Source organism: Parazoarcus communis SWub3 = DSM 12120 (genome assembly GCF_003226565.1).
GTDB lineage: Bacteria > Pseudomonadota > Gammaproteobacteria > Burkholderiales > Rhodocyclaceae > Parazoarcus > Parazoarcus communis.
This window is the reverse complement of the sequence record NZ_QKOE01000001.1, coordinates 284701-510867: the sequence shown is the minus strand read 5'-3', so window position 1 is coordinate 510867 and position 226167 is coordinate 284701. Positions and strand designations below refer to the sequence as shown.

217 protein-coding genes, 4 tRNA genes, 1 other RNA gene and 3 riboswitches (2 of these 225 cut by a window edge) are annotated in these 226167 nt (G+C 61.9%); of the genes, 95 read left to right on the top strand and 127 right to left on the bottom strand.

All coding sequences use genetic code 11. From position 1 onward, the window contains the following. The 8 genes from DNK49_RS02405 to DNK49_RS02370 form a co-directional block, all read right to left on the bottom strand. Positions 1-465: the 5' portion of a hypothetical protein gene (locus DNK49_RS02405; RefSeq protein ID WP_133255073.1), read on the bottom strand. The gene continues 15 nt to the left of window position 1, outside the view; the window shows 465 of its 480 coding nt (coding positions 1-465); it begins with the start codon at positions 463-465; the stop codon falls past the left edge of the window. A gap of 108 nt (positions 466-573) precedes the next feature. After that, the gene (locus tag DNK49_RS02400) at positions 574-861 is read right to left on the bottom strand and encodes a hypothetical protein (RefSeq protein ID WP_110522700.1); all 288 of its coding nucleotides are present in this window, start codon (positions 859-861) and stop codon (positions 574-576) included. Positions 862-1063: 202 nt separating this feature from the next. Next, positions 1064-2470, bottom strand: a complete 1407-nt coding sequence (locus tag DNK49_RS02395) for a tyrosine-type recombinase/integrase (protein ID WP_110522699.1) — start codon at positions 2468-2470, stop codon at positions 1064-1066. A gap of 273 nt (positions 2471-2743) precedes the next feature. Then, positions 2744-2819, bottom strand: a tRNA-Lys gene (locus tag DNK49_RS02390). A 53-nt stretch (positions 2820-2872) separates the two neighbouring features. After that, positions 2873-4003, bottom strand: coding sequence for an AI-2E family transporter (locus tag DNK49_RS02385; RefSeq protein ID WP_110522698.1), 1131 nt, complete (start codon positions 4001-4003; stop codon positions 2873-2875). Between the two features lie 68 nt (positions 4004-4071). Continuing rightward, positions 4072-6627, bottom strand: coding sequence for an EAL domain-containing protein (locus tag DNK49_RS02380; RefSeq protein ID WP_110522697.1), 2556 nt, complete (start codon positions 6625-6627; stop codon positions 4072-4074). A 354-nt stretch (positions 6628-6981) separates the two neighbouring features. Beyond that, complete coding sequence (locus DNK49_RS02375) at positions 6982-8187, bottom strand: ribonucleotide-diphosphate reductase subunit beta (protein WP_110522696.1); 1206 nt, start codon at positions 8185-8187, stop codon at positions 6982-6984. Positions 8188-8190: 3 nt separating this feature from the next. Continuing rightward, positions 8191-11043: a ribonucleoside-diphosphate reductase subunit alpha gene (locus DNK49_RS02370; protein ID WP_110522695.1), complete on the bottom strand. Its 2853-nt coding sequence runs from the start codon at positions 11041-11043 to the stop codon at positions 8191-8193. 162 nt (positions 11044-11205) lie between these two features. Next, positions 11206-11420: riboswitch (cobalamin riboswitch) on the bottom strand. 238 nt (positions 11421-11658) lie between these two features. On the opposite strand from DNK49_RS02370, the gene DNK49_RS02365 reads away from it, so the two are divergent. Further along, a complete protein-coding gene (locus DNK49_RS02365) occupies positions 11659-12786 on the top strand; it encodes an enoyl-CoA hydratase/isomerase family protein (protein ID WP_110522694.1) in 1128 nt (375 codons plus the stop codon). A 36-nt stretch (positions 12787-12822) separates the two neighbouring features. Here the strand turns inward: DNK49_RS02365 and DNK49_RS02360 are convergent, their stop codons facing one another. The 10 genes from DNK49_RS02360 to ybgC all read right to left on the bottom strand — a co-directional run bounded on the left by DNK49_RS02360 (position 12823) and on the right by ybgC (position 20439). Next, positions 12823-13929, bottom strand: coding sequence for a YeeE/YedE family protein (locus DNK49_RS02360; protein WP_110522693.1), 1107 nt, complete (start codon positions 13927-13929; stop codon positions 12823-12825). Between the two features lie 42 nt (positions 13930-13971). Then, on the bottom strand, positions 13972-14664 hold the full coding sequence (queC, locus tag DNK49_RS02355; protein WP_110522692.1) for a 7-cyano-7-deazaguanine synthase QueC: 693 nt from the start codon (positions 14662-14664) through the stop codon (positions 13972-13974). Between the two features lie 46 nt (positions 14665-14710). Beyond that, complete coding sequence (queE, locus tag DNK49_RS02350; protein WP_110522691.1) at positions 14711-15376, bottom strand: 7-carboxy-7-deazaguanine synthase QueE; 666 nt, start codon at positions 15374-15376, stop codon at positions 14711-14713. Positions 15377-15380: 4 nt separating this feature from the next. Continuing rightward, positions 15381-16097: a tol-pal system protein YbgF gene (gene ybgF, locus DNK49_RS02345; protein ID WP_110522690.1), complete on the bottom strand. Its 717-nt coding sequence runs from the start codon at positions 16095-16097 to the stop codon at positions 15381-15383. Next, positions 16097-16618 carry a peptidoglycan-associated lipoprotein Pal gene (gene pal, locus DNK49_RS02340; RefSeq protein WP_110522689.1) on the bottom strand — a complete coding sequence of 174 codons (522 nt, stop codon included), beginning with the start codon at positions 16616-16618 and terminating at the stop codon, positions 16097-16099. Before pal ends, ybgF begins: the two co-directional genes overlap by 1 nt. A 61-nt stretch (positions 16619-16679) precedes the next feature. Further along, on the bottom strand, positions 16680-17960 hold the full coding sequence (gene tolB / locus DNK49_RS02335; protein WP_110522688.1) for a Tol-Pal system beta propeller repeat protein TolB: 1281 nt from the start codon (positions 17958-17960) through the stop codon (positions 16680-16682). A gap of 45 nt (positions 17961-18005) precedes the next feature. After that, entirely contained in the window at positions 18006-18893 is an 888-nt protein-coding gene (locus DNK49_RS02330; protein ID WP_110522687.1) for an energy transducer TonB, read from the bottom strand. Then, complete coding sequence (locus DNK49_RS02325; protein ID WP_110522686.1) at positions 18890-19303, bottom strand: ExbD/TolR family protein; 414 nt, start codon at positions 19301-19303, stop codon at positions 18890-18892. Before DNK49_RS02325 ends, DNK49_RS02330 begins: the two co-directional genes overlap by 4 nt. Before the next feature lie 18 nt (positions 19304-19321). Next, a complete protein-coding gene (gene tolQ / locus DNK49_RS02320) occupies positions 19322-19996 on the bottom strand; it encodes a protein TolQ (protein ID WP_110522685.1) in 675 nt (224 codons plus the stop codon). Then, entirely contained in the window at positions 19993-20439 is a 447-nt protein-coding gene (ybgC, locus tag DNK49_RS02315; RefSeq protein WP_110522684.1) for a tol-pal system-associated acyl-CoA thioesterase, read from the bottom strand. The genes tolQ and ybgC overlap by 4 nt, the downstream gene beginning before the upstream one ends. A gap of 197 nt (positions 20440-20636) precedes the next feature. Between ybgC and DNK49_RS02310 the strand changes: the two genes are divergently transcribed. From DNK49_RS02310 to DNK49_RS02295, 4 genes are read left to right on the top strand one after another with little or no spacing between them, the layout of a single operon-like run. Beyond that, positions 20637-21833, top strand: coding sequence for an STAS domain-containing protein (locus DNK49_RS02310; RefSeq protein ID WP_243632208.1), 1197 nt, complete (start codon positions 20637-20639; stop codon positions 21831-21833). Between the two features lie 56 nt (positions 21834-21889). Beyond that, positions 21890-22426: an ATP-dependent protease subunit HslV gene (gene hslV, locus DNK49_RS02305; RefSeq protein ID WP_110522682.1), complete on the top strand. Its 537-nt coding sequence runs from the start codon at positions 21890-21892 to the stop codon at positions 22424-22426. A gap of 21 nt (positions 22427-22447) precedes the next feature. Further along, positions 22448-23779 (top strand): ATP-dependent protease ATPase subunit HslU, encoded by a 1332-nt coding sequence (hslU, locus tag DNK49_RS02300; RefSeq protein WP_110522681.1) that lies wholly within the window; start codon positions 22448-22450, stop codon positions 23777-23779. 14 nt (positions 23780-23793) lie between these two features. Then, a complete protein-coding gene (locus DNK49_RS02295; RefSeq protein WP_110522680.1) occupies positions 23794-24669 on the top strand; it encodes an AEC family transporter in 876 nt (291 codons plus the stop codon). Between the two features lie 7 nt (positions 24670-24676). Here DNK49_RS02295 and DNK49_RS02290 read toward each other — a convergent pair whose 3' ends face one another. Both DNK49_RS02290 and DNK49_RS02285 read right to left on the bottom strand, forming a co-directional pair. Continuing rightward, positions 24677-26623, bottom strand: coding sequence for a sensor domain-containing diguanylate cyclase (locus DNK49_RS02290; protein WP_110522679.1), 1947 nt, complete (start codon positions 26621-26623; stop codon positions 24677-24679). Next, complete coding sequence (locus tag DNK49_RS02285; RefSeq protein WP_110522678.1) at positions 26620-27021, bottom strand: RNA-binding S4 domain-containing protein; 402 nt, start codon at positions 27019-27021, stop codon at positions 26620-26622. Before DNK49_RS02285 ends, DNK49_RS02290 begins: the two co-directional genes overlap by 4 nt. A gap of 177 nt (positions 27022-27198) precedes the next feature. Here DNK49_RS02285 and DNK49_RS02280 point away from each other — a divergent pair, with 177 nt between their 5' ends. Together DNK49_RS02280 and DNK49_RS02275 are read left to right on the top strand one after the other, a co-directional pair. Further along, the gene (locus DNK49_RS02280; RefSeq protein ID WP_110522677.1) at positions 27199-27903 is read left to right on the top strand and encodes an AzlC family ABC transporter permease; all 705 of its coding nucleotides are present in this window, start codon (positions 27199-27201) and stop codon (positions 27901-27903) included. Continuing rightward, positions 27900-28226, top strand: a complete 327-nt coding sequence (locus tag DNK49_RS02275; RefSeq protein WP_110522676.1) for an AzlD domain-containing protein — start codon at positions 27900-27902, stop codon at positions 28224-28226. Before DNK49_RS02280 ends, DNK49_RS02275 begins: the two co-directional genes overlap by 4 nt. Before the next feature lie 30 nt (positions 28227-28256). On the opposite strand, the gene DNK49_RS02270 is transcribed toward DNK49_RS02275, so the two are convergent. Both DNK49_RS02270 and feoB read right to left on the bottom strand, forming a co-directional pair. After that, entirely contained in the window at positions 28257-28499 is a 243-nt protein-coding gene (locus tag DNK49_RS02270; RefSeq protein WP_110522675.1) for a ferrous iron transport protein A, read from the bottom strand. A 9-nt stretch (positions 28500-28508) separates the two neighbouring features. After that, complete coding sequence (gene feoB, locus DNK49_RS02265; protein WP_110522674.1) at positions 28509-30485, bottom strand: ferrous iron transport protein B; 1977 nt, start codon at positions 30483-30485, stop codon at positions 28509-28511. A gap of 182 nt (positions 30486-30667) precedes the next feature. On the opposite strand from feoB, the gene DNK49_RS02260 reads away from it, so the two are divergent. From DNK49_RS02260 to DNK49_RS02250, 3 genes are all read left to right on the top strand, one after another. Further along, positions 30668-30874, top strand: coding sequence for a hypothetical protein (locus DNK49_RS02260; protein ID WP_110522673.1), 207 nt, complete (start codon positions 30668-30670; stop codon positions 30872-30874). A 125-nt stretch (positions 30875-30999) separates the two neighbouring features. After that, entirely contained in the window at positions 31000-31611 is a 612-nt protein-coding gene (gene rpsD / locus DNK49_RS02255; protein ID WP_110522672.1) for a 30S ribosomal protein S4, read from the top strand. Further along, entirely contained in the window at positions 31608-31907 is a 300-nt protein-coding gene (locus tag DNK49_RS02250) for a hypothetical protein (protein ID WP_243632207.1), read from the top strand. Before rpsD ends, DNK49_RS02250 begins: the two co-directional genes overlap by 4 nt. Positions 31908-32045: 138 nt before the next feature. Here DNK49_RS02250 and DNK49_RS02245 read toward each other — a convergent pair whose 3' ends face one another. From DNK49_RS02245 to DNK49_RS02175, 15 genes are all read right to left on the bottom strand, one after another. Next, entirely contained in the window at positions 32046-32726 is a 681-nt protein-coding gene (locus DNK49_RS02245; RefSeq protein WP_110522671.1) for a Fe2+-dependent dioxygenase, read from the bottom strand. 59 nt (positions 32727-32785) lie between these two features. Next, on the bottom strand, positions 32786-35080 hold the full coding sequence (locus DNK49_RS02240; protein WP_110522670.1) for a catecholate siderophore receptor Fiu: 2295 nt from the start codon (positions 35078-35080) through the stop codon (positions 32786-32788). Between the two features lie 235 nt (positions 35081-35315). Continuing rightward, on the bottom strand, positions 35316-36692 hold the full coding sequence (locus tag DNK49_RS02235; RefSeq protein WP_110522669.1) for a sulfite reductase subunit alpha: 1377 nt from the start codon (positions 36690-36692) through the stop codon (positions 35316-35318). 14 nt (positions 36693-36706) lie between these two features. After that, a complete protein-coding gene (locus tag DNK49_RS02230) occupies positions 36707-37510 on the bottom strand; it encodes a DUF4198 domain-containing protein (protein ID WP_110522668.1) in 804 nt (267 codons plus the stop codon). Positions 37511-37546: 36 nt separating this feature from the next. Further along, on the bottom strand, positions 37547-38059 hold the full coding sequence (locus tag DNK49_RS02225) for a DUF2271 domain-containing protein (RefSeq protein WP_110522667.1): 513 nt from the start codon (positions 38057-38059) through the stop codon (positions 37547-37549). A 19-nt stretch (positions 38060-38078) separates the two neighbouring features. Then, entirely contained in the window at positions 38079-38780 is a 702-nt protein-coding gene (locus DNK49_RS02220; protein WP_110522666.1) for a PepSY-associated TM helix domain-containing protein, read from the bottom strand. 188 nt (positions 38781-38968) lie between these two features. Beyond that, positions 38969-41182, bottom strand: a complete 2214-nt coding sequence (locus tag DNK49_RS02215) for a TonB-dependent receptor domain-containing protein (RefSeq protein ID WP_110522665.1) — start codon at positions 41180-41182, stop codon at positions 38969-38971. Between the two features lie 150 nt (positions 41183-41332). Then, positions 41333-42466, bottom strand: a complete 1134-nt coding sequence (locus tag DNK49_RS02210; protein ID WP_110522664.1) for an alpha-hydroxy acid oxidase — start codon at positions 42464-42466, stop codon at positions 41333-41335. Then, complete coding sequence (locus DNK49_RS02205) at positions 42463-43899, bottom strand: efflux transporter outer membrane subunit (RefSeq protein WP_207806864.1); 1437 nt, start codon at positions 43897-43899, stop codon at positions 42463-42465. Before DNK49_RS02205 ends, DNK49_RS02210 begins: the two co-directional genes overlap by 4 nt. A 2-nt stretch (positions 43900-43901) precedes the next feature. Next, positions 43902-45872, bottom strand: coding sequence for a MacB family efflux pump subunit (locus DNK49_RS02200; protein ID WP_110522662.1), 1971 nt, complete (start codon positions 45870-45872; stop codon positions 43902-43904). Next, a complete protein-coding gene (locus DNK49_RS02195) occupies positions 45869-47263 on the bottom strand; it encodes an efflux RND transporter periplasmic adaptor subunit (protein ID WP_110522661.1) in 1395 nt (464 codons plus the stop codon). Before DNK49_RS02195 ends, DNK49_RS02200 begins: the two co-directional genes overlap by 4 nt. Before the next feature lie 147 nt (positions 47264-47410). Further along, positions 47411-48463: a DUF1513 domain-containing protein gene (locus tag DNK49_RS02190; protein ID WP_110522660.1), complete on the bottom strand. Its 1053-nt coding sequence runs from the start codon at positions 48461-48463 to the stop codon at positions 47411-47413. 150 nt (positions 48464-48613) lie between these two features. Beyond that, entirely contained in the window at positions 48614-49666 is a 1053-nt protein-coding gene (locus tag DNK49_RS02185) for an imelysin family protein (RefSeq protein ID WP_110522659.1), read from the bottom strand. After that, positions 49663-51081 (bottom strand): di-heme oxidoreductase family protein, encoded by a 1419-nt coding sequence (locus DNK49_RS02180; RefSeq protein ID WP_110522658.1) that lies wholly within the window; start codon positions 51079-51081, stop codon positions 49663-49665. Before DNK49_RS02180 ends, DNK49_RS02185 begins: the two co-directional genes overlap by 4 nt. Before the next feature lie 66 nt (positions 51082-51147). Further along, a complete protein-coding gene (locus tag DNK49_RS02175; protein ID WP_110522657.1) occupies positions 51148-52308 on the bottom strand; it encodes an imelysin family protein in 1161 nt (386 codons plus the stop codon). Between the two features lie 283 nt (positions 52309-52591). On the opposite strand from DNK49_RS02175, the gene DNK49_RS02170 reads away from it, so the two are divergent. Both DNK49_RS02170 and DNK49_RS02165 read left to right on the top strand, forming a co-directional pair. Next, entirely contained in the window at positions 52592-53590 is a 999-nt protein-coding gene (locus tag DNK49_RS02170) for a cytochrome-c peroxidase (protein WP_110522656.1), read from the top strand. A 227-nt stretch (positions 53591-53817) separates the two neighbouring features. After that, positions 53818-54234 carry a Fur family transcriptional regulator gene (locus DNK49_RS02165; RefSeq protein ID WP_110522655.1) on the top strand — a complete coding sequence of 139 codons (417 nt, stop codon included), beginning with the start codon at positions 53818-53820 and terminating at the stop codon, positions 54232-54234. Positions 54235-54293: 59 nt separating this feature from the next. Here DNK49_RS02165 and DNK49_RS02160 read toward each other — a convergent pair whose 3' ends face one another. The 11 genes from DNK49_RS02160 to DNK49_RS02110 form a co-directional block, all read right to left on the bottom strand. Then, the gene (locus DNK49_RS02160) at positions 54294-54710 is read right to left on the bottom strand and encodes an ExbD/TolR family protein (protein WP_110522654.1); all 417 of its coding nucleotides are present in this window, start codon (positions 54708-54710) and stop codon (positions 54294-54296) included. Beyond that, positions 54710-55459 carry a MotA/TolQ/ExbB proton channel family protein gene (locus tag DNK49_RS02155; RefSeq protein WP_110522653.1) on the bottom strand — a complete coding sequence of 250 codons (750 nt, stop codon included), beginning with the start codon at positions 55457-55459 and terminating at the stop codon, positions 54710-54712. The genes DNK49_RS02160 and DNK49_RS02155 overlap by 1 nt, the downstream gene beginning before the upstream one ends. A gap of 2 nt (positions 55460-55461) precedes the next feature. Further along, on the bottom strand, positions 55462-56274 hold the full coding sequence (locus DNK49_RS02150) for an energy transducer TonB (RefSeq protein ID WP_110522652.1): 813 nt from the start codon (positions 56272-56274) through the stop codon (positions 55462-55464). Between the two features lie 198 nt (positions 56275-56472). After that, positions 56473-56682, bottom strand: coding sequence for a (2Fe-2S)-binding protein (locus DNK49_RS02145; protein WP_110522651.1), 210 nt, complete (start codon positions 56680-56682; stop codon positions 56473-56475). A gap of 28 nt (positions 56683-56710) precedes the next feature. Next, a complete protein-coding gene (gene hemP, locus DNK49_RS02140; protein ID WP_207806863.1) occupies positions 56711-56872 on the bottom strand; it encodes a hemin uptake protein HemP in 162 nt (53 codons plus the stop codon). A 159-nt stretch (positions 56873-57031) separates the two neighbouring features. Continuing rightward, positions 57032-57451, bottom strand: a complete 420-nt coding sequence (locus tag DNK49_RS02135) for a hypothetical protein (protein ID WP_243632206.1) — start codon at positions 57449-57451, stop codon at positions 57032-57034. A 94-nt stretch (positions 57452-57545) separates the two neighbouring features. Then, positions 57546-58751, bottom strand: coding sequence for a hypothetical protein (locus DNK49_RS02130; protein WP_110522649.1), 1206 nt, complete (start codon positions 58749-58751; stop codon positions 57546-57548). Then, positions 58748-61195, bottom strand: coding sequence for an EAL domain-containing protein (locus DNK49_RS02125; RefSeq protein ID WP_207806862.1), 2448 nt, complete (start codon positions 61193-61195; stop codon positions 58748-58750). Before DNK49_RS02125 ends, DNK49_RS02130 begins: the two co-directional genes overlap by 4 nt. An 18-nt stretch (positions 61196-61213) precedes the next feature. Beyond that, positions 61214-62596: a malonyl-CoA decarboxylase gene (locus tag DNK49_RS02120; RefSeq protein ID WP_110522648.1), complete on the bottom strand. Its 1383-nt coding sequence runs from the start codon at positions 62594-62596 to the stop codon at positions 61214-61216. A gap of 84 nt (positions 62597-62680) precedes the next feature. Further along, entirely contained in the window at positions 62681-63475 is a 795-nt protein-coding gene (lgt, locus tag DNK49_RS02115; RefSeq protein ID WP_110522647.1) for a prolipoprotein diacylglyceryl transferase, read from the bottom strand. Positions 63476-63498: 23 nt separating this feature from the next. Continuing rightward, positions 63499-64179: a YceH family protein gene (locus DNK49_RS02110; RefSeq protein WP_110522646.1), complete on the bottom strand. Its 681-nt coding sequence runs from the start codon at positions 64177-64179 to the stop codon at positions 63499-63501. A 157-nt stretch (positions 64180-64336) separates the two neighbouring features. Between DNK49_RS02110 and DNK49_RS02105 the strand changes: the two genes are divergently transcribed. From DNK49_RS02105 to DNK49_RS02095, 3 genes are all read left to right on the top strand, one after another. Then, positions 64337-65563 carry a glycosyltransferase family 4 protein gene (locus tag DNK49_RS02105; RefSeq protein WP_110522645.1) on the top strand — a complete coding sequence of 409 codons (1227 nt, stop codon included), beginning with the start codon at positions 64337-64339 and terminating at the stop codon, positions 65561-65563. 147 nt (positions 65564-65710) lie between these two features. Further along, a complete protein-coding gene (locus DNK49_RS02100; protein WP_110522644.1) occupies positions 65711-66652 on the top strand; it encodes a carbohydrate kinase family protein in 942 nt (313 codons plus the stop codon). Then, a complete protein-coding gene (locus DNK49_RS02095; protein WP_110522643.1) occupies positions 66640-67116 on the top strand; it encodes an outer membrane lipoprotein in 477 nt (158 codons plus the stop codon). Before DNK49_RS02100 ends, DNK49_RS02095 begins: the two co-directional genes overlap by 13 nt. Positions 67117-67129: 13 nt before the next feature. Here DNK49_RS02095 and DNK49_RS02090 read toward each other — a convergent pair whose 3' ends face one another. From DNK49_RS02090 to DNK49_RS02060, 7 genes are all read right to left on the bottom strand, one after another. Beyond that, positions 67130-67528: a diacylglycerol kinase gene (locus DNK49_RS02090; protein ID WP_110522642.1), complete on the bottom strand. Its 399-nt coding sequence runs from the start codon at positions 67526-67528 to the stop codon at positions 67130-67132. Between the two features lie 80 nt (positions 67529-67608). Beyond that, positions 67609-69141: a DUF3426 domain-containing protein gene (locus DNK49_RS24045; RefSeq protein WP_165843251.1), complete on the bottom strand. Its 1533-nt coding sequence runs from the start codon at positions 69139-69141 to the stop codon at positions 67609-67611. Between the two features lie 7 nt (positions 69142-69148). Continuing rightward, a complete protein-coding gene (gene prmA / locus DNK49_RS02080; RefSeq protein WP_110522641.1) occupies positions 69149-70027 on the bottom strand; it encodes a 50S ribosomal protein L11 methyltransferase in 879 nt (292 codons plus the stop codon). A gap of 11 nt (positions 70028-70038) precedes the next feature. Next, on the bottom strand, positions 70039-71400 hold the full coding sequence (gene accC / locus DNK49_RS02075) for an acetyl-CoA carboxylase biotin carboxylase subunit (RefSeq protein WP_110522640.1): 1362 nt from the start codon (positions 71398-71400) through the stop codon (positions 70039-70041). 5 nt (positions 71401-71405) lie between these two features. Then, entirely contained in the window at positions 71406-71852 is a 447-nt protein-coding gene (accB, locus tag DNK49_RS02070) for an acetyl-CoA carboxylase biotin carboxyl carrier protein (protein WP_110522639.1), read from the bottom strand. A gap of 315 nt (positions 71853-72167) precedes the next feature. Beyond that, on the bottom strand, positions 72168-72722 hold the full coding sequence (locus tag DNK49_RS02065; protein WP_110522638.1) for a TlpA family protein disulfide reductase: 555 nt from the start codon (positions 72720-72722) through the stop codon (positions 72168-72170). Beyond that, entirely contained in the window at positions 72719-73252 is a 534-nt protein-coding gene (locus DNK49_RS02060) for a hypothetical protein (protein WP_243632229.1), read from the bottom strand. Before DNK49_RS02060 ends, DNK49_RS02065 begins: the two co-directional genes overlap by 4 nt. Before the next feature lie 157 nt (positions 73253-73409). On the opposite strand from DNK49_RS02060, the gene mpl reads away from it, so the two are divergent. Beyond that, the gene (mpl, locus tag DNK49_RS02055) at positions 73410-74759 is read left to right on the top strand and encodes a UDP-N-acetylmuramate:L-alanyl-gamma-D-glutamyl-meso-diaminopimelate ligase (protein ID WP_110522637.1); all 1350 of its coding nucleotides are present in this window, start codon (positions 73410-73412) and stop codon (positions 74757-74759) included. Positions 74760-74804: 45 nt separating this feature from the next. Here mpl and DNK49_RS02050 read toward each other — a convergent pair whose 3' ends face one another. The 3 genes from DNK49_RS02050 to DNK49_RS02040 all read right to left on the bottom strand — a co-directional run bounded on the left by DNK49_RS02050 (position 74805) and on the right by DNK49_RS02040 (position 76584). Continuing rightward, complete coding sequence (locus tag DNK49_RS02050) at positions 74805-75440, bottom strand: BON domain-containing protein (protein ID WP_110522636.1); 636 nt, start codon at positions 75438-75440, stop codon at positions 74805-74807. Next, complete coding sequence (locus DNK49_RS02045) at positions 75440-76033, bottom strand: phosphoheptose isomerase (protein ID WP_110522635.1); 594 nt, start codon at positions 76031-76033, stop codon at positions 75440-75442. Before DNK49_RS02045 ends, DNK49_RS02050 begins: the two co-directional genes overlap by 1 nt. 137 nt (positions 76034-76170) lie before the next feature. Continuing rightward, on the bottom strand, positions 76171-76584 hold the full coding sequence (locus DNK49_RS02040; protein WP_110522634.1) for a YraN family protein: 414 nt from the start codon (positions 76582-76584) through the stop codon (positions 76171-76173). A gap of 28 nt (positions 76585-76612) precedes the next feature. Here DNK49_RS02040 and rsmI point away from each other — a divergent pair, with 28 nt between their 5' ends. The 21 genes from rsmI to DNK49_RS01935 all read left to right on the top strand — a co-directional run bounded on the left by rsmI (position 76613) and on the right by DNK49_RS01935 (position 97749). Beyond that, on the top strand, positions 76613-77446 hold the full coding sequence (rsmI, locus tag DNK49_RS02035) for a 16S rRNA (cytidine(1402)-2'-O)-methyltransferase (RefSeq protein ID WP_110522633.1): 834 nt from the start codon (positions 76613-76615) through the stop codon (positions 77444-77446). Between the two features lie 54 nt (positions 77447-77500). Continuing rightward, complete coding sequence (gene pyrC, locus DNK49_RS02030) at positions 77501-78538, top strand: dihydroorotase (RefSeq protein ID WP_110522632.1); 1038 nt, start codon at positions 77501-77503, stop codon at positions 78536-78538. A gap of 14 nt (positions 78539-78552) precedes the next feature. Further along, positions 78553-78975 carry a hypothetical protein gene (locus DNK49_RS02025; protein WP_110522631.1) on the top strand — a complete coding sequence of 141 codons (423 nt, stop codon included), beginning with the start codon at positions 78553-78555 and terminating at the stop codon, positions 78973-78975. 27 nt (positions 78976-79002) lie between these two features. Then, positions 79003-79382, top strand: an RNA gene (gene rnpB / locus DNK49_RS02020) — RNase P RNA component class A. Between the two features lie 342 nt (positions 79383-79724). Then, the gene (gene mraZ, locus DNK49_RS02015; protein WP_110522630.1) at positions 79725-80168 is read left to right on the top strand and encodes a division/cell wall cluster transcriptional repressor MraZ; all 444 of its coding nucleotides are present in this window, start codon (positions 79725-79727) and stop codon (positions 80166-80168) included. After that, a complete protein-coding gene (gene rsmH / locus DNK49_RS02010) occupies positions 80165-81103 on the top strand; it encodes a 16S rRNA (cytosine(1402)-N(4))-methyltransferase RsmH (protein WP_110522629.1) in 939 nt (312 codons plus the stop codon). Before mraZ ends, rsmH begins: the two co-directional genes overlap by 4 nt. Continuing rightward, on the top strand, positions 81100-81366 hold the full coding sequence (ftsL, locus tag DNK49_RS02005) for a cell division protein FtsL (RefSeq protein ID WP_110522628.1): 267 nt from the start codon (positions 81100-81102) through the stop codon (positions 81364-81366). Before rsmH ends, ftsL begins: the two co-directional genes overlap by 4 nt. After that, positions 81363-83126 carry a peptidoglycan D,D-transpeptidase FtsI family protein gene (locus tag DNK49_RS02000; RefSeq protein WP_110522627.1) on the top strand — a complete coding sequence of 588 codons (1764 nt, stop codon included), beginning with the start codon at positions 81363-81365 and terminating at the stop codon, positions 83124-83126. Before ftsL ends, DNK49_RS02000 begins: the two co-directional genes overlap by 4 nt. Beyond that, positions 83123-84625 (top strand): UDP-N-acetylmuramoyl-L-alanyl-D-glutamate--2,6-diaminopimelate ligase, encoded by a 1503-nt coding sequence (locus DNK49_RS01995; RefSeq protein WP_110522626.1) that lies wholly within the window; start codon positions 83123-83125, stop codon positions 84623-84625. Before DNK49_RS02000 ends, DNK49_RS01995 begins: the two co-directional genes overlap by 4 nt. Beyond that, positions 84619-86031: a UDP-N-acetylmuramoyl-tripeptide--D-alanyl-D-alanine ligase gene (locus tag DNK49_RS01990; RefSeq protein WP_110522625.1), complete on the top strand. Its 1413-nt coding sequence runs from the start codon at positions 84619-84621 to the stop codon at positions 86029-86031. The genes DNK49_RS01995 and DNK49_RS01990 overlap by 7 nt, the downstream gene beginning before the upstream one ends. Before the next feature lies 1 nt (position 86032). After that, entirely contained in the window at positions 86033-87121 is a 1089-nt protein-coding gene (mraY, locus tag DNK49_RS01985; protein WP_110522624.1) for a phospho-N-acetylmuramoyl-pentapeptide-transferase, read from the top strand. Next, on the top strand, positions 87118-88518 hold the full coding sequence (gene murD / locus DNK49_RS01980; protein WP_110522623.1) for a UDP-N-acetylmuramoyl-L-alanine--D-glutamate ligase: 1401 nt from the start codon (positions 87118-87120) through the stop codon (positions 88516-88518). Before mraY ends, murD begins: the two co-directional genes overlap by 4 nt. Next, the gene (ftsW, locus tag DNK49_RS01975; RefSeq protein WP_110522622.1) at positions 88515-89738 is read left to right on the top strand and encodes a putative lipid II flippase FtsW; all 1224 of its coding nucleotides are present in this window, start codon (positions 88515-88517) and stop codon (positions 89736-89738) included. Before murD ends, ftsW begins: the two co-directional genes overlap by 4 nt. Beyond that, positions 89735-90805 carry an undecaprenyldiphospho-muramoylpentapeptide beta-N-acetylglucosaminyltransferase gene (gene murG / locus DNK49_RS01970; RefSeq protein ID WP_110522621.1) on the top strand — a complete coding sequence of 357 codons (1071 nt, stop codon included), beginning with the start codon at positions 89735-89737 and terminating at the stop codon, positions 90803-90805. The genes ftsW and murG overlap by 4 nt, the downstream gene beginning before the upstream one ends. Next, on the top strand, positions 90802-92202 hold the full coding sequence (gene murC, locus DNK49_RS01965; protein ID WP_110522620.1) for a UDP-N-acetylmuramate--L-alanine ligase: 1401 nt from the start codon (positions 90802-90804) through the stop codon (positions 92200-92202). The genes murG and murC overlap by 4 nt, the downstream gene beginning before the upstream one ends. Beyond that, positions 92199-93113: a D-alanine--D-alanine ligase gene (locus DNK49_RS01960; RefSeq protein WP_110522619.1), complete on the top strand. Its 915-nt coding sequence runs from the start codon at positions 92199-92201 to the stop codon at positions 93111-93113. The genes murC and DNK49_RS01960 overlap by 4 nt, the downstream gene beginning before the upstream one ends. Next, on the top strand, positions 93106-93957 hold the full coding sequence (locus DNK49_RS01955; RefSeq protein ID WP_110522618.1) for a cell division protein FtsQ/DivIB: 852 nt from the start codon (positions 93106-93108) through the stop codon (positions 93955-93957). The genes DNK49_RS01960 and DNK49_RS01955 overlap by 8 nt, the downstream gene beginning before the upstream one ends. Next, positions 93954-95183, top strand: coding sequence for a cell division protein FtsA (gene ftsA, locus DNK49_RS01950; protein ID WP_110522617.1), 1230 nt, complete (start codon positions 93954-93956; stop codon positions 95181-95183). The genes DNK49_RS01955 and ftsA overlap by 4 nt, the downstream gene beginning before the upstream one ends. A gap of 143 nt (positions 95184-95326) precedes the next feature. Beyond that, positions 95327-96472 carry a cell division protein FtsZ gene (gene ftsZ / locus DNK49_RS01945; RefSeq protein ID WP_110522616.1) on the top strand — a complete coding sequence of 382 codons (1146 nt, stop codon included), beginning with the start codon at positions 95327-95329 and terminating at the stop codon, positions 96470-96472. 154 nt (positions 96473-96626) lie between these two features. Then, entirely contained in the window at positions 96627-97550 is a 924-nt protein-coding gene (lpxC, locus tag DNK49_RS01940) for a UDP-3-O-acyl-N-acetylglucosamine deacetylase (protein ID WP_110522615.1), read from the top strand. 10 nt (positions 97551-97560) lie between these two features. Beyond that, complete coding sequence (locus DNK49_RS01935) at positions 97561-97749, top strand: hypothetical protein (protein WP_110522614.1); 189 nt, start codon at positions 97561-97563, stop codon at positions 97747-97749. A gap of 7 nt (positions 97750-97756) precedes the next feature. Here the strand turns inward: DNK49_RS01935 and DNK49_RS01930 are convergent, their stop codons facing one another. Then, positions 97757-98191 carry a DciA family protein gene (locus tag DNK49_RS01930; protein ID WP_110522613.1) on the bottom strand — a complete coding sequence of 145 codons (435 nt, stop codon included), beginning with the start codon at positions 98189-98191 and terminating at the stop codon, positions 97757-97759. Positions 98192-98281: 90 nt separating this feature from the next. Here DNK49_RS01930 and secA point away from each other — a divergent pair, with 90 nt between their 5' ends. After that, positions 98282-101005 carry a preprotein translocase subunit SecA gene (gene secA / locus DNK49_RS01925; protein WP_110522612.1) on the top strand — a complete coding sequence of 908 codons (2724 nt, stop codon included), beginning with the start codon at positions 98282-98284 and terminating at the stop codon, positions 101003-101005. Between the two features lie 20 nt (positions 101006-101025). Further along, positions 101026-102264: a bifunctional glutamate N-acetyltransferase/amino-acid acetyltransferase ArgJ gene (argJ, locus tag DNK49_RS01920; protein WP_110522611.1), complete on the top strand. Its 1239-nt coding sequence runs from the start codon at positions 101026-101028 to the stop codon at positions 102262-102264. A gap of 96 nt (positions 102265-102360) precedes the next feature. Here argJ and apaG read toward each other — a convergent pair whose 3' ends face one another. Then, positions 102361-102753, bottom strand: coding sequence for a Co2+/Mg2+ efflux protein ApaG (apaG, locus tag DNK49_RS01915; RefSeq protein WP_211170838.1), 393 nt, complete (start codon positions 102751-102753; stop codon positions 102361-102363). A gap of 135 nt (positions 102754-102888) precedes the next feature. Between apaG and purB the strand changes: the two genes are divergently transcribed. Next, a complete protein-coding gene (gene purB / locus DNK49_RS01910; protein WP_110522610.1) occupies positions 102889-104256 on the top strand; it encodes an adenylosuccinate lyase in 1368 nt (455 codons plus the stop codon). A 102-nt stretch (positions 104257-104358) separates the two neighbouring features. After that, positions 104359-104676: a DUF2322 family protein gene (locus DNK49_RS01905; protein WP_110522609.1), complete on the top strand. Its 318-nt coding sequence runs from the start codon at positions 104359-104361 to the stop codon at positions 104674-104676. A 68-nt stretch (positions 104677-104744) separates the two neighbouring features. On the opposite strand, the gene secF is transcribed toward DNK49_RS01905, so the two are convergent. The 5 genes from secF to queA all read right to left on the bottom strand — a co-directional run bounded on the left by secF (position 104745) and on the right by queA (position 110502). Further along, on the bottom strand, positions 104745-105677 hold the full coding sequence (gene secF, locus DNK49_RS01900; protein WP_110522608.1) for a protein translocase subunit SecF: 933 nt from the start codon (positions 105675-105677) through the stop codon (positions 104745-104747). A gap of 22 nt (positions 105678-105699) precedes the next feature. After that, positions 105700-107565, bottom strand: a complete 1866-nt coding sequence (gene secD, locus DNK49_RS01895) for a protein translocase subunit SecD (protein ID WP_110522607.1) — start codon at positions 107563-107565, stop codon at positions 105700-105702. A gap of 106 nt (positions 107566-107671) precedes the next feature. Continuing rightward, entirely contained in the window at positions 107672-107998 is a 327-nt protein-coding gene (yajC, locus tag DNK49_RS01890; protein WP_110522606.1) for a preprotein translocase subunit YajC, read from the bottom strand. Between the two features lie 367 nt (positions 107999-108365). Continuing rightward, complete coding sequence (gene tgt, locus DNK49_RS01885) at positions 108366-109478, bottom strand: tRNA guanosine(34) transglycosylase Tgt (RefSeq protein WP_110522605.1); 1113 nt, start codon at positions 109476-109478, stop codon at positions 108366-108368. After that, on the bottom strand, positions 109468-110502 hold the full coding sequence (gene queA, locus DNK49_RS01880) for a tRNA preQ1(34) S-adenosylmethionine ribosyltransferase-isomerase QueA (RefSeq protein ID WP_110522604.1): 1035 nt from the start codon (positions 110500-110502) through the stop codon (positions 109468-109470). The genes tgt and queA overlap by 11 nt, the downstream gene beginning before the upstream one ends. Positions 110503-110562: 60 nt before the next feature. On the opposite strand from queA, the gene DNK49_RS01875 reads away from it, so the two are divergent. Next, positions 110563-110647 (top strand) — tRNA-Leu (locus DNK49_RS01875). Between the two features lie 104 nt (positions 110648-110751). On the opposite strand, the gene nhaR is transcribed toward DNK49_RS01875, so the two are convergent. Continuing rightward, positions 110752-111660: a transcriptional activator NhaR gene (gene nhaR / locus DNK49_RS01870; RefSeq protein ID WP_110522603.1), complete on the bottom strand. Its 909-nt coding sequence runs from the start codon at positions 111658-111660 to the stop codon at positions 110752-110754. A gap of 127 nt (positions 111661-111787) precedes the next feature. Between nhaR and DNK49_RS01865 the strand changes: the two genes are divergently transcribed. From DNK49_RS01865 to tilS, 4 genes are all read left to right on the top strand, one after another. Next, complete coding sequence (locus DNK49_RS01865) at positions 111788-112135, top strand: HPF/RaiA family ribosome-associated protein (RefSeq protein ID WP_110522602.1); 348 nt, start codon at positions 111788-111790, stop codon at positions 112133-112135. A gap of 66 nt (positions 112136-112201) precedes the next feature. Further along, the gene (locus DNK49_RS01860) at positions 112202-112867 is read left to right on the top strand and encodes a Bax inhibitor-1/YccA family protein (RefSeq protein ID WP_110522601.1); all 666 of its coding nucleotides are present in this window, start codon (positions 112202-112204) and stop codon (positions 112865-112867) included. Positions 112868-113061: 194 nt separating this feature from the next. After that, on the top strand, positions 113062-114027 hold the full coding sequence (locus DNK49_RS01855) for an acetyl-CoA carboxylase carboxyltransferase subunit alpha (RefSeq protein ID WP_110522600.1): 966 nt from the start codon (positions 113062-113064) through the stop codon (positions 114025-114027). Between the two features lie 46 nt (positions 114028-114073). After that, entirely contained in the window at positions 114074-115420 is a 1347-nt protein-coding gene (gene tilS, locus DNK49_RS01850) for a tRNA lysidine(34) synthetase TilS (protein WP_424444905.1), read from the top strand. 16 nt (positions 115421-115436) lie between these two features. On the opposite strand, the gene DNK49_RS01845 is transcribed toward tilS, so the two are convergent. Then, positions 115437-116042, bottom strand: coding sequence for a response regulator transcription factor (locus DNK49_RS01845; protein ID WP_110522598.1), 606 nt, complete (start codon positions 116040-116042; stop codon positions 115437-115439). Then, on the bottom strand, positions 116039-118018 hold the full coding sequence (locus tag DNK49_RS01840) for a two-component system sensor histidine kinase NtrB (protein WP_207806860.1): 1980 nt from the start codon (positions 118016-118018) through the stop codon (positions 116039-116041). Before DNK49_RS01840 ends, DNK49_RS01845 begins: the two co-directional genes overlap by 4 nt. Before the next feature lie 225 nt (positions 118019-118243). Here DNK49_RS01840 and DNK49_RS01835 point away from each other — a divergent pair, with 225 nt between their 5' ends. The 4 genes from DNK49_RS01835 to DNK49_RS01820 all read left to right on the top strand — a co-directional run bounded on the left by DNK49_RS01835 (position 118244) and on the right by DNK49_RS01820 (position 122641). Then, on the top strand, positions 118244-119248 hold the full coding sequence (locus tag DNK49_RS01835; protein ID WP_110522597.1) for a TRAP transporter substrate-binding protein: 1005 nt from the start codon (positions 118244-118246) through the stop codon (positions 119246-119248). 74 nt (positions 119249-119322) lie between these two features. After that, the gene (locus DNK49_RS01830) at positions 119323-120018 is read left to right on the top strand and encodes a TRAP transporter small permease (RefSeq protein WP_110522596.1); all 696 of its coding nucleotides are present in this window, start codon (positions 119323-119325) and stop codon (positions 120016-120018) included. A 13-nt stretch (positions 120019-120031) separates the two neighbouring features. Further along, complete coding sequence (locus tag DNK49_RS01825) at positions 120032-121318, top strand: TRAP transporter large permease (RefSeq protein ID WP_110522595.1); 1287 nt, start codon at positions 120032-120034, stop codon at positions 121316-121318. Positions 121319-121435: 117 nt separating this feature from the next. Continuing rightward, positions 121436-122641 carry a pseudouridine synthase gene (locus DNK49_RS01820; protein WP_110522594.1) on the top strand — a complete coding sequence of 402 codons (1206 nt, stop codon included), beginning with the start codon at positions 121436-121438 and terminating at the stop codon, positions 122639-122641. 79 nt (positions 122642-122720) lie between these two features. Here the strand turns inward: DNK49_RS01820 and DNK49_RS01815 are convergent, their stop codons facing one another. From DNK49_RS01815 to DNK49_RS01785, 7 genes are all read right to left on the bottom strand, one after another. Then, the gene (locus DNK49_RS01815) at positions 122721-122939 is read right to left on the bottom strand and encodes a hypothetical protein (RefSeq protein WP_110522593.1); all 219 of its coding nucleotides are present in this window, start codon (positions 122937-122939) and stop codon (positions 122721-122723) included. A 59-nt stretch (positions 122940-122998) separates the two neighbouring features. Then, positions 122999-123286, bottom strand: coding sequence for a hypothetical protein (locus DNK49_RS01810; RefSeq protein ID WP_110522592.1), 288 nt, complete (start codon positions 123284-123286; stop codon positions 122999-123001). Between the two features lie 4 nt (positions 123287-123290). Beyond that, positions 123291-124490: an ABC transporter permease gene (locus DNK49_RS01805; RefSeq protein ID WP_110522591.1), complete on the bottom strand. Its 1200-nt coding sequence runs from the start codon at positions 124488-124490 to the stop codon at positions 123291-123293. Positions 124491-124494: 4 nt separating this feature from the next. After that, positions 124495-125709, bottom strand: a complete 1215-nt coding sequence (locus tag DNK49_RS01800) for an ABC transporter permease (protein WP_110522590.1) — start codon at positions 125707-125709, stop codon at positions 124495-124497. After that, positions 125706-126401: an ABC transporter ATP-binding protein gene (locus tag DNK49_RS01795; RefSeq protein WP_110522589.1), complete on the bottom strand. Its 696-nt coding sequence runs from the start codon at positions 126399-126401 to the stop codon at positions 125706-125708. The genes DNK49_RS01800 and DNK49_RS01795 overlap by 4 nt, the downstream gene beginning before the upstream one ends. A gap of 8 nt (positions 126402-126409) precedes the next feature. After that, positions 126410-127561, bottom strand: a complete 1152-nt coding sequence (locus tag DNK49_RS01790; RefSeq protein WP_110522588.1) for an efflux RND transporter periplasmic adaptor subunit — start codon at positions 127559-127561, stop codon at positions 126410-126412. Positions 127562-127633: 72 nt separating this feature from the next. Next, entirely contained in the window at positions 127634-129364 is a 1731-nt protein-coding gene (locus DNK49_RS01785; protein ID WP_110522965.1) for a glutamine--tRNA ligase/YqeY domain fusion protein, read from the bottom strand. A 387-nt stretch (positions 129365-129751) separates the two neighbouring features. Between DNK49_RS01785 and DNK49_RS01780 the strand changes: the two genes are divergently transcribed. The 3 genes from DNK49_RS01780 (at position 129752) to DNK49_RS01770 (ending at position 132167) form a co-directional block, all read left to right on the top strand. After that, positions 129752-130885 (top strand): mechanosensitive ion channel family protein, encoded by a 1134-nt coding sequence (locus DNK49_RS01780; RefSeq protein ID WP_207806859.1) that lies wholly within the window; start codon positions 129752-129754, stop codon positions 130883-130885. A gap of 145 nt (positions 130886-131030) precedes the next feature. Next, positions 131031-131414: a fluoride efflux transporter CrcB gene (crcB, locus tag DNK49_RS01775; RefSeq protein ID WP_110522587.1), complete on the top strand. Its 384-nt coding sequence runs from the start codon at positions 131031-131033 to the stop codon at positions 131412-131414. Between the two features lie 93 nt (positions 131415-131507). Further along, positions 131508-132167, top strand: a complete 660-nt coding sequence (locus DNK49_RS01770; protein WP_110522586.1) for a YiaD family glycine zipper/OmpA-like lipoprotein — start codon at positions 131508-131510, stop codon at positions 132165-132167. A 25-nt stretch (positions 132168-132192) separates the two neighbouring features. Here the strand turns inward: DNK49_RS01770 and DNK49_RS01765 are convergent, their stop codons facing one another. From DNK49_RS01765 to DNK49_RS01750, 4 genes are all read right to left on the bottom strand, one after another. After that, a complete protein-coding gene (locus tag DNK49_RS01765; protein ID WP_110522585.1) occupies positions 132193-135459 on the bottom strand; it encodes a DEAD/DEAH box helicase in 3267 nt (1088 codons plus the stop codon). 180 nt (positions 135460-135639) lie between these two features. Continuing rightward, positions 135640-137556, bottom strand: coding sequence for a phosphomethylpyrimidine synthase ThiC (gene thiC / locus DNK49_RS01760; RefSeq protein ID WP_110522584.1), 1917 nt, complete (start codon positions 137554-137556; stop codon positions 135640-135642). A gap of 78 nt (positions 137557-137634) precedes the next feature. Beyond that, positions 137635-138501: a bifunctional hydroxymethylpyrimidine kinase/phosphomethylpyrimidine kinase gene (gene thiD, locus DNK49_RS01755; RefSeq protein WP_110522583.1), complete on the bottom strand. Its 867-nt coding sequence runs from the start codon at positions 138499-138501 to the stop codon at positions 137635-137637. After that, a riboswitch (TPP riboswitch) is annotated at positions 138494-138593 on the bottom strand. It overlaps the preceding gene by 8 nt. Before the next feature lie 56 nt (positions 138594-138649). Next, complete coding sequence (locus DNK49_RS01750; RefSeq protein WP_110522582.1) at positions 138650-139441, bottom strand: outer membrane lipoprotein-sorting protein; 792 nt, start codon at positions 139439-139441, stop codon at positions 138650-138652. Positions 139442-139485: 44 nt separating this feature from the next. On the opposite strand from DNK49_RS01750, the gene DNK49_RS01745 reads away from it, so the two are divergent. Beyond that, complete coding sequence (locus tag DNK49_RS01745) at positions 139486-140235, top strand: ABC transporter ATP-binding protein (protein WP_110522963.1); 750 nt, start codon at positions 139486-139488, stop codon at positions 140233-140235. Positions 140236-140246: 11 nt separating this feature from the next. After that, entirely contained in the window at positions 140247-141587 is a 1341-nt protein-coding gene (locus tag DNK49_RS01740) for a DUF1302 family protein (RefSeq protein WP_110522581.1), read from the top strand. A 21-nt stretch (positions 141588-141608) separates the two neighbouring features. Here DNK49_RS01740 and DNK49_RS01735 read toward each other — a convergent pair whose 3' ends face one another. Beyond that, positions 141609-142244, bottom strand: a complete 636-nt coding sequence (locus DNK49_RS01735) for an N-acyl amino acid synthase FeeM domain-containing protein (protein WP_133255072.1) — start codon at positions 142242-142244, stop codon at positions 141609-141611. Between the two features lie 335 nt (positions 142245-142579). Between DNK49_RS01735 and DNK49_RS01730 the strand changes: the two genes are divergently transcribed. The 19 genes from DNK49_RS01730 (at position 142580) to DNK49_RS01640 (ending at position 165494) form a co-directional block, all read left to right on the top strand. Further along, positions 142580-143209: an XrtA/PEP-CTERM system exopolysaccharide export protein gene (locus tag DNK49_RS01730; protein WP_110522579.1), complete on the top strand. Its 630-nt coding sequence runs from the start codon at positions 142580-142582 to the stop codon at positions 143207-143209. Positions 143210-143289: 80 nt separating this feature from the next. After that, positions 143290-144834 carry an XrtA system polysaccharide chain length determinant gene (locus tag DNK49_RS01725; RefSeq protein ID WP_110522578.1) on the top strand — a complete coding sequence of 515 codons (1545 nt, stop codon included), beginning with the start codon at positions 143290-143292 and terminating at the stop codon, positions 144832-144834. Between the two features lie 9 nt (positions 144835-144843). Continuing rightward, on the top strand, positions 144844-145788 hold the full coding sequence (locus DNK49_RS01720; protein ID WP_110522577.1) for an XrtA-associated tyrosine autokinase: 945 nt from the start codon (positions 144844-144846) through the stop codon (positions 145786-145788). After that, positions 145757-147301, top strand: coding sequence for a TIGR03016 family PEP-CTERM system-associated outer membrane protein (locus DNK49_RS01715; RefSeq protein WP_110522576.1), 1545 nt, complete (start codon positions 145757-145759; stop codon positions 147299-147301). The genes DNK49_RS01720 and DNK49_RS01715 overlap by 32 nt, the downstream gene beginning before the upstream one ends. A 10-nt stretch (positions 147302-147311) precedes the next feature. After that, a complete protein-coding gene (locus DNK49_RS01710) occupies positions 147312-148379 on the top strand; it encodes an XrtA/PEP-CTERM system-associated ATPase (protein WP_110522575.1) in 1068 nt (355 codons plus the stop codon). Next, a complete protein-coding gene (gene wecB / locus DNK49_RS01705; RefSeq protein WP_424444904.1) occupies positions 148376-149542 on the top strand; it encodes a non-hydrolyzing UDP-N-acetylglucosamine 2-epimerase in 1167 nt (388 codons plus the stop codon). Before DNK49_RS01710 ends, wecB begins: the two co-directional genes overlap by 4 nt. Before the next feature lie 2 nt (positions 149543-149544). After that, complete coding sequence (locus tag DNK49_RS01700) at positions 149545-150384, top strand: XrtA system polysaccharide deacetylase (RefSeq protein WP_110522961.1); 840 nt, start codon at positions 149545-149547, stop codon at positions 150382-150384. A gap of 19 nt (positions 150385-150403) precedes the next feature. Further along, on the top strand, positions 150404-151453 hold the full coding sequence (locus DNK49_RS01695; RefSeq protein WP_110522960.1) for a FemAB family XrtA/PEP-CTERM system-associated protein: 1050 nt from the start codon (positions 150404-150406) through the stop codon (positions 151451-151453). Between the two features lie 5 nt (positions 151454-151458). Then, the gene (locus DNK49_RS01690; RefSeq protein WP_110522574.1) at positions 151459-152712 is read left to right on the top strand and encodes a TIGR03087 family PEP-CTERM/XrtA system glycosyltransferase; all 1254 of its coding nucleotides are present in this window, start codon (positions 151459-151461) and stop codon (positions 152710-152712) included. Positions 152713-152714: 2 nt separating this feature from the next. Then, positions 152715-154268 (top strand): exosortase A, encoded by a 1554-nt coding sequence (gene xrtA / locus DNK49_RS01685; RefSeq protein WP_110522573.1) that lies wholly within the window; start codon positions 152715-152717, stop codon positions 154266-154268. Beyond that, positions 154265-155434, top strand: coding sequence for a TIGR03088 family PEP-CTERM/XrtA system glycosyltransferase (locus DNK49_RS01680; protein ID WP_110522572.1), 1170 nt, complete (start codon positions 154265-154267; stop codon positions 155432-155434). Before xrtA ends, DNK49_RS01680 begins: the two co-directional genes overlap by 4 nt. A gap of 15 nt (positions 155435-155449) precedes the next feature. Then, positions 155450-157381 (top strand): XrtA/PEP-CTERM system amidotransferase, encoded by a 1932-nt coding sequence (locus DNK49_RS01675; RefSeq protein ID WP_110522571.1) that lies wholly within the window; start codon positions 155450-155452, stop codon positions 157379-157381. 45 nt (positions 157382-157426) lie between these two features. Beyond that, positions 157427-158638, top strand: a complete 1212-nt coding sequence (locus DNK49_RS01670; protein ID WP_110522570.1) for a TIGR04063 family PEP-CTERM/XrtA system glycosyltransferase — start codon at positions 157427-157429, stop codon at positions 158636-158638. Next, positions 158631-159890 carry a glycosyltransferase gene (locus tag DNK49_RS01665; RefSeq protein WP_110522569.1) on the top strand — a complete coding sequence of 420 codons (1260 nt, stop codon included), beginning with the start codon at positions 158631-158633 and terminating at the stop codon, positions 159888-159890. Before DNK49_RS01670 ends, DNK49_RS01665 begins: the two co-directional genes overlap by 8 nt. Continuing rightward, positions 159887-161257: a phenylacetate--CoA ligase family protein gene (locus tag DNK49_RS01660; protein WP_110522568.1), complete on the top strand. Its 1371-nt coding sequence runs from the start codon at positions 159887-159889 to the stop codon at positions 161255-161257. The genes DNK49_RS01665 and DNK49_RS01660 overlap by 4 nt, the downstream gene beginning before the upstream one ends. Before the next feature lie 5 nt (positions 161258-161262). Further along, positions 161263-162582 carry a putative O-glycosylation ligase, exosortase A system-associated gene (locus DNK49_RS01655; protein ID WP_110522567.1) on the top strand — a complete coding sequence of 440 codons (1320 nt, stop codon included), beginning with the start codon at positions 161263-161265 and terminating at the stop codon, positions 162580-162582. A gap of 1 nt (position 162583) precedes the next feature. After that, positions 162584-163546 carry a polysaccharide deacetylase family protein gene (locus DNK49_RS01650; protein ID WP_110522566.1) on the top strand — a complete coding sequence of 321 codons (963 nt, stop codon included), beginning with the start codon at positions 162584-162586 and terminating at the stop codon, positions 163544-163546. A 3-nt stretch (positions 163547-163549) separates the two neighbouring features. Then, a complete protein-coding gene (locus DNK49_RS01645) occupies positions 163550-164515 on the top strand; it encodes a glycosyltransferase family 2 protein (RefSeq protein ID WP_110522565.1) in 966 nt (321 codons plus the stop codon). Positions 164516-164525: 10 nt separating this feature from the next. Then, on the top strand, positions 164526-165494 hold the full coding sequence (locus DNK49_RS01640; RefSeq protein ID WP_165843250.1) for a glycosyltransferase: 969 nt from the start codon (positions 164526-164528) through the stop codon (positions 165492-165494). Positions 165495-165538: 44 nt separating this feature from the next. Here DNK49_RS01640 and DNK49_RS01635 read toward each other — a convergent pair whose 3' ends face one another. The 4 genes from DNK49_RS01635 to DNK49_RS01620 are packed head-to-tail and all read right to left on the bottom strand — an operon-like array spanning position 165539 to position 169675. After that, positions 165539-166720 (bottom strand): glycosyltransferase family 4 protein, encoded by a 1182-nt coding sequence (locus tag DNK49_RS01635; RefSeq protein WP_110522563.1) that lies wholly within the window; start codon positions 166718-166720, stop codon positions 165539-165541. Beyond that, the gene (locus DNK49_RS01630) at positions 166717-167955 is read right to left on the bottom strand and encodes a glycosyltransferase family 2 protein (RefSeq protein ID WP_110522562.1); all 1239 of its coding nucleotides are present in this window, start codon (positions 167953-167955) and stop codon (positions 166717-166719) included. Before DNK49_RS01630 ends, DNK49_RS01635 begins: the two co-directional genes overlap by 4 nt. 20 nt (positions 167956-167975) lie before the next feature. Beyond that, positions 167976-168677 carry a class I SAM-dependent methyltransferase gene (locus tag DNK49_RS01625; protein WP_110522561.1) on the bottom strand — a complete coding sequence of 234 codons (702 nt, stop codon included), beginning with the start codon at positions 168675-168677 and terminating at the stop codon, positions 167976-167978. Between the two features lie 44 nt (positions 168678-168721). Continuing rightward, entirely contained in the window at positions 168722-169675 is a 954-nt protein-coding gene (locus tag DNK49_RS01620; protein ID WP_110522560.1) for a glycosyltransferase family 2 protein, read from the bottom strand. A 250-nt stretch (positions 169676-169925) separates the two neighbouring features. On the opposite strand from DNK49_RS01620, the gene DNK49_RS01615 reads away from it, so the two are divergent. Next, positions 169926-171008: an IS110 family RNA-guided transposase gene (locus tag DNK49_RS01615; RefSeq protein WP_110522559.1), complete on the top strand. Its 1083-nt coding sequence runs from the start codon at positions 169926-169928 to the stop codon at positions 171006-171008. Between the two features lie 385 nt (positions 171009-171393). On the opposite strand, the gene DNK49_RS01610 is transcribed toward DNK49_RS01615, so the two are convergent. From DNK49_RS01610 to DNK49_RS01570, 9 genes are all read right to left on the bottom strand, one after another. Further along, positions 171394-172857 carry a lipopolysaccharide biosynthesis protein gene (locus DNK49_RS01610; RefSeq protein WP_110522558.1) on the bottom strand — a complete coding sequence of 488 codons (1464 nt, stop codon included), beginning with the start codon at positions 172855-172857 and terminating at the stop codon, positions 171394-171396. 24 nt (positions 172858-172881) lie between these two features. Continuing rightward, complete coding sequence (locus DNK49_RS01605; protein ID WP_110522557.1) at positions 172882-174666, bottom strand: asparagine synthetase B family protein; 1785 nt, start codon at positions 174664-174666, stop codon at positions 172882-172884. A gap of 106 nt (positions 174667-174772) precedes the next feature. After that, positions 174773-175774 (bottom strand): glycosyltransferase family 2 protein, encoded by a 1002-nt coding sequence (locus DNK49_RS01600; protein WP_110522556.1) that lies wholly within the window; start codon positions 175772-175774, stop codon positions 174773-174775. A gap of 31 nt (positions 175775-175805) precedes the next feature. After that, a complete protein-coding gene (locus tag DNK49_RS01595; protein WP_165843249.1) occupies positions 175806-176189 on the bottom strand; it encodes a GtrA family protein in 384 nt (127 codons plus the stop codon). Then, positions 176186-177652: a glycosyltransferase family 39 protein gene (locus DNK49_RS01590; RefSeq protein ID WP_110522554.1), complete on the bottom strand. Its 1467-nt coding sequence runs from the start codon at positions 177650-177652 to the stop codon at positions 176186-176188. The genes DNK49_RS01595 and DNK49_RS01590 overlap by 4 nt, the downstream gene beginning before the upstream one ends. A 14-nt stretch (positions 177653-177666) precedes the next feature. Then, entirely contained in the window at positions 177667-178917 is a 1251-nt protein-coding gene (locus DNK49_RS01585; protein WP_424444903.1) for a pyridoxal-dependent decarboxylase, exosortase A system-associated, read from the bottom strand. Continuing rightward, positions 178914-180500, bottom strand: coding sequence for an acyl-CoA ligase (AMP-forming), exosortase A system-associated (locus tag DNK49_RS01580; protein ID WP_110522552.1), 1587 nt, complete (start codon positions 180498-180500; stop codon positions 178914-178916). The genes DNK49_RS01585 and DNK49_RS01580 overlap by 4 nt, the downstream gene beginning before the upstream one ends. Before the next feature lie 38 nt (positions 180501-180538). Further along, complete coding sequence (locus DNK49_RS01575) at positions 180539-181597, bottom strand: hypothetical protein (protein WP_243632204.1); 1059 nt, start codon at positions 181595-181597, stop codon at positions 180539-180541. 125 nt (positions 181598-181722) lie between these two features. Beyond that, positions 181723-182358: a GNAT family N-acetyltransferase gene (locus DNK49_RS01570; protein ID WP_133255070.1), complete on the bottom strand. Its 636-nt coding sequence runs from the start codon at positions 182356-182358 to the stop codon at positions 181723-181725. A 208-nt stretch (positions 182359-182566) separates the two neighbouring features. Between DNK49_RS01570 and DNK49_RS01565 the strand changes: the two genes are divergently transcribed. The 7 genes from DNK49_RS01565 to DNK49_RS01535 all read left to right on the top strand — a co-directional run bounded on the left by DNK49_RS01565 (position 182567) and on the right by DNK49_RS01535 (position 188613). Next, entirely contained in the window at positions 182567-182815 is a 249-nt protein-coding gene (locus DNK49_RS01565; protein WP_207806858.1) for an acyl carrier protein, read from the top strand. Positions 182816-182820: 5 nt separating this feature from the next. Continuing rightward, entirely contained in the window at positions 182821-183648 is an 828-nt protein-coding gene (locus tag DNK49_RS01560) for a hydrolase 2, exosortase A system-associated (protein WP_110522549.1), read from the top strand. Next, entirely contained in the window at positions 183636-184487 is an 852-nt protein-coding gene (locus DNK49_RS01555) for a hydrolase 1, exosortase A system-associated (protein ID WP_110522548.1), read from the top strand. The genes DNK49_RS01560 and DNK49_RS01555 overlap by 13 nt, the downstream gene beginning before the upstream one ends. A 40-nt stretch (positions 184488-184527) precedes the next feature. Continuing rightward, the gene (locus DNK49_RS01550; RefSeq protein WP_243632203.1) at positions 184528-185259 is read left to right on the top strand and encodes a tetratricopeptide repeat protein; all 732 of its coding nucleotides are present in this window, start codon (positions 184528-184530) and stop codon (positions 185257-185259) included. 36 nt (positions 185260-185295) lie between these two features. Continuing rightward, on the top strand, positions 185296-187734 hold the full coding sequence (locus DNK49_RS01545) for a hypothetical protein (protein ID WP_110522547.1): 2439 nt from the start codon (positions 185296-185298) through the stop codon (positions 187732-187734). A gap of 67 nt (positions 187735-187801) precedes the next feature. Then, a complete protein-coding gene (locus DNK49_RS01540; RefSeq protein ID WP_110522546.1) occupies positions 187802-188107 on the top strand; it encodes a nucleotidyltransferase domain-containing protein in 306 nt (101 codons plus the stop codon). Beyond that, positions 188104-188613, top strand: coding sequence for a hypothetical protein (locus tag DNK49_RS01535; protein ID WP_207806857.1), 510 nt, complete (start codon positions 188104-188106; stop codon positions 188611-188613). The genes DNK49_RS01540 and DNK49_RS01535 overlap by 4 nt, the downstream gene beginning before the upstream one ends. A gap of 46 nt (positions 188614-188659) precedes the next feature. Here DNK49_RS01535 and DNK49_RS01530 read toward each other — a convergent pair whose 3' ends face one another. The 5 genes from DNK49_RS01530 to DNK49_RS01510 all read right to left on the bottom strand — a co-directional run bounded on the left by DNK49_RS01530 (position 188660) and on the right by DNK49_RS01510 (position 192081). After that, a complete protein-coding gene (locus tag DNK49_RS01530) occupies positions 188660-189820 on the bottom strand; it encodes a right-handed parallel beta-helix repeat-containing protein (protein WP_110522545.1) in 1161 nt (386 codons plus the stop codon). Positions 189821-189823: 3 nt separating this feature from the next. Next, positions 189824-190324 carry a hypothetical protein gene (locus DNK49_RS01525; RefSeq protein ID WP_110522544.1) on the bottom strand — a complete coding sequence of 167 codons (501 nt, stop codon included), beginning with the start codon at positions 190322-190324 and terminating at the stop codon, positions 189824-189826. After that, entirely contained in the window at positions 190318-190620 is a 303-nt protein-coding gene (locus DNK49_RS01520) for a nucleotidyltransferase domain-containing protein (protein WP_110522543.1), read from the bottom strand. The genes DNK49_RS01525 and DNK49_RS01520 overlap by 7 nt, the downstream gene beginning before the upstream one ends. 13 nt (positions 190621-190633) lie before the next feature. After that, the gene (gene argB, locus DNK49_RS01515; RefSeq protein ID WP_110522542.1) at positions 190634-191536 is read right to left on the bottom strand and encodes an acetylglutamate kinase; all 903 of its coding nucleotides are present in this window, start codon (positions 191534-191536) and stop codon (positions 190634-190636) included. Between the two features lie 125 nt (positions 191537-191661). Continuing rightward, positions 191662-192081: an Hsp20/alpha crystallin family protein gene (locus tag DNK49_RS01510; RefSeq protein ID WP_110522541.1), complete on the bottom strand. Its 420-nt coding sequence runs from the start codon at positions 192079-192081 to the stop codon at positions 191662-191664. Between the two features lie 100 nt (positions 192082-192181). Between DNK49_RS01510 and DNK49_RS24930 the strand changes: the two genes are divergently transcribed. After that, on the top strand, positions 192182-192403 hold the full coding sequence (locus DNK49_RS24930; RefSeq protein ID WP_306441416.1) for a cysteine-rich CWC family protein: 222 nt from the start codon (positions 192182-192184) through the stop codon (positions 192401-192403). Between the two features lie 4 nt (positions 192404-192407). Here DNK49_RS24930 and DNK49_RS01500 read toward each other — a convergent pair. The 6 genes from DNK49_RS01500 to DNK49_RS01475 all read right to left on the bottom strand — a co-directional run bounded on the left by DNK49_RS01500 (position 192408) and on the right by DNK49_RS01475 (position 195340). Continuing rightward, positions 192408-192482 (bottom strand) — tRNA-Thr (locus DNK49_RS01500). Between the two features lie 85 nt (positions 192483-192567). Beyond that, positions 192568-192643: transfer RNA gene (locus DNK49_RS01495), tRNA-Lys, on the bottom strand. 101 nt (positions 192644-192744) lie between these two features. Then, a complete protein-coding gene (ruvC, locus tag DNK49_RS01490) occupies positions 192745-193305 on the bottom strand; it encodes a crossover junction endodeoxyribonuclease RuvC (RefSeq protein WP_110522956.1) in 561 nt (186 codons plus the stop codon). Between the two features lie 2 nt (positions 193306-193307). After that, positions 193308-193625, bottom strand: a complete 318-nt coding sequence (locus DNK49_RS01485; protein WP_110522539.1) for a heavy metal-binding domain-containing protein — start codon at positions 193623-193625, stop codon at positions 193308-193310. 36 nt (positions 193626-193661) lie between these two features. Further along, on the bottom strand, positions 193662-194543 hold the full coding sequence (locus DNK49_RS01480; protein WP_110522538.1) for a DMT family transporter: 882 nt from the start codon (positions 194541-194543) through the stop codon (positions 193662-193664). A gap of 71 nt (positions 194544-194614) precedes the next feature. After that, on the bottom strand, positions 194615-195340 hold the full coding sequence (locus DNK49_RS01475) for a YebC/PmpR family DNA-binding transcriptional regulator (protein WP_110522537.1): 726 nt from the start codon (positions 195338-195340) through the stop codon (positions 194615-194617). A 144-nt stretch (positions 195341-195484) separates the two neighbouring features. Here DNK49_RS01475 and DNK49_RS01470 point away from each other — a divergent pair, with 144 nt between their 5' ends. Then, positions 195485-196981 carry a helicase HerA-like C-terminal domain-containing protein gene (locus tag DNK49_RS01470; protein ID WP_110522536.1) on the top strand — a complete coding sequence of 499 codons (1497 nt, stop codon included), beginning with the start codon at positions 195485-195487 and terminating at the stop codon, positions 196979-196981. Between the two features lie 77 nt (positions 196982-197058). Here DNK49_RS01470 and DNK49_RS01465 read toward each other — a convergent pair whose 3' ends face one another. Further along, the gene (locus DNK49_RS01465; protein WP_110522535.1) at positions 197059-197952 is read right to left on the bottom strand and encodes a LysR family transcriptional regulator; all 894 of its coding nucleotides are present in this window, start codon (positions 197950-197952) and stop codon (positions 197059-197061) included. A 96-nt stretch (positions 197953-198048) separates the two neighbouring features. On the opposite strand from DNK49_RS01465, the gene DNK49_RS01460 reads away from it, so the two are divergent. Together DNK49_RS01460 and DNK49_RS01455 are read left to right on the top strand one after the other, a co-directional pair. Further along, positions 198049-199569: an MFS transporter gene (locus tag DNK49_RS01460; RefSeq protein ID WP_110522534.1), complete on the top strand. Its 1521-nt coding sequence runs from the start codon at positions 198049-198051 to the stop codon at positions 199567-199569. 115 nt (positions 199570-199684) lie between these two features. After that, positions 199685-200596 (top strand): DMT family transporter, encoded by a 912-nt coding sequence (locus DNK49_RS01455; RefSeq protein WP_110522533.1) that lies wholly within the window; start codon positions 199685-199687, stop codon positions 200594-200596. Between the two features lie 53 nt (positions 200597-200649). Here DNK49_RS01455 and metF read toward each other — a convergent pair whose 3' ends face one another. From metF to ahcY, 3 genes are all read right to left on the bottom strand, one after another. Beyond that, positions 200650-201483: a methylenetetrahydrofolate reductase [NAD(P)H] gene (gene metF / locus DNK49_RS01450; RefSeq protein WP_110522532.1), complete on the bottom strand. Its 834-nt coding sequence runs from the start codon at positions 201481-201483 to the stop codon at positions 200650-200652. After that, on the bottom strand, positions 201470-202303 hold the full coding sequence (locus DNK49_RS01445) for a TlyA family RNA methyltransferase (protein WP_110522531.1): 834 nt from the start codon (positions 202301-202303) through the stop codon (positions 201470-201472). The genes metF and DNK49_RS01445 overlap by 14 nt, the downstream gene beginning before the upstream one ends. A 198-nt stretch (positions 202304-202501) precedes the next feature. Continuing rightward, positions 202502-203929 carry an adenosylhomocysteinase gene (ahcY, locus tag DNK49_RS01440; protein ID WP_110522530.1) on the bottom strand — a complete coding sequence of 476 codons (1428 nt, stop codon included), beginning with the start codon at positions 203927-203929 and terminating at the stop codon, positions 202502-202504. Positions 203930-204003: 74 nt separating this feature from the next. Continuing rightward, positions 204004-204070, bottom strand: a riboswitch (S-adenosyl-L-homocysteine riboswitch). A 139-nt stretch (positions 204071-204209) separates the two neighbouring features. On the opposite strand from ahcY, the gene DNK49_RS01435 reads away from it, so the two are divergent. Beyond that, entirely contained in the window at positions 204210-204788 is a 579-nt protein-coding gene (locus DNK49_RS01435; protein WP_110522529.1) for a hypothetical protein, read from the top strand. Positions 204789-204854: 66 nt separating this feature from the next. Here DNK49_RS01435 and DNK49_RS01430 read toward each other — a convergent pair whose 3' ends face one another. After that, positions 204855-205937: a calcium/sodium antiporter gene (locus tag DNK49_RS01430; RefSeq protein WP_110522528.1), complete on the bottom strand. Its 1083-nt coding sequence runs from the start codon at positions 205935-205937 to the stop codon at positions 204855-204857. Positions 205938-206076: 139 nt separating this feature from the next. After that, a complete protein-coding gene (metK, locus tag DNK49_RS01425; protein ID WP_110522527.1) occupies positions 206077-207243 on the bottom strand; it encodes a methionine adenosyltransferase in 1167 nt (388 codons plus the stop codon). Positions 207244-207425: 182 nt separating this feature from the next. Here metK and DNK49_RS01420 point away from each other — a divergent pair, with 182 nt between their 5' ends. Together DNK49_RS01420 and DNK49_RS01415 are read left to right on the top strand one after the other, a co-directional pair. Further along, positions 207426-208340 carry a lysophospholipid acyltransferase family protein gene (locus DNK49_RS01420; RefSeq protein WP_110522526.1) on the top strand — a complete coding sequence of 305 codons (915 nt, stop codon included), beginning with the start codon at positions 207426-207428 and terminating at the stop codon, positions 208338-208340. Beyond that, positions 208340-209215: a lysophospholipid acyltransferase family protein gene (locus DNK49_RS01415; protein WP_110522525.1), complete on the top strand. Its 876-nt coding sequence runs from the start codon at positions 208340-208342 to the stop codon at positions 209213-209215. Before DNK49_RS01420 ends, DNK49_RS01415 begins: the two co-directional genes overlap by 1 nt. Here DNK49_RS01415 and DNK49_RS01410 read toward each other — a convergent pair. Further along, complete coding sequence (locus tag DNK49_RS01410; RefSeq protein WP_110522524.1) at positions 209209-209463, bottom strand: hypothetical protein; 255 nt, start codon at positions 209461-209463, stop codon at positions 209209-209211. The two genes, DNK49_RS01415 and DNK49_RS01410, sit on opposite strands and share 7 nt — an antisense overlap. Positions 209464-209605: 142 nt before the next feature. Between DNK49_RS01410 and dapF the strand changes: the two genes are divergently transcribed. The 5 genes from dapF (at position 209606) to DNK49_RS01385 (ending at position 213989) form a co-directional block, all read left to right on the top strand. Next, complete coding sequence (gene dapF, locus DNK49_RS01405) at positions 209606-210439, top strand: diaminopimelate epimerase (RefSeq protein WP_110522523.1); 834 nt, start codon at positions 209606-209608, stop codon at positions 210437-210439. Positions 210440-210488: 49 nt separating this feature from the next. Further along, positions 210489-211142 (top strand): DUF484 family protein, encoded by a 654-nt coding sequence (locus tag DNK49_RS01400; RefSeq protein ID WP_110522522.1) that lies wholly within the window; start codon positions 210489-210491, stop codon positions 211140-211142. Further along, entirely contained in the window at positions 211139-212059 is a 921-nt protein-coding gene (locus DNK49_RS01395) for a tyrosine recombinase XerC (RefSeq protein WP_110522521.1), read from the top strand. Before DNK49_RS01400 ends, DNK49_RS01395 begins: the two co-directional genes overlap by 4 nt. Positions 212060-212200: 141 nt before the next feature. After that, a complete protein-coding gene (locus DNK49_RS01390; RefSeq protein ID WP_243632200.1) occupies positions 212201-212692 on the top strand; it encodes a helix-turn-helix domain-containing protein in 492 nt (163 codons plus the stop codon). A gap of 106 nt (positions 212693-212798) precedes the next feature. Further along, positions 212799-213989 (top strand): class I SAM-dependent rRNA methyltransferase, encoded by a 1191-nt coding sequence (locus DNK49_RS01385; protein WP_110522520.1) that lies wholly within the window; start codon positions 212799-212801, stop codon positions 213987-213989. 25 nt (positions 213990-214014) lie between these two features. Here DNK49_RS01385 and DNK49_RS01380 read toward each other — a convergent pair whose 3' ends face one another. From DNK49_RS01380 to DNK49_RS01300, 16 genes are all read right to left on the bottom strand, one after another. Continuing rightward, positions 214015-214377, bottom strand: coding sequence for a hypothetical protein (locus DNK49_RS01380; protein ID WP_110522519.1), 363 nt, complete (start codon positions 214375-214377; stop codon positions 214015-214017). A gap of 236 nt (positions 214378-214613) precedes the next feature. After that, positions 214614-215672, bottom strand: a complete 1059-nt coding sequence (ruvB, locus tag DNK49_RS01370; protein WP_110522517.1) for a Holliday junction branch migration DNA helicase RuvB — start codon at positions 215670-215672, stop codon at positions 214614-214616. A gap of 76 nt (positions 215673-215748) precedes the next feature. After that, positions 215749-216348 (bottom strand): Holliday junction branch migration protein RuvA, encoded by a 600-nt coding sequence (gene ruvA / locus DNK49_RS01365; protein ID WP_110522516.1) that lies wholly within the window; start codon positions 216346-216348, stop codon positions 215749-215751. Between the two features lies 1 nt (position 216349). Beyond that, positions 216350-217084: an HAD family hydrolase gene (locus DNK49_RS01360; protein WP_110522515.1), complete on the bottom strand. Its 735-nt coding sequence runs from the start codon at positions 217082-217084 to the stop codon at positions 216350-216352. Next, positions 217081-218067, bottom strand: a complete 987-nt coding sequence (locus tag DNK49_RS01355) for a prenyltransferase (protein ID WP_424444902.1) — start codon at positions 218065-218067, stop codon at positions 217081-217083. Before DNK49_RS01355 ends, DNK49_RS01360 begins: the two co-directional genes overlap by 4 nt. Positions 218068-218074: 7 nt before the next feature. Further along, on the bottom strand, positions 218075-219529 hold the full coding sequence (rng, locus tag DNK49_RS01350) for a ribonuclease G (protein ID WP_110522514.1): 1455 nt from the start codon (positions 219527-219529) through the stop codon (positions 218075-218077). Between the two features lie 115 nt (positions 219530-219644). Next, complete coding sequence (locus DNK49_RS01345) at positions 219645-220265, bottom strand: Maf family protein (RefSeq protein WP_110522513.1); 621 nt, start codon at positions 220263-220265, stop codon at positions 219645-219647. A 21-nt stretch (positions 220266-220286) separates the two neighbouring features. Next, positions 220287-220757, bottom strand: coding sequence for a 23S rRNA (pseudouridine(1915)-N(3))-methyltransferase RlmH (rlmH, locus tag DNK49_RS01340; RefSeq protein WP_110522512.1), 471 nt, complete (start codon positions 220755-220757; stop codon positions 220287-220289). Beyond that, positions 220758-221129 (bottom strand): ribosome silencing factor, encoded by a 372-nt coding sequence (rsfS, locus tag DNK49_RS01335; protein ID WP_110522511.1) that lies wholly within the window; start codon positions 221127-221129, stop codon positions 220758-220760. Next, the gene (gene nadD, locus DNK49_RS01330) at positions 221126-221824 is read right to left on the bottom strand and encodes a nicotinate-nucleotide adenylyltransferase (RefSeq protein ID WP_110522510.1); all 699 of its coding nucleotides are present in this window, start codon (positions 221822-221824) and stop codon (positions 221126-221128) included. Before nadD ends, rsfS begins: the two co-directional genes overlap by 4 nt. Beyond that, positions 221802-222572 carry a BPSS1780 family membrane protein gene (locus DNK49_RS01325; protein WP_207806856.1) on the bottom strand — a complete coding sequence of 257 codons (771 nt, stop codon included), beginning with the start codon at positions 222570-222572 and terminating at the stop codon, positions 221802-221804. Before DNK49_RS01325 ends, nadD begins: the two co-directional genes overlap by 23 nt. Positions 222573-222577: 5 nt before the next feature. After that, on the bottom strand, positions 222578-223357 hold the full coding sequence (locus DNK49_RS01320) for a DUF2189 domain-containing protein (protein ID WP_110522509.1): 780 nt from the start codon (positions 223355-223357) through the stop codon (positions 222578-222580). A 64-nt stretch (positions 223358-223421) separates the two neighbouring features. Further along, the gene (locus tag DNK49_RS01315; protein ID WP_110522508.1) at positions 223422-224372 is read right to left on the bottom strand and encodes a homoserine kinase; all 951 of its coding nucleotides are present in this window, start codon (positions 224370-224372) and stop codon (positions 223422-223424) included. 34 nt (positions 224373-224406) lie between these two features. Then, the gene (locus tag DNK49_RS01310; RefSeq protein ID WP_248279931.1) at positions 224407-224895 is read right to left on the bottom strand and encodes a DNA-deoxyinosine glycosylase; all 489 of its coding nucleotides are present in this window, start codon (positions 224893-224895) and stop codon (positions 224407-224409) included. Positions 224896-224915: 20 nt separating this feature from the next. Continuing rightward, positions 224916-225239, bottom strand: a complete 324-nt coding sequence (locus DNK49_RS01305) for a DUF2782 domain-containing protein (protein ID WP_110522507.1) — start codon at positions 225237-225239, stop codon at positions 224916-224918. 69 nt (positions 225240-225308) lie between these two features. Beyond that, positions 225309-226034, bottom strand: coding sequence for an LOG family protein (locus tag DNK49_RS01300; protein WP_110522506.1), 726 nt, complete (start codon positions 226032-226034; stop codon positions 225309-225311). Between the two features lie 98 nt (positions 226035-226132). On the opposite strand from DNK49_RS01300, the gene polA reads away from it, so the two are divergent. Further along, positions 226133-226167: the 5' portion of a DNA polymerase I gene (polA, locus tag DNK49_RS01295; protein ID WP_110522505.1), read on the top strand. It continues 2719 nt past the right edge of the window; 35 of the gene's 2754 nt are visible here — the first part of the coding sequence; its start codon is at positions 226133-226135; its stop codon lies beyond the right edge, outside the window.

Sequence of the window (226167 nt, the reverse complement as noted above, 5' to 3'; positions counted from 1 at the left end):
CTGCTCGAGCTGGGATTCCAGTGCGAGACTGGGGTGCTCGGCGAGTACCTCCGTGCCGAGGAGGTCGGCGTACTGCACTAGCGCGTTATAGGTATTCACAAACGCCTGATGGCGGGCAATGAGCACCTCTTTCTGCTTCCGGTTGCCAGGTCGCATGAAATCGCCCAGATGCGTGCCAAACGGATTGGTGCCATGTGCCTCGCGAAGCGCCGCCCAGAGTGCCTTCTGGCGGTCTCCCATCTGATGCAGTCCGATAAACGTCCTCAGTTCCATGAGTCCCGAGTCGTTGGGATTGTGAACGCCAAGAAATGCGCCATGACTTGTGGGGATGAACGCCGTGAGAGTCGCGCTGTCGTTTTCGTGGGCCAAGAGGCGGTCAACCATCGCGTACCACGGCACCAGTAGTGCGAGCTCGCGCAATTCGGGAAAAACATCCTTGGGCTTGGGGACCTCGGTCCAGGGCATTCGTTGGAACAGCCTTGCCACACAGTGCTCACCGATGAGGGTAGTGAGCCAGGTCTCCTGCACGTCTTGCGGGTAGGCGCTGACACGGTCAGAGTCAAAGCGCAGGGCCTACTCGTTCCAGCTGTTGAACGGGTGAGCTTCGTCACAGTGCAGAAAAATCGACCACCAAACAGCGTTCTTGCGTCGCCCGGTCACTTCCTTGTGCAGCACGACAGGACTCGAGGCCGCCGCGTCGAGTTGGCGGAAGAACTTGTTGGCTTGCTTCGGGTTCGAGAGGTCTCCTGCGGGCTTCAACGCAGTAGCTGTTACTCGGTCGAGCAGCTTCGCATTCTCATCTTCGAGATACTGCCAGAATGCGCTTCGAAGGCCTTTGGCCAGTGATTCTGTGATGACCATACTGCAAGGGGTGATGTAATGGAAAGATGCACGGGACCAGGGAACAGAGAGCGAGGAAGGGTAAGTGCGCTGCGCCTCGCTCGACTCTACCAGTATCGCGGCTGAGCAGCATTTTTTACAGTGAGGTGCAGCAGCGGCGCATTCAGGTGGCAGTCAGGGCGCTGACCGCAAACCCGAAATGCGCCGCACTTGGCGCAGATGCTCAAGCACTGCGTCGGCGCTTTCCGAAGTCGACCACGACGACGGTGCGCTCCTCGCTCGCCGCAGCAGAATCGACGCTGGTGCGCTCTTGGTGTGGCGGGGTCGTCGGCCGTGGCGCGGGGGGCTGGGTCTGAATAATGATGCCCCCGTCGTCATCTGATTGGGTGCCCCGGTTTCCAGCTTGGCGCTGGAGTCGTGCATTGCGACGTGCCTCGTAGGAGGAGGGCTGTTGAGCCTCGACCGGTGTCGGTGGCGAAGGCTCGGTTTCGTCGAGGATTTCCAGTGCATCTTCACGCATCAGATGCGTATAGCGCGCGAGCATCTGGTTCGAGCGGTGGCCGGTCATCTGGCGCAAAAGGTCGGGGTTGCGAAGGCGTCGTGCGTGACGCGTGGTACCTACGTGGCGTGCGTCATGGAAGTGCAGGTCGACTTCTCCAGCGCGCTCACAAGCGCGAGTCCAAGCTTTGTGCAGTGCGTTGGCTGTGACCGGGAAAACTCGGCTGTCGTGCGCCTCGCGCTTGAGGGCGCCAAGAATTTCGACGGCGCGCAGAGTCAGCGGCGTGGTGACATTGTGGCCCGATTTGGTGTCCCAAAGCAGGATGTAGCGCTCGGTAAGGTCGACCCGGTCCCAGGTCAGATTGAGCAGGCTGCCGCGCCGTGCCGTGGTTTCGACAGCCAGGTCGTAGAGCGGCAGGATGAAGGGGTTATCGCACTCAGCCAAGGCTGTACGTAGCTTTGCCTCACGCTCCTGGCTCATCACCACGTCTCGCCCAGGGGAGCAGGAGGGAAGTTTGACGCCGGTGAGTGGGTTGGCGAAGGCGCTCCAGTTCCATTCCTTGATGGCCATATTGAAGGCGTGCTTGAGCAGAGCAATCTCTTTCTGTACGGTGCTGCCCGACAAGCCCTCGCTGGTCATTGTGGTGATGAACGCGCGAAAGTCCATCGTTTTGAGCCGTGCGACTTTCATTTTGGCAAGCTGGGCACGTACGGCCGCCGTAGCGCTATGAGCCTCGCAGCGAGCACCACGCAGTGCGGCAAAGGCACGGGGCAGCTCGCAGTCGTCAAGGGTCGGTGGAAGGGTTTCGAGTTCGCGCTGACCTTGCTCGCCCTTGACCAGTTTCAGGCGCGGCAGGCCGGCAGCGCCCAGGTAGCGGTTGATGCGGTCCAGTTCGCTCTTGGCACTTTTCTTGGCGATGGTGTAATGCTGAGCATACTCGAACAGTGTCTCGGCCAGGGTGACGCGGGTGGGGCCGCCCAGATGAGGCTCATGGGCGCTTCGCAGTTCTGTGGCGGTGGCCTCTGCCCAGGCCTTCGCATCACTCTGGTGTGTGAAGTTCTTTTTGACGTTGTGGCCCTGGATGGTGACACTGGCTTGCCAGCCGTCGCGGTGGCGGTAGATGCTGGCCATGGTCAGTCCCCCTTCGCGAAGGAGTGGGCAGGGGGGGGGACGGCGTCTAGCGGTTCAAGGTGTTTCATCGAAATCCTCCGGTGTGGGTGGATTTCGTCTAGAGCCTGTCGTTTATATCGACGCTTTAGGGGCGCAATGAAGCGCCCTGTTCCGCGGTCATCCGGCCTCTATCCTGCCTCCCAATCTGCCTCCCGGCAGGGTTTTGGGGTGCTGTCGCCGAAAGCAAAAAGGGCCTTGGTTGCCCAAGACCCTTGATTTGCTGACTTAATTCGGTGGTAGGCCGTGCGGGATTCGAACCTGCGACCAACGGATTAAAAGTCCGCTGCTCTACCAGCTGAGCTAACGACCCCCGAAAGAGTGCAAAATTATAATGGTGAATTTTTCTTCGGTCAAGAAATCTGCTTATCGATCGATGTTGCCGCGCATCTGCTGGTTTGGAACAGGATCGGCTTGGGCGGGTAAGTTGGCCAAGGGAAGCGGGGTCGATTGCACGCCCAGCAACCATTCACGCCAGACAGCGACCAACAACGCCATCAGAACGGGGCCGACGAAAAGCCCCACCAGTCCCATGGTCTGTACGCCGCCGACAAGGCCAAAGAAGGTGGGCAGGAAGGGTAGCTTTACCGGCCCGCCCACCAGCCGTGGGCGCAGGGTCTTGTCGACGATGAACAACTCGACCGTTCCCCAGATGAATAGCCCGACGCCTGCGGCAAGCGAGCCCGAGCCAACGAGATAGAGCGATACCAAGGTGAAGCTCAGGGGTGCGCCGCCCGGAATCAGGGCCATGAAACCCGTGACGACGCCGAGCAACACCGGGGACGGTACGCCGGCGATTGCGTAGGCAATTCCAAGCACCACGCCCTCTCCGATCGCAATCAGACCCATGCCGGTGACCGTAGCGCTGACCGTTGTCGGTACGACACGCGAGAACCGTTGCCAGCGAAGTGGCAGGATGCGTTCGCCTGCAATATCGAGCTGGGCGGCGATCCGCGCACCGTCCTTGTATACGAAGAACAGCGTGATCAGCATGAACAACAGCGTCAGTGCCAGATGAAACAGGTCACGGGTTGCGGCAAGTGCGGTGCGGTAAATGTCTCCCAGGTGTTCGCCACTGAGCAGTTGTACCCAGTGGCCAAGTGCGTTGGGCTGGCTCAGGTGCTGTCGCCAGTATCCGGCGAGACGCTCGCCGATCATCGGCAGGGCCTCGATCCACTGCGGTGGCGGCGCGCCCATCCGGTTCGCCTCCAGCACCCAGCGTACAAACCCGCTTGCTTCGTCGAGTGCATAGTGCAGGGCGATCGAGAGCGGAGCGATCAGGGCGCAGATGACCACCAGCAGTGCGATGGTCGCCGCCTGTGTCGTGTTGCCATTGCAGGTCTGGACCACCCGGCGATAGAGCGGCCAACTGGCAAAGCCGATGATCAGCGCAGCAAGCACGGGGACCAGAAAGCCGCCGAAGAAGTAGACGCCGGCTGCGAAGATCAGTAGCAGCAGGACGCGTACGATGAGTGGGGCTTGGAGTACGGGCGGCATGGCGTGTGGCAAAGTGGCTTGAGTGCCCGACTATACCCGAGCGTGCGAAATACACAGGGTGTGTGGGCTCAGGATGTTGCGTCGGCGCGAGCCTGCAGCCAGCGCTCGAGAGCGGGGGCCGGCAGCGGTGGCGAGAACAGGTAGCCCTGCGCGATATGGTAGCCCTGCGAGCGCAGGATGCTCCGTTGTGCAGCGGTTTCGACGCCTTCTGCAACCACCGTCAGGCGCAGGCTGTCGCCGATACGGATGACTGCATGGGTCAGGGCACGGGTTGCGTGGTCATCGTTCAGGCTGCTGACAAAGCTCTTGTCCAGTTTCAGCTCGGTGACCGGTAGCTGGCGCAGATAACCCAGGCTGGAGTAGCCAGTGCCGAAGTCGTCCATCGCCAGCCTGACGCCTTGAGCGTGGATCTCGGCAATGGTTTTCAGGGTACTGGGATGGGTATCCATCAGCACGCTCTCGGTGATCTCCACGGTCAGGTCGGACGGCGCCAGTGCATGCGCGCGCAGCGTTTCGGCAATCGCACGGGGCAGCTCCAGGTTATGGAAGTTGGTTGGAGACAGATTGACCGACACGGCCGGGATGACCAGGCCTCGGCTGCGCCAGTCCGCCAGTTGGCGGCAGGCCTCGCGCAGCGCCCATTGGCTTAGGGCTCCGATCAACCCGCATTCCTCTGCGAGTGGGATGAAACGCACCGGCGAAATGTTGCCAAGTTGCGGATGCGTCCATCGTGCCAGGGCTTCTACGCCATAGAGCTGGCCGCTCTCGAGGTCGAGCTGAGGCTGGTAATGCAGTTGCAACTGACCTTTTGACAAGGCCTCGCGCAGTGCGGCTTCAAGCGCCAGTCGTTCCTGCGCAAGTGCATTCATCTCGTCGCTGAAGAAGCTGAAGCGCCCTCGCCCGCCGCCTTTGGCTTGATACATGGCCATGTCTGCGTGATGGAGCAGGGTTTCCATGTCCCGCCCGTTGTCCGGAAACAGGCTGATGCCGATGCTGGCTGATGGAGTCAGCACCACGTCACCAAGCTGGCAGGGGGTGCTGAGCGCGGCCAGCAAGCGCTCGACCGTATCGGTTGCACGTGCGCTGTCGCACTGAGTCAGCACGACGACGAACTCGTCGCCCGAAAGGCGTCCGACAATGTCGGCGTCGCGGACCTCGTCCTGCAGACGCCGGGTCGCAATCCGCAGCAGTTCATCGCCAGCAGGGTGGCCGAGCGAGTCGTTGACCTGCTTGAAGCGGTCGAGATCGATGAAGAGCACAGCCAGCGGCTCGTCATTGCGCGCTGCACGTGAAATGGCCTGATCAGCGTGAGCGTGCAGAAGGCTGCGATTGGGCAGGCCGGTCAGGGGGTCATAGAACGCCAACTGGCGGATGCGGGCTCGGCTTTCCTCGCGTTCCAGGGCCAGTGCGCATAAGTCCACACAGACCTCGACCAGTCGCTCGTGCAGGCGGTCAGGTCCGCGGCATTCCTTGAAGTAGAAGGCAAAGGTGCCTAGTACGCGGCCATCGTGCGCCTTGATCGGACTCGACCAGCAGGCCTTGCGGCCCAGTGGCAGGATCAGGTGCTTGTAGTCTGCCCAGAGCGGATCGCGCGCGATGTCCGTGACCAGAACTGGCTCGCCGCGAAATGCAGCGGTTCCACAGGAGCCGGCATTCGGACCGACTGGGGCGCCGTCGAGCGCGTGCGAATAGGAAGGCGGCAGGCTGGGGGCTGCCAGCGGGCGCAGGCGTTGGTCATTGTCGACACGCAGGATTGTTGCGGTGATCTCCGGGGCGACATGCTCCACCTCGGTACAGACCAGGTTCATCACCTCGGTCAGTGATGCCTCACGGGCCATGGCCGCCAGCACCTTGTGCTGTAGCACTTCGTGCATCTTGGTATGGGTGATGTCGGTCAGGATGCCCACGGTATGACTGCGCCCGCCGCCTGGGGCCGCAATTGGGTTGAGCACCATGGAACACCAAAGCGGATGGCCCGTACGGTCGCAGACCAGTTCATCGGAACGGAAGCTGCGACCAAGGCTCAACTCCGTCTCAATGTCATCGAAGTGGCGGCGCGGGCAGCAAGGGTGGGCAAACAACAGGGATTGCGGCCGTTGTCCGCGGGCTTCGTCCAGCGACCAGCCGAACAAGCGGGTGAAGCCGGTATTGACGTGCAGGATGCGTTCCTCCGCATCGGTCACGATCACGGCGTTGTCGGTTTCGTTCAGGCACAAAGACATCAGCTTCAGGGTTTCATCGAGTTGGCGCCGCTCGGTGATGTCCTTGACGAATGCGGTATAGAGCGTCTTTTCGGGCATGCGGATGCGCGAGATCGACATCGAACCCCACACGATGCAGCCATCCGCACGCTCGATCGGTAACTCGATACTGCTGCCCACGATACGGTCTATGCCTGTGTCGCGATTGGCCTGGATGAAGCCATCGTGCTGGGCGCGAATCCCGGCCGGTACCAGCATGGCAACATTCCGCCCCAGCACCTGTTCGCGTGGCCGCCCCCACAGTCGCTCTGCGGCTGCATTGAACAGGATGACATGATTGTGCTCATCGATCATCACCACTGCATCCACTGCCTGCTCCAGCGTCTGGGTCAGCAGATCGGCCGCGTTCGTCATTGTGTGCATGGGAAACCTGTCTTTTGTGCTTGCTTTTCAGATGACCGTTTTGCGCCTGAATACAGCTTGTTTCCGGGCATCTGCATATCTTGCGCTCAATCGAGTGCAGGCGTCATCCATACGACCCGTCTTTACCTCCGGGATGCGCATCGGCAGTACTCTGACACCACAGTCGGTCACTACACGTATTCCGCGCTGGCACCTGCGGCACAAAGGAAGCCGCTCGACCGCAGGCAACAAGGGGGGCTCCCGGCCCCACGAAGGGCGGCGCCAGGTTGAAGAAGCAGGGAAGGATAGCCGTGACCGCGGGCTGGGGCTGTCGTCGGGAGATGGCCGACGGGGCAAGTCGGCCATGGTTGCCACTCAGTCCCAGCTCAAGGCCCCACCCGTCTGATACTCCGTCACCCGGGTTTCGAAGAAGTTCTTCTCCTTGCGCATGTTGGCCTGTTCGTCCAGCCACGGTAGCGCGTTCTCTGCACCCGGATAGGGTTCGGTCAGGCCGAGCTGGCGTGCCCGGCGGTTGGCGATGAAGCGGAACTGGGCCATGTGCTGGCTGGCGGAGTAGCCCAGGATGGGGTCGCGCAACAGGTAGCTGGCGTAGGCACTTTCGCAGGCTTCGGCCTCTTGCCATAGCTGGGTGATGGCGTGTGGGTCCAGTTCCAGTTCTTCTTCGGCGATCAGGGTGCGGACGACGCGGATGCCGAAGGCGCAGTGCAGTACTTCGTCACGCATGATGTACTGCAGCTGTTCGGCTGTGCCCTTCATCAGGCCTCGGCGCTGCAGGGCGAAGATGGGGGTGAAGCCATTGTAGAACCAGCAGCCTTCGAAGATGCCGGCGAAGAACAGGTAGGAGAGGGCGAACTCGTGCAGGTTGTCGCGCTTGCTCAAGTCGAAGTCCGAGCGCATGACGCGCTCCAGACGACGGTTCGCGAGCGCGATCTTGCCGTGGATTTCGGGGACGACGCGATAGCGGTTGTAGATTTCCTGCTGATCCAGGCCGATGGTTTCGATGCAGTGCTGGTAGGTCCACGTGTGCAGGGCCTCTTCGTACACTTGCCGTGCCTGGTAGATCTGCAGTTCGGGGGCGGTCATCTTTTCCATCACTGCCAGGCCGATGTTGCGCATGGCCAGGATGTCGGAGGTGGTGAGGTAGGACAGCACGTTCTCGAACACATGGCGTTCGGCCGGCGTCAGTTTGTGGTGATAGTCGTGCACGTCCTGGGCCATGGAGATTTCCAGTGGCGTCCAGTGGTTGCGGTTGGCATTGAGGAAGAACTCCCAGGCCCAGGGGTATTTGAAAGGGGCGAGCTGGTTGATGTCGCCCTGGCCGTTGACCACCCGTTTGTCGCTGGCGCGCACGGCCGCCAGCGCACCCGGGCGCGCGTCCGGCGCAAGCAGGGCCGGGTTGCGGGTGGCATCGGCGTCCAGTCCGGGGCGGCCATCGGTGAGGGCGGTTTCGGTGTTGCCGATCTTGGTCAGACCCGTTGCAGCGGCGTGTTGCGCCGACGTGGGGTGCGGCGTGTGGGTGGGGGCAGGGGTGTCCCAGTCGTTGAAGTTGAAGGCACTCATTATTTACTGGCAGGCTTCGCAATCGGGGTCGAGGATGGAGCAGGCCCTGGGGGCGATGCTGACAGAGGCTGCGTCCGTACGTTGGTCAGGCTGGGCCTGGTCATGGGGGCTTCCGGCGCTGGTCTTCTCCATGGTGGTGGCGCCCAGGGTGCGCAGGTAGTAGGTGGTCTTGAGGCCGCGCAGCCAGGCCAGGCGGTAGAGCTCGTCCAGCTTTTTGCCGGAGGGCGCGGCCACGTACAGGTTCAACGACTGTGCCTGATCGATCCATTTTTGCCGGCGCGAGGCAGCTTCCACCAGCCAGGCGGGGTCGATCTCGAACGCGGTGGCATAGCGTGCCTTGATATCAGCGGGGATGCGGTCGATGGGGGCGAGCGAACCGTCGAAGTATTTCAGGTCGCCCACCATGACTTCGTCCCACAGGCCCAGGGCCTTGAGGTCGCGCACGAGGTGCGCATTGACGACGGTGAACTCGCCCGACAGATTGGATTTGACGTAGAGGTTCTGGTAATCCGGCTCGATGGACGCGGACACGCCAACGATGTTGGAGATGGTGGCGGTGGGGGCGATGGCCACGCAGTTGGAGTTGCGCATGCCGTGCTGGGCGATGCGCGCACGCAGGGCGTCCCAGTCCAGTGTCGCCGAGCGATCGACTTCGACCAGCGCGCCGCCACCCTCGCTCAGGCGGCCGCGGCCCTCGGCCAGCAGCTTGAGGCTGTCCAGCGGCAGGATGCTCTGGTCCCACAGGCTGCCGCGGAAGGACGAATAGCGGCCACGCTCTTCAGCCAGCTCGGACGATGCCCAGTAAGCGTGGTAGCAGACCGCTTCCATCGAGCGATCGGCGAATTCAACCGCGGCGTCACTGGCGTAGGCCAGACCCATCACATGCAGCGCATCCGAGAAGCCCATGATGCCGAGACCGACCGGGCGATGGCGGACGTTGGCGGCCCGTGCCTTGGGGGTGGCGTAGTAGTTGATGTCGATGACGTTGTCGAGCATGCGCATTGCGGTACGCACGGTACGGCGCAGCTTGTCGGTGTCGAGGCGCCAGCTGTCGTTGCCGTTGCTGTCGGTATCGCGCACCAGATGGGCCGGCAGGTTTACCGAGCCGAGATTGCACACCGCAGTCTCGGTGTCCGAGGTGTTCAGGGTGATTTCGGTGCACAGGTTGGAGCTGTGCACCACGCCCATGTGTTGCTGTGGCGAGCGCAGATTGCAGGCATCCTTGAAGGTGATCCAGGGGTGGCCGGTTTCGAACAGCATGGTCAGCATCTTGCGCCACAACTGCACCGCAGGAACGCGCTTGACGAGCTTGATTTCGCCACGTGCGGCCTTGTCCTCGTAGCTGCGGTAGGCGGTTTCGAAGTCCTGCCCGTAGCGTTCGTGCAGGTCAGGGGTGTCAACGGGCGAGAACAGCGTCCATTCGGCGTTTTCCATCACCCGTTTCATGAACAGGTCGGGAATCCAGTTGGCGGTGTTCATGTCGTGGGTGCGGCGGCGTTCGTCGCCGGTGTTCTTGCGTAGTTCGAGGAATTCCTCGATGTCCAGGTGCCAGGTTTCCAGGTAGGCACATACCGCCCCCTTGCGCTTGCCGCCCTGGTTGACCGCCACTGCGGTGTCGTTAACCACCTTCAGGAAGGGGATCACGCCCTGGCTTTTGCCGTTGGTGCCCCGGATCAGACTGCCGAGCGCACGTACCGGGGTCCAGTCGTTGCCCAGGCCGCCGGCAAACTTCTGCAACAGGGCGTTTTCCTTGATCGACTGGTAGATGCCTTCGAGGTCGTCGGCCACTGTGGTGAGGTAGCAGGAAGACAGTTGTGAATGGCGGGTGCCACTGTTGAACAAGGTTGGCGTACTGCTCATGAAGTCGAAGGACGACAGCAGCATGTAGAACTCGATGGCGCGTGCCTCGCGGTCGATCTCGTTGAGCGCCAGACCCATGGCCACGCGCATGAAGAAGGTCTGCGGCAGCTCGATGCGTGTTTCATCCACATGCAGGAAGTAGCGGTCGTACAAGGTCTGCAGGCCGAGGTATTCGAACTGATGGTCGCGCTGGGCGTCGAGTGCGGCAGCCAGACGGGCGATGTCGTATTCAGCCAGGCGCGGGTCGAGCAGGCCGGCCTGGATGCCGCGGTCGATGGCCTGCGGGAAGTAGCCGGCATAACCTCGCTCCGGGTCTGCCATCTCGGTCTGCGAGGTCTCGCGGCCCAGCACTTCCACCCGGATTGCTGCCAGCAGCAGGCGGGCGGCCACAAAACCGTAGTTGGGCTCGCGCTCGATCAGGGTGCGGGCGGCCAGCACCAGTGACTGGCGCACGGCGTCGATCGGCACGCCATCGTAAAGGTTGTGCATGGCATGTTCGAGCACCGTGTCGGCTGATACGTCGTCCAGTCCCGCGCAGGCCTCGCGGCACATCGCCTGCAGCCCGGCGACGTCGAGCGGACGACGGTGGTCGCCGTCGATGACGTGAAGCACGGTCGTGACCGTCGGGTCGCCTGTGTGGGCGGCCCTTTCGGCGGCGCGCTCGGCCGAGCGGCGCTCGCGGTACAGCACATAGGCGCGGGCGACGTCATGCTCGCCCGAACGCATCAGTGCCAGTTCGACCTGATCCTGGATGTCCTCGATATGTACCATGCCGCCGTCGGGCAGGCGGCGGGTCAGGGCCTGCACCACGGTGTCGGTAAGCTTGCCGACAATGTCGCGGATACGCGCCGATGCAGCACCCTGACGCCCTTCGACGGCGAGAAAGGCCTTGGTCATTGCAACGCCGATCTTGCTGGGGTCGAAGGAGACCACCGCGCCGTTGCGGCGGATGACCTGGAAAGCGGCTAAGGTTGGGTCGATCGGGAATCGGTCCATGGGGGCGTGTCCTCGGGCAGCGAAATGAACGTTGCGATCGGTGCGCGTGGCATCACCCTGGCAGCCGTGGCGCACGGTGTGCGCGGGCAGCGGACGACGACACGAAGGACAAGTGAAATGGACTGGACCATGCCTCTTGCTGGGGGACACCCCGCCCCGAACGCGTTGAAAGGATGTCGGGCAGGTCTCCTGGCTTTCGGGTCGTCGTCCTTCGCCGGCCTTCCCGGAGAGTGCGGAGCACCCGTCCAGTGGCACGATGTGGCGGCGGACTCGCCGATTACAGTTGCGGGGGCAGCCCCGGATTTGACGCCTGATGGTGTCTCACCGGATTCCCTTGCCCGACCATCGTCGGGCAGCCTCGACGGGCTGAACCTTACGTCGGCTTGATAGGCCCGTCAAGCCTGGCGTTAATATTGACCTACTACTCGTAGTTTATGATGGCTTTGATGTGACTACATTTTGTGTTTCTGTGCGGCGCGCTTGCCAGCCCGGGTGAGGCTGGACTGGCGTGCTCCTGTCGCCCGGCATCTGAGTCGATGGCATAGTGGAGGCCTGTTGCGGTGCACCGCCCATGATGTGCGCCCCTCTGCCTGACCTCACCCGGAGAAACCCCAGATGAACGATTGCGTGCTGTTGCGCGAGATTCCCACGGCCTGCGGCCGTCGTTTTGGCCATGCCACCCTGAATGTGCCGGCCACCCTGAATGCCCTGTCGCTGGAGATGATTGACCGACTGGCGCCGCAACTTGACCGCTGGCTGGCCGACCCGGCCGTGGTCGGGGTAGTGATCGACGGAGCTGGCGATCGCGCCTTCTGCGCTGGGGGCGATGTGCGCGCATTGCAGCGCGAGATTGTCGCCGCACGTGCCGCCGGAGCCAGTGCAGCCCCTGCGGTGGTGCCGGCCTTCTTCGAGCGCGAATACCGCCTGGACTACCGCATCCATACCAGCCTCAAGCCCATCCTGTGCTGGGGTCACGGTGTGGTCATGGGGGGCGGCATCGGGCTGATGGCGGGCGCTTCACACCGCGTTGTCACCCACCAGACGCGTATGGCAATGCCGGAAATCACCATCGGACTGTATCCCGATGTCGGCGGCAGCTGGTTCCTGAACCGGATGCCCGGTCGTACCGGGCTGTTCCTGGCGCTGACCGGTGCGCAACTCAATGCGGCAGATGCCCGTTTTGCCGGGCTGGCTGATTTTGTTCTGGCACAGGCTGATCATGATGCCGTGCTGTCGGCCTTGTCGGCTACCTGCTGGAGTCGCAACGCGGACAGTAACCACAACAACCTCAGCCGTCTGCTCGATGAGATGTGCGATGAGGAAGGCCTGTCCCCATCCAGGCTGCGGATGCATTACGACCGCATCGACACGGTGATCGGGCGCCGTGGTCTGGATGCCATTGTGCCTCGCCTGCAGGCGCTGGCAGCGGACGCCGACCCCTGGCTGGCGACCGCAGGCAAGACGTTTGCGCACGGTGCGCCGTCGTCCGCGGTGCTGTCCTCGCTGATGCTGCAACGCGCTCGCCATCTGTCGCTGGCCGAGGTGTTCCGGCTGGAATACCGGGTATCGGTTGCAGCCACGATGGCACCGGATTTTGCCGAGGGGGTACGCGCCCTGCTGATCGACAAGGATCGCGCACCGCGCTGGCAGGACGACTCGGTGAGCGCGGTGGATCGCGCCCGGATCGAGTCCTTCCTGGCGCCGGGCAAGGAAGGCAGTCATCCGTTGGCCGATCTCGAATAACTTGCCGGGGCGGGAGGTGCCGCTGAGCGCCTCCGTTCAAGCCTCGCGCATCATCTGCCAGTACTGGACCTTCATCGTCACCACGGCGCCGGCGATGATGGCCAGTGTCGTCAGGATGGAGCCGATGGCCAGCGTCGAGAAGCCGGTAATGCCTTGACCGATGGTACAACCCAGCGCGGTGACACCGCCGAAGCCCATCAGGACGGCACCAACCAGATGGCGCACGAGATCGTCTGCGGTGTGGAAGCCTTCGAGGCGGAAGCCCTTGCTGAGCAGGGCGTACAGCGCAGAGCCGACAACGACGCCAAGTGCGCTGGCGATGCCGAAGGTCAGTACGCGGCTGCTGTCGCTCCACAGCATCAGCAACTCCAGGGTATAGGCGACGGGCGCGACAAAGGTCAGCGACTCGGCACGGCCACTGTTGGTGGCGATGAAGGCCTCTTCCAGTGTCTCGGGATGCTCTGCGACGTAGCCGATATGACCGGAGACGTACCAGCCTGCAACGGACAGCGCGCCGATCACCAGGCCGCCGATCAGCACGTCGCTACGCCAGGCGTCGCGTCGTATCAGGGCGGCAAGCAGCAGGCCACCGCCAATGACTGCAGCGGCAATGAGCAGGGCAGTGTCTGCTTCCAGCCCCGCGTGGGTGAGGAAGGCGGGGATGTCCTGGCCATGATCGAGATCGACTGCAACGCTGTCCAGGAGGCGTACCCGCCACACGGCAAAGAGGCCGCGCATGGTCATGTAGGCGCTGATGCCGAGCACGATGAACACAACCAGCGATTTCAGGTTTCCGCCACCGATGCGGATCAGCGTCTTGCTGCCACAGCCCGACGCCAGCGTCATGCCGATGCCGAAACAGGCGCCGCCCACGATATGGGAGAGCCAGGTCAGCTTGCCGGTGGTGTAGATTGACTTGGAAACGTCGAGCATGCCGGCCAGGCCAAGCGCGGCGGTGCCAAGGATGGCGGTGGCGATGGCCAGCATCCACATGCGGGCGCGATTCCAGTCACCGATATTGATGACGTCCGATACCGCACCCAGGGTGCAGAAATGGGTTTTGTTGCCGATGAATCCAAATACGACGCCCACCGCGAAGGCGAGCGAGGTGATGGTGGCGGCAGCGACCAGGGGTTCTTCCATGATGCAGGTCCGTTGCAGGGCGACCCGCGATTCTATTTGAAATCAGCCGTTTCTGTGCTGATAAGGCGTTGGGTCCGGCAGGCCGGCAGCGTCGAAGCCGGCTCGGCGCAGGCGACATGCGTCGCATCGCCCGCAGGCACGGCCACTGTCGTCTGCCTGGTAGCATGACACGGTGAGGCCGTAATCCACACCGAGCGCACTGCCGCGGCAGATGATGTCGGCCTTGGAGAGTTCAATCAGTGGTGCATGGATGCGCAGTCCGTGACCTTCGACCCCGGCTTTCGTGGCCAGGTTGGCCATCGCCTGAAAAGCCTCGATGAAGGCCGGTCGGCAGTCGGGATAGCCGGAATAATCCACCGCATTGACGCCGACGAAGATGTCACGGGCATCCAGGACTTCTGCCCAGGCCATCGCGATCGACAGCATGACCGTATTGCGTGCGGGCACGTAGGTGACCGGGATGCCGCCAGTATCGCCGTCCTCCGGTACGGCGATGCTGGCATCAGTCAATGCAGATCCGCCGAACTGCCCCAGTTCGACCCGGGCCAGGCGGTGCTCCCTGGCGCCGAGCGCGTCGGCAACACGCTTGGAGGCGGTCAACTCGGCTGCGTGACGCTGACCGTACGCCACTGACAACGCGTAAGTCTCAAAACCCATGTCACGGGCGATGGCGAGGCAGGTGGCTGAGTCCAGTCCGCCTGACAGCAGGACGACGGCGCGAGGGGTGGTGTTCATGAGAGGGGCTCGGTGATGCTGAGGAGTGGCTTATGGTACGACGGGATCAACGCCCGCGAGCGTCGTTCCACAGCACTTTGTGCAACTGCAGCTGAAAACGCACAGGCAGGCGATCGCGGACGATCCAGTCGGCGAGTGTTGAAGGCGCCAGGTCGCCGGCAACGGGGGACAGCAGCACGGTGCAGCGCCTTGCAAGGTCGTACTCGGCGATGCGGGCACACGCCCACTGGTAGTCGGCTTCGTCGGCGAGCACGATCTTGACTTCGTCGCTGGGTCTGAGACAGGCGATATTCTCGAAGCGGTTCTTGTCGACCTCGCCTGAACCCGGTGCCTTCAAGTCCATGATGCGGGAGACACGCGGGTCGACGCCAGCGATATCGAGGGCGCCGCTGGTTTCCAGCGATACCGAATAGCCGTCATCGCACAAGGCGCTCAACAGCGGTAGGCAGGATTTCTGTGCGAGTGGCTCGCCACCTGTGACGCAGACGTGTTGCAGACCGTGGCGTGCGACTTCGTCAATGACGGTCTGGACGGTCGAGGCCTCACCGCCCTGAAAAGCGTAGGCAGTATCGCACCAGGTGCAGCGTAGCGGACAGCCGGTCAGGCGGACAAAGACCGTAGGCAGACCGACGCGGGTGGACTCGCCCTGCAATGAAGCAAAAATTTCGGTGAGCCGCAGCTTGGCGGCTCGATCTGCAAGCGAAACAGCCATGGGGTCAGCGCTTGGCCAGGCGCTGCTTTGCTGCCTGTGCTGCGTTGGATGTGGGGTAGCGTTCGATCAGCGTCTGCAGGGTGCGCTGTGCGGTGCGCGCATCGCCCGCGGCCTGTTGGCTGTTTGCAAGGCCCAGCATGGCGTCCGGGGCTACCGGGTCGTTGGGCCACTTGCCCAGCACGGTGTTGAACAAACGCGTGGCTGCAGCGGTATCGCGGTTCTGCAGCGCGGCGTTACCCGCCCAGAAGTTGGCTGCCGACTGGTTGGCGCTTTCAGGATACTTGGTGATGAAGGCTTCGAATGCAGCCTGGGCTTCGCGTGGCTTGTTGTCACGTAGCAGGGTCAGGGCAGCTTCGTAGTCGGCAGTCTCCGCTGCGGGGTCGAGCGAGGCGGCCGGCTCGGCTTGTGCACCTGCGGTTTCAAGCTGACGCATGCGAGTGTCGAGATCGACATAGAAGTCACGCTGGCGTTGCTTCAGGGTTTCGACTTCGTTCAGCAGTACTTCGAGTTGGCCGCGAAGACGCGCGACTTCAGCCCGAAGCTCCTGATTCTGGTTGGCCAACTCGAGTTGCCCGCGATTGGACGTTTCGAGCCGGCCTTCCAACTCCTGCCTCAGGTCGCTGACCTGTCGGCGAGCTTCCACATCATCGAACAGACCCGCTTGTGCGGGTCCGGCCAGAGACAAGGCGGCAAGCACCGCCAGTGGCAGGAGGCGTTTCATCAGAACTCACCCGAGTAGAGCATGTCGCCGCGGCGGTTCTGAGCGTAGCAGGACTCGGTGGCTTCGGTGCAGCGCGGCTTCTCTTCGCCCAGGCTGACGGACTCGATCTGGCTGTCCTTGGCGCCCAGCAGGGTCAGCGCCTGACGGACGGCGTCGGCACGCTTCTGACCCAGTGCGAGGTTGTACTCGCGGCTGCCGCGCTCGTCGGTGTTGCCCTGGATGAGCATCTTCATCTGCGGGTTCTGCACCAGGAAACGGGCATGGGCTTCGACCAGCGGCTTGGCTTCGGCCTTGATGACGAAGCTGTCGAAGTCGAAGAACACGCTGCGCTTGGACAGGATGTTGTTCGGGTCGGTCAGCGCGGCGATGCCAGAGCCGGACATGCTCGGGGCCGTCACGGTAGCAACGCCGGCACCAGCGCCAGTGCGATCTTCAACCTTGGCGCCAGCGGTATCAGTGCCGGTGCTGGAGCAGGCGGCGAGCAGGGCGGACAGCAGGGCGGGCAACAGCAGTTTCTTCATGGATGTATCTCCAGTTTGATTTTGTACAAGGGACAGCAGTTGTAGGTACGACAGTAGTGAATCACCGTTGCAGCGGACCCCAGGCGGGTTCGCGTACATCAGCGGCCTGCACCGAGAGGCGTTGCTTCACCCGGCCATCGGAGGAAACAGCCGCCAGCACCCCCCGCCCGCCGGTTTCGGTGGCGTAGAGGATCATGCGGCCATTTGGCGCGAAGCTTGGGGATTCGTCACGTGCCGAATCGGTGAGGATCGTTGTCTGGCGGCTGGCAAGGTCTTGCACGGCCACCTGGAAGCGGCCGTTGTTGCGGGTGATGAAGGCGAGCAGCGTGCCATCCGCCGACAGGCGGGGGGTCACGTTGTAGCTGCCGTCAAAGGTTACCCGCTGCGCAGTGCCGCCGCTGGTGGAAATTCGGTAGATCTGGGGGCTGCCGCCGCGATCGGAAGTGAAGTAGATCCACTGACCGTCGGGTGACCAGGCTGGTTCGGTGTCGATGCCGGCCGAGCTGGCCAGGCGACGTACGCCCGAGCCATCAGCATTGAGCACGTACAGCTGTGACTGGCCGTCCTTGGTCAGCACGACTGCGAGCTGGCTGCCATCGGGTGACCAGGTGGGTGCGGAGTTCGAGCCCTTGAAGTTGGCGACAACCTGACGCTGCCCTGTGGCAAGGGTGTGGACATAGACGATGGGCTTCTTGGCTTCGAAGGATACGTAAGCCAGACGTTGCCCGTCCGGCGACCATGCCGGCGAGATGATGGGTTCGCGCGAGACCAGTGCGGCTTGCGGGTTGAAGCCGTCAGCATCGGCCACCTGTAATTCGAAACGCGGGCCTGACTTGACCACGTAGGCAATGCGGGTGGCGAAGTAGCCCGGCTGACCGGTGAGCTTCTCATAGACGAAATCAGCAATACGATGACCGGTCAGACGGTTCTGGGCAGGTGCCATCACCAGCGACATTGCCCCCAGTTCGGTCTGCTTCTGGGTATCGAACAGGCGGAAGCGGATCTCGAAGCGGCCATCTGCCATGGGCAGCACCGATGCAGCCAGTACCGCGTCACCCCCGCGCTCGCGCATGGCGGCCAGGTCGGGTACTCGCGACTCCGGCACTGCCAGCGGGCCGATGCTGACGAGGTTGAACAGGCCGCTGCGTTCGAGGTCGGCTCGAACCACGTCGGAGACACTGCGCGGCAGGCTGCTTTCGTTCTCGAACACCGGAATGATGACCGGGAAGCGGGATGCGCCTGCTCCGGTAATCTCAATCGACAATTGCGCGTGCGCCGTCAGTGCCAGGGTGGCAAGAGCGGCTGTGATCAGCAGACGGAAGGTGGCGATGATCTTGGTCATGGTGTGGTGCACAACGTAATGGCGGATTATAGCCATGGAGCGGGATCATTCATCCAGCGGACGGAACTTAAGTTCCAGAGTACGCTGAAAAAGTTCCCGTTGCGTGGGTAGCGGCAAGGGGCTGGAGCGGCGTATTGCCCGCTCGATGGCGTCGTCCAGTGCCGGTACCCCCGACGAACGCTTCAGGCGGATGGTCAGTACTTCGCCGGTCGGCAACTGGTCAACTTCGAAGATGGCTTCGGGGTTGCCGGTGAGGCCGGGCGGACGCAGCAGATTACCGCGAACCTTGGTCCGGATCGCGTTCTGGTAGGCATCGATGGCGCCCTGGTTGCGGGCTGCTGCAGCACGGTTTGCTTCGGCGCGAAGCATGTTCTCGACCTGGGTGCGCTCGCGTTCCTGCTCAAGCAGTTTGGTCATGTAGTCATCGCGCGGGGGCTCGACGGGCTTCTTGGGCTCGGGCTTGGGTTCGGGTTTTTTGGGTTCAGGCTTCGGCTCGGGCTTGGGTTCGGGCTTCTTGGGCTCAGGCTTTTTCGGTTCGGGTTTGGGTTCCGGTTTCTTGGGCTCAGGCTTGGGTGGTTCGGGCTTCTTTTCCGGCGCCTTGGTGGCGATCTCGGGCTTGACCACTGGCTTGGGCGGCTCAGGTTTTGGTTCCGGTTTCGGTGGTTCGGGTTTGGGCTCGGGCTTAGGCGGCTCCGGCTTCGGCTCGGGCTTTGGGGGCTCGGGCTTGGGCGGTTCGGGCTTCGGCTCCGGTATCGGAGCGGGACGGCTTGGCGGCGGCGCGGCCACCAGCTCGACTTCCAGTGAAGCGGGTGGCTTGCTCTGCCAGTTGACGCCGAAGAACAGGAACAGCGCCAGGCCAAGGTGAACGGTGATGGTCAGGACCAGCGAGGCCAGTTTGCCGGGCTGTTCTTGAGGGGTGTTGCGTTCGTTCATTTGCCGCCCGAGCTGGAACGGGTCTCAAGGCCGATCTTGCGTACGCCAAGTTCGCGCGCGGCTTCGAGCACGTCGATGACTTTCTGGTAAGGCAGGGACGAATCCGCTCTGACCAGGAAGGATTGCTCCGGCTTGGCTGCCATTGCAGTCTGGAGTGCACGCTGGAATTCGATCTCGGTCAGCTTGCGGGCGCTCGCATTGCTGGTTTCGCGCAACGCGAGGCTGCCGTCCTTGCCGACTTCGATGATCATTGCCTCGGAGGGGGGGGCAGCCAGTGGTCCGGCCGAGGGCACTTCGATGTTGCCCGGCTGCACCATGGGAGCGGTCACCATGAAGATGACCAGCAGCACCAGCATGACGTCGATGTAGGGCACGACGTTGATCTGGTTCATCAGGCGGCGTTGACGCATGACTAGCGGCTCCCCAACTCAGCGCAGGTTGCGCTGCAGGATGTTCGAGAATTCTTCCATGAAACTCTCGAAGCGGATGCCGATACGGTCGATGTCGTGCGCGAAGCGGTTGTAGGCAACGACCGCGGGGATGGCAGCGAACAGGCCGATTGCGGTGGCGACCAGCGCCTCGGCGATGCCGGGGGCCACTTGGTTGAGCGTGGCTGCGCCGACATTGGCCAGGCCGCGGAAGGAGTTCATGATGCCCCAGACGGTGCCCAGCAGGCCGATGTAGGGTGACACGGATCCAACTGAGGCAAGGAAGGCAAGATGGGCTTCCAGGTCGTCGACTTCACGCTGGTAGGTGGCACGCATGGCGCGGCGTGCGCCGTCGATGGTGGCGCCATGATCGTGACTCTTCGCGCGCAGCTTGGTGTATTCGCGATAGCCTGCTTCGAAGATCCGCTCCATGCCGCCGCTCTGGTGGCGACCGGCGGTGGCCGACTGAAACAGCGCATTCAGATCGCCGCCGCTCCAGAAGTCGCGCTCGAACTCATTGGTCTTGGTGCGCGCGGCACGAATCTGAAACCACTTGCGGAAGATCCAGTACCACGAGATCAGGGACAGTGCGGCAAGCAGTGCCATTACCAGCTGAACGAGTACGCTGGCCTGGCTGATCAGGCTGAGGATGGAGAGATCGTGAGTGACGGTCATACGGCTTGAAGGGTTTCGAGTTGACTGCGGATGGCTGCCGGCAGGGCGGCAGGTTTGCGACGATTCCAGTCGACGCAGGCGATCTGGATCGATGCATCGAACAAAAGTTCGCTGCCCCGGACAATCTGCTGGCCGAAGGTGATGCTGGCCCGGCGCAGTTCGTTCAGCGTACTGACGACAGACAGCGCATCATCGAGGCAGGCGGGTGCAAGGTAGTCCGCCTTGACCGAGCGCACGACGAAGGCGAGACCGTCGTCAGCCAGCATGCGTTGCTGTTCGAACCCGATCGCACGCAGCCATTCGGTGCGTGCGCGCTCACAGAAGCGCAGGTAGTTGGCGTAATACACGACTCCTGCGGCGTCGGTGTCTTCGTAGTAGACTCGGACGGGCAGGACGAAGCGGGCGGCGCCTTTCGGGTCGTCGTTTTCAGGAATCGTTTGCATCGCAGCATTCTAGCTGAGCCGTGGCGATCTCAAGTGGTACATTCGCTGCAAGGTATCCGCTAAAGGTAAGCATTCGTATCGGTGCGCATTCCGGTGTTCAATCGTGATGTCGTATGCGCATCCAGGCTTGGGCTGGTGCTATCCTTGCCTACGGAATCCCCAGCTCTTATCCCGAACGATTTCAGGTTGATTCAGGCGTGGCGCTCTCCTTCTTTGGCAAGAAACCCCCAGTAGATCCGGCGCGTGTGTCGCCGCAGGCGGCGCCTGCGTCGGCCCCGGTGCGTCCATCTACGCCACCGTCTCCGCCGCCGCCTTCCCAGCGTACCGAGTTGTCGACGCTCGATTTTTCCGGCGGAGACGTCAATCGGGCTCTGGCGCAATGCGCGGGGCTGGTGGAGGTGCAGGAGGTCGGAGCGGGTATCGGCGCCGTGTTCGAGGAGGCTGCCGTGCTCTATGCCAACGGAAACGTGCTGGAGGCCGAGCGTGTCCTCGATGGGGTGCTGGGAGACTCGGCCAATACCGCAGGTGAAGGGCTGTGGATGATGTTGCTGGATCTTTACCGGCTGACTGGTCAGCGCGAGCGCTTCGAGTCACGTGTGCTTGATTACGCGACCCGTTTTGAGCGCTCTCCTCCTCCTTGGGAGGATCTCTCTGCGCAGTCCGAGCGCCGCAAGGCCGATGTTGCACCGCTGGTCAATCTGTCAGGTAACCTCTCCGGGCAGGCAGAACCGCAGTTTCAGCAAATCTGCGTGATTGGACGCAAGAGTGGTGGCATCCGGATCGACGTCGGCCGCTTGCGCTCGGCAGATGAAACCGGCTGTACCTTGTTGCGCAAGGCCTTGACGCAGCTTGCTGCCGATCGGGTGAAGGTGGCGATCCTCAACCCGGCACAATTGGTCAACATGCTTGATGGGTTGATTGCGCCCGGGCGGGCCGAAGGGCGCGATATCTGGTTGCTGGTGCTGGAATTGTTACAGTACACCGGCGAGCACGAGCGCTTTGAGAATCTGGCTGTCGACTATGCCGTAACGTTTGAAGAGTCGCCTCCGTCCTGGGAGTTCAAGGCCCAGCAGCAGGCGGCCGCAGCGCAGGCCGCGCTTGAGGGGGCCGCCCGTGCCGACGAGGGCTTCCGGTTCGAAGGTGAATTGACCGGCGCCTCCAACGAAACCATCCGCAAGTTGGCTGCGGTTGCGTCGCAGTGCCAGGTGGTCACGGTCGATTGCGGTCGCCTGCGCCGGATTGACTTTGTGGGCGCGGGCACCTTGTTCAACGTCCTTGCGACGCTGCAGACTCAGGGTAAACTCGTGATCCTGCAGAATGTAAATGCCATGGTCGGGGCGCTGCTCAGGGTCATGAGCGTGGATCAGGTTGCCCAGGTGACCCTTCGCCCCTGATTCTGTCGCCGCCACAGGGCAGGCGTCGCATTCTCCCCTAACGGCAAGGAATTACTATGGAACAGTATCACGGCACCACCATCCTCTCGGTACGTCGCGGCAATCGCGTGGCATTGGGTGGGGACGGACAGGTCACGTTAGGCAACATTGTCATCAAGGCGTCGGCACGCAAGGTGCGTCCGCTTTACCAGGGACGCATCCTGGCCGGATTCGCTGGCGGTACCGCGGACGCCTTCACCCTGTTCGAACGTTTTGAGGCCAAGCTCGACAAACACCAGGGCAATGTGCTTCGCAGTGCCGTCGAACTCGCCAAGGACTGGCGTACCGACCGCATGCTGCGTCGGCTCGAGGCCATGCTCGCGGTGGCGGATCGCGAGCATTCTCTCGTGATCACCGGCAATGGCGATGTGCTCGAACCCGAGCAGGGTATCGTTGCGATCGGCAGTGGCGGGGCGTATGCCCAGGCGGCCGCGCGTGCGCTGATCGAGAATACCGAGTTGTCGCCGCAGGAGGTTGTTTCCCGCGCACTGACGATTGCGGGCGATCTGTGCATCTATACCAACCAGTGCCACACCATTGAAGTGCTGGACTGAACTTTACGAACCGAACACCCCATGACCCAGATGACCCCGCCGGAAATCGTTTCCGAACTCGACAAGCATATCGTCGGCCAGAACAAGGCCAAGAAGGCCGTCGCGATTGCATTGCGCAACCGCTGGCGGCGCGCCCAGGTCGGTGAGCCACTGCGTAGCGAGATCACTCCCAAGAACATTCTGATGATTGGCCCGACCGGTGTCGGCAAGACCGAAATCGCCCGTCGCCTGGCACGCCTGGCCAATGCGCCTTTCATCAAGATCGAGGCGACCAAGTTCACCGAAGTCGGCTATGTCGGTCGCGATGTCGACACCATCATCCGCGATTTGCTGGAAATCGCGATCAAGAGCGGACGCGAGCGGGCAATGCGGCTGGTACGTGACCGCGCCCTCGACGCCGCCGAGGATCGTGTGCTCGACGCCTTGCTGCCACCGGCGCGGACGGTGGGTTTCGGCGCCGAGCCGGAGACACAGGACAGCACCACCCGGCAGAAATTCCGCAAGAAGTTGCGTGAAGGGGAACTGGACGACAAGGAGATCGAGATCGAGGTTTCCGCGGGCGGCATGCAGGCCGAGATCTTCGCCCCGCCGGGCATGGAAGAGCTGACGCAACAGATTCAGGGCATGTTCCAGAATCTGGGCAACAGCAAGAAGCGCCAGCGCAAGCTCAAGATCAGCGACGCGCTGAAGCTGCTGGCCGACGAAGAGGCCGGACGCCTGATCAACGACGAAGAGGTCAAGACCGAAGCGATGCGTGCTGTCGAGCAAAATGGCATCGTGTTCCTGGACGAAATCGACAAGATCGCTGCACGTAGCGATGCACATGGGGCCGACGTGTCGCGCCAGGGCGTGCAGCGGGATCTGCTGCCGCTGGTCGAAGGAACGACGATCTCGACCAAATACGGCATGATCAAGACCGATCACATCCTTTTCATTGCCAGTGGAGCGTTTCATCTATCCAAACCCAGCGACCTGATTCCGGAGTTGCAGGGACGTTTCCCGATCCGGGTCGAGCTTGAATCGCTGGCGGTCGAGGATTTCGAGCGCATCCTGACCAGTACCGATGCCTGCCTCACCCGTCAGTACGAGGCACTGTTGGCCACCGATGGTGTGACCTTGAGCTTTACGCCCGATGGCATCCGTCGCCTTGCCGAGATCGCCTTCCAGGTCAATGAAAAGACCGAGAACATCGGTGCGCGGCGCCTGTACACGGTGATGGAGAAGCTGCTCGAGGAGGTGTCCTTCGAAGCGGGCAAGGCGGGATGCGAAGCCTTGACCGTGGATGCAGCTTATGTGGACCAGCGGCTCGACATGCTGGCTCAACGTGAGGATCTGGCGCGTTACGTGCTGTGATCGAGTCAACTTCGATGGCGATGCGCATCGTCGCCATCCTGTTTCCCTTGTTTGCGATCACGGCCTTGGGGTTCGTGGCGGGGCGCCGACTCAAGCCCGATCTGAGTCACGCCAACAAGCTGAACATGGATGTGTTCGTTCCTGCGCTGGTGTTTGCGGCGCTGGCCAACAAGGAGTTTCATGTCACCGAGTACTTGCCACTGCTGGGAGCAACCCTGCTCGTGGTGCTGGGCTCGGGTGCGGTTGGTTGGGCGGTGGCGAGGATGGCGGGCATCGACGTCAGGACTTTCGTGCCGCCACAGATGTTCAACAATTGCGGCAACCTTGGTTTGCCGCTGTCGGTGCTGGCCTTTGGCGACTCGGCACTGGCCCCGGCGGTGGCTATTTTCACCGTTTCCAATCTGCTGCATTTTTCCTACGGTGCGTGGTTGCTGGACCACAAGGTCCGGCTCATCAATGTCTGGCGGGTGCCATCTGTGCTGGCCACCCTCGTGGGGTTGGCGGTGGGTGTGGCAGGTATCGAAGTCTGGCCGCCCCTGATGCATGCCATCAGGATGTTGGGTGACATCGCCATTCCGTTGATGCTGTTCGCACTCGGTGTGCGGCTGACCGATTCCCGCATTACATCGATCGGTCTGGGTGTGTTTGCGGCAGTACTGCGACCCGTGTCCGGAATGGTGCTGGCCTGGCTGGTGATGTTGGTCATCGATCTGCCGCCGCGCGAGCAGGCACTGTTGCTGGTGTTTGGTGCGTTGCCGCCGGCCGTGCTCAATTACATCTTTGCCGAACGTTATCGTCAGGAACCCGAGAAGGTGGCTTCAATGGTGCTGATCGGGAATGTGACTGCGCTGCTCTTCCTGCCGTTGGCGCTGGCCTTGTCGCTGGAGTGAGTGTGCTTCAGCTGAGTGGTGGCGGAGTGTTCGGCGCCAGACTGATCAGCCCGTTGCCGTTACGTTTGCTGCGGTACATTGCTGCATCGGCCAGACTGAGCAGTTCGCTGAAAAGCTCGCCGTTGTCGGGATAGAGTGCGATGCCGATGCTTGCGCTCACAAACCAGTTTCGACCATTGGCGTTGAGCGGGAGGTTGAGGTCGCGCGCCAGGCGATTGGCAGCTGCGCGGACGTCCACCTCATTGGCGGGCTCGCCCAGCAGGATGGCGAATTCGTCCCCGCCGAGCCGGGCCACGGTGTCGCTGTCACGTACGGCAGCCTGAAGCCGGCGGGCGATGGTGGAGAGCACGATATCGCCTACTGCATGGCCGGCGTTGTCATTGATCTGCTTGAAACCGTCGAGATCAAGCACGATGACGGCAGCGCGCCCACGATGGCGTTTTGCGGTGCTGAACGTGAGTTCTGCCCGTTGCTCAAGCAGACGGCGGTTGGGCAGCCCCGTCAAGGGGTCGAAAAAGGCCAGGCGTGCGACTTCTGCCTCGGCCTGCTTGCGGGCGTCGATGTCCGAGACCTGTACCAGCACCGAGTGTATGGCGTGATGGTCGAGGTGGTTGTCGAGTCGCATCTCCACCCACTGCGCGCTGTCGTCGCTACGTTTTACCCGGCATTCGAGGGTCACGGGCTTACGTTCGGCGATGCAGTCGCGGAAGGTCTTTTCTACGACTTCGGCGTCTTCATCGACGATATTGAACCACAGGGCGTGTCCTTGCCAGCAAGCGGGGACGAGTCCGGTAATGCGTGTGGTTGACTCACCCGCCGACGTCACCGTGCCCAAGGCGTTGACTTCGAGTACACAGTCCGACGCCATTGAGGCAAGCGCCCTGTGGCGTGCCGCACGGTGCACCCTCTGCTGTACCAGGTGACTGATGGCGCCCGCCATGAGTATGCCCCCGATGCTCAGCAGGATCAGGCTGGCGGTTGGAATCGGGGTGGTGTCGGGATTCCGGGCAATGAATCGCATCTGCCACTGGCGGCCGCCGAAGTTGTAGTCGCGATACACCGCGGGCTGCAGAGGCTGTTGCGACGTCACCGGCGTGTCCTCGTAGAGCATTTCTCCAGGGCCATGTAGTTCGCTGTCCGCTCCCAGGTCGGTGATCTGCAGGTGGAATTGCTGACGCAAGGTGGGGGCGATCGCCGCATTGACCAGGTCGGACACCAGAAACGAGGCGGCAACGGTATGCGCCGGGGCTCCGTCCTGATTGACCACCGGGGCAAGCATGAGGACGGCAATGGCCTCCGGCGCCTGCTGCAATCGCAACGGAGGTGTGGCGGCAAATCCGCGGTCGCGCGCTCTTGCAATGGCTGCCCGCCGGATGTCGCTGGTGTTCAGGTCGTAGCCCAGCGAGCGCTGATTGCCGATGGGTGGGTGGATCATTTCCACCACGTGCAGGCGATCGAGGTCGCTGGGTGGGTAGATATCGAATGCGGCGTAGGCTGCGTCGGCGCTGCCAAGATTCTTGCGGAGCGCGCTGATATACGTATCGCGAGCGTGCGCGGGGAGATCTCGATTGAAAGCGAAAGCACGCACACCTTGCAGGCCTTCTGCGCGGCCTAGCGCCTGGGCATAGCGGGAGAATTCATGACCTGTTACCGAGTCGCTGGCAACATACAAGGCACGCAGACCGAGCAGGGCACTGCGATATTGTTCGGTCTGACGGGTGAGGGATAAGGCCGCCTGGTCCACGGTACGAGCGAATGTCGCTTGGGCCTGTTCCTGCTCGAGGCCCCGGTACGCTTGCCAGGCGACGTACTGGAGCATGCAGACGCCCAGCATCACCAGCAGGGTCACGACCCGATCGCGCTGAAGGACGGAGCGAAGGGGCGCAGGGCGGGGGGCTTGCTCGGCAGGCATGGGTTTGTCGTGTTCTCGCGTGGGGGTGCCGTGATGGCTCATGCGTCGCGCATGCGCTGTATCAGTCGGCGATCGCGCTTGGTGGGGCGGCCGTGCAGGTCAGCCCCGGGTGGTGCCGCCAGTTGTCGGGCTTCCCGGGCACGCTCGCGTCTGGACCGGCTTTCGGTGCTTTCTTCATACAAGGTTTGAGCCACGCTGGCGGGGCCACGCTTTTCGGCAATGGCACGAACCACGACTGAAATGGTGCTTTCGGAGAGGGTGACATCGATTATGTCACCCGGTTTGACTGCACGGGCAGGTTTGACCGATTGTCCGTTGAGTTTCACCCGCCCGCCATCGACGGCCTCGGTGGCGCCGCTACGGTGCTTGAAGAAGCGCGCAGCCCACAGCCATTTGTCGATACGGGTCTGCTCGAGTCCGTTGGTTTGAGGGCTTGTCATGATGCGTCGGTTCGGATGGCTGCAAGGGATGATGCCATCAAACCGGATTCGGCAATAGTCGGGATAAGCCCTGTGTGGGCAGTGCGGTCAAGGTGTGACGGTCGTGCTGACGGCAAGCGTCTATGGTGGCGAAACGAGGGCCTGATATCTTGGAGACTTTTGAACGCAGGATGCTTGATGAGTGACGCGTTTCGCAAAGGGGCCCGGGCGGGATGGGCAGACTTTCTGCCCATGTCCGTCGGTTTGATTCCGTGGGCGGTGGTAACCGGCATCGCCATGCGTTCGATTGGCCTGAGTCCGGTCGAGGCGATGGGCATGAACCTGATCGTCTATGCCGGTACCGCTCAACTGGGGACCTTGCCCCTGATTGCCACTGGGGCGCCGCTGTGGCTGATCTTCGTGACCGCGCTGGTGCTCAATCTGCGTTTCGTCATCTTCAGTGCGGCCATCGCGCCAGCGTTTCACGATCATCACTGGGCACGGCGGGTGAGCGCCAGTTATCTGCTGGTCGACGGCGTGTTTGCCGTGGGGGCTGACAAGATGCTTGGTGCGCGTGAGCCTGAATGGCGCTGGGGCTACTTCATTGCACCGTCGGTCTGGTGCTGGTGCCTGTGGCAGGTTTTTGTACTTGTGGGGGTGCTGGGTGCGGAGATCGTGCCGCGTGACTGGTCGCTGGAGTTCATGGTCACCATTGCCCTGATGCTGTTGATGATTCCGATGGCGCGCACCCGTCCGATGCTCCTCGCTGCCGTGGCAGGTGGCCTGGGTGCGGTACTGCTGCGGGATCTGCCGTTGCGTCTGGGCTTGTTTGCGGGCATCGCGATCGGCATTGCCTCAGGGTTCGTGGCTGAGCACTGGCAAACACGGAGGGCTGAGCGATGAGTGACGGTCTGACGTTGTGGCTGACCTTTGCGGCCATTGGTGTGACCACGCTGATGACGCGTGGCAGTTTCATCATGCTGGGAGAGAAGGCACGCCTGCCGGCTGCACTGCACCGTGCCTTGCGCTATGCACCCGCAGCGGCCTTGTCTGCACTGGTGGTCCCCGACATCCTGCTCGATGGTGGGCAATTGCAGCCGCTCAATCCCAAATTGCTTGCAGCCGTCGTGGTTGTGGTGGTTGCCTTGCGCTGGCGCAATCCATGGTTGCCTTTCATTCTTGGCATGGGGGTGCTGATTGCCCTGCGCAAGGGCCTGGGTTTGTGAGGGTGGAGGGCGGCTTTGCCGGTGGTCTCCTCAGCTTTCGGTGACCCAGATCCCGTGCGCAATCTCATGCTCCAGGGCGAGTTCGATGTGGTCGCACAGCACCACGGTCATCGGTTGCTGCTGCAGCACCCGGATATCGTGGGGTGGAGACATGCCGTAGGCGTGGAGTTGTTCGCGCTGTAGCGGTGAAACTTCGTCGCCGAAATCTGCAAGTCTGACCCTGCGGCCGACGGGCGTGCCGGTCAGGCGGATGCGTGCGGCTTGTGTATTCACGTGGGCTCCTCAGAAGAACAGTCGTAGCGTATGGTTCAGCAGGCCGCCGACCAGGAACGCAGTAGGCATGATCATTGCCAGCATCAGCGCGGTCGTGCGCAGCCCCTGTTCCTTGACGATCATCATCACGCTGGCGATGCAGGGGACGAACAGGGTGATGGTGACCATGCCGACAACTGCCTGCACCATGCTCAACTGACTTTCCAGCGCAAACAGGCCGGTTGCGCCAAAGTCGCGACGCAGGAAGCCCATCACGAACGCGGCGCTGGCCTCTGGTGGCAGACCCAGCCAGCCGGTCACCAGCGGCTTGCCGGCCTCGATCAGCCAGGGCAGGGCACCGGTGCGGTCCAGCACGAACATGATCAGCGTACCGATCAGGAACAGCGGGATGACTTCCATCAGGTACCACTTGAGGCGGCCGCCGGTCTTTTTCAGGACATTGCCGATCAGTGGCATCCGCATCGGCGGGAGCTCGGTGAGCAGTGGCACTCGCCGTCCGCTCACCAGCTTGCCAGCCAGCCATCCTGTCGCCAGCAGGATCACCACCATGCTGACAACCCAGATCAGCGTTGCACCGAACGAGATGCCCCCCAGCAGGCCGAGCACGACGCCCAGTTGCGCGGAACAGGGAATGGCCAGCGCCATCAGGAAGGTGGTGATCAGGCGTTCCCGCGGGGTGTGCAGGATGCGGGTGGTCAGCGTCGCCATGGTGACGCAGCCCAGCCCCAGCACCATGGGTAGCACCGCACGGCCGTTCAGGCCTATGGCGGCAAACATGCGATTGGCGATGACTGACAGGCGGGTGAAGTAGCCTGAATCCTCGAGAATGCCGAAGGCGAGGAAGAAGGTGGTGACGATCGGCAGGATCAGGGCCAGGGCGTAGGTCATGCCCATGGTCCATAGGCCGTAGTCGCCGACCAGCAGGTCTGCCAGCCAGGGGACCGTGACGTGCGCCTGCACCAAGGCCGTGACTGCCGGGTTGAGAATCTCGCCGAAGAAGTCTTCTTCCAGCAAACCCACCAGGGTACCGGCACCAAAGTCACCGACGAACAGATAAACCAGATATAGCACGACCAGGAGCAGCGGCCAGCCCCAGATACGATGCACGGCCAGTTGGCCAGCCAGCAGCGACAGCGTGCGGTCCTTGCCCAGGGCTTGCTGGCTGACGGTGCGGGCCAGGGCTTCAGCCGCACGACTGCGTTCCCGCGCCAGTCTGGCGGGGAGGGTATCCCGCCCCGTACCCGGGGGGAGCCGCGTGGCGAGTGCTGCGTCGATCGCGGCATGGCCGGGTTGCTGTGCGATCCAGTGGGCCACCTCGCTGTCCCCGCCAAGCAGCAGGATGGCCAGCCCGCGTGCAGCCAGGACGGGGTGTGGGGTGTGCGTCTCGATCTGGCGCGTCAGCTGGTCTATATGTGTTTCCAGCTCGTCGTCGTACTTCAGCAAGGCGGCGGGGACGCGGGCACCGCTCAGTGCGTCGGTCAGCGTGCCGACGCCGCTGCCACCGGTGGCGACGGTGGCGACCACCGGGATGGCAAGTGCGTTGGCCAGGGCCGCGGTATCGACCGTGACGCCGCGTGCCTGCGCCTCGTCGGTCATGTTCAGGGCCATTGCCATCGGCACGCCAAGCTCGGCCAGCAGTGCGGTCAGGTTGAGCGTGCGGCGCAGGTTCTTGGCATCGCCGACCTGAACGACGACCTTGATCGTTTCGTTGAGCAGTGCGCGTACGGTGGCGCGTTCGTCATCGCTGCGCGACGGTAGGGCGAGCACGCCGGGGGTGTCGAGCAGTGAGTGCGTGCGATCGAAGCGTGCCGGTGCGCGCGCGACCTCGACGGTTGTGCCAGGGTAGTTCGACACATTCACATAGGTGCCGGTCAGGCGATGGAACAACACTGACTTGCCGACATTCGGATGGCCGACAAGTGCAATCGTGGGAAGCGCCGCTGTTGTGTATGGAAGGGACGACGCGGAGCTGGCAGCGGATGTCATGAGGGGGTCCGATAGATTTTGAGGTAATGATAATCGGTCTCGTTGTTCTTTTCATGATACAGATCAAGCTTTGTTCTATGGAAAGGACGGTTCTCCGCGTGAGCGTCGCTTGAGTCAGGTGCTTGACATGGATGAGAATATAGGAAATAGTGAGAATCATTATCAACAATAAGGTGTGCGTCATGAACAACACACAGCTTGCGGGTGATCAGAGTGCACTGCTGCTCGGTGCGCTGACGCACTTGTCGCAGTACCTGCATTCAGGCTGCCCGCGTTCGGTTCATCACGCGAGGCTGCTGCTTGATCAACTTGAGGACATTGCCGGCTGCGAAGAGGTCGCCCTGTCCAGAATGTTGATCGATCGTGTGCTGGCTGATCAGCCGCGCTGACGTCGTGGCAGCCCGGCACCCCATCGCTGATTTCGAGCAGGCGTCGCTCGAGTTGTTTGCCGCGCTCCGTCGCGATCTTCCATTTTCCTCCCAACACTCACCCATTACCACACAAGGAGAACAGCGTGTCCCGATACACCGGTCCCAGGTTGAAAGTCATGCGAGCACTCGGCACGGAGTTGCCCGGGTTGTCGCGCAAGTCGCTGGGCGATCGAAACTACCCGCCGGGGCAGCATGGGCAGCGGCCGAAGCGCAAGTCCGATTTCGGTGTGAAGCTGATCGAGAAGCAGAAGCTGCGTTTCAATTACGGGCTGACCGAGAGCCAGATCCAACGCTTGTTCCGCGAGGCGAAGCGGTCCAAGGCGCCTACCGGCGATAAGCTGTTGGAACTGCTTGAATCGCGGCTGGACAATTTCGTGTTCCGCGCCGGCTTTGCGCCGACCACGATTGCCGCACGCCAGTTGGTGCGTCACAAGCATGTGCTGCTCAATGGCCGTTCGGTCAACATCCCGTCCATCCGTATCCGCCCTGGCGATACCATTGTGCTGACCGAGAAGGGACGCAAGATTCCCTGCGCGGCCGAGTCGCTGGTCGAGCCGGCTTTGTCGCGTCCGGAATGGCTCAGCTTCGATGAGGCCGCATGCAAGGCAACGGTGACCCGTTTGCCGGATGCCAGCGAGGTGCCCTTCCCGGTCGAGATCCAGCATGTGGTCGAATACTACGCGGTGCGCATATGAGCACGCCGGGCGAGCGCTGCGGGCGTCGGGCCGGGAGCATGCAGATGGGTGTCGAGCCTTATACAGCCGAGCCGGCGCGCGCCGTCAGCGCCTTGTTGCATCTGCTGTCGCGCTTCCCGGCACGTCAGTCTCCGGCGATTGCACAGGCCATCGTGGCCCATCTGCGCCTGGTCGGGGACGACCCGCAGATTGCCGGCTGCATTCGCGAGAGTGCTGCCGACCTGGTGGCTGAGTGGGAGGCCTACGCCGTATTGAGTGAGCTTGAGGCCTCCGGCAACAGTACACGCTGCTGCTGAGCCTCTATCGACCAGCTGCCTTGCCCCCGCCACCAAAGAAGGTGGCGGGGGTGTTCTGTTGTCGTGATGGGATTCGGGGGGGCTGGGCGGGATTGCGAGTTGTCGTGCCGGCGAGTACGGACTCCGGGCTCAGTCGACTCAGAGCTCAGCCCACATGCGCAGCAGGTTGTGATAATGACTGGTCAGGCTTACGGTTTCCGCTGTGTCGCCGATGTGTTGGCGCAGGTTCTGGATGTTGACGTCCAGATCGAACAACATCTGTCGTCGGGCGTCATCGCGGATCATGCTTTGCGTCCAGAAGAAGGCACAGACGCGGGCGCCCGAGGTGACGGGTTCGACGCGATGCAGGCTGGTCGAGGGGTAGACGATCATGTCACCCGCAGGCAGCTTGACGCTGTGCGTGCCGTAGGTGTCGTCCACAATCAGTTCGCCGCCGACATACTCGCCGGGATCGCACAGGAACAGTGTCGAGGATACGTCGGTGCGCAGGCGCTGACCGTTGATGGGGTCGATGCGGATGGCGTTATCCACATGGTTGCCGAAGGTGCCGCCGTTCTCGTAGCGGTTGAAGTAGGGTGGCAGGATGCGAGCGGGCAGGGCTGCGGAGATGAACAGCGGATTGCTGCCAAGTGCGCTCAGGATCTGTTGCCCAAGTTGCTGTGCCAACGGCGTGTCAGGTGCAAGTTGCAGGTTGCGCTTGCACTTTGAGGCCTGTTCGCCCGAGGTGCTCAGGCCGTCGATCCAGCTTGCCTGATCAAGTTTCTGGCGCAGGGCGCGGACCTGTTGTGGGTCGAGCACGCCGGGAATGTGCAGCATCATGAAGTAATCTCCCAAAAATGCGTCGAGCCCCCACAGGAGAAGGGCTCGACGCGATGCGCTTAGAACTGGAAGTTGGCTGACAGCATGGCCGAGCGCGGGGTGCCCGGGGTGTAGCGATAGCCGTTGTTGTTGATCGAGGCGATGTACTTCTCGTCAGTCAGGTTGTAGAGGTTGAGCTGAATGGTCACGTTCTTGTTGATGGCGTAGGAGGCCATTGCGTCATACACCCAGTAGTCTTCGATCTCCGGCATGACCGTCGTGGCCGTCGTGTTGGTCGAGGTGCGCAGCATCGAGTCGACGTAGCGCGCGCCGCCGCCGATGGTCAGACCGAAGGGGAAGCGATAGCTGGTCCATGCAGTGAAGGTGAGTTCAGGCGACCAGTTGATGGCGTTGCCCTGTTGTGTGTCCGAGCCTTCCTTCACTTCGGTCTTCATCTTGGCCAGACCGGCCGAGATCTGCCATGCAGGGGTGATCGCGCCAACAACGCCCAGTTCGATGCCGCGCACCGTCTTCTTGCCCCATTGGGTAATGTCGCCGGTGATTGGATCGGTCTGGGTCAGGTCATTCTTGTTTTCGGTGTGGTACACCGCAGCGGTCAGCGCCAGCCGGTTGTCGAGGACGTCCCATTTGGTCCCCAGTTCGATGGTCTGTGCTTCCTGCGGGTCCATGTTGGGGTTGTTGATGTTGGTGGCGGTGGTGCTGAGGGTGAAGTTCGACCCCCCCGGCGGTTGCTTGGAGTTGGCGTAGGCGGCGTAGATGCTGCCATTGGCGGTGGGCTTGTACAGCGCGCCCACCTTCCAGCTCACCAGGGTGTCATCGGCTTCGGCGTTCTGCGGTACCAGGGTGCCGACCGGTAGCGTGGGGTGACTGGTTGCGGTCGATAGCACGACGTTCCGGGCCTTGGTGTCGTAGCGGTCGAGGCGCACCCCGCCAGAGAACTGCCACTGCTCACCAAGCTTGATGGTATCGAACAGATAAGCGCCGATCGTCATCGTCTCGCCGTCGGCGCGGGCGCCGTTGGGGGTGAGGCCGTAGCCGGTGACCGCGTCGTTCGCGTTCGGGTTGTAAAGGTTGGCCGGGGCCATTGTGCCCGCGCCGGTCAGCGTCTTGGTCAGCTGGCGTTCATGGATGAACTCGATGCCGGTGGTCACCGTATGCGTCAGCGGACCGGTGGCGAACTCGGTGGTCAGATTGGTCTGATTGGTCAGCAACTCGTTTTCCTGCCACTTGGTCTGGCGTGAGCGTGGCACCGTCCAGCTGGCTGGGTTGTTGATATTGGATGCCTGGATGCCGTTCGGGTTGCTGGTGGCGTTGTAGCTGGGGTTGCCCGGCGCGGTGACCATCAACTCGTGCCGCGCCTTGCCCCAGCGCGAGGTGTTGCGCAGCGTTGTGCCAGGGGCGATGTCGTGTTCGACCTTGACGGTGAACATGTCGACGGTCACATCTTCAAAATCATCATCGCTGCCATAGAAGTTCTCGGTGTCCACCTTGCGTGCGCCGACGCCAGCGGCGGCCAGGGCTGCGTTGTAGAAGCCTTTCAGGCCGATGGTCGAGATGCCGCCGTCGGGCACGTTGTTCTGCTCGATATGCAGATAGGACAGGGTGGTACGGGTCGGGGTGTTGAGGCCGAAGGCGATCGACGGCGCGATACCCCAGCGATTGTTCTCGACCTCGTCGCGACCTGCCACGCCGCCTTCCTGCTTCATCACGTTGAGGCGGAAGGCGGTGTTCTCGCCCAGCTTGCGGTTCAGGTCGGCGGTGAGGCGCACATTCTCGGCGTCGTTGACACTGATGCCGCCACTGACGGCGTTGTCGGCGAACGGGGCCTTGGATGACAGATTGACGTAACCGGACGGTGCGCCACGGCCATTGTCGGCACCGACGGCCCCTTTCGAGATCTCGATCTGTTCGGTGTTGAAGGTGTCGCGGGAGAAGTTGCCCAGGTCCCGTACACCGTCGACAAACACGCTGCCCGAGGTGTCGAAGCCGCGCATGAAGATGTTGTCCTTGGTGTTGCTGTTTCCTCCCTCGCCGAGCAGCAGCGTGATGCCCGGCGTGTTGCGCAGTGCTTCGACCAGGGAGGTGGCTTGTTGCTCTTGAAGGATTTCCTTCTTGATGACGGTGATGGTCTGCGGGGTGTCGACCAGGGGTTGGGTAAATTTGGGTGAGGAGACGGTTTCAGCCTTGTAGCTGTTTTCGACGGTCGATGTGACTTCGACCTCGGAAAGGGTCTGTGTGTTTTGCTGGGCTGAAGCCATGCCGGGCAGGGTCAGGGCGAGTACGGCGAGCGCTGCGGTTTCGGGAAGCCGTACGGTGCGGGAAGGGGTGTGCTTGTTGTTTTGGATGTAAGCCATCGAGGTCGATCTCCGATCGGTTGCAGGAAGCGGATTTGCTGGCGTCCTGGCCGGGAGTGACCGGTTGGGTGGCTGGCTACTTAGTGATACAAATGATAATGACTATCAGTAATGAAGTGCAAGCTGTGTTTGCTTTTCTGCTGCACTGTTGTAGCTGTACGACAGTCCTTCCCCGGATTGAAGATTGAGTTTGGCGATCAGTCTGCGCTGGGGAGACGTGTGGAGACTGACTCGTTCAATACACGTCACGACGATATCGACCTTCAGCCAGCAGTTGGTCACGTGCGTCCTTGCCCAGCACCGTGCCAAGTGCCTGGTCTACAGCAGATGCCATGCCCACCGCGTTGCCGCAGACGTAGATGGCGGCGCCGTCTGCAACCCAGTCGCGCAGGGTGTCGGCACCCTTCAGTATCAGATCCTGGACATAGATGCGGTCTTGCTGATCGCGCGAGAAGGCAAAGTCTGCACGAACGATATGATCGCCCGCCAACCAGCCCTCGATCTCGTTGCGGTAATAGAAGTCGTGGCGGGCGTTGCGTTCGCCAAAGATCAACCAGTTGCGATGATCGCCTGCGGCGATCCGGGCAGACAGGTGGGCGCGCAGGCCGGCGAGGCCGGTGCCGTTGCCGATCAGGATCAGCGGACGCCTTAGATTGTCGCCAAGTCGGAAGTTTCGATGCGGGCGGATACGCAGTGCGATGTGCTCGCCCGGGGGCAGCTCCCGTGTCAGCCAGCCTGACGCCACGCCGGGACTGCCATCGGCACGCTGCTGCTGGCGGACGAGCAGGCGCAGGTGGCCTTCTGCGGGAATGGAGGCGATCGAGTATTCCCGTGGGTGTGTTGGGTCGCCGGGGGGGGTGAGCTGCACCAGATCGCCAGCCTCCCAATGTATTGGCGATCCGTCGGCCGGAGACAGTTTCAGATCGTACGTGGGTAGACCGGCGCTGCCCGGGTTGAGGTGAGCCCGCTCGACAAGTTGCCAGGACGACAGGGTGGGCTGACTACGAGTCGGCAGGTCGGCGCTGCCACTCAAGTGGCCAAGCCGGTGTTGCCAGTCGGCGAGCGCGGTTGCGTCGCCGCGATCAACCTCGATGCGTTCGAACAAGGGCCGCGCACCGCTCTGTTGCAGCCAGTTGTCTAACTGGCGGCCAAAACGGCAGAAATGGCGATAGCTGCGATCGCCGAGGGCGAGCAGGCCGTATTCGAGATGGGCCAGGCTCGTCTGCTCCGTCATGCTGCGCTGGACGAAGGTCATGGCGTTGTCGGGCGCATCGCCGTCACCGCAGGTCGACGCCACGAACAGCAGCCGCGAGCTTGCGCTCAGACGCGCCGCATCCAGCTGTTCGAGCGGCATGGCATCGGCAGGAACGCCGGCATCGCGCAACTGCTGGGCAGCGCCCAGGGCAATGTCCTCGGCGAAACCCGTCTGGCTGGCGAAAACCAGGGTCAGCGGCTGGGTGCCGGCAGCAAACGGTGCGTGTCGGGCGCCGTATCCGGCATGAGTGATGCGGCGCTTGTGCTCGCGCCAGGCGATGATGGCGCACAAGGCCCCGTAGCTGCCGATCACGGCGATTGCACTCAACAACCGGGGGAGTTCGGACGTGATCGGCATGGCGTGGAAAAGCCTTACTGTGGCAGCACTTCGAAGGTGGCGACGTAGCTCAGGCGACGCTCCCTGGCTTGCGGCACGGTGGTCTTGTCGTCCTGGGCGTCGGCATCCAGCCAGTACATGCCGGCTTCCGGCCACTTGATGGAGAATTTGCCTTCCGCATCGGTGGTGAGCTTGATCTCCTCGAGCTGGTTCCGGTAACGCGAACCACCACGCATGATCAGCACCTCGAGCCCGGCGGCAGGTTTGCCGTCGACGACAAAACGGAAGGTTGCAGTTTCGCCTGCGAACAGATCGTTGGGATGGGTGATCGGGACCAGTTCCAGCCCCTTGCCAATCGGCTTGATGTCGGTGGGTTTGCCGACGGTGACGAAGGTTTCGAGCCGGTTCACGCCTTCGTTGACACGAAGGTCGGTAGCGTTGGCGGGAACGTCCTTGGCAAACGCTTCGGCATTGCCGCGAAAGCGCTTGGTTTGTTCGCCTTCTTTCCAGCTTGCCATGATGCCTTCGCTGGCGACGGCCAGGCGATACGTGCCGGACTGCGTCAGGTTCAGGTCGAACACCGTACGCAGTTTGCCTGCCATCAGGTTTTCGGGGGCCACCGTGCTGCCGTCAGGGGCAATGGCGGTGAAGTTCTCGTTGAGGCCGCGCAGGGCGGCGTGGTTGTAGTGGAACTTGTCGTTGCCTGCGGCGCCGGCCACGGTGATGTAGGCCGCCTTCGACAGCACGGTGCTGGAGGGCTCCAGCCATACGCTATGGGCCTGGGCGGTGGAGAACTGCAGTGACAGGGTCAGGGCGGCAAGGGCGAGTTTGAGCTTCATGTGGGTCTCCCGGAGTAATAGGGCGGATGAGTGGATTCAGGGCTTCAGTTCAAGGCTGAGGGCGCCGAGTTCATGCTCGCCCTTGGCTTTTTCGACAAGTGCTTGCTTGGGCGGCCACTGGAAGGGGATGGTGACCAGCTCGCGGCCGCCGGCTTCACGTGCGGCTTCGATCTGCAGGCGGTATTCACCGGCAGCAAGTTTGCCCAAGGGTGACTTGCCCTCGACGAAGGAAATGCTGTGCATCCCCGGGGCGCGGGTGGCGCTGGTGACGCCGTCGATCGGTACCGCCACATCGCGGCCGATGCGTCGCCACCACTGGCGCATGTCCTTGAGCCACTTGGTGCCTTCGTCATTGCGCATCTTGGTGTCGTACCACACCGCCAGATTGGCTGCGACACTGTTGTCGGGTTTTTCAATCCACACCGCGACGTAGGGGCGGTGGTATTCCGCGACATTCAGGCGGGGAACTTCAATGTCGAGCTTGAGCTCTGCCGCCAGGGCGGGGGTGGCAAGCAGGCCGGTGCACAGCAAGGGGATGAGGCGTCGCATGGGGGGCTCCGGATGGGTTTCAGTGGATGAACAGCAAGGCGAGCAGCACGGGGATCACCGCGCCCAAGGCGATCAGGGGCCAGGTCGTCGGGCGGTGGCTGGCGTGCAGGTAAAGCAGCAACAGGCCGGTCAGTGAAAAGACCAGACAGGCGGCGGCAAAGATGTCGATGAACCAGCTCCATGCGATGCCGCTGTGGCGGCCCTTGTGCAGGTCATTCAGGTAAGAGATCCAGCCGCGGTCGGTGTGTTCGTACTCCAGTTCGCCATTGCCCAGGTCAATCCGCAGCCAGGCGTCGCCACCGGGTCTGGGCATGGCGAGATAGACCTCATCGGCAGACCACTCGGCAGCGGTATCCCGGGTCGGGATGCCGAGTTCGCTGCGTAGCCAGCCACGCACCGGCTCGGGCAGTGGTGCATCCGCGACAGGTGTATCGGTCTGGTTTGCCAGGTGGTTCAGGCTGGACAGCAGGGCAGTGGGCAGTGTGCCTTCGCGGGTCGTGATCTGGGGCTTGGCCTCGATGCTGCCGGCGTGGTTCAGGGTGATGCCGGTGAACGCAAACAACACCATGCCGATCAGGCACAGGGCCGAGCTGATCCAGTGCCATTGCAGCAGGGTTTTCAACCAGGCGGCGCGGCGGGCGTGACGAACCGCGAGGGTGGCGGGGGCTTGGGTGGCTGCCGGTGCTTGAGGGGTGCCGGGATGCTGCGTTTGGATGGACATGAGCGATTGGGAGGTGGAGCCGGGACAGGCACCATTTTGTTTTCTATTCAATGTTGAGAATTATTCTTATATTTAATGCGCTTTCTGAGTGTAGCTTTTTGTAGTGTTGTCCTGCGCAGGGCAGGCAAAGCCGGATTCAGTCTGAGGGGCGCCGCCATCCACAGCGGGATGGCGGCGTTTGTCGTGCCTTAGAAGTTCAGGCTGGCGGAAACCCAGAGCCGGCGCGGCTCGAGGTTGTTGCGGTAGGTGGCGTACACGGTGCTGCTGGTCGAGGTGTTCGGGACCAGCTTGGCTTCGTTGAACTGCTTGTCGAACAGGTTGTAGATCGTGCCGTTGACGGTCAGGTTCTTGCTGACCTTGTACGAGGTGCCAAGGTTGAACAGCGAGTAGCCCTTCCAGTCACCGACCAGGTCCCGTGTTGCACGGCCGTTGAGTGCCGCTGCCGTGCCCGAAGCGGTGTGTGTACCGCTGCGGTAGCCCTCGCCGCGGTATTCACCGCTGACCCAGGCGGACAGCTTGTCGGTTGCCTTCCAGCGCAGGCTGAGGTTGACCATGTGCTTGGGCGTGTCATTGATCGGCTTGCCCTTGCTGGCACCATTGAGTTGCTTGCTGTCGGTATAGGTGTAGTTGCCCGATACCGACCAGTTGCTGGCGAATTTCCAGCGCGAGAACAACTCCACCCCCTGAATGCGGGCTTCGTCGACGTTGACCGGGCGGCGCAGTGTGAAGGTGTCGGCAGCGCCGGTGGCGAGCGGGTAGTTGCGATAGCCCATATCCCAGTTGCTGCCGAAGCTGGCGAGGAAGTCCTCACATTCAGCCTCGTTGACATTGGTCGCGCAGGTCAGCGTGATCGGCCCGGCCGAGGTGCTGATGAAGTCCTTGTACTTGCTGTGGAACAGCGTCGTGCCAGCAGTGAAGCCGGTCAGGCTGTCATAGATCACCCCAAATTCGGTGTTGACGCTGGTCTCGGGCTTGAGATCCGGGTTGCCGATCTGTGGTGAGCGGCCCTGGCCGCCCACCGTGTAGATGCCGTTGGTCAGGTATTCGAGACGAGGAGCCTTGTAGCCACTGCTGATCCCTCCCTTCAAGGTCCATTGCGGCGAGGTGTTCCACACCAGGTAAGCGCGCGGCGTGGTGAAGTGGCCGAATTCGTCATGGTAGTCATGGCGCAGGCCCAGCGTCAGGGCGAGATCATCACGCAGCCGCCACTCGTCTTCCGCGAACAGGCCGATCTGGGTGAAGCTGGTCGATTGCGGCAGGATGCCGTCGGTCATCTCTGCATCCCAGTACTGGGCACCGAGCGTCAGCATGTGGTTGGCGATCGCCGTTACATACTTGGTGTCGAAGATGAAGTCCTTCGATGTCAGCCCGCGATCGCCGCTGCGGCCGACCAGGCGTGCGGGAATCAGGCGGCCGATGGTTTCGGTTTCGTTGTAGCTCAGACTGGACTCGAGCAGGCCGCTGTCCATGCGCCAGGTATGGGCGAGCAGGAGCTTGTCACGGTTGTAGCGCTGGGTGTCTTCATAGCCACCGGCGGCGCCAAGCGTGCCAAGCTGCTCTTTGCTGTTGTCGTAGGTCTGCTTGGTGCTCTCGATGTCCAGCCAGATGTCGTGAGACTTGTTCGGCGTCAGCGTCAGACGGGCGCCATAGCTTTCGATGCGGCTCTTGGTCGGATTGCGGCCCTGCGTCAGTTCGGCACCCTCGCTACCATCGTCGAAGTCGTAGGCGATATGGGATTGCTCACGGTGCCAGTTGCGGGCGCGGACCTGCAAGCCGAGCAGGTCCTGCTTCAGCGGGCCGGACAGGTAAACGTCGCCCGCGTACGAGTCGCCGTATTCCGAATGCTCCTGCATCGTACCTTCGATCGTGGCCGAGCCGGTCCAGGTGTCGGAAACCTTGCGAGTGATGATGTTGACCACCCCGCCCATGGCGTCAGAGCCGTACAGCGTAGACATTGGGCCACGGATGATCTCGATGCGCTCGATGGCAGAAACCGGTGGAAGGAAGCTGTTGCGCGCCTCGCCGAAGCCGTTCGGATAAATGTTGCCGGTGCTGTTCTGGCGGCGGCCATCGATCAGCACCAGGGTGTAATCGTCGTCCAGGCCACGCATGCGGATGGTCATTCCCCCCGTCTTGCCCGCACCGGAGCCCGTATCGACGCCTTCGATATCGGCAAGGGCGTCGGTAATGCTGTTGATGCGCCTGGATTCGAGCTCTTCACGCGTGATGACGGTAATCGTGGCAGGGGCGTTCTTGATGTCCTGTTCGAACCCGGAGGCGGACACGACGACGTCGCCCAGTACGGGTGCGTTGCTCGATTGTGCAAATGCAGCAACGGTGGGGAAGGCGAGCGCAAGCAGTAGCGCCGAGCGCTTGAGGCGCGGGGAGAGGGGGGACTTCATGGGCCAGATCCTGTAAGTGTCGGGAAGTTGAGCGTCTGGCTGGCTTCCTGACAGGCGGCTAGGTCTAGCTGGCTATGCTGCAGGTGGCTGGCTGGCTAATTTCGTAGTACGTAGGTTAATGATAACGATTTGCAACATTATTTGTCAAAATTAATGCGTTGCAGCAACACAACAGACTTGGCGGGTCTTCAGTTCGCCCAATGTACGGCAGCCCAGTAGCGCCATCGTGACCTCAAGCTCCTCACGCAGCAGGTGAATGGCGTGGGCCACCCCCAGCGCCCCCGCAGCGGCCAGTCCGTAGAGCCAGGGGCGCCCCACGAGTACCGCGTCCGCACCAAGCGCAATGGCCTTGGCCACGTCGCTGCCGCGGCGGATGCCGCTGTCGAACAATAGGGTCAGGCGTTCGCCTGTCGCCGCAGCGATAGCGGGCAGGACGTCAAGGGCGGGCGGAACGGTGTCAAGCACTCTGCCTCCATGGTTGGACACGATGATGCCATCTGCTCCGCACGCTTCGGCTCGGCGGGCGTCGGCCACCGACAGGATGCCCTTGATGATCAGTGGCAGGCGGGTCTGCTTGCGCAAGGCTTCGATGTCCTGCCAGGTGGGGGCGTGAAGCATGGCCTGGTCGAAGACGCGGCTGGGGCCCGCCGGTGCAGCTTGTGGCGTTGGCATGCCTGCGAGGTTGACCGCGCCCAAGCCGGATGGCAGGTCGAAGCTGGCACGCTGCTCGCGATTGCGCAGGCCGCCAATGGGCGCATCGATGGTGACGATCAAGGCCTGATATCCGGCTTGCTCGGCACGCGCGACCAGTGCCGAGGTGAAGGCGCGGTCTGGCTGGATGTAGAGCTGAAACCACAGTGGGCCGGTCGCATGGCCGGCGAGGGTTTCGAGTCTTGTCGTTGCCAGTGTGCTGACCGCCACGCAGGCCTCGAGCGCACCTGCCGCCTGTACGGTGGCGAGCTCGCCTTCGTCATGGAACAGGCGTTGATAGGCAACCGGGGCGAGCACGATGGGGTGGGTGAAGTCCTGCCCGAAAAGGCTGCAGCGGGTGTGGCCGCCACGCACGTCTGTGAGCATCGACGGGGTGAAGTTCACCGCATCAAAAGCCAGCCGGTTGCGTTGAACGGTCAGCTCATCGCCTGCACCGCCGTCCAGGTAAGCCCAGGCCTTGGCATCCAGCCGCGCCTGGGCGGCTTGGCGATAGTCGCAGGGGGTTGCGATGCCCGGCGGGATGGCCGTGAGTTTGGGCAGCAACGGGGTGCCTGTTGCATTGACCGGACTCATTGGGGTGTCGTCGCACTGACATCGGTCTGGCTGAGTTGCCAGCCACCCCCCAGCGCCTTGTACAGATCGACCGCCGCATTGATGCGGGTCAGCCGCTGCTGCACCAGCGTATCCTGTACCGAAAACAGGCTGCGTTGGGCGTCGAGCAGGGTGCTGAGGGTGTCACTGCCTTCGCGGTAACGTAGCTCGGACAGGCGAAGCGCGCGCTCGGCTTCGGCCTTGATCGCCTGCTGGGTGGCTTCCTGGATGCGGCCGCGCTCGACGGTGGCGATGGCGTCTTCGACCTCTTTCAAGGCGGTAAGGATGGTCTTGCGATAGGTTTCCACGCTGGCCCGGCGTTGGGATTCCGTGGTTTCGACTGCGCCACGCAGGCGACCGCCGTCAAAAATGCTCTGCAGCAGCGAGACGGTAAGGTTGGCGGTGTTGAGTGGGTTGCTGAGCCCGACGAGCCCGAACTCGCCACTGCTCAGTGCCGAGCTGATGCCCAGGTTGAGTTTCAGCGGAAACAGCGCAGCGCGAGCGACCGCGATGTCGGCGTCCGCCGCCTGCAGTCGGGCTTCGGCGGCCGCAAGGTCGGGGCGGCGTAGCAGCAACTCCGCAGGCAGCACCATGCCCGGTTCGGGGATGGCGAGCGCGAGGGTGTCGGCCTTGACGTCGAAGCCTTGCGGCACGCTACCTACCAGGATGGCGAGCGCGCGGAGCAGCTGACGCTCGGTGGTTTCCAGCGGAACGATGGCGTCGCGCTGGGAGAGTACGGTGCTGCGCTGGCGGCTGACGTCCAGGGCGGAAGCCGCGCCATTGCGGTAGCGCGCTTCGACGATGGCAAACAGGCGTTCGGCAATGGCGAGGTTCTCGCGAGCGATGGTCAGCCGGGCGCGTTGGGCCAGCACCTGGGCGTAGGCGCTGCTGACGCCCGCGACGAGCGACAGGCGGGTGGCCTCGTAGTCGTAGCGGGTGGCGGCAAGCGTGGCGCGGCTACCCTGCAGGCGGGCAATGTTGCTGCCCCAGACGTCGATCTCGTAGCTCACACCCAGGCTGGCCGAGGAGGCTTCGCTGCGGGTGGTGGCGATGCCAGCGCCGTTGGTGCCGGAGAGGCCGGTGTTGAGGTTGAGGTTGACCGTTGGAAACAGCGTCGCGCCGGCTGAGCGGGTAGCAATCTCTGCTTGCAGGACGCGCTCGGTGGCGACCGCAAGGTCAGGGCTGCCGGCCAGGGACTGTTCGACCAGTTGTTCCAGCTCGCCGGAGTGGAAGCCGCGCCACCATTGGGTGTCGAGCTCGACATCCAGCCGGGCGTTGGCCGTGGCTTCGGACCAGGTCAGCGGCAGATCGACGCTGGCACCGGGGTGCGTCAGTGGCAAGGCGCAGCCACCGAGGGTGAGTGCCGCGCACAGTACGGCGAGGCGACAAGGGCGAAATGCGGTGTGAAATCTCATGTTCATTCCGAAGCGAGGGCGACGACCGGATCCAGACGCGCGGCTTTGCGCGCGGGCAGATAGCCGAAGATCAGACCGGTGGCGAAGGCGCAGCCGAAGGCGAGCAGTACCGGGGCAAGCGAATACTGGATCGGGGTATCGAACAGGGCGATGATGGCTGCGGTGCCCAGGCCTGCGGCCACGCCGATGGCGCCACCGATTGCCGACACGACCAGCGCCTCGATCAGGAACTGCTGCAGGATGTTTTTCATCCGTGCGCCGGTGGCCATGCGGATGCCGATCTCACGGGTCCGCTCGGTGACCGAGACCAGCATGATGTTCATCACCCCGATGCCACCCACCAGCAGCGAGATGGCGGCCACGGTGCCGAGCAGGATGGTCATCGTGTTCTGGGTGGCCGACACGGTCTCGATGATCGAGGCCATGTTGCGGATCTGGAAGTCTTCGACACCGTGGCGGGTCAGCAGCAGGTTATGCACGGCCTCCTGGGTGTCGTCGATCTGCGCGACATCGGAGACGGCGACGGTCACGTTGCGCAGGAAACGCTGCCCGGTCAGGCGCAGGCTACCGGTGGTGTAGGGGACGAAGATCACGTCATCCTGATCCTGGCCCCATGATGTTGCCCCTTTGCCGGTCATCACGCCGATGACCTGGAATGGAATGTTGTTGACCAGGATGTATTGTCCGATCGGGTCGGCGCCAGCAAACAAGGCGCGCGCCACGGTCTGGCCCAGCACGGCAACGGTGGCGTAGCGGCTGACGTCATCGGCACTGAAGAAGGCGCCGCTGGCGACGTCCCAGGTTCGGGCAACGACGTATTCCTCGGAGGTGCCGTTGATTTCGGTGCGGTGGTCGTTGCCGCTGTAGCGCACGGTGATGCTGCTCGATTGCTCGGGTACGGCTGCGCGGATGTTCGGCAACTCGCGGATCGCGACCACGTCTTCCGGCACCAGCGTCGCTACGGTGCCGCGGCCACGCTGGTTGGGGGCGCCGGGGCGGATGGTGAGCAGGTCGGTGCCCATTGCGCTGATCTGGTCTACCACCTTTTGCTTTGCGCCATCGCCAATGGCGAGCATGGCGATCACTGACGCAACGCCAATGACGATGCCCAGCAAGGTGAGGAAGGTGCGGAAAAGGTTGCTGCGCAGTGCGCGCATTGCGGTGCGGGTGGCCTCGAGCACGTCGGACATCGACGAGGTGCGATCGACATGCGGTGCGAAGTCAGGCTCCGGCCCCTCTGGCAACTGAGGGCCGGGGTCGGACAGGATGTGGCCGTCGCGGATCTCGATGGTGCGGTGGGCAAGGTCGGCAACCTCGCGTGCGTGGGTGATCAGGATGATGGTGTGGCCTTCGGCCGACAGCTGGCGCAACAGCTTCATGACCTCTTCGCCGCTCCTGCTGTCGAGCGCGCCGGTGGGCTCGTCGGCCAGAATGATGCGGCCGCCGTTCATCAGCGCCCGGGCAATGGAAACGCGCTGCTGCTGGCCGCCAGAGAGCTGATTGGGGCGATGGTGGCCGCGCTCGGCCAGGCCCAGCGCAGCCAGCAATTGCTCGGCACGGGCATGGCGCTCAGCGGGCGGCATGCCGGAATACACCGCCGGGACCTCGACATTTTCCCGTGCAGTCGCGGTGCCGATCAGGTTGTAGCTCTGGAACACAAAGCCGAAAGCCTCGCGGCGCAGGCGGGCCAGCTCGTCGCGGTCGAAATCGGCGACGTCTTCGCCCATGAAGCGATAGGTGCCGGCGCTCGGTCGGTCGAGGCAGCCGAGGATGTTCATCAACGTTGACTTGCCTGAGCCCGAGGCGCCCATGATGGCCACAAACTCGCCCGGGTAGATCTTCAGGTCAATGCCGTGCAGTACCTGGGTCTCGACCTCGCCATTGATGAAGACCCGCGTGATGCCGCTCAGCTCGATCAAAGGCTGGGCCTGGGCGCTGCCGCGTTGGGCCGGTGCCAGGGATTCGCGGATCATGGGCGTGGTCCCGGACCGGGCATGCCGGGCTGACGGGGCTGGCCGGTGTTGCCGGTGGGGCCGCTGCCGGCAATGCCGACCACGACTTTATCGCCCTCAGCCAGTCCTTCAACAACCTGGGCCTGAACCCGGCTGGTAACGCCGATGGTGATATTGCGTTCGGTGATCGTCCCCTCGGCATCCTGCACCTTCACCGTGGCGGGCCGGGTGCGAACCGGCATGTCGCCACCCTCTCGTGGACGCCTTTGCTCCCTGCGCGCGGTACGCTCACTGTCGGACATCTCGCTGCGCGGCGTCGCGGATGCGGCAGCGGGCCCCTGCATCGTCGTTACCCCTCCAGCGGGTGTCGAAGCCGGCGCTTGCGCACTGGCTGTTTGTGCACCGGGTTGGCGGCTTCCACGATTGCCGACGGTCAGTGCGCCCATCGGAACTTGCAGCACATCCCTGGCCTGGGCGACGACAAAGTAGACCTGCGCCGTCATTGAGGTCATCAAGCGGCCATTCTCGTTGGGGACGTCGAACAAGGCGTTGTACAGCACGACGTTGTTGGTGACGGTGGGTGTCGGTTCGATCTTGTTGAGCTTGCCGTACCAGCGCTGTCCCTGGCCGCCCAGCGTGGTGAAATAGGCTTCCATGCCGGGACGCAGGCGACTGATATCGGCTTCCGAGACTTGAGTCTGCACCGTCATGGTGTTGAGGTCCGCAACGCGCAGCACGGTGGGTGCGGACTGGTTGGTGTTGAGCGTCTGCCCCTGGCGTGCAGTGATCGAAACCACGGTGCCGCTCATGGGCGAGAGGATGCGGGCGTACTGAAGATTGGCTTCGTCGGCGCGCAACGAGGATTCGTTTTGCTCGATCTGTGCCCGCAAGGCCTCCAGTGAGGCTTCGGCTGACTTCAGCGAGGCTTCTGCCTGCTGCAATGACTCGGTGGTGGTCGCGTCCTCGGCCATCAGCGCAGTCTGCCGTCTGAACTGAATCTGGGCCAGGATGAGCTGCGATTCGCGGTCCTTCAACTGAGCCCGCAGGTTCCGGAGTTGTGCGCGTGAAGCGTCAACCCTCGACAGATAGACGGTAGGGTCAATCTCTGCCAGTAGGTCACCGGCCTTGACCACCGAGCCGACTTCTACATGGATCTTCTTGAGTTGGCCGGAAACTTGTGCGCCAACGTCCACATAGTCGCGTGGTTGCAGCGTGCCAGTGGCTGTGACCACGTCTTCAATGTCGCCCCGTTGCACGGTTGCGAACTGCAACCCTGCTGTCGGATCGCCCTTGCTGGCAAATTTCTGCCAGCCGAACCAGCCGGCTGCGATGGCGAGAGCCAGCCCGGCGACGATCAGGACGGGCGCTTTTCGGCTGGGAGGGGGGCGGCGGGAGGGTGCGGAGGTGTTCATCGGGCGCTCACAAGGGGCGAGGGATCAGAGGAGGATGGGAGTGAAGCATAGCGAAGCCTGTTGCAGGGCTGTGTATCGTATTGCAGCGCGTCATCCGGGCTGGGCGGCGCGGTATCTGGCCGACGCGTTGACGAGCGGTGGAGCTGGCTAGGAGGCTGTGGCAAGGTGGTTGTCCCAGCGCAGGCCCGGATGCTCCAGTTCTACTTTCAGGGTTCCACTGTCGGGGTCGATACGGGCGATCGTGCCAAGTTCATTGCTGACCAGCACATGGTCGGATCGGGTTGCGAGCCCGGCCGGACGGCGCAAGCCGATCTCGCGCACCAGCCGTCCGTCGCTGGACCATTGCACGACTGTATCGCCTTGTAGCGCGGTGACAAAGAAATCGTCGCCGAGGGCAGCGATACTGGCGCCGTATCCGCCCAGGCCGGCGGGCGCGTCAGCCAGGGTCAGGCGGTTCTCACGCAGGATGGCGAGCAGTGGTGCGTCAGTGACCGGTGTGCCGTCCGGGGATTCTGCCTGGATGGCGATACCCAGGCTGCCGTCTGCGCTGCGTGCGAGATGGCGCAAGGACAGCGTGCGATCCGGCAGAACGTGTTCTGCCAGCAGTCTGCCGGAAGGCATCTCAAGCAAGACGATGGAGGGTTCCATGCGATCGAGGTTGAGCTTCAGGCGGCCGGTCTCGGGCAGGGTCAGGATGCCGCCGTTGGCGACCGCCAGCACCTTGCCGGGGATAAGCCACAACAGTTCGTGGGGGCCGATGCCGTGGCTGGACCATTCGCTTAAACGTTGCAGGGTCTGGCTATCGTACAGGCCGATCAGGCCACGACCGGTTGACAGGTCGTTCTCGGTGGTCAGTATCGTGCGGCCATTCGGTGCCAGCACGGCATGGCCGAAGAAGTGGCGATCAGGTGCGGCTTCGGTCGTGGCAAGGCACTGACCGTTGGACCAGTCGATGCGCCACATCCAGTAGCCGGGGCGGCGAGCCATCAGGATCAGCTCGCGGTTGCCAGGCAGGGGCAACATGCCATGCCCACGGGTCGGTGTGCGCAGCAAGGTGCCGTTCATCGCGGTAAATAGTGGCCCCTGGGCGTCGGCCGCTGCGGCCAGCAGGACAGGGGGCGGCGACGTGGGGGCCGCGCTCAGTCGGCTGGATGCCAGGCTGGCACAGGCAATGACGCCTAGGAAGTCGCGTCTCAGCATGCTGGGTTAGCACTCGTGAATGGATCGATTGGGCGAGTGGGCTATCGCACCGCTCCGTGGTGCGCTGTCCACCCATTCATTGGCATGTGTTGTCGGTCACGTTGATCACCTCCTGGGATGACCTGCTTGCGACGATTGATCCTCACCTGCTCAGTCGCCGTCGTTGTCGTTGAAGCCGAGCAGGATGCCAAGCTGACCGGCAACCTGGGTTTCCACGCGGGTCTTCAGTGCTTGAACGGATGCGATGAAGGCCTGGCGAGCGGCATCGGCTTCGTTGGTGGTGATCGCCGCGGGCAGCCTGTCAGCCGCTGACAGGGCTGAAGACAAGGCCTGATCCACCTGACGGACCGAGTCTTCATGACCTTGCTCAAGCATGAGGGCCGCCAGGCTGTGGGGGTGACGTTTGCGACCGTCCAGGTTGCCCGACCACGCGTCGGCAAAGCCGGCCAGCTGTGAATGGATGGCTGCGCGTGTGAGGCCGGAGCGCCAGTCGGGCCAGGCCTCGAGGCGTGCTTCCTTGACCTTGGGCAGGCGGGCCAGCGCACCATCCAGGCCTGACAGCATCAGGCCGATATTCTCGGCCAGCAGATTGCGCCGTGGCAGGTCGGTATCGCCGCCGAGTCGCTCGAGTTGCTGTTGCCAGCCGACATCGAGTGCGTCGAGGTCAGCTTGGATCAGACGGGCGGTCGCGACGGCGTATGCACACGCTGCACCTTGCTGCAGGCGTGGCAGGGTGCTGGCCTGGCCGTCCCCGAATAAAAGGTATTCGAGCGTGCCGAAGCCACGCACGGCGACGTTGTTCGGGTCCGGGCCTTCCGACCGGGCAATGCGCTGATCGACGTCGCGGATCCGGGCGGGGCGGAAGTCGATCATGCGACCGGTACGGGCGATGACAGTGGGGGCAGCGCCTGCGCCATCGACGGTGCGCCAGGCCAGGTAGGCCTGCGTCCAGTGCCTTTGCGCCTGTTGCAGGCCAGGTGCATCAGGACGCCTGCACAGGGCGTGCAGGGCGCCAAGCATCTGCGCACTGGCCGCGCGCAGGTGTTGATGGCGATCAAGATAGGCCTGTTCCGTCCAGCCGAGTGCAAAGGTGGTGTCCGGTATGGGTGGGGCTACGGTTTGGGCATGGCTGAATTGCGTGGTCGCGATCAATGTCGCGGCAGTGATCAGGTAATGCGTCAGCCGGCTCGCGGGGCGCTTCATAGGGACTCCAGAAAGCGGATCAGCGCCGCACGGTCGGTTTTGGATAGCGTGCGGAAGTAAGTCTGGCTGAAGGCCGCTTCGCCGTCATGCCACAGGATGGCCTCGGCAAAGTCGCGTGCGCGGCCGTCGTGCAGCAGTGTAGTGTGCCCGTTGACCGTCTTGATCAGGCCAAGACCCCACAGTGGCGGGGTACGCCATTGACGGCCACTGGCTTCGAAGTCGGGGCGATGATCGGCCAGGCCTTCGCCCATGTCGTGCAGCAACAGGTCGGTGTAGGGCCAGATCGTTTGAGCGGTGTACTGGGGAATGTCGGGGTGAGGGCCGGTGACATGTGACGGTACGTGGCAGCTTGCACATTGGCCGGCGTGAAACAGCACTTCCCCGCGCTTGACTTCGGGGTGGTCCGGTTCGCGCCGGGTCGGAACGGCAAGGGTCTGTGAGTAGAAAATGACCTGACTGAGGCGACGGTCATCAATCTCCGGCTTGCCACCTTCGATCGCTGCCAGACAGTCTTGTTGCGATGGCATGCAGTCCTGTTCCGGAAAGTGCCGTGAGGTGATGCCGATGTCGCCATGGAAGGCACCCCCGGTCTGGTGTGCGATGCTGCCGACATTGGCCTTCCAGCCGAAGCGGCCGAGGATGTGACGGTTCGCATAAGCATCCCAGACCCGGTTGGGCTGACCGGCGATGCCCTTGCCCTCGCGTTTCTGGCGTTCGGCATGGGCCAATACGGTGGCTTCGGGAATGGCCTCGAGCAGACCGAGGCCAACCATATGGGGGGCAACTCTCGGTGACAGCTGTACCTTGGGATGCAGGTCACCGTAGCCAAGGTCGGTCAGGGTGTAGCGTGGCTTGCGTAGCGAGTAGGCTTCGCCATCCGCATACTGGCCGGGCAACTCGTCGTAGTGGATGAGGACCTTGCCCTCAGGCTTGACCCCGGGAATGGCATCGTTGTTGAACTGGCCACCGTAACTTGGTTCCGGCAGGGGCCCGCCGTCTGCAGCGCGGCCTGGAATGGAGAGCCTTATCAGCAAGGCCATCGGCTGTTCGGTCGAGATGCCCTGTGGTGCCGGGGGCGGTGCGCCCCGCCCGTCCAGCAGATGACACGCACCACAGGAGCGCGCGATGAAGTGTGGCCCCAGTCCGTCGCGTGCGGTCGTGGACGCCGGCGCCGCCACCCAGGCTTTCTTGAAAAAAGAGTTGCCAATGACGAAGGTCGTTTTCTGTTCGTCGTTCAGGCCTGGTGCAGGTAGCGAGAAGGCGTTCTTCCCATGGTCGTCGATGCTGCCGACATGCCCGCCGGGCAGCCGGTGATCTGCCAGCGCAGGGAAGGTGAGCAAGGCGGTGAGCAGGGCACAGGCTGCGTTGCGCACGGGCTTGCCGGCCCAGGCGTGGCGTGCGGAGTGTAGGAGCATCGATTTTCCTGGCGGGCGCGGCTGAGGACGGTCCGCGCTGGCTGGGTAGCGTGAAGGGTTGGGTGATCAGACGCTGGTGTTGAGGCGGGTGATACCCAGTGCCCGGGCGGCCTCCACCAAAGCGTCGGTCTGCTTCTTGAGTGCGTCGATGACGGCTTGAACGCGCTTGCGCCCCGGGCTGTTGTCGTCGCCGATGATCTCTCGGTCGAAAGGTGCCTGGATGCGTTCGGCCAATGCAACGCTGTTGGCGATGTCCTGGCTGACAGTACGCGCGACCGATGCGTCCTGCGCGGCAACCAGGTCCTTCAGGCTCGGGCCTTCGATGATGCGGCCGGCACGGGTGCGGTAACGACCTTCCCAGACGTTCTGGATGCCCTTGGCGTTGGCGACGATGTCGCGGTGAGTGTTGTCGGAGAAGCAGGAGTGCTCGTCTTCCTGGTCCTGGGTGTCCATCGCCACTTCCATGCGTTCGCCCGCCAGTTCGCCCCGGGACAGTGTTCCCAGACCGGTAAGCATGCGCTGGATGCCTTCGGTGCCACTGGCAACAAAGGACGCGCGGTAGTTGTCGGCACCGTTGCGCCATGCCTTGGCGACACCTTCGAGTTCAGCCGCCAGCATGTCGGTGACTGTGATCAGGTACAGGCGACGACGGTCGGCATTGGCCGCCTTCCCATCGAGGTAGTCGGTGTAGGGACGATTGCCCGGACCGGTTTCGGAGCGGTCCTGACCCCACAGCAGGAATTCGATCGCATGCCATCCGGTGGCGACGTTCTCTTCGCCGCCGCGCTCGTTGAGCTCGTTCAGTCGGTCTGGGGAGATGTCTTCCTTGCGGTTGTTGATGATGCCGGCGTTGGCGTCACCTTCGACATAGTCGATATAGGCCTCGTCCAGCGGCCAGGCGTTGATCAGGCCTTCGGGGCCGTCCTCGCCGTCGATCGGCCCGCCATAAAAACGAAATGCCTCTGTCTGGCCGTACCATTCGCGGCCTTCCAGCCAGGCCGCGCGGGCCTTTTGCAGACCGGCCTCCGAGGGGGCGGCCACGAAGCTTCGCACGGCGTCCTGCAACTCGCGGATACCTGCCAGGGTGTCGTCGTAGTTTGCTTCGACCAAGCTGGCGTAATGCTCCAGGACCGCGCGTGGTGAGGTGTCGGCATGGGTTGTGGGGCTCAGGGCAAGCGCAAAAGTCAGCGCGATGCCACAACGAAAAGCGCGTTGGAGGGCAGTCATGACGAAGTCTTGATGGTGATGAGTTCGTTAATGCTAACTATTCTCGTTAATATGTCAAGGCTGTTGTCTTGGTCCCGCGCCGATTTACCGTGCAGATCGACGCTCCGTGAGCGGGCTGCGATGGCTTGGGCGGTTGGTGCGGTATTCGTTGCTTTCATGATCCAGATCAAGAATTCGCCGGTGACTTGGGCATTTAATCGGGTCTCAGATTTAGACGTGGTCCAAATTCGTATCGAAATGCGGGCCGCCTGGACAGATCATTTTGCAGAGCAAGGAGCACAGCATGAGAGTCAAGCTAATCGGTATCACCGTGGCGCTGGCAGTAGCCGGGACGGCGTGGGCGGCAACGGTGCGGGATGAGCCGATCCAGCCATTGCAGCCGGCCAAGGTCACGAACCCCGGCAAGGTTGAGTTGGGCAAGAAGCTGTTCTTCGATCCGCGCCTGTCGCGTTCGGGCTTCATCTCCTGCAACTCGTGTCACAACCTGTCCATGGGCGGATCGGACAATCTGAAGACCTCGATCGGTCACAACTGGCAGGAAGGTCCGATCAACTCGCCAACGGTGTTGAACTCGAGCCTGGCGGTTGCCCAATTCTGGGATGGGCGTGCTGCCACCCTGAAGGAGCAGGCCGGTGGTCCGATCGCCAATCCGGGCGAGATGGCCTTCACTCATGACCTGGCGATCGATGTGCTGCAGTCGATTCCCGGGTACGTCGCTGAATTCAAGTCGGTGTTTGGGTCCAGCCGTATCGATATCGATAAGGTGACCAGTGCGATTGCCGCGTTCGAGGAAACCCTGGTGACGCCGAACTCGGCTTTCGACAAATGGCTGCAGGGCGACGACAAGGCGCTTAATGCGCGTGAGCTGGCCGGCTACAAACTGTTTAAGGAAAGTGGGTGTGTTGCCTGTCACAACGGCCCGGCAGTGGGTGGCACGTCGTTCCAGAAAATGGGTGTCGTGGAGCCGTACAAGACGACCAGCACTGCCGAGGGGCGCTCAGCGGTGACTGGCAAGGATGAGGATCGCTTCAACTTCAAGGTGCCGACCCTGCGCAATGTGGAACTGACCTATCCGTACTTCCACGACGGTGCGGCACAGACGCTGGAAGAGGCTGTCGAGATCATGGGGCGCCTGCAGCTGGGGCGGACCTACTCCAAACAGGAAATCGGTGACATCGTGGCCTTCCTGAAGACGCTGACCGGTGATCAGCCGTCCTTCATCATGCCGCTGTTGCCGCCGTCGTCCAACGACACCCCGCCGCCGCAACCCTTCGCGAAGTAAGACTGCAGGCTGGAAGGCCCCGCAATGCGGGGCTTCAGCAATCAGACGGCTATGCCGTCGATATGTCGGCTCCTGGTGCGTGATGCCATTGGCAGAATTGCGTCAGGAGCCGATTTGCGTGGTCGGGGGTGGGCGTCGTATGCTCGTCACAAATGCAGTGATTTCAGGGAAACGTTCCTGTAGACCTGCATGGAACATGACCAGGATCAATACCGCTTCCTCGACAGATGGACACACTCTCCTCCCGTATTGCAGCCGATCGCCTGCGCACCGCCGGAGTGCCGGTGACGCTGCAGCGCCTTGAAATTGCTCGGGTGTTGCTGACACAGCCGGTGCATCTCTCGGCCGACCAGGTGCTTTCCATGGTGCGTGAGCGGTCGCCCGAGGTTTCCCGTGCCACGGTCTACAACACCTTGCGTCTGTTTCGTGAGAAGAACTTGGTCAAGGAACTGATCGTCGATCCCGAGCGGGTGGTGTATGACTCGAACACCGACCCTCATTACCACCTGTATGACGTCGATACGGGCGAGTTGTCCGACGTATCTGCAGACGAACTGCAGGTTGTGGGCATGCCGAAGTTGCCGGGTAATCTGGTGCTCGATCAGGTGGATGTGATCATCCGCGTACGCAAGCCGTCGAGCTGAACGTAAAAAGGGGCTACAGCATTCCTGCTGCAGCCCGCTGTGGTGCCGAATAGCACGTGTTACTCGTTCGGGACCGTAATGAACCCCATCTTCTCGATACCCGCCTCGCGCGCGGCCGACATGACCTCGGCGATCTTCTGATAGCGCGTGTTCTGGTCCGCACGCAGGTGCAACTCCGGTTGCGGTTGCTGTGCGGCAGCGCCAGCCAGCTTTTCCTTCAAGACCTCTGCAGCGAGCGGCGCGTTGTTCCAGAACAGCTGGCCTTCGCCGTCCATTGCCAGTGTGATGGTCTCGGGCTTCTCCTCGTTCGGTTGGCTGGCCGCCTTGGGAAGGTCGATCTTGACCGAATGGGTCAGCAGCGGCGCGGTGATCATGAATACGATCAACAGCACCAGCATGACGTCGATCAGCGGCACCATGTTGATGTCGCTGGTCGGTTGGCGCTCGCTGCCCTGATTGAAGCCACCGAAGGCCATTACACCGCCTCCGCCGTGGTCGCACGGGCTGGGGTGGCCGCCGCGCTGCGTGGGGTGTCGACCGGTGCAATGCGGGCGCCGGTCGCAAACCAGGCATGGAGATCATGTGCGAAGGCGTCGAGCTCCGCGAGTTCAACCCGGTTGGCACGGGTAAAAGCGTTGTATGCAAGTACTGCAGGGATGGCGACAAACAGGCCGAATGCAGTCATGATCAACGCCTCGCCGACCGGGCCTGCAACCTTGTCGAGCGTGGCCAGGCCGGATGCGGAGATGTTGACCAGGGCGTGGTAAATGCCCCAGACCGTACCGAACAGTCCGACGAAGGGCGCTGTCGAGCCGATCGATGCGAGCATGGTGAGCCCGGACTCCAGTTGTGACGTGGAGATCGAGATCGACTTGCGCAATGCCCGGGTGATGAACTCTTCGCTGTCGAGTGTGCCGCCGAGGGTGTCGCGGTTGTGGTGCTGACGTAGATGGTCCGCCGCCGCCGAGCCTTGCTTTGCCAAGGCCTCGAAGGGAGAGTCAGGTGCTTGCGCGGACAGTCGCTGGATGCCGGCGGTAAGTGAAGGCGCCGCCCAGAAGGCGTCCAGCGCATCCTCGCTGCGGCGTGCCCGGAGTTGACGCAGTCCACGCACCAGGATCAGGTACCAACTGGTTACCGACATCAGCAACAGGATGGCGGCTACAGCACGGATGACGAAATCGGACTGTCCCCATAGATGGGCGAGGCCGAAGGCTTGTGATTCCATGGTCAGTTTCCTTCGAGTTTGAATATGATGGGTACCAGCACTGAGGCCTCGATGGCGCGCTCACCCTGGCGTGCTGCGACAAAACGCCATTGGCGAACGGCGTTTGTTGCGGCTTGATCCAGCCGCTCGGAGCCGGAGCTTCGTGCGATCTCGATCCGACCCGGAAGGCCATCGGGCGTGACGGTGACGCGCAGCATGACCTTGCCTTCTTCCCGCATGCGCCTGGATAAAGGAGGATAGGCTGGCGCAGGGTTGTTGAGGTAGTCGGCGTCGAAGCGTGCAGCGGTGACGGGTGCTGGCGCTGCGGGCGCGATGGATTCGGCTGCAGGTGCTGGCAGGGGGGTGGTTGGCGCGGGCGTGGCTTCCGCTGGCGGGGCGACCGGTACATCGCTGCTCAGCGCGGTTGCCGACTCCGAGATGACAGGCTCCGGGGGCGGCTTGACCGGGGCAAGCGGTTTGGGTGGACGGGGTGCCGGCTTGACCGGTTTGGGTGGCTCAGCCCGCTTGACCGGCTCGGGCGGTGGCGGTGCGGGTGGCTCGACGACGGGTGCAGGTGGCGCCGCCAGAGGAATGAAGCTGATCGAGATCGGTTGAATCTCTGGTGGAGACACCGGCGGGGAAAACTGGCTGGTCAGCGCGTAGAGCCCGAATGCATGGAGGGAAAGCACCAGCACGGCAAGTGCTTGGCGCTCTCCGCGTCTGCGCGGTGTGCGGGCCGTATCGGCTGCGGGGGCTGTGCGATTGCTGATCGGCGCCACCGTACGCGGTTCGGGAAACGGGTCGTGTAGAGACAAGGCGTGAGCAGCAGATTGCATGAGGGACGACAACGTGGGGCTGAGTATACGACATCAGGAGCTGACGCCAGGAGGCGTCAGCGCGAGGTACATCAGGCAGGCGGCAACCGTGACGTAGAGTATGAGCCGGGTTGCCTGAAACAGGGTGCGCTCCACGAGGCCCTTGGGTGGGTTTGAGCGGGTGTCCTGGACTGGAGGCTCGAACCGCATGCTCGTGCTTCAGGCGGCTTGAAGCAGGGGGCCGTCAGACCGGGTGGCCGTCGGCGTGACCAGTGCGGCGCGAAGGCAGTCGCGCGCGCAGTTGGCGCAGCGTCCGCATTCGCTGGTTACGCCAAGTTCGTCCCGGAGGTGGCGCAGGGTGGAAAGCCCCTTGCGCACGGCCTCGTCAATGTGCTTTTCAGTCACTGCCTTGCAGACGCATACATACATGGTGTCGCCTCGTCAGGAACGTTGCGGTTTACTTGGTCAGGATCAATTTGCCCGCGCGGGTGGAGCGCAGAACGTAACTGATGCCTTCGTGATCAATGGTGACGCTTTTCTGGCCGGCGAGCAGTTGCTCGCTGGAGATCGATGTCGTGCTTCGAGTAGGCCGAGAAGCCTCATGCAACTGTTGTGCCATTTCCTGCTCTGGCAGCGTGCTTCCAGTGTGATTCGTTTCCATATCTCAGAAACACACAATAATAAGAATGATTTGCATTAGATCACTGAGGGGCATGATGGTCAACTCCTTCTTTGATGCAATGTGGCTTGTCCTCGATTTGCGCCCGAAGGGCCGGATCTATTGCAGTCGCATCAGCACGCGCAAGCGTGCATCGCCGTTGGATGCAGGTAGATAAGCGACTGTCCCCGGCGTCTGCAGCAGCCACTCGATGGCTTGCTCGATGCTGTGGGCTTCAAGCGGCGGGCGGGCTCGCCCTGTGAAGACTTGGCGTGACCAGTAGGCCCGTGTCTGTTGAGGATTCTTCCCGGTCAGCAACAGGTAGAAACGATCGCGTATCGGGCCCGCTGGCAGGTCGATCAGAATGACCGGTGTGCCGTCCGCCGCAGTTGTCCGGCGGCCGAGGAACAGCAATTCGGCCTCGTCGCGCTGCAATTGGCGCAAATGTCCTTGCTCTGCCGTGACGATGTGTATTGCCATGTCCTGTGAGGGCAGGGCGTTACTCGCATGGATCGAGAGAAACAGCCCCAGTGCAAGCATGAGAGCCTGCCGCCTGGATCCGGGGTGAGTCGGCGTCTCGGACGCCACGCCACCAAGACCCAGGTACCTTCGCCCGCTGTGATGATCGTCCAGGTCAGAAGGTAACATCGACTGACAGTCCGAGCATGTTGATTGAGCGATCGATGGGTGCGTTGGCGAGGACGTCTCCACGTGGGAAGTAACTCCCCCAACTGTCGTGCAAGGTCTTGGTGTGGGTGTACTCGGTCTTGATCGCGATGTTTCGCTGTATGTCCCAGCGGATACCAACGGTGATGCTGCGTTGAGCCACGTTACGTGAAATCAGGAACTGCTCAAAAGCATGACGCTGCAGTTGCCCCGGAAGCGTGGTCGGGAAGTCGTAGTGTGCAATTGGCCGGTCTTCGGTCTGACGGGCAAGGGTAAGGTAGGGGGTGAGCGCATCGACACGGTGTGCCACGGTAAGGTGCCAGCCGTGCGCGCTGTTCGCATAACGTCGATTGACACGACGGGCGTACTCTCCAGTCAGTTGCCAGCTGCCGTCGTCCCATTGGAATCCTGCGGAGCTGAAGCTTGCGTGGCCTCGGCCGCCTGACAGTTCACGATTGAGTTCCGGTGGCAGGATGGAGACAAGCCGATCAAAATCGGGATCGCCCCAATGCAGAGTCAAGGGGGATGTTGCGTGTCCGACAAAGAGTGTCAGCCGATCGGTCATGATCGATACGTTAAAGCCCAGCAGACGATCCAGACGTCCGCGACCATTCTTGTAGATGGGAATCGCACTACGTCCCGCATAAGGATGGAATTCGAGATCGGTCGAGCCGATGCGTGTGCGGTAGAGCACGTCGATACCGTCCAGGTCGGAAAAGGGGTTCAGACCGTAGACCTCGACCGGGGGACGGATCCACGGTAACGCATAATTGATGTCGAGTGAATCCGAGTGCATGAAGAAGGGAACACGCAGACGCCCCAGCCGGATGCTCAGGTCCGGGCTGGGGGTGTAGCTGACGAAGGCCAGGCTGGGGTGGGGAAGGTAGCCATTGGCTGGGCGCTCCCGCGACACCAGCTGCAGGACAGCGGATGTCTGGGGCGACAGTGAGATGTTGGCCTGGATGCCGAGGACCGTATCGGGCCCGAAATCCGGGGTTTCCGAACCTGGGCGGTCAACCCCGATACGGGCAAATCGGATATCGGATTGACTGGTGGCGACCATACCCAGGGTTCCAAACCCGCTTAGTTGCCATGGGCTCGCCTGCTGGCCCAGCGCGGGGGTTGTCATCGAGCCGAGCACAATCGCGGAGAGAAGGCTGAGCTGCCTGATCATGAGGTTTTCCGCTCTGACAAATGGAACATTCGGGATGCTTGTTCGGTGGGGACTGGGCGGGAAAAAAGGTAGCCTTGTCCGAAGTCGCAGGCGATATCGCGCAGGACAGCAGCTTGTTCCTCGGTTTCGATACACTCCGCCACCACAGACATGCCAAGATCGTGCGCCAACTCGATGCTGCGGCGCACGATGGCGCGCAGGCGCGCGTCATCCGCGATCGATGACACGAAGCTGCCATCCAGTTTGACGACGTCGCAGGGGATGGTGTGCAGATAGCTCAATGCGGAGTAGCCGGTGCCAAAGTCGTCGATCAGCACCCTGAATCCTGCCGCACGTAAACGCTGCAGGCTGCGGATGGCGGGGCCATCCTGGCGAGCCAGAAGGCTTTCGGTCACCTCGAAGCGGATCAGATCGCTCGGAATGGCTTTCAGGGTAATGAGTTCGATCAGCTCTTCAGCGAGATGAGCTCGCGACAGCTGGCGGGCCGAGAGATTGACACTGACTGGGACTCCGGTCTGCTGTTCATGATCCGCAAGCCATTGTCCGATGTCGTCGCACACCTGGCGCAGGACCAGCATGCCCAGCTCGTGAATCATGTCCAGCGCTTCTGCCAGCGGGATGAACTGGGCGGGTGACAACATGCCATGTGTTGGGTGATGCCATCTGACAAGCGCTTCGAAGCTGGCAATCCTGCGGTCCGACAGATTGATGATGGGTTGGTAATGGACGCTGAGGGTGCCTGTCGCCAGGGCCTGGCGAAGGTCGGTCTCAAGTTGCAGGGTGGACAAGGCTTGAGCATGCATCGAGGCATGAAAGACCTCCACCGTGCGGGCGTCACTCTGCCGGGCGATCTGCAGTGCATTGTCCGCATCACGCAGCAGGGCTTCGCCATCGACTCGTTCGGCTTCACTCATTGCCAGCCCGATCCTGCACTTCGGGTGGAGTTTGCGATCTGCTCCCGGAATGTCGAATGCGGGTAGTTCAACCAGGCTCTCCGCAATGCGTAGTGCCTCGGTGATATCTGAAACCCCGTTCAGCAGGACGGCAAATTGATCACCCCCGACCCGGGCGGCGAGATCCCCCTCGCGTAGCGACAGGTTCAGCCAGGTCGCGACGCCCTGCAGCAGTTGGTCACCGGTGGCGTGACCATAACTGTCGTTGACCAGATGAAAACGTTCGAGGTTGATTGCCAGCACGGCGAATCGGTAGGTGTCATCGCGCCTTTGCTGACCAAGTGCCAGACGGACGTGTTCGACGAACAGTGCCCGGTTGGGCAAGCTGGTGAGGCCGTCATGCAGCGCATCGTGCATCAACTGTTGTTCGGCGCGCTTGCGTAGATGGACGTCACTGATCGAACCTGCCATGCGAATGGCTCGACCCCTGCCGTCGCGCAGCGCCATGCCACGGGTCATGATCCAGCGGTAGCTGCCGTCGGCTTGGCGAATCCGGTGCTCGAGCATGAATTGCGGGTTGATGCCCTTCAGGTGCTCGATCATCTTGGCCCGGTAGGTCGGGGCGTCGTCGGGGTGGAGGCGCTCGAGAAAAGGTGAGGCGTTGGTGTGGCTGCCCGCGTCCGGCAGGCCGATCAGCTGGCAGAAGCGTGGCGAGAAGTATGTGCGCCCACCGTGGGCGATATCCCAGTCCCATAGGCCGTCATTGGCGCCGTGCATCGCGAGGGCGTAGCGCTCTTCACTGGCCTTGAGCCGATCAGCGGTCTGCTGCAGTTCGGAGACCCGTTGTTGCAAGGTTGCCGCCATGACGTTGAAATGACGCGCGAGGCGGGCAAGTTCGTCTTCGCCATCATCGGGAAGACGATGGTCGAGGTAGCCTTCGGTAATGGCCTTGCTGCCATCGAGCAGTCTGGACAGCTTCTTGCTGAGCAGATAGCCGATGCCCGAAAGTAGCGCAAAGGTGATCGCAATCTCGATCAGCGCAATCAATGCGCCTTGTTCGATGATGGCGCGACGAGCGGCGGCCAGTACCGATACCGAGACCCCGAACTGCAGAAAGCCGATTTCGTTGCGGGGTAGCAACAGAGGACGCCGGACGTGGATCAGTGGCTTTCCCAGCAAGCCGCTGCGTGCTTCGGTGAATGTATCAGGCGGTGGGGAAATCGGCTCGCGCCGTGGGGCGCCTGCATGCAGGAGGATGTTTCCAGCCGAGTCACCAATGCGGACATAGACCAGTCCCTCGCTCGAGTCGCTCAGGAGTTCGCCGAGCGTGTCCTGTAGTTGCTCATAGGCACCAAGCTCGCCGTAGGCGGTGGCCATCGCATGCAGCATGCTGGCGTTCTGGTTGACCAGGGTGTCGAGGCTGACCGCTGCGGCGTCATTCATCAGGCGGACGCTGTTGGCCAGCAGCAGGCTGAGCAGCACAATCTGCACTGCCGTGCTTGCAAGCAAAAGGCGCGCACGGATCGAGCTGTTGCTAAAAGGCAGTCGCACGACAGGCACGCTCCCGGATCAGGGTCTGGCTTGACGCTTGACTTGCGTGGAGGCGTCGACCCGGCCCTCGCGAGCAAAGGCTTCCAGATTGGACTCGATACGGTCCGGGTCGTACAGATAGTTGACCATCAGCCCCCAGGATTGGGCCAAGCCCTTGGGTGAAGTGTCGGCCAGCCAGTTCAGCCGCTCTACCCGGGCGCCGTTGCCAAGATGAAAGCGCGCAACCGGATCAACGGGCTTGCCGTCACGGCGCGCATCGGTCAGGTAGCGCGCTGCCAGGCGCTGCAGCGGCTCACGTAGCGCGTTGCTCAGCACCGGGTCAGGCGCCCACTCCGCGCTGCCATCGAGAATAGCATGCAGTTGTGGTGCATCGGGGCCGTCAATACCCGCTGCGGCAAGTCGCTTCCAGTCGTTCTGGGTGAATGCTGTAGCCAGTTGCTGGGGATTCTGCCCCGCCCATCGCCGCAAACCAGGGATGGGTGACAGTGTCGCGAAAGTCTTGAGTTTGGGGAAGTCGCGTTGCAGGTCTTCCACTACACGCTTCAGCAGGAAATTGCCGAACGACACGCCTCTCAAGCCGACCTGCGTGTTCGTGATGGAATAGAAGATGGCGGTGTTGGCCTTGTTCGCGTCAGCCAGCGGGGCGTTGATATCGAGCAGTTGCTGCACATCGCCCGCGAGCTCTTCGGTCAGCGCGACCTGAACGAAGATCAGTGGTTCGAGCGGCATGCGGGGGTGGAAGAAGCCGTAGCAGCGACGGTCGGAGTCCAGTCGGTTCTTCAGGTCCTGCCATGATTGAATCTCGTGCACGGCTTCATACTGCACCAGTCTTTCCAGCAGGGCCGCAGGCGAGTTCCAGGTAATGCGGGCGAGCTCGAGGAAACCGACGTCAAACCATGCGCTCAGACGCGCTTCCAGTTCGCGGTCGAGCGGTTTCAGCAGCGGTTGCTCGGGCAGGAAGCGAAGCAGGTCGGCGCGCAGGTCAACCAGGAACTTCACCCCCTGAGGAATGGCATTGAACTGGGTCAGGATACGGATCCGGCGAGAACGCATGGCTGCACGCAGGCGCGCTTCGGCATCCCATTGGTCGTCAGTGCCGATCACCGCCTGATAGTCGGCATGAGCGGCGGCAATCGCAGTGGGATCGGGGCCGAAGTCATGGGCGATCATGGTCAGCATTGCCTGACGCCCGCCATCATCGAGCTTGAGATAGGTCTCCGCCAGGCGGGCAGCACGCTGACGGGTGGACACCTCTCCACCCAGTCCGGCTGCACACTCTTCAAGCTGGCGGCGGATGCGATCGAGGACTTTTTCCGACGGCTCCTTGGCTCTGCCGGTCGCCTGGGCGACGATCTCGCGCATCTTTGACAGACTTCTAGAAACCAGACCGGTCGCAGACATGATGCTCTCTCTAAAGGCTGAGGTCCCGTATTGCGTAGATCATATCGCGGATGAATGGAACGGGGGGTGCAAATGGGTTGTGATTCATGACATTTGCCCTGCTTTTGTGCGGGTGAGCAGCCATACGCCAAACAGGATCATTGGAATGCAAAGCCACTGGGCGGTGGACAGGCCAAGCGTCAGGGTGCCAAAAATGCCAGGGTCGGGCGTGCGGAAGAACTCGGCACCAAATCTCAAGCTGCCGTATCCGGCAAGAAATGCGCCGGAGACTGCGCCGGTGGGCCGTGATCGGGCGGAGAACAGCCACAGGATGATGAATAGCAGCAAGCCTTCTCCGGCCGCCTGGTAGAGCTGCGAGGGGTGGCGCGGGAGTGCGTCCACCCATGGATAAATCATGGCCCAAGGGAGGTCCAGGGTGGTGGGTCGGCCCCAGAGCTCGCCATTGATGAAATTGCCGATCCGCCCTGCAGCCAGCCCGGTGGGTACCAGCGGTGCGATGAAATCGGTGATCTGCCAGAAGTTCTTGCCATGCTTGCGGCCATATAGCCACATGGCCAGCAGCACGCCGAGGAATCCCCCGTGAAAGCTCATGCCGCCCTTCCAGACCGCCAGGATCTCGAGCGGGTGAGCAAGATAGTAGGCGGGCTGGAAGAACAAGACCTCACCCAGGCGGCCACCCAGGATGACACCGAGCACGCCATAGAACAGCAAGTCGTCAATGTGTTGCGGCGTCCATCCCAGCTCTGGCCTGCGCCGGGCGTGGATGCGGCCAAGCACGACGAACAGGGTGAAGGCCAGCAGGTACATCAGGCCATACCAGTGGATGCTGACGGGGCCAAGCGCGAGGGCGACGGGATCGAATTGTGGATGCTCGAGCATGAGTGGGTGTGGTGGTGAGGCGTTTATTCGAATTGACGGCGAAAGGCAGCAAAGTCGAGCTTGAGAGCCTCGAGCTCCTCCCGCAGACGCCTTACTTCGTCCTCGAGTTCCGCATTCCGGCCACGGCTGCCACCGCCGTTTGCGCCGGCGGATTGCGCTTCGATGGCCTCCTGGAGGGCCGCATGACCACCCATCAGGTGCATGTAGCGGATCTCCTTGGTGCCGGGCGCACGTGGCAGTGCCGCGACCATGGGGGGGAACTTGTCGGACAGGTGTTCGAGCACGGCCTCGATGGCCTGGGTGTCGTCGAACCGGTGTAGCCGTTCGCAACGTGAGCGGATTTCGCCCGGTGTCTGCGCACCACGTAGTAGCAGCGTTGAAAGTACGGCTTGTTCGGGAGGCGGGAGTGAATAGCGCAGGCGGACCTGATGCTCGTATTTGGCCACCCGTGCGCCGGATTGGTCACGTTTGGTCACCAGTCGCCTGGCGCAGAGACGGTCGATCGCGTCCTGCACATCGCGCTCGCCAAGCGCCATGACCGGTTCGCGCGCTGTCAGCTGATTGCAGCCCGCTGTCAGGGCGTTGATTGACAGCGGATAGCTGTCTGGCGTGATGAAGGCCTTTTCGATCAATACCCCCAGTACACGAACTTCGACCGGGTCGAGGTCGAAGCCATCCTCAGCATTCGGCGTTGCGGTATCCATGAACACTCCGGAAGGGCGGAAAGCGCGATCATACGGCTCAGCGGCCTGGTCGGCCAGCAAAGGGGGCGGGAATCGTGCTCCGCCAAGGCTGACCTGTCATCCATCCTTCATTGCACGGTCATCGGCCTGACTTGCGTGGGGGGCAGCATGCGCAGACATGGAGACGCCACTTTCCCTGCAGAATCTGTCCCGTTCGGCGCGCCAGTTGCGCGTCGCCGTGGTGACCGAAACCTATCCGCCCGAAGTCAATGGCGTCGCCATGACGACCGGGCGCATCGTGGAGGGCCTGCTGGGATTAGGGCACAGGGTGCAATTGGTGCGGCCCCGCCAGGGTGTGGCGGATCAGGCGGTCAATGGGCGCGACTTTGAGGAAGTGCTCGCGCGCGGCTTGCCGATTCCCCGCTACAGTCACCTGAAGATGGGCTTGCCCGCACGTCATGCCTTGCAGCGGATGTGGACGCTGAGGCGACCCGATCTGGTTCAGGTGGTGACGGAAGGGCCGCTGGGCTGGTCCGCAGTGGCAGCAGCACGCAAGCTGTCCTTGCCGGTCGTCACCGAATTTCATACCAATTTTCATAGTTACAGCCGCTATTACGGCATGGGGTGGCTCAAGCAGCCGGTGGAGGCCTATCTGCGCCGCTTCCACAACAAAGGTGCGGTGTGCCTTGTGCCGACTGCCGAGCTTGCCGCACATCTGACCGAGCGTGGCATCCGTCGGGTCGAGGTGGTCGCCCGCGGCGTTGATACGCGTCTGTTTTCGCCAGTGCACCGCTCGTCGGCACTGCGTGCGTCCTGGGGGGCGAACGATCGTACGCTGGTCGTGACCGTGGTTGGACGGATTGCACCAGAGAAGAATCTGGCGTTGGCTGTACGCGCCTTTGAAGCGCTGCGGCAGAACGTACCCGACGCCAGGATGCTGTTCGTTGGGGATGGCCCTGCCAGAGGGGCCCTGCAGGCGGCACACCCGGCGTTCGTGTTTGCTGGCATGCGGACCGGCGAGGATCTTGCTGCGCATTATGCTTCGGCCGACTTGTTCATGTTTCCAAGCCTCACCGAAACGTTTGGGAACGTGACGACCGAGGCCCTGGCCAGTGGTCTGCCGGTGATCGGCTTCGACTACGCTGCGGCTGCGGGGCGTGTCCGCAGCGGTCATAACGGCTGGCTGGCCAAGCCAGGGGATGAAGCTGCTTTCATCGAGGCTGTCGTGCGCGTGGGCGGCGACCGGAGTTTGCTAAATGGTCTTGCGCAGCATGCCCGACCCAGTGTGCTTGATGCAGAGTGGAGTGCCATTGCGCGTCAGCTGGCCGGTATCATGGAGGGCGTGGTCGACGCGCACGAGGCGCGCGTGCTGCCGCCACCTCGTCTTAAACGCGCGGGGGTCTGAGCGTTCGGCTCGACCCGGTGGCGGCCCATTCAGGATGCAGGCTCAGGCATGTGCTGACGGTACGTGTGTCCTGCTCTTCTGCCAGGCTGAACCTGTTTATCGAGTGGGTGCCTATAATGCGGGGTTTAAACCTTTGCAGGGGCAGTCATGTCCATTCTTGTCTGTGGTTCGATGGCTTACGACACCATCATGGTTTTTCACGACCGTTTCAAGAACCATATCCTGCCCGAGCAGATCCACATCCTGAATGTCTCCTTTCTGGTACCGGATTTGCGGCGTGAATTTGGTGGCTGTGCCGGGAATATCGCTTACAACCTTCATCTGCTGGGCGCTGACCCGCTGATCATGGCCACCGTCGGTGATGATGCTGGGGCCTACCGACAGCGTCTCGATGATCTGGGCTTGCGTCAGGATCATGTGCTGACCGTGCCGCGTACCTATACCGCACAAGCCTTCATTACGACGGATCTCGACGATAACCAGATCACTGCCTTCCACCCGGGTGCGATGATGCATTCTCACCTGAACCAGGTGGCTGATGCGACCGGCGCCACGCTGGGCATCGTCGCGCCGGATGGCAGGGACGGCATGTTGCGTCATGTCGCAGGGTTCGCCGAGGCCGGTGTGCCCTTTGTCTTCGATCCGGGGCAGGCCCTGCCCATCCTGTCTGGTGAGGAGTTGTTGCATTGCCTGAACCTCGCCCGCTATTGCACGGTCAATGACTACGAAGCGAGTCTGATGAGCGACAAGACGGGTCTTTCCGTCGAACAGTTGGCTGAGCGGGTGGATGCGCTGGTGGTCACACTGGGGGCGGGCGGCTCGGTCATCCATGCCGGTGGGCAACGTATCGAGGTGCCGGTTGTGAAGGTCGATCAGCTTGTCGACCCTACGGGATGTGGCGACGCTTACCGGGCGGGGCTCCTTTATGGCATTGCCAACGGTTGGGACTGGCTGCGTAGTGGTCAGCTCGCCGCAGTGATGGGCGCCATCAAGATCGGCCACCGGGGTGGTCAGAATCATCGACCCAGCCGCAAGGATATTGCCCGCATCCATGCGGATGCATTTGGAGAGGAACCATGGACGGAGTGAAATCGTGCTGCGGCTGGCGGGCCTGGGGGCTTGCTTTGGTGGCGGTCTTCGCACTGGGCGCGTGTGCCTCCGGGCAGGGTGGGGCGACCTACTCCCGCGACGAAGCCCGACGGGCGATGGTGGTGCAGTTCGGCACCCTGGAATCGGTTCGTCCTGTGCTGATCGAGGGTACCAAGTCGCCGGTCGGTACGGTTGCCGGCGCAGCGGTGGGCGGCATTGCCGGCAGTTCGGTTGGCGGTGACCGTGGCTCGGCCATCGGCGCCGTGGTCGGCGCGGTGGCCGGTGGCCTGGCCGGTGCTGCCATTGAGGAGGGTGTGACCCGCACCCAAGGCGTGGAGCTGACAGTCAGGCTGGAAAATGGTCAGTATCTTGCGGTCGTCCAGGCCGATCAGGGAGAGCGCTTCCTGCCGGGTGAGCGGGTTCGTATCCTGCGTGATGGAGGCACGACCCGGGTCACCCGCTGATGAGGGCGCGAACTCAGGCGAACAGGACCAGTCCCCATACCGCTGCCAGATTGACCAGTGCAATCAGAACGGCGGCGCTACCGATGTCCTTGGCGCGTTTTGCCAATTGATGGTGCTCGAGCGACACACGGTCGACAGTTGCTTCGATCGCCGAATTGAGCAGTTCGACAATCAGCACCAGCAAGGTGCTGCCTATCAGCAATGCCTTGCCGGTACCGTTGGTTGGCACGAACAGTGCGGCCGGAATGAGAATGGCGGCAAGCAGGCACTCCTGGCGAAAAGCATCTTCCAGGCGGAAGGCTGCCTTCAGCCCGGCCAGCGAATATCCGAATGCGTTCCAAACCCTGACAAGACCAGTCTTGCCCTTGAAAGGGCTTTCCGGGGAAGGGTGTGGGTTTTTTGTTGAGTTCATGAAGATGTTTCTGGTTGGCCGGGGAGGCGCCGCGCCGGGAGTATGTCAGCCCGGCGTGACGGGGCAGTGACGGTGGTGTATCAGGGGTAGAAGACGTACACCCGGTAACCGGTCGGGTTCAGATCGGTGACCGACAATGGCTGCCTGAGTGCAATGTCGCCACGTGCTGCGAAGGCCGAACTCAGCTTGTCGGCGGCAATCCATTCTTGCGGGCTGAGTACTCGGCGTGCGACCGGGGTATCAGCACCATCGGTCAGCGTGAGTTCGAGGTGGGGCCATTCCTGCGGGAAGTCGGCCTGATTCCGGACCGTCGCATGCAGGATGAAGCGTCCCGGGCGACCTGGTTCGGATTGCAGGTCGGAAGCAATGATGACAATCTTGTCGGCTTCCCGTGGCAGGGGCACCTCGCATGCTAGCGCATTGCAGGCTGAAACCAGTAGTGGCCGCAGCCCGGGCAGGGCCCGGGTGAGATCGGTCCTGAACAGGTAGATGCCTTGCGTAAGCAGGCAGCCAGCAAGCAGCCCGAGCGTCAGTCCCCAAAGCGTGCGTTGCGCGTTGCTTCGCCCGCCGGTCTTGCCGTAGATGCGGTCCAGGTGCTGAACATCCGGTGCTGTTGCTGTCAGGGGAGGAAGTGACAGGGCGGGTGGATCGGTTTCGACTTCGTTGTTCGTGTGATGCAGATGTGCGGACGGCTCGACGCGTGATGCATCCCGTGATTCGGCCCTCTCCTCGACGATCGGTGTTGGCGCAGGGTGTGTGTCACCACGGTCAGCGTCCGCGGAGGCTGGTTTGCGTTCGGACCGGATTACGCCCGGCAGGCGAACTTCTGCAGGCTCTGATACTTCGTCTGAGGGGGTGGGGTGCAGCGCGAAAGGGGCCTGCTTGTCAGTCGGTTCCCGAGTGGCGGAGAGGAGGTCTTCCGTCGCCCTGTCCAGCGAGGGAAAGGCCAGTGGCGCGACCGTCGGGCGCAGAGGCTCGGTGCGCGTTTCCGCCGGTGGTGGCGTCGGGACGTCAAAGAAGCTGGAGAAGTCGATTTCGTCCAGCGTCGGCTCTTGCTGGCGCGGAATGAAACTTGAGCCCGACCTGGTACTGCCGTCGGATTGTGGGTCTCGACCAAGCTCCGTCGGAATGTCGAAGTCGAGGTCGTTGAGCAGGGCGGAGGAGGCCGTGTCAGCTGGGACTTGCGGCGCAACAGGCGGCACTGCGGGTTCGGGAGGGTAGGGTTCTGGTGTGGGATCAACGCCTGCGCTGCTGATTGCAGGGCCGAGGTCGAAGAAGTCCAGGTCAATTGTTGAGTCAGGCCCTTGTGCTTCGGGCTCGGGCTTGGACAACGGTGGCGTCTGTTGCTCGAGTTCGAGCGATGTCGCGATCGGTGGCGCGTGGGCAGGCTCGGTTGTGGTGCGAGCTTCGGGGCCTGGTGCCGCGGCTTGCGTGGCCTCCTCCACCGTTTGCTGCGGTGTCGATGCTGGTGCTTCGCGCGTCTCTACCAGATGCTCCAGGGCATTGAAGGGGTGAAAGCAGTGGCCACAGCGCACCTCGCCACGGCGCGCCCGAAGTTGCTCGGCACGCAGCCGGAAAACCGTCTGGCAGGCCGGGCAACGGGTCAGCATCATGGGGTGTTCAACCTTCCAGCCGGACCCAGCCGTCGAGCGTCGCGCCGACGTGCAACCGGGCATACGGAGCCCAGGCTTCGATGACCTGATCAGCCTGTTGCTCGAGGACGCCGGACAGTGCAACCCGGCCGCCTTGTGCAATGCGCGAGGCAATTGCCGGCGCCAGTACGCACAGCGGGTTGGTCAGAATATTGGCGACAACGATGTCGAAGGTCTCGTTCAAGGTCTTGCCAGAGTGCTGAACCTGCATGTCGACGCGGTTGCGCCGAGCATTGTCCTGCGCGGCTTCAACCGCTTTCTCGTCGATATCGACCCCCAGCACATGGCCAGCGCCGAGTCGCGCGGCCGCAATGCCGAGAATCCCTGAGCCGCAGCCGTAGTCGAGCACGGATTGTCCTGCCCGTACAGTGTTGCAGAGCCACTCGAGACACAGCCGGGTAGTGGGGTGTGAGCCGGTGCCGAAGGCCATGCCGGGGTCAAGTTCGATGTTGATGGCAGCCGGATCCGGCGCATCATGCCAGGATGGGACGATCCACAGCCGGTCGGTGATGCGGATCGGGTCGAACTGGCTTTGGGTGAGCTGCACCCAGTTCTGCTCGGCGATGGACTCGGTGGTGTAGGGCGGTACCGTGTCCAGTCCCACTGCTGTAGCCGCTTCGGCAAGCATGGGTTCGAGGGGGGCATCGGCGTCGAAGAGCGCAATCACGCGGCTGTGCGCCCACAGGCCGGTGGGCAGGTGGCCCGGTTCGCCGAACTGAGGCGTTTCCGCCTCGGTGCCGGCGTCGGCATCTTCGATCGAGACCGAGAGCGCACCACTCTCCATCAGGGCTTCGGAGAGTGCTTCAGCCTTGTCATCGTCCGCTTGCAGGGTGACGGAGATCCACATGGTTGTTCCGTTCAGCCGGCCTTGACTTCGCCGCGATCGGCGAGCTTGTGCTCAAGGTAATGGATGCTGGTGCCGCCCTCAATGAAGCGGGCATCAAGCATCAATTCCTGGTGCAGCGCGATATTGGTCTTGATGCCGCTGACCGACATCTCGGAGAGTGCGATGCGCATGCGGCGGATGGCCTGTTCGCGGGTGTCGCCGTACGAGATCAGCTTGCCGATCATCGAGTCGTAATGGGGAGGGACGGTGTATCCGTTGTAAACATGTGAGTCTACGCGGATGCCCGGGCCGCCAGGGGTGTGCCAGTTGGTAATCTTGCCCGGAGAGGGCGTGAACTTGAACGGGTCTTCGGCGTTGATCCGGCACTCGATCGAATGGCCACGGAACTCGATGTCGCGCTGGCGGAACCACAGCTTGTCACCCGCCGCGACGCGAATCTGAGTCTGCACGATGTCAATACCGGTGATCATCTCGGTGACCGGATGTTCGACCTGAACACGGGTGTTCATCTCGATGAAGTAGAACTCGCCGTTTTCGTACAGGAATTCGAAGGTCCCCGCGCCCCGATAGCCGATCTTGCGGCACGCTTCGGCGCAGCGCTCGCCGATCTTGGCGATCAGCTTGCGGTCGATGCCCGGTGCAGGCGCTTCTTCAATGACCTTCTGGTGACGGCGTTGCATGGAGCAGTCGCGCTCGCCCAGATAAACGGCATTGCCGTGCTGGTCGGCCATGACCTGGATCTCGACATGCCGCGGGTTCTCGAGGAACTTTTCCATGTACACGACCGGGTTGCCGAACGCGGCCTGCGCCTCGGAACGGGTGGTGGTCACGGCATTGAGCAGGGCGGCTTCCGTGTGAACCACCCGCATGCCACGTCCGCCGCCGCCGCCGGCTGCCTTGATGATCACCGGGTAGCCGACAGCGCGGGCGATCTTGACGATCTCCTTCGGATCCTCGGGCAGTGCGCCGTCCGAGCCGGGTACGCAGGGGACGCCCGCCGCCTTCATGGCGTCCTTGGCGGACACCTTGTCGCCCATCAGGCGGATGGTGTCCGGGCGTGGGCCAATGAAGACGAAGCCGGACTGTTCCACGCGTTCGGCGAAGTCGGCGTTTTCTGACAGGAAGCCATAACCAGGGTGAATGGCTTCGGCATCGGTGACTTCTGCTGCCGAAATGATCGCCGGAACATTGAGATAGCTCAGTCCGGAGGGTGCCGGGCCAATACAGACCGATTCGTCGGCAAGCTTGACGTACTTGGCTTCGGTGTCCGCCTCCGAGTGCACGGCGACGGTCTTGATGCCGAGCTCACGGCAGGCGCGCAGCACCCGCAGGGCAATCTCGCCCCGGTTGGCAATCAGGATCTTCTCGAACATGGTGCTCAACCAATCACGAACAGCGGCTGACCATACTCGACCGGTTGGCCGTTCTCCACCAGGATGGCCTTGATCGTGCCACTGGCGTCAGCCTCGATCTCGTTCATCAGCTTCATGGCCTCGATGATGCACAGACGATCGCCTTCGCTGACGCTCTGACCCACTTCGGCCAAGGGCTTTGCTCCGGGCGCCGAGGCTCGGTAGAAGGTGCCGACCATCGGCGACTTGACCACATGTCCGTCCGGCAGTGCGTCGGCAGCGGGTTCGGTGCTCACGGTCACAGCCGCCGCCGGAGCCGCCGCTTGCGGTGCGTGCTGCACATAGGTCATCTGCTGGGGGGCTGCCAGGTGCTTGGCAATCCGGACTTTCTCCTCCCCCTCGGTGACTTCGAGTTCGGAAATTCCCGATTCCTGGACGAGGTCGATCAGTTTCTTGAGTTTGCGCAGATCCATGCTTTACTCCGGACAATACGACGCCCACGGTAGGGCTGCCGATGTGGATGGCGAATTATCTTCCCGTTGGGGACGCTAGGGGGCGGTTTCGGTCTTGGCGCATCGAGCGCCGGGTTTCAGGAGCGATGCAGGCGACGATCATCTCGACGGTGGCGCATGGGCCGGGATCCGCCGAAGGGGGTGAGATCGGTACATGAGGGCTCCAGGTCCGAATCCGATTGTAGGGTGAGGCTGAAGTCAGACCGCAACTTAGCGTGACTTGGCCGCGAGTTTGCCGCAATTCGCGTCAATTTGTCCAGCCGCCTCGCTGCAAGCTCAGTTTTGTTCGTCGAGCAGTGCGCGGATTTTGCGCTCGAGTTCGTCCTGTTTCAAGGTGCCAAGCTTGACTTCGCGGGTCGTGCCGCTGCGATCGATGATGACGGTAAATGGGAGGCCCTGGGCAACATTGCCAAAGCCGGCGGCGAGCCCCATCACGTCAGAGGATGCAATGAGCAAAGGGTAAGGTACGGCAAACTCGGCTTTGAATGCCTGCACCTTTTCGACCGTATCGATGCTCAAGCCGACGAACTGTACCGGTGCGTGTTCGAAAGTGCGGCTGGCTGCAGCGAAGTCAGGAATCTCCTTGCGGCAAGGGGGGCACCAGGTTGCCCAGAAGTTGACCACGATGACCTTGCCGCGCCATTGCGACATGGCTTGCGTTTGGCCGGCAAGGTCTGGCAGGTTCAGTGCCAGCAGGGCCTCGGTCGCTCCGCTGGCCACGACCGGGGCGGGTTTCGACGGCGCCGCCGTGCTTTGGCTGGTAATGTAGCCAGCCGCACCAGCAAGGGCGGCGACGAGGGCGATCAGCGCGTATTGTGCGTAGCGGTTCATTCTGTGGTGGTTGCGGGTTTGAGCAGAGCTTCGACTTGCGGCAGGCGGGCACGTTCCTGGTGATGGCGCCGGCCTGCTCGTTCGGCGCCTGCCGGGTAAATGGACAGTCGCACGGGGATGTCGTCCCAGTCGAGGCTGAGCACGGCCTCGGGTGCGCCGGGAGCGGGCTTTCGCGGCTCGCGATGAATGTAGGCAAGATCCTGGTTGAGGAAAAAGATCTCGACTTCCTTGGCGCTTTCGGGAAACAGTTCGATTTCCAGCTCTGAATAGCGACCCGCGGTGCCGTCCAGCGCGCCGCCCGTGAGGTAAGGACGGAAATCAGCCAGCAGTCGCATGATGTCCACCGCCGCGGCCCGCATCTCATGCAGTCGCTCGGCCTGCTCCTCATCCTGGTACAGCGCCTGCCAGGCGCGCAGTTCGGCTTCGATCTCGGCGTTTGTGGGCAGGGCTTCAGATTCGCTGGCGCCCAATTGACGCGCCGCCTTGCGTTTGGCGAAACCGAAATCGCTGATGCCGTCTTCGGCCATCATGCGGGCAGCCAAGGCGGCGATTTCCCGCCGCAGGGTATTGAATCTCGGAGTGTTGCCGTGGGGGGGCATGAATGCAGTGGCGCTGGTGCCATCGGGTAGAATGCCGCCCATTCTACACGGGCGGGTTTGATCCGCTTCGTGCTCTTCTGGAGTTCTCATGCATATCCACATCCTTGGCATCTGCGGTACCTTCATGGGCGGGGTGGCGCTGTTGGCACGGTCGGCCGGTCACAAGGTCACCGGTTGCGATGCCAATGTCTATCCGCCAATGAGCAGTCAGCTCGAGGAGCAGGGTATTGAGCTGACCGAAGGCTTTGATCCGGCTCAGCTCGAGCTTGCGCCGGATGTATTCGTGGTAGGCAATGCGATCTCGCGTGGCAATCCATTGCTGGAGGCCATTCTCGATCGTGGCCTGCCTTATGTGTCGGGGCCGCAGTGGCTGGCGGAGCATGTGCTTGCCGGGCGCTGGGTGCTGGGGGTCGCGGGGACGCACGGCAAGACCACCACCTCGTCCTTGCTCGCCTGGATGCTGGAGGATGCCGGACTCAATCCCGGTTTCCTGATCGGCGGTGTGGCGCAGAACTTTGGTGTATCTGCGCGTCTGACCGATTCGCCGTTCTTTGTCATCGAGGCCGATGAGTACGACACCGCTTTTTGTGACAAGCGCTCCAAGTTCGTGCATTACCGGCCACGTACCTTGGTTTTGAATAATCTTGAGTTCGATCATGCGGACATCTTTGCCGACCTCGCAGCGATCGAGACGCAGTTCCATCACCTGGTACGGACGATGCCGCGTACCGGCCGTATCGTTGCCAATGCGGCTTCGTCCGCGCTGGAGCGCGTGATCGAGCGTGGCTGCTGGTCGGAGCTTGAGTGGTTCAATCGGCGCGAGATGTGGTCGGTAGACGTTGGGCGAGAGGATGTCGAAGCCGTGTTTTCGTTGGCTGGAGAGCTGCTCGGAAGCGTCGATCTGCCACTGGCTGGCAGTCATAATCGTGAAAACGCACTGGCTGCGGTTGCGGCTGCGCGGCATGTCGGTGTGCCGCCCTCACAGGCCATTGGCAGTCTGGCGCGGTTCAAGGGCATCAAGCGTCGGCTGGAGGTTCGTGGCGTGCAGCGCGGCGTCACTGTATATGACGATTTTGCGCACCATCCGACAGCGATCGCTCTGACAGTCGAGGGCTTGCGCCGCAGGCATCCGGCGGGGCGGATTCTGGCCGTGCTCGAGCCGCGTTCGAACACCATGAAGCTGGGGGTCATGAAGGCGCAGCTCCCCGGCAGTCTTGCGCAGGCGGATAAGGTGTTCTGTTACACCCAGGGCTTGGGGTGGGACGCTGCGCAGGCACTTGCGCCACTGGGGGAATCTGCGGCCTGCCATGATGACCTGGACCGGCTTGTCGCGGATGTCGTCGCGCAGGCTGAAGAGGGGGATCATGTGCTCGTCATGAGCAACGGAGGCTTTGGCGGCGTTCATCAGCGCCTGCTGACTGCCCTGCAGTCAGCCTGAGTCAGGCCGGCGCCCGCTGTCCCGCGGGCATGCCGGTCAGATCGCTCAGTTACTGGCGGGGCGTCTGCCGCCTGACAGGCGCAGTGCTTCTTCGTCGCTGATGATCTCGAATACGCGGACCACCTTGCTGACGCCCTGGCTGGTACGGGCGATCTCGGTGGCGGCGTCGGCTTCCGAGCGCGTGACCAGTCCCATCAGGAACACGATGTTTGCCTCGGTCACGACCTTGACGTGGTTCGCCGAGAAACGGTTGGCGTCGACGAAGCGAGCCTTTACATTGGACGTGATCAGGCCATCATTGGCTCGGGCTGTCAGCGAGGAGGCCGGGCCGACGCGCAATTCGTTGATGATACCCTTGACGTTCTGGATGGTGCCGATCAGGCGCTCGGCTTCGGCCCGAACGTTGTCGTTCTGGACTTCGCCGGTTAATAGCACGTTACGATTGTAGGCCGTGACGTTGATGTGATTCAGTGCGCCAAAATGGTCGCGCAGCAGGCTGAACCCCTTCCATTCAATGCCTTCGTCCTCCACATAAGTGCCCGAGCTACGGCGGTCCGCAATCATCATTGCGCCGGCGCCGACGCCGGTAGCAACGACCGGAAAGCAGCCCTGCAGCAGCGGTAATGCGGTCAGGCCGGCGAGGCCGAGCAGCAGGGTGCGACGGTTTTGCGAGGTCTTCATCAGTCTTCAACTCCAAGCAACAGGCAATCGATGCCATCACACAGGCAGTGCAGCACCAGGAGGTGCACTTCCTGGATTCGGGCAGTGCGGTCGGATGGCACGCACAGATGGATGTCTTCCGGGCTCAGCAGTTCCCCGATCTTGCCGCCGCCTTTGCCCGTCAGTGCGATGACGCGCATTTCGCGTTCGTGTGCGGCAGCGATTGCGTCGATGACATTGGGTGAATTGCCGCTGGTCGAGATTGCGAGCAGGATGTCGCCGGGTTGGCCGAGTGCTCGCACCTGCTTGGAGAAGATCTGCACGAAGTCGTAGTCGTTGCCGATCGAGGTCAGGATCGAGCTGTCGGTGGTTAGCGCGACCGCGGCCAGTGGCGGACGCTCCATCTCGAAACGATTGACCAGTTCGGCGGCAAAATGCTGCGCGTCGGCGGCCGACCCGCCATTGCCGCAGGCCAGGACCTTTCCGTTATTGATGAGGCTGCTGGTCATGGCTTCGATTGCCTGCGCGATCGGAGCGGCCATCCACTCGATGGCGCCGAGCTTGGTCTGGGCGCTGTCTTCGAACTGGCGGGAAATACGGTCAATCAGGTCCATGTCGCGGTCGTTGAGCTGCCTTGGGAGAATAAGTCTAGCATGGGGTGCGTGCTGTCTCTTTCTTCGGCAAGAGCGTAAAAGCGAGGCTTTGTATCAGGATTTGCCCGGCGGGCTGACCATAGTCCTGCCGAGGAGCTTCAGTCCGCGTCGAAGGCCGCAGTCATCCAGTGCAGGGAGGTGGTGTCGGGACTTGCAAAGAGCACAGCGTCAAAGCGGCATGGGCGGGTGGCGTGATGCCGGCCGGCGCCGGCCAGCCACCACTGGGTGGCGAGGATGATGCGTTGGCGCTTGCTGGCGGTGATGCTGGCTGCTGCCCCGCCAAAGCGGCTGGAGCGGCGCAGGCGGACTTCGACGAACACCAGGGTTTCTCCGTCGAGTGCAATGATGTCGACTTCTCCGCCCCGGCAGCGGACATTGCGGGCCAGGATGCGCAAGCCATGCCGGATCAGGTGGTCTGCCGCCAACGCCTCTGCCTGTTGTCCGCAGGCTTGCGCAGTATTTGCCTGCGCACCCACAATCGCTGTCTTGGACTTCAGGATGCCTTTTTTCATGACCGATCCCGTTTCATTGGCGCCATTAATGTCTTCGTCATTGTACGTGGTGGCGACTCCGCTCGGAAATCTCGGTGATATCAGCCAGCGGGCACTTGATGTGCTGCGAGGTGTCGACATCATCGCGGCCGAGGACACACGCCACAGTCAGCGCCTGCTCGATGCTTTCGGGATTCGCGTCCGGCTGACCGCATTGCATCAGCACAATGAGCAGAAGGCTGCGGATCAGTTGGTGCATTGGCTTGCTGAAGGCAAGCGGGTCGCGTTGATCTCCGATGCGGGTACGCCCGCGATTTCGGACCCTGGCGCGCGCGCAGTGGCGCGTGTGCGTCAGGCAGGGTTTGCGGTGGTGCCGGTGCCGGGAGCGTGTGCGGCGGTCGCTGCGCTGTCGGTGTCGGGATTTGCCGAAGGCGGGTTTCGCTTCGTTGGTTTCTTGCCGCCCAAATCCGCTGCGCGGCTTACGGTGCTTTCGGGCCTGGTGGGCGAGCGTGATGCGCTGGTCTTCTACGAGGCACCACATCGGGTCGTTGAATGCGTGACGGATATGTTGGCAGCCTTTGGTGCCGCGCGGGAATTACTGGTGGCGCGTGAGATGACCAAGCTGCACGAGGAGATCGTGCGCCTGCCACTGGGTGAAGCTGTGGCGTGGTTTGCTGCGGACGACAACCGGGTGCGTGGAGAGTTTGTCCTGGTCGTCCAGGGGGCGCCCGAACCGGAGGGTTTGTCTGCTGAGGCCGAGCGTGTGCTGGGCCTGTTGCTGGCCGAGTTGCCGCTCAAGACGGCAGCCCGGTTGGCCGCCGACATCAGCGGCGAGCCGAAGAACGCGCTCTATGCGCGTGCGCTGGTTCTCAAGCGTGACTGAGCGTGCGCAGGGCAGCGCGTTTATAATCAGGCGAAACCTCCACAGAGCACGTACATGCATTCGATTTCCCTGATCCGCCCTGACGACTGGCATCTGCACGTTCGCGATGGCGAAGCGCTGGCGACGGTCGTACCGCATACCGCAGGGCGCTTTGGCCGCGCCCTCATCATGCCCAACCTGCGCCCGCCGGTGACGACAACGGCGCAGGCCCTCGCTTACCGCGACCGCATTCTTGCCGCGGTGCCGGCCGGCATGCGCTTCGAGCCGCTGATGAGCCTTTATCTCACCGACAACATGCCGGCTGACGAAATCGACCGCGCAAAGGCCAGTGGCGCCGTCGTCGCCGCCAAGCTGTACCCGGCGGGGGCAACCACCAACTCCGATGCCGGGGTGACCGCAATCGACAAGATCTATCCGGTGCTGGAGCGGATGGAGGCCTGTGGAATGGTGTTGTGTGTGCATGGCGAAGTCACTGCAGGCGATGTCGATGTGTTTGATCGTGAGCGCGTCTTCATCGAGCGTGTGTTGTCGCCGGTCGTGCGCCGCTTTTCTGCGCTCAAGGTGGTTTTTGAGCACATCACGACGTCGGAGGCGGCCCAGTTCGTCCGGGCGGCGGGTGCAAATGTCGGTGCGACGGTCACTGCACATCACTTGCTGCTCAATCGCAATGCCATCTTTGCGGGTGGCATCCGGCCGCATCACTATTGTCTGCCGGTGCTCAAGCGTGAGACTCATCGTCAGGCGCTGGTCGAGGCGGTGACCTCGGGCAATCCGCGCTTCTTCCTGGGTACGGATTCCGCCCCGCATGCGCGCAGCGCCAAGGAGTCGGCCTGTGGTTGTGCCGGTTGTTATACGGCCCATGCCGGTATCGAACTGTACGCCGAAGTCTTTGACGCGGCAGGCGCGCTCGATCGGCTGGAGGCCTTTGCCAGTCTCAACGGCCCGGCTTTCTATGGTCTGGCGCCAAACGCAGACCGCATCACGCTGCAGCGGGAAACCTGGCAGGTGCCGGCGAGCTATGGTTACCTCGGAAATGACCCGCTGGTGCCGTTGCGGGCGGGTGAGTCGGTGGCCTGGAAACTGGTCGATTGATTCGGAGCCGGATCATGTTGATGCGCAAGGCGCGACTCTGGTGGCTGGTGGGGGTGTTGCCGATGCTGGCTGCGTGCGAGAACAGTGCAGTTGCGCTGTCGATCGAGGGGAAGGAGCATGCGCTGACACTGATTCGCGAACAGCCCTATTTTTGGGATGATGAGGTTCGGCAGTTCGTCGTCGTCGCCAGATTGCCGCATTGCCAGAAGAAGGTGCGTATTCATCCTGGTCGGGCTGTCATGCAGGATATGGCGGTGTATGAGGCGGGCTACCAGTTGTGGGCGCTGCAGCAGGGCGGACGCTGGTACCTTGCCAGTACCGAGCAGTGTCTGGTGCAGGATTGGGAAAATCCCGATGGCGCCCCGCCTGGAACGGCGGTTGGTCGTTTTCATCTGAAGGATGGTGTGCCGGTATTTTCTGCGACAGCGAGAGAATAGCCCGCGCTCGCGTATAATCCGAGGCGGGAAGTTCGCCAGGCAGTCGCTGTGTGCCTTCGGGTGCATGGAGGAAAGTCCGGGCCCCGCAGAGCAGGATGCCGGCTAACGGCCGGGCGCCGTGAGGCGACGGAAAGTGCAACAGAGAGTAAACCGCCGATGGCCTCCGTCAGGGGGATCAGGTAAGGGTGAAACGGTGGGGTAAGAGCCCACCGCAGGACTGGCGACAGGACTGGCACGGCAAACCCCATCCGGGGCAAGGCCAAATAGGGGAGTCATGGCGTGGCTCGCGTCGCTCCCGGGTAGGCTGCTAGAGCGGCACGGTAACGTGTCGCCCAGAGGAATGACTGCCCGATGCATCGGTTCGCCGGTGCGTTCGACAGAACCCGGCTTATCGGCGAACTTCCCAAATCCCGATTCGGATTCAATGTGGCGTGGCGTGCCTGCGCCCCTTTTCCATGCTCCGTGGGCGTCTCTTACCCGTGTCGAGCGCGTGTTTCCCCCACTTTCCCCCACTTCGTCTGCCGGCACTGGCTGGCTTGAACAAATATCTCACCAGAATGCGCTATTTGCCTTGATTTTTCAGGGATTATCTGCGGCCCTTGTGCGCACCTTAAGTCATTGTGTCACAAAGAATTTCCAGTTTTCGCTGGCTTGACCGGGATTTGCCTTTCCTCTACAGTGGGAATTAGTGGAGAAAAGTGGGGCAAAGTGTCGTCAGGATGCTTTGACCGAACCGTTCAGGGGGAAGGATGTTTCAGGGAGCCGCAGCGCTCAGTCTCGATGCGAAGGGTCGCCTGGCGATTCCCTCGCGGCATCGTGACGCGCTGGCCGTGGAGAATGGGCAGGTGGTCATTACCGCCCATCCGCACGGCTGCCTCCTTGTCTATCCGGTACCGGCCTGGGTGCCCATCAGAGACAAGGTTCTGAGTGCGCCCAGCCTCGATCCCGTCGCTGCGCAATTGAAGCGTCTGCTGGTCGGTCATGCGCAGGATGAGGCGCTCGATAGTGCTGGCAGGGTGTTGATCGCGCCGTCTTTGCGGCAGTTTGCGAAGCTGGAAAAGCAGGTCTGGCTGGTTGGGCAGGGCAGTCACTTCGAGCTTTGGTCGGATGCGGGCTGGCAGAAGCAGCAAGAAGCCATGATGGCGCTGGTGACCACCGGACTGCCGGCCGGTTTTGAGAGTCTCGCGCTATGAGCGGGGTGACCATGCATGTCACCGTTCTGTTGCGTGAAGCCGTGGATGCGCTGGCAATCCGGCCGGATGGCGTCTATGTCGATGGCACCTTTGGTCGGGGTGGTCACAGCCGGGCCATTCTCTCGGCGCTGGGTGAGCGCGGCCGGCTGATTGCATTCGATCGCGATCCGGCGGCGATTGCTGCAGGCGAACAGTTGAATGATGCGCGACTGACCTTGGTGCATGCGCCTTTCAGTGCCATGGCCGAAGAGCTGGCAGCGCTGGGTGTGCCGAAGATTGATGGCGTGTTGCTGGATTTAGGCGTGTCGTCGCCGCAACTGGATGACGCCTCGCGCGGCATGAGCTTCCGTTTTGATGCTCCGCTGGACATGCGCATGGATACGAGCCGCGGACAAACCGTCGCGGACTGGCTGGCGGAGGCATCCGTCGCTCAAATCACGGAGGTCCTCAGGGATTATGGAGAAGAACGGTTTGCTTATGCGATTGCAAAGGCGATTGCAGCTGCTCGGGCAGCAGGCCCTGTCGCAACCACTGGACAGCTTGCCGCGATCGTGGAAAAGACGGTCCGCACACGCGAGCCGGGGCAGCACCCGGCGACGCGCAGCTTCCAGGCTTTACGGATTTTCATTAATCAGGAGCTCGAGGAGCTGATCCGGGTGTTGCCGGCCTGCGTGGATCATCTGCGGGCAAATGGGCGGTTGGCTGTCATCAGTTTTCACTCGCTCGAGGATCGCATCGTCAAACGCTTCATGCGCGATGCGTCGCGTCCGCCGCAGTTGCCCGCCAGGCTTCCGGTCAGGGCGGCCGACCTGCCTGCGCCGCGCTTGCACCTGGTCGGCAAGTCCGTGCGTCCGTCTGCTGAGGAAGTCGCGGCAAATCCGCGCTCCCGGAGTGCGGTCATGCGCATCGCGGAACGCACGGAAGGCTCGGCATGATGCGACTTGATGCGGTCCTCGTGGCGCTGGTGGTAGCCAGCGCACTTGGCGTGGTGGCCTCGCAGCACCAGGCGCGCAAGCTGTTTGGTGCGCTGGAGCGCGAACAGACCCGTGCGCACGGGCTCGAGGTGGAGTGGGGGCAGTTGCAGCTTGAGCAGAGCACCTGGGCGGCGCATGGTCGGGTCGAGAAGCTCGCGCGCGAGCGGCTTGGACTGAGCGCACCGGTGCAGGGGCAGATGGTGGTGCTGGAGCCTCAATCATGAAGAAGCAGCGTACAGTCACCTTCAATCACAACCCGCTGTTGAAGCGGGAGTTGCCGGCATGGCGTTCGCGCCTGGTGCTGATGGCGCTGCTGGGTTGTTCTGCGGCACTGATCGGGCGTTCGCTGTATCTCCAGGGTATTCACAACGAGTTTTTGCAGGCAAAGGGCGAGTCGCGCTACGCCCGAGTGCTGGAGGTGCCCGCCACGCGTGGGCGGATCACTGATCGCCATGGCGACATGTTGGCGGTCAGCACCCCGGTGCGCTCAATCTGGGCGATTCCCTCAGATGCACGGCTTGAGCCGGCGCAGGCGCGACAGTTGGCCAAGCTGCTCGAGGTCGATGTGGCGGAGTTGGATGCGCGCCTTGGCGCATCTCGGGATTTTGTCTATCTCAAGCGTCAGGTTGCTCCGGACGAGGCAGAGCGCATTGCCGCACTGAAACTGCCCGGCATCCATCAGCAGCGGGAATATCGCCGCTTTTACCCTGGTGGAGAGGTCATGGCCCATGTGCTGGGCTTCACCAGCGTGGAGGATCGCGGTCAGGAGGGCATCGAACTGGCCTACGAGAAGCTGCTTGCGGGGCAGGCGGGGTCGCGCCGTGTCATCCGCGACCGTCGTGGGCAGGTGGTCGAGGACGTGGAGTCGATCCGGCCGCCGCGTGATGGTCAGGACGTCGCACTGGCGATGGATGGCAAGATCCAGTATCTGGCCTACTCCGCGCTACGCGAGGCGATGACCACGCACCGGGCCAAGGCCGGTGCGGTGGTGGTGCTCGACGTCCGGACCGGTGAGGTGCTGGCACTGGCCAATGCGCCGACCTTCAATCCCAACAACCGGGCCAATCTTACAGGTGCGCAGTTGCGTAACCGGGTGTTTACCGACACGTTTGAGCCCGGTTCCGTGATGAAACCCTTCATCGCAGGGCTTGCGCTCGAGCGTGGCAAATTCAAGGCTGAAACGTCGATCGATACGAGTCCGGGGCGGATGACCATCGGTACGGCGACCATCTCTGATGCGCATCGGCATGGCGTGCTCACGGTGGCGCAGATCATCCAGAAATCGTCCAACATCGGCACCGTCAAGATGGCACAGCAGTTCTCGCCCGACGAGATGTGGCGCTTGTTCGATCAGCTGGGTTTTGGTGCGCCGTTGAATCTGGGTTTTCCGGGTGAGGCAGGCGGGCGTTTGCGTCCGGCAAAGAGCTGGCGGCCGATCGAGCAGGCAACCATGTCCTATGGTCATGGGATTTCGGTCAGTCTGATTCAGATGGCCAGGGCCTATCTTGCATTCGCGCGTGACGGTGATCTTCTGCCCTTGTCCCTCGTGAAGGTCGATGCGCCTCCAGCTGCCGGCAAGCAGATCTTCTCGCCGAAAGTCGCGCGTGAATTGCGCACGATGCTCGAGATGGCTGCGGGACCGGGTGGGACAGCACCCAAGGCTCAAGTGCCCGGCTATCGTGTGGCAGGTAAGACGGGTACTGCGCACAAGCTTGAGGGAGGGCGTTACACGAACAAATATGTCTCTTCCTTTGTTGGCTTTGCGCCTGTGTCCGATCCGCGGCTGGTCGTCGCGGTGATGATCGATGAGCCTTCGGCGGGCCAGCACTATGGTGGTGCAGTTGCCGGGCCGGTATTCGCCCGTATCGTGGAGGGTTCGCTACGGGCGCTGGGTATTGCGCCGGATGCGCCTATCACGCCCTTGCAGTTGGCGCGCAAGCCAGCCGACCCTGCGCCCATCGCAGCCGTGCAGGAGAGCATGTGAATCTCGAAGCGCAAGCGCTACTCGGCCGCTTGAGTGCCCTTGGAGTGGTGCCGACCGGCATTACTGCGGACTCGCGCCGTGTAGGCGGGGGGGATGTGTTTGCTGCCTGGCCGGGCTATGCCACCGATGGCAGGCGGTACATCGATGGAGCGATTGCACAGGGAGCCGCTGCGGTGCTGTATGAAGGTGGCGACGGCTTTCGAGTCGCTGCGGGTCCGGTACCGGTGCTTGAAGTTGATGGTCTCAAGGCCCTGGCAGGCCATCTGGCGCACGAAATCTATCAACGCCCTTCTGCCGACTTGTGGATGGCTGGTGTTACCGGTACCAATGGCAAGACCACGGTGAGCCAATGGCTGGCGCGTGCGCTGGCCGAGTTGGGGGATCGTTGCGGCATTGTGGGCACGCTCGGCGTGGGTTTTCCTGATCAGCTTGCCGCCGGTACCAACACCACTCCGGATGTACTTGACCTGCATCGTGCCCTTGCCAGCTTCCGCGCTGAAGGGGCGCGTGCTGCTGCCATGGAGGTGTCGTCCATCGGACTGGATCAGGGGCGGGTCAATGGGGTGTGCTTCGATGTGGCCATCTTTACCAATCTGACCCGCGACCACCTCGACTACCACCGCACCATGGATGCTTACGCGGCCGCCAAGGCGCGTCTGTTCGATCTGCCCGGGATCGGGGCCATGGTGATCAATCTTGATGATGCCTTTGGCCTGACCCAGGCGCGGCGCCTCGTCGCCGAAGGGCGGCGCGTGATTGGCTATACGTGTGTTGCGAGCAACGCCGACGCTGTACCGGGGGCACAGATATTGGTCGGAGATCGTCTGCAGGCTTCGCCAGCAGGGCTGCGTTTCGTCGTCAGCTGGCAGGGACAGGCGCGAGATCTTCAGGTGCGCATGGTTGCCTCCTTCAATGTTTCCAACCTGCTGGCTGTGATTGCTGCCTTGCTGTCGCGGGCGATCGGACTCGATGACATCCTTCACGTTGTGTCACGGCTCACCCCACCGGAAGGCCGAATGCAGTTGGTCGGCGGAGTCTGCGAGCCGCTGGCCGTGATTGATTACGCCCATTCACCCGATGCCTTGGCAAAGGTGCTTGAGGCTGTGCGTGGCACGGTGAGCACGCGTGGGGGAAAGTTGGTGTGCGTATTTGGTTGCGGCGGGGATCGTGATCCGGGCAAACGCCCGATGATGGGCGAGGTGGCCCGTCAGCTGGCCGATCGGGTCATCATCACCAGCGACAACCCTCGCAGCGAGGATCCACGGCTGATCATCGAACAGGTGGCTGCAGGCGCAGGCGCCTCGGCCGACTGCATCATCGATCGCGCTGAGGCGATCGGGATCGCCATCGGCGAGGCTGGTGCCGACGACGTCGTGGTCATCGCCGGCAAGGGCCATGAGCCCTATCAGGAAGTGGGGGGACGGTTGCTGCCCTTTTCAGACCTGGATCAGGCTCGCAAGGCGCTGGCTGACTGGAACCGGAGGAATACCGCATGTTGAGTCTGCTCGATACGGTGCGAGCGCTGGCGGCCCATGGCGCACGTGCAACGGGTATTGCACGATATGACTCGGTGGGAACCGACAGTCGGGCGATTCAGCCTGGGCAGCTATTTGTCGCCTTGCGTGGCGAAAGGTTTGATGGTCATGCTTTTGTTGCTCAAGCGATTGCCGACGGTGCTGTGGCGGCGATGGTCGATGCACGCTGGGCGGCAGCGCATGCAGGAGCAGCCTTGCCACTGGTGGTTGTGGATGACACCCGGCTTGCCCTGGGTGCCTTGGCTGCAGCCTGGCGTGCGGGTTTCGGTTTGCCGTTGATCGGTATTACTGGCAGCAATGGCAAGACCACGGTCAAGGAAATGTGTGCAGCCATCATGCGGGCTCAGGCCAGTCTGGCTGCATCGGGTGGGGATGTGGTGCTGGCCACCCGGGGCAATCTGAACAACGACATCGGGTTGCCGCTGACCTTGCTTGAACTACGTGACCATCATCGGGCAGCGGTGATCGAGATGGGCATGAACCACCCCGGTGAAATCGCTTATCTCACCCGCCTTGCGCGGCCGACAGTGGCGATCGTCAACAATGCGCAACGCGCACACCTTCAGGGTGTGGGCACGCTTACCGAGGTCGCGCGGGAAAAGGGTTGCATCTACGAGGGTCTGCGCGATGATGGTGTCGCCGTGATCAACGTTGACGACCCTCACGCTGCTTACTGGCGCGAGCTCAATGATGGGCGCCGGATTGTGACATTCGGTATCGACCACGATGCCGATGTGCGTGGCCAGTGTACCCTTCACGGCCTCGGTGCCCGGCTGGTGCTTGATACTGCGCAGGGGCGGGTCGACATCGTGCTGCAGGTGCCGGGACTTCACAACGCACGGAACGCCGTGGGCGCTGCGGCTGCTTGCCTTGCCGCAGGTGCCAGTCTGGATGCGGTAGCCGCCGGCCTGAGTGATTTTTCCGGAACGCGGGGTCGCTTGCAGAAGCGTGCCGGGCCGCGCGGGTCGGTGATTCTTGACGACAGCTACAACGCCAATCCGGACTCGATCCGGGCAGGTATCGATGTTCTGGCCATGATGCCCGGGCACACCTTTCTGGTGCTTGGTGACATGGGCGAGATCGGCGAAACCAGCGCTCAGGTGCATGACGAGATCGGCGGCTACGCCAAGAGCAAGGGCATCGACCGCTTGTATGCGCTCGGTGAGATGAGCGCGGTTGCTGCGCGCAATTTCGGTGACGGTGGGCAACATTTCGAGACCGTCGACGCCCTGGTGGCGGCACTCAGCAGTCAGCTCGACGATCAAGCCGTGGTGTTGGTGAAGGGATCGCGCTTCATGCGCATGGAACGTGTAGCGGACGCGCTTGCGGCACTGCACAATACCGCCCCTCGCAAAGATACAGGCTCGTAACATGCTGCTCGAACTCGCCCTCTGGATCAGCCAGGATATTCGCGGTTTCAACGTCTTCGGCTACATCACGCTGCGGACAGTGCTGGCCGCCTTGACTGCGCTAGCCATCTCCCTGATCGCCGGGCCGCGGGTCATCCGGTGGCTTGCGGCGAAAAAGATAGGTCAGGCCGTGCGCGATGACGGCCCCAAGTCTCATCTGACCAAGACCGGCACCCCGACCATGGGCGGTGCGCTGATCCTGATTTCCATCGGTATCACCGTGATGCTGTGGGGCGATCTGAGCAACGCTTATGTTTGGGTCACTTTGCTGGTGACCTTGGGTTTTGGTGCGGTGGGTTGGGTTGACGACTGGCGCAAGGTGGTGCATCGCGACCCCAAGGGGCTGGCCAGTCGCTGGAAGTATCTGTGGACGTCTGCGATTGCGCTCGCGGCCGCGGTTTATCTCGGCATGACCGCCAGCACGCCCGCAGAAACCGAATTGATCGTCCCCTTTTTCAAAGCGGTGACCTATCCCTTGGGAATCTTCGGCTTCATTGCGCTGACCTACTTTGTGATCAACGGTACCAGCCACGCGGTCAACCTGACCGATGGCCTGGATGGCCTGGCGATCATGCCGACCGTCATGGTCGCGGGTGCCTTGGCCATCTTCGCCTACGTGGCGGGGCATGCCGGTTTTGCCAAATATCTGGGCGTGCCTTATGTGGCCGGTGCGGGCGAACTGGCCGTGTTCTGCGGCGCGATCTGTGGCGCGGGACTCGGTTTTCTGTGGTTCAACGCCTATCCGGCAGAAGTGTTCATGGGCGATGTCGGCGCACTGGCGCTGGGTGCAGCGCTGGGCACGATCGCGGTCATCGTGCGCCAGGAGATCGTACTCTTCATCATGGGCGGCCTGTTCGTGGCCGAAACCTTGTCGGTGATGCTTCAGGTGCTGTATTTCAAAGCCTCCGGCGGCAAGCGCATCTTCCGCATGGCGCCACTCCATCACCACTATGAGCTGGGGGGGTGGAAGGAAACCCAGGTGGTGGTCCGCTTCTGGATCATTACCATCATGCTGGTCTTGTTCGGTCTGTCGACCTTGAAGCTGAGATGAGTGCGCTGACCGGAAAACACGTGCTGGTACTGGGGCTCGGAGAGTCCGGCCTGGCGATGGCGCGCTGGTGCGCGCTGCGTGGCGCCCGTGTGCGTGTTGCAGACAGCCGGGAGACGCCGCCTGGTCTGGACGCCCTGCGCGCGGATGCGCCGCTCGCCGATATCCGCACCGGGGCCTTTGGTGAAGAGGTGCTGGACGGTATCGAGTTGGTGGCGGTCAGCCCCGGTCTGGATCCGCGCACTGGCGTGATTGCCCGGGCGCGTGCTTGCGGTATCGAGATCACCGGCGAGATGAGCCTGCTGGGGCAGGCGCTGGATGAGCTCGGGGTGCGTGCGCAATCACGCATCCTCGCCATCACCGGGACCAATGGCAAGACCACCACCACCGCACTGGCTGCGGCACTGGCGGTTTCGGCCAGTGTGGATGCGGTGGCTGCAGGCAATATCAGTCCGGCTGCGCTCGATGTGCTGATGGAGCGGCTGGCGCTTGGGCAGCCGTTACCGCACTGCTGGGTACTCGAGATGTCCAGTTTCCAGATCGAAACCCTGACGGGGCTGGCGCCGGAGGCGGCGACTGTATTGAATGTCACCGACGATCATCTCGACCGTTACGCTGATCTCGCCGAGTATGCCGCGACCAAGGCGCGAATCTATGCCGATTGTGGCACGCAGATCGTCAATCGTGACGATGCCCGGGTGCGGGCCATGGCTTTGCCGGGTCGCCGCATGATCAGCTTTGGTCTTGGCGTGCCAGCGCGCGCCGGGGACTACGGCATCGCGTCAGGGGAGGGTGGGGACTGGCTTGTTTGTGGTGACGTTTTCCTGCTGCCCTTGCGCGATCTGCCACTCGCTGGTCGTCACAACGCAGCCAATGCGATGGCGGCATTGGCCTTGTGCGAGGCGGGGCTTGGTCTTGCGCCCGAAGCCCTGCTGCCTGGGCTGCGTGCATTCCGTGGCTTGCCGCATCGGGTGGAGTGGGTGGCCGAACGCGGCGATGGTGTTCGTTTTTACGATGACTCCAAAGGCACCAATGTGGGTGCGACCGTGGCTGCATTGGCCGGCATGGACTGCCCGGTGGTGCTGATTGCCGGGGGGGATGGCAAAGGGCAGGATTTCCGCCCCTTGGCGGATGTCTTGTCCGGTCGAGCCCGCGCGATGGTGTTGATTGGTCGCGATGCGGGCAGGATAGAAGCCGCCGCCGCGGATTGCGGGGTGCCGATCGAACACGCTGCCGATCTTGAGCGTGCCGTCGAGCGCGCCAATGCGTTGGCGCAGGCAGGTGACGCGGTACTGCTGTCCCCGGCGTGTGCAAGCCTGGACATGTTCCGCAATTATGCTCACCGCGCCGAGGTGTTTGTTGCGGCGGTGCGCCGCCTCGAAGGAGTCTGCGCGCGATGAAGTTGGCCGCAACTTTTTCCTCCTTGTTTGCAAAGCGCACTGCTGCACCGGCAGCGCGCTCCGCGGCTCGTCTGGCACGGAACGCCGAACCTGCGCGTGAGCTGGATCTGTTGCTGATCTGGTCGGCCGTCGGTTTGTTGTTGCTGGGGCTGGTGATGGTTTATTCGGCATCGATCGCCTTTGCCGAAGGCAGCCGCTTTACCGGCTATCAGTCGCATTACTTCCTGATGCGTCATGCGGTGTTCCTGGCGGTCGGTGTTGGCCTGGGGCTGGTTGCCTTCCAGTTGCCCATGACCCAGTGGCAACGCCTGGCACCTGCCCTGTTCGTCGGTGGGGTTGTGTTGCTGGTGGTGGTGCTGATCCCCGGCGTTGGGCGCGAGGTCAATGGTGCGCAGCGTTGGTTGTCGCTCGGTCCGGTCAATCTGCAACCGTCTGAGCTGATGAAGATCTTTGCTGCGCTCTACGCTGCCGATTACACGGTGCGCAAGCTTGATGCGATGTCGAGTTTCAAGCGCGGCTTCCTGCCGATGATGATCGTCATCCTGTTTGTCGGTTTCCTGTTGCTGCGTGAGCCTGATTTCGGCGCCTTCGTGGTGATCACCTCGATTGCTTTTGGCGTGCTCTTCCTGGGCGGGGTCAATATCCGCGTTTTTGCCTTGCTCGGCGTGTTTGCGTTGATCGGATTCGTCATCCTGATCTGGACTTCGCCCTATCGGCGCGAGCGTATCTTCGGTTTCATGGATCCGTGGCAGGATGCTTTTGGCAAGGGTTATCAGCTGTCGCATGCGCTGATTGCCTTTGGTCGCGGTGAGTGGTTCGGTGTGGGGCTCGGGGGGAGCGTCGAGAAGCTGTTCTATCTGCCCGAAGCTCATACCGATTTCCTGCTTGCGGTGATCGCCGAGGAACTCGGCTTCGTCGGCGTGCTGACTGTGGTGCTGTTGTTTGCCCTGCTGGTCCAGCGTGCCTTCGCGATCGGTCGCGACGCCATCCGCCTGGAGCGTTACTTTCCCGGGCTGGTGGCGCAGGGCATCGGGCTGTGGATAGGTGTGCAGTCCTTCATCAACATGGGAGTGAACACCGGACTGCTGCCAACCAAAGGGTTGACGCTGCCGCTGATGAGTTTTGGCGGCTCCGGCATCGTCGCCAACTGTCTGGCACTGGCCATCCTGTTGCGGGTGGACTGGGAGAACCGGCAGATCATGCGGGGAGGTCGGACATGAAGACCTTGCTGATGATGGCCGGCGGCACGGGCGGTCATATCTTCCCTGGCGTGGCCGTGGCCGAGGCGTTGAAAGCGCGTGGCTGGCGCATCGTCTGGATGGGTAATCCGGACGGCATGGAGGCGCGTATCGTCCCGGCTCAGGGCTATGAGACGGTCTGGGTGCGTTTCGGCGCGCTACGGGGCAAGGGGCTGGTGCGCAAACTGATGCTGCCGCTGAACCTGCTCTCGGGTTTCTGGCAGGCACTGCGCGAGTTGCGCCGTGTTCGTCCGGATGTGGTCGTTGGCATGGGCGGCTACATCACGTTTCCGGGCGGCATGATGGCGGTGCTGCTTGGCCGGCCGCTGGTGCTGCACGAGCAGAACTCGGTTGCCGGGCTGGCCAACCGGGTGCTGGCTGGCGTCGCTGACCGGGTGCTGAGTGGATTTCCTGCCGTGCTCAAGAAAGCCGTGTGGGTGGGCAACCCGGTTCGTGAGGCAATCGCTGCGGTGCCGCCTCCGGCTGAGCGTTTTGCCGATCGCGATGGGCGCCTGCGCATCCTGGTCGTGGGCGGAAGCCTTGGGGCTGCGGTACTCAACCACACCGTACCGCTGGCGTTGGCTGCGTTGCCAGCCGAGCAGCGGCCGCGGGTGGTTCATCAGGCCGGCGACCGCCAGATCGATGCCTTGCGTGCGGCCTATGCCGCGGCCGGTGTCGAAGGCGATCTGCGTGCCTTCATCGATGATATGGCCGCTGAATACGCCCGCGCCGATCTGGTGATCTGCCGCGCTGGCGCCTTGACCGTTGCGGAGTTGGCAGCGGTAGGGGTGGCCAGTCTCCTGGTGCCATTCCCCCATGCGGTGGATGACCACCAGACCGGCAATGCCCGCTTTCTGGCCGACCGCGGCGCGGCCTACCTGTTGCCGCAAGCCGAACTCGACGCCGAACGACTGGCCGGCATTCTTGCCAGTCTCAACCGCAATCGTCTGTTGCAGATGGCCCAGAACGCGCGGACGCTGGCCAGACCGGATGCGACCGCCGAGGTGGCGCGGATCTGTGAACAACTGGCGGGCGGAGGCAAAGCATGAAGCACAAGGTCAAAAACATTCATTTCGTCGGGATTGGCGGTTCGGGCATGAGCGGCATTGCCGAGGTGATGGTCAACCTTGGCTTTGGCGTCAGTGGGTCAGACCTTGGAGAGAGCGCGGCGACGCGTCGCCTCAAGGCAATGGGGGCCAAGGTGATGCTCGGGCATGACGCCGCAAACGTGCAGGCGGCCGATGCGCTGGTGGTGTCGACTGCGGTCAGGAATGACAACCCGGAGGTGATCGCTGCGCGCGCGCGTCACATTCCGGTCGTGCCGCGCGCGCAGATGCTGGCAGAGTTGATGCGGCTCAAGAGCGGGATTGCGATTGCCGGTACTCACGGCAAGACCACAACGACCTCGCTGGTGGCGAGCATCCTTGCCGAGGGTTCGATGGACCCGACCTTTGTCATCGGTGGGCGGCTCAACGCTGCGGGTGCCAATGCACGACTGGGCAAGGGGGATTTCCTGGTTGCCGAGGCGGATGAGTCGGATGCTTCCTTCCTGATGCTGAGTCCGGTGATCTCGGTCGTCACCAACATCGACGCTGATCACATGGATACCTATGGGCACGACTTTGCCCGTCTCAAGCAGGCCTTTGTCGATTTTCTGCAGCGGCTACCCTTCTATGGTGTGGCGGTGCTGTGCGAGGACGACCCGCACGTGCGCTCGATCATGCCCCTGGTCTCAAAGCAGGTGGTGCGCTACGGATTCTCCGAGAGTGCGAACATTCGCGCAGAGAACGTCCGTGCCGAAGCCGGACGGATGATCTTCGATGCGGTAAGGGTCAATGGCACCACGACCCGCCTGCCGATCGAGCTCAATCTTCCAGGCATGCACAACGTGCTCAATGCGCTTGCCGCGATTGCAGTGGCGACCGAGGTGCAGGTGCCTGACGAGTCCATCATCAAGGCCTTGTCGGAGTTTCGTGGTGTGGGACGTCGTTTCCAGCGGTACGGCGAGGTCGCCCTGCCTTCCGGAGGCAGCTTCACCTTGATTGACGATTACGGCCACCATCCAGTCGAAATGGCGGCGACGCTGGCTGCGGCGCGTGGCGCCTTCCCAGGCCGTCGGCTGGTGCTGGCTTTCCAGCCCCATCGTTTCACCCGTACCCGCGATTGCTTCGAGGATTTCGTGAAAGTCCTCAATACCGTCGATGCCTTGCTGCTGGCCGAGGTATATGCCGCCGGCGAGGCGCCAATCGTTGCCGCTGATGGCCGTGCCCTGGCGAGGGCGTTAAGGGTATCGGGCAAGGTCGAGCCAGTCTTCATCGAGGATGTTGCCGACATGCCACAGGCCATACTGGGCGGCGCCCGCGATGGCGACGTCGTCATCACCATGGGTGCGGGCAGCATCGGCGCAGTGCCGGGCAAGCTCGCCAGCAACGAGGAGCAGGCGTGAAGCAGCGGTTCGGAAAAGTCGCGGTACTGTTTGGCGGAAGTTCGGCCGAGCGCGAGGTCTCGCTGATGTCGGGCAGTGCGGTGCTGGCAGCACTGCAGGCAGCCGGTGTGGATGCACATGCCTTTGACCCGGCCGAGCGTGACCTGCACATCCTCAAGGAAGAAGGCTTTGATCGCGCCTTCATCGCACTGCACGGTCGTGGCGGCGAGGATGGCACGGTGCAAGGTGCGCTCGAACTGATGGGGATTCCCTACACCGGCAGCGGGGTGATGGCCTCGGCGTTGTCGATGGACAAGTGGCGGACCAAGATGGTGTGGCTGGCCTGCGGTCTGCCCACGCCGCGCTACGCGATCCTCGAGGCCGACACAGACTGGGAGGCGGTGGTCGCGGATCTGGGCCTGCCGATCTTCGTCAAACCGGTGCATGAAGGCTCCAGCATGGGGGCGACCAAAGTGACCGAGGCGGGTCAGTTGCGTGCCGCTTGGGAGCTGGCTGCATGCTACGACAGCCTGGTGATCGCCGAGGAGTTCATCTCCGGGCAGGAATTGACTGCCCCCTTCCTCGAGGACCGTGCGTTGCCGCTGGTCCGAATCGTTGCGCCCGATGGCAATTACGACTATCAGCACAAGTATTTTACTGACGACACCCGATATGACTGCCCCTGCGGTCTGCCCGAGGCGGAAGAGGCCGCCTTGCAGGCGCTGGTGATGAAGAGTGCCCGGGTCCTGGGATGTCGGGGCTGGGGACGGGCTGACCTGATCCTAACCGACGATGGTCGCCCTTATCTGCTGGAAATGAACACTTCACCTGGCATGACCGGGCATTCCCTGGTGCCGATGTCGGCGCGTGTGGCTGGTCTGTCCTTCGAGGCGCTGTGTCTGACCCTGCTGGAGGGCGCTCGACTTGGCTGAAGCCCGTCTGCGCCCCGCTGCAGTTGTTTCTGGCCGCGCGACGGTCAGGGGGGGCGCACGTGCGCAGGTCGAGCGTGGCGTATGGCACAGGCCGGCGTTGCTGGACCTGATCTCCGACATCCTGATGTTGCTGGCGGCGGTGGGCCTGGGCTGGGCGCTGGTTACCTGGTTCTTGTCCCGGCCGCTGTTTCCGTTGCGTGAGCTGGTTGTGTTGACGCCACCTGCTCACGTGACCGAGGCTCAGCTGGAATATGTCGCACGTACCGCAATGCGCGGCAACTTCTTCACCATCGAGCTGGATGAGGTTCGCAATGCATTCGAGAAACTGCCCTGGGTGCGCCGTGCCGAGGTTCGCCGGCGCTGGCCGGATGGTATCGAGCTGCGGCTGGAGGAACACCAGGCGGTCGCTTTCTGGACGGCGACCGAAAGCGGCGACACGCGCCTGGTGAATCGTCAGGGAGAGGTCTTTACTGCTTCGAGCGATGCGCTCATGCCGCATTTTGCAGGTCCGCAAGGCTCGGCAGGTCGTTTGCTGGAGCGTTATCAAGCTTATTCGCAGTTGCTGAGGCCGATGGGTGTCGGCCTGGCCGAGTTGATGCTGTCGGCACGCGAAGCCTGGCAGCTGAAACTGGACAACGGTCTGTTGATCCTGCTCGGTCGTGAGCAGGAGAAAGGCGCACTTGATGCCCGCTTGATGCGCTTCGTGAACAGCTGGCCAGAACTGCAACAGAAAGTCGATCTTCAGATCGCCGTGGCGGATCTCCGTTACCCCGGCGGTTTTGCGTTAACTCCCGTGGATGCGGTGCCGATCGCCCGGCCCCAGACCCCGAAAGGCAAGAAATGAGCAAGGATTTCAAGGAACTGATCGTCGGTCTGGATATCGGCACGTCGAAGATCACCTGCATGGTGGCCGAGGTGAGACCCGATGGGCGACTGAACGTCGTCGGTCTTGGCACTCAGCCCACCAATGGGCTCAAGCGAGGTGTCGTGGTCAACATCGAGGCCACGGTCGATGCCATCTCCCGGGTGATCCAGGAGGTCGAGTTGATGGCCGACTGCAAGATCCACGATCTGTACACCGGTATCGCGGGCAGTCACATCAAGAGTTTCAACTCGAACGGCATGGTCGCGATCAAGGACAAGGAAGTCACCCCGATGGATGTCGAGCGGGTGATCGAGGTGGCGCGGGCAATGCCGATCCCTGCCGAGCAGCAGATCCTGCATATCCTGACCCAGGAATTCATCATCGACGGCCAGGGCGGGGTGCGTGAGCCGATTGGCATGAGCGGGGTGAAGCTTGAGGTCAAGGTGCACATCGTCACGGGTGCGGTGTCGGCAGCGCAGAACGTGATCAAGTGCGTCCGTCGCTGTGGGCTGGAGGTCATGGACCTGATCCTTCAGCCGCTGGCGTCGAGCTATGCGGTATTGACCGAGGACGAGAAGGAGTTGGGCGTCTGCCTGGTGGACATCGGCGGTGGTACGACCGATATCGCGGTGTTCACCCAGGGTGCGATCCGCCATACCGCAGTCATTCCCGTTGCTGGCGACCAGATCACCAACGACATCGCGATGGCTTTGCGCACGCCGACTGCCGAGGCAGAGGAGATCAAGATCCGCCACGGTGTGGCCATGCATACGATGGCCGATCCGGAAGAGATGATCGAAGTGCCTGGCGTAGGCGATCGTCCGCCGCGGCCGCTGTCGCGTCAGCGTCTGGCTGATGTGATCGAGCCGCGGGTGTCCGAGCTATTCGAGTTGGTACAAGCAGAACTGCGCCGCAGTGGATATGAAGAGCTGCTGTCGTCGGGCATCGTGCTGACCGGTGGATCCTCTGTGATGCTGGGCATGGTCGAGCTTGGAGAGGATGTCTTCCACATGCCGGTAAGGGTGGGGGCGCCGCAGTACGACGGTGGGCTGGCTGATGTCGTCTGCCAGCCCCGTTACGCGGCTGCGATGGGCCTGGTGATCGAGGGGGCTGCACAACGCCGACGTGGGATGCAGGCACGTGATACGCGCAGCGTGAAACAGTTTTTCGGCCGCATGAAGTCGTGGTTCGAGCGCAATTTCTGAATGCCTGCGAAGGCGGGCATTTATTTTGATTGAGTACTCGATTTGATGTCTGTATTTAGTATTAGAATTCATGGTTAATACTAAATGCAGTCTGGTCGGGTGTTCGGTAATGAGCAGGGCCGTTTATCTAGGAGGCGAGGCAAATGTTTGAAATCGTTGAGAAGGAACCGACCGGGACGATCATCAAGGTGGTCGGTGTCGGCGGTGCCGGCGGTAATGCGGTCGACCATATGATTCGCGAAGGCGTGCAGGGCGTTCAGTTCGTATCGGCCAATACCGATGCCCAGGCGCTGGCCCGTTGTCTGGCTCCGACCAAGATCCAGCTTGGCATCACGGGTCTGGGCGCTGGGTCCAAGCCTGAAGCGGGTCGTGCCGCGGCGCAGGAGTCGCGCGAGGCGATTGCCGCTGCACTCGAAGGTGCCCATATGTGTTTCATCACCGGCGGCATGGGTGGCGGTACCGGCACTGGCGCTGCGCCGGTGGTGGCAGAGATTGCCAAGGAGATGGGCATTCTCTGCGTTGCCGTGGTCACCAAGCCGTTCGATTTCGAGAACCGCATCCGTGTGGCGGAGAGTGGTGTCGAAGAACTGACGCGTCATGTCGATTCGCTGATCGTGGTCCTCAACGACAAGCTGCTCGATGTATTCGGCGACGATGCCGGCTTCGAGGAGTGCTTCCGTTCGGCCGACAACGTACTGCGTTCGGCAGTTGGCGGCATTGCTGAAATCATCAACGTACCGGGTCTGGTCAACGTCGATTTCCAGGACGTCCGCACTGCAATGGCCGAGATGGGCCGCGCGATGATGGGCTCCGCCGAAGCCTCCGGCATGGACCGCGCCCGTATTGCGGCCGAGCAGGCTGCGGTGTCGCCGCTGCTTGAAGGTACGGAACTCTCCGGTGCGCGTTGTGTTCTGATCAACATCACGGCCAGCAAGTCGCTGAAGATGTCCGAAGTCCGCGATGCGGTGAAGACGGTGCAAGCGTTTGCGGCTCCGGAAGCCTTTGTCAAATACGGTACGGTGTTCGACGAAAGCATGGAAGATCGCATCCGCATTACCGTGGTTGCGACCGGTCTCGGCACGCCGCGCGCAGCAGCGCGTCAGCCGGTGATGCAGGTGGTTCAGGGCACGGGTACCTATGGTCCGATGGGGGGTGCTGCGGTGGACATGAACAATCTGGATGTGCCGGCAGTGATGCGTAGCGGCCGTCGTACCACGGTTGATGCCATGAGCAACAACGGCGTGGGTACGTACGACATTCCGGCATTCCTGCGTCGTCAGGCCGACTGAGCCCGGTTTCCCGCGACGTTCTGCGGGGCATCCGGACGGACACCTACCCTGAGCCGCCGCCTCCGGCGCAGGGTAGGTGTCCGTTGCCGTTTGTGCACCGCGGTTGACCAGGCCCTCCATGCTAAACTTGGGCAGTGAAACGGGAACGAAACACATGATCAGGCAGCGCACACTCAAATCGATCGTCAAGGCCACTGGCGTGGGGCTTCATGGTGGCCGCAAGGTGAACCTGGTGTTGCGTCCGGCCGCGCCTGACAGCGGTATCGTGTTCCATCGGGTGGATCTGGATCCTCCGCTGGATTTTCCCGCTGATCCTTATGCCGTGTGCGATACCCGCATGTGCTCCGGTCTAGAGAAGGGCGGGCAGAAGGTCGGCACGGTAGAGCACCTGATGTCGGCACTTGCCGGACTCGGCATCGACAATCTACATGTCGATGTCGATGCGCCCGAAATTCCCATTCTCGACGGCAGTTCCGGCCCCTTCGTCTTCCTGCTGCAGTCCGCGGGTATCGAGGAGCAGTCCGTGCCGAAGAAGTTCATGCGGGTCAAGAAGGCGGTGGAGTACCGTGAAGGCGACAAGTGGGTACGCCTGGAGCCTTACGATGGATTTCGCCTTGAGTTCTCGATCGTGTTCAATCACCCCGCGATTGACAGCACCTCGACCGCAGTGACGGTAGATTTCGCCGAGCAGTCCTATATCCGCGATGTAGCCCGGGCCCGTACCTTCGGTTTCATGCAGGATGTCGAGTTCATGCGTGCCAACGGACTGGCCCTGGGTGGCAGCCTGGATAACGCCATCGTGATGGACGAATACCGGGTACTCAACGCAGAAGGTCTTCGGTATGCGGACGAGTTCGTCAAGCACAAGGTGCTGGACGCCATTGGTGATCTCTATCTGTGCGGTCACCCGCTACTGGCTGCATATTCCGCTCACAAGGCTGGCCATGCGTTGAACAACCAGATCCTGCGCGTGTTGCTCGAAGACAAGTCCGCCTGGGAACTCGTCTCCTTCGAAAAGCCCGCCGCCACCCCCGCCGCGGTGACTCACCAGTTTGCCGACGCCCTTGCAATGACTTGAGGGCCCGTCGATGCTGCTGATGCGCGTGGTCGGTCTGCTGGTGATCCTCAGTGTCGCGGGCTCCCTGCTGCTCTGGTTGCTGACTGGTAATTCACGCTACAAAGCCTGGGCGTGGAAGACCTTCCGGGTCGGCGTCGTCGTGTTGTTTGTATTTCTTGCCTTGTTTGCACTCGAAAGGGTGCTCGCCCCGATGGTGTGAGGCCTGATCAGCGCTCGCGGCTGCGTCTTGCCAGGCGTTCGAGCGAGTCGCGCAAGGGGGAGTCTGCCGGTAGCGTGGCGGCAAAGTCCGTGAGCGTGTCCCGTGCTGAAGGGGACATGCTCCGGTTGCTGGGTGCGCGCGCTGGAACGTGCTGCTCCGGTGTCGCAACCTTGATCTTGATCGATGATAGCGGATAGCCTGCACGCAGGAAATGATCAAGCAGGCTGGGCGCCATCTGTTTCAAGCGTACCGCAATCGCGCCGCCGCGGGCGGCGATCACCAGCGTGTCATCCTTCAGGTTTGCAATGCTGCATGCGCCAACGAACTGGGGCGGCAGTGCCTGCTCGAGCAAACCCTGCAGGCGACGCAGGCGCGCTGCATGATCCTGAAGCCTGGCCAGCATGTCGCCGCTGCCGAGAAAGCGTTGTATCAGGGTGCTCATGGACTTCCTGTTTACGGTCGGTATGAAATACGGCGGACGTTCGAGCATGATAAACTCGCGCCTTTGCCGCATTGACGTCGACCCTATCTCATGTTCTCCGGCCTTCTCAAGAAAATCTTCGGTACGCGTAACGATCGCCTGGTCCGCCAGTATTCCCAGACCGTCCGCAGGATCAATGCCCTCGAGCCGGAAGTTTCGGCACTGTCCGATGAGGCGCTCAAGGCCAAGACTGTTGAGTTCAAACAGCGTCTGGCCAATGGTGAGACGCTGGATGCGCTGTTGCCCGAGGCGTTCGCGGTGGTACGGGAGGCTGGCAAGCGGGTACATGGTATGCGCCACTTCGATGTCCAGCTCATCGGTGGCATGGTGCTCAATGACGGGCGGATTTCCGAGATGCGTACCGGTGAAGGCAAGACCCTGGTCGCCACGCTGCCGGCCTATCTGAATGCGCTCAGTGGCAAGGGGGTACATGTCATTACCGTCAATGACTACCTCGCCAGCCGCGACGCGGACTGGATGGGGCGGATTTACGGTTTCCTGGGGCTGACCACCGGCTGCAACCTGTCGCGCATGAGCCATGCCGAAAAGCAGGCGGCCTATGCGTCGGACATCACCTACGGTACCAACAACGAGTTCGGTTTCGATTATCTGCGCGACAACATGGTCTATTCGACCAGTGAGCGGGTCCAGCGCGGGCTCAATTTTGCAATCGTCGATGAGGTCGATTCGATCCTGATCGACGAGGCGCGCACCCCGTTGATCATCTCGGGTCAGGCGGAGGATCACACCGAACTGTATCTGAAGATGAACCAGGTGGCGCCCCTGCTGAAAAAGCAGGAGGGGGAGGGTGACAATGTCACCGAGCCGGGCGACTACACCGTCGACCTCAAGTCGCATCAGGTGCTGCTGACTGAGCAGGGGCATGAGACCGCCGAGCAGTTGCTGGTACGCATGGGCTTGCTGGCCGAAGGGGGCGGCCTGTATGAGCCGGGCAACATCCTGCTGGTTCATCATTTGTACGCAGCCTTGCGGGCACACGCGCTGTATCACAAGGACCAGCACTATGTCGTGCAGAACAGCGAAGTCATCATCGTCGACGAGTTTACCGGCCGTCTGATGGCGGGTCGTCGCTGGTCGGATGGTTTGCATCAGGCTGTCGAGGCCAAGGAAGGCGTCCGCATCCAGGCCGAGAACCAGACCCTGGCCTCGATCACTTTCCAGAACTATTTCCGCATGTACGGCAAGCTCGCCGGCATGACCGGCACTGCCGACACCGAAGCGTTCGAGTTCCACTCGATCTATGGTCTCGAGACTGTGGTGATTCCCACCAACAAGCCCACCCAGCGCCGTGACGAGAACGATAAGGTCTACCGTACAGCCAAGGAAAAGTGGGATGCAGTCATCGCCGACATTCAGGACTGCGTCAAGCGCGGGCAGCCGGTGCTGGTGGGGACAACCTCGATCGAGACCAATGAGTACCTGTCCAGCCTGTTGAAGAAGGCCAAGATCGATCATCAACTCCTCAACGCCAAGCAGCATGACAGCGAAGCGCAGATCGTGTCTCAGGCCGGTCGCCCGGGCGTGGTGACCATTGCCACCAATATGGCGGGTCGCGGAACCGACATCGTGCTGGGCGGTAACATCGAGAAACCGGTCTCGCTGATGCGCGAGGACGACAGTATCCCTGCCGACCAGAAGGATGCGCGCATCGCCGATTTGCGTGCCGAATGGCAGAAAGTGCATGAGCAGGTGATTGCTGCAGGCGGTCTGCACATCATCGGCACCGAGCGCCATGAATCCCGCCGCATCGACAATCAGCTGCGTGGGCGCTCCGGGCGCCAGGGGGATCCTGGCTCCAGCCGTTTCTATCTGTCGCTCGAGGATCCGCTGATGAAGATCTTCGCCGGTGATCGTCTCAACGCGATCATGGTGCGGCTGAAGATGCCCGAAGGGGAGGCCATCGAGCATGCCATGGTCACGCGTTCGCTGGAGTCGGCCCAGCGCAAGGTGGAGCAGCGTAACTTCGATATCCGCAAGCAGTTGCTCGAGTACGACGATGTTGCCAACGATCAGCGCAAGGTCATTTATCAGCAGCGTAACGAGTTGCTGGAAAGCGACAATGTTTCCGACACCATCCGCGCGATGCGTCAGGGTGTGCTGCATGATGCTTTCCGCGTGTACGTGCCGCTTGAAAGTGTTGAGGAGCAATGGGATATCGCCGGCCTGGAGCAGGCGCTGGCGGCCGACTTTGCACTCAAGCTGCCGGTGGGCGATTGGGTCAAGGCCGAGCCCAACCTGGATGATGAGTCCATCCTCAAGCGCATCGTCGATGCCGCAGAGGAGACCTACGTTGCCAAGATCGCCAATGTCGATCTGAAAGCCTGGCAGCAGTTCGAGCGCAACGTCATGCTTCAGAGCTTGGATACACATTGGCGCGAACATCTTGCTGCGCTCGACCACCTGCGTCAGGGTATCCATCTGCGCGGCTATGCGCAGAAGAACCCCAAACAGGAATACAAGCGCGAGGCCTTCCAGTTGTTCGAAGGCTTGCTCGATACCGTACGTGTGGATGTATCCAAGCTGCTGATGACGGTGCAGATTCGCACCGAGTCGCAACTTGAGGCAGCGGAAGCGCCGCCTGAGGTGGATAACGTCCAGTATCACCACGCAGACTACGACGAAGCCTTGGGCGCGGCCGCCGCCAGGCAGATCACGCCTCAGACTGCCGAGGTGGGTCCCAAGGTTGGCCGCAATGATCCTTGTCCCTGCGGCTCCGGCAAGAAGTACAAGCATTGTCACGGCAAACTCAACTGAGCCCTTTCGGAGAGAACCTGATGGCTGTCAATCTGACAACCCCGAACCCTGCAAGCCTTTACCCCGTAGCCGGGGTACGCTTGGGGGTTGCCGAGGCGGGTATCCGCAAGGCCAACCGCCGCGACCTGACGGTGATCGAGTTGTGTCCGGGTAGCCGGGTTTCTGGCGTGTTTACATTGAATCGCTTCTGTGCGGCGCCGGTTCAGGTGTGCAAGACTCACCTGAAGCAAGGCGCCATCCGGGCGCTGGTGATCAATACTGGCGTGGCCAATGCGGGAACGGGCGAGCCGGGACTGGCGAATGCCCTGGCGACTTGCGCAACTCTGGCAGCGCAACTGGGGCTGGCCGCCGAGCAAGTGCTGCCATTTTCGACCGGGGTCATCCTTGAACCGCTACCGGTCGACCGTCTGGTTGCTGGTTTGCCCAGGGCTGTAGCGAACCTGCGATCCGATGGCTGGTTCGATGCAGCACATGCAATCATGACCACCGACACGCTGGCCAAGGCCGTGTCGAAGCAGGTGACAGTGGGGGGGCGTACCGTCACCTTGACCGGCATCAGCAAGGGCGCGGGCATGATCAAGCCCAACATGGCGACCATGCTGGGCTTTCTGGCGTGCGACGTGGCCATCAGCCAGCCTTTGCTGGATGCGCTGACCAAGGAAGCGGCTGATCTGTCATTCAACAGCATCACGGTCGACGGTGATACCTCGACCAACGATTCCTTCATCGTCATTGCAACCGGGCAGGCTGACAATGCCGAGATCACCGACATGGCGTCGCCGGACTATGCGGTACTGCGTCAGGCCGTCATCGACGTCTCGATCAGTCTGGCCCAGGCCATCGTGCGCGATGGTGAAGGTGCGACCAAGTTCATGACCATTGCGGTGGAGGGGGGCACCAGCCGTGACGAGTGCCGTAAGGTCGCTTACGCAGTGGGGCATTCGCCGCTGGTGAAGACGGCATTCTTCGCGTCCGACCCCAATCTCGGACGTATCCTGGCCGCAATCGGTTATGCCGGCATCGATGACCTGGATGTCAGTCGTCTTCGTGTCTGGCTTGGCAGCCCGGTGGAGTCGGTATTGGTGGCCGAGCACGGTGGACGGGCAGTCAGCTACGTTGAAGAAGCGGGGGCTCGCATCATGAAGGAGGCGGAGTTGACCGTGCGTATCGACCTGGCGCGTGGCGCAGCATCGGCAACGGTGTGGACCTGCGACTTCTCTTACGACTACGTCAAGATCAACGCAGATTATCGCTCTTGATTGCGGGCCCGAAGGGGCTGCTGGCGGGGATGGACGGGGCGGTCACGCAATGTGTGACCGCCCCGTCGCATTTGCGCGCAGGGCGGAGCGCCGTCCTCAGTGCAGCACTCGCGGCATGGCCAGCATGAAAGGCGGGATCGTGGCTTCGAAGCGATGGCCATCGCTGGCTTCCATCTGGTACGAGCCATGCATGGTGCCGACCGCGGTTTCCAGCACGCAGCCGCTGGAATAGCGGAAGGATGCACCCGGTTCGAGCAAGGGCTGTTCACCAATGACGCCTTGCCCGTGGACTTCCTGCACCTTGCCGGTGCCATCCGTGATGACCCAGTGACGGCTGATCAGGCGTGCAGCCGTGTTGCCGGTGTTGCGGATGGTGACGTGATAGGCGAAGACGTAGTGGTCTTCTTCCATGCTGGATTGGGCCGGAATGAACTCAGCGACGGCTTCCACTTCGATTCGATACGTTTGGGCGGTGCTCACGCGAAACATTCTCCTTTGGTTGGCTGTGGCCGGCGAGAGGGCGGGGCAGACCGGGTGGTACAGGTTTGCTCGAACAAGTCGGCGAAATAACAGCAAGTCCTGGGCCAGGGCGTTAAAATATCACCTTTTGTCCGGAAGCCCGTCATGTCCGTCACCGCTCTTACCGCCCTGTCCCCGCTCGATGGCCGTTATCACGGCAAGGTCGACGGCCTGCGCGATCACTTCTCCGAACATGGTTTGATCCGCAACCGGGTAAAGGTCGAGATCGAATGGCTCAAGGCGCTGGCCGCAGAGCCTGCGCTGGCGGAGATTGCGCCGTTTTCTGCGGCAACCGTGGCTGAACTGGATGCGGTGGTCGAAGGTTTCGGCGCTGCCGACAGCGAGGCGGTCAAGGCAATCGAGGCGACGACCAATCATGACGTCAAGGCGATGGAGTACTGGCTGAAGAAGCGGCTCGGTCACAACGCGGAAGTGATGAAAGTGTCGGAATTCATCCATTTTGCGTGCACGTCGGAAGACATCAACAATACTTCGCACGCCTTGATGTTGCAGGCTGGGCGGAACGATGTGCTGCTGCCGGCGCTCGACAAGGTCATCGCGCGCTTCCGGGAGCTTGCCCATCAACTGGCCGATCTGCCGATGCTGTCGCGTACCCATGGCCAGCCCGCCAGTCCGACCACGCTCGGCAAGGAAATGGCCAATATTGCCGCCCGGCTGATTCGTGCGCGTGCCCAGATCGCTGCGGTGTCACTGACGGCGAAGTTCAACGGTGCAGTGGGCAACTACAATGCTCACCTGTCGGCCTGGCCCGAGTTCGATTGGGAGAGTTTCAACCGAGGCTTCATTGAGTCACTTGGGCTGACGTTCAACCCCTACACCATTCAGATCGAACCGCACGACGCCATGGCCGAACTGTTCGACGCCACGGCTCGTACCAACACCATACTGCTCGATGCCTGTCGCGATATCTGGATGTACATCTCGTTGGGTTACTTCAAGCAGAAGCTGAAAGAGGGTGAAGTCGGCTCCTCGACCATGCCCCACAAGGTGAACCCGATCGATTTCGAGAATGCTGAAGGCAATCTCGGGATTGCCAACGCGGTGCTCCGCCATTTCTCTGAAAAGCTGCCGGTGTCGCGCATGCAGCGCGATCTGACAGACTCTACCGTGCTGCGCAATATGGGTGTCGGCTTTGGTCACACTGTGCTGGCACTCGACAGCACGTTGCGTGGACTGTCCAAGCTTGAGGCCGACCCGGCCCGCCTGGCTGCGGATCTGGACGAATGCTGGGAAGTGCTGGCCGAGCCAGTGCAGACGGTCATGCGCCGCTTTGCGATCGAGAATCCGTACGAGCAGCTCAAGGCGATGACTCGAGGCAAGGGCATAACCCGTGAGGCCCTGCAGGACTTCATCGCCACCCTGGCCATTCCGCAATCCGAGCGTGACCGCTTGCTGGCGATGACGCCGGCGAGTTACGTCGGCAAGGCCGCAGCGCTGGCCAGGAGCATCTGACTGACAGGCGGTTCGAGCCTTCGCAGAGGGGACTCTGCGGGTGCGGTCCGCTTACTTCACGCCACCTGAGGGTGGCGTTTTCAACTGCATGGAGCAAATGTTATGGCTTTCGCCGACAACCTGAAGCAACTGCCGGGGGTGTCCCACCTGGCGGCGATCAACCTGCTGGCGGCCGACGATACCGTGGTCGGTGTCATCGAGAACAAGCCCGGGCAAGCCGGCTCGCTGGTGGTATATAACCACCTGGCGCAGATTCATGGCGCGATCAGTCCTGACGCAGCCAGGAAAGGGCTGGAGCTCTATGCCGAACATACCGAGGATGCCCGGCAGAATCCCGGCAAGCATCCGAACATCGATCGTCTGATCGGTCTGGTTGAGCGCAACGAAACCCTCAAGGTGAAGCAGGTGTTCGCTGTTTGATGCAGGGTCTCTGTTTCAATGCAAAAAGGCGCCAACGGCGCCTTTTTGCATTCCCGGGTAGGGCCGACTCAGACGACCGCTTCTTCCTTTTCCTTCTTGGGCTTGACGAATTGTTCGCGCGACACACCCAGCCACATCACCATCGGGCTGGCGACCAGCACCGAGGAATAGATGCCGAAGCAGATGCCGATGGTCAGCGCGAGCGAGAAGTAGTACAGCGTCTCCCCACCGAAGATCAGCATGGCCAGCACCATCATCTGCGTGCTGCCATGGGTGATGACGGTTCGAGAGATGGTACTGGTGATTGCGTGGTCGAGCACTTCAGGGGTACTCATGTTGCGCTTCTTCTTGAACGTTTCGCGCACGCGGTCGAAGACCACGACCGATTCGTTGACCGAATACCCCAGGACTGCCAGCACCGCTGCGAGCACCGCAAGCGAGAACTCCCACTGGAAGAAGGCGAAGAAGCCGAGGATGATGATCACGTCGTGCAGGTTGGCGACGATGGCTGAGATCGAGAAGCGCCATTCGAAGCGCATCGCCAAGTAGATCATGATGCCCATGATCACCAGCAGCAGCGCCATGGCGCCGTCGGTGGCGAGCTCCTTGCCGACCTGCGGGCCGACGAACTCTACCCGGCGAAGCTCCGCTTTGGGGCCATCGATGCCCGCGAGCGTGGCCATGACCCGCTCCGAGACGCCGTTGGTATCCAGGCCTTCGCGGTTTGGCAGGCGGATCAGCACGTCGCGTGCGCTGCCGAAGTTCTGCACCTGAGCGTCCGGGTAGCCGTCATTGCCGAGGGCGCGCCGTATCGGTTCAAGCTGTGCAGCCTCGGCATAACTGACTTCTATCAGCGTGCCGCCGGTAAACTCGACCGACAGATGCAGGCCACGGGTGGCAAGGAAGAACACCGCCAGCACAAAGGTCAACATCGAGATGATGTTGAACAGCAATGCATGGCGCATGAACGGGATGTCTTTCTTGATGCGGAAGAATTCCATGATGTTTGATTTCCCGTTCTGCTTAGTTGTTACCTGGCTTCCAGACCTGACCGATCGACAGCGCTTCCACCTTGCGACGATGGCCGTAGATCAGGTTGATCAGCATGCGAGACACCAGGATGGCGCTGAACATCGACGTCAGGATGCCCAGGCAGTGCACCACGGCAAAGCCCCGTACAGGTCCCGAACCAAACACCAGCAGGGCGACACCCGCAATCAGTGTGGTGATGTTGGAGTCGAGAATGGTGTCCCAGGCGCGGTCATAACCCGCCGAGATCGCCGCTTGCGGGCTTGAGCCGTTACGCAGTTCCTCGCGAATGCGCTCGTTGATCAGCACGTTGGCGTCAATCGCCATGCCCAGTGTCAGTGCCATGGCCGCGATACCCGGCAGGGTCAGTGTGGCTTGCAGTAGCGACAGCAGGGCCACCAGCAGTAGCAGGTTGGCGGCCAGGGCAATGGTCGAGACCACGCCGAACAACAGGTAGTAGGCACACATGAACACGGCGATGGCAACAAAGCCCCACAGGGTGGAGTTGAAGCCCTTGGCGATGTTCTCTGCGCCCAGGCTGGGGCCGACCGTGCGTTCCTCGATGATCTCCATCGGTGCGGCCAAGGACCCGGCACGCAGCAGCAGGGCGACATCGTTTGCCTCTGCGGTGGTCATGCGACCAGAGATCTGTACCCGGCCGCCGCCAATCTCGCTGCGGATCACCGGTGCGGTGACGACTTCGCCCTTGCCCTTCTCGATCAGCAGGATTGCCATGCGCTTGCCGATGCTCTCACGGGTGACGTCGCGGAAGATGCGTGCGCCGGCTGCGTCCAGCGTGAGGTGCACTGCCGGTTCGTTGGTCTGGCCGTCGAAGCCGGGCTGGGCATCGGTCAGGCGGTCGCCGGTCAGCACCACCTGTTTGCGTACCAGCAGCGGAGGGCCGCCACGTTCGGTATACAACTCGGTCCCAAAGGGAACATTGCCAGCCAGGGCGCTTTCCAGCGCACCGGGGGTGTCGTCGACCATGCGGACTTCAAGTGTCGCGGTGCGGCCGAGAATGTCCTTGGCCTTGGCGACATCCTGGACGCCGGGGAGCTGGACGACGATACGCTCCGGCCCCTGTTGCTGGATCACCGGCTCGGCAACTCCCAGTTCGTTGATGCGATTGTGCAGCGTGGTGATGTTCTGCTTGATCGCAAAATCGCGCATGGTCTGCTGCGCCTGCGGGGTGAGTGCAGCGATCAGCTTCAGGTCATCGGCGCCATCGTCACGGTCCGTGAGCTGCAGGTCGTTGGTCGAGGCCTGGATCGCGTTGCGCCCGGCGTCTCGCTGGGCGGCATCTCGGAAGCGGATGTGGATGGTGTTGCCTTCGCGGGTAATGCCGGCGTGGCGGACGTTCTTGTCGCGCATCAGCGTGCGCAGGTCTCCGGTGGTGGCGTCCAGGCGCTTGAGCAAGGCACCCGGCATATCCACCTGCAGCAGGAAATGCACGCCGCCTCTCAGATCCAGGCCCAGATACATGGGCAAGGCGTGGATCGAGGTCAGCCAGGCCGGTGAGGCAGACAACAGGTTGAGTGCGACGACGTAGGAGGGGTCTTGCGGATCCGGATTGAAGGCGCGTTCGATCGCGTCCTTGGCCTGGATCTGGAGATCGGTACCGGCGAAGCGTGCGCGTACGCTGTTGGTGTCGGAAAAGATGCCGCTGTGTTCGATGCCTGCGCTGCGCAAGGCTTCAGCAACACGGTCACTGACGATGGCGGGGTCGAGCTTGAGGGTGGCCTTTCCGCTCGATACCTGGACTGCCGGTACCTCGCCATAGAAATTGGGTAGGGTGTAGATCAGGCCCCACAACAGGACGAGCCCGATGAGGAGATTCTTCCAGAGAGGATAGCGATTCATTGTCGGGGGCAGCAGAAGGATGAAAAGGCCGGAACTTGGGTGCGCATGCGCGCCCGGCACGGGCTGCAGACCGCCTGCGGCGGCTGCAGCATGAGTGCTGAACCGGTCAGAGCGCCTTCAGTGTGCCCTTGGGCAGCACGGTGGCAACGGCCTGCTTCTGCACTGCCACGATGGTGTTCGGCGCAATCTCGACCTGCACGAAGCTGTCACCGACATCGGTGACCTTACCTGCCACGCCGCCGCCCGTCACGATCTCATCCCCCTTGGCCAGCGCGCCGACCATGGCCTTGTGCTCCTTGGCACGCTTCATCTGCGGGCGGATCATCAGGAACCACAACACCACGAACATCAGGATCAGCGGCAGCATGCCCATCAGGCCACCAGTGGGGTCGCCACCAGCGGCGGCTTGGGCATAAGCGTTGGAAATCAGCACGTTCTACTCCGAGGGTTTAAGTCAAGCTATTGATTATAAGGTTGAAGCACTGAATGCGCGAAATTTCGCGCTGCGGAACCTATTCGCGGTGGCTATTGTCGCCAAAGGGTACTCACGGCTTGTGATCATGTGATTGCTGGCCGACAACTGGGGGTGACTTGTGCGATTGCAAGTTGTTTGCGCCTGGAAACCGCATTTGCCCGCTTGTCGTCGATGCATCAGCCAGCCGAACCACAGGGCTCGGCCGTCGAGGGCAGGCAACGCTTCGGTGCGGATCCTCTGCATTGAAAATGTGTTGCGCGTCTTACATAGTCGCTGCGTCGGCTCGGGAGGCGATCGCTGCCTCCCAAGGTGCGACTGGCTGCCTTCAGGTCGTGCCATTGGCACGTTCGCTGCGGAAGCGGCTGACGTAGTCGTCGAAGCGACCGACGGCGATGGCCTCGCGCAATTCCCTTGTCAGGGTCTGGTAGTAATGCAGGTTGTGGATGGTGTTGAGCATGCTGCCCAGGATCTCACCACTACGATGCAGGTGGTGCAGGTAGGAACGACTGAAGTTGCGGCAGGTGTAGCAGTCGCAACTTGGGTCGAGCGGCCGGGTGTCGGCCTTGTGAATGGCGTTCTTGATCTTGATGTCACCGTAGCGGGTGAATAGCCAGCCATTACGGGCATTTCGGGTGGGCATGACGCAGTCGAACATGTCTATGCCGGCGGCAACGCCCTCGACGATGTCTTCCGGGGTGCCGACGCCCATCAGGTAGCGGGGTTTGTGGACCGGCAGGCGCGGCGCTGTGTGCGCGAGGATGCGCTGCATGTCCTCCTTCGGTTCGCCGACTGACAGTCCGCCGATGGCAAAGCCGTGAAAGCCAATGTCCTCGAGTGCCGCCAGTGATTCATTGCGCAGGTCTTCGTACATGCCACCCTGGACGATACCGAACAGTGCGTTGGTGTTGCCCAGGCGGTCGAACTCGTCGCGCGAGCGTCGAGCCCAGCGCTGCGACAGGCGCATCGATTTCGCCGCCTCGTCCCGTGTCGCGGGGTAAGGTGTGCATTCGTCGAAGATCATCACGACATCCGAGTTCAGCGTGTGCTGGATCTGCATCGAGATCTCGGGGGTGAGGAACAGTTTGGCGCCGTCAACCGGGCTGGCGAACTTGACGCCCTCTTCGGTGATCTTGCGCAGGGCGCCCAGACTGAAGACCTGGAAGCCCCCCGAGTCGGTCAGGAGGGGCTTGTCCCAGGCCATGAATCCGTGCAGTCCGCCATGTGCCGCAACAACCTCCAGTCCCGGGCGCAGCCACAGGTGGAAGGTGTTGCCCAGGCAGATCTGGGCGCCGATGTCGCGCAGCATGTCCGGTGTCATCGCCTTGACTGTGCCGTAGGTGCCGACCGGCATGAAGACGGGGGTTTCCACCACGCCGTGGGCAAGCGTCATACGGCCGCGGCGTGCCTGGCCGCTGGTTGCGAGAAGTTCAAACTGCATGGTCGTTCCGGGTCAGGAGCATGGCGTCGCCATAGCTGAAAAAACGGTATTTCTGATCAATGGCATGGCGATAGGCTGCACGGATGGTTTGCATGCCGGCAAAGGCAGACACAAGCATCAGGAGGGTTGATTTGGGCAGGTGGAAGTTGGTTACCAGCGCATCCACGACCTGAAAGCGGAAGCCTGGCAGGATAAAGATTTCCGTCTCGCCACTGCCTGCGGCCAGCGGGCCGTCCTGCGCTGCAGCTTCGAGTGCGCGCATGCTGGTGGTGCCGACCGCAATCACACGTCCGCCGGCGGCGCGTGTCGCAGCGATGGCATCGACGGTTTCCTGCGGGATGACGTAGCGCTCGCGGTGCATGCGGTGCTCGCCAAGGTCGTCTACGCGAACAGGCTGAAAGGTACCGGCGCCGACATGCAGGGTCAGCCAGGCGCAACGCGCTCCGCGGGCGCGTATCGCCGCCAGCGTGGCCTCGTCGAAGTGCAGGCCGGCTGTGGGGGCAGCGACCGAGCCAGGATTGCGGGCAAAGACCGTCTGATAGCGGTTCTCGTCCTCATTGCCGGCTGCGCGCTGAATGTAGGGCGGCAGCGGCAGCTTGCCGTGGCGCTCAAGCAGGTCCACCAAGTTCTCGTCAGTGGGAAAACGCAGGTGGAAGAATTCTCCGACGCGGCCGATCACCGTGACGTCGAAGGCATCGGCCAGTCGTAGTGTGGTACCGGGTTTGGGCGACTTGGATGCGCGAATCTGGGCGAGCGCCTCGTGCGGTCCTACCGGGCGCTCAATCAGGACTTCGATCTGGCCGCCCGATGCCTTGCTTCCATGCAGGCGGGCGTGAAGGACGCGGGTGTCGTTGAACACCAGCAGGTCCTTGGGTCCGACAAAATCGGGCAGGTCGGCGAACACCTGGTCGCTCAACTTATCGCCGACGACAAGCAGGCGACTGGCACTGCGTTCAGCCAGTGGCGCCTGAGCGATCAGCTCAGGCGGAAGGTGGTAATCGAAATCGTCGAGTGTCAGCGACATCTATCTCTCGTTTTAGCTTGCTGTAAACAGCGAAGTTCAGTGATAATGCGTGCCCTCCCTGCCGGGATGGCGGAATCGGTAGACGCAGCGGATTCAAAATCCGCCGCCGCAAGGTGTGTGGGTTCGAGTCCCACTCCCGGCACCAGCAGACTCAGTCCTGAGTCGAGAAAGGCGCGGATTCTAGCAGTTTTCCACGCAGGTCTCCGTCGTACTTTCCATTCCAGTCTGTGCCACATCTTGTGATGTGACTCATCCGACGGCTTCGTCTGCCTCCCCCCGCATGGGGGCTGCGCTGCTGATTGCACGTACCGCTGGATGGGTCAGGCGGCGCTCCACCGAAATGGCGTAAAAGGCCTCCTTGACCGTTTCGGCCAGGCCCAGGCAGCGTACGCCGTGTTTCGTGCACACTTCGTCGCCGATCAGGCTGGGTGTTGGGAAAATGCCTGCGCCAGCTTCGCCGAATGCCTTCATCAAAGCACTGTCGTCGAACTCGCCTACGATGCGCGGCCGGATCTTGTGGTCTTCCAGCCAGCGCAGCAAGGGGCGGCGTACCGAAGCCTCTGCACCGGGGAGCAGCAAGGGGGCGCCGTCCAGGCAGCGTGGAAACGACCCCTTCAGCGTACCCGCCAGGGCAGGTGTGGCGAAAAAGCCGACTGCCGACTCCCCCAGTTTGTGGCTGTATCCGCGTACATCCATATTGGGGGGCAGCGGGCTGTCGGCGAGGACCACATCCAGCTTGTGTACCGCCAGTTCTCCCAGTAGCTGGTCGAGTTTGCTCTCCCGGCAAATGATGCGAAAGGGTTCGGTCAGCGCCATCGCCGGCGCCAGCAGCACGTAGGCGATGGCCTTGGGCACAACGTCGGCGACGCCAACGCGAAACGGCAGGGTGCGGCCCGCTGCGCTGCTATGGACTGCATCTTCCAGCTCCGCGCCGAGGCGGAAGATCTCTTCTGCATAGTCGAGCACCATGCTGCCGGTTTCGGTCAGCACCAGGCGGCGGCCCTGGCGGCGGAACAAACTCACCCCCAGAGTGGTCTCCAATGCAGTGATCTGGCCCGACAGCGTTTGCGGTGCCAGTCCGGAGCGTTCACTGGCGCGGGTGATGCCGCCAGCGCGGGCGACACTCCAGAAGTGGTGTAGCTGCTTGTAATTGAGCATTTTGAGACAGTTCGAAAAAAACGGATAAACATTCAGTTGAACCCGGAGTTTATCGAACAGTCTGAGCCTTAGCATCTGAACTGTGTTGGCACAGTAAGGATTTGCCACCAACAAAGGAGACTCAAACATGCGAATCGATCTGCATTGTGACGGTGTTGAAGCAGCCCCCGGGTTGCAGGACTACGTAACCCGGCGGATGCGTTTCGCCATCGGCAAGTTCCGCGACCACATCCAGTGGGCGCGGATCAAGGTGGCTGATGTGAACGGCCCGCGTGGCGGGGCGGACAAGCGTTGTGTGGTGCAACTGCGCTTGCGCAATCTGCCCGATGTGGTGTTTGCCATTACCCAGATCGACGTCCGTGCCGCGGTTGATGAAGCTGCCGACCGGGTGTCCCGGGTGCTGGCACAGCGCCTGCGGCGTAATCGTCATGTCGCGCATCAGCGCTACCCGGCGCTTGATGTGGCAACAGCCTGACTGACCTGTTTGTGCAAAATTAAACTAGACTAGGATCATTGAATCCCTGGACAGGAGAAACAACAGATGGAAAACCGCATTGCTACCATGACCCGGTCGGAAGCCTCGGTGCTGTCCACCAACAAGGTCATCCGTAACACCTACATGCTGCTGTCACTGACGCTGGCGTTCTCGGCAGTCACCGCTGGCATGTCGCTGGCGCTGGGCTTGCCGCATCCGGGCATCATCCTGACCTTGGTGGGTTACTTCGGTCTGCTGTTCCTGACCACCAAGTTCCGCAACAGTGGCCTGGGCATCCTGTTCGTGTTCGCCCTGACCGGCTTCATGGGTTACACCCTTGGGCCGATCCTGTCGCACTACCTGTCGATGCCCAACGGCTCGCAGGTGGTCATGCAGGCGATGGGTGGAACTGCGGCGATCTTCCTCGGACTGTCGGCCTACGCGCTGACTTCGCGCAAGGATTTCTCCTTCATGGGTGGCTTCCTGATGGTGGGCATCCTGGTGGCCTTCCTTGCGGGTCTGGGTGCGGTGTTCTTCGAGATGCCTGCGCTGTCGCTGGCGGTGTCCGCGATGTTCGTGCTGCTGATGTCCGGCCTCATCCTGTATGAGACCAGCAACATCATTCACGGCGGCGAGACCAACTATGTGATGGCAACGGTCACGCTCTACGTTTCGATCTACAACCTCTTCACCAGCCTGCTGCACCTGCTGGGTTTCGCCAACAGCGATTGATACATCCTGTCACGGCAGCAGAGTTGCTTGTGTGAAGACCGCAGGAGCGGGCGTCCCCAGGGGCGCCCGCTCTTTTTTGTTGTTCGGGAGGTTAGATGCGGATGTCAGGTCTGCGGCGACTTCGTTGATCAGAACGCGAGCTTTTGCGCGGCAGGCGTTACAATGGCGCTCGTTTTTTTGCTGGGAACGGTCCGATGAAGACCACCTTTCTGGATTTTGAACAGCCGATCGCCGAACTCGAAGGCAAGATCGAGCAGTTGCGTTTCGTGCAGGACGACTCGGCCGTGGACATCTCCGAGGAGATCGCACGGCTCGAGACCAAGAGCCTGTCGATGACCAAGGACTTGTATGGCAAGCTCACGCCCTGGCAGATTGCCCAGGTCGCGCGCCACCCACAACGTCCTTATACCCTGGATTACGTCAAACACATCTTCACCGATTTTGAAGAGCTGCATGGCGATCGTGCCTATGCCGACGACAAGGCTATCGTGGGTGGGCTGGCGCGTTTCAACGGGCAGAGTTGCGTCGTGATCGGTCATCAGAAAGGGCGCGATACGAAGGAGAAGATCCTGCGTAATTTCGGCATGCCGCGTCCAGAGGGTTATCGCAAGGCAATGCGTCTGATGAAGCTGGCCGAGAAGTTCGGCTTGCCGGTCTTCACCTTCGTCGATACCCCGGGGGCCTATCCCGGCATTGGTGCCGAGGAGCGTGGCCAGTCCGAGGCCATTGGCCACAATCTGTACGTGATGGCCGAACTCAAGGTGCCCTTGATCTGCACCATCATCGGCGAAGGGGGCTCGGGCGGAGCCTTGGCGATCGCGGTGGGTGACCAGGTGATGATGCTGCAGTATTCGACGTACTCGGTGATCTCGCCCGAAGGCTGCGCCTCGATCCTGTGGAAAAGTGCGGACAAGGCCTCCGAGGCGGCAGAGACCATGGGCATTACCGCGGCACGCCTGAAGTCGCTTGGCCTGATCGACAAGATCGTCAATGAGCCGGTCGGTGGTGCGCATCGTGATCATCGTGCGATGTCGCAGAATCTGAAGCGAGCCTTGGGCGATGCATTGCGTCAGGTCGATTCGCTGTCACCTGCTGAGCTGGTGGCGCAACGCATCGAAAAACTGATGAGTTACGGTCGGTTCAAGGAGCAGGCTGCCTGATTCATCGGTGGCCACGGGCATGAGGTCTGCGGCTCGAGCGATGGTCGTGGATCTGCGAGCGCTGGCTGCCGAGGTGCTTCACCGGGCTGCGGTGGGGCCCGGTACAAGGGTGTGTTGTGCGCTGTCGGGCGGCATGGATTCGATCGTGTTGCTTGATGTATTGTGCGCACTGCAACCCAGTCTGGGCTTCCAGCTTTCTGCGGTTCATGTTCACCATGGACTGAGCCCGAATGCAGATGATTGGCTGGCGTTCTGTGAGCGGGTCTGCGCAGCCCGCGGCGTGGCCTTTCAAGCCGTGTGCGTGAACGTGCCGGCCGGCGATCGTGATGGGCTCGAGGGCGCGGCGCGGCGCCAGCGCCATGCGGTATTTGATCGCCAAGACTGTGACTGGATTGCGCTGGGCCACCATCGCGACGATCAGGCAGAAACCGTCTTGTTCCGACTGTTCCGCGGTACGGGCGTGCGTGGTGCTGCCGCAATGGCAGAGATCGATGCACGACCGCTGCGTCAGCCCGGGCGGCTGCGTCCCTTGCTGGCTGCCGGCAGGCCACAGCTTGTCGAGCATGCGCATGTCGCCGGACTCTCGTGGGTCGATGACGAGAGCAATGCGGACTGCCGTTTCGCGCGCAATCGCATTCGTCACCGCATCCTTCCTGAAATTGAGCAGGCCTTTCCCGCTGCCTCAGTTTCGCTGGGCCGGGCGGCAGCGCATTTTCGGGAAGCGGCCGGGCTGCTGGATGACCTGGCCGAACTCGATGCTTGCGCGTGCCGCGGCGATCCCAATTTGGACGACGGCGTGCGTGGCTGGCGCCGGTCAGCCCTGCTTGCCTTGACAGACTCGCGGTTGCTCAACCTGCTGATGTGGCAGATACAGAGGCACGGGATGCTGCCGCTGTCCACCGCGCGCATGCTTGAGGCGGTCCGCCAGTTTCGCGAGGTTGGCGAGCAACGGCCATTCCGCTTGCCACTGGGGGGGCTCGTCTGGCATGCCTATCGGGATCAAGCCTGGCTGGAGGCCTTGGTGTCAGATCTGCCGGTGCCGCAGTCCTGGCAAGGGCTGCCCGGGGCGCATTTGCCATGGGGGGGGGGGCATGTGGTGTTCAAGCGTGCGCAGGGACAGGGGATCGACGAGCGCCACTTTCTGGCTGCAAATGAATGCCGGCTGGATCTGAGGCCGCCTGGCCTGCGTCTGCAGCCTGCTGCCGGCAGGCCGCGACGCAGTTTCAAGAACCTGTGTCAGGAGGCAGCCATCCCGGACTGGTTGAGGGCGCGGCTGCCGGTACTGACGATCGATGGGCAGGTCGTCTGGGTCGGGGGGATTGGCGCTGACCAGGGCTTTGCCTGTCCGCCGGGCCGTGCTGGGGTGTTGCCGGTCTGGCATGCTCAGGCATGATCCGGCCCCCAGGGGCTCAACCCTTGAGCGTGGTCAGCATCTGGGCGAGTTCGACTGCGGAGCGCACCTGCATCTTGTCGAACACCTTCGATCGGTGTGCCTCCACGGTACGCATCGATATCGACAGCTGATCGGCGATCACCTTGTTGTATTTGCCTTCGAGGATCAATTCCATGACCTCACGTTCGCGTGCGGTCAGTGAGGCAAGCCGGCTTTCGACGGTGCCCCGGTCCGCTGCCGCGCGCTGGCGCTCGGTGTCGAGTGCAATGGCGCGTTCGACACGCTCGATAAGCTCGTTGTCCGAGAAGGGTTTCTCGATGAAGTCGAATGCGCCTTTCTTCAGCGCGCTGACCGCCATGGGGACGTCGCCGTGACCGGTGATGAAGATCACCGGCAGGCTGCACTGGCGTTCGATCAAGGTGTCGAAGCATTCCAGTCCGCTCATGCCTTCCATGCGGATGTCGAGCACGATGCAACCACGCCAGTCCGTCTGCCAGGCGTCAAGAAAGGCTTCGGCACTGGGCCATAGCGTGCATTCGACGCCACGGGTGCGGAACTGCCACTGCAATGCGTCGCGAATGGCTTCGTCGTCGTCGATGATGTGGGCGCAGGCCTGGCTCATGGGCGTTCTATCGGTAGCGTGAGGATGAAGATGGTACCGCCAGACGGATTGGGTTCAAACGTCAGGCGACCGTGGTGCAGCTCAGCGATCGAGCGGCAGATGTTCAGGCCCATTCCCATGCCTTCGGCCTTGGTGGTGAAGAAGGGCTGAAACAGGCGGGCGGCGGTTTCGGGGTCAATGCCGCAACCGCGGTCCGTGACCCGGACCTCAAGCATGTGGTTCCGTTGGCGGGTCTGGATCAATACCTGACGCTGCTCGGGTGGCAGGTCTGCCATCGCATCCATGCCGTTGCGGACGAGATTGACCAGGATCTGTTCGATCATCACCGGGTCGGCAGTGATGGGGGGGAGATCCGGTGCGAGTTCGCTGATGATGCGCATCCGGCGCTTGCGCGCATCGGCCTCGATCAGGCCGACCGCGTCGCGGATGACGGTGTTGAGCAACAGCGCCTCGCGTTTGGGTTCTGAACGACGGACGAAGTCGTGTACCCGGCGGATGATCTCCCCGGCCCGGCGGGCCTGGCGGCCGATCTTGTCGTGGATGTCGCGGAGTTCGGCTGCATCCAGCTGACCGGCTTCCAGTCGGTTGATGCACCCGCTGTTGTAGCTGGCGATTGCACCTAGCGGCTGATTCAGTTCATGCGCCAGCGTTGATGCCATCTCCCCCATGGTCACCAGGCGGGATGTAGCCTGCAGGCGTTCGTCCTGCTGGCGCGCCAGCTCACGGGCGCGCTTCTGCTCGGTGATGTCCAGCACCGAACCCATCCACCCACTGTGGTGGCCTTCGGCGTCGATCAGCGGTGCTTCGAAGATGAGCGCATCAAAACGTTCTCCGTTCTTGCGCCTTAACGATACTTCCAGGCCTTCATTGGGTGTGCCGCCCCGCATGACCTGATTGTGCACCTCCATCGTCCGCTCCAGCTGGTCGGGGTCCCAATAAGGCATGGGCGGGCGGGCGCCGAGCAGCTCCTCGGCGCTGTATCCGGTCATCCGGCAGAAGGCCGGATTGACGTGAGTGATGCGCCCCTCTCGGTCGCGCGCGCGCAGGCCGGTGATGACGGAGTCTTCCATGGCCTTGCGGAATGCGGACTCATTGCGTAGCGCCTGCTCGGCAGCCTGGCGGCGCGCGAGCTGACGGCGTAGTTGCCACACACTCCATACGATGATTGCGCCGAACAACACGATGGACGCAATCAACAGAACTGGCATCCAGCGGGTCTCACCCTTGTAGGCGGTGATCTGCAGTGTCAGTCCGTGACCCGGCGGCTCGAATGGCGTGGTATAGCTGCGCTGCGCGGCGAGCGGGGCGATCTTGGATTTCGCCGCGATCTCTCGGCCGTCCGGGTCGAGCACTGCAACCCGGTAGCGCTCGGAGAACCACCAGGGCAATTCGCGGGTGACCAGGTCGGACAGGGAGTAGATTGCGACCACCACGCCAGCAAAACGCTCCTCCGACCATGTGGGTACATGCACTTCAAAGTGATGGCGTCCCCCAACGACCGGATAGGCGGGGCCATAGACCGGGCGCCCCACGGCGCGTGCCAGCTTCATCACCGATTCTGCTGGAACTGCACCGTCGGCTTCGCCAACGAGACCGGAGTCGAGCACTGGAGGGAGGGCGCCCATGATCTGTCCGTCGGCATTGATCCACAGGACGCGGACAATGCCGCGATCCTGGCTCATCAACTGCCGCAGCTGCGCGTCTGCCTGCGCGCTGGGGCGCTCGGCTGTCAGCAGCTCGACGCCAAGCTGTTGCAGCAAGGCTTCGTTGCGATCGAGCTGAAAGCGCAGGTTCTGCTCCATCCACAGCACATCGGTGATCAAGGTCGTCTGCTGCTCGTCCGCATCGTACTCGCGGGTCAGCCACACCAGCAGCGCAATGGCCCCCAGAAACAGCACCAGCGCGGCATAGGGCAGGCTACCGATCCAGGCATTGCGCGGAGCAGGGGGGGCTTCGAGTGTTGTGGTGGCCGGCATCGGGGGGAGGGAGGCAGGAGGGGCTGCTATCGAATGGCCTTATGGCCCGATCGTTTGTGTTTGCGGTATTCCACAATAGCGTCGTTCGGGCCCTCGGAACAATACTTCGCCACCTTTCGGCAGGTCTGTACCTGCAGAAAATCCGGTCTCGCGGGGCAGACGAGGCACGCGACCGGTTCGAAAACGCATTCAGTGCGTAGGTTTTTCAACTGGAGGAGATGTGAGATGAAGATTCGTACACTGTTTCTGGGTCTGATCGCTGCCGGCCTGTCTGCGACTGCCGTGGCCGCTGACCCGATCGTGATCAAGTTCAGCCACGTCGTGGCACAGGATACGCCCAAGGGCAAGGCTGCCGAGAAGTTCAAGGAGCTGGCCGAGAAGTACACCAGCGGTGCGGTCAAGGTTGAAGTCTACGCCAACAGCACGCTGTACAAGGACAAGGAAGAGATGGAAGCGCTGCAACTGGGCGCGGTCCAGCTGCTGGCGCCGTCGCTGGCCAAGTTCGGGCCGCTCGGCGTGCGTGAGTTCGAAGTGTTCGACCTGCCTTACATCTTTGACGGCTACGAAGCCTTGAACAAGGTCACGCAAGGTCCGGTTGGCGCCCAACTGCTGGCCAAGCTCGAGCCCAAGGGCATCAAGGGCCTGGCTTTCTGGGATAACGGCTTCAAGTCCTTCTCCGCCAACACTCCGATCAAGAAGCCGGAAGACCTGCGTGGCAAGAAGATGCGCATCCAGTCGTCCAAGGTGCTGGAAGAGCAGATGCGCGAGGTGAAGTCGCTGCCTCAGGTGATGGCCTTCTCCGAGGTGTATCAGGCACTGCAGACCGGCGTGGTCGACGGGACCGAGAACCCGCACTCCAACCTCTTCACCCAGAAGATGCACGAAGTGCAGAAGCACATGACCCTGACCGATCACGGTTACCTGGGTTATGCCGTCATCACCAACAAGAAGTTCTGGGACGGTCTGCCGGCTGAGGTTCGCACCCAGCTCGACAAGGCCATGGTCGAATCCACTGCCTACGCCAATCAGATCGCCAAGGAAGAGAACGACAAGGCGCTGGCCGGCGTACGGGCTTCGGGCAAGACCGAGGTCTATACCCCGACCGCCGAAGAGAAGGCAGCCTTCAAGAAGGCGCTGGTTCCGGTTCACAAGAAGATGGAGTCGCGGATCGGTGCTGAACTGATCCAGTCCATCTACAAGGAAACCGGCTTCGACCCGGCCAAGCTGTAATTCTCTTGCCTCAACCCAGCAGCGCCCGTCAGGCTCGATTGATCTGACGGGCGTTTTTTCGGGGGAAAACAATCATGAACAAGCTTCTCGACCGCCTCGAGGAGTTCATCATCGGCGCCCTGATGGCAGTGGCAACGATCGTGATCTTCGTCTCGGTGGTGCATCGTTACCTGTCTGGATACGAAATTCCCTTGGTCCAGGACTGGTTGCTCGAAATGAATGTCGGCTGGGCACAGGAGTTCTGCATCATTCTCTTCGTGTGGATGGCCAAGTTCGGTGCCGCCTATGGCGTGCGAACCGGCATTCACGTGGGTGTCGACATCCTCGTTAACAAGCTGACGGGTGGTTCGCGTGCGGCCTTGATTCAGATCGGGCTTGTATGTGGGGTCGTCTTTACCGGATTGATCGGTGTGTTTGGCGCACTCTTCGTCTGGGAAAACGGTATGGCTTACGAGACGCTGTCCTTGTTCGGCCGTGATACAGGCGACTTTTTCGAAGGCCCCACCACACCCGACCTCGAATGGCCGACCTGGATTGTGTATTCGGCCGTACCGCTGGGGTCCTTCCTCATGTGTTACCGCTTCCTGCAGGTCATGATGAGTTTTGCGCGAACCGGTGAGCTGCCCAGCCATGATCATGGTCACGTTGAGGGGCTCGACGAGGACCAGGACGAGAATGTGCTGCTCGAAGGGGAGGCAATCTCGATTGCTGAAGATATAGAGCACGGTCGCCGCGATGCTGATGCGAAGCGTCCTGGTTCGGGCAAGTGAAGGAGACGAAGTCATGACCAATACGATTGCAATTTTTGGCCTGCTCGTCGTCCTGATGGCGATCGGCATGCCGGTAGGTGTGGCGCTTGGCCTCACGGTGCTGAGTTTCATGTTCATCTTCACAGATGTGCCGCTCGAGTCAGTGGCACTCAAGATGTTCACCGGCATCGAGAAGTTCGAGATCATGGCGATTCCGTTCTTCATCCTGGCAGGTAATTTTCTGACTCACGGCGGTGTGGCTCGCCGGATGATCAACTTTGCCACGGCAATGGTGGGCCATCTGCGCGGCGGTCTCGGCATGTCCGCAGTGCTGGCCTGCGCCCTGTTCGCTGCGGTTTCCGGATCCAGTCCGGCGACTGTCGTCGCAATCGGTTCCATCCTGATCCCGGCGATGATCAAGCAGGGCTATCCAGTGCGCTTTGGTGCCGGGGTGGTGGCGTCTGCTGGCGGTCTGGGTATCCTGATCCCGCCTTCGATCGTCATGGTGATGTACTCGGTGACGACCAATTCTTCGGTCGGTGCGTTGTTCATGGCGGGTGTCATTCCCGGTTTGCTGCTAGCGTTCATGCTGGGGCTGACGACTTGGTATGTGGCTCGCAAGAACAACTACCCGACGCTGCAGAAGGTCAGCTGGGGGGATCGCTTCAAGGCCTTCCGCAAGGCTTTCTGGGGTCTGATGTTGATCGTGGTGGTGATGGGGGGCATCTACTCCGGCATGTTCACGCCGACCGAAGCGGCTGCAATGAGCGCGGTGTACGCCTTCATCATTGCCGTGTTCGTGTACAAGGATCTAACCTTCAAGCAGATTCCGCGTGTGCTGCTGGATTCGGCGAACATGAGCGCGATGCTGCTGTTCATCATTGCCAGCGCGGTCTTGTTCTCCTTCATCCTGACCAGTGAGCAGATCCCTCAGCGCATGGCCGATGCGATCGTTGCCAGTGGTATGGGACCGATCGGCTTCCTGATCGTGGTGAACGTCCTGCTGCTGGTCGCCGGTGCGCTGATGGAGCCGTCGTCGATCATCCTGATCCTGGCGCCGATCCTGTTTCCGGTGGCGGTTGCGTTGGGTATCGACCCGATCCATTTCGGTGTGATGATCGTGGTGAATATGGAGATTGGCATGATCACACCACCTGTTGGCCTCAACCTCTTCGTCGCCAGTGGTGTGACCAAGGCAGGCCTGACCGAGATGAGCAAGGCGGTCATGCCGTGGTTGTACACGATGCTGGTGTTCTTGATGATGATCACCTACATCCCGAGCATTTCCACCTTCCTGCCCAAGGCGTTGGGCATGATGTAAGCGTCTTGTGCGCTAGGCAGTACAGCGGAACCCGGCGTCAAGCCGGGTTTTGTTTTTGCTATGGGCGCATAATCGTGGCTGTTTGTTGAAAACGTCGTGTGACGCCAGGGGGGCAGAATGAACACCATCCGCAGGAATCCGCCGAAACCGGTGCCGAGCCAGATCGAGGGTACGCTCAAGTTGCGTCGTGCCGCTCGTGACGAGACTGTTGCGCCGGAGACTGCCGGACAGGACCGGGGGCGCCAGCCGCCATCCCCGCCGCGTGAGCGACGCGAAGACCGCGGCGCGACGGGTCAGCAGAAGCGCAGCGATCAGCGTGAGTCGCGCTCGCCGGCACGTCCGGGAAGGGATGAAGCGGGTTCGGCGACTGAAGGTCGGCGCGACGATCGTTCCGCTCGCCCGGCGGGAAACGCGCGACGTGGCGAGGCTGGCGAACGCGGGGCACGTGCGCCGCGTGGTGAGCAAGGACGGCCTGCAGGCAAGCCGACGGGGGCCGCGCAGAGGCGAAGCGATCGTGCAGTGGGGCATTCCGCACCAACGTCAGCACCCGCCCGGGTGCCGGGGCCGCCTGTGACGCCCCGAACCTCCACGGCCGAGGGTGTGCGCTTGTCCAAGGTCATGGCGGATCGCGGCATCTGTTCGCGTCGGGAGGCGGATGAACTGATCGAACGTGGCTGGGTTTTTGTGGATGGCAAGCGGATTTCCGAACTAGGGGTACGCATCGATCCAGATGCACGCATCGTGCTGGCGCCCGAAGCCCGACGGCAGCAGGCCGAGCGCGTCACCATCCTGCTGCACAAGCCCGTTGGCTATGTCTCGGGCCAGCCAGAGCCAGGCTATCAGCCTGCGGTATCGTTGATCGGTCCGGACAATCAGTTCGACCGCGACACCGCCCAGCGTTTTCATCCTTCGGTGTTCAAGGGGCTGGCGCCGGCCGGGCGGCTGGATATCGACTCCACCGGCCTGCTGGTGCTGACTCAGGACGGCAGGGTGGCACGACAGCTGATCGGCGACGACTCCGAGGTGGAAAAGGAGTATCTGGTCCGGGTAGAAGGGCAACTGGCCGAGAACGGACTTGCGCTGCTCAACCATGGCTTGTGGCTGGACGATCGGCCGTTACGCCCGGCCAAGGTCGAGTGGATCAACGAAGACCAGTTGCGCTTCGTGCTGCGCGAGGGGCGCAAACGTCAGATCCGGCGCATGTGCGAACTCGTTGGACTGAAGGTCGTTGGCCTGAAGCGGGTACGGATCGGCAAGGTAAAGCTGGGCGATCTACCCTTGGGGCAGTGGCGTTTCCTGACCGAGGACGAAGGCTTCGCCTGACGATGACAGCCACCGACTGCGCTGTGCGGGTCGGTGGCTGTTTGTTTCGTTGGGGGTATGGGTGTGCCTCCTTGGCCATTCAGTGGGCGGCTTTGGTACGACGGCGTGATACGGGTTTTGCCAACCGTTCGGCGTCTTCTTCCGACAGACCGCTGACCGGCGTGAAACAGCCGTCCAGCGGGCATTCGCGTCCGGGCGGACACTCGTGTTCGCGTGCGCATTCAGCCTGTGTCTCATCCAGCAGGACGAGTTCCCGGACGGCCTCGCAGCGGCCGATGGGGGAGTCGAAAATGCTCATGATGGTCTCCTCGAATACCAGAGCGTGACGGATGCACGCTCTTTCATTTCCGCTTTGTTTCAATCTAGTGACTGAATCGGCTTCTTGCTGATCGATCTGACTTCGGGTTGACCTGGGTCAATCGCGGGCGGGGACGTCTGACGCCTTGCGTCGGCCGCCTGGGTGCAACGCAGGTCACGAAAAGGTCCTGCTCCACGGATCCAGCCCGGACCGGGCGAGATCTGGGCACAATGCCCCTGGCCGTCGATCCGGCTGTGCCACCAGTACCAGGGTGCAGGTGCCGGGTAGAGCTTGGTGGCCAGCGCCAGCAGCGCAAGTCCGGAAACCAGCTGAGCGGGTGTCGGCATCGGGCTACTCCGCACGTAGGGCGTCTACGGCATTCAGACCTGCGGCGCGGCGAGCCGGCAACACCCCCGCGAGCAGGCCGATCAATACCGCGATCGCTTCCGCAAACACGACGAAATGCCACGGGGTGGCGACAGGCAAGGCAGGTACCAGCACGCCGACCAGGGCGGCCAGGCCGCTGCCGAGCAATAGCCCGAACAAGCCGCCGAGTGCAGCCAGGACGATGGCTTCGCCGAGGAACAGGCCGAGAATGGTCCGTCGTTTTGCACCCAAAGCGACCAGCAGGCCAATCTCGCCCGTGCGTTCGGACACGGCGATGGTCATGATGGTGACGATGCCCACCCCGCCGACCAGCAGCGAAATGCCACCGAGTGCCCCGACGGCCGCGGTGAGGATGCCGAGAATGTTCGATAGGCTGGCAAGCATGTCCTCCTGGGTGGTGAGGGTGAAATCCTCGCGCCCATGACGCGCGGTCATCAGCGAGCGGACTGCTGCGGCCACCAGCGTCGCGGGTGTGCCTTCGGCGTAGCTGATGTTGATTTCCATCAGTCCGTCGCGCTGGTACAGCGCCAGCCCACGCACGGCCGGGATGTAGGCGGTGTCGTCCAGGTCCATGCCCAGGAACTGGCCCTTTTCTTCCATGACGCCGATCACCCGGTAACGTTCCCCGCCGATCTGGACGCGCTCGCCCAGTGCATCCGCATGGCCGAACAACTCGCGCTTCAGCGTGGCCCCAAGTACGACGAAGGGGCGTGCCGTGCTGGCATCGTCTGGTGGCAGGAAGCGTCCGCTGCGCACGGTCATCGAGTACATCCGGTCCATGTCGGCACCCACGCCCATCACCAGGGTACGCCGGACCCGGCCGTTGGCGCGGACTTCCGCATTGCCCGATACCGCAGGGGTGACGCCGGTCACCAAGGGGAGTCTTGCCACTGCTGCGGCATCCTCCAGTGTCAGGTCCCGGGTGGTGGATGGCAGGCCGGGTGGACCGCCGCGTGCGCCCAGGCGACCGGGGCTGAGCTGGATGATGTTGGTACCGAACTGGGTAAACTCCTTCAGCACGAAGCGGTGCAGGCCTTCGCCAATCGAGGTCAGCAGGATCACTGCGGCAATGCCGACGGCGATGCCCAGCAGGGTCAGGAAACTGCGTAGCCGATGCGCGATCAGGGCGCGTAGCGCAAGCAGTGCGAAGTCCCGCCAGCGCATCGTTTCAGCCCCCGCGCCTGGACAGGGCTTGCACGGGGTCGAGGCGCGCTGCGCGCCGCGCCGGCATGACGCCGAACACAAGCCCGGTCGCCAGTGCGGTGCCGACGCCCGCGATCACTGCCCAGTCCGGTGGCCAGGCCGGCAGCACAGGCCAGAGCAGGCGGATCACCCAGGCGCCGGCCTGGCCCAGCCCGTATCCTGCGGCCGCGCCTGCAAGTGACAGCAGCAAGGCTTCAACGATGAATGCGTTGCGGATGTCGGTGGTATTGGCCCCCAGGGCCTTCAGCAGGCCAATTTCGCCAGTGCGCTGGGTAACGGCGACCAGCATCACATTCATCACCAGAATGCCTGCCACTGCCAGGCTGATCCCGGCGATACCGGCTACGGCCAGTGTCAGCGCGCCCAGGATGCGGTCGAAGGTGCCGAGGATGGCATCCTGGGTGATCAGGGTGACGTCGAGTTCGCCATCGCGACGGGCCTGCAGGATCTGTTCGATCTGGCGCTGTGCGGGGATCAATGCCTCGCGACTGCTGGCCTCGGCCATGATGCGGAACAAGGTATTGGTGTTGAACATGGCTTGCGCGGTCGCGACTGGTACGATGACCAACTCGTCGTGGCTCATGCCCAGTCCCTTGGCGGCGGGGGCCAGCACGCCGATGACGCGCAGGCGGCGGTCACCGACGCGGATCATGCGGCCGACGGCGGGCTCGCTGCCGAACAGCTCCTTGCGGATCAGGCTGCCGATGACGGCGACGGCGCTGGCCTGTTTGTCCGCTTCAGGTGGCAGGAAGCGGCCCTGGTTGAGGTCGAGCAGGCGGATGCCGGCATAGTCCGAGGTGGTGCCCAGCACCATCACCTCACGAAGTTTGCCGCCAACGGCAATCTCGGAGTTACCCACGGACAAGGGGGCGACGCGGTGCACCAGGGGCGCGCGCGTCAGCGCGGCCGCGTCCGCTACGGTGAGGTCGCGGGGCGTGCCAGTGATGAAGCTGCCGGGATTGACGCCACCGGTTTCGGTGCGGCCAGGTAACACGATGATCAGGTTGGCGCCGAGCGAGGCAAACTCGTCGACCACATAGCGGCGGGCGCCGTCGCCCAGCGCGGTCAGCACCACCACCGCGGCCACACCGATCGACATGGCCAGTACCATCAGGGCAGTGCGCAAGGGATAGGCTGCCGCGGCCCGGCTGGCAAAGCGCAGGGTGTCGGCCGGCGTCATCGTGTCATGTCAGATGCCAGGACATCGTCGACGATGGCACCGTCTTCCATCATCAGCCTGCGGTTTGCACGGGCGCCCATCGCAGGGTCGTGGGTGACCACGATCAGCGTGGTACCGCCAGCGTTGAGCGCTTCGAGCAACTCGGTGACCTCTTGCCCGGTGTGACGATCCAGATTGCCGGTCGGCTCGTCGGCCAGCAGCATCGCGGGCTGCATGATGGTGGCACGGGCGATGGCCACGCGCTGGCGCTGGCCACCGGAAAGCTCCTCCGGGCGATGGCGGGCCCGGGACTCCAGGCCGAAGTCGTGCAGCGCCCGCGCCACCCGAGCGTCGCGCTCGGCAGGTGGCATGCCCGACAGCATCAAGGGCAGGGCGATGTTTTCTGCTGCACTCAGACGGGGAACCAGATGAAAGCTCTGGAACACGAAGCCGATGCGATCGCGTCGCACTGCAGCCTGCTCATCCCCCGATAGTGCGGTGACGTCGCGGCCTTCGAGCCGGTAATGGCCGGCATCGGGACGGTCGAGCAGGCCCAGCAGGTTGAGCAGGGTGGACTTGCCGGAGCCCGAGGGGCCCATGATTGCCAGATACTCGCCGGCAGAAACGGCAAGTTCGATATTGCGCAGGGCGTGAACCCGGCTGTCACCCAGGGTGAAGGTGCGCTCGATGCCGGCCAGTTCGATCTGCGCCATGACGGGCCCTAGGGTGCTGAGCCGTCTGCCACAGCATGCACCCCGGCGCGCACGCCTTCCCGCTCAAGCGAGGTCACGACCTGGTCGCCGGCATTGAGCCCTTCCAGCACCTCGACGGCGTCCCAGTTGGCCAGGCCCGTCTTCAATGTACGTTCGACGAGCATGCCGTCCTGACCGAGCACCAGCACGCGGTTCCCTTCGCGCAGTGCGGAGGCCGGCAGACGAAGCACGTCGTCGCGCGCATCGAGCACGATCTCGACGTCGGCGCTGTAGCCGACAAGCAGTCCTTGAGCCTGCTCGGGATGGACGAAATCGATATCGACCTCGACCGTGCGGGCTTGCTTCTCGACCGCGGTGATATACGGGGCGATGCGCTTGACCCTACCTTCGAAGCTTTGGCCGGGCAAGGCCTCGAGGCTGACCCGGACGGACTGACCTGGATGGATCTTGGGGGCATCGACCTCGTCCATTGGCGCCTTGACGTAAAGGCAGCTGTCGTCGATCAGGTCGATTGCCGGTGGTGTCGGCACGCCAGGCGGTGAGGGGGTGGAGTATTCGCCGAGCTCGCCGGTGATCTTGGCGACGGTACCTGCAAAGGGGGCAATCAATACAGTGCGCTGACGCTCGGCCTCAATGGCCTCGATCTGGGCCTGGGCCGTTACCGCGTCCGTGCGCAGGGTGTCGCAGGCGGCACGGCGGGCGCTGGCATCGGCGCGGGCGCGCTCTTCCACGCTGGCCGAGACAAAGCCGCGGCGTACCAGTTGCGCCTGGCGTTCAGCTTCGCGTTCGGCGTTGGCGGCCAGCGTGCAGGTCTCACGTTGGCGTTGGGTTGCGGTGGCCAACTGTGCACGACTGACCGCCAGACGCGCGTCGAGATCTCCATGCCACAGGCGCATCAGCACCTGCCCGGCTTCCACGCGATCGCCCTCGCGTACGGTCAGGGTCTCGATCCGCCCACCGATGATGGTGGACATCTTTGTCCGCTGACAGGCTTCGATCTCGCCAGCGCGGGTGTTGGCAATGCTGGCTTCCACCCTGCCACGCGTGATTTCATGCACGGTGACCGCCAGCGGTGTCGGCCGTGTCAGCCACCAGCCCCCTGCGAGCACCGCAATGCCGGCAAGGGCAAGCATCAGGCTACGACGGGCAAGGGGGGGCATGGCGGTCTCGCAGGTCAGGTTGTCATCTGCCGCTGGGCGGTAAGGCAGTGGTTTGCCGGGACAGAAAGTGGATCACTTGCCGCCTTTGGCCCACGAGTCCTTCAGTGTGACAGTCCGGTTGAATATCGGAGCACCATCCCGGGTGTCACGCCGGTCGGCAACGAAGTAACCGTGACGCTCGAACTGAAAGCGCTCTTCCGGTTTTGCGCTCCGCAACGACGGCTCGAGCCAAGCGGTGATGACGCGTTTGGAGTCCGGGTTGATGTCGTCGAGGAAGTTACGCTCTACGCCCTCGGCATCGCCTTCGCGACGCTGGCCGGGGTGGGGATGGGCAAACAGGCGGTCGTACAGGCGCACCTCGCTGCGGTAGCCATGCTCGGCCGAAACCCAGTGCAGATTGCCCTTGACCTTGTAGTTGTCTGCGCCCGGGGTGCCGGACTTGGAGTCCGGCATGTATTCCGCAAGCACCTTGATGACCTTGCCATTGGCGTCCTTTTCGCAGCCAGTGCATTTGACCACATAGCCATAACGCAGACGGACGGTGTTGCCCGGGTAGAGGCGGTGGAAGCCCTTGACCGGCTCTTCCATGAAATCCTCACCTTCGATCCACAGCTCGCGGCTGAAGGGCATGTCACGCTTGCCCAGTTCGGGCTTGAGCGGGTGGTTGGGCGCCTGGCACAGCTCGCCATGCCCTTCCGGGTAGTTGGTGATCACCAGCTTGAGCGGGTCGAGTACCGCAACGCGGCGTTCGGCTGCGTCGTTGAGATGCTCGCGCATGCACTCCTCGAGCACGCTCATGTCGATCCAGGTGTCCGACTTGGTCACGCCGATGCGCTCGGCAAAGAGGCGGAAGCCCTCGGCAGTAAAACCGCGACGCCGTGCGCCGATCAGCGTCGGCAGGCGGGGGTCGTCCCAACCGCCAACATGGCCTTCATCCACCAGCTGGATCAGTTTGCGCTTGGACAGCACGACGTAGGTGAGGTTGAGGCGGGCGAACTCGATCTGCTGGGGCAGCGGCCGCGGGAAGTGGCCGGCACTGGCCAGGGCGTCGAGCAGCCAGTCGTAGAAGGGGCGCTGGTCCTCGAACTCGAGGGTGCAGATCGAGTGGGTGATGTTCTCGATGGCGTCCTCGATCGGGTGAGCAAAGGTGTACATCGGGTAGATGCACCAGTTGTCGCCCGTCCGGTGATGGGTGGCCTTGCGGATGCGGTAGATGGCTGGATCACGCAGGTTGATGTTGGGACTGGCCATGTCGATCTTCGCCCGCAACACATGGGTGCCGTCGGCAAACTCGCCAGCACGCATGCGCGCGAACAGGTCGAGGTTCTCATCGATCGAACGCTTGCGCCACGGGCTGTCCTTGCCCGGCTCGGTCAGCGTGCCGCGCAGGGCACGCATCTCCTCGGCTGACAGCGAATCGACATAGGCCTTGCCTGTCTTGATCAGGCTGACTGCGCAGGCGTACATGATGTCGAAGTAGTCTGAGGCGAAGTACAGGTGCGGGCCCCAGTCGAAGCCCAGCCACTGCACTGACTCGATGATGGCGTCGACATACTCCTGGTCTTCCTTTTCAGGGTTGGTGTCATCAAAGCGCAGGTGACAGACACCGCCGTACGACTGGGCGAGGCCAAAGTTCAGGCAGATCGACTTGGCATGGCCGTAATGCAGGTAGCCGTTGGGCTCGGGGGGGAAGCGGGTTTCCACCCGGCCGCTCCACTTGCCGCTGGCGTTGTCGTCATCGACGATGTTGCGCACGAAGTTGCTGGCGGGAGCTGGGGCGGGTTTGGTGTCTTTCGGGTTCATCAGCGGGAACGGATCCGGTTTGCGGCGCAGTGGCGCCGGGGTTGCAGCGGCAAATGGACTGAATTGTAGCCGATGACGGGCATTGCCGCGGTAGGCGGGGGCTGCCGTGCCTGGCGCTGCGGAGCTGGTGTGGCTGGGGCGCGGGCAGACGTTCGCGGCCTTCGGCTTCCCGTTGGGTAGGGTATCCTGGCGGCGTCGGCGCAAACCCGGTCGCTGCGCGCCCTCAAACATGCGCCGCCTTGTTCCCGCCAGGATACCCTACCCAACGGCGCTCTCGACAGCCTGCGCCCCAGCCACACCAGCCCCTTCATTTGTCGGCTCGCTTCAAGAAAATCGGTCACCCGGGTCCGCTAAAATGCCGCACATGTTCATCCATCAGAGCGACACATGCTGCAGTACATGAATCAACTCGAGCAATGGCTGAGGCGTGTCACCGGCGGGGACGAATCTACAACCTTGCTGCTGCAGGTCTTCATCATTGTGCTCGGCGTCGTGGTGGCCAACTTCTTCCTGCGCCGCTTGCTCAGCCGGTTGGAGGACAAGACCCGCCATACGCCCAACCCGTGGGATTTTGCCCTGGTGTCGGCGGCACGTCAGCCCGCGACCGTACTGGCCTGGGTCATCGGCGTTGCCTTTGCCGCCGAGGTGGTGCAAGCCGAGACCGAGGCTGCGGTGTTCGGTGCGATCGAGCCGGTACGTACCGTCGGTGTGATTGCCTGCCTGACGTGGTTTCTGGTGCGCTTCATCGGTAATGTGCAGGACGCGGTGGTGGCCAGGCGTGTTGCGCGTGGCGAGGCGATTGACCGGACCACTGTCGACGCCATTGGCAAGCTGCTGCGGGTGTCAGTGCTGATCACCTCCGTACTGGTAGGGCTGCAGAGCCTGGGCTTCTCGATCTCCGGCGTCCTGGCTTTTGGCGGGATCGGTGGCATTGCGGTCGGCTTTGCCGCCAAGGATCTGCTGGCAAACTTCTTCGGTGGGCTGATGGTTTACCTTGATCGGCCCTTTGCCGTCGGTGACTGGATCCGCTCGCCCGACAAGCAGATCGAGGGTACGGTGGAGGAGATCGGCTGGCGCCTGACCCGCATCCGTACCTTCGACAAGCGTCCGCTCTACGTGCCCAATGCGGTGTTTACGCAGATCACCGTCGAGAATCCGTCACGCATGACCAACCGCCGCATCAACGAGACCATCGGTTTGCGTTACGACGATGTGCACAAGGTGGCGGCCATCGTTGCCGACATCAAGGCAATGCTGCGCGCGCATCCGGAGATTGACCAGGATCAGACGATGATCGTCAATTTCACCCAGTTCGCAGCTTCGTCACTGGACATCATGGTCTATACCTTCACTCGCACCACTGCATGGGTCGCGTTTCATGAGATCAAGCAGGATGTGATGCTGAAAATCGCTGACATCGTGACACGTCATGGCGCTGAGATCGCCTTTCCGACGCGTACGCTGCACGTTGCAGGTACGCAGCTGATCGCCGAAGCGCCGCCGGTCTCGGCGGCGTCCTGATGCGTTTGCATTGCCGGTTGCTCAGGCATGGAAGTCATTGTGGGTTCGGTGCCGACAGCGCCGGTGTGCGCCTCTGCGCCCGTTTGGTGTTGCCTGATGGCCTGTCGGGTCAATAGACTGCACGTTCAAGAAACAGGGGAGTGACATGAGTCTGGCTGCTTTTGCCGCCGTCGGCCTGGGGGCGGCATGTGGTGCATGGCTGCGCTGGGGGCTGGGGGTGTGGCTCAATCCGGTGTTCGTCGCGATCCCGCTCGGCACTTTGGTTGCGAATCTTGTCGGTGGCCTGCTGATGGGCGTCGCGTTGGCGGTGATCCAGCTCTGGCCGACCCTGTCGCCCGCGCTCAAGCTGTTGCTGACGACCGGACTGCTCGGTGGGTTGACCACGTTCTCGACCTTCTCTGCCGAGGTGTTTCACCTGCTGCAGCGCGGTGCACTGGGCTGGCTGGGGCTGCACCTGATGGCGCATGTGGGCGGGTCGGTGTTGATGACCTGGGCTGGGTACAGTCTGTTCCAGGCAATGCGTGCCTGAACCGATACGGATTGTTGCACTCCAACCGGTGATGCTGCCAAGGCGGCACGGGACAATGTCCTGACTTCCCGGAACATACTCGGAGACACAATCATGAAAAAAACGCTCGTTTCCCTCAGTATCGTCAGCCTTGTTCTTGGTGGTTGCGCCAACATGAACGAGACTCAACGCGATACGGGTACCGGTGCTGCCATCGGTGCAGTCGCGGGTGCCGTGCTGGGTGCTGCGACCTCGGGCAAGGGCAACCGGGGTGAGGCGGTTGCCATCGGTGCGGCTGCGGGTGCGGCTGTCGGCGCGGGTGGCGGCTACCTGTGGTCGCAGCGCATGCAGCAGCAACGGGCCGCGATGGAGCAGGCTACCCAGGGCACTGGCGTCGGCGTCAGCCAGACGGCCGACAACCGGCTCAAGCTGGACATTCCCAGCGACATCTCCTTTGATACCGGGCGCTACGACATCAAGCCCAACATGCGTCCGGTGCTTGATCGGCTGGCGTCCAGCCTGAATGAGCACCCCGTCACCACGGTCACCATCATTGGCCACACTGACAGCACAGGCTCTGATTCGATCAACAACCCCTTGTCGGTCAATCGTGCGGCTGCAACCCGCGATTACCTGACGGCTCGCGGAGTGTCGCCCAGCCGTATTGCAATTGACGGCCGTGGCTCACGTGAACCGGTTGCCGACAATGGCAGCGTGGCCGGACGGGCGATGAACCGTCGTGTCGAGATCTTCATTGCCGAGGCGGCTCGCTGAAATTGAAGTGTGTCGCTGCCGGTGCTCAGTTCTTGAGTTTCGGCAGTGGCGCCAGCAAGGCGGCGATGTCGGCTTCACCGAACTTGGCGAGTGCGCTGGCATCTTCGGACAGCACGCTGGCCGCCAGTGCGGCCTTGCGCTCCTGCAGCGACAGGATGCGCTCCTCGATGCTGCCGGCGCAGATCAGCTTGAACACGAATACCGGCTTGTCCTGGCCGATACGATGGGCGCGGTCGGTGGCCTGGTTTTCGGCGGCAGGGTTCCACCACGGGTCGTAATGGATGACGGTGTCGGCCGCGGTCAGGTTGAGGCCGACACCGCCCGCTTTAAGGCTGATCAGGAACACCGGCGCACGGCCTTTCTGGAAATCCTCGACCGGTACCCTGCGATCGCGGGTGTCGCCGGTCAGGCTCACCCAGCCGATGCCCGCCTCGTCCAGTTCGTTGGCGATCAGTGCCAGCATCTGGGTGAATTGGGAGAACACCAGGATGCGCCGGCCCTCATCGATCAGCTCGGGTAGCATGTCCATCAGCAGATCGAGCTTGGCGCGTTCCTTGACCTTGAGTGCAGCAGGCGATTTGAGCAGACGGGGATCGCAGCATACCTGCCGCAGCTTCAGCAGCGCATCCAGGATGACGATCTGACTGCGCGCAAAGCCGCGGTCGGCGATTTCTGCGCGGATCTTGTCATCCATCGCGGCGCGCACGGTTTCGTATAGGTCACGCTGGCCGCCTTCAAGTCCCACGCTGCGTACGATGATGGTCTTGGGGGGAAGTTCGGTGGCAACGTCTTCCTTGCGCCGGCGCAGGATGAAGGGTTTGAGACGGGCTGCCAGCAGGTCCCGCCGTTCAGAGTCATTGAGTTTCTCGATCGGGGTGCGCCAGACCTTGGTGAACTCCTTCTGACTGCCGAGGAAGCCAGGTAGCAGAAAGTCGAACTGGGCCCAAAGTTCGCCCAGGTTGTTCTCCAGTGGCGTGCCCGTCAGGCCCAGGCGGTGACGGGCCTTGATCTGACGGATCACCTGCGCCCCCTTGCTGGCGGCGTTCTTGACCGTCTGAGCCTCGTCCAGGATCAGCAGGCTCCATTCGCGGGCGTGCAGGGCGTCCGCGTCGCGCCATAGTAGCGGGTAGGTCGTCAGTGCGACATCGACCCCGTCAAGTTCATCGAAGCGGTCGTGACGTCCGGCACCGTGCAGATTAAGCACTTTCAGCTTCGGCGTGAAGCGGGCGGCTTCAGCCTGCCAGTTGAATACCAGAGAGGTTGGCAGGACGACCAGTGCCGGTTTGTCGAGCCGGCCAGCCAGCTTTTCGGTCAGCAGGTGGGCAAGGGTCTGGGCAGTCTTGCCCAGGCCCATGTCGTCGGCGAGGATGCCCGCAAGGTCATGGCGCACGAGGTGTTGCAGCCAGGCCAGGCCTTCGAGCTGATAGGGACGCAGGTCGGCCTTGAAGCCCCGAGGAGTCTTCACCTTGGCGATGCCCTCGCTGTTGCGCAGGCGCTGTGCAATTGCGGCCAGTTGCTCGGCACCGCGGCCAGGGAGTTCCAGTTCGGCAAGTCGGGGCGCGTCGAAGCGCGACAGGCGCAGGTCGTCGCCCCCTCGCGAGAACAAATCCACCAGTGCCCGCACCAGTGGCTTGAGTCGGCCGGCCGGCATGCGCAGACGGCCGAGCTCTTCATGGTGCAGGACGATGGCCTCATTGTCGGCGATCTGATCGATGCGGCCCGACAGCCAGCGTTCGTCCTGGCCGAACAGTTCGGTCAGCAGCGGGGCGAGGGCGACCGGCTTGCCGTCGACCTCGATGCCTGGTGAAATCGACAGCCATTCGCCGGCCTCATCCACGTCGAGTACCAGCGCGTCGATGTCGATGGCGTGATGGCGGAAGTCGGCAGGCATGTCGACCTCCCAGCCTTCTGAACGGAGTGCAGGCACTTCGTTGGCGGTGAACTCGGCCCAGATGTCCTCGGCATCGAGGCCCAACAGGTGCTGAGGAATACTGTCGTAGCCACCATGTACCCGGCCAGGTGGTACCTTGTGCAGGCCGGCGCGGCTCAAGCGCCGGGCGGCTGCGAGCTCGGCCCGGGTGTCGCGCTCGAGGCGCGCGGTGCGGCCGTCGGGCAAGGCGTGGAAAAGCGCCTGGTCGTGGGCATCGATCAGCAGGCTGTCGTAACGGAACGCCAGGGTGGCGTAGTCGAAGCGGTCGACGCCATAGCGCGGATAATTACGGAAGTTGACGCCGAATACGTCCAGGGTGCCGAGTCTGAGCACCGGGACTGGAGGGCCGCCAATGCGCTCGGCCGGGGTGGCGGCGGTGGTTGGCTTGGGCAGGGCGGGCGCCATGTCGTCCAGGGTGTCGGCCACCAGTTCGGCTTCGGCCGGTGTCAGTGGGGGCAGCCAAAGCAGGCGCACGACCTGTTCGGGGCGCCCGTCCAGGGTGATCACGCCCGCTTGATGCTGCTTGCGGTCGACATACCAGGGCGGGACAACCGGCAGTACGACATCGGCCACGGGGGTGATGCGCAGGGCGGGCGCCCGGCGCCCGTCGGCGGTGGTCAGCCATTCGAGCTGGCCCGGGCGTCCGTCTCCGCGCATGAGCGGCGGATTGCCCAGGTTCTCGAAATGGAGGCGCCCGCTTTCGAGCAGCTGCGGCAGTAGTGATTCGGTATTGCGCCCTGCCACTGGCAAGGCGTTCTCGTAGGCCAGACCACGAGGGCGGTGCCCCCAGAGCTGACGCAGGATGTCGAGGTCGCGATCATCGACGAAGGATGGGGGGGCGTCGAGTGCCCGTTCGAAGTTGCTCCAGCTTTCGTCGCCGCGAATCTGGCCGTTGCGGTCGAGCCTGACCTTGAAGCAGGACACCACATACTGGCGGGTTTCGGGGTGAAAGCGCAGTACGTAGCGCAAGCCATGGGTCGCCGAACTTGACCTCGCGGGTTTCACTTCGGGCGCGCTGGCCAGCCGGAAGGCCTCTACCCACGCGAGCACTTGCTCACGCGGACGATTGGGGTCACGTCGTTGCTCCAGCCAGGCGAGCAGGGTGGCGGCGACATGCTTGCAGTTCGAGCCTACCGGGCAGGTGCAACTGGCCTGCAGGCCTCGACCCGCCCAAGGATGGTTATGAATGCGCAGACTGACTACATAGGGTTTTGGGGTGGTGCCCTGGACGCGGGCAGTCAGGGTGTCGCCGTCGGAGAACAGATCGCTGACGGCACGCAGATAGCTCCGACCCTTGTCCAGCTCACGTTTGCCCAGCCAGGTGCGGACGTCTGCTTCTGTGTAGTTGGCCAGGGTGTTCATGCTTGAGGCTTGCAAGGGTGGGGTCACAAGGGGGCGACGAGCCAAACCCGCAAGTCTACCCTCAAAAGCGTCATAAGCCCCGAAAGCGGAGTGGAAAACACCTTCTTTCCTGTCGACGAGCTGAAAAAAAAGGGCCGCAGTGGCGGCCCGTCCAGCAGCTGTCACGACCCGTCGAGGGTGTTACACGTTGCGATAGACTTCGGCACCGCTCTTGACGAACTCCACGGCCTTGACCTCCATCCCCTTGTTGAGCGCCTGCTGTTCGTCGATACCTTGCTGGGCAGCAAAGTCGCGCACGTCCTGGGTGATCTTCATTGAGCAGAAGTGGGGGCCGCACATCGAGCAGAAGTGGGCAACCTTGGCGGATTCCTTGGGAAGGGTCTCGTCGTGGAACTCCTTGGCCTTGTCTGGATCCAGCCCGAGGTTGAACTGGTCTTCCCAGCGAAACTCGAAACGCGCTTTGGAGAGCGCGTTGTCGCGGATCTGTGCGCCCGGGTGCCCCTTCGCCAGGTCGGCAGCGTGGGCGGCCAGCTTGTAGGTGATGATGCCCTCCTTGACGTCCTGCTTGTTGGGCAGGCCAAGGTGTTCCTTGGGGGTCACGTAGCACAGCATGGCGGTGCCGTACCAGCCAATGGTGGCGGCACCGATGCCACTGGTGATGTGATCGTAACCGGGGGCGATGTCTGTGGTCAGCGGCCCCAGGGTGTAGAAGGGCGCCTCGTGGCACTGCTCGAGCTGCAGGTCCATGTTTTCCTTGATCATGTGCAGTGGCACGTGGCCAGGGCCCTCGATCATGACCTGCACGTCGTGCTTCCAGGCGATCTGGGTAAGCTCGCCCAGGGTTTTCAATTCGCCCAGCTGGGCCTCGTCGTTGGCGTCGTAGATCGAGCCGGGGCGCAGGCCATCACCGAGGCTGAAGGCGACGTCGTAGGCCTTCATGATCTCGCAGATGTCCTCGAAGTGGGTGTAAAGGAAGCTTTCCTTGTGATGCGCCAGGCACCACTTGGCCATGATCGAACCGCCGCGGCTGACGATGCCGGTCATGCGATTGGCCGTGAGCGGAATGTAGCGCAGCAGTACCCCTGCGTGGATGGTGAAATAGTCCACGCCTTGTTCGGCTTGTTCGATCAGGGTGTCGCGGAAGATCTCCCAGGTCAGGTCCTCGGCTTTGCCGTTGACCTTCTCCAGCGCCTGGTAGATGGGCACTGTGCCGATCGGCACCGGTGAGTTGCGGATGATCCACTCGCGGGTTTCGTGAATGTTCTTGCCGGTAGACAGGTCCATTACCGTATCGCCGCCCCAGCGGATCGCCCAGGTCATCTTGTCGACTTCCTCGCTGATCGAGGAGCCGAGCGCCGAGTTGCCGATGTTGGCGTTGATCTTTACCAGGAAGTTGCGACCGATGATCATCGGCTCGGATTCCGGGTGATTGATGTTGTTGGGGATGATGGCGCGGCCGCGGGCGATCTCGTCACGCACGAATTCGGCGGTGATTTCGGCTGGAATGCTCGCGCCAAAATGCTGGCCAGGGTGCTGGCGGCCGAGCATCGCGGCCATCTTGGTGCCAGTGGGGCCTGCGGCCTTCAGCGATTCGATGTATTCGGCGCGACGCAGATTCTCACGGATGGCGATGTATTCCATCTCGGGGGTGATGATGCCACGGCGGGCGTAGTGCATCTGGGTCACATTGGCACCGGCCTTGGCGCGGCGCGGCTTGCGGTGCAGGCCGGGAAAGCGCAGTTCATCCAGCGCCGGGTCGGCGGCGCGTTGGCGGCCGAATTCCGAGCTGAGGTCGGGCAACATCTCGGTGTCGCCGCGCTCTTCGATCCACTGCTGCCGCAATGCAGGCAGGCCGGAGCGGATATCGATCCTTGCCTGGGGGTCGGTGTAGGGGCCCGAACAGTCGTAGACGTAGATCGGAGGGTTGGGTTCGGCGCCGAAGGAGGCGGGTGTGTCCGATTGCGAGATTTCGCGCATCGGTACGCGGATGTCCGGGCGCGAACCCTCTACGTAGATCTTGCGCGAGTTCGGTAGTGGGGCGATCGCGGCTTCGTCCACATGGGCGGTCGCTGCGATGAATTTTTCGTTGGCGTTCATGGAAGTCTCTCCGAGGGGTGTGGCGATCGGCAGATGCGTGTCTGCCGGTATGGGGGCGCGTGAAGCCCGCTGGCAGGGTTACCTGCCAGCCGCTGGGCGACGCCAGAGGGCGTGAAAATGGTGTACCGGACCGTGTCCGTTGCCGACCGCGAGTTCACCCGAATGCGCGATTGCATTGAGCAGCCACTGGCGGGCCTGGCGCACCGCGGATTCGACCGGGCGGAACCCGCCTGCATACTGCGGCAACAATGCGGCAATCGCCGAGGACAAGGTGCATCCGGTGCCGTGGGTGTTGCGGGTTTCGATTCGGGGGGCAGGCAGTTCGATCATGCGGTCGCCGTCGAACAACAGGTCGGTGAGCTCATTGCCGGGCAGGTGGCCGCCCTTGAGCAGCACCCAGCGTTCGGATGACAGTGGCAGCATCTCGCGCAGGCGCTCGGCGGCGCGATACATTTCCTTGACCGACTCGGGCGCACGCTGTTCGAGCAACACGCCGGCCTCGGGCAGGTTGGGCGTGATCATGAAGGCCTGGGCGAAGAGCGCCTCACGCATCATCGAGATCGCGCTTTTTGCCAGCAAGGTGTCGCCGCTCTTGGCGACCATGACCGGATCCAGCACCACATTGACGGCCTGCCAGTGCGCCAGGCGCTCGGCTACCGTGGCGGTCACCTCGGCACTGCCAAGCATCCCGATCTTGGTTGCGTGGAGTCTGACGTCAGCGTACAGGGTGTCGATCTGCAGGCGCAGGAATTCGGTGGGCGGAACGTGCACCCCGGCAACGCCCTGGGTATTCTGTGCAGTGAGCGCGGCGATCACGCCACAGCCGTAGGCGCCAAGGGCCGAAAAGGCCTTCAGGTCGGCGAGTACGCCCGCGCCACCGCTCGGATCGACACCGGCAATGGTCGCGACATTCGGAATGGAACTGGGATTCTGGGTGGACGACATGGTTGCGTTTCCCTACGCCGGTACAAACCGGGTCAGGTTCGAAGGGTCTCTCTCAGCCCGCACCACATGCGCGGGCACCCCCAACGGCAGGTCGGACGATACTGGATGGTGCGCGGGCTGGCAAGCGCAAAGCCCGCAGGGGAGCGGCTTAATTCAGTCGGCGCAGGTACTCGCGAGTGAACATCCGCTCGGGCAGGTCCTGGAGTTCCATGTTGGAGTAGGTCAGTACCGATGTCTCGCCTTTCTTGAGCGCGTCTTCCATGACGAGGCGGGTGGGCCGAACGCGACCTCCCAAAGTACGGAAATCCTCGTAACGACACGTCTTGAGCAGGCGGCCGGACAGCGCATAGAACTCCGCCTTCAACGGGTACCCATTCTTTTCGCCGATCCAGTATTTCACCTTCGCGTAGGTGACTCCGCGATCGACTGCGGTCAGGTCGAGGACGTGGGTGCTCACGCCGTCGAGCGCTTCGGTGCCCACCAGGGCGGGAGTGTAATCGCCAGCGAAGTTTGCCCGGGCCAGATCCCCATTGGCCACCTGACCGGTGAGGCGCTGGGCAAGCGACAGGCGGACGGGTTGGGAGACATTGGGCATGAATATCCACAGGTCTCGGCCACGCATTAGCAGCGCCTGACCGCGCTCCGAGATTGGTTCGAGCGTCAGGACGATGGTGTTCTCGTTGCCACGGGAGAGGATGCGGTACTTGCGGGTGTCGCCGGCCTGGCCGTCACTGAAGTTCTGGATGTCGATCTCTGTCTGGAAGCTCTCACGTGGGAAGCGGATCTCGTCAGCGCGCAAGACCAGTCCGGCGGCGGCTTCGTCGACCGGCTTGCCGGCGTCATCCTCAGCCGCAAACAGGTGTGGGGGGAGCGCTGGCAAGGTCAGCCCGCTGGCCATCAGCGTCAGGAATTTCCGGCGGGATCGAATGCTGGCTGTCATGAGTGGTATCCTCTTGGCGTTTTCATCACTGTGTGGCTGTCGCCATGCCTATCGTTCGGGTCGAAAACGTCAGTAAGCACTACCGTCTCGGTGAACAGGATGTCCAGGCCTTGACCGACATCTCGCTCGCGATCGAGCCGGGAGTTTTTCTCGCCATTGCGGGACCATCGGGCAGTGGCAAGTCGACCCTGCTCAACATCATAGGCTGTATCGACACGCCGACAAGCGGAAAGGTGATGATAAACGGCCAGGATGTATCCGGCCAGACGCCCGACCAGCTTGCGGACGTCCGCGCACGCACGTTGGGGTTCATCTTTCAGACCTTCAATCTGCTGCCGGTACTGTCGGCCGAAGAGAACGTCGAATACCCTTTGCTGCAACTGCCGGAGTTGAGCAAGGCTGAGCGGCAGGAGCGGGTCAAGCATTATCTGGCCATGGTGGGCTTGACCAAGTATGCCGGCCACCGTCCCAATCAGCTGTCCGGGGGGCAGCGCCAGCGGGTGGCGATTGCCCGGGCACTGGCAACGCATTCCAAGATGGTGCTGGCCGATGAGCCCACTGCCAACCTCGACAGCAAGACCGGTGAGAGCATCCTGCGGCTGATGAAGGACATCAACCGCAAGCACGGCACCACCTTTGTCTTTTCCACTCACGACCGCAAGGTCATGAACATGGCTGACCGTCTGGTGCGGATTGCCGATGGGCAGATCGTCGCACTCGGCATGCGTGCCGAGGGTCGTTGGGTATTCGTTCAGGACAAGCGCCCGCAGGGCGAAGAAGATCCGGAAGTCTAGGGAGTCACGAGATGTTTCGTCATTTTGGTTTCAAGCAGCTTGCCGCTTCCCTGCTGCTCATTGGCTCTGCGGCAGCGACCGCGACCGCTGCCGACGATGTGGATCTGGATGCGCTGCTGCGGGTGGGGGCGGCTGACGCGCAGTCGGGGAGTGGTTTCAAACTGAGTGGTTATGCGGATTTCGGCGCTGCCTACACCCTGCCCGATCCGGGGCACTGGTCCAAACTGTCTGCGCGCGTCGAACTCGGCGCCAGCGGTGCCCTGGGTAGCGGTGTCAAGTGGAAGCTGTCGGGGCGTTTCGCTGCCGATGGCGCGCCGGATCTCGAAAGCCAGTACTACCCGGGTGCCGTACGCCGGGATCAGCGCACTGACGTGTCGATACGGGAAGCCTACCTCGATGTTCCCGTGGGGGACTGGGAGTTTCGCCTGGGTCGGCAGCATGTCGTCTGGGGCGAGATGGTGGGCTTCTTCTTTGCCGATGTCGTGTCGGCGCGCGACATGCGCGAGTTCCTGCTGCCTGAGTTCGAGTCCCTCAGGATTCCACAGTGGGCGGTCCGTGCCGAGTACTTCGGCGAGGAGACCCACTTCGAGCTGCTCTGGGTGCCTTTCGCCAGCTACGATCGTATCGGCAAGCCCGGGGCCGACTTTTACCCCTACCCCCATATTGCCGCTGGCACCCACGTGCACGAAGATCGTCCGGCAAACGACCTGCGTAATGGCAACTGGGGGTTGCGGGTATCCAGACTGATGGCTGGCTGGGATCTGTCCGGCTTCTACTACAACAGCCTCAATGTCGAGCCCACGCTGTACACCCGATTCGATCCGCTTACCCTCACGCCGGCCTATGCCTTGCGCCAGGACCGCATCCGCCAGTTGGGTGCGACGTTCAGCAAGGATCTGGGACAGTTCGTGCTCAAGGGCGAAACGGTATATACCCGAGGGCGTCGGTTCAATACCACCGATCCGGGGGCGGCATATGGGCTGAAAGCGTCGGATACGCTCGATTACGCGATTGGGGTGGATATTCCTTTTGACAGTGTCTGGCGCTTCAACGTCCAGTATTTTGCGCGCGAGCACTATGACCGGGCGCGTGGGATGCTGGTTGATCGAGCTGAGCGTGGCGTGACGTTTCAGGTGGTGCGCGAGTTTGGCAGCGATTTCGAGTTCGAGCTGCTGGCGGCAAGCAGCCTGAATCGGGAGGACTACATGTTAAGGCCCAAGCTGACCTGGAAGTTCGCACCCGAGTGGCGTGCAATCATGGGGTATGACCACTTCGAAGGGCGGTCGACCGGACTCTTCGGCCGGTTCGATGCAGCTGATCGCGCTTATGTCGAGGTCCGCCGCTGGTTCTGAGTGAAGGGGTTCCGGGTGGCGTCAGCCGCCCAGCTGTTTTTGCAGTTCCAGCATGTACAGCGGCGTACCGAACAGTCGGTAAAGGCTGCGTGTGCCGCCTTCGGCATTGCCTGCGTGACGGTCGATGAGCTCGTCGACCTCGTGTTGCGACATATGCATCAGGACTGCGGGCGCACCGACGCGAGGGCAGACGCGTTCTTCGCCAATGACGCGATAGCCGAGCATCCGGCGGTAGAAACCTGCGTGGCGCGGATTGACCTCGATGAAGAGATCGGTCATCTGGTGAATGCGCCGTGCCAGGATGTAGACGATCTGGAACAGGTCGGCCATGACGTCGTGAGAGCTGTGCGTTGGATCGATGGCCATACGGGTCACTTCGCAGACCTTGCCGCCGCGTGCACGTACCGCGGCGATTTCCGGGCCGTACAGCGTGTCGGCCATCAGTCCTTCCGGTGAGTCCAGGCCCAGCGTCAGCGTGGCGAACAGATGGTCGCCCTTGCATGCCACGATGGTCGTCTGATAGACGGTCTGCTCCAGTCTTGGGTGATAGACCTGCAGGCCCCGCGTGCTGTACATGCGTTCGATCAACGCCGCGATATGCTGCTGCAGGACGGCCGAGTGATCTGCGCAGCGGATGTGGTACTGATCCCGTGTCATGACGAATTCACGCGTGGCGTTCTGAACGCGCGGATGAACTGTTTGACGGCCGCTGGATGAATTAGCGGTGGCGCTGTTTGCATCACCGGCGCGAACTTCTGGCATCATGAGCGGCTTCATGTCATGAGAATTTGAATGAGGGTCGGGTTACGTCTTTGGTACTACCCGAAGCGTGTTTCTGCAAATAATCTTCAGAAACTTTAGCCGGGCAATGTTTCCAGCGTTGTAAGTGATTGTGTATTTGTTCCTTTCGCCTGTCTATCGTATCTTCGTAGCATTAAGCAAATCATGAAGGCGTATCATAGGCGTCGTTCCGAAACAGGGGTGTGTTGACCATGAGCAGACAAGCTTCGATCGTGTGGGCGGGTTTCCGTCGTGTTGCAGGCCTGGTGCTGGCTGCGGGCCTTCTCGGAGGGTGTGCGTCTTCGTTCCCCCCCGCGCCGATGGAGGCGTCCGATGCCGAGTACAACTATGTGATCGGTGCGGGCGATACGGTCAACATCGTGGTGTGGCGCAATCCCGAGTTGTCGATGTCGGTGCCGGTGCGTCCGGACGGCAAGATCACCACGCCGCTGGTGGAAGACTTGCCGGCCATGGGCAAGGATGCCACCACGTTGGCGCGCGACATCGAGAAAGAACTCTCCAAGTTCATTCGTGAGCCTGTGGTAACCGTCATTGTGACCAACTTCGTCGGTCCCTTCAGCGAGCAGATTCGCGTTGTCGGTGAGGCGGGCAAACCGCAGATCCTGGCGTACAAGCAGAAGATGACCCTGCTTGATGTCATGATCGCGGTGGGTGGCATGACCGAGTTTGCTGATGGCAATGCGGCCACCATCCTGCGCACCAGTGAAGGCAACAAGCAGTACAGCGTGCGTATCAAGGACCTCGTCAAAAGAGGCGATGTCTCGGCGAACGTCGAGATGCGGCCAGGCGATGTGTTGATCATCCCGCAGAGCTGGTTCTGATTTTCTCGCTTCCTCATCATCCAGTCCGGTCCGTTAGCATGCTTTGATGTGCGGCGGATCGGCGCGACCAAGACTGACTCATGGAAGAACTCGTAAGACAGATCATCGGCTACCTGCGCGGGATGTGGCGTTACCGTTGGTGGGGGTTGTTGCTTGCCTGGGTTATCGGCATTGGCGGGGCGGTGGTGATCTACCTGATGCCTGACCGCTATGAGTCCACCGCCCGGGTTTATGTCGATACCCAGTCGATCCTGCGGCCCTTGATGTCAGGGCTGGCGGTGCAGCCGAACATCGATCAGCAGATCGCCATCCTGAGCCGCACCTTGATCAGCCGGCCCAATGTCGAGAAGCTGATCACCATGGCTGACCTCGATATTGAGGTGCGTAACAATGCTGAACGTGAGGCCCTGATTGCAACCTTGATGACGGGTCTGCAGATTCGTGGAGCAGGCAGCAACAATTTGTTCACGCTGGCCTATTCGGATGAGCGTCCGGAGCGTGCGCAACGTATCGTGCAGTCGCTGGTGTCCTTGTTCGTCGAGTCGGGGCTGGGTGGCAAGCGCCAGGATTCCGACTCGGCCCGGCGCTTTATCGAAGAGCAGATCAAGAACTACGAGCAGAAGCTGGTCGAGGCGGAGAACCGCCAGAAAGAGTTCCGTTTGCGCAACATGGCCCTGATTGGGGATGGCGGGCGAGACTACGTGACCCAGATTGCGCAGCTTAATCAGCAGTTGGCGCAGGCCCGCCTGGAACTGCGTGAGGCCGAAAATTCCCGTGATGCCCTGCAGCGACAACTGGTGGGTGAAGAGCCGGTATTGTTGCCGCAGACGCCGAACCCTTCAACAGTCTCCATTCCTGAGCTAGATGGGCGTATCGATACGCTCAAGCGTAATCTGGACGACATGATGCAGCGCTACACCGATCAGCACCCAGACGTGATTGGCGCAAAACGCGTCATCGAGCAGCTTGAGCAGCAGAAGATCGAGGAAATCGAAGTGCGGCGCAAGGCGGGGCCGGCTCAGTTCGGTTCGCTCAACGCCAATCCGGTGTTCCAGCAGATGAAGCTGTCCCTGGCCGAGTCCGAGGCGCGTGTTGCGTCGATGCGCGCACGGGTCAATGAATATGAGAGTCGTCTGACTCAGTTGCAGGCGTCAGCCAAGATGCTCCCGGAGATCGAAGCCGAGATGACCCAGCTCAACCGAGACTATGCGGTACACAAAAGCAATTACGACAGTCTGGTCGCACGGCGTGAGTCGGCCAATATTGCGGTCGAGATGGACAACCAGTCAGGCATCGCAGACTTCCGCCTGATCGATCCGCCGAGTCTGCCAATCAAGCCGTCGGCGCCCGACCGGACCCGTCTGATGCCGCTGGCAGGTCTGGCGGGCCTGGCTGCAGGCCTGGCATTGACTTTCCTGATCAGCCAGTTGAAGCCCGCGTTCTCTGACAGCCGATCCTTGCGTGAGGTGACAGGTCTGCCTGTACTTGGGACGGTGACCATGTTGTCGACGCCTGAGCGTAAACGCGCGAGATGGCGTGGCTTGCTGGCTTTCGGCGGTGGCGTTGGCGGGTTTGTTGGTGCGGTGATCGCTGCGACGGTGGCGTTGAGTCTAATTCAGGGGTAACGGATAAGCATGAGCCTGATCGAAAAAGCCGTTCAGCGTCTGGACGCACTCAAACAAGCCAGTGGTGAGTCCGCAGGTGTCACGGAGCCGGTTCGTGAGGCTCCATTGCCTGTCTCGGAGGAGGTGCCCCCGCATACCGCCCCGCGCAGCTCCTCGTCGGTGCCCGCTGTCGATCCCATCCCGATGCCAAATCCTGCGGTGTCGCGCGGCGTGCACATCGATCTTGTGCGATTGGGGCAGCTTGGCATGGTGACGCCGGATGTTCCGCGTTCGGCGGTCGCAGAGGAGTTTCGTGTGATCAAACGTCCTTTGTTGCGCAATGCGGTGGCAACGGGCGCTGCAGCGATCAAGAACGGTAGCCTGATCATGGTGTCCAGCGCGATGCCGGGGGAGGGGAAATCGTTTACCGCGATCAACCTTGCCATCAGCATGGCAATGGAGCTTGATTACACGGTGCTGCTGGTGGATGCGGACGTGTCCCGTCCGTCGGTGCTCAACCGCCTTGGTTTGCCGCCGGAGCGGGGGTTGATGGATGTGCTGGCCGGCGATGTGTCGGAACTCGGTGATGTACTGTTGCGCACCAATATCGAGAAGCTGTCGATACTGCCCGCCGGCATGCCGCATCCTCGGGCAACCGAGATGCTTGCCTCCGAGTCGATGAATCGCCTGCTCGAGCAGATTGCCAACCGCTACCACGATCGGATCATTATTTTCGACTCTCCCCCGCTGCTGGTCACTACCGAGGCGCGTGTGCTCGCAACCCACATGGGGCAGATCGTCATGGTGGTTGAGGCTGAGCGCACGACTCACAGTACGGTGAAGCAGGCACTGGCAACGATCGAGAGTTGTCCGGTCAAGCTGATGGTGTTGAACAAGTCGCGTGCGGCAGGTGCGGGCTCCTACTACGGATATGGATACGGCTATGGCTCAGAGCCCCGTTCTGAAGCGGCCTGACGTGCGTCTTGGCTTGCGTGCGCTGGTCATTGCACTCGCCGCCATCGGTGCTCAGGGCGTGGCTGCTCAGACGGTGCGGATCACCCCCTCCGTACAGACGCAGCTGACCTGGACGGATAACGTCGAGGCATCCCGTGACAAGTCTTCGGACTGGGTCGCCGAGGTTTCGCCCGGCATTGCCATCTCGCGTGCCAGTGGGCGCGTCAGTGGCTCTCTGAATGCGCAGTTCCGCAATATGGGGCATGCGCAACAGACTGAACGCAACACCTCCTATCTGGCCTTGAGTGGTCGGGGACAGATTGAGGCTGTCGAGCGCATGCTCTTCCTTGATGTCGATGCGAACATCAGTCGCAACAACCTGTCGGTGTTCAACGGTCGGGCACAGAATGACGAGTTCAACGTATCAAAGGACAATGAGACTCGTACCTGGTCGCTGAAGCCGCGCTTCGAGTATGCGTTGGGAGATGCGCGTGGTTCGATCGCATACACCGCCCGTTGGCTTGAGTCTGGTGGCTCTGCCATCAACACGCAGCGCCTTGAGCAATGGGCGGCTCAGTTGGGTGACAGCAACGCGGGTGGGCTGTTCGGCTGGGGGGTCAATTACAACCGCATCGATACCGAGTCAGACGACAGCTTGAGCCGTAGCGCATCCCAGCAGACGGGGCGTGCCACCTTGTTCATCAATGTCTCACCGCAGGTTCGTCTGCGCGCAATTGGTGGTTACGAGTCCAATGATTACGAGAGCTCCGGGCGTGAGGAAGGGGCAATCTATGGGGCTGGCATCGACTGGAATCCGACTTCACGCACCACGCTCTCGGCAACGGTAGAAGACCGTATTTTTGGTCGAGGCTATGACTTCACGTTCAAGCATCGCTTTGCACGTGCGGCATGGGACCTGGGTTACAACCGTGATTACTCGTCCTCATTGCAGGAACTGGGTGACAATCCCGCTCGCCTTCAGGCCGAGGCCATCTGCCTGGCAATCATCGGCGCCACCGACATTCCTTCTCCAGGTCCTTTGCTGGACTTCTACGATCAGTGTCTTGCCGTCCAGGGGTTTAGCCGTCTGGGGGCGCGTGGCTTTGTCTCGAACTCCACCTATCTCTCGGAATCTTGGCGGGTGGGTGTTTCACTCAACGGTGTCCGAAATACCTTGTCGTTTTCATTGCAGCAGTCGGACCGGACCCGCCTGAGTGAATTGTCCGGGTTGTCTGCAGAAGACGATTTCGCGCAGACGACCCGCATCAAGACAACAACCGCGACGCTATCCTATTCGCATTCCCTGTCGGGTTTTTCCAGCTTGAATTCATCACTGTCGCGCTCAAAATCTGCCGGGGACGATGCCTCTGGGCTGGAAACCTTGCGCTGGATCGCATCTCTGGGCCTGACGACGCGGCTGGGGCCGCGCACGACCGCAGGGCTCAACTACCGTTACCAGCGTGCAGATGGCGCGGGCCGGGAAAATGACTTCACCGAGAACGCGGTGACTGCAAACCTTGGCATGACTTTCTGAACTTGACCTGATGTACGAATCCTTCTTCAAGCTTCGCAGCAAACCCTTCCAGCTGAATCCGGATCCTGCCTTCTTTTTTGGCAGTCGGGGCCACCGGAGGGCCATGGCCTATCTGGAGTACGGCCTGCATCAGAGCGAAGGCTTCATTGTCATCACCGGCGAGATTGGTGCGGGCAAGACGACCATCGTTCGCAGCCTGCTCGAGCAACTCGACGCCAACAAGGTAGTGGCCGCAAATCTGGTCAGCACGCAGATCGACGCCAAGGACATCCTGCGCATGGTTGCCACTGCGTTCGGCCTGCCGATCAAGGGGCAGGACAAGGCGGGGCTGCTACTTGCGATCGAAACCTATCTGGTAGAGATCACTGCTGCCGGCAAACGCGCCCTGCTGGTGGTGGATGAGGCACAGAACCTGACTCCGGATGCGGTCGAAGAACTGCGCATGCTGTCCAATTTCCAGCTCGAAGACCACGCTTTGCTGCAGAGTTTTCTGGTGGGGCAGCCTGAGTTTCGCGATGTCATGCAGAGCGCCGAGATGCAGCAACTGCGTCAGCGCGTGATTGCGTCCTACCATCTTGGACCGCTTGATTCGGAAGAGACGCAATCCTATATCGAACACCGGCTGCGTCATGTAGGCTGGGTGGACGACCCGATTTTCGAGCCTGCGGCCATCACCTCCATCTATGGATACACCGGAGGCATCCCGCGGCGTATCAACACGCTGTGCGACCGTCTGTTGCTGGCAGCGTTTCTGGGTGACCGCCATGTCATCTCCGAGCAGGACGTGCTTGATGTCATCGATGAGCTCAAGCAGGAGTTCGCCAGTCCCCGATCGAAAGGGGTGGGGGGGGTAGCGGTTGATGCTGCGCTCAGTGCCAGCCCGCTCGTGCTGGACCGCTTGCGCGTCAGCGACGAGTTGATCGCACAGGCTGCAACCCTGACGGCCAATGCCGACCTGCAGCGCCTGGAGGCGCGGATTGTCGGCCTTGAGCAGTCGGTTGCCGCCACCCTCAGCATACTCAATCAACTTTTGCAGGCCGTGCGACGCGCTCCCACTGCCGAGGATACCGAAGCATGATGAACTCTGCCGAGGCTCCGATCATCTGCGTGGTTGGTGCTCGCCCAAATTACATGAAGGTTGCGCCCATCCTTCGTGCTTTTTCCGAGCATCGGCCGGTCTTGCGCACGCTGTTGGTGCACACCGGGCAGCACTACGATCCGGCGATGAAGGATCGGTTGTTTGCTGATCTGGATCTGCCCGAGCCGGACATCAATCTGGCGGTCGGGTCCGGCTCCCATGCGGTGCAGACCGCCGAGGTCATGAAGCGCTTCGAGCCCGTCATTGACGAGCACGGCGCCCGTGCGGTGCTGGTGGTCGGTGATGTCAACTCCACCCTGGCCTGCGCACTGGTCGCAGCCAAGCGCCATATTCCAGTTATCCACGTCGAGTCGGGCCTGCGCAGCAACGACCGGCGGATGCCGGAGGAGATCAACCGCATCCTCACCGATCAGATCTCGGACGTGCTGTACACGACTGAGCGCAGTGCGCATGCCAATCTTGAGCGTGAAGGCATTCCAGCCGAGCGGGCGGTATTTGTCGGCAATGTGATGATCGACAGCTTGCGCGCCAGTCTGTCCAAGGCGGTACCGGCGACAGCCTTGCTGGATACGGCGGGACTGAACGCCACCCGCATCCAGGGGGGATACGGTGTGGTCACGCTGCATCGACCCTCCAATGTGGATCATGCCGAGACCCTGGGACCCATCATCGATGCGCTGCGTCAGGTCAGTGAGCGTCTGCCGTTGATCATCGCCTTGCACCCCCGTACCCGCAATAACCTCGAGCGCTTTGGCATGCTCGATCGTATCGACAGCCCGGGTTTCCTGATCCTGCCGCCGCAAGGCTATCTCGAAATGCTTGGCCTGATGTCCGGCGCGACAATGGTGCTGACCGATTCGGGCGGCATCCAGGAAGAAACTACCGCGCTGGGCGTGCCCTGCGTCACCATCCGCGAGAATACCGAGCGGCCCATCACCGTCGACCAGGGGACCAACACCCTGGTTGGCACCGATCCGCAAGCCATTCTGAGCGCTGCGAACGCCATTCTTGGTGGAGGTGGCAAGGCAGGGCGCATCCCGGAGTACTGGGATGGTCGCACTGCCGAGCGCATCGCGGCCCATCTGCATGCCTGGCTGCTTGCGCACGAAGCGGGTGAGGCTTCTGAAGAGGCTTCAGCATGACGATTGCGACTCCGATCACCAATGCGCTGACCATCGACGTCGAGGATTATTTCCAGGTCTCCGCCCTGGCACCTCACTTCCCGCGTCAGTCGTGGGAGTCGGTGCCATGCAGGGTGGAGCGCAACGTTGACCTGATCCTGGGCATGCTTGATGCGGCGCAGGCCAAGGCCACGTTCTTTACCCTGGGTTGGGTGGCGGAGCGTTTTCCGCAACTGGTGCGGCGGATTGCGGACGGTGGCCACGAACTCGCCAGTCATGGCTACAGCCATGAGCGTGCCAGTGCAATGACGCCTGACGCCTTTCTCGCCGATATTTCACTGGCAAAGGCAGTGCTGGAGGATATCTCCGGCAGGGCGGTCACCGGCTATCGCGCGCCGAGCTTTTCCATCGGCATGGCCAACCTGTGGGCGCACGACACCATTGCGCAAGCCGGCTATGCGTACAGCTCGAGCGTCTACCCAGTCAAGCACGACCATTACGGCATCCCTGATGCGCCGCGTTTTCCTTACCGGCTGGCGTCGGGGCTGATCGAGATTCCGGTCACTACCATGCGGTGGCTGGGGCGCAACTGGCCGGCGGGCGGCGGTGGGTATTTCCGGCTGCTGCCCTATTCGGTCTCACGCTGGCAGATCGCGAAAGTGAACCGCGACGATCAGCGTCCGGCGATTTTCTACTTTCATCCATGGGAGCTTGATCCTGGGCAGCCACGCGTCAGTGAGGCCTCGGCCAAGACCCGTTTCCGTCACTACGTCAACCTGGAGCGGACGCAGGCACGCCTTCGTCGGCTGTTGACCGATTTCCGCTGGGGGCGCGCGGACGACGTGTTCCGCGATGCAGCCTGAACACAGCCTGTCGCCCACGATGGATCGCCTACCCGTTGTCGTCAAAACCCTGGCTTCAGCCGATGTGCCCCGCTGGGACGCGTTCGTCCGGCGTTGCCCAGAGGCCACGTTCTTTCACCTGGCCGCATGGCAGCGCATCACCGAGCAGATATTCCGCCATCGCACCTTCTTTCTGTTTGCCGAACGTGCGGGTGAGATCGTTGCGGTGCTGCCGCTGGCGGAGGTCAAGAGCCGCCTGTTTGGCCACGCACTGACTTCGCTGCCCTTTTGCGTCTATGGCGGCATCGCCGCCGATGCTGATGCAGGGCAGGAGGCGATTGAACGACTTGAGGTCGAAGCGGATGCCTTGGCGCGCAAGCTGGGGGTGCAGCATCTCGAATACCGCAACCTGACTGCCCGTCATGACGACTGGCCGCGTCAGGATCTTTACGTCACCTTCCGCAAGGCGATCCTGCCCGAGGTCGAGGACAACATGCTGGCGATCCCGCGCAAGCAGCGGGCCATGGTTCGTAAGGGCATCAAGAACGGCCTCGTCAGCCATATCGATGCCGATGTCGATCGGTTCTTTGCGGTGTACGCCGACAATGTCCTGCGTCATGGCACGCCGGCGCTGCCCAAGCGTTTCTTTCAGACGCTCAAGGACACTTTTGGCGATGACTGTGAGGTGCTGACTGTCACCGACCCGGACGGCAAGGTGCTGTCCAGTGTGTTGACCTTCTATTTCCGCGATGAAGTCCTGCCTTATTACGCGGGAGACGACCTTGCCGCAAGGGATCTGGCCGCCAATGACTTCAAGTACTGGGAATTGATGCGGCGTGCCTGCGAACGTGGTTATCGCCTGTTCGATTATGGCCGCAGCAAGATCGGCACAGGGCCTTACAGCTTCAAGAAGAACTGGGGATTCGAGCCGCAGCCGCTGTCTTACGAATACTGTCTGTACAAGCGCGACGGCGTGCCCCAGAACAACCCGATGAACCCCAAGTACCGGCTGTTCATTGCGGCGTGGAAGCGGCTGCCGGTCGGCGTCGCCAACGCCATCGGACCTCACATCGTGCGTAACCTGGGGTAGAGCCGGTGGCTGATCCTCGACCCCCCTTGCTTTATCTGGTTCATCGTATCCCCTATCCGCCCAACAAGGGCGACAAGGTCCGCTCGTTCAACATCCTGCGTCAGTTGGCCAGGCGCTATCGGGTATTCCTGGGGACTTTCGTTGATCATCCCGACGATGTTCAGCATATCGACACACTGGGTCAATGGTGTGAGAAGGTCCATGTCGTGCGACTGCAGCCGATGTCTGCACGGCTTGCCAGCCTGAGGGGATTGCTGACCGGTGAGGCCCTCAGTCTGCCTTATTATCGTGACGCGGGTCTTGCTCGATGGGTGAACATGACTGTCGCGAGCGAAGGGATCAAAAGCGCAGTCGCCTTCTCCGGGCCAATGGCGCAATACCTGCCCGCTACGGGGCTGGAGCGGCGGGTCATCGATTTTTGTGACGTCGATTCCGCCAAGTGGACCCAGTATTCCGCTGATCGTCGCTGGCCGATGTCCTGGTTGTATCGCCGCGAAGGTCAGCGCCTTGCCGCTTTCGAACGAGAGGCGGCTTCGGCAAGTGACGCCAGCCTGTTCGTCACCGATGCCGAGGCAGCGTTGTTCACACGCGATGCACCCCTGCTCGGCTCCAGGGTAAGGACCATGCAGAACGGGGTCGATGCCGAATATTTCTCGCCATCGCATCGTTTTGATTCTCCCTATCCTGCGGGCGGGCCGATTCTGGTATTTACCGGCGCGATGGACTATTGGCCGAATATCGATGCGGCCACCTGGTTCGCTCGCGATATCTTGCCTCTCGTGCGCGCGCAGTTGCCGGACGTACGATTCTGGATCGTCGGGATGAATCCTTCACCGGCGGTGCTTGCGCTGGCGGGCGAGTCGGTGTTCGTGACGGGTACGGTGCCGGATGTCCGTCCCTATCTGGCGCATGCCGATGTCGTGGTGGCCCCCTTGCGGATCGCCCGCGGCATTCAGAACAAGGTGCTTGAGGCAATGGCGATGGCTCGTCCGGTCGTGGTTGCCGATGCCGCGGCACAGGGTTTGGAGGCAGTGTCGGGGCAGGACTGTGAGATAGCCCACAACGCCGAAACATTCGTTTCGCGTATTGTTGCGTTGTTGGAAGATCGTGAGTCGTGCCAGCGCATGTCGCTGGCTGCCCGCCATTGCGTGTTGTCGCATTACAGTTGGACGGCCCATCTGGCGGTGCTGGATGACTGCCTTTGCCTTGCACAGGAGGGCTTGCCTTCCATTCCGCTCGAATGTCCTGACCAGGCTTGATAATGAAGCGAGCGATTGTCGACGAAACTTCCGTACAGTCCCTGACGAATCGGCGCTACGCCGATTTTGTCAGGGTTGCTGCCGTTCTGACGGGTGTCCTGGTTTGGTGTGTTGTCTGGTACTGGCAGACTGCAGCCGAGATCGCGTCGATATGGTGGCGGTCGGACACGTTCGCGCATGGGCTGGTGGTGTTGCCCATCAGTGCCTGGCTGATCTGGCGCAAACGCGATGCCATCGGTGGGCTGCGGCCCGAGCCCATACCGTGGCTGGCCTTGCCTGCCGCCTTGTGCGGTGTGTTGTGGTTGCTGGGCATGCTGGCCTCGGTGGCCGCGGCCAGTCATGCGGCGCTGGTCTTGATGACGCTGACCGCCATGGTCGCCGCCCTGGGGTGGCGCTTGTCTCGCGTGCTGATGTTTCCGCTGGCTTTCGTGTTGTTCGGTGTCCCGATCGGCGAGTTCATGCTGCCGGCGTTGATGACTTTCACTGCGGAGTTCACGGTGTGGGCGCTGCGTCTGAGCGGTGTGCCGGTGTACCAGGAGGGCCTGCATTTCGTCATCCCCAACGGGCGCTGGTCGGTGGTGGAAGCCTGCAGCGGCATCCGCTACCTGATTGCCTCGCTGATGATCGGTTCCCTGTATGCCTACCTGCACTATGCCAGCCTGCGCAAACGTCTGCTGTTCATGATGGTGGCCTTGCTGGTACCAATCATCGCCAATTGGCTGCGAGCCTACATGATCGTGATGCTGGGCTACTTCTCCAATAACGAAATCGCGGCCGGGGTGGATCACCTGATTTACGGCTGGATCTTCTTTGGCTTCGTCATCATGCTGATGTTCTGGATCGGGCAGCGCTGGAGTGACCCTGTCGAAGCATTTGCATCAGCGTCGGCACCCGTCATCGTCTCCCGGACGCAGACGAACTGGGCTGGCGCCATGCCCGTGCTGTTGGTGACCGCAGCTTTTCCCCTGCTCCAGATCTGGATCGCCAGCCCGGTACAGCCGTTCGGTGTCAGCTATGCCACACCTTCGCCCGCGGACGGATGGACGCTGTTACATGGGGCGACTGCCGACTATCGTCCCCATTACCAAGGGGCACGTGGAGAAGCCTCGGCGATTTATCAGGCGGATGCAGGTGATCAGGTGTCACTGTATTCGGCCTTCTTCGCCGAGCAGCATGAAGGCGCCGAGATGGTGACCTGGGGTAACGGCTTGCTGCCCCCAGACGACAGCAGTACCAACCGGCTCCACGGTCCGCTCGTTGATACCCATCTGGGGCACGTTCGCAGTTCGATGCTCGTCCGCGGCCTGAACCGGCAGATGATCCTGTACTGGTATGTCGTAGGCAATCGTGTCGTCATCCGGGACTGGGAGGTCAAGCTTCGGCTGGCGCTCGACAGATTGCTTGGGCAGTCGGATGCGTCCATGGTGTTCGTGGTGAGCATGCCGGTCGGTGTAGAGCCTGAGCATGCCCGGGTCTTGCTGAAACGATTCGTCGACGATCACCATGCCGCTCTCGGCGAAATGACACAGTTGGCTGAGAAGGGCGTTCCGCAATGAACGACCGCCGTCCCCTGGTGCTGCACCTGGTCTACAGCTTCGATGTTGGCGGGCTTGAGAACGGTATCGTCAATCTGATCAACCGAATGGATCCCGTTCTGTTCCGTCACATGGTGGTGGCGTTGACCCGGTGCGAGCCCTCGTTTTGTCAGCGAGTAAAGCGCCCTGACGTGGGCTTCATGTCCCTGCACAAACCACCGGGGCATGGTTACAAGCTTTATCCCACGCTGTACCGGTTGTTCAAGGACTTGCGTCCGGCCATCCTGCATACCCGCAATCTGGCTGCGCTCGAGGCAGTGGTGCCGGCTCGTGCGGCAGGTGTGCCCGTACGCATCCACGGTGAGCACGGGTGGGATGTGTCCGACCCGGGTGGCACACGACACAAGTTCCGTTTGATGCGTCGGCTCTACAAACCCTTTGTCAGTCACTACGTGGCGCTGTCAGGACACATTGCCCGTTATCTGGCACAGGGTGTCGGTGTGCCTGAGGCCCGCCTGAGCAGGATCTGCAATGGTGTCGATACGGCTCGTTTTCATCCGGCTGATGGCGGTGGGAGGGCCATGCTGTCGGGTTCACCCTTCAATGCCTCTGGCCTGCTCATCGTTGGCACGGTTGGCCGTCTGCAAGCGGTCAAGGATCAACTCACCTTGGTTCAGGCATTTGCCCATGCGCGGACCCTGCTCGGAAGCGCAGCCGCCCCGTTGCGCCTGATCATCGCGGGTGATGGTCCGCTACGCGGTGAAGTGGACGCAGCGATCGACGCTGCAGGTGTCCGCGACCAGGTCTGGCTTGCCGGTAATCGCGCAGATGTGCCAGATGTCATGCGGGCGCTGGATCTGTTTGTGCTACCTTCGCGCGCTGAGGGTATCTCGAACACGATTCTCGAGGCCATGGCAAGTGGCTTGCCGGTCATTGCTACCCAGGTCGGCGGCAACGACGAGCTGGTCACTTCAGAGACGGGGCGCTTGGTGCCGGCGATCGAGCCCAGAATCATGGGCGAGGAAATTGCCCGTTATGCGGCCGATCTGCAGCTTCGCAATGTGCAGGGGCATGCGGGCAGGCTGCGTGTCGAGGCCGATTTCAGTCTGGATGGCATGGTCGAACGCTATGCCACGCTTTACCAGTTGCAGCTCGATGCGGCAGGCGCGTTGCGCCCGGCCGCCTGATACAGGAAAACAACGATGTGCGGCATTGCCGGTTTATTCGATACCCGCGGCAGGCGTGATTTCGACCGCGCGCTGATGCAGCGGATGAATGACATCCAGTATCACCGCGGGCCGGACGAGGGGGATCTCTACTTCGAGCCTGGCCTTGCGTTCGGGCACCGCCGCCTGTCCATCATCGACATCTCCACTGGGCAGCAGCCACTGTTTAACGAAGATGGCAGCGTTGCTGTTGTCTTCAACGGCGAAATCTATAATTTCCAGGAACTGGTGCCCGAGCTCGAAGCACTGGGGCATGTGTTCCATACGCGCAGCGACACCGAAGTCATCGTGCACGCGTGGGAGTCCTGGGGCGAAGACTGCGTAACCCGCTTTCGCGGCATGTTTGCCTTTGTGCTGTGGGATCGTAACCAGCAGACGTTGTTCATGGCGCGCGACCGCCTGGGCGTCAAACCGCTGCACTATGCGATCCTGGATGACGGCACATTGATTTTTGGTTCGGAGCTCAAGGTGCTGATGCAGCATCCCGGGCTGGATCGGCGCATCGACCCCCTGGCGGTCGAAGAGTACTTCGCGCTTGGCTATGTGGCCGAGCCCCGTACCATCTTCAAGGGCGCGCGCAAGCTTCAGCCGGCCGAGTCTCTATGCATCCGCCGTGGTCAGGCAATTCCGGCTCCTCGCTGCTACTGGGACGTGCGCTTTTCGCTCGACAATCCGGTGTCGCTGGCGGAGGCCACGGGTGAGCTGACCGAGCGTCTGCGTGAATCGGTTCGTTTGCGCATGATTGCCGAGGTGCCACTGGGCGCCTTCCTTTCAGGCGGCGTGGACTCCAGCGCAGTGGTTGCGACCATGGCCGGGTTGAGTGAGGAGCCGGTCAATACCTGCTCGATCGCCTTTGACGATCCCAAGTTCAACGAATCCGAGTTTGCCCAGATGGTGGCTGATCGCTACCGGACCCGGCATTTCGTGGAGACGGTCAAGTCAGACGACTTCGATCTGATCGACACCCTTGCTGCCTTGTACGATGAGCCCTATGCCGACAGCTCGGCCATCCCCACTTACCGCGTCTGTCAGTTGGCGCGCAAGCAGGTTACCGTGGCGCTTTCCGGAGATGGTGGGGACGAGAGCTTCGGTGGCTATCGTCGTTACCGCATGCATCTGATGGAAGAGCGCATGCGCAGTGCGATGCCGCACGGGGTGCGCAGACCGGTGTTCGGGCTGCTCGGGCGGCTCTACCCCAAAGCAGATTGGGCGCCGCGCGTGTTCCGCGCCAAGACCACGTTTCAGGCGCTTGCGCGCGACTCGGTGCAGGCCTATTTCCACTCGGTCTCCATTCTGCGCGACGAGATGCGGCGCAGCCTGTTTTCAACGGACTTCCGCAGACAACTTGGTGGCTACAATGCCATCGAGGTGTTCCGCCGGCATGCCGATCAGGCGCAGACGGACGACGCGCTGGCGCTGATCCAGTACATCGATCTCAAGACCTACCTGGTGGGTGACATCAATACCAAGGTGGATCGTGCCAGCATGGCTCACTCGCTTGAGGTTCGTGAGCCCTTGATGGATCACAAACTCGTCGAGTGGCTTGCCACCCTGCCGTCAGGACTCAAGATCAAGGGGCAGGAAGGCAAGTACCTGTTCAAGAAGGCCATGGAGCCGCTGTTGCCCAACGATGTGCTGTATCGGCCGAAGATGGGCTTCTCCGTACCGCTGGCGCGCTGGTTTCGTGGTCCGCTCAAGCAGCGCGTACGCGATGCGGTGCTGGGGGATACGCTGGCGGCCACCGGCATCTTCAACCGCAACTATCTCCAGCATCTGGTCGACGCACATCAGTCAGGTGCGCGCGATTACAGTGCGTCGCTCTGGACCGTGCTCATGTTTGAGGCGTTCCTGCGCAATGAAGGATCAGTGGGGTCAGACTCGACTGCCCCCAGGATCAATCGAGTCTGACCCCATTGATCTGATCCATTGATCCGGCCAAAGTGATTTTCCCCGATGCGCATCTTTCACATTCTTGATCACTCGATTCCGCTGCATAGCGGTTATACCTTCCGTACTGCGGCCATCCTGCGTGAGCAACGCGCGCTGGGATGGGAAACCTATCACCTGACCTCGCCCAAGCAGGGCGCGACCCAGGTAGCCGATGAGACGGTGGACGGACTCCGGTTCTTTCGTACGCCGGTTCCTGCAGCGGGACCTGCCGGTATCAACGAATTGCGCCAGATGCGCGCAACAGAAGCGCGGCTGGAACAACTGGCCCGCGAGCTGAAGCCCGACATCCTGCATGCGCATTCGCCGGTGCTCAACGCCATTCCGGCTATCCGCGTCGGCAAGCGCCTAGGCATTCCGGTGGTGTACGAGATCCGGGCGTTCTGGGAGGACGCCGCGGTGGATCATGGCACGACGGCCGAGGGTAGCCTGCGCTATCGTGCCACCCGCGCAATGGAAACCTGGGCGCTGAAGCGGGTGGGACATGCCTTCACCATCTGCGAGGGCCTTCGAGCGGATATCGTCGCCCGAGGCATTCCCGAAGAGCGTGTCACCGTCATTCCCAACGCGGTGGATGTCGAGGGTTTTCAGCTGTCTGGCGATCCTGATCCGCAACTTCGACAGCAACTGGGTTTGGCAGGGCGCACGGTACTGGGCTTTGTCGGGTCCTTTTATGCCTACGAAGGGCTCGACCTGCTGTTGCAGTCTTTCCCGGGATTGCTTGCAAGCAATCCGGACCTGCGCATCTTGCTGGTTGGCGGCGGACCGCAGGAGGCCAATCTAAAGGCTCAGGCGGCACAACTTGGTGTGACCGACAAGGTGGTGTTCACCGGGCGCGTACCGCACAGCGAAGTCAGCCGCTACTACGATCAGATTGATCTGTTGGTTTACCCGCGTCACTCCATGCGCTTGACCGAACTCGTGACTCCGCTCAAGCCGCTGGAGGCCATGGCTCAGGGGCGTATTTTTGCCGCATCCGATGTGGGCGGGCACAAGGAGCTGATCCGGGACGGGGTGACCGGTCGCCTGTTTGCCGCGGGAAGCGCCCAGGCCCTGACCGAAACCGTGTCTGACATGTTGGCTGGGCGCGACCGCTGGCCTGCCATGCGGTGCGCTGGGCGTGAGTTTGTCGAGTCGGTGCGGAACTGGACCAACAGCGTCGCCCATTATCAGCAGCCGTATGCGCGGCTGACCGCTGCAGGGCGCGCAAATGGCTGAGCCGGAAAGCGCGCCGCATGTCGTGGTGCTGAGCAGCCTGTTTCCAAGCAGTGTTCAGCCCAACGCAGGGCCCTTCGTGCGTGAGCGCATGTTCCGGGTCGGTGCGCGCCTGCCGCTGTGCGTTGTCGCCCCGGTCCCCTGGTTTCCGCTGCAGGGCATCATCCGCCGCTGGCGTCCGCACTTTCGTCCGGGAGCGCCGGGCTGGGAGAAGCAGTCCGGCGTAGACGTGTGGTTCCCGCGCTTTCTGTCGCTTCCCGGGGTATTGAAGCATCTCGACGGACTGGCCATGGCGTTGTGTGCCTACCCTCGCCTGAGAGCGCTCAAGCGCGCGGGGCGTCTTGACTTGATCGATGCGCATTTCGGCTATCCGGATGGCGATGCCGCGGTACGCTTGGGGCGGTGGTTGGGTGTGCCGGTCACCATCACCTTGCGCGGAACCGAATCGCGTCACGCCCGAGATCCGCGTCTTGCTCCCTTGCTGAAGGCAGCACTGCTGGGGGCGGCGCGGGTGTTTGCGGTCGCGGATGCACTCAAGCAGGTTGCCGTGGGACTGGGCGTGCCGGCTGACAAGATCGACGTGGTCGGCAACGGCGTGGATGCCGGCCGGTTTGCACCGGTTCCGCGCGGGCAGGCCCGTACTCAACTCGGCCTGCCGCCAGAGGCGCCCGTCCTGATCAGTGTTGGAGGGTTGGTAGAACGCAAGGGTTTCCACCGCGTGATCGAGTTGCTGCCGCGCTTGCGTGAAACCTGGCCCGATCTGCAGTACCTGATTGTTGGCGGCGCCAGCGCGGAAGGCAACAACCGACCCGCGCTCGAAGCCCAGGTCGCAGAGCTGGGCTTGCAGGGGTGCGTCAGATTCCTCGGCAGCCTTCCGCCAGACGCGCTCAAACTCCCCTTGTCCGCAGCGGATGTGTTCGTGCTGTCCACCCGAAATGAGGGGTGGGCCAATGTCTTTCTTGAAGCGATGGCGTGTGGTCTGCCGGTAGTGACGACGGATGTCGGCGGCAATCGAGAAGTGGTTAATAGCCCTGCCCTGGGAGAAGTCGTACCCTTTGGTGATGCCGACGCGCTGGCTAACGCCATTGCCGATGCGTTGCGGCGCGACTGGGACCGGACAGGGATTCGCCAGTATGCCGAAGCCAATAGCTGGGATGAGCGGGTGGAACGCTTGTGCCGCGTGTTCCGGAGCCTGACCGGGCGTGCATCGACCGTGGTGCCCGGTCATCTTGAATCGAACAGGACTGCATCTTGAGCGATCTTTACACCCGCTTTGTCTCTGGCGTGCTCTTTCCGCTGCAGGAGAAGCTGAAGCACCATGACACCGTACGCGTCCGGCGTGACATGGAAGACCGGCAATGGTGGCCGCAGGCGCGCATTCTGGACGTTCAGCTCGAGCGGCTGAAGAACCTGCTGTCGCAGGCCGGGCGCAAGGTACCGTACTACCGCGAGTTGTTTGCCAGCTTGTCCTTCGATCCTGCACAGGTCCAATCACTGGCAGACTTGCAGCAACTGCCCTTTCTGACGAAGGCGGTCATCCGGGCCAACAGCGATGCGCTCCGCGCAGAGGACGCGAGTGGCCTGGCCCGATTCAATACCGGGGGGTCCTCCGGTGAGCCGTTGATTTTCTACATTGGCACCGAGCGGGTGACGCATGACGTCGCTGCCAAGTGGCGCGCAACCCGGTGGTGGAATGTGGATATCGGCGATCCCGAAATCGTCGTCTGGGGGTCGCCCATCGAGCTTGGTGCGCAGGACCGGGTGCGCCTGTTTCGCGATAAGCTGATGCGTACCGAACTACTGCCCGCCTTCGAGATGTCGGACGCGCGTGTCGACCAGTTTCTGGCCCGGATTCGCGCCGTACGGCCGCGCATGTTGTTCGGTTATCCGTCAGCGATCAGCCATATCGCCCTGCACGCCGAGAAACGCGGTGTGCGGCTGGATGATCTGGGTGTTCGGGTGGTGTTCGTCACCTCCGAGCGCCTGTACGACCATCAACGGGCGGTCCTGGAGCGCGTATTCGGGTGCCCGGTGGCCAACGGCTATGGTGGCCGCGATGCGGGATTCATCGCCCATCAATGTCCGTCCGGTAGCATGCACATCACCGCCGAAGACATCGTTGTCGAGATCATCGACGACGATGGCAAGGTGTTGCCTCCCGGGCAGGCAGGGGAAATTGTCGTGACCCATCTTGCCACCCGGGACTACCCCTTCATTCGTTACCGGACGGGCGACATCGGCGTGCTTGGAACCGAGTCCTGCGCATGCGGGCGCGGCTTGCCTGTGCTGAAGGAAATTCAGGGGCGGAGCACCGATTTCGTCATTGCGGCTGACGGCACCGTGCTGCATGGCTTGTCGCTGGTTTATATCGTTCGTGATCTGACCGGCGTGCAGTCGTTCAAGGTGATCCAGGAGAGTCTTGAGCTGACACGCGTTCAACTGGTCACCGACGCCTCGTTCAACCCGGATGACGTACGCAAGATCATCGAGGGCTTCCAGCGTCGTCTCGGTGACACGGTCAAGGTCGAGGTGGAGCGCGTTTCCGCCATCGCCGCAGAAAAGTCAGGCAAGTTCCGCTACATCGTCAGTCATGTGCGCAATGCGGCGCAGGGTCAGGGGTAAGCAGCATGCGGGATCTGGTCATCGTCGCCATCGTCATCGCTGCTGCCCTCATGGCGCTGAAGCGGCCATGGATCGGTGTCATGCTGTGGACCTGGCTGAGCATCATGAATCCGCATCGTTATTCCTGGGGATTCGCCTACGATGCGCCGCTGGCAGCGGTTGCAGCTGGCTCGACATTGCTGGGCTTCTTTTTTACCAAGGATAAGGAAAGCCCTTTCAAGGGTGCGCCGGTCGGGTGGTTTGTCGCATTGACGATATGGATCACGCTCTCGTGGCTCATGGGATACGATGTCGATGGCGACTATGCACAATGGAACAAGGTCATGAAGATCTATTTCATGACCTTTGTTGCCCTTGCCCTGTTGCATAACAAGCATCACACCATGGCCTTTGTCTGGGTCAGTACGATGTCTCTTGCGCTTCTGGGGGCCAAAGGTGGGGTGTTTACCGTCTTGAGCGGCGGTGCGCACAAGGTCTGGGGGCCAACCGGATCTTTCATCGCAGACAACAACCATTTTGCATTGGCGCTGATCATGGCCGTCCCTCTGCTTCACTTCTTGCAGCTTCAATTGGAGTCGAAGTGGGCGCGTAATCTGATGAGCGTCATCATGTTGCTTTGCGTGGCTGCAGCACTTGGCAGTCATTCTCGAGGTGCGTTGCTGGCGATCGCTGCGATGGGGGCGGTGTTGTGGTGGCGAAGCCGGCGTAAGGGTTTGATGACGCTTGCCTTGCTGTTCGTCGTTATGGTGATGTTGCCGATGATGCCCCAGGAATGGTGGGATCGGATGGGCACGATCCAGACCTACGAAGAAGATCAGTCTGCAATGGGCCGGATCAACGGTTGGCTGGTTGCCATTGAGGTGGCCAAGCACAATCTGTTTGGTGGTGGCATGTCGTATCAGCACCAACTGTTCTTCACCCTGTACGGGGTTTACAACGAAAACGTGATCGCTGCACATAGCATCTACTTCCAGATCCTGGGCAACCATGGCTTCATCGGCCTGTTCATCTATATTGGACTGTGGTTCAGCACCTACCTGTGGGCCGGACGATTGCGCAAGATCTCGCGTGACATTGCCGAGGCCCGCTGGGTAGGTGACCTGGGGGCAATGATCCAGGTCAGCCTCGTGGGCTTTGCTGTGGGCGGTGCCTTCTTGTCGATGCCGTATTTCGACCTGCCGTACAACATGATGGTGATGGTGGTGTTGGCACACCGCTGGGTGCTCAGTCGTGGCTGGGAGCGCGAGCCTCCGGGGACACTGCTGCAGTACGCCGGCCTCTGGCGCAACAAGCGCAATCCACTTCCTGCCAGTACTTCAGCCTGACATGGTGTTCAAGACTGCTTTCTCCCTGGTGTCGCCTCCGGGGCGTGAAGCCCGGCTCTCGATCCTGATCTTTCATCGGGTACTGGCCGAGCCGGATCCGCTGTTCCCGGACGAACCCGATGTCACCCGCTTTGATCAGATACTCAAATGGGCCACGGCGTGGTTCAATGTCCTGCCGCTGGACGAGGCGGCGCGGTGTTTGCGCGAAGGCTCCTTGCCGGCACGTGCCGCGGCGATCACCTTCGACGATGGTTACGCGGACAACTACACCCAGGCCTTGCCGATCCTGCAACGACATGGGGTGTCGGCAACCTTTTTCGTCGCCTCCGGATTTCTTGATGGCGGCCGGATGTGGAACGACACCGTCATCGAGGCGCTGCGAAACACCACACTATCCGTGCTCGACACCGGCCTTGATGGACTGCGCGAGTTATCCCTCGGCGATATTGATGCGAAGCGTCATGCAATGCACCGTCTGCTTGCTGCAGTCAAGCACATGCAGCCCGACGAGCGTCTGGAGACTGTCGAACGGATCGCATCACACTGCGCAGTAACGTTGCCGGACGATCTGATGATGAGTTCGGCGCAACTTCGGGCCTTGCGTGCCGCAGGCATGATCATCGGCGCACACACGGTGAGCCATCCTATTCTGGCTGTCACCTCGCTTGAGCAGGCCCGAGAGGAGATTGAAAGCGGAAAAGCCCATCTCGAGCAGTTGCTGGGCGAGCCCGTACGCTTGTTTGCCTATCCGAATGGCAAGCCGGGAAGCGACTATCGGCCCGTTCATGTGAATATGGTGCGAGAGCTTGGGTTTGAGGCCGCGGTGTCCACCCACTGGGGGGCAAACACCCGCGACTCGGACCCCTATCAATTGCTGCGCTTTACGCCCTGGGACCGAAACAAGCTGCGATTCGGCGCCCGCTTGCTGCAGAATCTGCGCCGCCCGGCCATCATTTCGCAATAGTCGATGAAGATCTCCGTTGTCATTCCGACCTATAACCGCTGCCATCAGATTGGCGGCGCCATTGACTCCGCATTGAGCCAGGCCTGCGAAACTCTCGAAGTGGAAGTCATCGTTGTTGATGATGGCTCCTCCGATGGTACGGTGGCATGGCTCGACACAGCATATGCGGGGCAGCCGGTTCGTATCCTCTCCAATGCTCGCGGGAAGGGGCCTGCCGGGGCCCGCAATACCGGCATTCTTGCGGTTCAGGGTGAGCTCGTTGCCTTGCTTGACTCCGATGACCAGTTTCTTCCGGGGCATCTGGCAGCTGCCGCACGGCTATTCCGAAAGCGCCCCGACGTAGGCCTTGTCTTTGGCAGGGCACAGTACGAGCAGGATGGCGTGGTCGTGGACTACATGGGGCCGAACTTCGATCGCAAGCTGGCACTCGCCCCACGCGCCGATGAGGACGACGAGGCGATCATCTTCACGCCGGCCTATTCGTCGCACCTGCTCGAATATGGCTGTTATTTCAATTTGTCTTCCGTCGTCATGCGGGCCGAATTTGCAAGGTCATTGATGACGGAGTCGCTGCGTATTGCCGAGGACTTCGAGTTCTGGGTCCGCCTGTCCCGCCAGACCACCTTTGCTTGCCTGAAAAGCGCTCAGATCCGGTATCAGCTCCATGGCGATAACATTTCCTTCGAGGCCGCGGCCAGTGCTGCCGATCATGCGCCGTACCTGATCAAGGCCTATGAAACCATGCTTGGATATTCCGGTTTGTCGCGGTCGGATCAAGACACGATACATCGCCATCTAGCCCAGACCTTGTTCGACTGGGCCTATCGGTGTCGTCTGCACGGCCGCTTTGGCGAGGCCATGGCACTGCATGTCCGGTCGGCACGCCTCGGCTTGAGAAGGCGCAATCTCATGGCCGTTGTGAAGCTCGCCGTGCAGGGGCTGCTCCCGTCAAACCGGAACCGGCACTAAGCGGATGAGCGTGGAACAGCAAGCGCAACCCTTGCCGCCGAAGGCGTTGGTCTCTGTCATCATCCCGGCCTTCAATGCACGCGCATTCGTCATGGATGCCATACGTAGCGTGCGTGCTCAACACTACGAACCGATCGAGGTACTGCTGATCGATGATGGCTCGACTGACGGGACAGCGGAAGTCGTTGAGCGCGAGGCGCCGGAGGTGCGCATCATACGCCAGGCCAATGGCGGTGTGGCTGCGGCACGCAACCGTGGGCTGGCGGAGGCCAGGGGCGAGTTCATCACCTTTCTGGATGCTGATGACGGTTGGTTCCCGGGCAAGTTGCTTGCGCAGGTCTCCTATCTGACCGCGCATCCCGAGGTCGGCGTCGCCTTTCATCGCTGGCTGGTCTGGCGCCCGGATGATCGAGGCGTCTATCACTGGCCCTCGCCGCCACCCGAGAATCTACCAGCTCAGCCGGAGTTGTCTGGTTGGCTATATCTGCCGTTGTTGCTTGACTGTGTCGTGCATACCTCGACGGTAATGATGCGGCGCTCAGTCGCCGAGGCCGTCGGACGTTTCGACACCTCGTTGGTCATCGGAGAGGATTACGATTACTGGCTGCGCGTCTCGCGTATCTGTCCGATTCACAAATTAGCCCCCGTCTATTCCTTTTACCGCTCGGCGCCGGCAAGCCTGACCAGTGCGCCGAAAAAGCAGAATTTTGAATACCTGGTGGTGCAGCGCGCCCTGGAAACCTGGGGGCTGACCGCACCAGACGGAAAATCCCTGCCGATCGCCCAGATCGAGTCACGCCTTGCCAAACTGGCCCGAGATTTTGGTTATGCGCATTATCATCAAGGTTCGATCACGCTTGCCCGCGAGGCCTATCTTGCTGCGGTCAAACATCAGCCCGCCAATATGAGGGCGTGGCTTTATCTCGTTCGCTCGGGTTTCAGATCCATGTTCTCATCGACTTCGGGCCGCGGTCGCTGACTGTTGAGATCATCAGTTGGTCGCGCCGGTATCGGTCGGTGCGCCTATCTGAATACCCCTGAAATCTTCCTGGCAGCGTTATTTAGATTGGCACGGATGCGGTTGCGAAGGGTGTAACGGGGAAGCTCTGCCGGTGCAGCAGCAATTTTTGCATACTGTGCAAGGTATGCACCTTTCAGCACTTGCAGGTCGTAGTGTTCTCTGACAATGACCGGCCCTTTGGCCCCGATTGCCCGCAGTCGTGCACGGTCGGTGTTCTGCATCACCTCGCGCAGCGCACCCTCCTTGCCCATGTCCACAAACACCCCCTCCTTGACGATGCCTTTCTGGTTCGGATGCTCGGTGCAGATCACCGGCAGTCCCATGGCCATGGCCTCGATATAGACAATTCCAAAGGTCTCGAACAGCGATCCGAGCACGAACGCGTCAGCGGCTGCATAAGCTTGTGGCAACACATCATGGCTAAGTGTTGTGAACACGACTCGGTCACCCATCAAGTCATGGCCGAGCTTCTTGATTGCAGGACTGTCATCGCTCTCCTGACCGACGATGGCCAGATACACATCTTGTAAAGGCGCGAGCTCGCGAATGACATGATCCATGCGCTTGTGCCAGTAGCAGATCGTGCCGACGCTGATCGCGAGCAAGGCCTCATCAGGAATGCCATGACGGGCGCGAAAATCGCTTTCGACATTGGGATGAAATCGGCTCAGGTCTACGCCGTGAGGAATCATGAATGCTTTGTCACGGGCACTCTGTGCAAGGTTGTACTCAGTATGCTCCTGCACGAAATCACACGGTGGCAGGTCTCGGGCCGGAATCGCTCCGCCGTTTGAAAATACGACCCGGGGAGTACGCTCGAACAGGTGACGGTGCGCGTAGAGGATTTCGCACACTTCCCGCTCAAGACAATGGATGACGTCGAAGCCTCCTTCAAGCAAAGGTCGAAGCGCCGCATAGGCAAACGTGACTGCTTCGATGCGTTCGCGCTCCTGTTCACGTAGTGAGTCTGCCCATTTCGGCGACGCGATGATGTGGATGTGGTCGAGGCATGCCGATCTGCGAGGCAGGTTTGGGATCAGCTGTTCGTTGGGTGCCGGTACTCCACCGCCTTTGAACAAGGTGATGTTGACATCGGCCTTCAGTAGGTCGAAAAGGCCACGTGCGAAGACTTCATGGCCACGATTGATATGGCCAAGGCCAGAGCAGAGAAGCGCAATCTTCATTTTGACCGTGATGTAGGTGTTATCAGTCCGAAAACGACGCTAGCAGAGAAAATGAATGCGGCGCTGAAGAGTAACTTAAACCTGCTGAGAGAAGATTGGTCACGCCTTTGAGTTGCCCAATAGATACCTTTTGTCATCATTCTTAGCGCAGATCTTCCATTCTTTGTACGAGATATGGTTCTAAGCTTTTCTATACTTATCGAAGGTATGCGATGATAGATGAACTGGTGATTGAACATGTTTTTCAGCAGATCTTCCTCTGTCGCCGAAATCGGAGTTGATGAATCCGTTTTAAACGCGTTTTCAATCTCTGTAAAAGCGTATGCCGAGTCTAGTTTAGGGGCGAGAGCCCAAGCCTTTACAATGTAATTGTGCCGGCGGATGTTTACTTCAACAGCTTGACTGGTGTCATCGAGAGTGAATTTTTCTAGAGGGACCTGAGAGATTAGATATTCTCCAATTTCAGATTCGAACTCTGCCCACACCTTCAAACGTGTGTTTGCGTCATGTTTCATTGAGTTCGGCCCTCGGAGGCCGGAGTGTTCTCTTAATATATAGACGCATCGATTGCAGTGTTGAAATTCGAACTTTGATGCTAGCTTTACCATTAAGTCATAGTCTTGCCCTCTCAGTAGAATGTCATTAAATCCGCCAATTGCTCTTACTGCTTCAGTTCTTAATAGCGCACCTGACATAAGTATGGTGCAGTGTCTAAATAGCTGAGCCCGTTGAAAGTGCTGAGACTGATTCTCGTAGGGGTAAGGGGTCTTCGTGATTGTCGCTTCAAAGAGTGAGCCTTTGGACTCAGCTCTGTCGAAAGAGCCTGCAACGAAACCAAGCATTGGGCTGGTTATATAGGGCTTAATCAGAGCCTCCAAGGCTTCAGGATATGCTGCGTCGTCATCGTCAAAGAACCAGACATATTCGGTATCTATTAAGGTTAAGGCCAGATTCAGCGCTTTTGCCTTGCCTGCGTTTTCCTTGCGGATATACTCTATACGAGCTCCGAAATGCCTGACTACCTCTTGGGTGTCGTCGGTGCTGCCATCGTCGATAACAATCAGTCGTCGTGGCGGAATGGTTTGATTTAATAGGCTTTCAATAGCCTCAGGTAGGAAATTGGATCGGTTGAATGTGGGGATTACAACTGTGACGTCTGCAGCTTTGGTCGACGAGCGGTCGTTAGTGGTCAGCGGTGCTCTGTGTGCGACCTGTAAATTCGGATTGTCTGTCATCGATGGTTGATGAGTAATATTTAAATGTGGCTGAGGCTGTGCGTAGGAAGGTGGTCTGATGTTGGTGAGCCGCTATTCTTGCATACCAAGATGTATTGGAAAGTGTATAGGTTCTTGAATAGCGATTTCAATATTACGCCATAGAATGGAAACTCTTTATTTAGTGCGTCTCGGTATCTGAAGTTTCTTTCAATGACCACTGCCTCTAATCCTGCGATTTTGACGAGATTCTTGATGTTCTGGAGCGTAAAGAATCGTAGATGGGTTCGGTCAAAAATTCCCCTGTCGTTATATGGCCAGTATCCTTTGATAAAGACATGGATGAGTGTGTCAATATGGCCAATGTTGGGGATTGAAATAATCGCGTTGCCTTCTGGTTTGAGAAGCATTCGTGCCGAGCTTAGGGTTTTCCATGGGTCGTGTAGATGCTCAAGGATGTCACCTAGAAGTATGTAGTCGAATTTCTTGTCCGTTATGGCATCAAGCAATGCGTGTTCGGAGTTCAGGTCTAGGTTGTATATGCGGTGGTAGAACTTGGCGGCTTGAGAGGCCATCTCAGGATCGTATTCCACTCCTTCTACAAGGGTGGCAATACCGAAATCGAGGAGCCATTTCCCGTTTGCCCCTGTTGCGCAGCCTAAGTCAAGTACCTCACATTTTTTTTTGGTTACATGCTTCAGCAAGTCAGGTCTTAGTCCGGTGTACGACTCGTTCATTGTCATGGTTTCCTCTCCCTTCTGTGCAAATTTTGGTGCAACAGTCGCTGCTATTGGGAAATAAAGTGAGGTCCTTCATTTTTACATGCCTCAGAGTTTTTAGAGGCAATTCTGAAGCACTTCAGTGTGGAGAAGAAGGCATAATAATGGGCAAAAAGGGTTGCGATATTTCGGTCGATTAGAAAATCAATCGTAGGTTTTAAGATGCCGTTGCAGATTAGTATCAAAATATTCAGGGCTGCGGAGTTGTTGCTTGGGCTCTTCATGTCCGAAAGTAGATTGGATCGGATGCGAACCCCGGATTTTTTTACTGATTGCAGCCATGTGATTTTCGTTGGAGGGGACTTCTTTCTTAAATGGACTATCAGGGATTTTGTAACCAGCAAGAACTGTAGTCCGTGATAGGCATATCGATTTATTAGATCGTCGTCTTCCCCATACATGAAGAAAAGTGGATCAAATCCCCCTGCTTTTAAAATGGCTTTTCTGGATATTAGCCATGCTGCTGCGTTAACTCCCTTTATGGGATAAAAATCCTTGGTTTGTCCAAGGCAAGCATCGGAAATGAAATCCGGGCAGTACTTTTGTAAGTACCAGGTTTGTGTCGTCGGATCGACATGGCTTGTGTCGGGACTGCAGTGAAGGGGGGTTGCGAGAAGATAGTCCTTGTTGCTCGCTAGTGCGTCAACTAGCTTTCCAATCGTGTCATTCAGTACGTATGCGTCCTGGTTGAGAAGAAAGACATAGTCCGCTGCTAAGTCAAGTGCTTTAGCAATACCTATATTGTTGGCAATGCCAAAGCCATGATTATTTTTTTCTTCTAGTAGTAGCGCTTCCGGAAACTCCTCCTGCACAATCCGTTGGGTGCCATCGCTGGATGCATTGTCGACGACGATAGGTCTGCATGGATATGCACTGGATCGCAGTGATTCGAGGCACTGTCGAATCCACAAGGCGCCGTTGTAGGTGACGATGATCACAAAAACAGAGGGTCTTGAACTCATGTGCTTTCCATAAACGTAGTCCCGAAATGATGCACTGTCGATGTGTCTTTTTCTAACTACAAACTGTTTATATTCATAATGAAAGCTTGATTAATGAGCTAAGCACTACATGTAGAGCGAATGGGCCAAGATTTCCTTGGTGACTACAAAGGGACTTCCCACTTCCGCCTGTGGCCTGTTCGGCCCGGCATCGAAGTGCCAAGATTGAATTGCTGAAGTTCAATCTGGAGAAGGGAAAGGGGAAGTCCAAATGAATGCTACGACGGTTGGGGTGGATCTGGCAAAGAACGTGTTCGTGGCCTGCGTGGCCGACGCGGTGGGTCGTGTGATCGAGACGCGCGAGTTCAATCGCGCGGGTTTCCTGGCGTGGCTGTCGACGTTGACCCAGGGCACGGTGGTGGGCATGGAAGCCTGTGGTGGGGCGCATTGCTGGGGACGAACGATGCAGGCGCTGGGGCTCGAACCGCGCTTGATGGCAGCCGAGTTCGTGCGTGCCTATCGCAAGCGCCAGGCGGTCAAGAATGACCGCGCCGATGCAGCGGCGACCGTGGCTGCGCTGCGCGCGCCGGGTATGCGCTTTATTCCGATCAAGACCGAAGCCCAGCAACAGCGGCTCGCCTGGCACAGCCTGCGCCTCGGCTGGATCGGGGAGCGCACCGCGCTCCTGAACCGTATCCGCGGCGTGCTCGCCGAGTTCGGCATGGTGGTCGAGGCCGGAGCGGCCCGCCTGCGACGCTGGCTCGCCGAGCATGAGTTCGACACCGCACAGCCGGCCCCGATTCGTCTCCTGATCCAGAACGTGCGCGATCAACTCGACGCACTCGATCTTCGCGTCGCCGAATGTGATCGGCAGATTGCCGTCCAGCAGGCCGAAGATCCTGCCGCCCGACGTGTGCGCGATCTGCCCGGCGTCGGGGTGCTCACCGCCGACGCGGTCACTGCCAGCGTGGGCAATGCACAGCTGTTTCACAACGGGCGCCAATTCGCCGCTTGGCTCGGACTCACCCCGAGCCAGTACTCCAGCGGCGGCAAACCCAAACTCGGACGCATCACCCGACGCGGTGACGACTATCTGCGAACCTTGCTGGTGCAGGGCGCGAGGAGCGTGCTCGCGGCCACCTTGCGCAAGGCCCGCAGTGCGCCCGACGCGCTCACCCGTCTTCAGCAGTGGATCGTGAGCCTGAACGGCCGGGTGGGTTACCACAAAACCCTGGTGGCGATCGCCAACAAACACGCCCGCCAGTTGTGGGCGGTATTGGCCAAGGGCGAAGACTACAACCCCGAGGCCTGGCGCCAGTGGGGCGAAGTGGCCGCGCCGAAACCGTCCGTGTGAGTGTGATGCGGCACGTTTAGTAATGACAGCATGACTGCGCAGCAGCGATAGGCAAAACAGGTCAGACCGACCGGCTGAGAGCCTGGCTAACCTGATGGCCGACCAAACAGGGTGCCGCGGCTGATCCCCGCGCCCCGGTCGAGCCGACGAGTGATTGAGGCCAGCCGGTGCGGTTAATCGCAGGGCCCCGGCGCGCATGCGTCGAACAAGGCCGATTGGGGAAAGGCAGTCTGTTCTGTCCTTGTCCATCGCGATGTCGTCAGTCGAGAACCGGTCACGCCTGGGCATGATCAGCAGGAGATGAAGATGAGCGCATGATCAACGGTCGGCTCGGCCTGCGGCCGGTCTGCAAGGAAGAGGTTGACGGGAAGTCCCTTGGGGAGGGTTAGCGTATGGCTCTTAGTTTAAGGGTGCTCAGCAGTTTGATGAACAGCGGGTCCTTGGCGATGGGGTGGTTCGTCCAGATTGTGGCAAATAGCCAGGATGTGGCGCAGATCAACGCCGACAGAAATAGTGTCGGAAAGTCTCCGATCAGTGCTTTTGTGGGGGTGAGGAACAGTATGGCTGTAGGTAGTGCCATGCATGCCAAGGTTACGATCAGGCTGCTGCGTAGCACAATCAAGAGTGCCCGAAAATCGGTTGGTTGGCATTTCCCCTTTATCAGGTAAATGTACGGACCAGAGGCGATGAAAATCAAGGCGAACGTAATTGCAAAGGCCAGCATGTTCTCGAAAATGAGCACTGCGGATACAAGCAAGACTGCGCGGATAGGTTGAGTAACCAGATCAATACGGGTTGCCAGGTCGATGCGTCCGCGAGCGGTCAGAAGCGGAATAACCATGTTATACGTCGATGCAACTGCACCTGCTAGACAAAACCAGGGTACGAGCGTTGCGGCAGCGTCCCACTGCGGGCCGAATAGCAAACGCAGTAACTCCAGCGAATGTAGGGCGGCAAATGCATAGAATGGCCAAGCTAGGACGGTGATTGAGGCAACCGTGAATACATGCTGTGCTTCAAGGTCAGCGCCTTCTCGGTGGGCGCGTGAAAAAGCAGGGTAGAGCACGTTGCGTACAGCGGTCATCAGATCCCGATGGAACAGGTTCATCAGTCCTTGGGCGCGGCTGATCATGGCAACGGGGGCAAAGCCTAGGATTCGACCTATGGCTAGATCGTTGATGTCCATTGAGATCGTGGTGATCACATTGGCGGCGGATGTTCGTGCCCCAAAGCTTAACAACTCTTTCCATGCAATGAAGCTGGGTAGCATGAGACGAAAATCTCCGCGGACAAACCAGGTACCGACACCCGTTGCGATATTTGTGACGAGCGCGCCTATCGCCATGCTGTTGGCCCCATACCCCATGTAGGCAAGGGAGATAGTCGAGGCGGTACCCAGTGTGGTGGCGATCAGCGTTACCGCGACCAGCTTCTTGAATTTCATGTCCCGTCGCAGCAGCGACAAGGAGATTGAGCAGAAAGGGAGTACAAGGAAATTCAGGGCACTGATCCTGATAGTCTCGACGACCCGTTCATCGTTGTAGAAGGTGCCTGCGAAAGGAGCGACAAGGAAGATGGCCAGAAACAGGGTGATCCCGATGGCGAGAGAGAAGCCGAATGCTGTCCGGATGTGGTCATCGGTCAGTGTTTTGACCTGAATCAGAAAATTACCGATACCGAACTCTCTAAGTACCTGAGCGATTCCGATCAGGGCGATGGAGACCGAGTACAGGCCGATTTCTTCTGGTGTCAGCAGGCGGGCGAGCAGAATGTTGCTTGCTAGTCCGAGTGCAATGAGCAGATAGCGCTCGGCCATTGACAGCACCAGTGCGCGGCGTACGGAGGCCATTTCAGCGTGAGTCCTGTCGCGGAATCATCGAGTGCTGCTTGCAGCGTGAGATTGCATCCAGAACTCCATCATCATCAGGATCCACACCATTTCACCGTAATACCCAGGATGTGCAGGAAGGTGGGTGTTGATCAGCGTGTCGATGAATCCGGCGCGCACGATGCCACGTTGGCGGAAACTGCCCAATGCGGTTCGGGCCATGTCCCGTAAGCCCTCGTGCTGGCAGGCCCAGACCCCGAAGGGTAAGCCGAAGCCATGCTTTTTCTTGGTGATGATCTCGTCCGGCAGGAATCCACGCAGGGCTTCCTTGAAGAACCAGCGCAGGGTCACCCCCTTCACTTTCCATTCTGGCGGGATCGATAGCGAGAACTGCAGCAGCTCGTCTGAAAGCAGTGGAAAGTCCACCGCGACGCCGGCGAGCTGAGTGGTGCCGATCACCTTTGGAAGGTCGTTGTCGGCCAGGGTGTACTTCCAGTCCAGGGCCAGCATGTGATTGATCAGGCCACCACCTTCCACCGTTTGCCAGACGCGTCTCTGCGCGGCAAAAGGCTCGTCTTGGTCAATGCTTGCAAGAAACTCGGGTTCAAGCACATCCGCGGCGCCCAGCCTCAGCAGCAGGTTGTACATCTGCAGGCGGTCAGGGAGCGGTACCTTTGCCTGCTCAACATAACTCACGCCCTTCTTGATGCCCGGGATGTGGTTCATGCCAGGGAGCGAAAGCAGCGGCTCCAGTGCAAATCGGCGCAGTGAGCCAGGCAGCTTGCCGTAGTGCTCGAAAACGCGTTGTTTGCTGTAGCGGACATTGCCACCAAACAGTTCGTCACCACCGTCCCCGGCCAGCAACTTGGTGATGCCGTCCTCTCTTGCCTTGCGTGCGCAGATCCATGCCGGGACGGCTGACGAGTTGCCAAAAGGTTGGTCGTAGTGCGTTGCGACCCGGGGAATGCCGTCCAGCAGATCGTCAGGGGTGACGTAGTACTCGTGATGGTCGGTACCGAAATGTCTTGCGGCCAGTCGGGCATACTCCATTTCGTCATAGCCATGGGCATCGAAACCGATCGAGTAGGTCCGGGCCGCTTGCCCCTGGACGCGACAGAGCATGCCGGATACGGTGGAGCTATCCGTGCCACCGGACAGAAACGCGCCTGTATTGCCATCCATCGTATCGCGCCGGACGCCGGATTCGATGATCTGCAGGAATTGGTGCTTGGCGTCTTCGAAATCGGGTGCTGCCTTCTCGTCGAATACCGGCGACCACCAGGGCTCGATGCTCAGCTTGCCATCGGCCCAGCGTAGTTGGTGGGCTGCCGGCAAGCGGTGGATGTCGTCGAAAATCGTCTCTGGCGCGGGTATGGCGTGGAAGAACAGGTAGTCGTAGATTGACTGGGCGGACAGTTTTCCACTGCTACCGGGGACTGCGTCAGCACGGTCGGCGAAGCCGAAGTGAAGGGGGGTGGCCCGATAGCAGATGGGCCAGGTGGCGAAGCGGTCACTTGCCATCCAGACCGAGCGCATCTGGGTGTCGATGACCACCACCGAGAAGCGGCCTGTGACGGTACGCAAGGCTTGTGCTCCGTGGTCGCGGAACCGGGTCAGCCAGTTGGTGGCCTGGGTGGGGCTGGCGGTTGTTGCGCCGTCGAAACGGGCTTGCCCGCGCGCAATGCAGATGAGGTTCCGGTCCGTATGGACATCGACGCCTGCCTGGCTGCCAAATTGTCCGCCGGGGAAACGGACCAGAGAGAGTGCCGGGTCGGTTGAAGAGGGCGGCTGGGACGTCAGCGCGATCTCGCCGATGTAAGCAGGGGACATGCGTGCTCCGGGTACGTGTTGCTTTACAAGTGATGGATGCCGAAGGCTATCAAGTTTTCATGAAACTGGCCGGCATTTCTTCACGCTGAATGGATGAGCCGACGGCTTAGTCGGCGGTATTGTCGGTACCAAGCGGCTGAGCGTGGTGTCCCGTTTCGGGGGTACGTGCCGTCCGGGTTGTCGCTGCTTCGATGAAGAAGGGCGGGCGTTGCTTTGATTCGGTGTATATCTTGGCGAGGTACTCGCCAATGATGCCCAGGCTGAGTAGTTGAATGCCTCCCAGGAAGTACATCGGGATGACGGTGGACGCCCAGCCGGGCACCGTACTTTCGGAGAAAAGCCGCATCCATAGTGCCCACAAGGCGACGCCAAAGCTGCCGATGGAGATCAGCAGGCCGATGCCCGTGATTGCCCGGAGTGGTGCGGGAGAGAAGGAGGTGATGCCCTGCCAGGCAAACGCAAGCATCTTGCGTAGCGGGTACTTGGACTCGCCGGCGAAGCGCTCTGAGCGATCATAGTAGACGATGGAGGAGGGATAGCCGAGTTGGGGGACGATGCCGCGCAGGAACAGGTTACTTTCACGATATTGCTTCAGGGCCTCAAGCACGCGACGGCTGAGCAATCGATAGTCAGCATGATTGAATACGACTTCCACCCCCAGCGCGGCAAGAACCCGATAGTAGCCCTCTGCCGTGTTGCGCTTGAACCAGCTGTCCGTATCACGGCGTTTGCGGACGCCATAGACGACGTCGCTTCCGTTGCGGAAGGCGGAGATCATCTGCTCCATCGCATGAATGTCATCCTGCAGGTCGGCATCGATACTGATGACTGCGTCACCGCGCGCATCGAACAATCCTGCAAGCAAGGCAGTCTGATGCCCTTTGTTCCGAGAGAGCTTGAGGCCCCGAATCCAGGGTGATTCATCGGCAAGGGTACAGATGATGTGCCACGTCTTGTCGCGGCTGCCGTCGTCGACCAGGACGATCTCGCTATCCACACTGATCTGTTGCTGATCGACAAGTCGCTGGAACAGCGCCGTCAGCCTATGTGCGGTCTCTGGCAGCACCTCTTCTTCGTTGTAGCACGGTATGACAACAGATAGCTTCATGTGGGCGCTCTCGAGAGTGGAAAGGGCGTAGCTAACGCGGGCTTGCGAAGGTCCAGTGCCGATGCAGCGTGAAGTTCCAGATCAGTACAAGACCGGTAGCGAGTATCTGGCTGATGATGTAGTGCAGCGACATCAGTCCGCTCAATAGCCACATCAATGCGGTGTTCAGGATCAGGCCACTGACGGCGACGGCTGCAAACCGGGTCATCGCATGGCGGTGATGTCCGCTGGCGCGAAACGTAAAGCGGTAGTTCAGCCCGTAGTTTGCTAGCGCGCTGACAATGAAGCCGACTGCGCTGGCCATGACGGGGTCGACTCCGAACAGCTGGACCAATACGACAAGTACGCCATAGTGAATCAGTGTGGCCAGCCCGCCAACGGCAAGAAAACGGCTGAACTGGCTCAGCAGCCTCATGGAGCCTCTCTTTGACGCTCGTGGCTGACATGAACTGCCAGCAAGACACAGAGGACCCAGATCATCGGTACGTGATACTTGCCTGCACTTTCGAAGAGGGTGTGCAGGGACAGAAGGTACAGCCATGGCCAGAGCGGAGCACGCGCCAGGGGGGAATGCAGCTGCCGATGCTTCACGGCGAAGCAACTGGCGGCCAGGCAGAACCAGATCAGCATCCAGAACGCGTTTGCCCAGGCTTTGGCGGCTGCGTAAAGTATTCCGTTATCCGAGGCTCTGCCAACCTTCAGCGTGTTGTATACCCCGACTGCATCATCTCCCATGAACCGGATCAGCTTTTCCACAGCGAGCATGCCGAATGCTTCAGGATGGGTACGGATCCAGGAGAGTGCCAGCTGGCGGCCCTTCGTGTCCCGCTCCAATTCACCCAAGGAGGAAAGGTCCACTTCTCCACGCGCGACATATCCCCCGGTGGCAAGCGGATTATTTGCCCGATAAAGATTGTCGCCACCGTTGGTCGAAACCAGGACGAAACTGTCAAACACCGAGTGATTGCGCAGGGTCCAGGGGGTCACAATCAAGGCGGCCCCCAGAATGATGAATGCCGCTGGTGCCAGGCTGTGCTTGATTTCTGGGATGGCGATCAGCAACAGGATGGCACCGACAAAGGGCAGGAATTGCAGGGACGGCTGAATCAGGGTCGCTGCGCCAAGTAGTGCCCCGCTGGCAAGCGCTCGCCACAGCGACTGCCCCTGGAGTACTTGCAGAAGTAGCAATAGTGCCCACGGCAAAATGGCCAACACGAGCATTTCCTTTTCCGGGGTGGCCGTGTTGAAGACCATATTGGGCCAGACTGCGAAGAGCGCTGTGGCTACCCTCCCCGCGCGCGCTCCGCCGAGTAGATTGGCAAGGCGATGGATGCCGCAGGCCGCGACGACGAATTGAGCGAGGTTGGCACACAGGTAGGCCCACTTGGCTGAGGGTAGCGCCCAGAGCCAGGCGCTGAGAAAGAGCGGGTAGCCGATAGGCCAGTAGGCGTATGTGCCGTCTGTCTCGTAAGTGCCGGAGGACAGGAGTTGGTCGGCCAGCATCAGGTAGGTACCACCATCCGACCCCGGGGTGGAAGGGAATAACGCGATCCAGGCGAGGCGTAGCCCCAGCCCGATACAGATCCAGCCGGCTAGGCCGATGCTGGATGTCAGGCTGGCAAGTCTGATGAGCGCGTCGTGGATGCCATCTCGGAAACGCCAGGCAAGTGCAGTGCTCAGTATCGCCCATGATGTTGCGACGAGGAGTTGCGCAGGCTCAGGCAGCGCTGTGGCGATGCGCAGCATCTGCAGGGGGGTCGCGAACAAGGCCACCACGGCCAGCACAATGGTCAGATAACCCAGCCAACGGCCCCCCAGCAAAGGAAGACCGCGGACCCTGACGTCTGCGGTAGCTGTGTTTGTGGGGAAGGGGCTCATGGGCGGTTACCGGGTCAGATCAGGACTTCAGTGACCGCCGGGTGCCCGAGAAAGCCCTGTGGGCTTGCGCTGGCGCCATAGGCTCCGGACTGGAAAACAACTGCCAGGTCACCGGGACCTGCCTTGGGTAAGGTCATCCTGTCCGCCAGCAGATCCAAAGGTGTGCATAGCGGACCAACCAGCGACGCGCTCTCTGTTTCGGTCGCGTCCATACGGTTGCCGATCGCAACGGGATAGTTCTTGCGAATGACTTGTCCGAAGTTGCCCGAGGCTGACAGATGATGATGCAGCCCGCCGTCTGCCACCAGGTAGGTATGCTCGCGAGAGACCTTGCGATCCAGGATACGGCAGACGTAGACACCTGCTTCGCCGACAAAGTATCTGCCAAGTTCGATGACGATTTCTGCCTCGGGCAGCTTGGTGGCTGCCTGACCGACAATGTCCGCAAGGTTGCTGCCGATCGGACCGAGATCAAGGCATTGTTCGCCCGGGAAGTAGGGGATGCCGAAACCGCCGCCAAGATTCAGGAAGCGGACAGGCGCCGGGGCAAACTCGGCCAGCTTCAGTGCGAGGGCGAAGCTTTTCTGCTGGGCCTCGACAATGGATTCCGCTTTCAGGTTTTGCGAGCCCGCAAACAGATGAAAACCCTCGAATGCGAGGCCGGCTGCGCCAATCTGACCGAGTAGTTCCGGAACGTGCTCGGCGTCGACCCCAAACTGCTTGGGGCCCCCCCCCATCTTCATGCCTGAAGACTTGAGTTCGAAATCCGGATTGACCCGGACCGCGACGCGCGCAGGCAGACCCAGCGCCTGTGACACGGTTGCCAGCACCGGCACTTCACGGAAGGATTCGACATTGATCAGGATGCCGGCGGCAACGGCCTGGCGCAGCTCGGCATCGGTCTTGCCCGGGCCGGCAAAGCTGATTTCCCGGGGGTTGGCTCCCGCATCCAGCGCTACTTTGAGTTCGCCCGCCGATGCCACGTCAATGCCATCGACCCGGCTGGCCATGTGGCAGACCAGCGCCGGCATCGGGTTGGCCTTCATGGCGTAATGAAGCTTTACCTGCGGTGGGAGCGCTGCTCGCAGCGCATCAATCCGTTGGTTCAGCAGTTGCCGATCGTAAGCGTAGAACGGCGTGCGTCCCACACGTGCGGCCAACTGGCTGAGTGAGATGCCTCCAATCAGCAGCTCACCGTCTTTGACGGGGAACTGTGTCATCTTAACGTGTGCAGGGGGGGTCTTGATTGGCGTAGGGGTACTCATTGCTGGATCTCGGTGGCAAGGGCTTTGCGATCGATCTTGCCGTTCGGGTTGCGAGGTAAGGGGCCTTCGCGCACTTCGATGCGGTGGGGCACCATATAGGCGGGCATTCGATTGCGACATTCGGTCAAGAGGGCAGCGGTGTCGACGCTGTTGCCGGCAGGTGCGGCGACGATGACGGCGATGGCTTGACCCAGTGTGTCGTGCGGGATGCCAAAGGCGGCGCATTCACCGACCATTTTCGTGGCATAAAGGATTTCTTCGACTTCGGTCGGGCTGACCCGATAGCCCGAGGTCTTCATCATTTCGTCCCGGCGACCAATAAAGTAAAGGAAGCCCTCCTCGTCGCGGCGCACCGTATCGCCTGAGTACACGGCAAGCTCCGGAATGACCAGCCCCGCTTCGCGGCCACCCACTCCGGCCGGCAGGGGTTTGTAGCGTTCTGCGGTTTTTTCCGGATCGTTCCAGTAGCCCATCCCTACCAGCGCGCCACGCTGGACCAGTTCGCCGGGCTCGTTGGCCGCGCATTCGGTTCCATCTTCGCGCAATACCAGGACTTCGGCATTGGGAATGGCCTTGCCGATCGAGTCCGGACGGCGGTCGACTTCTTCCGGGGGCAGGTAGGTGGCGCGAAAGGCCTCCGTCAGGCCGTACATCAGATAGGGTTTGGTTCTTGGCAGTGTTGCGCGCAGCTTGGTCAGGGTTTCCAGTGGCATGCGTCCGCCAGTGTTTGCAATGTAGCGCAGGTGGTCGGTGATGCTGGCGGGCCACTGAAGCTGCGACAGCTGGATCCATAGCGGCGGAACAGCGGTAAGGCCAGTGACCTGTTCTTTTTCCAGCGCCTTGAGTACATCGCGAGGCATCAGGTAGTTGAGGAGCACCACCCGCGCACCCGCGTGGAAGGCTGTGGTGAGCTGGGAGAAACCGGCATCGAAGGACAGCGGTAGCGCGGCCAGCAAGGTGTCGTCAGACGTGTTTTCCAGATACTGGGCAACGCTCTTGGCGCCGATCACCATGTTGCGGTGTGACAGCACGACGCCCTTCGGACGGCCGGTGCTGCCGGAGGTGTAGAGGATGGCGGCCATGTCGGTGTCGATGGTGCGATGGCCGGACATGGCGGGAGCTTCGAGGACATCGCACCACCGATGTACCGACATACCGCCGAGCGCCGGCAGCTCAGCTGCCGTGCCGGTCAGGATGATGTGGCGCAGATCGTGGCACTGGGAGAGCGTGTCCTTGATGGATGCAAAGCGTTCGGGGCTGGTAATGAGTACGCGAACGTTGCAGTCTTGCAGCACGTAACCGACCTGCTCCGCTTTCAGAATCGGGTTGACCGGGACGAAGACACCACCCGCCCGCGTTGTGCCAAAGCTCGAAATGACGGTTTCGAGGCGTTTGTCCAGATAGATGGCGACACGTTCGGTGCGGGCCAGGCCAAGCTGCCGCAGGCCCGAGGCAAGCTGGCTGCAGCGCAGATCCAGTGTCGCGTAGTCCAGCGTTTCCCCCCCGAAAGTCAGTGCAGGGGCGGAGGGCGTCGTCCCGGCACGTTGGGCGATCAGTTCGTGGAGAAGGTGAGTGGCGTTCATGGTTGGCAGTTTCGCTGCGAAGTGGTGGCGTTCAGGTGTCAGGTGCTGGACAGTTGCCTGCCGATCTTGCGAATCAGGCGCATGGGCAGGGCGCGGATTGCGTGCCAGCTGGCTCGGAAAAAGGGCAGGGGGTCGGAGAGGTTGAAATAGACGCCGCGAATGCCGTGCAGTAGATGTTCGGGGTGGTGCCACGCAAGCCAGAGCAGGGCTGCAGGTTGGCGTTCGCCGTTGATCCAGACGCTGCCCCGACGCTGCATGAAAGTGGGGCAGGTTCGGTTCAGTGTTGCGTAATATTCGATGACCGGTAGCGGCACACCGTTCGCGCTGCACAGACCGGACCAGAAGTCGGTTCGGCCAACGGTCGGCTCGATGACCCAGAAGCGCCCATCGGGGCCGCGCTTCAGTTCCAGCGAGACAGGGCCGGAAAGCATCAGTCCGTCAAAAAAACGCACCGCAAGGTCGTGCACTTGATCATTTGGCTCAGAGACAGCAATGGTGGTGTGTCCCATCGGGCGGGAGAGCAGCTTGCGTCCTTCGAAGCGGGCCACAACCTGACCATTGCGTAGATACAGTGCGCCAAAATGGATCTGTTCGTCGCTGCCCGCTATGAACTCCTGTATGACGACCGGCATGCTGCCGGCCAGACGCCGGCGGGCTGTCAGCAGGTCCGTCATTGAGTGTGCCACCAGTGTCTTGAATGCCGACAGGGGTTTGGTCGGTTTGGCGATGACCGGGAACGAGAGCGGTTGTGCGGTTTGCTCAAGCGCGTCAGCGTGCGTGAGCAGGCGAGAGCGGGGATAGTTCAAGCCAACTGCCATGCACCGGCTCTCAATGTTGCCTTTCTCGAGCAAGGGCAGGATGCGGGGCGCAGAATCCGCCCACGAGAGCCGGAAACTGCGAGAAAGATGTACGGCCTCGCGCCCAGCCACCTCGACCATCCGGTCATTGGTCAGCATCAGTACGGGGCGGGTGCCGGGAGGAAGGCGGCTGGCGATATCGTCGAGCGCCGGGATCAAGCCGGTCTTGTTGATGTCCTGGGCGAAGCTGATCTGGCCGTGCCGTGTGCTTGTGCCGGGTAGCGTTCCGTCGGATTCCAATGCGATGACGGGGATACCTGCCCCTGACAGGTCACGGACAAGGGCCAAGCCATGGGCACACAGGCCTACAACAACGGCAGGGGGGCTGGAGGATTGCGCCGCGTGCAGTGTGGAGAGGACGGAAGTCACCTTGGGGGCAGCAGTGTCAGTTCAGGAAGGGCGCTGGCGGTAAAGCCGATGTGAATATAAGGGAAACGGCTTGTGATAGTAAGCTGAACCAGACCGATTTGCATGAATGTCACGCTGGAGACGGGTGTCGCGCCCAGACGGGCGTGCGCCCTCAGCGACTCGGCGTTGAATGCGGAAATACGCGAGAAGCTCCATTGGACGCCCTCTTGGGCAAGTGTCTGGCTGGCATGTTGCCACAGCCGGGCAAACGTTCTGCCAGTACGGAATTCCGGCGCGACGTAAACATCGTAGTCCCAGACGCTGGATGCGGGGTCGGCAAGTCGATAGCGGCACCGGACTTCATCTTCGTCGTAGTAGTCGCGAGCGAGCCAGATGTAGCCCGAGAACCGCGATCTGTGCGTTGAGCGGAGGCAGCGGTGTCCTTTGGCAAAGCGTTGTGCGATGACGTGTGCCGGTCTTGGAAACTGCTGTACCTCAGGGGCGTCGCGGTCACAGAACTGGATGGTGCTCTCAGCACTTGCGGCCCTGGGGGGCGTGCCGGGTGACTCGGGGCGGATGGGCTGAGCGACCAGATAGTAGCGGACAAGCCGGATGTGCCCCCGCGAAATGATGTTCAGCAGGCGGGCAAGCATGAACAACACACCGTCGATCCAACCAAGCTGCTGGATGTTCTCATTGATCGTTCGTGGGACGATGAGTCGGTGTAACACTTGGGGCATGGACTTGGATTCTCAATGTTGATCACAGCATGTTGCTGTGCAAGGTGACTCTATAATAGCGAGCGCGATGTTGGGTGACAGTAGAATCTGTCACGCCGCGAACTCAAGACGGAGTCATGAATTGGATATCAAGAAAGAAGTACTGGCAGTGGTTGATGAGGTGTTGAGCCTGGGAGGGCGTGCAACGGGTTTCGAGCTCGATACGCCGCTGCTGGGTGCGGTGCCGGAGCTCGATTCGATGGCGGTGGTGGGACTGTTGAATCTGCTGGAGGAGCGCTTTGGCTTCATCGTCGAGGATGACGAAATCGATGGCTCGACCTTTGCGACGGTCGGAACGCTGGTCGGTTTTGTCGAAGGCAAGCTGGGCTGACTGTCTTGACCATCCTTCGCGAGGCCTTCTATCTGGATACGAGCAAGGGGACACGCTTCTGCCTGCTCAGACGGCCGGTGGGGGCGCCTCGTGGTGCAGTGCTTCATGTTCCGCCGTTTGCCGAGGAAATGAACAAGTCCAGGCGAATGGTCGCGTTGGCGGCAGAGCGCATGGCCAGCCAGGGCTGGGCCGTGCTGCAGGTCGATCTCATGGGATGCGGCGATAGTCATGGAGACTTCGGTGAGGCCGAGTGGGGCGATTGGCTTGATGATCTGACGTTGGCACATTCGTGGTTGCAACAACACGCCGTGGCTGCGCCCCCTGTGCTCTGGTCCTTGCGGGCGGGCAGCCTGTTGCTGGCCGACTGGCTGCGGCGTACGGAGGCGTTAACCGCGGGCCTTTTGATGTGGCAGCCGGTGCTCAACGGGCGCCAGCACCTCACTCAGTTCCTGCGTCTGAAGGCGGCCAATGAAATGCTGGCCGATGCCGATGCCAGTGCGGTCATGTCCCAGGTGCGTGCGGCACTGGCGGGGGGGCAGGGGGTCGAGATTGCCGGCTATCTGCTTTCGCCCGGGCTGGCGCGTGGTCTTGAGGCTGCCAGTGTGTCCTTGCCGATCGGATATCGTGGGCCTGTCGCATTGATCGAGCTTCGTGCGGAAGCCGGGGTTGGGCCTTCTCCCGGGGTATCTGTCTGGGGGCAGAAGCAGGTTGATGCGGGTCTTGCGCCGATACTGCGCGTGGTCCAGGGGCCCGCCTTCTGGCAGACTCAGGAAATCGAACTGGCGCCAGATTTGCTGGCCTGTACGGACGAGGTGCTGGGATGTCTGCGCTAGCGGGGTATACCGAGTCGGCTTTTTTCTTTGATTGTCAGGGCGAGGCATTGCCAGCAGTCGTTGCTGTGCCAGAGCAGCCCGCCGAGACCGGCGTACTGGTGATCGTCGGAGGGCCGCAGTATCGCGCGGGAAGCCACCGACAGTTCGTGCTGCTGTCCCGCCAGGTTGCGGCAGCGGGGTTTGCCTGCATGCGCTTCGACTATCGGGGGATGGGTGACGCGACAGGCGAGGCCAGGACATTCGAACAGGTGGATGACGACATCCGTGCTGCAGTTGATGCATTCTTCGTCCGCCAGCCGGCACTGCGTCGCGTGGTGCTGTGGGGATTGTGCGATGGAGCCAGTGCCGCGTGCTTCTACGCGCATCAGGATGATCGGGTGGCTGGACTCGTGTTGCTGAACCCCTGGGTGAAGACGGATGCCGGCCAAGCCCGGACGATGTTGAAGTACTACTACGTCCAGCGCTTGTTGTCTCTGGCGTTCTGGAAGAAGCTGCTTTCTGGCGGGGTTTCCGTTGGACGGTCGCTGGGCGGGCTCAATCAGATGGTCGTGACTGCCAGGAAGGACGATGAGGGCGCAAACACGCCCCTGCCTACGCGTATGGCGCAATCCCTGAAGCGGGCGGGACGTCCGTTTCTGGTGATGCTGAGTGGTCGCGATTATGTCGCTCGCGAGTTTGAGCAGGCTGTGACGGATCCCGCGTGGGCTGATGTGCCGCAGGTGCGCAATGCCTGTCATATGGCGGATGCCGATCACACGTTCTCGAGCGCGAAGTGGCGGGATGAAGTTGCTCGACAGACAGTGAATTGGTTGCAGGCGTTGGCGACGAAGTCAATATGACCGAACTGAAGCCTTGGGAGTGGAGATGATGCGGAGGCAAGTGGCTGCGATTTGGGCGACACTGCTGTGTTCGATGGTCTTCAGCGGCCTGTCGCAGGCGCAGGGTCAGACGGGTTCGCCCTGTGGTGATCCGTTCAGAAACCACTACGGCCCCTACGACTACCGCGTGACGACGCCACAGCAGCGGGCAATTGTCGAGAACGTGCATTTCACCCCCGCTGTCGAGTCACTGCGTGCGGGCAACACGTCCATGGGGCCGGGGGGGGATCTGGATTACACCCTCAATGTGTATCCCAATCATCACCGCGCCTTGATGTCGATGATGAAGTTTGCGGTACGGGAGCGAAACGCCCGTCCCGGAGGCGTACAGTTCTCCATCGAATGCCGTTTTGATCGTGCGGAGCGTTTTCGTCCAGACGATGCCATGGTCAAGGTCATTCATGGCCTTTATCTGATCCAGACTGGCAAGCCAGCCGATGCCATCACCAAACTCGAGCAGGCCCGCGAGCTGGACTCCAACAACGCCAATGTCCATTACAACTTGGGGCTCGCCTACTTCGACCTCAAGAAGTTCGATCAGGCGCTCGAGAGCGCGCATGTCGCATATGCTCAGGGATTTCCACTGCCGGGGTTGCGTGACAAGCTGAGGCGCGCTGGAAAGTGGCGCGATCCAGTCCCGGTTGTCGAGTCGGCCTCTCCTGAGGTGACCATGCCCGAGTCTGTGGAGGACGCAGTCCAGCCCGATCCACAAGCGGCACCTGCTGCGGACTGATGTGGTGGCACTGACCGTGTGCCGGCTGTGAGACGGATGCTCAGCGACAAGAAGAAGGCATCGCCCCTGGGGGCGGCTGCCAACCGCTGTGGGGCGGCGCTGCTGTTGATGTCGGGCGTGTCCGGGCTGGGTGTGTTCATTGCTACACATCCGCTGGGGCTCGGTTGGTCGGCTCTTCTGACATGCGCTTTTTGCGTGCCCATGCTGGCGCATCGGTATGCCTGGCTGCTGCTGATACCCGGATTGTCGCCGGTCATCGATCTGGCCGCCTGGACCGGCGCGATCTACCTGACTGAAAGCGACGCTTTGGTGTTTGCCGCCCTGCTCGCCCATGGCGTCCGGGGGCTGTGGGCGAGTGCGGCGGGCTCGCGGGCGAGTGTGGCGCTGGAGCCGCGTCAGTGGGCGATCGGTGCCTTGTCCCTGATTGCCCTGCTGCTGCTGTCCGCGAGTTATCTGGTCTCGACCGACTGGTGGCCTGCGTGGTCGGTCTGGACTGACCCTTCCTTGCTGGTGGGCTATGGCCCGCTGAATGGTGTGCGGCTGGCCAAAGGCATGCTGTTGTCGGTGTTGTTGTTGCCGCTGTTGGTTCAGGCAATGCGCGAGGCGCCAGGACAAGCGTTGCGGATGCTGTTGAGTGGCGTGCTGCTGGGTGTGTTGCTGGTATCGCTCGGGGCGGTCTGGGAACGGTGGGTGTTCACCGGCTTGAGCGATTTTGCGTCCGATTACCGCACCACTGCCCTGTTCTGGGAAATGAATGTCGGTGGGGCCACCCTGGATGGCTGGCTGGCACTGGGCGTGCCTTTCGTGCTGTGGGCAGTCTTGCGCGAACGCGACCCGATTCGTCTGGGGGCCTTGCTGTGCATCCTGGGGGTCGTCGCTTACGCGGCATTCACGACGTTCTCCCGCGGGCTTTATCTTGGCGCTGCCGCGGGCGGTGCATTGACCCTGGCACTGATGCTCCGGGCCGCGGTGCGACAGGAGGGCGTCCGTATCCCGCTCCGCGCTGCGTTGGGGTGGAGCGGGTTTGCCGCCGGCTGTGTGCTTGCGATGAGTGCGGTGTTTCAGACGGGCGGGTATCGCGGCCTGGCCGCCATGCTGGGGCTGGCGCTTGCGGTGTTTGCCGCCGGGCCCCTGATGATCCTGCTGGAGCGTCGCGATCTGCTTTGGGCTGCACTTGTCGCAGGTGTCGCCTGCTTGTTGAGCATCCTTGCGATGCAGTGGGTGCCGAAGGGCGTCTACCTGGCTTATGGCGTCAGTGTCGTGTGCTTCTGGATGGTGTTGCTGCTGGGGTTGGGCGAGCGGTGGGCCACTCAGGCGGCACGCCTGGCGTTCGGTAGTGTGCTCTGGATGGGCTTCAACGCTGTTCTGGTGACCTGGTATTGGTCCGAAGGTAGTGGAGGCCTGGCGGGTGCGCTTGGCGTGGGCGTGCTGTTTGGCCCGCTGTTGCTCGTCCGCGTCCGACCGCAGTACTGCTGGCGACCGGATGTCCAGTCCGGGGTGCCGGTTTTGCTCGTTCTGGGGGCGGTGGCGCTGATTGTGGTGACATTCAATACCTATTACGTGGGCAAGCGCTTCGAAACCGTGGCTGAGGATCTGGAGATGCGTTTCCAGCACTGGTCACTGGCGGCTTCCTTGCCTCAGGGGGACAGGGAGGCGCTGACAGGGGTGGGCGTGGGGCAGTTTGCCGAGCGGTACTTCTGGCGGGTACCTGACGGTCAGTTTCCGGGTAGCCATCATGTGGTGCGCGAGGACGGGCAACACTTCCTGCGTCTCGGTGGGCCACGCCATGTGCTCGGATTTGGTGAGCTGTACCGGGTTTCGCAGCGGGTTTCACCGGCTATCGAGCCCCCCTTGCTGGTCAGCCTGAATGCGCGTGCGCCAGAAGGCGATGCCGCTGTTCATCTTGAGGTGTGCCGAAAGCATCTGCTTTACGCCAACGAGTGCACCGGGCATGAGTTCAAGGTGGTGGGTGGGCCTGCCTGGCAAAGGTTTGAGTTTGTGCTCGACCGCCGGGACCTGGGACACGACGGCGGATGGTTGCCGAAGCTGACGATGTTCTCGGTGGCAAATGCCAGCAGGGGGCGTCTGGTCGAGATTGATGATCTCAGCCTGGCCGATGCAAGTGGGCGTGAGCGTCTCGACAATGGCAGTTTCGAGGCTGCCAGTGATTTCTGGTTTTTCAGCAGCGACCGTCATCACCTGCCGTGGCATGCAAAAAACCTCTGGCTGCACTACTTTGTAGAGCAGGGGTGGCTGGGCTTGCTGGCGTTCAGCCTGCTATCTGGCATGGCACTGTTGCGCGTCGCGGCTGGCGGAGGTGCCGCGCATCCGCTCGGGCCGCCGCTTGCGGGTGGGCTGTTGGGTTTTTTCATCGTCGGCGCTTTCGATAGCCTGGTGGATGCGCCGAGATTGACCGTGTTCGCTTTACTGCTGATGTTTGTGGCGATGGGGCTGAGGGCGCCTGATCGCCGATAGGTGGGTGTATGTTGTTGAGCATTGCATGGCCAGTCTTCATGGCCTTGGATGAACAGGAGTGCGCAGGATGAGGCTGACCGAGGCGCAGGTGGATGCGATACGTCGCACGGCGGCGGAGGTGTTTGGTCCGTACGTTGAACTCCGGCTATTTGGGTCGCGCGTCGATGATACGAAGCGCGGTGGGGATATCGATCTGTACCTGGTGACTGCGGATGAGTCCGTTAAGGATCTTGTCAGAGCAGAAGTGGATTTCCTGTCCAGACTGAAACGCAGGATTGGAGAGCAGCGTATCGACTTGTTGGTTGATTATCCGTCCAGACGGCATCGCCCGCCCATCTTCAGCATCGCGAAAGCGACGGGAGTCCGGCTATGAACGCGCTACCTGTTTCGACTCTGCGTCTGCAAGATGCCTGGCGTCAGGCTGAGCGGCATGTACATCACATGCGCAACGCGATGAGGGCACTGGCCTCGCTGTCACCGTTTGATGAAGCCCGGTTCCTGGCCTTGACCGATGACCAGATCCGGGACGTCGATCAGTTTATTCTCCGGTTCAGCAAGTTGCAGGATGTGCTCGGTGCCAGGTTGCTGCCATCACTACTCGACTATCTGGAGGAGCCTTTCGAGACCCGTCCAATGTTGGATAAGCTCAATCGCCTTGAGCAATTGGGGTTTCTCGACAGCGTTGAGCATTGGCAGTATTTGAGGGAGGTCCGGAACCGCTTCACGCATGACTACCCGGATGATCCAGAGCGGAATGCAGCAAATTTGAATCTTGCTCTTGGTGCGGCAGACGAGCTTTGCCAGCTGCTTCTGCGTTTGTACGCAAAGCTTGTTGTAGCCCATCCTGGGCTGGAACTGGCAGCGATTGGTGCTCAGTAGGGGGAGTGACTGCCCGGAGTCAGTCCTGGTGCACCGGCCTGGTGTGCTAGAAAGCCCCAGGCGTGGGTGAGGTCGATGGCGCGCGGGGCGAGGTGCCGACGGGGAAGGCGAAAGCTGCCGTGGGGCGCAGGTCTTCTTCAGGCGTCCCTTCCAGCGCGACACTGAACCTGCGGGTGATTGAGCCAAAGGGGCCGGTGAAGTCCAGTATGTCGGGAGACAGCAGGCTGACGGGCAGTGCGAGGTTGCCAGCATGATCGCCTGGCAGGGTGGTGGTGAAGATGCCCAGGCCCGCGTGCAGATTGTTGCGGGTGATGATCGGTGTGTCGGGGGGGAGTTTGTCTGGCCAGGCGCGTACAAACCAGGCAGGGCGCCAACCGGTATGGATGAGCGTATTGTGCGCCATCCGCAGTCGGCTTCCTGGCCAGATCGGCCCTTCCGCACCATACGCCACCATGACCGGATTCTGACTGCTTGCACTCTGGCCAATGACGTTGCCCACCAGCGAGGCGTCGCCACCGTTTGGCAGATCGATCTCGTATGAGGCCTCACCGCCGGGGCCGTCCACGATCAGGTTGTAGCGAATGTCGCTGCGCCGGGCGCGCGATTTGATCAGGTGTCCCTCAAAGCCGTTATGGAAGCGGGAGCCTTCGATCGTCACCTGTCCAATGCGGCCAACGTACAGCAGGTGAGCCAGTTGGTTGCCATTGCGCGGTGCGTTGCTGAACACACTGTCGTGAATGTGGAGTTCGGTATCCTCGAAGTTGGCGGTCAGGAGACCGTTCTGATTGTCATCGAACACGCAATTGCGTACGGTCAGGCGGCCGCGCTCGAAGCGGATGCCGGCACCGTTGCCATCAGGCACCCGGGTGCCGCGGAACTCGATGTTGTCCACCTCGAACTCGCCGTCGCGAAACACCCAGATGGCCTTGCCTTCTGCATGCATTCCGTCTGCGACCAGTACTGGGCGACCCCCTACGCCGCGGATTTCGAGCTTCTTCTGTTGCCAGACGGCGACATCTCCACGGTAAGTGCCTGCCTTGATCAACACGATGTCACCGTCCCTGGCGATACGCGCTGCGTCCGATAGGTGGCGGATGGCCTCGTCTGGGCCGACGGTGATGACTGCGGCACTGACTGTGCTGAGCCCGGTTCCAATCAGCAGAACGGCTGCAAGCGCTCGGGAGATCAGCCGGGTACGGACTTGCATGAGTCAGATGTCGATGACGTCGGGCGGCAGATGCAGTGTTTCCAGCCAATGCGCTATGGCTGCAACGACGGCAAGCAGGCCGCTTGAAAAGCGGTTTGCTGCGTTCAGCGCGTCGGCGAAGAGCCTTGGATCCTCAACGTACTCATGGATTAAACTGTTGCGCAGGTTTCTCCATGTCAGCCATTCCCGGGCATCGGGTAGCAGGCCGAGTCGTTCTGCCTGATTGAGGGTGTCGATCAGCGTTCGGCTGTGTTGTCCGACAAGCTCGAGCAGGCGAGGTAGCAGTTTGTCCCCGATCGTATCCTGTAGTCTGCTGTAACGCGCGGCAAAGGCTTCGACTTGCTCACCCAGCGCATCGTTGCCGTCCAGTGTTGAGACCCATGCGGCATCGATCGTCTGCTGAAACAGGCGGTCACGGGTTCGACGGAGCAGTTCTGCTTCCTTGAGCACGATGCGCCAGGTATGGGCAAAGGCGGGGAGAGCTTCGGGTACATGATTCAACATCGAAGTGGCATTCCTGCCTGCCTTGCCGCGCGATGAACCGGCATAAGGCTTTCGCCATCATCAATGATGACGTCGATCTTCTGATCCCCGAGTTGCCACTGCAAAGATGCGGCAAACCTGGCGGCTTGTTCCGCTTTATTGGGTACGGGATGGCTGACAATCACCATCAGATCCAGGTCGCCGCCGTGTCGTGCGTCGTCTGTCCGAGACCCGAACAGCCAGACCTCTACCTGCTCGCCAAATTCACGACGGGCTGTCTGAAGGATGGTTCGGGTCTCGAACGGTGAAATACGCATTGTTGGTAGGCGCTTACTTGCTCTTGATCATTGTCCCCACCCCGTGGTCGGTGAGGATTTCCAGCAGCAGGCAGTGCTCGACCCGGCCGTCGATGATGTGCACCGACTTCACGCCGTTGCGTGCCGCGTCGAGTGCCGAGCCGATCTTGGGCAGCATGCCGCCGGACAGGGTGCCGTCTGCAACCAGATCGTCGATCTGGCGCGGGGTCAGGCCGGTGAGCAGGTTGCCGGCCTTGTCGAGCACGCCGGGCGTGTTGGTCAGCAGCACCAGCTTTTCGGCCTTGAGGATTTCGGCCAGCTTGCCGGCGACGACGTCGGCGTTGATATTGTAGGTTTCACCATCCTCGCCGACGCCGATGGGCGCGATTACCGGGATGAAGTCGCCCTTGTCCAGGAAGGCGATCAGGCTGGGGTCGATGCTGGTGATCTCGCCAACCTGGCCGACATCGATCAGGTCGCCCGCCGGCGCGTCAAGCTTCTGCATCAGCAGCTTTTTGGCGCGGATGAAGCTGGCGTCCTTGCCGGTCAGGCCAACGGCCTTGCCACCGGCCTGGTTGATCAGATTGACGATTTCCTTGTTGACCTGGCCGCCCAGCACCATCTCGACCACTTCCATGGTCTCGGCATCGGTCACCCGCATGCCCTGGATGAATTCCCCTTTCTTGCCAACGCGGGAGAGCAGGGTCTCGATCTGCGGGCCGCCGCCGTGCACCACGACCGGGTTCAGGCCGACCAGCTTGAGCAGGACGACATCGCGGGCGAAGCAGTCTTTCAGGTGGGGGTCGGTCATCGCATTGCCGCCGTACTTGATGACGATGGTCTTGTCGAAGAAGCGCTTGATGTACGGCAGGGCTTCGGCAAGGATCTCGGCCTTGCGCGCGGGGGTGACGGAATCGGGGCTGGTGACTTCGGACATCGGGTTTCTCCGCTAACGATGTTGCGATTGTAGTGGCGGCAGATGTAAACAAAAAGCGGAAGACCCGGTGTCTTCCGCTTCAGGGTGTTTCGGTGTGCCGCCGCCAGCCACCGGCGGCAAGGGTGTCAGGCGATGGTCAGGCGCTTGGCCTGGGCTTCGGCCTTCTTGGGCAGCGTCAGCTCAAGCACGCCATCGTTGAAGCGGGCGGCGGCGCGGCCTTCGTCGATGTCCTGGCCAAGCTGGAAGCTGCGCGATACCTTGCCGAAATAGCGCTCGGTGCGTAGCACGCGTTCACCTTCCTTGATTTCCTTTTCCTGCTTGCGTTCGGCGCTGATCGACACCACCGGGCCATCGATATGGACGTGAATGTCTTCTTTCTTCATGCCGGGCAGTTCCGCGTGGACTTCATAGCCTTCCGCGTTTTCCTTGACGTCTACCCGCATTTGCGGCGATTCGGTGTTACCGTTCGAGCCGAATTCGACCGGACGGACAAAGAAGCCACGGAAGAAATCATCCAGGGGATCACGACGGGTCAGGTTGCTCATTTCTCGCTCTCCTTGTCATCATGGGCGCCGGTGATGTCCGGCCTCAACACGAATATAGGTGCGAAGGCAGGGTTTTCAAGTGGCTTTTGCAGGGGAGAAAATGGCTATGGCAAACGGAAACGCAGCAAGCGCAAGCCCCGTTGAGGGTGACACCTGTCCGCGTTGTGGTGCGAGCTTCAGTTGTGGAATGCGTGCAGGCGACAAGGTGTGCTGGTGTGCAGCATACCCGCCGGCATTTGCGGTGCCTGATGCTGGGGCCGGGTGCTTTTGCCCGACCTGCCTCGCCGAGTTGATTGCGCAGGCGCAGGCGATTCAGCAGTGAGGGGTGGTGCCCATGACGTGGATTGAACACGTGGCCTCTCCCTTACCAAGGGAGTGCTCTACCACTGAGCTACATGGGCGAACCGGTCGATGCGAGGACAGCGTGAAATGCACCATCCTGACAAAAAAAGGCCAATCGGCGTGATTGGCCTTTTAATTGAATTCTGGTGGGGGCACTAGGACTCGAACCTAGGACCAATTGATTAAGAGTCAACTGCTCTACCAACTGAGCTATACCCCCGATGCCGTTTTACCGGCCCCGCCAAGACAATGTCTCGTCGAGAGGCGCGCATAATAGCCAATCGGGCGGGGCTGTGCAAGCGCTACGTCAAAAAAACTTCATCAGGCCTGGATGCGCCCGGCGCGGCGACGGGTGCCGATGCCCGCAATGGCACCGAGCCCCTGACTGCCATGTGCATGACAGATGGCGCAAGCCAGTGCGTCGGCTGCATCCGGGCTGGGGCTGGCGTCCAGCAACAGCAGGCGCTGAACCATGTGCTGCACCTGTTCCTTGGCGGCCTTGCCGTGGCCGACCACCGATTGCTTGACCTGCAGCGCGGTGTACTCAGCCACCGGCAGGTCGCAGGACACGGCGCCGCAGATCACGGCGCCGCGCGCCTGCCCCAGCAGCAGGGTGGATTGGGGGTTGACGTTGACAAACACCTTTTCGACCGCAACCAGGTCGGGTGCATAGGTGGTGATGACTTCGCGCACGCCATCGAGCAGCACCTTCAGGCGGCCTGGCAGTTCTCCGTCCCGGGTCTTGATGCAGCCGCTGGCAACATAACGCAACTGGCTGCCGAGCACGTCGATCAGTCCGAAGCCCGTGATCCGCAGGCCGGGGTCCAGCCCCAGGATGCGGGTGGCAACGGTGCGCGATGCGCAGCCCGTGGGGCCCGTCACGCTCAGACTCGCACCGCCGTGCCGCTGGCGCACACCATCAGCATGCCATTATCCTGACCCAGTACCTCGTAATCGACATCGATGCCGACGACCGCGTTGGCACCCAGCTTGGCCGCTTGCTCGGCCATCTCCTTCAGGGCGGTCTCGCGGGCATCGGCCAGGGTGCGCTCGTAAGCGCCGGCCCGGCCGCCAACCACGTTGCGGATCGAGGCAAACAGATCCTTGAAGATATTGGCGCCGATGATGGCCTCACCCGCGACGACGCCGTAATAGTGCTGGATGGGACGGCCTTCCAGTGTAGGGGTGGTGCTCATCAGCATGATCGATCTCCTGTAGGGCGTTGGGTTCGGATGCTATCAGGCCTTGCGCGCCAGCCAGACGCCGGCGACTGCGACCGCCATGCCGGCAAGCGCCATGCCGGTCAGGGTTTCGCCGAACATCGCCCAGGCAATCAGCGCGGTGGTGGGCGGTGTCAGGTAGAACAGGCTGGCGACATTGACGGCACTGCCACTGCGGATCAGCAGGTTGAGCAGGCTGATCGCCCCCAGCGACAGTACCACCACCAGCCACAATAGGGCGAAGATGAAATCGCCGCTCCACTCGATGGCCATGGTCTCGGTCTGGCTGGCGATCAGCGCGGTCAGGATCAGTGTGGGCACAAACTGCACCACCGAGCCGGTACGCAGGTCAAAGCGCGGGCAGAAGCGTTTCTGGTACAGCGTGCCGGCGGTAATGCCGATCAGTGCGGCCAGCGCTGGCGCCAGCATGTAGCCGAGCGCGTCCGGTGCGACGCCGTCAATGGCCACCTTGTTGCTGACGACCAGCGTGACGCCGAAGAAGCCCAGTGCGAGGCCTCCCCACTGCTTGATGCTGACCCGCTCGCCCAGCAGCAGGCCGGCGCCCACTGCGGTCAACAGCGGCTGCATGCCAACGACCAGTGCGGTGACGCCGGCCGGCAGCCCGCGATGAATGGCGACGAACACGCCGCCCAGATACAGCGCCTGCACCAGGACACCGGTGACCCCAATGTGTAGCCATTCGCGCCCGCTCTGTGGCCAGGGCGCGCGCATGGCCAGCGCCAGCATCGCCATCAGCAGGATGACCAGCACGTAGCGGGTGGCGAGAAAGGTCAAGGGTTCGGCATAGGGCAGACCGAACTTGGCGCCGATGAATCCGGTGCTCCACAACACGACGAAGAGCAGCGGCATGATGCGCTGGGCAGGGGATGGGGCATGCATGTGTGTAAGCGGGCTTGTCCAAGAAAAAAGGCGGCGCAGTGCGCCGCCTGTGTCGCCGCGATGCGCAGGCCTTACTCGTCGAGCACCGCAGAGGTGTAGACCTCTTGCACGTCGTCCAGCGACTCGAGCGCGTCGAGCAGCTTCTGCATGCGAACGGCGTCGTCACCAGAGAGTTCGGTTTCGTTCTGCGCCTTCATCGACACTTCGCCAAACTCGGCAGTGAAGCCGGCTTTCTCCAGTGTCTCCTTGACCGCGGTGAACTCCCACGGGCCGGTGATCACTTCGATGGAGCCGTCGTCATTGGTGACGACGTCTTCTGCACCGGCCTCGAGCGCGGCTTCCATCAGCGCGTCCTCGTTGGTGCCCGGGGCGAACATCAGCTGGCCGCAGTGCTTGAACTGAAAGGCCACACAGCCATCGGTGCCCATGTTGCCGCCGTACTTGGAAAAGGCGTGGCGGACATCGGCTACGGTGCGGGTCTTGTTGTCGGTCAGGCAGTCGACGATGACGGCTGCACCAGCGATGCCGTAGCCTTCGTAACGGGCTTCTTCATAGGTCACGCCTTCCAGCTGGCCGGTGCCGCGCTTGATCGCGTTCTCGATGTTGTCCTTGGGCATGGATTCGCCCTTGGCCTTGTCGATGGCCAGGCGCAGGCGCGGATTGGCGCTGATGTCGCCTCCGCCCATGCGGGCTGCGACCGTGATTTCCTTGATCAGCTTGGTGAAGACCTTGCCCCGCTTGGCGTCCTGACGGCCTTTGCGGTGCTGGATGTTGGCCCATTTGGAATGACCCGCCATATAAACCCCTGATGCAGCATGTGCGATTGAAGATCGATGCATTATACAGGGGGCCGGCGTTGGCGGCTTGCTGGGGGTGGCGGAGAGCTGGGGTAAGATTGCGCACATCCTCAAGCGCTACCGCCGACTTTCCCGGAGAGAACCATGGCCGAACCCCTGCTGATCGCCAAGACCCAAGACAAGGACATCACCCTGCTGCCCCGGCTTGCCAATCGCCATGGCCTGATCACCGGCGCCACCGGTACCGGCAAGACGGTGACACTGCAGAAGATGGCGGAAGCGTTCGCCAGTATCGGTGTCCCGGTGTTCATGGCCGACGTCAAGGGCGACCTCTCGGGTGTCGGTGCGGCGGGCGTGGCCTCCGATAAGTTGATGCAGCGTCTGGCGGCGATCGGTATCCATGAATTCTTGCCGCGAGCCAATACCACCGTGTTCTGGGATGTGTTCGGCGAAGCCGGGCATCCCGTGCGGGCGACGATCTCCGACATGGGGCCGATGCTGCTGGCCCGCCTGCTCAACCTCAACGACACCCAGGCCGGCGTCCTGCAACTGGTGTTCAAGGTCGCAGACGACAACGGTCTGCTGCTGCTCGATCTCAAGGATCTGCGCGCCATGGTCCAGCACGTCGGCGAAAACGCCAGGACCTTTACCACCGAATATGGCAATGTGTCGGCGGCCTCCATTGGTGCGATCCAGCGTAATCTGCTCGCGCTCGAGCAACAGGGCGGGGACGTGTTCTTCGGCGAGCCGATGCTCGACATCAATGACCTGATGCAGACCGATGCGGATGGCCGTGGGGTCATCAATGTACTGGCAGCGGATCGGCTGTATAACTCGCCCAAGCTGTACTCCACCTTCCTGTTGTGGTTGCTGGCGGAGCTTTTCGAGCAGTTGCCCGAGGTTGGTGATCTGGACAAGCCGAAGATGGTGTTCTTCTTCGACGAAGCCCATCTGCTGTTTGCCGATGCGCCCAAGGCACTGGTGGAAAAGGTCGAGCAGGTGGTGAGGTTGATCCGTTCCAAGGGCGTGGGTGTCTACTTTGTCACTCAGAACCCGCTCGACGTGCCCGACACCGTGTTGGGCCAGCTGGGCAACCGGGTGCAGCATGCCTTGCGTGCGTTCACGCCCCGTGATCAGAAGGCGGTGAAGACTGCGGCCGATACCATGCGTGCCAACCCGGCTTTCGATGCGGTGGCCGCGATCACCGAGCTGGGAGTGGGGGAGGCCTTGGTGTCCTTCCTGGATGAGAAGGGGCGGCCGGAGGTCGTCGAGCGGGCCTTTGTCGTCGCGCCGGCATCACGCCTGGGGCCGTTGACCGACGCTGAGCGCCGCGCGGCGATCCAGGCTTCGGTGCTGTTCGGCCACTACGAGGCGGCAGTTGATCGTGAGTCCGCATATGAGATGCTCAGGGCTCAGTCCGAAGCGCGAATGGCGCAACCTGCCCAGGTATCGCCTGCCAGCGCCGGTGCGGCCGGAGGAGGGCTCAGTGATTTTCTGTTTGGCTCCACCGGACCGCGCGGGGCGCAGCGTGACGGTCTGGTGCAGATTGCGGCAAAGACTGTGACGCGCACCGTTGGCAGTAGCATTGGGCGGCAGATCGTGCGTGGTTTGCTCGGGTCCTTGTTGGGCGGCAAGCGTTGAGCCTCATCGGTTGCGCTTCATCGGCTGAAGGCTGGTTTGGCGTCCTTGGGCCTGCCTGGCTTTCGTATTGGCCGCATTCATTCGCCGTTCAGGACACGATCGATCGCATCCATGAACACACGGGTTCGCGCCGGTACAAGACTGCGCCCGGGCAGATGCGCATAGATCTTCAACGGGTGCGGGATGTATTCGGTGAGCAAGGCCTGCAGCCGACCGGACTCGACCTCGCGTCGGCAGTAGGTACTCGATAGCATGACTGCGCCATGACCCGCCAGTGCTGCTTGCAGACGTAGCGCAGCGTTGGAGGTACTCAGTGGCCCACTTGGCTGAATGGCATGAGCGCGGCCATCCGGGCCATGGAAGCGCCACCAGGTTTCGCCCGGCATGGTCAGGCAGGGCCAGGTTTTAAGGTCCTCGATGCCGGCTGGACGACCAAACTTGTGCAGCAGGGCCGGCGTGGCGTACAGACCGCGCGCCACGCTATAGACGCGGCGTACCACTCGCTCCGAGTCCGGCAGGGCCTCGCCGGTGGCAAAGAAGATCACGTCATAGCCGGCGCCCACGGTTTCGCTGCCAAGCACGCGCACATCCAGTTCGATGCGCAGTTTTGGGTGGCGGGCGATGACCTCGTTGATCACCTCGCCCAGTTGTAGCGCGCCAAACTCGTAGGGGGTTGCGATGCGTAACACGCCCTGCGGCTCGTCACGCGCCTGCCCGGCCTCGTCAGCAAGCGCGTCCAGGCGTTCGAACAGTGGCGCGATCTGCGCCAGCAGTCGTTCACCCTGCTCGGTCAGCGCCAGGCGGCGTGTGCTGCGCTCGATCAAGCGTTGCCCCAGTTCGCGCTCGAGGCGGGCAACTGCGTTGCTGACCGACGACTTCGGCAAATCGAGTTGCCCGGCGGCCCGTGTGAAGCTGCCACAGCGGGCAACGGCGGCGAAGGCGTACCAGTCGTTCCAGTTCTTCGATGGCATTGGAGCGCTCAAATGATGTTTATTGTTTGTTTATATGGATAAAGTGTTCATTGAACGCTATTTATCCGCTTGAGTGCACAATGTACCGTGTGTGCCATGTCTAATTCATCCCCTTCCAGCGTTTCCGAGCAGACCACCCGCGTGGAGGCTTCTGGTGCGCGGGTGGCGCTGCTGTCTGCGCACCCCGAGTTCGGGGCGTTTCGTGTGTACGCCTTTGGCGCGGTGCTGGGCTTGGTGGCAGGGCTGGATTTTGTTGCAACCATCCTGATTGCGATGGCGGGTGTGCAGGTGCAGGGTGGGCTGGGGGTGGCGCCGCGCGACTTCCTGTGGGCCTTGACCAGCTACGCGGTTGCCGCGGTGGTGGCCAATCTGGTGCTGGTACAGCTTGCCGGGCGCATCAGTTATCGCCGTTTCACGCTGGTCAGCCTGGCGCTGTTCGTGCTGGGGTCGGTTGCGTGTGCGATGGCGGACACCTTGTTGCAGTTGAGTCTGGCACGGGCCGTACAGGGCTTGGGCGGTGGTGGTTTGTTTGCAGCTTCGCGCATCCTGGCCCAGTACTCATCGCAGCCACAGGAGCGATTGTCGCTGTTCTGGGGCTTCGGGCTGGCCAATTTCGCCTTGGTGGCGCTGTCGCCCTGGCTGGCGGGCTGGTTGATCTCGCACCATGGCTGGAACATGTTGTTCCTGCTGCAGGCGGGTTTTGCCTTGCCCATGCTGCCGCTGGTGCTATGGCTGTATCCGCGTGTGGAGCACCGGCCGGCAAGGTCGATTGGCCGGCTTGACTGGCCGGGCGTGCTTGCATTCGCGGCGGGTGCGCTGTTGTTGTTGCATGCGCTCGAGCATCTGCGTTTCATGACCTTGAGCGATCTCCCCGCCCTGTTGCTGTATGCAGTGGCTGGCTCGATCCTGATTGCCGTCATGATGCGGCGCTTTCGCCGGCATCCCGACCCGTGGCTCGATCCTGGTCGCCTGCTCAGCCGGCGTTATCTGGTTGGTCTGGGCTTCTATGCCTTGTTTTACCTGATTTCCGGGTACTGGAATTTCCTGATTCCGGCCTTCCTGGTTCAGGGGCTGGGCTTTGATCTGGCGAAGGTCGGCGGTCTGCTGTCACTTGGTGCGGCGGTGACCTTGTTTGCGGTGGTCGTCTTTCACCTGCTGCTGCCGCGGCTGATGCGCAAACGCCGCTACATTGCGCTGGGCTATGTCGGGCTTGCTGCGGCCTTTGTGCTGATGAGTCTGGCGGCCCGCCCCGGGGCAGGTGCTGCAGCGGTGCTGCCGGCGATCCTGCTGCAGGGGGCGATGCCGGTACTGGTGTTGCTGCAGGTGGCGATGATGACCTTTGTCGATATGCCGACCGAGGATTTCGCCCACGCCTACGCCTTCAAGAATATCGTCCGTGAGATCGTCAATGCGCTCGGAACCGGTGTTGCGGTGCTGCAGTTTCACCAGGGGACCCAACTGGCGCAGAGCGCCCTGAAGCAGTCGGCGCCGGAAGTCGGTGCGCCCCTGTTGCATCAGGTGGCGGTGACGCAGGCGACGGGGGAGATCCTGCTCGGCATGGCGGCGGTGTGCGTGGTGGTCGCCATCGTGGCCTTGGTGCAGCGTACCTTGCGCTGACGTACAACGCTGCGGTTGCAGGCAGCGTACTGGAGGGGCGAGTCCATATTGATGCTTGTGCCCTGCAGCATCCGCTGGCTTAATCGCGGGTTCGGTACATATTCGGGGTGGCGTCATGACGGGGCAGGCAGCAGGCAGGGCGGCGGCGATCGGCCTGGTATTCGCGCTGATCGGGGCGGTAGGCTTCTCGTTCAAGGCCATCCTGGTCAAGCTCGCCTATCGTCATGGGGTGGACGCAGAAACCCTGCTCGCCCTGCGCATGGCGTTCTCCTTGCCTTTTTTCCTGGTGATGGGGGTGGTGGCCGCGCGTCATGCCGCCTTGCCTTTGTCCGGGCGAGACTGGGGTGCGATGGCGGCACTTGGCATCTTTGGCTATTACCTGGCGAGTTATCTGGATTTTCTTGGTCTGGCCTACATCACCGCGGCGCTTGAGCGCCTGATCCTGTTCCTGTATCCGACCCTGGTCATCGTGTTGTCGGCGCTGTTTCTCGGCAAACCCATCACCCGCCGGATGCTGCTGGCGCTGGGTCTGTCCTATCTGGGCATCGGCCTGGCGGTGGGGCACGATCTGAAAGTGTCTGGCGAACTGAGTGACGTGCTGCTGGGCTGTATCTTGGTGTTCGGTAGTGCGCTCAGTTACGCGCTTTACCTGATGGGTAACGGCCAGGTCGTCGGCCGGCTGGGGTCGGCGCGGGTGACTGCCTATGCCAGTACCTTCGCCTGTGCCTTCAGCCTCGCGCAGTTCTTCGTGATGCGTCCGCTGGCGGCGCTGGATCAGCCCTGGCAGGTTCACGGATTGGCGCTGGCCATGGCGGTGTTCAGTACGGTAGGGCCGGTGTGGATGGTGTCCGAGGCGATTCGTCGTCTGGGGGCCGGGCCGGTGTCGCTCACGGGCACATTGGGGCCGGTGATCACGCTGTTTCTGGGTTGGTTGCTGCTGGATGAGGCCATCGGTGTCGCGCAGATGGCCGGGACGGCGATGGTCATCGCCGGGGTCGTGGTGATGGCACGGCAGCGGGCGGGCTGAACAGCATGCCGGTCGGCCGCAGGTGCATGGCGGACCGGCATGCAGGTGAGTGATCAGGCCAGTTTCAGGCGCTTGCAGATCTCGGTGGTCAGCGCAGCCTGGTTCATGCTGTAAAAGTGCAGGCCAGGTACGCCGGCTGCCAGCAGCTTTTCGCACATCTCGGTAACCACATCCAGACCGAAAGCGCGGATCGAGTCGGCATCGTCACCGTAGGCCTCGAATTTCTTGCGCATCCAGCGCGGAATCTCCGCGCCGCAGGCGTCGGAGAAGCGGGCGAGTTTGGAGAAGCTGGCAATGGGCATGATGCCGGGTACGATCGGGATGTCCACACCCATGGCGCGAACCTCGTCAACAAAGTGCAGATAGGCATCCAGATTGTAGAAGTACTGGGTGATCGCGGAGTCTGCGCCGGCGTCGGCCTTGCGTTTGAAGGCAAGCAGGTCGTCACGCGGACTCCGGGCCTGCGGGTGCCACTCGGGGTAGGCGGCGACTTCGATGCGGAAGCGGTTGCCGGTTTCACTGCGGATGAAGGCCACCAGTTCGTTGGCGTAGCGAAACTCGCCGGGGTCGCCTACGCCGGAGGGTAGGTCGCCACGCAGCGCGACGATGCGGCGGATGCCGGCTTCGGCGTATTCGTTGAGGATCTCGCGGATACCGTCACGGGTCGAGCCGATGCACGACAGGTGTGGCGCCGCCTCACAACCGCTGGCGGCAATTTCCTTGACGGTGGCAAATGTGCGCTCACGGGTCGAGCCGCCCGCGCCATAGGTGACCGAGAAGAAACTGGGCTTGAGCTCGGCAAGTTGCGCACGGACGCCGCGCAGCTTCTCGGCGCCCTCCGAGGTCTGCGGGGGGAAGAATTCGATGGAAAGTTCAGTGTTGTGCATGTCGCATCCAGATGAAGAATTCGCGGTTGCCATCGGTGCCGGTGATGGGAGAGTCGAACCAGCCCAGAACCTTCAGCCCGCAGTTTGCTGCGGCACTGCGCAGCTTGTGTTCGACGTCGACGTACAGGCTTGCATCGCGCACGATGCCACCTTTGGAGAGCCCTCGCGGCCCCACTTCGAATTGGGGTTTCACCAGGGCCAGGATGTCGCCATCGGTCGCCAGCAGTGCTGGCCACTGCGGTAGCAGCAAGGTCAGCGAGATGAAGCTGGCATCGCAGACGATCAGCTTGAAGCCGCCGGGCGGATAGTCCTGGCCAAGGTCGCTTGCCACCAGGTGACGGGCATTGAGGCCCTCCAGTGTCAGGCAGCGCGGCTCGGTGGCAAGACGTGGGTGCAACTGCCCATGACCGACCTCGACCCCGACAACCTTGCTCGCGCCGGCTTGCAGCAGGCAGTCACTGAAACCGCCGGTGGATTGGCCGATGTCCAGGCAGATTTGTCCATTTGGGTTCAGGCCGCTGGTGGTCAGGGCGCCGGCCAGCTTCAGGCCGCCACGCGAAACGTAGCGGTCGCCTGGGTCCGCCTGGATAATGATCACCGCAGATGGCAGCAGCGTTTGCGCCGGCTTGCTCACCACTGCCCCATCGGCACTGACCCGGCCCGCTTCGATCAGCAGTCGCGCAGCCGTCCGCGAAGCGGCCAGTCCTTGCTGTACGAGCAACTGGTCAGCACGTGGCAGGCCCCGGTCGGAGACCGCCGGCGGGGGGGGCGGCGAGGTGGCCGGGCGACTCTGGCGCCGGTGGAAGGAGTTCATGGACATGGGTGAAGGTGCCTTGCTGTTGCCTGCCGGTTTGGATTCAGCTCGCCATGATGCGGGCTAATGTAGCTGGCGGGCTGTAGGGCTTCTGCACGAATGTAACGCGCATGCCCGTTCCCGGGAGCGTCACAGATCCATTGTCGTTTGCGTCCAGACCGCCGGCAAGCCGTTCCGCAGCATTGCTGCGGAACGGCTTACCGATCAGTAGCGGTAGTGCTCGCTCTTGTACGGGCCTTCGACCGGTACGCCTATGTAGGCGGCTTGTTCCGGGCGAAGTACCGACAACTGGGCGTTGAGTGTCTTCAACTGCAGGCGGGCGACCTTTTCATCCAGGTGCTTGGGCAGGGTGTAGACGCCCACCGGGTAGTCGGCGGTCCGGGAGTAGAGTTCGATTTGCGCGATGGTCTGGTTGGCGAAACTCGACGACATCACGTAGGACGGATGGCCGGTACCGCAGCCCAGGTTCACCAGGCGGCCCTTGGCAAGCAGGATGATGCGCTTGCCATCGGGGAAAATGACGTGATCGACCTGCGGCTTGATCTCCTCCCACTGGTACTGCTCGAGCGAGGCGACATCGATCTCGTTGTCGAAGTGGCCGATATTGCAGACGATGGCATTGTTCTTCATCGCGACCATGTGGTCATGGGTGATCACATGGTAGTTACCGGTGGTCGTCACGAAGATGTCGGCCTTGTCGGCCGCGTACTCCATGGTGACCACACGGTAGCCTTCCATCGCCGCCTGAAGGGCGCAGATCGGGTCAATCTCGGTGACCCACACCTGGGCCGAGAGCGCACGCAGGGCCTGGGCCGAGCCCTTGCCGACGTCGCCGTAGCCGCAAACCACCGCGATCTTGCCTGCGATCATCACGTCGGTGGCGCGCTTGATACCGTCAACCAAGGACTCGCGGCAGCCATACAGGTTGTCGAACTTGGACTTGGTGACCGAGTCATTGACGTTGATTGCCGGGAACTTCAGTTCGCCACGCTGGTGCATCTGGTACAGACGATGCACGCCGGTGGTGGTCTCCTCGGTGACGCCCTTGATCTGTGTCAGGCGGGTGGAGTACCAGGTTGGGTCGGTGGCCAGCTTGGCCTTGATCGCAGCGAAGAGAATGGTTTCCTCTTCCGAACCCGGCTTGGCGAGTACCGAGAGGTCCTTTTCTGCGCGGGCGCCGAGATGCAGCAGCAGGGTGGCGTCGCCGCCATCGTCGAGGATCATGTTCGAGTACACCGGCTCACTACCATTGGCCGGCCATTCGAAGATGCGGTGGGTGTAATCCCAGTAGTCGGTCAGCGACTCGCCCTTGACCGCAAATACCGGAATACCCTGAGCGGCAATCGCCGCTGCGGCATGATCCTGGGTCGAGAAGATGTTGCACGAGGCCCAGCGTACCTCGGCACCGAGCGCGGTCAGCGTCTCGATCAGCACCGCGGTCTGGATCGTCATGTGCAGCGAGCCGGTGATGCGTGCGCCCTTCAGCGGCAGGCTGGCGGCGTATTCCTCGCGGATCGCCATCAGGCCCGGCATCTCGGTTTCAGCAATCTTGATTTCCTTGCGGCCCCAGTCGGCAAGGGTCAGATCGGCAATGACGAAGTCGCTAAAGCTTTGATCAGCCACAGAGTTCATGTCGTTTCCTTGAACGTGTGGCCGGGAGGGGGTGGTGTGGTGGGCTCACCTGAACACCCCGTGCCCGGCACGGGTTTAGGTGAGCGCAGTTCCAAAATGACCGAGCCTGGGATGAAAGATCTTGCAGCGCTCCTCGGTTAGGCGAATTATAGCCATAGTTCGGGCGAGGGCCAGTATTTGCTGCACAAAGGGGGCGTGTCGTCCGATGTTCTACTTTGGTAGCGCAGCTCACTCCGTGACAGGGGTCCGAGTTTGCCTGTTAGAAGGAGAAGGGGGCGCCATGAATGAGAAAAAAAAGCAGTTGGCGGGCTTGATGTGTTTTACGCTACTGGTCGGCGGATGTAGCAGTATGCTGCCAAAGGCGGACCAGAAAACGGTGTCGCCATGGCATGATTTCGAGGAGGTCAAGGCAGCCTACGATCTTGTGATTCCGGGGCAAACTGATCGCGCAAGGGTGCACGGCCTGGGCTTTGATCCAACGACTCGGCCTAACGTGCAGATTCTCAATTACTCCGAGATTGCCAATGCCACCTTGCCCCGCGAGAGTCTGGTTGCGGGTGTCGAATTGCCTGCGGGCATTCGTGCATGCATTCAGGCACAGGACCGGTGTGTGGGGTATTCGCTTGAGGAGACCCGAATTAGACGTGATCGTACGGGCAACTTCTGGACAGATTTCCTGAATTTCCGCCGCGAGACGTCCATCAAGGGGTGGCGCTTCAAAGCCTTGTTTGTACTGGTCGACGATACGGTGGTTTTCAAGCAGTGGTCGGGGCAGCCGAATATTCAGGAGATCAGTGTCAGCCGCAACCCTCTGGGGCCTTTTCAAGGCGCAGGGGAAAAGATGTCCACATTCCAGTAAGAGCAAGATGATCTGCTGGGGATGGTCATAGCGTCCAGAGCGCCGGCAAACGGCACTCTGGAGACTTTAATCTGACGATGATTTATGGCCGTTGTGCCGCACCATGCTGACTACCAGCGTGATCAAAGTCAGCGGTAGCACGTAGCTGATCATGGCCGTGGAGAACGTTGCCAGGCTAGCGTGCTTCTGTGAGGCAAGAATCAGCCAGGCGGTGTAGGCGGCGTAATAGCCCAGAAATACGCCGCCCTCCCAGCGTGCAATTTCGCGCCCAGTGATCATGATCGGCAGACAGGCAAACGCCACCGCCAGCATCACCCACAGGTCAAAGTGGCGTGCAGCTTCGGAAACCGGCAGCCCGATGGGTGAGATCAGCCCGGTAACGCCAAGGACTGCGCAGATGTTGAACATGTTGCTGCCGACGACATTGCCAACCGCGATGTCGCGTTGTCCCCGGAACGCGGCAACGATGGAGGTGACAAGTTCGGGCATCGAGGTACCAACGGCCACCACGGTCAAGCCGATGACCAGATCGCTGACGCCGTAAATACGGGCGATGGCTACGGCTGACTGCACCAGCCAGTCGGCGCCCAGTACCAGCATGCCGAGTCCGACCACCACGAGCAGGGTCTGTACCGACCAGTGGCGGTCCCAGTCGCTGGTCGGAATCTCGTTGGCGAACTCGTCTGCAGTGGCTTTCGACGCCTTGCGTGACTGCTGGATCAGGAAGACGGTGTAGGCAATGACCAGACCGAACAGGATGGCCGCCTCAAGCCGGCCAATGTCGCCATCCAGCGCCATGACCAAAAGCAGGGCGGAGGCACCGATCATGATCGGAATCTCCTGCCGGATGATCTGTTCGGCAACCAGCAAGGGTGCGATCAGGGCGCAGGCGCCAAGGATCAGCAAGATGTTGGCGATGTTGCTGCCAACCACATTGCCGATGGCGATATCGACATTGCCGTTGATTGCCGAACCGACCGACACCGCCATTTCCGGCGCGCTGGTGCCGAATGCGACCACCGTCAGGCCGACCACCAAGGGCGAAATGCCGAATGACACCGCAAGGCGCGAAGCACCGCGGACAAGCGCATCGGCGCCAATGACCAGGGTGATCAGACCAAGTGCAAAAAATAGGGCGTGCTGGAGCATGAGGGGGCGAGCTCGGAATGGGTTCGGTTATCTGGTGCACAGGCTGCCCGGTCGATGAGCGGTTGAGCCTGTTTTTTGCTGAATGCACGGGGGCACTTCCGGGCCCTCCGTGCACAAGATGTGTCAGCTTGATTGATGATTAGAGTCCGGCGTCCGAACGCAACGCGGCAGCCTTGTCGGTCTGCTCCCAGGTGAAGCCCGGCTCGTCGCGGCCAAAGTGACCATAGGCGGCCGTGCGCGAGTAGATCGGGCGCAGCAGGTCCAGCGTCTGGATGATGGCCTTCGGGCGCAGGTCGAAGTGGGCCTGGATCAACTCGACGATCCGGTCGTCCGAGATCTTGCCGGTGCCGAAGGTATTGACCATCAGGGACACTGGCTTGGCTACGCCGATGGCGTAGGCGACCTGAACTTCGCACTTGTCAGCCAGCCCGGCGGCCACGACGTTCTTGGCAACATAGCGTCCGGCATAGGCGGCCGAGCGGTCGACCTTGGAGGGGTCCTTGCCGGAGAACGCACCACCGCCGTGGTGAGCCGCTCCGCCGTAGGTGTCGACGATGATCTTGCGTCCGGTCAGCCCGCAGTCACCGTGCGGGCCACCGATGACGAAACGGCCGGTCGGGTTGATCAGGTAGCGCACTTCGCCATGCAGCAACTCCTTGGGCAGGACAGGTTTGATCACCTCTTCGATCACCGCCTCTGCGATTTGTGCGTGCGAGACTTCCGGGTTGTGCTGGGTGGAGACCACGACAGTGTCGATTGCGACGGGCTTGCCGTCCACATACTTGACCGTGAGTTGGCTCTTGGCGTCCGGGCGCAACCACGGCAGGCGGCCATCCTTACGGACTTCGGCCTGGCGCTGCATGATGCGGTGCGCGTAGTAGATCGGCAGTGGCATCAGGCTGGGGGTTTCGTTGCAGGCGTAGCCGAACATCAGGCCCTGGTCGCCAGCGCCCTGATCCAGGTCCAGGCCTTCGCCCTCATTGACCCCCTGGGCGATGTCCGGGGATTGCCGGTTGATCGCGGTGAGGATGGCGCAGGATTTGTAGTCGAAGCCGATGTCGGAGTTGTCGTAACCGATGCGGCGGACGACCTCCTGCGCGGTTTCGCGATAATTGGGGTGCGCGCTGGTAGTGATTTCGCCCGAGATCACGACGAGGCCGGTCGAGACCAGGGTTTCGCAGGCGACGCGGGCGTGCGGATCCTCGGCGAGGATGGCATCCAGGATGCCGTCGGAGATCTGGTCGGCAACCTTGTCGGGATGGCCTTCCGAGACCGACTCGGAGGTAAAGAGAAAAGTATTGCTCATGTTCTTGCTCCTGAAACGAAAAATCCCCTGTGCGGTGGCGTTGCGGCCAGCTCCGGGGATTTCGACGAGCAGCCGACGCTTTAGCAGTACTTGTTTATCGCCAGGTAGGTCGAAACCGTGGTGAAGGCCGCCCTGCAAGTTGTCGAGTTAACTCGGCGGCTAAGGCACAATTATAGGCTGCTATTTTTTCAGGTCAAACTCTTCGGAGTTCACCCCAAGAATTCACCGTGTTTGTCGATACCCTGTTCCGTCTGCTTGCCCGTCTGCCGCTGGCCTGGCTTCATCGCCTGGGGGGCTGGGCTGGCTGGTTGGCCTATACCGCCTCGCCCAGTTACCGCCGACGTCTGCGCCACAATCTACAGTCTGCGCTGGGGCGGCTCGATCCCACCATCTTGCACACCGCCGTGGCTGAGTCCGGCCGCCAGGCGCTTGAGCTGCCCTGGCTGTGGTTGCGTCCAGCCGAAGAAGTCGTGGCCAGCGTGGTTCGCGTCGAAGGATGGGAATGGGTGGAGGCCGCGCAGCGCGAGTCCGCTGGCATCCTGTTCATTACCCCGCACCTGGGGTGCTTCGAAATCACCGCGCAGTACTTCGCTTCGCATGCGCCGGTTACCGTGCTCTATCGCCCGCCGCGCAATCGTGCGCTCGAGCCCTTGATGCAGGCGGGCCGGGTCCGCGGCCGGATGCAGACTGCACCGGCCGACCTGTCGGGGGTACGCAAACTGGTCAAGACCCTGCGCAGCAAGGAAGCGGTCGGCATGCTTCCCGATCAGGTGCCGGGCGCGGGCGAGGGGGTGTGGGCGGATTTCTTCGGACGACCGGCCTGGACCATGACCTTGGCCGCGCGCCTGTCCGAGGTCAAGGGCGTGCACGTGATCTACTGCTGGGCTGAACGTCTGCCGCGTGGACAGGGGTACGTGTTCCGTCTGTCCGGCCCGACCGAGCCGCTTGAAGGGTCGCTGGAGCAAAGGGTGGCGATCATGAACCGTGAGGTCGAGCGCCTGATCCTGCAGTGTCCGGGCCAGTACATCTGGGGCTATAACCGCTACAAGAAACCGCGTAGTGCTCGCGCTGCAGCCGACGAGGCCGAAGTGTCATGATGAGCCGTCTTGGTGTCGGCGTGTTCTGGTTGCTGCACTGGTTGCCGCTGGCGGTACTCTCCCGGGTCGGTGAGGTCTTTGGTTTGCTGCTCTATGTCTTTGCGCTGCCGCGGCGCAGGATTGTGATGACCAACCTGCGATTGTGCTTTCCGGACCAGAGTGTGGCTGAGCGGCGCATGCTGGCCCGGCGGCACTTCAGGGGGGTGGGACGCAGCCTGCTGGAGCGTGGTCTGGTGTGGTGGGGCAGTCGCGAGCGCCTGGAGCGCATCGTGCGCATCGAGGGGGCTGAGCGGGTTCGTGCGCTGCAGGCCGCCGGCAAGTCCGTCATCCTGCTGGCGCCGCATTTCGTCGGGCTCGACATGGGCGGGACGCGCGTTACCATGGCCTTCGACATCGTCAGCATCTACGCCAAGCAGAAGAAAAACCCGGTGCTGGATCGCTGGCTGTATCACGGGCGTAGCCGTTTTGGTGATCAGTTGCTGCTTGCACGGCAGGAAGGGGTGCGCGGCACGGTAAAGGCGATGAAGTCCGGCCGGCCGTTCTATTACCTGCCCGATATGGACTATGGCCGGCGCGACGCCATTTTCGTGCCGTTCTTCGGGGTGCAGGCGGCGACCATCACCGGCTTGTCGCGTCTGGCTCGAGTCGCCGGGGCGGCCGTGCTGCCTTGCGTGACCCGGATGTTGCCCGGAGGGCAGGGCTACGTGGTCGAGATCGGCGAAGCCTGGGGCGATTTTCCCACTGCGGATGTCGAGGCCGACACGCGGCGGATGAATGCCTGGATCGAGTCCATGGTGAGGACCATGCCCGAGCAGTACTACTGGGTGCACCGACGCTTCAAGACCCGGCCCGAGGGCGAACCAAAGTTTTACTGACCGGGCGTTGCGGCTCGATCGTTGTCGGCCAGCCGCTTCAGCACGGCAGGAAAGGCTGCACTGCCCAATAGTGCGACGGCTGAAACGATCAGCACGATGGCGGTGCCGGGTTCGGCGAGCATCGGGTGATGCCCGCTGAAGTCACCTGCTGCCAGCACCAGGCCGGCGATGAGGCAGACAAGGCCAGGAATGCCGAGCAGCCAGGTGCTCAGTGGCAGGGCGTAAGGTTTTCCGGGGGGCGTGTTCATGAGCGGAATTCTGACATGAGCGCGGGTAAATGGCTTGCCTGCGTGGGCTTGCCGTCTGCAGCGGTGGACGTGCCCTGGACGCTGGGGGAGAATCCATGGAAATGCGCATTGGCGCCACAACGTTCGAAATGGTCGCGACCTGATGAAACTTCGATTTACCAAGATGCATGGACTGGGCAACGATTTCGTTGTCATTGATGCCACCCGCCAGGCGGTGGAGCTGACGCCCGAGCGCGTCCGTTACATTGCTGACCGGCACTTTGGAGTGGGGTGTGATCAGTTGCTGGTCGTCGAGCCGGCGGGGCAGGCTGGCGTGGATTTCCGCTATCGCATCTTCAATGCGGATGGTGGGGAGGTCGAGCAGTGTGGCAATGGCGCGCGCTGTTTTGCGCGTTTTGTCGCCGACAAGGGTTTGAGCACCAAGGCCGAGATCCGGGTCGAAACCCAGGCTGGCATCATCGCTCCCCGACTGCGCGAAGATGGGTTGGTGACGGTGAACATGGGGGTGCCGGTGCTCGAGTCCGCTCAAGTCCCCTTCGTGTCCGACTCCGATGCGGTAGTACAAGCGCTTGAGGTGGACGGTGAGCGAATCGCGATCACCGCAGTGTCGATGGGCAACCCCCACGCGGTGCAGGTGGTCGCAGATGTTGACCATGCGCCAGTCGACCGCCTGGGCGCGCTGATCGAATCCCATCCCCGTTTTCCGGCGCGGGTCAACGCAGGTTTCGTTCAGGTTGCGGACGCGCATCGCATCCGTCTGAGGGTATATGAACGGGGGGCTGGTGAAACCCTGGCTTGCGGGACGGGGGCCTGCGCTGCGGTGGTGGCGTCCATCCTGCGGGAGCTGGTGACCTCTCCCGTGCGGGTCGAAACCCGGGGGGGAGAACTCGAGATCGCCTGGGACGGTCCTGGAACCCCGGTGCTGATGACTGGCCCCGCTGTTACCGTATTCGAAGGCGAGATGGAACTCGCCTGAAGCCGAAAGCCTTTCTATCGGGGTGCAAGCCCCAGAGGAGTCCGTCCTGATGAATGCTGCCGACGTCGCGCGTTACCTGCGTGAACATCCTGATTTCCTGTCCGACCATGGCGAATTGTTCACCGAGTTGACGGTGCCGCATCCGCAGCATGGCGGTCAGGCCATCTCGCTGGCCGAGCGTCAGCTTCACGCGCTGCGAGACAAGATTCGGCAGCTCGAGCTCAAGCTGGCCGAGTTGATCCGCTTCGGTGAGGAGAACGACGAAATCAGCGAGAAGGTCCATCGGCTTGGCGTGCTGTTGCTGGAGGCGCATGGCTATGACGGCGTTCGTCACGCCCTGCTGTCCAGCCTGCAGGAGGACTTTGCGGTGCCACATGTCGCGCTGCGCATCTGGAACAGCGTGCTGGCCCGCAGCGAGGAGGACTTTGCGCCGGTAGGCGAGGGAGTACGCCTGTTTGCCGGTGATCTCCGCCATCCCTACTGCGGGGCGCCGGGCAATATCGAAGTGTTGGGTTGGTTTGGTGAGGTTGCGCCCCATATTCGCTCGGTCGCCTTGATGCCGCTGCGCCGCCAGACCCAGGTCATTGGCATGCTGGCCTTGGGGAGTGAGGAGGCCGAACGTTTCTACCCCGAGATGGGAACGCTTTACCTGGGCCGAATTGCCGAGCTGGCGGCAGCGGCCTTGATGGCAGAGATCGGATGAACCCCGTCGCCGACGTTGTGGCGCCGTCATCGCCCGATCCGGTCTGGATGACGGATTATCTGGGATGGTTGGCAAGCCAGCGGCGTGCGGCGGCGCTGACGCTGGAGAACTACACGCGTGACCTGCGCAAGTTGCAGCGGCTGGCTGCAGGCCGCGAGCCCATTACACTGACTTCGGCAGAGATCCGGCGGTTTGCCGGGCGCCTGCATGGTGAGGGGCTGGGGCCGAGATCGATTGCACGCTGCCTGTCGGCATGGCGCAGCTTTTTTCGCTGGCTGGTGCGGCATCGTGGCCTGAAACACAACCCGGTCGAAGGGATCCGTCCGCCAAAGGCGCCTTCTAAACTGCCCGGCGTGCTGTCGCCCGATCAGGCGGCTTGCCTGCTGGACGCGGCCCCGGCCGAGTCGGTGCTGGACTTGCGCGATCTGGCCATGTTCGAACTCTTCTACTCGTCTGGACTGCGCTTGTCCGAACTCACCGGGCTGATGCTGGATGGCAGCCTGGATCTGATCGAGGGCATGGTCACCGTCAAGGGCAAACGTGGCAAAACGCGGACGGTGCCGGTCGGCAGCCGGGCGCTTGCTGCGCTGCGGGCCTGGCTCGACAGCAGGTCGCAACTGCCGGTCGGCGACAACCTCGCCGTCTTTGTGACCCGAACCGGTGCCTGCATGAGTCCGGGTGCAGTGCGCAGCCGGCTGACGCTGCGCGCGCAGCAGTCGGGGCTCGGCATGCACGCACATCCGCACATGCTGCGCCACAGCTTTGCCAGTCATCTGCTGCAATCCAGCGGTGACCTGAGGGCGGTTCAGGAATTGTTGGGGCATGCCAGCATCCGCAGCACACAGGTCTATACCCATCTGGATTTCCAGCACCTTGCCAAGGTGTATGATGCAGCCCACCCGCGGGCGAAACGCTGACGCGCCTGAATTTTACGGGTTCCCCACTTTGGGTATCGACGAATAGGGGAAGGCTGTGCCTATGGGATATGCTGGGCGACATCACAATAACGAGCCAGCTAGTGTCAGATTGCCCCCTTGCGGGGCCTGCGCAGGGTAGCCATGTCAGCAGAATACAGCCCCGAATCCCGTCATCAGAAGCCGGCCGAACCGGTTCCCGAAACACAAAGCGCGGCCGAGCGTCAGCGTGCAATCAGGGAGGTCGCCCTGCTGCTTGCCCGCTACGAAATTCGTCATATCCGTCGCTGGTTTGAAGAGTTCGACCGTGACATCCTGCTGCCCATCCTGCTTGGCGAGATTGCGCTGCACAATATCGGTGGGCTGGGACCGGAGAACGGTACCGAACCGGAAGAAAAGTGCGTGCTCAAACCCTGCAATGCGTATTCGATTGCTGCTGCGACCGGTTTGCCACGTGAAACGGTGCGGCGCAAGATCGTGCGTCTGGTTGAGCTGGGCTGGGTGTTGCGCCGTAGCAACGGTCATCTGTATGTGTCCTCTGATGCGCTCAAGCATTTCGGCGGTTTGTTGAGCTCCCGCGAACTGACCGAGTTGATCGATACCGCCGATCGCGCCCGACGCACGCTGCAGGCTTGAGTCATGCCCGCGGACGGGCTGAACCGGCTGCCTGCAACCGCGCTTCCGTCTGGCGTCGACCTGGGGCAAGGGGCTAAACTTGGCGCCCTTTTGCAGGATTCTCCCCATGGCCCGTCTGCTGCTTCACCCCGGTAAGGAACGCACGGTGTTGCGTCGTCACCCCTGGATCTTCGCCGGTTCGGTGGATCGACTGGACGGTCGCGCGCGACCGGGTGATACCGTCGATGTGGTGGCGGCTGATGGTCGCGAACTGGGGCGGGCGGCGTGGTCACCTGCGTCGCAGATCCGGGCGCGGATGTGGTCGTTCGATACGGGTGCGGCAATCGACCATGCCTTGTTCAAGCGCAAGGTGGCCGAATCCGTGGCGCGCCGTGCCAGCCATCCGATGTTGGCAACGCAAGATGGTCAGCGCTTGATCCACGGCGAGTCGGATGGTCTGCCGGGTGTGATTGCCGACCGCTACGGTGCGGTTGTGGTCCTGCAATTGACCAGCGCGGGTGCAGAAAAGTGGCGTGATGCCATTGTTGCAGGGCTGGTTCAGGCAACGGGCTGCACGGCGGTGTACGAGCGTTCGGATTCCGATGTCCGTCGCCTGGAGGGGCTGGAGCCTCGCACGGGCTGTGCTTGGGGCGAGCTGCCCGATGGCCCCTTGCTGATCACCGAGAATGGGGTCCGGATGGAAGTCGATGTGGTTGGCGGCCACAAGACCGGCTTCTACCTGGATCAGCGCGACAATCGCAAGCTGACTGGCGAATTGGCCCACGGTCGTCGGGTGCTCAACTGTTTCTGCTACACCGGGGGCTTTTCGCTGCAGGCACTGGCCGGCGGTGCGACCAGCGTGTTGTCGATTGATTCGTCCGGCCCGGCGCTGGCAACGGCGGCGCGCAATCTGGCACATAATCCGCAACTCGATGCGGCGCGCGCTGCGTGGCAGGAAGACGATGTGTTCGAGGCGCTGCGTGCCTTGCGAGCGGAAGGGCAGACCTTCGATCTGATCGTGCTCGATCCGCCCAAGTTTGCGCCGTCAGCGGCCCATGCCGAACGCGCTGGGCGGGCGTACAAGGACATCAATCTGTTTGGCTTTCGCTTGCTGGCGCCAGGGGGTATCTTGATGACCTACTCTTGCTCGGGCGGTATCGGCCTGGAAATGTTCCAGAAGATCGTGGCCAGTGCGGCGGGTGATGCTGGCGTCGATGCCCGAATCATCCACCGCCTGGCCGCCGCGGCCGACCATCCGGTTGGCCTGGCCGTACCCGAAGGCGAGTACCTGAAGGGGCTGGCGGTACAGGTCGGCTGATCTGCATCCCGTTGGGGCTTGTGCGTTACTGGGGCAAGGTTGGTGTTCCGCGTGATCCGCGGTGCTCGGGGTTGGGTTGGGGGTCGGCCAGATTGAAGGCCAGGGTCACCAGGGTAATGGCCAGCATCACCAGGCCAAAATACACCCGTTGCATCGCTGGGCCGGGCAGCCTGCGGGTTGCCGAGTAGTAATGATGGCGCAGGAAGATCAACGCCAGTGCCGCCATGCTCAACAGCCCGCCACCCAGCACCCGGCTGGCCAGTGGCGAGAACTCGCGCCCGACTGAAGGATCCCAGCGGTCGGGCATGAAGAAGACCGGGGCGTGCAGTAGCAGGTAAGCCCCACCCAGCAGGCACAGTGTCAGCATCATGACCTGAAAGGTGCGCATCAGTCACCCCCGCCGCCGTCGCCGCCGCAGTCTGCACCCGTACCTTGTCCGCATGGAGACGCGTTGCCGCCCTCGGTGCTGCCCAAGGAGGTGGCTGAGTCCGCGCCGTGCCATCCGTTTGCATGCTTGTCGGGGCGGCGCGTGCGTGACCGCATCGCTGCCCAGATCACCAACAATAGCACCGCAGTTGCGATGATCAGCCCCAGTGGCGCAAGACTCATCGGTGTTTGCGACCCTTAATTATCGAACAGGTCAGGCGCCTGACTGCGCGGCGGGTTGAGCCCGAAATGCTGCCAGATCGCGTGGGTGGCCATGCGTCCGCGCGGGGTGCGCTGCAGATAGCCCTGCTGGATCAGGTAGGGCTCGATGACGTCTTCGATGGTGTCGGTGGATTCACCGATCGCCGCGGCGACGTTGTCCAGTCCGACCGGGCCGCCACCAAACTTTTCCAGCATGGCCGACAGCAGCTTGCGGTCCATCAGGTCCAGTCCCAGCACGTCCACATCCAGCATCACCAGGGCGGCATCGGCGACGGCGCTGCTGATCTGGCCGCCAGCCCTGACTTCGGCATAGTCGCGTACCCGTCGCAGCAGGCGGTTGGCGATGCGTGGCGTGCCCCGCGCACGGCGCGCGATCTCCAGCGCACCGGCATCGTCGATCTGCACATTGAGCAGACGTGCCGAGCGGCTGACGATATAGGCAAGCTCGTCTGCAGTGTAAAACTCGAGGCGCGACACGATCCCGAAGCGATCACGCAGCGGGTTTGTCAGCATGCCGGCGCGTGTGGTGGCACCCACCAGGGTGAAGGGTGGCAGGTCGAGCTTTACTGAGCGTGCTGCAGGCCCTTCCCCGATCATGATGTCGATCTGGAAGTCCTCCAGTGCTGGGTAGAGGATTTCCTCCACCACCGGCGACAGGCGATGGATCTCGTCGATGAACAGCACATCGTGCGGTTCCAGGTTGGTCAGCAGCGCGGCGAGGTCGCCCGCGCGCTCGAGTACCGGGCCGGAGGTCTGACGCAGGTTGACGCCCATTTCGGCGGCGACGATGTGTGCCAGCGTGGTCTTGCCCAGCCCCGGCGGACCGAACAGCAGCACATGGTCGAGCGCTTCCTTACGCTTGCGCGCCGCCTCAATGAAGATCTCGAGTTGCTCCCGAATCTTCGCCTGACCCACATACTCGACCAGTCGCTTGGGGCGCAACGCACGCTCGACGGCGTCTTCCTGGCGGTCGGCCGGCTGGGCGGAGATCAGCCGGTTGCCGCCGCCGGCCTGAAGTTTGTCGGTTTCGATCATGGGGGCAGTTTAGCAGGCGTCAGGGGGCGGGCTTGAAGCATCCGCAGGTGACTTTGATGGGAGGTGGAGATTCAGCTCAAGCCTTGGACAGCAGTTTCAGTGCCTGGCGGATGCCGTCGGAGACGCCGACGTCATCGGCGAGGCCTTTCATCGCGCCCAGGGCTTCACGCTCGTTGTAGCCGAGCGCCAGCAGGGCGTTCAGGATGTCGCTGCGGGCATTGGGGGCGCTATCCATGGGGGCGGCGAGGCGGGCGCCGGAGAGTTGCGGCAGGGCCTTGCCCAGCTTGTCGCGCAGCTCGAGCAGCAGGCGTTCTGCGGTTTTCTTGCCAATGCCGGGGATCTTCACCAGCCGGCCGGACTCCTGCAGTGCAACGGCTTGCGCCAGGTCGCTGACTGACAGGCCGGACAACACGGCAAGCGCCATTCTTGCGCCGATGCCAGAGACCTTCAGCAACTGACGGAACGCGGCGCGTTCTTCCTCGCTGGCGAACCCGTACAGGAAGTGCCCGTCCTCACGCACCGCAAGGTGGGTGTGCAGACTGACACGCTCGCCGGTGGCAGGCAGGTTGTAGAAGGTGCTCATGGGGACGTCGATCTCGTAGCCGATGCCGTTGGCATCGATCAGGATCTGCGGCGGGTTTTTTTCCAGCAGGATGCCGGTGATGCGTCCAATCATGTCAGTGGGGCTCCGGGGGCCCGCGGCGCTGATCCTGGCCGCGAGCGAAATTCGGTTTGGGGGCGTTCCAGGGCTGAAGGCGGGCTGCGACGGCGTGCAGGTCGGCTAGTACCGTTACACCTCGTGCCACGATGTCTTCGGCCGGAGTCAGCAGGTCGGGCACCATCACCACCTGGGCGCCAGAGGCCAGCCCGCCGCGTACGCCGGTGTTGGAGTCTTCCAGCACCAGACAGTCCTCGATCGGGACGTCGACCAGCGCCGCTGCGGCCAGATAGATGTCGGGTGCAGGTTTGCCATGGGTGACTTCGTCACCACCGACCACACCATGCAGACGCTCGAGGATGCCGACATGTTGCAGCTTGGGCAGTGCGCGGCTGCGTCGGGTGGACGTGGCAACCGCACACGGAAGGCCGCGTTGTGCAAGCAGGTCGAGCAGCTCGTGTACGCCGGGCTTGAGCGGAAAGCGCCCTTCCATGATGGCTTGTTCGTAACGCCGGCCGAACTCGGCCTGGTGTGCCTCGACCGGAAAGTCCGGGCCAAAGGCGTCCTGCAGCAGCTGGTAACCGTCGCGTGAATTGGTACCGATCATCCGCATGGCTACCTCGTGATCCCAGGGCAGGCCGAGGTGCAGGCTGGATTCGCGGCCGATGGCGTAGGCGATGCGCTCGGAGTCGAGCAGCAGTCCGTCCATATCGAATATCACCGCACGAACGCGGTCTGCAGCGTGAAAACTCATGAAGCGGAGGTTCCGGAGAAGAGGGCGAGGCTGACGGCCAATAACAGGCCGTGAAGATGGGCGGCGAGAATGGTGCGCTTGATTGCCGGACGCAAGGCCTGGGGATCGCCTGCATGCTCGATCAGGTCACGCCCGGCGGTCAGCGACAGGACCAGGGTAAAGGCCGCGATGCCGGCCTTCTGTGGCAGATGGCCTTCGCCAGCCAGGCCAATCAGCCAGGCGTAGGCGATCAGGCTGATGATCAGGTAACCCCATTTGGCCCGTTCGGTGCCCAGACGCACCACCAAGGTACGTTTGCCGGCCAAGGCATCGCCGTCGCGGTCGGGAAACTGGTTGATGAACAAAAGGTTGGCCACCAACAAGGCGTAGGACACACCGGCCAGCAAGGGCAGACTGTCGAAATAGCCGCGTTGAACATAGTCGGTTCCGATCACCACCATCAGCCAGCCGCCGGCAATGGCCAGCTCACCCAGGCCGCGACTCATCAGTGCAAGCGGCGGCGCGGAATACGCCCAGCCGAAGAACAAGCCCGCCAGACCGATTGCCACCAGCCCGGGGCCGCTATGCCAGCTCAGCCACAAGCCTGCCGGCACGACCGAGGCCAGCAGCAGATAGCCGAAGCGTCCGGTCTGGGCGGCGCTGAGCACACCGTTCTGGATGAACCGGCTACCGCCGGTGAAGGGAAAGAGTCGCGCGGTGTTGGCGGCGTCGGCACCGTTCCGTGCGTCGTGATAGTCGTTGATGACATTGACCCCGGCGTGCGCGACCAGGGCGAACAGTACGGTGGCCGTTGCGGTGAGGGCATTGATGCTTACCCCACCCGCATGCGCACTGGCAAGCCCGATCAGGCAGGCCACCAGGGTAACCGTCAGGAAGGCCGGCCGGGTGGCGGCGAAGTAGAGCGCGAGCGGGTGCGAGTAGCGGCCGGGCAGCGGTTCTCCGGCCTGTGGCGACGGGGTGGAGTTGGGGGAAGATGGATTCACCACATGCTCACAGCAACACGATATCGAATTGTTCCTGGGTGTAGCTGGCTTCCGGGTGCAGCGATACCTTCTTGTCGATGAAGTCCGACAGCATGGCCAGTGACTGGCTTTCTTCGTCGAGGAACAGGTCGATGACATTGGGGGCCGCGAGCACGCGGAACTCGCGGGCGTTGAACTGGCGCGCCTCGCGTAGCAGTTCGCGCAGGATCTCGTAGCACACCGTACGCGCGGTCTTGACCTCGCCGCGACCGCTGCAGGTGGGGCAGGGCTCGCACAACAGGTGGGCAAGGGATTCGCGGGTGCGTTTGCGTGTCATCTCCACCAGGCCGAGCGCGGTAAAACCGTTGATGCTCATCTTGGTATGGTCGCGCGACAAGGCCTTGCGGAATTCATCGAGCACCATCTCGCGATGTTCGGTGTTCTCCATGTCGATGAAGTCGATGATGATGATGCCGCCGAGGTTGCGCAGCCGCAGCTGGCGGGCGATAGCCTGGGTGGCTTCGAGGTTGGTCTTGAAGATGGTGTCGTCGAAGTTGCGTGCACCCACGAAACCGCCGGTGTTGACGTCCACCGTGGTCATCGCTTCGGTCTGATCGATGATCAGATAGCCGCCCGACTTCAGATCGACGCGGCGTGCCAGCGCCCGCTGGATCTCTTCTTCGACATTGTAGAGCTCGAACAGCGGGCGTTCGCCCGTGTAGTGCTCGAGCAGCGGCAAGACCTTGGGCGTGTATTCGGCGGCAAAGGCGGTGAGCTTCTGGAAGTTCTCCCGCGAATCGACGCGGATGCGGGTGGTTTCTTCATCGACCAGGTCGCGCAGCGTACGCTGGCCGAGTCCAAGGTCTTCATGCAGCAATTTGGGCGGAAAGGCGCCGATGGTGGTGTTGCCGATTTCACGCCACAGCTTGCGCAGGTAGGCAATGTCGGCTGCCAGCTCCTCGTCGGTGGCGGATTCCGCCATGGTCCGGACGATGAAGCCGCCGGGTTCGTCCTCCGGCACCAGTCGGGTCAGGCGCTCGCGTAGCTGCTCGCGCTCGGCCTCATCCTCGATGCGCTGGGAGATACCGATGTGCTTCTCCTGTGGCAGGTATACCAGTAACCGGCCTGCCAGGCTGACTTGAGTGGAGAGCCGGGCGCCCTTGGTGCCGATCGGGTCCTTCAGTACCTGTACCAGCAGGTTCTGACCCTCGACCAGGATCTTCTCGATGGGCTTGGCCGCCTCGCCGTGTGGACGGTCGGTCCAGATGTCGGCGACGTGGAGAAAGGCGGTACGGTCCAGGCCGATTTCGATGAAGGCCGACTGCATGCCAGGCAGCACACGCACCACCTTGCCAAGATAGATGTTGCCGACGATGCCACGACTGGCAGTGCGTTCGACATGCAGTTCTTGTACGACGCCTTGTTCGACAATGGCGACCCGCGTCTCCTGCGGGGTAAAGTTGATCAGGAATTCGATGCTCATGCGCGCTGCGGTCCAATGGGAAATGCGCAAGGACAGTCGGGAAGTCTGCCATTGCGCATGGCTCATCGTTGAGCGGGGCACCTGCGCGTATCGGGCGGCAGGTGCTGGGGGTGGGCTAAAGCGGGTAGTCGAACACCTCCAGCAGTTCCGCCGCTTCAAACAAGGGCAGGCCCATGATGCCCGAATAGCTGCCGCGGATCTCCTCGATGAACACTGCGGCGCGCCCCTGGATGCCATAGGCGCCGGCCTTGTCCATGGGTTCGCCGGAGGCGACATAATGGCGGATGTCCTTTTCGGTCAGCGCGCGGAAACGCACCGTGCTGTCGGAGATGCGGCTGCGGATGCGGTTGCCGTCGCTGATCGCAATCGCGGTCAGTACCCGGTGGGTACGGCCGGACAGGCGCTGCAGGATGTTGCGCGCATCGTCGGCATCGACCGGTTTGCCAATGATCTCACCGTCGAGCTCCAAGGTCGTGTCGGCCGCCAGTACGGGCTGGCGCGGCAGCTTGCGCCACACGATGCGGCGCATGCCGGCTTCCGCCTTGGTCAGTGCCAACCGCTCGACATAGCGCTCGACACTCTCGCCTGGCAGAGGGGTTTCGTCGACATCGGCATCTTCGCCACGCTCTCCGCCGCGAAAGGTGAGCACATCGAACTGTACGCCGATCTGGCGCAGCAGCTCGCGCCGGCGGGGGCTTTTCGAAGCGAGGTAGATGCGGGGCTGAATGGCAGACATGGCGTGTATTCCGGGCCGCGATCACTCACGGTGGTAGGGATGGTTGCGGTTGATGCTCCAGGCGCGATATAGCGCCTCTGCCAGAAGGGGCCGGACAAGTGCATGGGGCAGGGTCAGGCTCGACAGTCTGATCGCCTCATCTGCGCTGGCCTTGAATGCGGGGGCGAGGCCGTCCGGGCCGCCAACGATCAGTGCCACGTCCTGGCCCTGCGCCTGCCAGTCTTCCAGGCGACGTGCCAGCGCCACACTGCTCAGGTCGCTGCCGCGCTCATCCAGGATGACCCGACGGCAGCGCGGTGGCAGCGCGGCCTCGATCCTGGCCGCTTCGGCATTCATCATGGCGTCGACCGTCTTGCCCGAGGTGCGGGGTTCAGCCTTGATCTCGACCAGTTGCAAGGGCAGCTCACGTGGCATGCGTTTGGCAAACTCGTCGAAGCCGGCTTCCACCCATGCAGGCATGCGATGACCGACGGCGACGATGAGCAGCTTCACTTACTCTCCGGCACTGTGTGCGGCAGCGGCGGCCTTGCGCCGTGCAGCGGGCGTGGTGGCCCACAATTCCTCAAGGTTGTAATGGCTGCGGATGGCCGGTTGCATGATATGCACCACCACGTCACCCAGATCGACCAGCACCCAGTCACCGGTGTCCTCGCCTTCCACGCCGATGACTTCGCCACCGGCTTCGCGGACCTTGTCCTGAACGTGGCGGGCCAGCGATCGCGTCTGGCGGTTGGAGTCGCCGCTGGCGACGATGATGCGATCGAACTGGGCGGTGAGCTTGGTGGTGTTGATGACTTCGATGTCGCGCGCCTTGATGTCCTCAAGGGCGGCAACAACGATTTTCTCCAGTTTGGGCGTGTTCATTCGTGATTTTCGTAGAGGTGATGCAACCCAATATAGTCGAGAACCGAATCGGGCAGCAAATAACGCGGACTGGCGCCAGTACGCACCAGGTCGCGGATGAGTGATGCGGAGATCGCCAACGGGGTCATGTCGAACGGAATCACCAGTCCGCCAGCCTGGTCACGCAGCCGCATGGGGTCGGTGATCAGGCGGTTGTAGCAAGCCTGGTCAAGTTCCGGTGACAGGGTGCCGGGCCAGCGCCGGCCATGGGGCGCGTAGCCGGGACGGTTGGCTACCGCGATATGCGCGAGGCTGAAGAGGTCCTGCCAGCGATGCCAACTGGGCAGGCCTTCGAAGGCGTCTGCACCAAGGATCAATACCAGCGGCTGCCGTGACCCCAGTGCGGCGCGCAGGCGCTCGAGGGTCAGGATGGTGTAGCTCTTCTGGGCCGAGCGGACCTCACCATCGTCCACCTCGAACACCGGGTTGCCCTGTGCGGCCAGGCGTGCCATGGCCAGACGGTCTTCGGCGGTGGAGCCGGGAACGCCCCGATGCGGTGGGCGGCCTGCCGGAATCAATCTGACCCCGGCCAATGCGAGTGCATTGCAGGCCTCCTGAGCCAGGCGCAGGTGACCGAAGTGAATGGGGTCGAACGTGCCGCCGAGCAGGCCGATCGGGCTACCGGCGGTGCTCTCAGTGGGCAAGGCCGGCCTCATCGGGCAAGCCGAACACGTCGCGTGCCGAGGTATAGAAGCTGGCGAACACCACGGGAATCAGGATGAGCGGCAAGGGGATCGACAGCAGGGTGGCCAGCATCGGTGACACCAGCCCGACCACGCCGATGATGATGCCCGGCAGCAGTCCGCCGAAGATCAGCAGCCCGATCGCATAGGCCAGAAACGGCCGCCAGTTGCGCAAGCAGGCGTAGAAGCTGAAGAACATGGCTTTGGGGGCGGTCAACTTCCACCAGCCGGCAAGCAGGGGCGCAAACCAGTACGCCATCACCACCGGTGTCGACAGCGCAACCGCGACCAGCAGTGCAAACAGGAAAGAGGGGTCACCTGCCGCCGCTTCGTCTACCCGGCTGCCGGTCATGGCCTTGAGCAGACCGCCTCCGTCGAACAGCGAGGTGATCAGCAGGACCAGCAGGCTGGCAATCAGGTAGATGCCGCCAATGGTGATCAGACTGGGTAGATTGCTCTTGAAGCCCGAGAACAGGATGTCCGGCCCCACCTTGCGCCCCGCCTCGATCGCCCGGCAGCCGTTCAGCACGCCCAAGGACAGCACCGGCATCAGCAGCGAGGCGATCGGTTGCCCGATCAGCGGAAAGATGCTGATCACCAGCAGGATGAGGATGTAGCCGAAGGCCAGGAAGCTGAGCAGCGCCGGGCTGCTTCGCCACAGCGTCAGGCCGTCGCGCAGCCAGCCCCAGCCGCGTTGCATGGGTAGTTGATTGGCTTGCATGCGATTTACTCGAGGGGTTGTTCAGGGGGAGTCAGCGCCAGCGGTGGCGCGAAAGTGTCGCGCCAGGCGGCGTGCAGGGCGCCGGCCAGTACCGGCACCAGCACAAAGATACCCAGGCCGGCCGGCAACATTGCCACCCAGGCCAGTACGTAGAGCATGATGGCCAGCACGATGAAGGTCAGCAGGTTGCCGAAGCAGGCCTTGGCCGAGCACTTCATCGCATCCAGCGGGGCAACGCGTTGCAGCATCACCAGCGCCGGGGCGAACCACAGGGCCATCATCAGCAGGCTCCACAGCAGGGTGAATACCAGTACGCCGAACATCACCCCGCCAGCTGCCAGGCCCATGCCGGCAAATGCGCCCACCAGCATGCCGGTCAACACCGCGCTGCCGCCGATGGCAGCTGCGATGATGGCCGCCAGCAAGGCGCCCAGCAGGTGAAAGCCGCCGACGATCAGCAGGTTGCCAGCATGGCGGCGGATGCCCTCGAACAGATGGTCGACCCGCAAGGCTTCGCCACGTGCCTGCGCATCGGCACCGGCAACCAGCCCGGCAACCAGCACCGGAAACGCCACCGGTGCTGCAGCCCAGCCAATGAAGGGCACAAAGCCCAGTGCCGACAGGATGAGGATGAAGATCAGTGTCTGTAACAGCCAGACCCCCGGTGCCTGGATGAACAGGCGCCAGCCGGTCGCCAGCCACTGCAGTGCGTGCGCTGGGCTGACCGTGCCCGGTTCGGGCTGAGGGTGATAGTGGCCGGCAGGGCGGGAAGGGGTATGGGTCATTGATCAAGTTGGCGCTGCATTGCAGCGTATGGAGTCGGGATGCTAGCCGATTGGTCGGGCGAGTTCAAACCTGGCCGGGCAGTGGCGGTGCGGGGACGTCGATATGCAGGCGAAGGATGTCCCGGTATTCGTGCGGATTCTTGACCAGCACCATCTCGCCTTCGCGCGGTAGATGGAAGTCCAGCGCCCGCGACAGCCAGAAGCGCAGCGCGGCGGCACGCAGCATGCCCGGCCACGCTGCACGTTCTGCCGCGGTGAAGGGGCGTTCGGCATGATAGGCCTGCACCAGGGCGTCGTAGCGCGCGCGGTTCAGGCTGCCATCGGCTTCGGTGCACCAGTCGTTGACGGTGACTGCAAGGTCGAACAGCCAGGTGTCGTGTCCGGCAAAGTAGAAGTCGATGACGCCACCAATGTGTTCGCCATCCCACAGCACGTTGTCACGGAACAGGTCGGCATGGATTGCGCCGGCCGGTAGCTGCCCGCAATCCAGTGTGCTCTGAAAGCACAACTCGGCATCCAGCAGCGCGCGCTCGTCTGTCGGCAGGTGGTTACGCACCCGTTGTGCGGCCTCGCTGCGCCAGCTGGCTCCGCGTGGGTTGGCCTGGCGCCGGCCGTAGGACTGGCCGGCAAGGTGCAGTCCGGCCAGCATGGCACCAACCCGGGTGCAGCGGTCGGTATCCGGCGTCATGTCCGACGCGCCCTGAAGCCGCATCACCAGCACGGCGGGCTTGCCTTGCAGTGTGCCCAGGTATTCGTTGTCGCGGTTGGCGATGGGGGCGGGCACCGGCAATCCGTGACGGGCCAGGTGCGCCATCAGGTGCAGGTAATAGGGCAGTTCCGCGCGCGGCATGTCCTCGAACAAGGTCAACACGTAGCGCCCAAGCGTGGTGGTGACGAAGAAATTGCTGTTCTGCACCCCGGCGGAGATGCCCTTGAGTTCGACCAGGCGGCCGATGGCGTAGTTCTGCAGCCATTGGGCCAGGACGGTTTCGGGGACAGGGGTGAAAACGGACATGATGACTCCGGTGGTGCAGTTGTCTTGAGCCTGCCTACTGCAGGGCTTGTTGCCACGCTGTCAGCTTGGCGGCAAGGCCCAGCGCGGCATGGGCGGGGCTGGTGGATGGCAGACGACGCAGGTTCAGTTCGCGCCCGTTTGCATCCAGCCGGATGTGGCGACGAAAGGCCTGTTCCGCCGCAGTGCCGTTGAAACAGATGCGCGTCAGCTGAGGGCAGCTGTTGATCAGCGCGGGAATATCGTTGGCGACGATGCTGTCTGGCTCGATGGCGCTGTCCAGGCTGCCCTCGCGCCGGCAATTGCCGATGACGTCCCATAGCGCAACGCCACACGCCATCAGCCGCTGCAGGCGGTCGGCGTAAGGCTGTTCCGGCCCGGCACCGAACAGCGCGCCCATGATCGGCCAGAACGCATTGCGTGGGTGGGCGTAGTACTGGTCGGCGCTCAGCGAGGCGTCCCCTGGCATGCTGCCCAGGATCAGGATGCGCGCGTCCTCCCGATAGACCGGCGCAAAACTGCTCAGCACCGGTCCCGCCGAGGGGCTTACCAGGACTTGATCACCCACATCGGCACGGCCAGCGTGGGGGCGGTGTCGTCGCGCACCATCTGGCCGGTGCCTTCCTTGTCCACCAGATAGTAGGGCACGCCGTGCGGTGGGGTGACCTTGACCATATAGAGCTTGCCGCGGATGCGGTATTCGGTGACGGTGTCCTCGCCACGCTGCACGATGGTGACCTGGGGTTCTTCAATGTCGGTCATGCCCGGCGGTGGCGGGGGCGGTTCGGGCAGGGGCTCGAGCTTTGGGGGTTGCTGCGCAAACACGGGCATCGAGGCAGCAAGCAGCAGGGTGATCAAGGTGCGGCGCATGGTGTTCTCCTGGTTCGGGCGCGATTCTATCACTGGCCTTGCCCGCGCCTTGCAGCGCGGTGGCCGGCCTTACAGATTGAGCATCAGTTCGTGCTCTTCGGGTAGCGGGGTGAAACCACGGGATTCGTAGTGTTTGAAAATTGCCGCAACGACCTCTTCCGGTTCGTCGATGACCTGAACCAGGTCGAGATCTTCGGGGTTGATCATGCGTTCGGCCACCAGACGGTCGCGGAACCAGTCGAGCAGACCTTTCCAGAACGGACCATGCACCAGGATGATCGGTATCCGGCGACTCTTGCGGGTCTGGATCAGCGTCATTGCTTCCAGCAACTCGTCCAGTGTGCCGAAGCCGCCCGGCATCACCACATAGGCGGTGGCAAACTTCACAAACATGAACTTGCGCGCAAAGAAGTGCTGGAAGGTCTGCGAGATGTCCTGGTAGGGGTTGGAGTGCTGCTCCATCGGCAGCTGGATATTGAGCCCGATCGACGGGCTCTTGCCGAAGTACGCGCCCTTGTTGGCGGCCTCCATGATGCCGGGGCCGCCGCCGGAGATCACCGAAAAGCCCGAATCCGACAGCAGTCGGGCGATCTTCTCGGTGAGGATGTAGTAGTGGTGGTCTGGCGGAATGCGGGCGCTGCCAAAGATCGACACGGCGGGTCGAATCGCGTTGAGGCGTTCGGTCGCCTCGACGAACTCTGCCATAATTCCGAAAATTCGCCAGGACTCGCGCGCATTGAAGCGCGGCGCATTGCCCTCCGGCATGCTGCTCGATAGCTTGTCTTTCGCGGTCATGATGGTTTTCTCATTGTTCTCGTCATGGGTCTTGCCGGCGTGTCTACCCGTTCGACCGGGACGCCGCAACCCTGGTTTCACCGCAAGGATGCCCCCGCATGCCCACTCTGCTGCTCGTCGATGGTTCCAGCTA

Bases quoted from the DNA above. Each gene is read 5' to 3' on its own strand.
- DNK49_RS24930 (WP_306441416.1), top strand. From the start codon at position 192,182: ATGGCTATGGCAAACGGAAACGCAGCAAGCGCAAGCCCCGTTGAGGGT.
- DNK49_RS01530 (WP_110522545.1), bottom strand. From the start codon at position 189,820: ATGCAAGTCCGTACCCGGCTGATCTCCCGAGCGCTTGCAGCCGTTCTG.
- DNK49_RS01820 (WP_110522594.1), top strand. From the start codon at position 121,436: ATGAACACCATCCGCAGGAATCCGCCGAAACCGGTGCCGAGCCAGATC.
- DNK49_RS02060 (WP_243632229.1), bottom strand. From the start codon at position 73,252: ATGATGGCCGAAGACGGCATCAGCGATTTCGGTTTCGCCAAACGCAAG.
- ybgC (WP_110522684.1), bottom strand. From the start codon at position 20,439: ATGCAAACGATTCCTGAAAACGACGACCCGAAAGGCGCCGCCCGCTTC.
- DNK49_RS01825 (WP_110522595.1), top strand. From the start codon at position 120,032: ATGACCAATACGATTGCAATTTTTGGCCTGCTCGTCGTCCTGATGGCG.
- tolB (WP_110522688.1), bottom strand. From the start codon at position 17,960: ATGACCAAGATCATCGCCACCTTCCGTCTGCTGATCACAGCCGCTCTT.
- mraZ (WP_110522630.1), top strand. From the start codon at position 79,725: ATGTTTCAGGGAGCCGCAGCGCTCAGTCTCGATGCGAAGGGTCGCCTG.
- DNK49_RS02280 (WP_110522677.1), top strand. From the start codon at position 27,199: ATGAGTGACGCGTTTCGCAAAGGGGCCCGGGCGGGATGGGCAGACTTT.
- DNK49_RS01475 (WP_110522537.1), bottom strand. From the start codon at position 195,340: ATGGCGGGTCATTCCAAATGGGCCAACATCCAGCACCGCAAAGGCCGT.
- DNK49_RS01580 (WP_110522552.1), bottom strand. From the start codon at position 180,500: ATGAACGCCACTCACCTTCTCCACGAACTGATCGCCCAACGTGCCGGG.
- DNK49_RS01800 (WP_110522590.1), bottom strand. From the start codon at position 125,709: ATGACGCCGGCCGACACCCTGCGCTTTGCCAGCCGGGCCGCGGCAGCC.
- DNK49_RS01410 (WP_110522524.1), bottom strand. From the start codon at position 209,463: ATGAACACGCCCCCCGGAAAACCTTACGCCCTGCCACTGAGCACCTGG.
- DNK49_RS01570 (WP_133255070.1), bottom strand. From the start codon at position 182,358: ATGCTTGCCCGCCTGCTGAACATCATTTCGCGGGGGCACATCCGGCTT.
- DNK49_RS02235 (WP_110522669.1), bottom strand. From the start codon at position 36,692: ATGCCGATCACGTCCGAACTCCCCCGGTTGTTGAGTGCAATCGCCGTG.
- tolQ (WP_110522685.1), bottom strand. From the start codon at position 19,996: ATGACCGTCACTCACGATCTCTCCATCCTCAGCCTGATCAGCCAGGCC.
- DNK49_RS01740 (WP_110522581.1), top strand. From the start codon at position 140,247: ATGTTTCGTCATTTTGGTTTCAAGCAGCTTGCCGCTTCCCTGCTGCTC.
- DNK49_RS01445 (WP_110522531.1), bottom strand. From the start codon at position 202,303: ATGTCCATGAACTCCTTCCACCGGCGCCAGAGTCGCCCGGCCACCTCG.
- DNK49_RS02240 (WP_110522670.1), bottom strand. From the start codon at position 35,080: ATGGCTTACATCCAAAACAACAAGCACACCCCTTCCCGCACCGTACGG.
- DNK49_RS02395 (WP_110522699.1), bottom strand. From the start codon at position 2,470: ATGGCCAGCATCTACCGCCACCGCGACGGCTGGCAAGCCAGTGTCACC.
- lpxC (WP_110522615.1), top strand. From the start codon at position 96,627: ATGATCAGGCAGCGCACACTCAAATCGATCGTCAAGGCCACTGGCGTG.
- DNK49_RS01360 (WP_110522515.1), bottom strand. From the start codon at position 217,084: ATGAGTTTTCACGCTGCAGACCGCGTTCGTGCGGTGATATTCGATATG.
- DNK49_RS01710 (WP_110522575.1), top strand. From the start codon at position 147,312: ATGTACGAATCCTTCTTCAAGCTTCGCAGCAAACCCTTCCAGCTGAAT.
- DNK49_RS01790 (WP_110522588.1), bottom strand. From the start codon at position 127,561: ATGCCCCCCCTTGCCCGTCGTAGCCTGATGCTTGCCCTTGCCGGCATT.
- rsfS (WP_110522511.1), bottom strand. From the start codon at position 221,129: ATGAACACGCCCAAACTGGAGAAAATCGTTGTTGCCGCCCTTGAGGAC.
- secF (WP_110522608.1), bottom strand. From the start codon at position 105,677: ATGGAATTCTTCCGCATCAAGAAAGACATCCCGTTCATGCGCCATGCA.
- DNK49_RS01815 (WP_110522593.1), bottom strand. From the start codon at position 122,939: ATGAGCATTTTCGACTCCCCCATCGGCCGCTGCGAGGCCGTCCGGGAA.
- DNK49_RS02185 (WP_110522659.1), bottom strand. From the start codon at position 49,666: ATGAAGCGCCCCGCGAGCCGGCTGACGCATTACCTGATCACTGCCGCG.
- DNK49_RS01615 (WP_110522559.1), top strand. From the start codon at position 169,926: ATGAATGCTACGACGGTTGGGGTGGATCTGGCAAAGAACGTGTTCGTG.
- DNK49_RS01805 (WP_110522591.1), bottom strand. From the start codon at position 124,490: ATGCGCTGGCGGGACTTCGCACTGCTTGCGCTACGCGCCCTGATCGCG.
- DNK49_RS01435 (WP_110522529.1), top strand. From the start codon at position 204,210: ATGAATGAGAAAAAAAAGCAGTTGGCGGGCTTGATGTGTTTTACGCTA.
- DNK49_RS01675 (WP_110522571.1), top strand. From the start codon at position 155,450: ATGTGCGGCATTGCCGGTTTATTCGATACCCGCGGCAGGCGTGATTTC.
- DNK49_RS02150 (WP_110522652.1), bottom strand. From the start codon at position 56,274: ATGCAATCTGCTGCTCACGCCTTGTCTCTACACGACCCGTTTCCCGAA.
- DNK49_RS01750 (WP_110522582.1), bottom strand. From the start codon at position 139,441: ATGACAGCCAGCATTCGATCCCGCCGGAAATTCCTGACGCTGATGGCC.
- metK (WP_110522527.1), bottom strand. From the start codon at position 207,243: ATGAGCAATACTTTTCTCTTTACCTCCGAGTCGGTCTCGGAAGGCCAT.
- DNK49_RS01655 (WP_110522567.1), top strand. From the start codon at position 161,263: ATGCGGGATCTGGTCATCGTCGCCATCGTCATCGCTGCTGCCCTCATG.
- hemP (WP_207806863.1), bottom strand. From the start codon at position 56,872: ATGGCACAACAGTTGCATGAGGCTTCTCGGCCTACTCGAAGCACGACA.
- DNK49_RS01835 (WP_110522597.1), top strand. From the start codon at position 118,244: ATGAAGATTCGTACACTGTTTCTGGGTCTGATCGCTGCCGGCCTGTCT.
- murG (WP_110522621.1), top strand. From the start codon at position 89,735: ATGAAGACCTTGCTGATGATGGCCGGCGGCACGGGCGGTCATATCTTC.
- DNK49_RS02215 (WP_110522665.1), bottom strand. From the start codon at position 41,182: ATGAAGTCCCCCCTCTCCCCGCGCCTCAAGCGCTCGGCGCTACTGCTT.
- wecB (WP_424444904.1), top strand. From the start codon at position 148,376: ATGATGAACTCTGCCGAGGCTCCGATCATCTGCGTGGTTGGTGCTCGC.
- secD (WP_110522607.1), bottom strand. From the start codon at position 107,565: ATGAATCGCTATCCTCTCTGGAAGAATCTCCTCATCGGGCTCGTCCTG.
- DNK49_RS02295 (WP_110522680.1), top strand. From the start codon at position 23,794: ATGGCGATGCGCATCGTCGCCATCCTGTTTCCCTTGTTTGCGATCACG.
- DNK49_RS01555 (WP_110522548.1), top strand. From the start codon at position 183,636: ATGTCTGCGCTAGCGGGGTATACCGAGTCGGCTTTTTTCTTTGATTGT.
- DNK49_RS01730 (WP_110522579.1), top strand. From the start codon at position 142,580: ATGAGCAGACAAGCTTCGATCGTGTGGGCGGGTTTCCGTCGTGTTGCA.
- accB (WP_110522639.1), bottom strand. From the start codon at position 71,852: ATGGATCTGCGCAAACTCAAGAAACTGATCGACCTCGTCCAGGAATCG.
- DNK49_RS02375 (WP_110522696.1), bottom strand. From the start codon at position 8,187: ATGAGTGCCTTCAACTTCAACGACTGGGACACCCCTGCCCCCACCCAC.
- DNK49_RS02180 (WP_110522658.1), bottom strand. From the start codon at position 51,081: ATGCTCCTACACTCCGCACGCCACGCCTGGGCCGGCAAGCCCGTGCGC.
- mraY (WP_110522624.1), top strand. From the start codon at position 86,033: ATGCTGCTCGAACTCGCCCTCTGGATCAGCCAGGATATTCGCGGTTTC.
- DNK49_RS02200 (WP_110522662.1), bottom strand. From the start codon at position 45,872: ATGATCCGCGAATCCCTGGCACCGGCCCAACGCGGCAGCGCCCAGGCC.
- murD (WP_110522623.1), top strand. From the start codon at position 87,118: ATGAGTGCGCTGACCGGAAAACACGTGCTGGTACTGGGGCTCGGAGAG.
- DNK49_RS01695 (WP_110522960.1), top strand. From the start codon at position 150,404: ATGGATCGCCTACCCGTTGTCGTCAAAACCCTGGCTTCAGCCGATGTG.
- queC (WP_110522692.1), bottom strand. From the start codon at position 14,664: ATGAACACCACCCCTCGCGCCGTCGTCCTGCTGTCAGGCGGACTGGAC.
- DNK49_RS01315 (WP_110522508.1), bottom strand. From the start codon at position 224,372: ATGTCCGTTTTCACCCCTGTCCCCGAAACCGTCCTGGCCCAATGGCTG.
- DNK49_RS01540 (WP_110522546.1), top strand. From the start codon at position 187,802: ATGAGGCTGACCGAGGCGCAGGTGGATGCGATACGTCGCACGGCGGCG.
- metF (WP_110522532.1), bottom strand. From the start codon at position 201,483: ATGCACAACACTGAACTTTCCATCGAATTCTTCCCCCCGCAGACCTCG.
- pal (WP_110522689.1), bottom strand. From the start codon at position 16,618: ATGAAGAAACTGCTGTTGCCCGCCCTGCTGTCCGCCCTGCTCGCCGCC.
- queA (WP_110522604.1), bottom strand. From the start codon at position 110,502: ATGTCGCTGACACTCGACGATTTCGATTACCACCTTCCGCCTGAGCTG.
- hslV (WP_110522682.1), top strand. From the start codon at position 21,890: ATGGAACAGTATCACGGCACCACCATCCTCTCGGTACGTCGCGGCAAT.
- DNK49_RS02290 (WP_110522679.1), bottom strand. From the start codon at position 26,623: ATGAGCCATCACGGCACCCCCACGCGAGAACACGACAAACCCATGCCT.
- DNK49_RS01735 (WP_133255072.1), bottom strand. From the start codon at position 142,244: ATGACACGGGATCAGTACCACATCCGCTGCGCAGATCACTCGGCCGTC.
- DNK49_RS01725 (WP_110522578.1), top strand. From the start codon at position 143,290: ATGGAAGAACTCGTAAGACAGATCATCGGCTACCTGCGCGGGATGTGG.
- DNK49_RS01325 (WP_207806856.1), bottom strand. From the start codon at position 222,572: ATGCAAGCCAATCAACTACCCATGCAACGCGGCTGGGGCTGGCTGCGC.
- DNK49_RS02400 (WP_110522700.1), bottom strand. From the start codon at position 861: ATGGTCATCACAGAATCACTGGCCAAAGGCCTTCGAAGCGCATTCTGG.
- crcB (WP_110522587.1), top strand. From the start codon at position 131,031: ATGAGTCTGGCTGCTTTTGCCGCCGTCGGCCTGGGGGCGGCATGTGGT.
- DNK49_RS02170 (WP_110522656.1), top strand. From the start codon at position 52,592: ATGAGAGTCAAGCTAATCGGTATCACCGTGGCGCTGGCAGTAGCCGGG.
- DNK49_RS01780 (WP_207806859.1), top strand. From the start codon at position 129,752: ATGCTGCAGTACATGAATCAACTCGAGCAATGGCTGAGGCGTGTCACC.
- DNK49_RS02120 (WP_110522648.1), bottom strand. From the start codon at position 62,596: ATGTCTGCGACCGGTCTGGTTTCTAGAAGTCTGTCAAAGATGCGCGAG.
- purB (WP_110522610.1), top strand. From the start codon at position 102,889: ATGTCCGTCACCGCTCTTACCGCCCTGTCCCCGCTCGATGGCCGTTAT.
- DNK49_RS01905 (WP_110522609.1), top strand. From the start codon at position 104,359: ATGGCTTTCGCCGACAACCTGAAGCAACTGCCGGGGGTGTCCCACCTG.
- DNK49_RS01855 (WP_110522600.1), top strand. From the start codon at position 113,062: ATGAAGACCACCTTTCTGGATTTTGAACAGCCGATCGCCGAACTCGAA.
- DNK49_RS02385 (WP_110522698.1), bottom strand. From the start codon at position 4,003: ATGCCGCCCGTACTCCAAGCCCCACTCATCGTACGCGTCCTGCTGCTA.
- DNK49_RS01535 (WP_207806857.1), top strand. From the start codon at position 188,104: ATGAACGCGCTACCTGTTTCGACTCTGCGTCTGCAAGATGCCTGGCGT.
- DNK49_RS01600 (WP_110522556.1), bottom strand. From the start codon at position 175,774: ATGAAGCTATCTGTTGTCATACCGTGCTACAACGAAGAAGAGGTGCTG.
- DNK49_RS01400 (WP_110522522.1), top strand. From the start codon at position 210,489: ATGAATGCTGCCGACGTCGCGCGTTACCTGCGTGAACATCCTGATTTC.
- DNK49_RS02095 (WP_110522643.1), top strand. From the start codon at position 66,640: ATGGACGGAGTGAAATCGTGCTGCGGCTGGCGGGCCTGGGGGCTTGCT.
- DNK49_RS01810 (WP_110522592.1), bottom strand. From the start codon at position 123,286: ATGCCGACACCCGCTCAGCTGGTTTCCGGACTTGCGCTGCTGGCGCTG.
- DNK49_RS01460 (WP_110522534.1), top strand. From the start codon at position 198,049: ATGTCTAATTCATCCCCTTCCAGCGTTTCCGAGCAGACCACCCGCGTG.
- DNK49_RS02225 (WP_110522667.1), bottom strand. From the start codon at position 38,059: ATGCGACGCCTCATCCCCTTGCTGTGCACCGGCCTGCTTGCCACCCCC.
- DNK49_RS01650 (WP_110522566.1), top strand. From the start codon at position 162,584: ATGGTGTTCAAGACTGCTTTCTCCCTGGTGTCGCCTCCGGGGCGTGAA.
- DNK49_RS01990 (WP_110522625.1), top strand. From the start codon at position 84,619: ATGTTGAGTCTGCTCGATACGGTGCGAGCGCTGGCGGCCCATGGCGCA.
- prmA (WP_110522641.1), bottom strand. From the start codon at position 70,027: ATGTGGATCTCCGTCACCCTGCAAGCGGACGATGACAAGGCTGAAGCA.
- DNK49_RS01630 (WP_110522562.1), bottom strand. From the start codon at position 167,955: ATGACAGACAATCCGAATTTACAGGTCGCACACAGAGCACCGCTGACC.
- DNK49_RS01510 (WP_110522541.1), bottom strand. From the start codon at position 192,081: ATGAGCAACCTGACCCGTCGTGATCCCCTGGATGATTTCTTCCGTGGC.
- ruvB (WP_110522517.1), bottom strand. From the start codon at position 215,672: ATGATCGAAACCGACAAACTTCAGGCCGGCGGCGGCAACCGGCTGATC.
- nadD (WP_110522510.1), bottom strand. From the start codon at position 221,824: ATGAGGCCGGCCTTGCCCACTGAGAGCACCGCCGGTAGCCCGATCGGC.
- DNK49_RS01480 (WP_110522538.1), bottom strand. From the start codon at position 194,543: ATGCATGCCCCATCCCCTGCCCAGCGCATCATGCCGCTGCTCTTCGTC.
- DNK49_RS01385 (WP_110522520.1), top strand. From the start codon at position 212,799: ATGGCCCGTCTGCTGCTTCACCCCGGTAAGGAACGCACGGTGTTGCGT.
- DNK49_RS01765 (WP_110522585.1), bottom strand. From the start codon at position 135,459: ATGAACACCCTGGCCAACTACACAGAAGCAGACGTCCGCACCTGGCTG.
- DNK49_RS01715 (WP_110522576.1), top strand. From the start codon at position 145,757: ATGGCTCAGAGCCCCGTTCTGAAGCGGCCTGACGTGCGTCTTGGCTTG.
- ftsA (WP_110522617.1), top strand. From the start codon at position 93,954: ATGAGCAAGGATTTCAAGGAACTGATCGTCGGTCTGGATATCGGCACG.
- apaG (WP_211170838.1), bottom strand. From the start codon at position 102,753: ATGTTTCGCGTGAGCACCGCCCAAACGTATCGAATCGAAGTGGAAGCC.
- DNK49_RS02230 (WP_110522668.1), bottom strand. From the start codon at position 37,510: ATGAAGCTCAAACTCGCCCTTGCCGCCCTGACCCTGTCACTGCAGTTC.
- DNK49_RS01865 (WP_110522602.1), top strand. From the start codon at position 111,788: ATGCGAATCGATCTGCATTGTGACGGTGTTGAAGCAGCCCCCGGGTTG.
- DNK49_RS01345 (WP_110522513.1), bottom strand. From the start codon at position 220,265: ATGTCTGCCATTCAGCCCCGCATCTACCTCGCTTCGAAAAGCCCCCGC.
- DNK49_RS01770 (WP_110522586.1), top strand. From the start codon at position 131,508: ATGAAAAAAACGCTCGTTTCCCTCAGTATCGTCAGCCTTGTTCTTGGT.
- rsmH (WP_110522629.1), top strand. From the start codon at position 80,165: ATGAGCGGGGTGACCATGCATGTCACCGTTCTGTTGCGTGAAGCCGTG.
- DNK49_RS02285 (WP_110522678.1), bottom strand. From the start codon at position 27,021: ATGACAAGCCCTCAAACCAACGGACTCGAGCAGACCCGTATCGACAAA.
- DNK49_RS02190 (WP_110522660.1), bottom strand. From the start codon at position 48,463: ATGCTGAGACGCGACTTCCTAGGCGTCATTGCCTGTGCCAGCCTGGCA.
- ruvA (WP_110522516.1), bottom strand. From the start codon at position 216,348: ATGATTGGACGCATCACCGGCATCCTGCTGGAAAAAAACCCGCCGCAG.
- DNK49_RS01525 (WP_110522544.1), bottom strand. From the start codon at position 190,324: ATGTTGAATCATGTACCCGAAGCTCTCCCCGCCTTTGCCCATACCTGG.
- DNK49_RS02205 (WP_207806864.1), bottom strand. From the start codon at position 43,899: ATGAGATTTCACACCGCATTTCGCCCTTGTCGCCTCGCCGTACTGTGC.
- argB (WP_110522542.1), bottom strand. From the start codon at position 191,536: ATGTCCGAAGTCACCAGCCCCGATTCCGTCACCCCCGCGCGCAAGGCC.
- DNK49_RS01390 (WP_243632200.1), top strand. From the start codon at position 212,201: ATGTCAGCAGAATACAGCCCCGAATCCCGTCATCAGAAGCCGGCCGAA.
- DNK49_RS01840 (WP_207806860.1), bottom strand. From the start codon at position 118,018: ATGCCGGCCACCACAACACTCGAAGCCCCCCCTGCTCCGCGCAATGCC.
- pyrC (WP_110522632.1), top strand. From the start codon at position 77,501: ATGCATTCGATTTCCCTGATCCGCCCTGACGACTGGCATCTGCACGTT.
- DNK49_RS02110 (WP_110522646.1), bottom strand. From the start codon at position 64,179: ATGGATACCGCAACGCCGAATGCTGAGGATGGCTTCGACCTCGACCCG.
- DNK49_RS01415 (WP_110522525.1), top strand. From the start codon at position 208,340: ATGAGCCGTCTTGGTGTCGGCGTGTTCTGGTTGCTGCACTGGTTGCCG.
- DNK49_RS02275 (WP_110522676.1), top strand. From the start codon at position 27,900: ATGAGTGACGGTCTGACGTTGTGGCTGACCTTTGCGGCCATTGGTGTG.
- DNK49_RS02155 (WP_110522653.1), bottom strand. From the start codon at position 55,459: ATGGAATCACAAGCCTTCGGCCTCGCCCATCTATGGGGACAGTCCGAT.
- DNK49_RS01625 (WP_110522561.1), bottom strand. From the start codon at position 168,677: ATGACAATGAACGAGTCGTACACCGGACTAAGACCTGACTTGCTGAAG.
- DNK49_RS01610 (WP_110522558.1), bottom strand. From the start codon at position 172,857: ATGGCCTCCGTACGCCGCGCACTGGTGCTGTCAATGGCCGAGCGCTAT.
- thiC (WP_110522584.1), bottom strand. From the start codon at position 137,556: ATGAACGCCAACGAAAAATTCATCGCAGCGACCGCCCATGTGGACGAA.
- DNK49_RS02245 (WP_110522671.1), bottom strand. From the start codon at position 32,726: ATGATGCTGCACATTCCCGGCGTGCTCGACCCACAACAGGTCCGCGCC.
- hslU (WP_110522681.1), top strand. From the start codon at position 22,448: ATGACCCAGATGACCCCGCCGGAAATCGTTTCCGAACTCGACAAGCAT.
- nhaR (WP_110522603.1), bottom strand. From the start codon at position 111,660: ATGCTCAATTACAAGCAGCTACACCACTTCTGGAGTGTCGCCCGCGCT.
- DNK49_RS02380 (WP_110522697.1), bottom strand. From the start codon at position 6,627: ATGCACACAATGACGAACGCGGCCGATCTGCTGACCCAGACGCTGGAG.
- DNK49_RS02250 (WP_243632207.1), top strand. From the start codon at position 31,608: ATGAGCACGCCGGGCGAGCGCTGCGGGCGTCGGGCCGGGAGCATGCAG.
- DNK49_RS01520 (WP_110522543.1), bottom strand. From the start codon at position 190,620: ATGCGTATTTCACCGTTCGAGACCCGAACCATCCTTCAGACAGCCCGT.
- DNK49_RS01590 (WP_110522554.1), bottom strand. From the start codon at position 177,652: ATGAGCCCCTTCCCCACAAACACAGCTACCGCAGACGTCAGGGTCCGC.
- DNK49_RS02195 (WP_110522661.1), bottom strand. From the start codon at position 47,263: ATGAACACCTCCGCACCCTCCCGCCGCCCCCCTCCCAGCCGAAAAGCG.
- DNK49_RS02045 (WP_110522635.1), bottom strand. From the start codon at position 76,033: ATGGACCTGATTGACCGTATTTCCCGCCAGTTCGAAGACAGCGCCCAG.
- DNK49_RS01470 (WP_110522536.1), top strand. From the start codon at position 195,485: ATGGCCGAACCCCTGCTGATCGCCAAGACCCAAGACAAGGACATCACC.
- DNK49_RS01935 (WP_110522614.1), top strand. From the start codon at position 97,561: ATGCTGCTGATGCGCGTGGTCGGTCTGCTGGTGATCCTCAGTGTCGCG.
- DNK49_RS01380 (WP_110522519.1), bottom strand. From the start codon at position 214,377: ATGCGCACCTTTCAGGTCATGATGCTGACACTGTGCCTGCTGGGTGGG.
- DNK49_RS01665 (WP_110522569.1), top strand. From the start codon at position 158,631: ATGGCTGAGCCGGAAAGCGCGCCGCATGTCGTGGTGCTGAGCAGCCTG.
- DNK49_RS01745 (WP_110522963.1), top strand. From the start codon at position 139,486: ATGCCTATCGTTCGGGTCGAAAACGTCAGTAAGCACTACCGTCTCGGT.
- ftsZ (WP_110522616.1), top strand. From the start codon at position 95,327: ATGTTTGAAATCGTTGAGAAGGAACCGACCGGGACGATCATCAAGGTG.
- DNK49_RS01680 (WP_110522572.1), top strand. From the start codon at position 154,265: ATGAACGACCGCCGTCCCCTGGTGCTGCACCTGGTCTACAGCTTCGAT.
- DNK49_RS02175 (WP_110522657.1), bottom strand. From the start codon at position 52,308: ATGACTGCCCTCCAACGCGCTTTTCGTTGTGGCATCGCGCTGACTTTT.
- DNK49_RS02090 (WP_110522642.1), bottom strand. From the start codon at position 67,528: ATGAACTCAACAAAAAACCCACACCCTTCCCCGGAAAGCCCTTTCAAG.
- DNK49_RS01830 (WP_110522596.1), top strand. From the start codon at position 119,323: ATGAACAAGCTTCTCGACCGCCTCGAGGAGTTCATCATCGGCGCCCTG.
- thiD (WP_110522583.1), bottom strand. From the start codon at position 138,501: ATGTCGTCCACCCAGAATCCCAGTTCCATTCCGAATGTCGCGACCATT.
- DNK49_RS02105 (WP_110522645.1), top strand. From the start codon at position 64,337: ATGGAGACGCCACTTTCCCTGCAGAATCTGTCCCGTTCGGCGCGCCAG.
- DNK49_RS24045 (WP_165843251.1), bottom strand. From the start codon at position 69,141: ATGATGCTGACCCGTTGCCCGGCCTGCCAGACGGTTTTCCGGCTGCGT.
- DNK49_RS02220 (WP_110522666.1), bottom strand. From the start codon at position 38,780: ATGTCCATCCAAACGCAGCATCCCGGCACCCCTCAAGCACCGGCAGCC.
- DNK49_RS01465 (WP_110522535.1), bottom strand. From the start codon at position 197,952: ATGCCATCGAAGAACTGGAACGACTGGTACGCCTTCGCCGCCGTTGCC.
- DNK49_RS01720 (WP_110522577.1), top strand. From the start codon at position 144,844: ATGAGCCTGATCGAAAAAGCCGTTCAGCGTCTGGACGCACTCAAACAA.
- ftsL (WP_110522628.1), top strand. From the start codon at position 81,100: ATGATGCGACTTGATGCGGTCCTCGTGGCGCTGGTGGTAGCCAGCGCA.
- DNK49_RS01845 (WP_110522598.1), bottom strand. From the start codon at position 116,042: ATGAGCCAGGCCTGCGCCCACATCATCGACGACGACGAAGCCATTCGC.
- DNK49_RS01300 (WP_110522506.1), bottom strand. From the start codon at position 226,034: ATGACCGCGAAAGACAAGCTATCGAGCAGCATGCCGGAGGGCAATGCG.
- DNK49_RS01595 (WP_165843249.1), bottom strand. From the start codon at position 176,189: ATGAGGCTGCTGAGCCAGTTCAGCCGTTTTCTTGCCGTTGGCGGGCTG.
- DNK49_RS02000 (WP_110522627.1), top strand. From the start codon at position 81,363: ATGAAGAAGCAGCGTACAGTCACCTTCAATCACAACCCGCTGTTGAAG.
- DNK49_RS02360 (WP_110522693.1), bottom strand. From the start codon at position 13,929: ATGGAAGAACCCCTGGTCGCTGCCGCCACCATCACCTCGCTCGCCTTC.
- DNK49_RS01395 (WP_110522521.1), top strand. From the start codon at position 211,139: ATGAACCCCGTCGCCGACGTTGTGGCGCCGTCATCGCCCGATCCGGTC.
- DNK49_RS01605 (WP_110522557.1), bottom strand. From the start codon at position 174,666: ATGTCCCCTGCTTACATCGGCGAGATCGCGCTGACGTCCCAGCCGCCC.
- DNK49_RS01635 (WP_110522563.1), bottom strand. From the start codon at position 166,720: ATGAAGATTGCGCTTCTCTGCTCTGGCCTTGGCCATATCAATCGTGGC.
- DNK49_RS02040 (WP_110522634.1), bottom strand. From the start codon at position 76,584: ATGAAAAAAGGCATCCTGAAGTCCAAGACAGCGATTGTGGGTGCGCAG.
- DNK49_RS02050 (WP_110522636.1), bottom strand. From the start codon at position 75,440: ATGAAGACCTCGCAAAACCGTCGCACCCTGCTGCTCGGCCTCGCCGGC.
- DNK49_RS02325 (WP_110522686.1), bottom strand. From the start codon at position 19,303: ATGCGTCAACGCCGCCTGATGAACCAGATCAACGTCGTGCCCTACATC.
- DNK49_RS02100 (WP_110522644.1), top strand. From the start codon at position 65,711: ATGTCCATTCTTGTCTGTGGTTCGATGGCTTACGACACCATCATGGTT.
- DNK49_RS02135 (WP_243632206.1), bottom strand. From the start codon at position 57,451: ATGCTTGCACTGGGGCTGTTTCTCTCGATCCATGCGAGTAACGCCCTG.
- ybgF (WP_110522690.1), bottom strand. From the start codon at position 16,097: ATGAAACGCCTCCTGCCACTGGCGGTGCTTGCCGCCTTGTCTCTGGCC.
- DNK49_RS01585 (WP_424444903.1), bottom strand. From the start codon at position 178,917: ATGAGTACCCCTACGCCAATCAAGACCCCCCCTGCACACGTTAAGATG.
- argJ (WP_110522611.1), top strand. From the start codon at position 101,026: ATGGCTGTCAATCTGACAACCCCGAACCCTGCAAGCCTTTACCCCGTA.
- DNK49_RS02160 (WP_110522654.1), bottom strand. From the start codon at position 54,710: ATGGCCTTCGGTGGCTTCAATCAGGGCAGCGAGCGCCAACCGACCAGC.
- DNK49_RS02145 (WP_110522651.1), bottom strand. From the start codon at position 56,682: ATGTATGTATGCGTCTGCAAGGCAGTGACTGAAAAGCACATTGACGAG.
- murC (WP_110522620.1), top strand. From the start codon at position 90,802: ATGAAGCACAAGGTCAAAAACATTCATTTCGTCGGGATTGGCGGTTCG.
- feoB (WP_110522674.1), bottom strand. From the start codon at position 30,485: ATGACATCCGCTGCCAGCTCCGCGTCGTCCCTTCCATACACAACAGCG.
- DNK49_RS01430 (WP_110522528.1), bottom strand. From the start codon at position 205,937: ATGCTCCAGCACGCCCTATTTTTTGCACTTGGTCTGATCACCCTGGTC.
- DNK49_RS02365 (WP_110522694.1), top strand. From the start codon at position 11,659: ATGAACGATTGCGTGCTGTTGCGCGAGATTCCCACGGCCTGCGGCCGT.
- mpl (WP_110522637.1), top strand. From the start codon at position 73,410: ATGCATATCCACATCCTTGGCATCTGCGGTACCTTCATGGGCGGGGTG.
- DNK49_RS01785 (WP_110522965.1), bottom strand. From the start codon at position 129,364: ATGAACCCGAAAGACACCAAACCCGCCCCAGCTCCCGCCAGCAACTTC.
- queE (WP_110522691.1), bottom strand. From the start codon at position 15,376: ATGGCTGTTTCGCTTGCAGATCGAGCCGCCAAGCTGCGGCTCACCGAA.
- secA (WP_110522612.1), top strand. From the start codon at position 98,282: ATGTTCTCCGGCCTTCTCAAGAAAATCTTCGGTACGCGTAACGATCGC.
- DNK49_RS01645 (WP_110522565.1), top strand. From the start codon at position 163,550: ATGAAGATCTCCGTTGTCATTCCGACCTATAACCGCTGCCATCAGATT.
- xrtA (WP_110522573.1), top strand. From the start codon at position 152,715: ATGAAGCGAGCGATTGTCGACGAAACTTCCGTACAGTCCCTGACGAAT.
- DNK49_RS01485 (WP_110522539.1), bottom strand. From the start codon at position 193,625: ATGCTGATGAGCACCACCCCTACACTGGAAGGCCGTCCCATCCAGCAC.
- DNK49_RS02165 (WP_110522655.1), top strand. From the start codon at position 53,818: ATGGACACACTCTCCTCCCGTATTGCAGCCGATCGCCTGCGCACCGCC.
- DNK49_RS01320 (WP_110522509.1), bottom strand. From the start codon at position 223,357: ATGACCCATACCCCTTCCCGCCCTGCCGGCCACTATCACCCTCAGCCC.
- DNK49_RS02025 (WP_110522631.1), top strand. From the start codon at position 78,553: ATGTTGATGCGCAAGGCGCGACTCTGGTGGCTGGTGGGGGTGTTGCCG.
- lgt (WP_110522647.1), bottom strand. From the start codon at position 63,475: ATGCTCGAGCATCCACAATTCGATCCCGTCGCCCTCGCGCTTGGCCCC.
- DNK49_RS02065 (WP_110522638.1), bottom strand. From the start codon at position 72,722: ATGAACCGCTACGCACAATACGCGCTGATCGCCCTCGTCGCCGCCCTT.
- dapF (WP_110522523.1), top strand. From the start codon at position 209,606: ATGAAACTTCGATTTACCAAGATGCATGGACTGGGCAACGATTTCGTT.
- ftsW (WP_110522622.1), top strand. From the start codon at position 88,515: ATGAAGTTGGCCGCAACTTTTTCCTCCTTGTTTGCAAAGCGCACTGCT.
- DNK49_RS02210 (WP_110522664.1), bottom strand. From the start codon at position 42,466: ATGAGTCCGGTCAATGCAACAGGCACCCCGTTGCTGCCCAAACTCACG.
- rsmI (WP_110522633.1), top strand. From the start codon at position 76,613: ATGTCTTCGTCATTGTACGTGGTGGCGACTCCGCTCGGAAATCTCGGT.
- DNK49_RS02260 (WP_110522673.1), top strand. From the start codon at position 30,668: ATGAACAACACACAGCTTGCGGGTGATCAGAGTGCACTGCTGCTCGGT.
- DNK49_RS02370 (WP_110522695.1), bottom strand. From the start codon at position 11,043: ATGGACCGATTCCCGATCGACCCAACCTTAGCCGCTTTCCAGGTCATC.
- DNK49_RS01620 (WP_110522560.1), bottom strand. From the start codon at position 169,675: ATGAGTTCAAGACCCTCTGTTTTTGTGATCATCGTCACCTACAACGGC.
- DNK49_RS01305 (WP_110522507.1), bottom strand. From the start codon at position 225,239: ATGCGCCGCACCTTGATCACCCTGCTGCTTGCTGCCTCGATGCCCGTG.
- DNK49_RS01545 (WP_110522547.1), top strand. From the start codon at position 185,296: ATGCTCAGCGACAAGAAGAAGGCATCGCCCCTGGGGGCGGCTGCCAAC.
- DNK49_RS01930 (WP_110522613.1), bottom strand. From the start codon at position 98,191: ATGAGCACCCTGATACAACGCTTTCTCGGCAGCGGCGACATGCTGGCC.
- accC (WP_110522640.1), bottom strand. From the start codon at position 71,400: ATGTTCGAGAAGATCCTGATTGCCAACCGGGGCGAGATTGCCCTGCGG.
- rng (WP_110522514.1), bottom strand. From the start codon at position 219,529: ATGAGCATCGAATTCCTGATCAACTTTACCCCGCAGGAGACGCGGGTC.
- tgt (WP_110522605.1), bottom strand. From the start codon at position 109,478: ATGCAGTTTGAACTTCTCGCAACCAGCGGCCAGGCACGCCGCGGCCGT.
- DNK49_RS01860 (WP_110522601.1), top strand. From the start codon at position 112,202: ATGGAAAACCGCATTGCTACCATGACCCGGTCGGAAGCCTCGGTGCTG.
- ahcY (WP_110522530.1), bottom strand. From the start codon at position 203,929: ATGAACTCTGTGGCTGATCAAAGCTTTAGCGACTTCGTCATTGCCGAT.
- DNK49_RS02130 (WP_110522649.1), bottom strand. From the start codon at position 58,751: ATGATCAGGCAGCTCAGCCTTCTCTCCGCGATTGTGCTCGGCTCGATG.
- DNK49_RS02330 (WP_110522687.1), bottom strand. From the start codon at position 18,893: ATGAACGAACGCAACACCCCTCAAGAACAGCCCGGCAAACTGGCCTCG.
- DNK49_RS01795 (WP_110522589.1), bottom strand. From the start codon at position 126,401: ATGGCGCAGATCGAACTGGCCGGCATCGAGCGCACCTTCACCCTGGGT.
- DNK49_RS01455 (WP_110522533.1), top strand. From the start codon at position 199,685: ATGACGGGGCAGGCAGCAGGCAGGGCGGCGGCGATCGGCCTGGTATTC.
- DNK49_RS01670 (WP_110522570.1), top strand. From the start codon at position 157,427: ATGCGCATCTTTCACATTCTTGATCACTCGATTCCGCTGCATAGCGGT.